This is a genomic window from Variovorax paradoxus B4 (genome assembly GCF_000463015.1).
In the GTDB taxonomy this organism is placed as follows: Bacteria; Pseudomonadota; Gammaproteobacteria; order Burkholderiales; family Burkholderiaceae_C; genus Variovorax; species Variovorax paradoxus_E.
In genome coordinates this window covers 3,248,026-3,472,949 of record NC_022247.1, presented here as the reverse complement: position 1 = coordinate 3,472,949, position 224,924 = coordinate 3,248,026, and the positions used below count along the sequence as shown (strand labels likewise).

205 protein-coding genes, 2 tRNA genes, 3 pseudogenes and 1 riboswitch (2 of these 211 only partly in view) are annotated in these 224,924 nt (G+C 67.6%); of the genes and pseudogenes, 125 read left to right on the top strand and 85 right to left on the bottom strand.

Annotation, left to right across the window (positions count from 1 at the left end):
* Window positions 1-3,866, bottom strand: the 5' portion of a protein-coding gene (locus tag VAPA_RS16180; RefSeq protein WP_021007840.1) for a non-ribosomal peptide synthetase. It extends 1,138 nt beyond the left edge of the window; 3,866 of the gene's 5,004 nt are visible here — the first part of the coding sequence; its start codon is at window positions 3,864-3,866; the stop codon falls past the left edge of the window.
* Window positions 3,863-11,254 (bottom strand): type I polyketide synthase, encoded by a 7,392-nt coding sequence (locus tag VAPA_RS16175; RefSeq protein ID WP_021007839.1) that lies wholly within the window; start codon window positions 11,252-11,254, stop codon window positions 3,863-3,865. The genes VAPA_RS16180 and VAPA_RS16175 overlap by 4 nt, the downstream gene beginning before the upstream one ends.
* Window positions 11,255-12,185: 931 nt before the next feature.
* Between VAPA_RS16175 and VAPA_RS16170 the strand changes: the two genes are divergently transcribed.
* From VAPA_RS16170 to VAPA_RS16110, 16 genes are all read left to right on the top strand, one after another.
* Window positions 12,186-12,959, top strand: a complete 774-nt coding sequence (locus VAPA_RS16170; protein ID WP_021007838.1) for a TIGR04325 family methyltransferase — start codon at window positions 12,186-12,188, stop codon at window positions 12,957-12,959.
* Window positions 12,960-12,994: 35 nt separating this feature from the next.
* Window positions 12,995-13,393: a hypothetical protein gene (locus VAPA_RS35185; RefSeq protein ID WP_230558878.1), complete on the top strand. Its 399-nt coding sequence runs from the start codon at window positions 12,995-12,997 to the stop codon at window positions 13,391-13,393.
* Window positions 13,394-13,613: 220 nt separating this feature from the next.
* Window positions 13,614-14,867, top strand: a complete 1,254-nt coding sequence (locus VAPA_RS16160; protein ID WP_021007836.1) for a tyrosine-type recombinase/integrase — start codon at window positions 13,614-13,616, stop codon at window positions 14,865-14,867.
* 158 nt (window positions 14,868-15,025) lie between these two features.
* A complete protein-coding gene (locus VAPA_RS33935; protein WP_021007835.1) occupies window positions 15,026-15,247 on the top strand; it encodes a helix-turn-helix transcriptional regulator in 222 nt (73 codons plus the stop codon).
* 193 nt (window positions 15,248-15,440) lie between these two features.
* Window positions 15,441-15,719, top strand: a complete 279-nt coding sequence (locus VAPA_RS34510; protein WP_155248078.1) for a hypothetical protein — start codon at window positions 15,441-15,443, stop codon at window positions 15,717-15,719.
* A complete protein-coding gene (locus tag VAPA_RS16150; protein ID WP_021007833.1) occupies window positions 15,716-17,242 on the top strand; it encodes a DNA primase family protein in 1,527 nt (508 codons plus the stop codon). Before VAPA_RS34510 ends, VAPA_RS16150 begins: the two co-directional genes overlap by 4 nt.
* A 356-nt stretch (window positions 17,243-17,598) precedes the next feature.
* Entirely contained in the window at window positions 17,599-17,949 is a 351-nt protein-coding gene (locus tag VAPA_RS16145; protein ID WP_021007832.1) for a hypothetical protein, read from the top strand.
* Window positions 17,949-18,404: a hypothetical protein gene (locus tag VAPA_RS34505; protein WP_021007831.1), complete on the top strand. Its 456-nt coding sequence runs from the start codon at window positions 17,949-17,951 to the stop codon at window positions 18,402-18,404. The genes VAPA_RS16145 and VAPA_RS34505 overlap by 1 nt, the downstream gene beginning before the upstream one ends.
* Window positions 18,405-18,744: 340 nt before the next feature.
* Window positions 18,745-19,758: a hypothetical protein gene (locus VAPA_RS33580; protein WP_051255331.1), complete on the top strand. Its 1,014-nt coding sequence runs from the start codon at window positions 18,745-18,747 to the stop codon at window positions 19,756-19,758.
* A gap of 11 nt (window positions 19,759-19,769) precedes the next feature.
* The gene (locus VAPA_RS16130; protein ID WP_155248077.1) at window positions 19,770-20,141 is read left to right on the top strand and encodes a hypothetical protein; all 372 of its coding nucleotides are present in this window, start codon (window positions 19,770-19,772) and stop codon (window positions 20,139-20,141) included.
* A 5-nt stretch (window positions 20,142-20,146) separates the two neighbouring features.
* Window positions 20,147-20,326, top strand: coding sequence for a hypothetical protein (locus tag VAPA_RS34500; RefSeq protein ID WP_155248076.1), 180 nt, complete (start codon window positions 20,147-20,149; stop codon window positions 20,324-20,326).
* A 237-nt stretch (window positions 20,327-20,563) separates the two neighbouring features.
* Window positions 20,564-20,767 (top strand): hypothetical protein, encoded by a 204-nt coding sequence (locus tag VAPA_RS16125; protein WP_021007827.1) that lies wholly within the window; start codon window positions 20,564-20,566, stop codon window positions 20,765-20,767.
* Between the two features lie 3 nt (window positions 20,768-20,770).
* Window positions 20,771-20,962 (top strand): hypothetical protein, encoded by a 192-nt coding sequence (locus VAPA_RS34495; RefSeq protein WP_155248075.1) that lies wholly within the window; start codon window positions 20,771-20,773, stop codon window positions 20,960-20,962.
* A gap of 95 nt (window positions 20,963-21,057) precedes the next feature.
* The gene (locus VAPA_RS16120; protein WP_021007826.1) at window positions 21,058-21,276 is read left to right on the top strand and encodes a hypothetical protein; all 219 of its coding nucleotides are present in this window, start codon (window positions 21,058-21,060) and stop codon (window positions 21,274-21,276) included.
* 248 nt (window positions 21,277-21,524) lie between these two features.
* Window positions 21,525-22,004, top strand: a complete 480-nt coding sequence (locus VAPA_RS16115) for a hypothetical protein (RefSeq protein ID WP_041946137.1) — start codon at window positions 21,525-21,527, stop codon at window positions 22,002-22,004.
* Between the two features lie 585 nt (window positions 22,005-22,589).
* Window positions 22,590-23,021, top strand: a complete 432-nt coding sequence (locus VAPA_RS16110; RefSeq protein WP_021007823.1) for a hypothetical protein — start codon at window positions 22,590-22,592, stop codon at window positions 23,019-23,021.
* Window positions 23,022-23,095: 74 nt separating this feature from the next.
* On the opposite strand, the gene VAPA_RS16105 is transcribed toward VAPA_RS16110, so the two are convergent.
* The 3 genes from VAPA_RS16105 to VAPA_RS16095 all read right to left on the bottom strand — a co-directional run bounded on the left by VAPA_RS16105 (window position 23,096) and on the right by VAPA_RS16095 (window position 25,839).
* A tRNA-Gly gene (locus tag VAPA_RS16105) sits at window positions 23,096-23,169 on the bottom strand.
* A gap of 121 nt (window positions 23,170-23,290) precedes the next feature.
* Window positions 23,291-24,850, bottom strand: coding sequence for an oleate hydratase (locus VAPA_RS16100; protein ID WP_021007822.1), 1,560 nt, complete (start codon window positions 24,848-24,850; stop codon window positions 23,291-23,293).
* A 167-nt stretch (window positions 24,851-25,017) separates the two neighbouring features.
* Window positions 25,018-25,839 carry a ferritin-like domain-containing protein gene (locus tag VAPA_RS16095; protein WP_021007821.1) on the bottom strand — a complete coding sequence of 274 codons (822 nt, stop codon included), beginning with the start codon at window positions 25,837-25,839 and terminating at the stop codon, window positions 25,018-25,020.
* Between the two features lie 248 nt (window positions 25,840-26,087).
* Between VAPA_RS16095 and alaS the strand changes: the two genes are divergently transcribed.
* The 21 genes from alaS to VAPA_RS15990 all read left to right on the top strand — a co-directional run bounded on the left by alaS (window position 26,088) and on the right by VAPA_RS15990 (window position 50,135).
* A complete protein-coding gene (gene alaS, locus VAPA_RS16090) occupies window positions 26,088-28,712 on the top strand; it encodes an alanine--tRNA ligase (RefSeq protein WP_021007820.1) in 2,625 nt (874 codons plus the stop codon).
* Window positions 28,712-29,743, top strand: coding sequence for a 2-dehydropantoate 2-reductase (locus tag VAPA_RS16085; protein ID WP_021007819.1), 1,032 nt, complete (start codon window positions 28,712-28,714; stop codon window positions 29,741-29,743). The genes alaS and VAPA_RS16085 overlap by 1 nt, the downstream gene beginning before the upstream one ends.
* Before the next feature lie 58 nt (window positions 29,744-29,801).
* The gene (locus tag VAPA_RS16080) at window positions 29,802-31,058 is read left to right on the top strand and encodes a D-amino acid dehydrogenase (protein WP_021007818.1); all 1,257 of its coding nucleotides are present in this window, start codon (window positions 29,802-29,804) and stop codon (window positions 31,056-31,058) included.
* A gap of 176 nt (window positions 31,059-31,234) precedes the next feature.
* A complete protein-coding gene (locus VAPA_RS16075; protein WP_021007817.1) occupies window positions 31,235-32,218 on the top strand; it encodes a Bug family tripartite tricarboxylate transporter substrate binding protein in 984 nt (327 codons plus the stop codon).
* A 6-nt stretch (window positions 32,219-32,224) separates the two neighbouring features.
* Window positions 32,225-33,040, top strand: a complete 816-nt coding sequence (locus VAPA_RS16070; protein WP_021007816.1) for an SDR family oxidoreductase — start codon at window positions 32,225-32,227, stop codon at window positions 33,038-33,040.
* A gap of 29 nt (window positions 33,041-33,069) precedes the next feature.
* Window positions 33,070-33,618, top strand: a complete 549-nt coding sequence (locus VAPA_RS16065; protein WP_021007815.1) for a cupin domain-containing protein — start codon at window positions 33,070-33,072, stop codon at window positions 33,616-33,618.
* Window positions 33,619-33,629: 11 nt separating this feature from the next.
* The gene (locus VAPA_RS16060) at window positions 33,630-34,505 is read left to right on the top strand and encodes an alpha/beta fold hydrolase (RefSeq protein ID WP_021007814.1); all 876 of its coding nucleotides are present in this window, start codon (window positions 33,630-33,632) and stop codon (window positions 34,503-34,505) included.
* A 45-nt stretch (window positions 34,506-34,550) separates the two neighbouring features.
* Window positions 34,551-35,387, top strand: a complete 837-nt coding sequence (locus VAPA_RS16055) for an IclR family transcriptional regulator (RefSeq protein WP_021007813.1) — start codon at window positions 34,551-34,553, stop codon at window positions 35,385-35,387.
* Complete coding sequence (locus VAPA_RS16050) at window positions 35,384-36,226, top strand: SDR family oxidoreductase (RefSeq protein ID WP_021007812.1); 843 nt, start codon at window positions 35,384-35,386, stop codon at window positions 36,224-36,226. Before VAPA_RS16055 ends, VAPA_RS16050 begins: the two co-directional genes overlap by 4 nt.
* Window positions 36,219-37,931: a thiamine pyrophosphate-binding protein gene (locus tag VAPA_RS16045; RefSeq protein WP_021007811.1), complete on the top strand. Its 1,713-nt coding sequence runs from the start codon at window positions 36,219-36,221 to the stop codon at window positions 37,929-37,931. The genes VAPA_RS16050 and VAPA_RS16045 overlap by 8 nt, the downstream gene beginning before the upstream one ends.
* A 5-nt stretch (window positions 37,932-37,936) precedes the next feature.
* Window positions 37,937-38,731: an aspartate dehydrogenase gene (locus VAPA_RS16040; RefSeq protein ID WP_021007810.1), complete on the top strand. Its 795-nt coding sequence runs from the start codon at window positions 37,937-37,939 to the stop codon at window positions 38,729-38,731.
* Between the two features lie 10 nt (window positions 38,732-38,741).
* A complete protein-coding gene (locus tag VAPA_RS16035; protein WP_021007809.1) occupies window positions 38,742-40,220 on the top strand; it encodes an aldehyde dehydrogenase in 1,479 nt (492 codons plus the stop codon).
* Entirely contained in the window at window positions 40,217-41,188 is a 972-nt protein-coding gene (locus VAPA_RS16030) for a VOC family protein (protein ID WP_021007808.1), read from the top strand. Before VAPA_RS16035 ends, VAPA_RS16030 begins: the two co-directional genes overlap by 4 nt.
* Window positions 41,189-41,205: 17 nt before the next feature.
* Window positions 41,206-42,198, top strand: a complete 993-nt coding sequence (locus tag VAPA_RS16025; RefSeq protein ID WP_021007807.1) for a Bug family tripartite tricarboxylate transporter substrate binding protein — start codon at window positions 41,206-41,208, stop codon at window positions 42,196-42,198.
* 29 nt (window positions 42,199-42,227) lie between these two features.
* A complete protein-coding gene (locus VAPA_RS16020) occupies window positions 42,228-43,391 on the top strand; it encodes an FAD-dependent monooxygenase (RefSeq protein WP_021007806.1) in 1,164 nt (387 codons plus the stop codon).
* A 32-nt stretch (window positions 43,392-43,423) separates the two neighbouring features.
* Window positions 43,424-43,645, top strand: a complete 222-nt coding sequence (locus tag VAPA_RS16015; protein WP_021007805.1) for a recombinase-like helix-turn-helix domain-containing protein — start codon at window positions 43,424-43,426, stop codon at window positions 43,643-43,645.
* A gap of 13 nt (window positions 43,646-43,658) precedes the next feature.
* On the top strand, window positions 43,659-44,702 hold the full coding sequence (locus VAPA_RS16010; RefSeq protein ID WP_021007804.1) for an aromatic ring-hydroxylating oxygenase subunit alpha: 1,044 nt from the start codon (window positions 43,659-43,661) through the stop codon (window positions 44,700-44,702).
* Between the two features lie 18 nt (window positions 44,703-44,720).
* Window positions 44,721-45,689: a PDR/VanB family oxidoreductase gene (locus VAPA_RS16005; protein ID WP_021007803.1), complete on the top strand. Its 969-nt coding sequence runs from the start codon at window positions 44,721-44,723 to the stop codon at window positions 45,687-45,689.
* Between the two features lie 39 nt (window positions 45,690-45,728).
* Window positions 45,729-46,835, top strand: a complete 1,107-nt coding sequence (locus VAPA_RS16000; RefSeq protein ID WP_021007802.1) for a porin — start codon at window positions 45,729-45,731, stop codon at window positions 46,833-46,835.
* Window positions 46,836-47,496: 661 nt separating this feature from the next.
* Window positions 47,497-49,716 carry a M1 family metallopeptidase gene (locus VAPA_RS15995; RefSeq protein WP_021007801.1) on the top strand — a complete coding sequence of 740 codons (2,220 nt, stop codon included), beginning with the start codon at window positions 47,497-47,499 and terminating at the stop codon, window positions 49,714-49,716.
* 8 nt (window positions 49,717-49,724) lie between these two features.
* Window positions 49,725-50,135 (top strand): hypothetical protein, encoded by a 411-nt coding sequence (locus tag VAPA_RS15990; protein ID WP_021007800.1) that lies wholly within the window; start codon window positions 49,725-49,727, stop codon window positions 50,133-50,135.
* A gap of 324 nt (window positions 50,136-50,459) precedes the next feature.
* Here VAPA_RS15990 and VAPA_RS15985 read toward each other — a convergent pair whose 3' ends face one another.
* On the bottom strand, window positions 50,460-51,221 hold the full coding sequence (locus VAPA_RS15985) for a transporter substrate-binding domain-containing protein (RefSeq protein ID WP_021007799.1): 762 nt from the start codon (window positions 51,219-51,221) through the stop codon (window positions 50,460-50,462).
* A gap of 67 nt (window positions 51,222-51,288) precedes the next feature.
* Complete coding sequence (locus VAPA_RS15980; RefSeq protein ID WP_021007798.1) at window positions 51,289-52,107, bottom strand: substrate-binding domain-containing protein; 819 nt, start codon at window positions 52,105-52,107, stop codon at window positions 51,289-51,291.
* Between the two features lie 135 nt (window positions 52,108-52,242).
* On the opposite strand from VAPA_RS15980, the gene VAPA_RS15975 reads away from it, so the two are divergent.
* Together VAPA_RS15975 and VAPA_RS15970 are read left to right on the top strand one after the other, a co-directional pair.
* Window positions 52,243-53,016 (top strand): helix-turn-helix transcriptional regulator, encoded by a 774-nt coding sequence (locus tag VAPA_RS15975; RefSeq protein WP_021007797.1) that lies wholly within the window; start codon window positions 52,243-52,245, stop codon window positions 53,014-53,016.
* A 37-nt stretch (window positions 53,017-53,053) separates the two neighbouring features.
* Window positions 53,054-53,962, top strand: a complete 909-nt coding sequence (locus VAPA_RS15970; protein WP_021007796.1) for a DMT family transporter — start codon at window positions 53,054-53,056, stop codon at window positions 53,960-53,962.
* Here VAPA_RS15970 and VAPA_RS15965 read toward each other — a convergent pair.
* Window positions 53,948-54,232: a DUF1488 family protein gene (locus VAPA_RS15965; RefSeq protein ID WP_021007795.1), complete on the bottom strand. Its 285-nt coding sequence runs from the start codon at window positions 54,230-54,232 to the stop codon at window positions 53,948-53,950. The two genes, VAPA_RS15970 and VAPA_RS15965, sit on opposite strands and share 15 nt — an antisense overlap.
* Before the next feature lie 125 nt (window positions 54,233-54,357).
* Here VAPA_RS15965 and VAPA_RS15960 point away from each other — a divergent pair, with 125 nt between their 5' ends.
* The 3 genes from VAPA_RS15960 to VAPA_RS15950 all read left to right on the top strand — a co-directional run bounded on the left by VAPA_RS15960 (window position 54,358) and on the right by VAPA_RS15950 (window position 57,630).
* Window positions 54,358-55,509 (top strand): sensor histidine kinase, encoded by a 1,152-nt coding sequence (locus VAPA_RS15960; RefSeq protein ID WP_021007794.1) that lies wholly within the window; start codon window positions 54,358-54,360, stop codon window positions 55,507-55,509.
* A gap of 37 nt (window positions 55,510-55,546) precedes the next feature.
* Window positions 55,547-56,086: a DEAD/DEAH box helicase family protein gene (locus VAPA_RS15955; protein WP_041946479.1), complete on the top strand. Its 540-nt coding sequence runs from the start codon at window positions 55,547-55,549 to the stop codon at window positions 56,084-56,086.
* 131 nt (window positions 56,087-56,217) lie between these two features.
* A complete protein-coding gene (locus VAPA_RS15950) occupies window positions 56,218-57,630 on the top strand; it encodes an IS701 family transposase (RefSeq protein WP_021007792.1) in 1,413 nt (470 codons plus the stop codon).
* Window positions 57,631-58,178: 548 nt separating this feature from the next.
* On the opposite strand, the gene VAPA_RS15945 is transcribed toward VAPA_RS15950, so the two are convergent.
* The gene (locus VAPA_RS15945; RefSeq protein ID WP_021007791.1) at window positions 58,179-59,084 is read right to left on the bottom strand and encodes a response regulator transcription factor; all 906 of its coding nucleotides are present in this window, start codon (window positions 59,082-59,084) and stop codon (window positions 58,179-58,181) included.
* Complete coding sequence (locus VAPA_RS15940) at window positions 59,062-62,457, bottom strand: hybrid sensor histidine kinase/response regulator (RefSeq protein ID WP_021007790.1); 3,396 nt, start codon at window positions 62,455-62,457, stop codon at window positions 59,062-59,064. The genes VAPA_RS15945 and VAPA_RS15940 overlap by 23 nt, the downstream gene beginning before the upstream one ends.
* A 250-nt stretch (window positions 62,458-62,707) precedes the next feature.
* On the opposite strand from VAPA_RS15940, the gene urtA reads away from it, so the two are divergent.
* The 9 genes from urtA to ltrA all read left to right on the top strand — a co-directional run bounded on the left by urtA (window position 62,708) and on the right by ltrA (window position 71,811).
* Window positions 62,708-63,973 (top strand): urea ABC transporter substrate-binding protein, encoded by a 1,266-nt coding sequence (gene urtA / locus VAPA_RS15935; RefSeq protein WP_021007789.1) that lies wholly within the window; start codon window positions 62,708-62,710, stop codon window positions 63,971-63,973.
* Between the two features lie 67 nt (window positions 63,974-64,040).
* Window positions 64,041-64,955 carry an urea ABC transporter permease subunit UrtB gene (urtB, locus tag VAPA_RS15930; protein WP_021007788.1) on the top strand — a complete coding sequence of 305 codons (915 nt, stop codon included), beginning with the start codon at window positions 64,041-64,043 and terminating at the stop codon, window positions 64,953-64,955.
* A gap of 34 nt (window positions 64,956-64,989) precedes the next feature.
* Entirely contained in the window at window positions 64,990-66,195 is a 1,206-nt protein-coding gene (urtC, locus tag VAPA_RS15925; protein ID WP_041946478.1) for an urea ABC transporter permease subunit UrtC, read from the top strand.
* A gap of 22 nt (window positions 66,196-66,217) precedes the next feature.
* Window positions 66,218-66,961 carry an urea ABC transporter ATP-binding protein UrtD gene (gene urtD, locus VAPA_RS15920; protein WP_021007786.1) on the top strand — a complete coding sequence of 248 codons (744 nt, stop codon included), beginning with the start codon at window positions 66,218-66,220 and terminating at the stop codon, window positions 66,959-66,961.
* 213 nt (window positions 66,962-67,174) lie between these two features.
* The gene (gene urtE, locus VAPA_RS15915; protein WP_041946477.1) at window positions 67,175-67,864 is read left to right on the top strand and encodes an urea ABC transporter ATP-binding subunit UrtE; all 690 of its coding nucleotides are present in this window, start codon (window positions 67,175-67,177) and stop codon (window positions 67,862-67,864) included.
* Between the two features lie 41 nt (window positions 67,865-67,905).
* Window positions 67,906-69,138, top strand: a complete 1,233-nt coding sequence (gene fmdA / locus VAPA_RS15910; protein WP_021007784.1) for a formamidase — start codon at window positions 67,906-67,908, stop codon at window positions 69,136-69,138.
* Between the two features lie 7 nt (window positions 69,139-69,145).
* A complete protein-coding gene (locus VAPA_RS15905) occupies window positions 69,146-69,493 on the top strand; it encodes a zinc ribbon domain-containing protein (RefSeq protein WP_021007783.1) in 348 nt (115 codons plus the stop codon).
* A 148-nt stretch (window positions 69,494-69,641) separates the two neighbouring features.
* Window positions 69,642-69,992, top strand: a complete 351-nt coding sequence (locus VAPA_RS15900; protein ID WP_021007782.1) for a hypothetical protein — start codon at window positions 69,642-69,644, stop codon at window positions 69,990-69,992.
* Window positions 69,993-70,437: 445 nt separating this feature from the next.
* Complete coding sequence (gene ltrA, locus VAPA_RS15895) at window positions 70,438-71,811, top strand: group II intron reverse transcriptase/maturase (RefSeq protein WP_021007781.1); 1,374 nt, start codon at window positions 70,438-70,440, stop codon at window positions 71,809-71,811.
* 184 nt (window positions 71,812-71,995) lie between these two features.
* Here the strand turns inward: ltrA and VAPA_RS15890 are convergent, their stop codons facing one another.
* The gene (locus tag VAPA_RS15890) at window positions 71,996-72,307 is read right to left on the bottom strand and encodes a hypothetical protein (protein ID WP_021007780.1); all 312 of its coding nucleotides are present in this window, start codon (window positions 72,305-72,307) and stop codon (window positions 71,996-71,998) included.
* A gap of 257 nt (window positions 72,308-72,564) precedes the next feature.
* Window positions 72,565-73,248, bottom strand: coding sequence for a class I SAM-dependent methyltransferase (locus VAPA_RS15885; protein WP_021007779.1), 684 nt, complete (start codon window positions 73,246-73,248; stop codon window positions 72,565-72,567).
* 115 nt (window positions 73,249-73,363) lie between these two features.
* Between VAPA_RS15885 and VAPA_RS15880 the strand changes: the two genes are divergently transcribed.
* The gene (locus VAPA_RS15880) at window positions 73,364-74,284 is read left to right on the top strand and encodes a MurR/RpiR family transcriptional regulator (protein ID WP_196232510.1); all 921 of its coding nucleotides are present in this window, start codon (window positions 73,364-73,366) and stop codon (window positions 74,282-74,284) included.
* Here VAPA_RS15880 and VAPA_RS15875 read toward each other — a convergent pair.
* Complete coding sequence (locus VAPA_RS15875; RefSeq protein ID WP_021007777.1) at window positions 74,221-75,096, bottom strand: HAD-IIA family hydrolase; 876 nt, start codon at window positions 75,094-75,096, stop codon at window positions 74,221-74,223. The genes VAPA_RS15880 and VAPA_RS15875 overlap by 64 nt on opposite strands.
* 183 nt (window positions 75,097-75,279) lie before the next feature.
* Here VAPA_RS15875 and VAPA_RS15870 point away from each other — a divergent pair, with 183 nt between their 5' ends.
* From VAPA_RS15870 to VAPA_RS15845, 6 genes are all read left to right on the top strand, one after another.
* Window positions 75,280-76,215: a phosphate/phosphite/phosphonate ABC transporter substrate-binding protein gene (locus tag VAPA_RS15870; RefSeq protein ID WP_021007776.1), complete on the top strand. Its 936-nt coding sequence runs from the start codon at window positions 75,280-75,282 to the stop codon at window positions 76,213-76,215.
* Window positions 76,216-76,223: 8 nt separating this feature from the next.
* Entirely contained in the window at window positions 76,224-77,045 is an 822-nt protein-coding gene (gene phnC, locus VAPA_RS15865; RefSeq protein ID WP_021007775.1) for a phosphonate ABC transporter ATP-binding protein, read from the top strand.
* Window positions 77,042-78,049, top strand: a complete 1,008-nt coding sequence (gene phnE, locus VAPA_RS15860; protein WP_021007774.1) for a phosphonate ABC transporter, permease protein PhnE — start codon at window positions 77,042-77,044, stop codon at window positions 78,047-78,049. Before phnC ends, phnE begins: the two co-directional genes overlap by 4 nt.
* A 180-nt stretch (window positions 78,050-78,229) precedes the next feature.
* Window positions 78,230-78,397: a hypothetical protein gene (locus VAPA_RS34865; protein ID WP_196232509.1), complete on the top strand. Its 168-nt coding sequence runs from the start codon at window positions 78,230-78,232 to the stop codon at window positions 78,395-78,397.
* A 53-nt stretch (window positions 78,398-78,450) separates the two neighbouring features.
* Entirely contained in the window at window positions 78,451-80,703 is a 2,253-nt protein-coding gene (locus VAPA_RS15850; RefSeq protein WP_021007773.1) for a phosphocholine-specific phospholipase C, read from the top strand.
* A gap of 5 nt (window positions 80,704-80,708) precedes the next feature.
* Window positions 80,709-82,418 carry a YadA family autotransporter adhesin gene (locus tag VAPA_RS15845; protein WP_021007772.1) on the top strand — a complete coding sequence of 570 codons (1,710 nt, stop codon included), beginning with the start codon at window positions 80,709-80,711 and terminating at the stop codon, window positions 82,416-82,418.
* Between the two features lie 34 nt (window positions 82,419-82,452).
* On the opposite strand, the gene bglX is transcribed toward VAPA_RS15845, so the two are convergent.
* From bglX to VAPA_RS15785, 12 genes are all read right to left on the bottom strand, one after another.
* On the bottom strand, window positions 82,453-84,726 hold the full coding sequence (gene bglX / locus VAPA_RS15840; protein ID WP_021007771.1) for a beta-glucosidase BglX: 2,274 nt from the start codon (window positions 84,724-84,726) through the stop codon (window positions 82,453-82,455).
* Window positions 84,727-84,794: 68 nt separating this feature from the next.
* Window positions 84,795-85,775, bottom strand: coding sequence for a tripartite tricarboxylate transporter substrate binding protein (locus tag VAPA_RS15835; protein ID WP_021007770.1), 981 nt, complete (start codon window positions 85,773-85,775; stop codon window positions 84,795-84,797).
* A 51-nt stretch (window positions 85,776-85,826) separates the two neighbouring features.
* Window positions 85,827-86,810 (bottom strand): D-2-hydroxyacid dehydrogenase, encoded by a 984-nt coding sequence (locus VAPA_RS15830; RefSeq protein ID WP_021007769.1) that lies wholly within the window; start codon window positions 86,808-86,810, stop codon window positions 85,827-85,829.
* A gap of 19 nt (window positions 86,811-86,829) precedes the next feature.
* Window positions 86,830-87,807 carry a Bug family tripartite tricarboxylate transporter substrate binding protein gene (locus VAPA_RS15825; protein WP_041946473.1) on the bottom strand — a complete coding sequence of 326 codons (978 nt, stop codon included), beginning with the start codon at window positions 87,805-87,807 and terminating at the stop codon, window positions 86,830-86,832.
* A gap of 60 nt (window positions 87,808-87,867) precedes the next feature.
* Entirely contained in the window at window positions 87,868-88,767 is a 900-nt protein-coding gene (locus VAPA_RS15820) for an amidohydrolase family protein (protein WP_021007767.1), read from the bottom strand.
* Between the two features lie 10 nt (window positions 88,768-88,777).
* Window positions 88,778-89,743: a tripartite tricarboxylate transporter substrate binding protein gene (locus VAPA_RS15815; protein ID WP_021007766.1), complete on the bottom strand. Its 966-nt coding sequence runs from the start codon at window positions 89,741-89,743 to the stop codon at window positions 88,778-88,780.
* A gap of 46 nt (window positions 89,744-89,789) precedes the next feature.
* On the bottom strand, window positions 89,790-90,578 hold the full coding sequence (locus tag VAPA_RS15810; RefSeq protein ID WP_021007765.1) for a class II aldolase/adducin family protein: 789 nt from the start codon (window positions 90,576-90,578) through the stop codon (window positions 89,790-89,792).
* Between the two features lie 39 nt (window positions 90,579-90,617).
* Window positions 90,618-91,844 (bottom strand): tricarballylate utilization 4Fe-4S protein TcuB, encoded by a 1,227-nt coding sequence (gene tcuB, locus VAPA_RS15805; RefSeq protein WP_021007764.1) that lies wholly within the window; start codon window positions 91,842-91,844, stop codon window positions 90,618-90,620.
* Window positions 91,828-93,258 (bottom strand): FAD-dependent tricarballylate dehydrogenase TcuA, encoded by a 1,431-nt coding sequence (gene tcuA / locus VAPA_RS15800; protein ID WP_021007763.1) that lies wholly within the window; start codon window positions 93,256-93,258, stop codon window positions 91,828-91,830. Before tcuA ends, tcuB begins: the two co-directional genes overlap by 17 nt.
* 77 nt (window positions 93,259-93,335) lie before the next feature.
* Window positions 93,336-94,262 (bottom strand): LysR family transcriptional regulator, encoded by a 927-nt coding sequence (locus VAPA_RS15795; RefSeq protein WP_021007762.1) that lies wholly within the window; start codon window positions 94,260-94,262, stop codon window positions 93,336-93,338.
* A 90-nt stretch (window positions 94,263-94,352) separates the two neighbouring features.
* On the bottom strand, window positions 94,353-95,120 hold the full coding sequence (locus VAPA_RS15790; protein ID WP_021007761.1) for a class II aldolase/adducin family protein: 768 nt from the start codon (window positions 95,118-95,120) through the stop codon (window positions 94,353-94,355).
* 23 nt (window positions 95,121-95,143) lie between these two features.
* The gene (locus VAPA_RS15785) at window positions 95,144-95,734 is read right to left on the bottom strand and encodes an HD domain-containing protein (protein ID WP_021007760.1); all 591 of its coding nucleotides are present in this window, start codon (window positions 95,732-95,734) and stop codon (window positions 95,144-95,146) included.
* Window positions 95,735-95,836: 102 nt separating this feature from the next.
* Between VAPA_RS15785 and VAPA_RS15780 the strand changes: the two genes are divergently transcribed.
* Entirely contained in the window at window positions 95,837-96,556 is a 720-nt protein-coding gene (locus tag VAPA_RS15780; RefSeq protein WP_021007759.1) for a Crp/Fnr family transcriptional regulator, read from the top strand.
* A gap of 4 nt (window positions 96,557-96,560) precedes the next feature.
* On the opposite strand, the gene VAPA_RS15775 is transcribed toward VAPA_RS15780, so the two are convergent.
* The 5 genes from VAPA_RS15775 to VAPA_RS15755 all read right to left on the bottom strand — a co-directional run bounded on the left by VAPA_RS15775 (window position 96,561) and on the right by VAPA_RS15755 (window position 101,863).
* Window positions 96,561-97,718: an ABC transporter substrate-binding protein gene (locus tag VAPA_RS15775; RefSeq protein WP_021007758.1), complete on the bottom strand. Its 1,158-nt coding sequence runs from the start codon at window positions 97,716-97,718 to the stop codon at window positions 96,561-96,563.
* A 99-nt stretch (window positions 97,719-97,817) separates the two neighbouring features.
* Entirely contained in the window at window positions 97,818-98,561 is a 744-nt protein-coding gene (gene trmB / locus VAPA_RS15770; RefSeq protein WP_021007757.1) for a tRNA (guanosine(46)-N7)-methyltransferase TrmB, read from the bottom strand.
* Complete coding sequence (gene gluQRS / locus VAPA_RS15765) at window positions 98,561-99,484, bottom strand: tRNA glutamyl-Q(34) synthetase GluQRS (protein WP_021007756.1); 924 nt, start codon at window positions 99,482-99,484, stop codon at window positions 98,561-98,563. Before gluQRS ends, trmB begins: the two co-directional genes overlap by 1 nt.
* Before the next feature lie 7 nt (window positions 99,485-99,491).
* Window positions 99,492-100,574: an NAD(P)/FAD-dependent oxidoreductase gene (locus VAPA_RS15760; protein ID WP_021007755.1), complete on the bottom strand. Its 1,083-nt coding sequence runs from the start codon at window positions 100,572-100,574 to the stop codon at window positions 99,492-99,494.
* A gap of 335 nt (window positions 100,575-100,909) precedes the next feature.
* Window positions 100,910-101,863, bottom strand: coding sequence for a LysR family transcriptional regulator (locus VAPA_RS15755; RefSeq protein WP_021007753.1), 954 nt, complete (start codon window positions 101,861-101,863; stop codon window positions 100,910-100,912).
* Between the two features lie 172 nt (window positions 101,864-102,035).
* Between VAPA_RS15755 and VAPA_RS15750 the strand changes: the two genes are divergently transcribed.
* The 4 genes from VAPA_RS15750 (at window position 102,036) to VAPA_RS15735 (ending at window position 104,795) form a co-directional block, all read left to right on the top strand.
* The gene (locus VAPA_RS15750) at window positions 102,036-102,737 is read left to right on the top strand and encodes a pirin family protein (protein WP_021007752.1); all 702 of its coding nucleotides are present in this window, start codon (window positions 102,036-102,038) and stop codon (window positions 102,735-102,737) included.
* Between the two features lie 83 nt (window positions 102,738-102,820).
* A complete protein-coding gene (locus VAPA_RS15745) occupies window positions 102,821-103,240 on the top strand; it encodes a DoxX family protein (RefSeq protein WP_021007751.1) in 420 nt (139 codons plus the stop codon).
* Between the two features lie 54 nt (window positions 103,241-103,294).
* Window positions 103,295-103,846: a flavodoxin family protein gene (locus tag VAPA_RS15740; protein WP_021007750.1), complete on the top strand. Its 552-nt coding sequence runs from the start codon at window positions 103,295-103,297 to the stop codon at window positions 103,844-103,846.
* Between the two features lie 25 nt (window positions 103,847-103,871).
* Window positions 103,872-104,795 (top strand): pirin family protein, encoded by a 924-nt coding sequence (locus tag VAPA_RS15735; protein WP_021007749.1) that lies wholly within the window; start codon window positions 103,872-103,874, stop codon window positions 104,793-104,795.
* 221 nt (window positions 104,796-105,016) lie between these two features.
* Here the strand turns inward: VAPA_RS15735 and VAPA_RS15730 are convergent, their stop codons facing one another.
* The 5 genes from VAPA_RS15730 to VAPA_RS15710 all read right to left on the bottom strand — a co-directional run bounded on the left by VAPA_RS15730 (window position 105,017) and on the right by VAPA_RS15710 (window position 110,241).
* Window positions 105,017-106,585, bottom strand: coding sequence for a tripartite tricarboxylate transporter permease (locus VAPA_RS15730; RefSeq protein WP_021007748.1), 1,569 nt, complete (start codon window positions 106,583-106,585; stop codon window positions 105,017-105,019).
* A 4-nt stretch (window positions 106,586-106,589) separates the two neighbouring features.
* Window positions 106,590-107,108: a tripartite tricarboxylate transporter TctB family protein gene (locus tag VAPA_RS15725; RefSeq protein WP_021007747.1), complete on the bottom strand. Its 519-nt coding sequence runs from the start codon at window positions 107,106-107,108 to the stop codon at window positions 106,590-106,592.
* A 116-nt stretch (window positions 107,109-107,224) separates the two neighbouring features.
* Window positions 107,225-108,769, bottom strand: a complete 1,545-nt coding sequence (locus tag VAPA_RS15720) for a sensor histidine kinase (protein WP_021007746.1) — start codon at window positions 108,767-108,769, stop codon at window positions 107,225-107,227.
* Window positions 108,732-109,436 carry a response regulator gene (locus VAPA_RS15715; protein ID WP_021007745.1) on the bottom strand — a complete coding sequence of 235 codons (705 nt, stop codon included), beginning with the start codon at window positions 109,434-109,436 and terminating at the stop codon, window positions 108,732-108,734. Before VAPA_RS15715 ends, VAPA_RS15720 begins: the two co-directional genes overlap by 38 nt.
* A gap of 13 nt (window positions 109,437-109,449) precedes the next feature.
* Window positions 109,450-110,241 (bottom strand): sulfurtransferase, encoded by a 792-nt coding sequence (locus VAPA_RS15710; RefSeq protein WP_041946134.1) that lies wholly within the window; start codon window positions 110,239-110,241, stop codon window positions 109,450-109,452.
* A 62-nt stretch (window positions 110,242-110,303) separates the two neighbouring features.
* On the opposite strand from VAPA_RS15710, the gene dnaE reads away from it, so the two are divergent.
* The gene (gene dnaE / locus VAPA_RS15705) at window positions 110,304-113,822 is read left to right on the top strand and encodes a DNA polymerase III subunit alpha (protein ID WP_021007743.1); all 3,519 of its coding nucleotides are present in this window, start codon (window positions 110,304-110,306) and stop codon (window positions 113,820-113,822) included.
* A gap of 57 nt (window positions 113,823-113,879) precedes the next feature.
* On the opposite strand, the gene tolA is transcribed toward dnaE, so the two are convergent.
* The 10 genes from tolA to ribD are packed head-to-tail and all read right to left on the bottom strand — an operon-like array spanning window position 113,880 to window position 121,655.
* Window positions 113,880-114,806, bottom strand: coding sequence for a cell envelope integrity protein TolA (tolA, locus tag VAPA_RS15700; RefSeq protein WP_021007742.1), 927 nt, complete (start codon window positions 114,804-114,806; stop codon window positions 113,880-113,882).
* 3 nt (window positions 114,807-114,809) lie between these two features.
* Window positions 114,810-115,247, bottom strand: a complete 438-nt coding sequence (locus VAPA_RS15695) for an ExbD/TolR family protein (protein ID WP_021007741.1) — start codon at window positions 115,245-115,247, stop codon at window positions 114,810-114,812.
* 15 nt (window positions 115,248-115,262) lie between these two features.
* Complete coding sequence (gene tolQ / locus VAPA_RS15690; protein ID WP_012748214.1) at window positions 115,263-115,985, bottom strand: protein TolQ; 723 nt, start codon at window positions 115,983-115,985, stop codon at window positions 115,263-115,265.
* Window positions 115,982-116,440, bottom strand: coding sequence for a YbgC/FadM family acyl-CoA thioesterase (locus VAPA_RS15685; protein ID WP_021007740.1), 459 nt, complete (start codon window positions 116,438-116,440; stop codon window positions 115,982-115,984). The genes tolQ and VAPA_RS15685 overlap by 4 nt, the downstream gene beginning before the upstream one ends.
* Window positions 116,437-117,633: a pyridoxal phosphate-dependent aminotransferase gene (locus tag VAPA_RS15680; RefSeq protein WP_021007739.1), complete on the bottom strand. Its 1,197-nt coding sequence runs from the start codon at window positions 117,631-117,633 to the stop codon at window positions 116,437-116,439. The genes VAPA_RS15685 and VAPA_RS15680 overlap by 4 nt, the downstream gene beginning before the upstream one ends.
* Window positions 117,630-118,175, bottom strand: a complete 546-nt coding sequence (gene nusB / locus VAPA_RS15675) for a transcription antitermination factor NusB (protein WP_021007738.1) — start codon at window positions 118,173-118,175, stop codon at window positions 117,630-117,632. Before nusB ends, VAPA_RS15680 begins: the two co-directional genes overlap by 4 nt.
* Window positions 118,172-118,639 (bottom strand): 6,7-dimethyl-8-ribityllumazine synthase, encoded by a 468-nt coding sequence (ribH, locus tag VAPA_RS15670; protein WP_021007737.1) that lies wholly within the window; start codon window positions 118,637-118,639, stop codon window positions 118,172-118,174. The genes nusB and ribH overlap by 4 nt, the downstream gene beginning before the upstream one ends.
* A 13-nt stretch (window positions 118,640-118,652) precedes the next feature.
* Window positions 118,653-119,807: a bifunctional 3,4-dihydroxy-2-butanone-4-phosphate synthase/GTP cyclohydrolase II gene (gene ribBA, locus VAPA_RS15665; protein WP_021007736.1), complete on the bottom strand. Its 1,155-nt coding sequence runs from the start codon at window positions 119,805-119,807 to the stop codon at window positions 118,653-118,655.
* Window positions 119,804-120,472, bottom strand: coding sequence for a riboflavin synthase (locus tag VAPA_RS15660; protein ID WP_021007735.1), 669 nt, complete (start codon window positions 120,470-120,472; stop codon window positions 119,804-119,806). The genes ribBA and VAPA_RS15660 overlap by 4 nt, the downstream gene beginning before the upstream one ends.
* Window positions 120,473-120,527: 55 nt before the next feature.
* Window positions 120,528-121,655 (bottom strand): bifunctional diaminohydroxyphosphoribosylaminopyrimidine deaminase/5-amino-6-(5-phosphoribosylamino)uracil reductase RibD, encoded by a 1,128-nt coding sequence (gene ribD, locus VAPA_RS15655; protein ID WP_041946133.1) that lies wholly within the window; start codon window positions 121,653-121,655, stop codon window positions 120,528-120,530.
* Window positions 121,656-121,854: 199 nt separating this feature from the next.
* Between ribD and VAPA_RS15650 the strand changes: the two genes are divergently transcribed.
* The 7 genes from VAPA_RS15650 to VAPA_RS15625 are packed head-to-tail and all read left to right on the top strand — an operon-like array spanning window position 121,855 to window position 128,280.
* Window positions 121,855-122,364 (top strand): GspH/FimT family pseudopilin, encoded by a 510-nt coding sequence (locus VAPA_RS15650; RefSeq protein ID WP_021007733.1) that lies wholly within the window; start codon window positions 121,855-121,857, stop codon window positions 122,362-122,364.
* Between the two features lie 15 nt (window positions 122,365-122,379).
* The gene (gene pilV / locus VAPA_RS15645; protein WP_021007732.1) at window positions 122,380-122,919 is read left to right on the top strand and encodes a type IV pilus modification protein PilV; all 540 of its coding nucleotides are present in this window, start codon (window positions 122,380-122,382) and stop codon (window positions 122,917-122,919) included.
* Window positions 122,916-123,719, top strand: coding sequence for a PilW family protein (locus VAPA_RS15640; protein ID WP_021007731.1), 804 nt, complete (start codon window positions 122,916-122,918; stop codon window positions 123,717-123,719). Before pilV ends, VAPA_RS15640 begins: the two co-directional genes overlap by 4 nt.
* On the top strand, window positions 123,716-124,402 hold the full coding sequence (locus VAPA_RS15635) for a PilX N-terminal domain-containing pilus assembly protein (RefSeq protein WP_021007730.1): 687 nt from the start codon (window positions 123,716-123,718) through the stop codon (window positions 124,400-124,402). The genes VAPA_RS15640 and VAPA_RS15635 overlap by 4 nt, the downstream gene beginning before the upstream one ends.
* Window positions 124,403-124,422: 20 nt before the next feature.
* On the top strand, window positions 124,423-125,898 hold the full coding sequence (locus tag VAPA_RS35180; protein ID WP_230558876.1) for a hypothetical protein: 1,476 nt from the start codon (window positions 124,423-124,425) through the stop codon (window positions 125,896-125,898).
* A 49-nt stretch (window positions 125,899-125,947) separates the two neighbouring features.
* Window positions 125,948-127,792, top strand: coding sequence for a pilus assembly protein (locus VAPA_RS35175; RefSeq protein WP_329604099.1), 1,845 nt, complete (start codon window positions 125,948-125,950; stop codon window positions 127,790-127,792).
* A 23-nt stretch (window positions 127,793-127,815) separates the two neighbouring features.
* Window positions 127,816-128,280, top strand: a complete 465-nt coding sequence (locus VAPA_RS15625) for a type IV pilin protein (protein ID WP_051255389.1) — start codon at window positions 127,816-127,818, stop codon at window positions 128,278-128,280.
* Window positions 128,281-128,295: 15 nt separating this feature from the next.
* On the opposite strand, the gene nrdR is transcribed toward VAPA_RS15625, so the two are convergent.
* From nrdR to VAPA_RS15610, 3 genes are all read right to left on the bottom strand, one after another.
* Window positions 128,296-128,739: a transcriptional regulator NrdR gene (gene nrdR, locus VAPA_RS15620; RefSeq protein WP_012748200.1), complete on the bottom strand. Its 444-nt coding sequence runs from the start codon at window positions 128,737-128,739 to the stop codon at window positions 128,296-128,298.
* A 21-nt stretch (window positions 128,740-128,760) separates the two neighbouring features.
* Complete coding sequence (gene glyA, locus VAPA_RS15615; protein WP_021007728.1) at window positions 128,761-130,005, bottom strand: serine hydroxymethyltransferase; 1,245 nt, start codon at window positions 130,003-130,005, stop codon at window positions 128,761-128,763.
* Between the two features lie 41 nt (window positions 130,006-130,046).
* Window positions 130,047-130,173: riboswitch (ZMP/ZTP riboswitch) on the bottom strand.
* A gap of 17 nt (window positions 130,174-130,190) precedes the next feature.
* Complete coding sequence (locus VAPA_RS15610) at window positions 130,191-131,048, bottom strand: lytic transglycosylase domain-containing protein (RefSeq protein ID WP_021007727.1); 858 nt, start codon at window positions 131,046-131,048, stop codon at window positions 130,191-130,193.
* Between the two features lie 576 nt (window positions 131,049-131,624).
* Between VAPA_RS15610 and VAPA_RS15605 the strand changes: the two genes are divergently transcribed.
* Window positions 131,625-135,437: a DUF748 domain-containing protein gene (locus tag VAPA_RS15605; protein WP_021007726.1), complete on the top strand. Its 3,813-nt coding sequence runs from the start codon at window positions 131,625-131,627 to the stop codon at window positions 135,435-135,437.
* Window positions 135,438-135,566: 129 nt separating this feature from the next.
* Window positions 135,567-138,485, top strand: a complete 2,919-nt coding sequence (locus VAPA_RS15600; RefSeq protein ID WP_021007725.1) for a DUF349 domain-containing protein — start codon at window positions 135,567-135,569, stop codon at window positions 138,483-138,485.
* Window positions 138,486-138,610: 125 nt separating this feature from the next.
* On the opposite strand, the gene VAPA_RS15595 is transcribed toward VAPA_RS15600, so the two are convergent.
* The 6 genes from VAPA_RS15595 to VAPA_RS15570 form a co-directional block, all read right to left on the bottom strand.
* Window positions 138,611-138,904, bottom strand: coding sequence for a GYD domain-containing protein (locus tag VAPA_RS15595; RefSeq protein ID WP_021007724.1), 294 nt, complete (start codon window positions 138,902-138,904; stop codon window positions 138,611-138,613).
* A gap of 230 nt (window positions 138,905-139,134) precedes the next feature.
* Entirely contained in the window at window positions 139,135-139,926 is a 792-nt protein-coding gene (locus tag VAPA_RS15590; RefSeq protein WP_021007723.1) for a M90 family metallopeptidase, read from the bottom strand.
* Between the two features lie 8 nt (window positions 139,927-139,934).
* A complete protein-coding gene (locus VAPA_RS15585; RefSeq protein ID WP_021007722.1) occupies window positions 139,935-140,705 on the bottom strand; it encodes a UDP-2,3-diacylglucosamine diphosphatase in 771 nt (256 codons plus the stop codon).
* 25 nt (window positions 140,706-140,730) lie between these two features.
* Complete coding sequence (locus VAPA_RS15580; protein ID WP_012748192.1) at window positions 140,731-141,243, bottom strand: peptidylprolyl isomerase; 513 nt, start codon at window positions 141,241-141,243, stop codon at window positions 140,731-140,733.
* 30 nt (window positions 141,244-141,273) lie between these two features.
* Window positions 141,274-141,873, bottom strand: a complete 600-nt coding sequence (locus VAPA_RS15575; RefSeq protein ID WP_021007721.1) for a peptidylprolyl isomerase — start codon at window positions 141,871-141,873, stop codon at window positions 141,274-141,276.
* A gap of 79 nt (window positions 141,874-141,952) precedes the next feature.
* Window positions 141,953-142,543 carry a tetratricopeptide repeat protein gene (locus VAPA_RS15570; RefSeq protein WP_021007720.1) on the bottom strand — a complete coding sequence of 197 codons (591 nt, stop codon included), beginning with the start codon at window positions 142,541-142,543 and terminating at the stop codon, window positions 141,953-141,955.
* Between the two features lie 191 nt (window positions 142,544-142,734).
* On the opposite strand from VAPA_RS15570, the gene cysS reads away from it, so the two are divergent.
* The 6 genes from cysS (at window position 142,735) to VAPA_RS15540 (ending at window position 148,232) form a co-directional block, all read left to right on the top strand.
* Window positions 142,735-144,111: a cysteine--tRNA ligase gene (gene cysS, locus VAPA_RS15565; protein WP_021007719.1), complete on the top strand. Its 1,377-nt coding sequence runs from the start codon at window positions 142,735-142,737 to the stop codon at window positions 144,109-144,111.
* A 17-nt stretch (window positions 144,112-144,128) separates the two neighbouring features.
* The gene (locus tag VAPA_RS15560) at window positions 144,129-144,779 is read left to right on the top strand and encodes a DNA-3-methyladenine glycosylase family protein (protein WP_021007718.1); all 651 of its coding nucleotides are present in this window, start codon (window positions 144,129-144,131) and stop codon (window positions 144,777-144,779) included.
* A gap of 16 nt (window positions 144,780-144,795) precedes the next feature.
* Window positions 144,796-145,776, top strand: a complete 981-nt coding sequence (locus VAPA_RS15555) for an acetyl-CoA carboxylase carboxyltransferase subunit alpha (protein WP_012748187.1) — start codon at window positions 144,796-144,798, stop codon at window positions 145,774-145,776.
* Between the two features lie 20 nt (window positions 145,777-145,796).
* Window positions 145,797-146,774, top strand: coding sequence for a tRNA lysidine(34) synthetase TilS (gene tilS, locus VAPA_RS15550; protein WP_021007717.1), 978 nt, complete (start codon window positions 145,797-145,799; stop codon window positions 146,772-146,774).
* A gap of 70 nt (window positions 146,775-146,844) precedes the next feature.
* Window positions 146,845-148,113, top strand: coding sequence for an aspartate kinase (locus VAPA_RS15545; protein ID WP_021007716.1), 1,269 nt, complete (start codon window positions 146,845-146,847; stop codon window positions 148,111-148,113).
* Between the two features lie 26 nt (window positions 148,114-148,139).
* Window positions 148,140-148,232, top strand: a tRNA-Ser gene (locus VAPA_RS15540).
* Window positions 148,233-148,438: 206 nt separating this feature from the next.
* On the opposite strand, the pseudogene VAPA_RS35620 reads toward VAPA_RS15540, so the two are convergent.
* Window positions 148,439-148,534 (bottom strand): annotated as a pseudogene (locus VAPA_RS35620) (reverse transcriptase domain-containing protein); the annotation flags it as partial.
* A 68-nt stretch (window positions 148,535-148,602) separates the two neighbouring features.
* Here VAPA_RS35620 and VAPA_RS15525 point away from each other — a divergent pair.
* The 9 genes and pseudogenes from VAPA_RS15525 to fae (VAPA_RS15485) all read left to right on the top strand — a co-directional run bounded on the left by VAPA_RS15525 (window position 148,603) and on the right by fae (VAPA_RS15485) (window position 157,511).
* A protein-coding gene (locus VAPA_RS15525; RefSeq protein ID WP_155248073.1) for an IS3 family transposase occupies window positions 148,603-150,164 on the top strand; the annotation gives its coding sequence in 2 pieces (ribosomal slippage) (window positions 148,603-149,032 and window positions 149,032-150,164; 1,563 coding nt in all).
* A gap of 46 nt (window positions 150,165-150,210) precedes the next feature.
* Window positions 150,211-150,543: pseudogene (locus VAPA_RS15520) on the top strand (group II intron maturase-specific domain-containing protein); the annotation flags it as partial.
* Window positions 150,544-150,819: 276 nt separating this feature from the next.
* Window positions 150,820-151,863 (top strand): beta-ribofuranosylaminobenzene 5'-phosphate synthase family protein, encoded by a 1,044-nt coding sequence (locus VAPA_RS15515; RefSeq protein WP_021007714.1) that lies wholly within the window; start codon window positions 150,820-150,822, stop codon window positions 151,861-151,863.
* Window positions 151,864-151,933: 70 nt separating this feature from the next.
* On the top strand, window positions 151,934-152,851 hold the full coding sequence (locus tag VAPA_RS15510; RefSeq protein ID WP_021007713.1) for an NAD(P)-dependent methylenetetrahydromethanopterin dehydrogenase: 918 nt from the start codon (window positions 151,934-151,936) through the stop codon (window positions 152,849-152,851).
* Window positions 152,848-154,017, top strand: a complete 1,170-nt coding sequence (locus VAPA_RS15505) for an ATP-grasp domain-containing protein (RefSeq protein WP_230558875.1) — start codon at window positions 152,848-152,850, stop codon at window positions 154,015-154,017. The genes VAPA_RS15510 and VAPA_RS15505 overlap by 4 nt, the downstream gene beginning before the upstream one ends.
* Complete coding sequence (gene mch / locus VAPA_RS15500; protein WP_021007711.1) at window positions 154,014-155,021, top strand: methenyltetrahydromethanopterin cyclohydrolase; 1,008 nt, start codon at window positions 154,014-154,016, stop codon at window positions 155,019-155,021. Before VAPA_RS15505 ends, mch begins: the two co-directional genes overlap by 4 nt.
* Window positions 155,022-155,023: 2 nt before the next feature.
* The gene (locus VAPA_RS15495) at window positions 155,024-155,974 is read left to right on the top strand and encodes an ATP-grasp domain-containing protein (RefSeq protein WP_021007710.1); all 951 of its coding nucleotides are present in this window, start codon (window positions 155,024-155,026) and stop codon (window positions 155,972-155,974) included.
* Window positions 155,975-155,976: 2 nt separating this feature from the next.
* Complete coding sequence (locus VAPA_RS15490) at window positions 155,977-156,915, top strand: triphosphoribosyl-dephospho-CoA synthase (protein ID WP_041946466.1); 939 nt, start codon at window positions 155,977-155,979, stop codon at window positions 156,913-156,915.
* 83 nt (window positions 156,916-156,998) lie between these two features.
* Window positions 156,999-157,511: a formaldehyde-activating enzyme gene (fae, locus tag VAPA_RS15485; protein ID WP_012748178.1), complete on the top strand. Its 513-nt coding sequence runs from the start codon at window positions 156,999-157,001 to the stop codon at window positions 157,509-157,511.
* Between the two features lie 77 nt (window positions 157,512-157,588).
* On the opposite strand, the gene VAPA_RS15480 is transcribed toward fae (VAPA_RS15485), so the two are convergent.
* Window positions 157,589-158,020 (bottom strand): dihydroneopterin aldolase, encoded by a 432-nt coding sequence (locus VAPA_RS15480; protein ID WP_041946129.1) that lies wholly within the window; start codon window positions 158,018-158,020, stop codon window positions 157,589-157,591.
* 304 nt (window positions 158,021-158,324) lie between these two features.
* Between VAPA_RS15480 and VAPA_RS15475 the strand changes: the two genes are divergently transcribed.
* Genes VAPA_RS15475 through VAPA_RS15455 form a run of 5 tightly spaced genes read left to right on the top strand, consistent with a single transcriptional unit; the run spans window position 158,325 to window position 163,782 of the window.
* Complete coding sequence (locus VAPA_RS15475) at window positions 158,325-160,370, top strand: sigma-54-dependent Fis family transcriptional regulator (RefSeq protein WP_021007707.1); 2,046 nt, start codon at window positions 158,325-158,327, stop codon at window positions 160,368-160,370.
* A gap of 19 nt (window positions 160,371-160,389) precedes the next feature.
* Entirely contained in the window at window positions 160,390-161,043 is a 654-nt protein-coding gene (locus VAPA_RS15470; RefSeq protein WP_021007706.1) for a flavoprotein, read from the top strand.
* Window positions 161,022-162,500: a DUF6513 domain-containing protein gene (locus VAPA_RS15465; RefSeq protein ID WP_021007705.1), complete on the top strand. Its 1,479-nt coding sequence runs from the start codon at window positions 161,022-161,024 to the stop codon at window positions 162,498-162,500. The genes VAPA_RS15470 and VAPA_RS15465 overlap by 22 nt, the downstream gene beginning before the upstream one ends.
* Entirely contained in the window at window positions 162,497-163,081 is a 585-nt protein-coding gene (locus VAPA_RS15460; RefSeq protein ID WP_021007704.1) for a DUF447 domain-containing protein, read from the top strand. Before VAPA_RS15465 ends, VAPA_RS15460 begins: the two co-directional genes overlap by 4 nt.
* Window positions 163,078-163,782, top strand: a complete 705-nt coding sequence (locus VAPA_RS15455; RefSeq protein ID WP_021007703.1) for a (5-formylfuran-3-yl)methyl phosphate synthase — start codon at window positions 163,078-163,080, stop codon at window positions 163,780-163,782. Before VAPA_RS15460 ends, VAPA_RS15455 begins: the two co-directional genes overlap by 4 nt.
* Before the next feature lie 3 nt (window positions 163,783-163,785).
* On the opposite strand, the gene VAPA_RS15450 is transcribed toward VAPA_RS15455, so the two are convergent.
* The 3 genes from VAPA_RS15450 to VAPA_RS15440 are packed head-to-tail and all read right to left on the bottom strand — an operon-like array spanning window position 163,786 to window position 166,461.
* Window positions 163,786-164,385: an amino acid kinase family protein gene (locus tag VAPA_RS15450; RefSeq protein WP_021007702.1), complete on the bottom strand. Its 600-nt coding sequence runs from the start codon at window positions 164,383-164,385 to the stop codon at window positions 163,786-163,788.
* Window positions 164,385-165,485: a hydantoinase/oxoprolinase family protein gene (locus tag VAPA_RS15445; protein ID WP_021007701.1), complete on the bottom strand. Its 1,101-nt coding sequence runs from the start codon at window positions 165,483-165,485 to the stop codon at window positions 164,385-164,387. Before VAPA_RS15445 ends, VAPA_RS15450 begins: the two co-directional genes overlap by 1 nt.
* Window positions 165,472-166,461, bottom strand: coding sequence for an ATP-grasp domain-containing protein (locus VAPA_RS15440; protein ID WP_041946127.1), 990 nt, complete (start codon window positions 166,459-166,461; stop codon window positions 165,472-165,474). Before VAPA_RS15440 ends, VAPA_RS15445 begins: the two co-directional genes overlap by 14 nt.
* 29 nt (window positions 166,462-166,490) lie before the next feature.
* On the opposite strand from VAPA_RS15440, the gene VAPA_RS15435 reads away from it, so the two are divergent.
* The 8 genes from VAPA_RS15435 to VAPA_RS15400 all read left to right on the top strand — a co-directional run bounded on the left by VAPA_RS15435 (window position 166,491) and on the right by VAPA_RS15400 (window position 175,355).
* Window positions 166,491-167,231, top strand: coding sequence for a HisA/HisF-related TIM barrel protein (locus VAPA_RS15435; RefSeq protein WP_021007699.1), 741 nt, complete (start codon window positions 166,491-166,493; stop codon window positions 167,229-167,231).
* A gap of 231 nt (window positions 167,232-167,462) precedes the next feature.
* Complete coding sequence (locus VAPA_RS15430) at window positions 167,463-168,695, top strand: molybdopterin-binding domain-containing protein (RefSeq protein ID WP_021007698.1); 1,233 nt, start codon at window positions 167,463-167,465, stop codon at window positions 168,693-168,695.
* Entirely contained in the window at window positions 168,692-170,377 is a 1,686-nt protein-coding gene (locus VAPA_RS15425) for a formylmethanofuran dehydrogenase subunit A (RefSeq protein WP_021007697.1), read from the top strand. Before VAPA_RS15430 ends, VAPA_RS15425 begins: the two co-directional genes overlap by 4 nt.
* A gap of 14 nt (window positions 170,378-170,391) precedes the next feature.
* Window positions 170,392-171,354 carry a formylmethanofuran--tetrahydromethanopterin N-formyltransferase gene (fhcD, locus tag VAPA_RS15420; protein WP_021007696.1) on the top strand — a complete coding sequence of 321 codons (963 nt, stop codon included), beginning with the start codon at window positions 170,392-170,394 and terminating at the stop codon, window positions 171,352-171,354.
* Window positions 171,351-172,181, top strand: coding sequence for a formylmethanofuran dehydrogenase subunit C (locus tag VAPA_RS15415; RefSeq protein WP_021007695.1), 831 nt, complete (start codon window positions 171,351-171,353; stop codon window positions 172,179-172,181). The genes fhcD and VAPA_RS15415 overlap by 4 nt, the downstream gene beginning before the upstream one ends.
* A gap of 42 nt (window positions 172,182-172,223) precedes the next feature.
* Window positions 172,224-172,757 (top strand): formaldehyde-activating enzyme, encoded by a 534-nt coding sequence (gene fae / locus VAPA_RS15410; RefSeq protein WP_021007694.1) that lies wholly within the window; start codon window positions 172,224-172,226, stop codon window positions 172,755-172,757.
* A 2-nt stretch (window positions 172,758-172,759) separates the two neighbouring features.
* The gene (locus tag VAPA_RS15405; RefSeq protein WP_021007693.1) at window positions 172,760-174,664 is read left to right on the top strand and encodes a chorismate-binding protein; all 1,905 of its coding nucleotides are present in this window, start codon (window positions 172,760-172,762) and stop codon (window positions 174,662-174,664) included.
* A 34-nt stretch (window positions 174,665-174,698) separates the two neighbouring features.
* Window positions 174,699-175,355: an HAD family hydrolase gene (locus VAPA_RS15400; protein WP_021007692.1), complete on the top strand. Its 657-nt coding sequence runs from the start codon at window positions 174,699-174,701 to the stop codon at window positions 175,353-175,355.
* Between the two features lie 25 nt (window positions 175,356-175,380).
* On the opposite strand, the gene VAPA_RS15395 is transcribed toward VAPA_RS15400, so the two are convergent.
* The 3 genes from VAPA_RS15395 to VAPA_RS15385 are packed head-to-tail and all read right to left on the bottom strand — an operon-like array spanning window position 175,381 to window position 178,408.
* On the bottom strand, window positions 175,381-176,028 hold the full coding sequence (locus VAPA_RS15395) for a response regulator (protein ID WP_021007691.1): 648 nt from the start codon (window positions 176,026-176,028) through the stop codon (window positions 175,381-175,383).
* Window positions 176,025-177,404, bottom strand: coding sequence for a histidine kinase (locus VAPA_RS15390; RefSeq protein WP_021007690.1), 1,380 nt, complete (start codon window positions 177,402-177,404; stop codon window positions 176,025-176,027). Before VAPA_RS15390 ends, VAPA_RS15395 begins: the two co-directional genes overlap by 4 nt.
* Window positions 177,401-178,408 (bottom strand): alpha/beta fold hydrolase, encoded by a 1,008-nt coding sequence (locus tag VAPA_RS15385; protein WP_021007689.1) that lies wholly within the window; start codon window positions 178,406-178,408, stop codon window positions 177,401-177,403. Before VAPA_RS15385 ends, VAPA_RS15390 begins: the two co-directional genes overlap by 4 nt.
* A 171-nt stretch (window positions 178,409-178,579) precedes the next feature.
* On the opposite strand from VAPA_RS15385, the gene pqqA reads away from it, so the two are divergent.
* From pqqA to pqqE, 5 genes are all read left to right on the top strand, one after another.
* Complete coding sequence (pqqA, locus tag VAPA_RS33910; protein WP_010100094.1) at window positions 178,580-178,654, top strand: pyrroloquinoline quinone precursor peptide PqqA; 75 nt, start codon at window positions 178,580-178,582, stop codon at window positions 178,652-178,654.
* Between the two features lie 82 nt (window positions 178,655-178,736).
* Entirely contained in the window at window positions 178,737-179,660 is a 924-nt protein-coding gene (gene pqqB / locus VAPA_RS15380) for a pyrroloquinoline quinone biosynthesis protein PqqB (RefSeq protein ID WP_021007688.1), read from the top strand.
* A gap of 17 nt (window positions 179,661-179,677) precedes the next feature.
* Window positions 179,678-180,442 (top strand): pyrroloquinoline-quinone synthase PqqC, encoded by a 765-nt coding sequence (gene pqqC / locus VAPA_RS15375; protein WP_021007687.1) that lies wholly within the window; start codon window positions 179,678-179,680, stop codon window positions 180,440-180,442.
* A gap of 17 nt (window positions 180,443-180,459) precedes the next feature.
* Window positions 180,460-180,735 (top strand): pyrroloquinoline quinone biosynthesis peptide chaperone PqqD, encoded by a 276-nt coding sequence (pqqD, locus tag VAPA_RS15370; protein WP_041946464.1) that lies wholly within the window; start codon window positions 180,460-180,462, stop codon window positions 180,733-180,735.
* Entirely contained in the window at window positions 180,732-181,883 is a 1,152-nt protein-coding gene (gene pqqE / locus VAPA_RS15365) for a pyrroloquinoline quinone biosynthesis protein PqqE (RefSeq protein WP_021007685.1), read from the top strand. The genes pqqD and pqqE overlap by 4 nt, the downstream gene beginning before the upstream one ends.
* Here the strand turns inward: pqqE and VAPA_RS15360 are convergent.
* The 13 genes from VAPA_RS15360 to VAPA_RS15300 form a co-directional block, all read right to left on the bottom strand.
* Window positions 181,867-182,874 carry a VWA domain-containing protein gene (locus VAPA_RS15360; protein WP_021007684.1) on the bottom strand — a complete coding sequence of 336 codons (1,008 nt, stop codon included), beginning with the start codon at window positions 182,872-182,874 and terminating at the stop codon, window positions 181,867-181,869. The genes pqqE and VAPA_RS15360 overlap by 17 nt on opposite strands.
* Window positions 182,871-183,422: a hypothetical protein gene (locus VAPA_RS15355; protein WP_021007683.1), complete on the bottom strand. Its 552-nt coding sequence runs from the start codon at window positions 183,420-183,422 to the stop codon at window positions 182,871-182,873. Before VAPA_RS15355 ends, VAPA_RS15360 begins: the two co-directional genes overlap by 4 nt.
* Complete coding sequence (locus VAPA_RS15350) at window positions 183,419-184,423, bottom strand: vWA domain-containing protein (protein ID WP_021007682.1); 1,005 nt, start codon at window positions 184,421-184,423, stop codon at window positions 183,419-183,421. Before VAPA_RS15350 ends, VAPA_RS15355 begins: the two co-directional genes overlap by 4 nt.
* Window positions 184,424-184,438: 15 nt before the next feature.
* On the bottom strand, window positions 184,439-185,359 hold the full coding sequence (locus tag VAPA_RS15345) for a hypothetical protein (RefSeq protein WP_021007681.1): 921 nt from the start codon (window positions 185,357-185,359) through the stop codon (window positions 184,439-184,441).
* Window positions 185,356-186,231, bottom strand: a complete 876-nt coding sequence (locus tag VAPA_RS15340; protein WP_021007680.1) for a DUF58 domain-containing protein — start codon at window positions 186,229-186,231, stop codon at window positions 185,356-185,358. The genes VAPA_RS15345 and VAPA_RS15340 overlap by 4 nt, the downstream gene beginning before the upstream one ends.
* Window positions 186,232-186,383: 152 nt before the next feature.
* Entirely contained in the window at window positions 186,384-187,403 is a 1,020-nt protein-coding gene (locus tag VAPA_RS15335) for an AAA family ATPase (protein ID WP_021007679.1), read from the bottom strand.
* 25 nt (window positions 187,404-187,428) lie between these two features.
* Window positions 187,429-187,974, bottom strand: a complete 546-nt coding sequence (locus VAPA_RS15330) for an SRPBCC family protein (protein ID WP_021007678.1) — start codon at window positions 187,972-187,974, stop codon at window positions 187,429-187,431.
* Between the two features lie 48 nt (window positions 187,975-188,022).
* Window positions 188,023-189,003 (bottom strand): YVTN family beta-propeller repeat protein, encoded by a 981-nt coding sequence (locus tag VAPA_RS15325; RefSeq protein WP_051255329.1) that lies wholly within the window; start codon window positions 189,001-189,003, stop codon window positions 188,023-188,025.
* A gap of 22 nt (window positions 189,004-189,025) precedes the next feature.
* A complete protein-coding gene (locus VAPA_RS15320) occupies window positions 189,026-189,397 on the bottom strand; it encodes a hypothetical protein (RefSeq protein ID WP_021007676.1) in 372 nt (123 codons plus the stop codon).
* 31 nt (window positions 189,398-189,428) lie between these two features.
* Window positions 189,429-190,112, bottom strand: a complete 684-nt coding sequence (locus VAPA_RS15315) for a hypothetical protein (protein ID WP_021007675.1) — start codon at window positions 190,110-190,112, stop codon at window positions 189,429-189,431.
* Between the two features lie 16 nt (window positions 190,113-190,128).
* On the bottom strand, window positions 190,129-191,019 hold the full coding sequence (locus tag VAPA_RS15310; RefSeq protein ID WP_021007674.1) for a quinoprotein dehydrogenase-associated putative ABC transporter substrate-binding protein: 891 nt from the start codon (window positions 191,017-191,019) through the stop codon (window positions 190,129-190,131).
* Complete coding sequence (locus VAPA_RS15305; RefSeq protein WP_012748141.1) at window positions 191,016-191,420, bottom strand: c-type cytochrome; 405 nt, start codon at window positions 191,418-191,420, stop codon at window positions 191,016-191,018. The genes VAPA_RS15310 and VAPA_RS15305 overlap by 4 nt, the downstream gene beginning before the upstream one ends.
* Before the next feature lie 113 nt (window positions 191,421-191,533).
* Window positions 191,534-193,306, bottom strand: a complete 1,773-nt coding sequence (locus VAPA_RS15300; RefSeq protein ID WP_413470482.1) for a methanol/ethanol family PQQ-dependent dehydrogenase — start codon at window positions 193,304-193,306, stop codon at window positions 191,534-191,536.
* Between the two features lie 577 nt (window positions 193,307-193,883).
* Between VAPA_RS15300 and VAPA_RS15295 the strand changes: the two genes are divergently transcribed.
* From VAPA_RS15295 to VAPA_RS15270, 6 genes and pseudogenes are all read left to right on the top strand, one after another.
* On the top strand, window positions 193,884-194,597 hold the full coding sequence (locus VAPA_RS15295; protein WP_021007672.1) for an ABC transporter ATP-binding protein: 714 nt from the start codon (window positions 193,884-193,886) through the stop codon (window positions 194,595-194,597).
* A gap of 39 nt (window positions 194,598-194,636) precedes the next feature.
* Window positions 194,637-195,632 (top strand): PQQ-dependent catabolism-associated beta-propeller protein, encoded by a 996-nt coding sequence (locus VAPA_RS15290; RefSeq protein WP_021007671.1) that lies wholly within the window; start codon window positions 194,637-194,639, stop codon window positions 195,630-195,632.
* The gene (locus VAPA_RS15285) at window positions 195,629-196,807 is read left to right on the top strand and encodes a type 1 periplasmic-binding domain-containing protein (protein ID WP_051255328.1); all 1,179 of its coding nucleotides are present in this window, start codon (window positions 195,629-195,631) and stop codon (window positions 196,805-196,807) included. Before VAPA_RS15290 ends, VAPA_RS15285 begins: the two co-directional genes overlap by 4 nt.
* Window positions 196,789-197,678, top strand: a pseudogene (locus tag VAPA_RS15280) (ABC transporter permease). The gene VAPA_RS15285 and the pseudogene VAPA_RS15280 overlap by 19 nt, the downstream one beginning before the upstream one ends.
* Window positions 197,675-198,670: a Bug family tripartite tricarboxylate transporter substrate binding protein gene (locus tag VAPA_RS15275; protein WP_021007668.1), complete on the top strand. Its 996-nt coding sequence runs from the start codon at window positions 197,675-197,677 to the stop codon at window positions 198,668-198,670. The pseudogene VAPA_RS15280 and the gene VAPA_RS15275 overlap by 4 nt, the downstream one beginning before the upstream one ends.
* Window positions 198,671-198,683: 13 nt before the next feature.
* Window positions 198,684-200,981, top strand: a complete 2,298-nt coding sequence (locus tag VAPA_RS15270; RefSeq protein WP_021007667.1) for a TonB-dependent receptor — start codon at window positions 198,684-198,686, stop codon at window positions 200,979-200,981.
* Between the two features lie 18 nt (window positions 200,982-200,999).
* On the opposite strand, the gene VAPA_RS15265 is transcribed toward VAPA_RS15270, so the two are convergent.
* A complete protein-coding gene (locus VAPA_RS15265) occupies window positions 201,000-201,977 on the bottom strand; it encodes a LysR family transcriptional regulator (RefSeq protein ID WP_012748133.1) in 978 nt (325 codons plus the stop codon).
* Window positions 201,978-202,098: 121 nt separating this feature from the next.
* On the opposite strand from VAPA_RS15265, the gene VAPA_RS15260 reads away from it, so the two are divergent.
* Genes VAPA_RS15260 through fba form a run of 11 tightly spaced genes read left to right on the top strand, consistent with a single transcriptional unit; the run spans window position 202,099 to window position 213,561 of the window.
* Complete coding sequence (locus tag VAPA_RS15260; RefSeq protein WP_012748132.1) at window positions 202,099-203,565, top strand: form I ribulose bisphosphate carboxylase large subunit; 1,467 nt, start codon at window positions 202,099-202,101, stop codon at window positions 203,563-203,565.
* Window positions 203,566-203,597: 32 nt separating this feature from the next.
* On the top strand, window positions 203,598-204,017 hold the full coding sequence (locus VAPA_RS15255; RefSeq protein WP_021007666.1) for a ribulose bisphosphate carboxylase small subunit: 420 nt from the start codon (window positions 203,598-203,600) through the stop codon (window positions 204,015-204,017).
* 36 nt (window positions 204,018-204,053) lie between these two features.
* Window positions 204,054-204,983, top strand: coding sequence for a CbbX protein (gene cbbX / locus VAPA_RS15250; RefSeq protein ID WP_021007665.1), 930 nt, complete (start codon window positions 204,054-204,056; stop codon window positions 204,981-204,983).
* Window positions 204,980-205,783 carry an HAD-IA family hydrolase gene (locus VAPA_RS15245; RefSeq protein ID WP_021007664.1) on the top strand — a complete coding sequence of 268 codons (804 nt, stop codon included), beginning with the start codon at window positions 204,980-204,982 and terminating at the stop codon, window positions 205,781-205,783. The genes cbbX and VAPA_RS15245 overlap by 4 nt, the downstream gene beginning before the upstream one ends.
* The gene (rpe, locus tag VAPA_RS15240; RefSeq protein WP_021007663.1) at window positions 205,784-206,488 is read left to right on the top strand and encodes a ribulose-phosphate 3-epimerase; all 705 of its coding nucleotides are present in this window, start codon (window positions 205,784-205,786) and stop codon (window positions 206,486-206,488) included.
* Window positions 206,485-207,210: an HAD family hydrolase gene (locus tag VAPA_RS15235; RefSeq protein WP_021007662.1), complete on the top strand. Its 726-nt coding sequence runs from the start codon at window positions 206,485-206,487 to the stop codon at window positions 207,208-207,210. The genes rpe and VAPA_RS15235 overlap by 4 nt, the downstream gene beginning before the upstream one ends.
* Window positions 207,211-207,228: 18 nt before the next feature.
* The gene (locus VAPA_RS15230; RefSeq protein WP_021007661.1) at window positions 207,229-208,305 is read left to right on the top strand and encodes a class 1 fructose-bisphosphatase; all 1,077 of its coding nucleotides are present in this window, start codon (window positions 207,229-207,231) and stop codon (window positions 208,303-208,305) included.
* A gap of 47 nt (window positions 208,306-208,352) precedes the next feature.
* A complete protein-coding gene (locus VAPA_RS15225; RefSeq protein ID WP_021007660.1) occupies window positions 208,353-209,231 on the top strand; it encodes a phosphoribulokinase in 879 nt (292 codons plus the stop codon).
* A gap of 55 nt (window positions 209,232-209,286) precedes the next feature.
* Window positions 209,287-211,326, top strand: a complete 2,040-nt coding sequence (tkt, locus tag VAPA_RS15220) for a transketolase (RefSeq protein ID WP_021007659.1) — start codon at window positions 209,287-209,289, stop codon at window positions 211,324-211,326.
* On the top strand, window positions 211,323-212,504 hold the full coding sequence (locus VAPA_RS15215) for a phosphoglycerate kinase (protein ID WP_021007658.1): 1,182 nt from the start codon (window positions 211,323-211,325) through the stop codon (window positions 212,502-212,504). The genes tkt and VAPA_RS15215 overlap by 4 nt, the downstream gene beginning before the upstream one ends.
* A 40-nt stretch (window positions 212,505-212,544) precedes the next feature.
* A complete protein-coding gene (gene fba / locus VAPA_RS15210) occupies window positions 212,545-213,561 on the top strand; it encodes a class II fructose-bisphosphate aldolase (RefSeq protein WP_021007657.1) in 1,017 nt (338 codons plus the stop codon).
* A 16-nt stretch (window positions 213,562-213,577) separates the two neighbouring features.
* Here the strand turns inward: fba and VAPA_RS15205 are convergent, their stop codons facing one another.
* The 5 genes from VAPA_RS15205 to VAPA_RS15185 are packed head-to-tail and all read right to left on the bottom strand — an operon-like array spanning window position 213,578 to window position 219,556.
* Window positions 213,578-213,802 carry a formate dehydrogenase subunit delta gene (locus VAPA_RS15205; RefSeq protein WP_012748121.1) on the bottom strand — a complete coding sequence of 75 codons (225 nt, stop codon included), beginning with the start codon at window positions 213,800-213,802 and terminating at the stop codon, window positions 213,578-213,580.
* A 10-nt stretch (window positions 213,803-213,812) separates the two neighbouring features.
* A complete protein-coding gene (fdhD, locus tag VAPA_RS15200; protein WP_021007656.1) occupies window positions 213,813-214,649 on the bottom strand; it encodes a formate dehydrogenase accessory sulfurtransferase FdhD in 837 nt (278 codons plus the stop codon).
* The gene (gene fdhF / locus VAPA_RS15195) at window positions 214,646-217,519 is read right to left on the bottom strand and encodes a formate dehydrogenase subunit alpha (RefSeq protein WP_021007655.1); all 2,874 of its coding nucleotides are present in this window, start codon (window positions 217,517-217,519) and stop codon (window positions 214,646-214,648) included. Before fdhF ends, fdhD begins: the two co-directional genes overlap by 4 nt.
* Before the next feature lie 19 nt (window positions 217,520-217,538).
* On the bottom strand, window positions 217,539-219,095 hold the full coding sequence (locus tag VAPA_RS15190; RefSeq protein WP_021007654.1) for a formate dehydrogenase beta subunit: 1,557 nt from the start codon (window positions 219,093-219,095) through the stop codon (window positions 217,539-217,541).
* Window positions 219,092-219,556: a formate dehydrogenase subunit gamma gene (locus VAPA_RS15185; RefSeq protein WP_021007653.1), complete on the bottom strand. Its 465-nt coding sequence runs from the start codon at window positions 219,554-219,556 to the stop codon at window positions 219,092-219,094. The genes VAPA_RS15190 and VAPA_RS15185 overlap by 4 nt, the downstream gene beginning before the upstream one ends.
* Before the next feature lie 123 nt (window positions 219,557-219,679).
* On the opposite strand from VAPA_RS15185, the gene VAPA_RS15180 reads away from it, so the two are divergent.
* Entirely contained in the window at window positions 219,680-220,792 is a 1,113-nt protein-coding gene (locus VAPA_RS15180; protein ID WP_021007652.1) for a substrate-binding domain-containing protein, read from the top strand.
* A 42-nt stretch (window positions 220,793-220,834) separates the two neighbouring features.
* On the opposite strand, the gene VAPA_RS15175 is transcribed toward VAPA_RS15180, so the two are convergent.
* A complete protein-coding gene (locus VAPA_RS15175; protein ID WP_021007651.1) occupies window positions 220,835-222,643 on the bottom strand; it encodes an ABC transporter ATP-binding protein in 1,809 nt (602 codons plus the stop codon).
* 140 nt (window positions 222,644-222,783) lie between these two features.
* Between VAPA_RS15175 and VAPA_RS15170 the strand changes: the two genes are divergently transcribed.
* Window positions 222,784-223,452, top strand: coding sequence for a hypothetical protein (locus tag VAPA_RS15170; RefSeq protein WP_021007650.1), 669 nt, complete (start codon window positions 222,784-222,786; stop codon window positions 223,450-223,452).
* Window positions 223,453-223,465: 13 nt separating this feature from the next.
* Here the strand turns inward: VAPA_RS15170 and VAPA_RS15165 are convergent, their stop codons facing one another.
* The 3 genes in view from VAPA_RS15165 to VAPA_RS15155 are tightly spaced (at most 49 nt apart) and all read right to left on the bottom strand, a layout consistent with a single transcriptional unit that may run on beyond the window.
* The gene (locus tag VAPA_RS15165; protein WP_021007649.1) at window positions 223,466-224,272 is read right to left on the bottom strand and encodes a PPK2 family polyphosphate kinase; all 807 of its coding nucleotides are present in this window, start codon (window positions 224,270-224,272) and stop codon (window positions 223,466-223,468) included.
* A gap of 49 nt (window positions 224,273-224,321) precedes the next feature.
* Window positions 224,322-224,756: an RNA-binding S4 domain-containing protein gene (locus VAPA_RS15160; RefSeq protein WP_021007648.1), complete on the bottom strand. Its 435-nt coding sequence runs from the start codon at window positions 224,754-224,756 to the stop codon at window positions 224,322-224,324.
* A 4-nt stretch (window positions 224,757-224,760) separates the two neighbouring features.
* Window positions 224,761-224,924, bottom strand: the 3' end of a protein-coding gene (locus VAPA_RS15155) for a sensor histidine kinase (protein WP_021007647.1). Its footprint extends 1,258 nt past the window's final position; only the last 164 of its 1,422 coding nucleotides appear in the window; its start codon lies off the right edge, out of view — the gene reads right to left on this strand; it ends in the stop codon at window positions 224,761-224,763.

The following is a 224,924-nucleotide window of genomic DNA, read 5'->3' as shown; positions in this document are numbered from 1 at the left end:
GGCAGGCGCGGCATCGGTGCGCCGGCGAAGCGCTTGAGCCAGAAGTCGAGCTGGTCCTGGAACGACGGCTCCTTCATCCAGTTCGCCAGCCACTCGGCATAGTCGCCCTGCGTGGTGGCGATGGGCGCCAGCGCATGCGCACGCCCGCGCTCCGCCGCGTCGTAGATGGCGGAGAGCTCGCGCTGGAGCAGGTCGAAGGACCAGCCGTCCCAGATCAGGTGGTGCGGCACGAAGACGAACACATGCTCGTGCACGTCGAGCTGGAACACTGCGGCATGCAGCATCGGCGCACGGTGGATGTCGATCGGCCGGTCGGCGAGCTCCTGCATGCGTTCGGCCAGTTCGGCTTCGCGCTGGTCGGCCGGCAGGTCGCGCAGGTCGACGAAGGGCAGCGAGAAATCCACCGACTCCGCGATCAGCTGGGCCGGCTGGCCCGTGTGCGGATCGGTGCCCATGCGGGTGCGCATGGCGGGCTGGCGGCGGATGATTTCCTTGAACGCGGCCTCGAAGCGCTCCGCGTCGAAGACGCCGGTCAGGCGCTGGGCCGCGGGAGCGTTGTAGACGGAGCGGCCCGGATGCAGGTCTTCCATGAAGCGGATGCGCTCCTGCGAGGGCGTGAGCGGTGCCGTCTTGCGATCGATGCGGCAGGGCAGCGGTGCCTGCGCGCCGGCGCCGGCGTTCTGCAGGCCTTCGACCACGGCGGCCAGCTTTTCGGCCGTGGGCGCCTCGAACAGCGAGCGCAGCGGCAGCGTGATCTGGAATTCGCGGCTCAGCAGCGTGGTCAGGCGCGAGGCCAGCAGCGAATGCCCGCCCATCGTGAAGAAGTCGTCGCGCATGTCCAGGCCCGGCAGGCTCAGCACCTTTTCCATGGTGGCGAGCACCTTGCGTTCGCATTCGGTGCGCGGGCCGGCGCCGCGCCGCGCCTCGTCGCGCGACACCGCCTGCGGCGCGGGCAGCGAGATGCGGTCGACCTTGCCGTTGGGCAGCGTGGGCAGCGCGTTCAGCGCCACCACGTGCTGCGGCAGCATGAAGGCCGGCAGGTGCTCTCGCAGGTGCGCCATCAGCGTGTCGAGTTCGAAGTCGACGCCGGGCGTCAGCGCAAGGTAGGCCACCAGCCGGACATCGCCGGGGCTGTCTTCTCGCGCCACCACCACGCAGCGCGACACGCCGGCCACCTCGCAGCAGCGCGCCTCGATCTCGCCGGGCTCGATGCGGTAGCCCCGTACCTTGAGCTGGAAGTCGAGCCGGCCCAGGTGTTCGATGAGCCCGTCGTTGCGCCAGCGGCCGCGGTCGCCGGTGCGGTAGACGGTTTTTGCGCTGCCGAAGATGCGGGCGGCGACGAAGCGCTCGGCCGTGAGTTCGGGGCGGTCGATATAGCCCAGTGCCAGGCCGTCGCCCGCGATGCAGATCTCGCCCGGCACGCCGATCGGGCAGGGCTGCAGGTCGGCATCGAGGATCCAGATCTCGGTGTTGTCGACGGGGTGGCCGATCGACACGCCGCGCGAGGCGACGATGTCCGGCCGCACCAGCCAGGCCGTGGAATACACGGTGGTCTCCGTCGGCCCGTAGCCGTTCCAGAACTCGTCCATGCGCTCGCACAGCGCGAACGCCATGCTGGGCCGCAGCGCCTCGCCGCCGGTCCAGCCGCGGAAACCGGGCGCGCCGGGCCACTGGGCGTCGAGCAGCAGCTGCCACATGCCGGGCGTGGCCTGCAGGAAGGTGATGCGTTCTTCCTTGAGCAGCCGGCACAGGCGGTTGCCGTCCATGGCCACTTCGCGCTGCACCATCACGATCTCGGACCCCCCCGACAGCGGCAGCAGCAGGTCCGGCACCGCCATATCGAAGGACAGGGTGGTCACCGCGGCGAGCCGGTCGTTCGCGCTCAAGCCCGATTTGCGCTGCATCCACTGCAGCAGGACAACCACCGAGTGGTGCCGCGCGCACACGCCCTTGGGCAGGCCGGTGGAGCCCGAGGTGTAGATCACGTAGGCGCCGTCGTCGGGACCGGCGTCGTCGCCGCTCGGCGGCAGCGGCTCGCCGCTTTCCTGTTGCCAGGCGGTGTCGCGGTCGATCTCGAACACCCGCTCGCCCGCGTCGGCGCGCCAGCCGCGCGGGGCCGCCGCGATGTCCGACGAGGTCATCAGCAGGCAGAGCCCGGCGTCCTTGGCGTAGTGCTCGAGCCGTGCCTGTGGAAACCCGGGATCGAGCGGCACGTAGGCCGCGCCCGCCTTGAGCACGGCCACCAGCGCGGTGACCATCTCGATGCTGCGCTCCAGGCACAGCCCCACGCGCTCGCCGCGGCGCACGCCGCGTGCGCGCAGCGCCCGCGCCAGGCGGTTGGATTGCGCGTCGAGCTCGGCATAGCTGCAGACCCGCGCGCCGTCGCGCACCGCGGGGCGCTCGGGCTGCAGCGGCACGCGCGCCAGGAAGCGGGCCAGCGCGTGCGGGGCGCTCTCCAGCGGCGTGTGCGGCGGCTGCAGCGCGATCAATGCCTGCGCGGCCTCGGCCGACAGCACCTCGAGCCTGCCGATGGCCTCGTCGGGATTGCGCGCAGCCGAGCGAAGCACGCACTCGTAGATGTCCAGCCAGCGCTGCACGGTGGCCTCGTCGAACAGGTCGGTGTTGTACTGCGCCTCGATCTGCAGTCCGCCGTCGAGCGGGCGAAGGTTCAGGAAGAGCTCGAAGTTCTCGTACTGGCGCGCAATCGTGTCCTGCGCGACGTCGATGCCCGGGAAGGTCTGCGCGCTGCTCGCAACGTCGGGGTCGACGTTGAACGCCACGCTTACCAGCGGCAGCCGGCTCGGGTCGCGCTGCAGCGACAGCTTGCCCAGCAGCGCGCCATAGGTGAGAGCCTGGTGCTCGAAGGCGTCGAGCACGGCGGTGCTGCATTCGCTCATCAGGGCATCGAAGCGAAGCTGCCCGTGGGCGGCAATGCGCAGCGGCAACAGGTTCACGCAATGGCCGACCAGGCCGGGCATGTCGCGCGCGATCTGGCCCGATGCGGGAATGCCCACCACGATGTCCTCCTGCCCGGTGAGCCGGTGCAGCGTGGCGACGAAGCCGCTGAACAGGCCCGCGAACAGGCTGGCGCCGGTCTTCGCGCTCACGGAGCGCAAGGCGCTCACCAGGCGGCGCTCGAGCAGGCGTTCGGTGCGCTGCGAATGGAAGGTGCGCGTGGCGGGGCGCGGATGGTCCACCGGCAGTTCGAGCACCGGCAGGGTGCCGCCGGCGAAGCGCTCCAGCCAGTAGTCCACGTGCGGCTGCATGTCGGGATGCGCGGCTTCGGCGGCTTCCTGCGCGGCAAAGACCGCGTAGGTGGGCGCGGCCTTCAGCGGCTGTCCGTTGCCGGCCTGCTCGGCATAGAGATGGCCGAGCTGCTCGGTGATGACCATCCAGGACCATCCGTCGCACACCACGTGGTGGGCCGACATCACGAGTTCATGCTCGGCGTCGCCCAGCCTGCACAGCACCGCCCGGAACAGCGGGCCGTGCTCCAGCGCGAAGGGCGTGCACACCGCGTCGTCGTGCGCGGCCTTCAGCGCCTGCGCGCGGGCTTCGGGCGAAAGGCCGCGCAGGTCCTGCTGCTCCAGCAGGACCTCGCCGGGCCGGCCGACCAGCATGCAGCTGCCGTCCGGCGAGATGGTGGCGCGCAACGCCTGGTGGCGCTCGACCAGCCGAGCCACGGCACGTGCCATGGCACCGGAGTCCAGCGGCCCGCGCAGGCGCAGCAGCACCGATTCGTTGTAGGCCAGCGAGGCCTCGGTGCTCATCGTCGCACCGAGCCAGATCTCGCGTTGCGATTCCGTCGTCGGTATGACGCATTCGATGAGGCCGTGGGCGGCGGCGGGGCGAAGAACGGCGTTCATGCTGCGGCCTTTCCGTTGATGAGGTGGGGGTTGGGGCTCGAGGTGTCGGGCACGTACCAGAAGGGCTGGCCGTCGACGTCGCGGGCGAGGACGGAGCCGTCTTCCTCGCAGCGCTTGCGGTAGTCGAAACCCGTGACGACCGTCGCGCGGCGCGGCAGGAAGCCGGATTCCTGCATCTCGGCCACCGACTCCTTGAAGACGCGCTGGATGGTGGCGATGTCCTCGGCGCTGTGCGCGCTGGTGAGGAAGCACGGGAAGTTGTCCAGGATGTGCACGCCGCGGCTGCGCATCATGGCGAACAGCAGGTCCTGCAGCGGGTGGTCCTCGAGCCAGCTCACGCGCCAGAGCGATGCGAACTGGCGAATCGCGATGGGCGCGCCCACCTCGAGGCACCAGGCGGTGAGCTCGTCGGCCATGGCGGCGGTGCTGCCCGTGAGGCCGGTCTGCAGCGACGGGCCGGCTTCCTTCAGGTGCGTGAGCGAGGCCTTGGCCGCAGCCAGCGCGAGCGGGTGCCGCACGAAGGTGCCGGCGAAGTAGGTCACGCCGACGCCCGGGATCGAGTCGTCGCCGTACTGCCAGGCGCCGCCGTCGAGCGCGTCCATGAAGGCCCGCTTGCCGGCGATCACGCCCACCGGAAAGCCGCCACCGATCACCTTGCCGTAGGTGGCCAGGTCGGCGCGCACGCCGAACAGTTCCTGGGCGCCGCCGAGCCCGACGCGAAAGCCCGTGATGACTTCGTCGAAGATGAAGCAGGTGCCGCTCTGCTCGGTGATGGCGCGCACTTCCTGCAGGAACTCGCGCGGCTGGAAGTCCGGCCGGCGGCTCTGCACCGGCTCGGCCAGCACGGCGGCCAGGTCGTCGGCGTTCTCGCGGATGAAGGCCAGCGCCTCCGGCGTGCCGTAGTCCAGCACGCGGATGTCGCCGAACATGCCGCTCATCACGCCCGGCGCGGCCGACAGGCCCTTGCCGCCCTTGCCGGCGCGCACCAGCACCTCGTCGAAGGTGCCGTGGTAGGAGCCGGTGAACACGACCACGGTGCTGCGCCCGGTCACCGTGCGGGCGATGCGCAGCGCGGCCATCACCGCTTCGGAGCCGGTGTTGCACAGCGCCGCGCGGTCGCAGCCCGTGAGTTCGCAGATGAGGCCGGTGACATCGGCGGCCAGCGGATGCTGCGGCCCGATCTCGTAGCCTGCGTCGAGCTGGCGGCGCACCGCTTCCTGCACGAAGTCCGGCTGCCAGCCGAACATGTTCATGCCGAAGCCGTTGAGCGCGTCGACGTACTCGTTGCCGTCGAGATCCCAGAGCTTCGATCCCTTCGAGCGCTCGATGACGATCTGGTAGGTGATCTCCTTGGTCAGCGGCCGGAAACCGTTCACCACGCGGGGGTCGGCCATGTGCGGACGGTTGGCTTCGGTGAACTGCTTGCTCTTTTGCGTGCGCTCCACATAGCGCCGCATGAAGGCCGCCAGCCTGGCCTTCTGCCGGCCGCTCGGCTCGGCGGTGCGCTGGGTGTGGATCCGCGCGATGGCGCCGAAGGCCTTGGCGACGTCGTAGCGCTGCGGCTCCCTGGCCGGGGCGGGTCCGTCGGCGGAGGGTTGCGCCGCCACGGCCGCAGTGCTTGCGGCAGCGGTCGGCATGGTGGGCGCGGCCGCGAGCGCGTCCATGCCTGCGCCCGACAGCAGCGCGAGCTGGCGCCGCATCAGTTCCATCTGCTGCGCAACCAGCTGCACGATCGGCGCGCTGCCGATGTCGCCGCCCGTGGCTGCTGCGTTCACCACCGGCAGGAACGCGGCCGGCGGCTGCGCAGCCGCCGCCTGCACCGCCACCGGCAGCGGGACCGCAGCCGTGGATACAGACGCTGCCGCAACCACGGGCTCGGCCGGCAGGCTCTCGCGCAGGAATGCGGAAAGGGTGTCGAAGCTGCGGTAGTTCTCCATGAGCTGTCGAAAGCTCAGGTTCACCTTGAAGCGCTTCTTGATCTGCGTGGCAACCTGGGTCAGCGTGAGCGAATCCAGGCCCAGCTCGCCGAAGGCGGCGTGTCCTTCGGCCTGCATCATGTCGATGCCGGAGATGTCCTCGAACAGGGATCGCAGGCGTGCGTCCATGGACTCGGTGGGCGCAGGGGAAGCAGGTGAAGGAAGTGGCGGGGGCGCTGCAGCTGTCACGGTCGACTCCAAGAAGGGGGGTGGAACGAAGAGCGCGGGCGTGGGTGGGGCAACGGGCAGCGAGGCCGGCGGCGAAACCGGCGAGGCAATGGCCGGGCTCGCCGCGGTCGCTGCGATGTCGACCCAGAAACGCTTGCGTTCGAAGGGGTAGGTGGGCAGGCGCACGCGCTGTGCGCCGGTGCGAACGGCGAGCCGGGACAGCTCGACGTCGGCGCCGCATGTCCAGAGGCGGGCCAGCGCCAGCCGCAGCGTGCGGGCCTCGTCGGCCGGCTCGCCGTGCAGCAGCGGCATCACTTCGAGCGCGCCGTGCTGGCGCACCAGCGTGGCCAGCGTGTTGCGGGGGCCCACTTCAATGAAGAGCGGCCGCGCCGTCTGCGCCATGGCGCTGCGCACGGCGGGCGAGAACTGGACGGTGCTGCGCAGGTGGCGGGCCCAGTAGGCGGCGCTGGTGGCCTCGGCGTCTTCGAGCAGGCGGCCCGTGAGCGTCGAGAAGATCGGCACCGTCGGCGGATGCAGCGCCACTTCGCCGACCAGCGCTTCGAAGGGCGCGACGGCGGCATCCATCATGGAGGAATGGAAGGCGTGCGAGGTCTGCAGAAGGCGGCTTGCGATGTCGTCCTTCTGCAGCTCGGCCTGCAGGGCTTCAATGGCGTCGAACGGCCCCGCCACCACGCAGGCCGTGGGGCCGTTGTCCGCGGCGAGCGAGAGCGACGGGCCGAGCCGGGCCGCGAGCTCGAGCGCGCCCAGGCGCACCGACAGCATCGCGCCCGCGGGCTGGGCCTGCATGAGCGCCCCGCGGCGGGCCACCAGCCGGGCGGCGTCTTCCAGCCGCATCACGCCTGCGAGCACGGCGGCGACGAACTCGCCCACGCTGTGGCCGATGAGCGCATGCGGCCGCGTCCCCAGCGAGAGCAGCCGGCGGGCCAGCGCGTACTCGATGGCGAAGATGGCGGGCTGCGTGACGGCAGTGGGTACCAGCGCCTGCGGATCGGTTCCGAACATGCGCTCGCGCAGGTCGAAATCCACCGCGCCGCCGAAAGCCTTCAGGCAGGTGTCGAGGGCTGCCGCGAACACCGGGTCGCTGGCATGCAGGATCTTTCCCATGCCGGCGTACTGCGCGCCCTGGCCCGGGAACATCAGCACCGGCTGCGGCGCGCGCGAGTCGACGCGCCCGCTGGCGCGCCACGGGCTGTCGCTCGCGCGCAGCGCGGCCACGGCTTCGGCCGCATCGCTGGCCACCACCGCGCGGCGGAAGGCATGCGCCTTGCGGCCGACGCTCAGCGTGTAGGCGACGTCGGCCAGCGGTACGCCGGGCGTTGCGTCGAGGTGCGCGGCGAGCTGCTCCGTGGCCACGGCCAGCGCGGCCTCCGAGCGGGCCGAGATCGACAGCACCTGCGGCCCTCCGGCGCTGGCCGAGACGGGCCGCGCGGGCGCTTCCTCGAGGATGATGTGCGCGTTGGTGCCGCCGACGCCGAAGGCGCTGACGCCGGCGCGCCGCGGCTGGCTCGTGCGCGGCCAGGCCTGCAGGCTGCCGCTCACGTAGAAGGGCGTGCGCGCGAAGTCGATCGCCGGATTCGGCGCGCTGAAGTGAGCGGTCGGCGGAATCGCTTCGTGGTGCAGCGAGAGCGCCGCCTTGATGAGGCCGGCGGCTCCCGCGGCGGTCACCATGTGGCCCACGTTGCTCTTGAGCGAACCGAGCGTGCAATAGCCCAGCGCGCCGGTGTGTTCGGCATAGGCGCAGGTCAGCGCCTCGACCTCGACCGGGTCGCCCATCGGCGTGGCGGTGCCGTGCGCCTCGACGTACGAGATGCTGCGCGCGTCCACGTTGGCCGCCGCCAGCGCCGCGCGGATCACGGCGGCCTGGCCGTCGACGCTGGGCGCGGTGAAGCTGGCCTTGGTGCCGCCGTCGTTGTTGACGCAGGCGCTGCGCAGCACCGCATAGATGGTGTCGCCGTCGGCCTGCGCGTCCGCCAGGCGCTTCAGCAGCACCACCGCGGCGCCGTCGCTGAAGACAGTGCCCTGGGCCTGCGCGTCGAAGCTGCGCGTGCGCCCGTCGGGCGAGAGCATCGAGCCTTCCTGGTAGAGGTAGCCGCTGCGCGGCGGGCAGGTGACGGACGCGCCGCCGGCCAGCGCCATGTAGCACTGGCCGGTGCGCAGTGCATGGAAGGCATGGGCCACGGCCACCAGCGAGGTCGAGCAGGCGGTATGGATGCTCACCGCCGGCCCCGTCAGGTTGAGCCGGTTGGCCACGCGCGTGGTGATGTAGTCCTTCTCGTTGGCCAGCATCACCTGGAACTCGCCCACCGCTTCGATCAGGTCGGGCCGGGTGGCGACATGGCGCTGGAAGTAGCTGGCGTTGTACATGCCGGCATACACGCCCACGGGGCCCGGTGCGGCGTCGGGCACATAGCCCGCGCGCTCCAGGCATTCCCAGCAGATCTCGAGGAACACGCGCTGCTGCGGGTCCATCAGCACGGCCTCCTTCGGGCCGATGCCGAAGAAGGCGGCGTCGAAGTTCTCGATGCCTTCGATCACGCCGCGGGCCCGCACGTAGGCCGGGTCCTTGCGCAAGGCTTCGCTCACGCCGGCATCGAGCGTGTCGTCGTCGAAGAAGCTGATGGTGTCGCGGCCGGCGACGAGGTTGTCCCAGAGCTGCTCGACATCCGCGGCGCCTGGAAAGCGGCCCGCGGTGGCGATCAGCGCAATGGCCTCCGACATGTTGGGGTCGGTCTCGGCGAGCGGCGGCTGTGCGCTCGCTGTGCGCGGCGCGGCGGCGGGCGCGGACGCCGCATCGGCGGCCGTTTCCAACTCGGCCGCCATGGCGCTCGGCGTCGGATGGCGGAAGAAGAGATTGGTCGACAGCGGCTGCGCGCTGTCACGCTGCAGTTCCGCCAGCACCTGCAGCACGCGCAGCGAGTCGCCGCCCAGGTCGAAGAAGTTGTCGTTGCGCCCGGCCTTCTCGATGTGCAGCGCGCGGGCGAAGGCTTCGCACACCCGCTGCTCGGCGGCGTTGCGCGCTTCCTCGAACGGCTGCGCGAGATCGGGGCGTTCGGCCGCCGGTTCGGGCAGGGCCCTGCGGTCGAGCTTGCCGTTGAGCGTGACCGGAAGTTGCGCGAGCCAGACCTGGGCAGAGGGCAGCAGCGCTGCGGGCAGGCGTGTGGCCAGATGCGTGCGCAGCGCGTCCCAGGAGAGCCTGTGCGAGCGCGCGACAAGGTAGGCCACCAGGCGCAGCTGGCCATCGGCGTCGGGCCGCGCATCGACGGCGCAGGCCTGGATGGCCGGGTGCGCGAGGATGGCCATCTCGACCTCGCCGGTCTCGATCCGGTGGCCATGGATCTTGACCTGCCCGTCGCGGCGGCCGATGAATTCGAGCGTGCCGTCGGGCAGCCAGCGCACGAGGTCGCCCGTGCGGTAGAGGCGCTCGCCGGTCGCGCCGAACGGATCGGGCACGAAGCGTTCTTCGGTCAACCGGGGTTGCCGCAGGTAGCCGCGCGCGAGCCCGTGCCCGCCGATGCACAGCTCGCCCACCAGGCCGGTCGGCAGCAGGGCCATCGAAGGGCTCAGCACGCGCAGCACGGTGTCCTTGATCGGCCGGCCGATCGGCACCGAGCGCAGGTCGGCGGGCAGCGCGGCCGGAATGCGGTGGGTGGCCGCGAAGGTGGTGCATTCGGTCGGCCCGTAGCCGTTGCTGAGCGCAAGCGCCGGAAGCGCGGCCAGTGCGCGCCGCACGTGCGGCACCGAGAGCGCTTCGCCGCCGGTGATGAGATGCCGCAGGCCCGAGAAGTGCGCCGGGTCGTCGTCGATCACCGCGTTGAACAGCGCGGCCGTGAGCCAGGCGGTGTGCACGTGGTGGCGCGCGATGGTGCGGGCAAGGCCGGCGCCCGTGGGTACGCGCTCGCCGTGGACCACGCAGCAGCCGCCGTTGAGCAGCGGACCCCAGATCTCGAAGGTGGCGGCATCGAAGCCGAGCGGCGCGGCATGCAGCACGTTGCGGCCCGGCGCCAGCTCGGCATAGTCGACGCCGACCACCAGGCGCAGGATCGCGCGGTGGCAGATCTCGATGCCCTTGGGCGTGCCCGTCGAGCCCGAGGTGTACATCACGTACGCCACCGATTCACCGTCGATGGCGGGAGCGCTCCAGGGCGCGGATTCGGTGCCCTCGGTTTCATCGAGCAGCAGCGGCGCACGCGACGCGGGCACGAGATGGCGCAGCGCCGACGTGGTGACCACCTGCCGCGAGTTCGCCTCGTCGAGCATGTAGGCGATCCGCTCGGGCGGGAAATCCGTCGGCACCGGCACATAGGCCGCGCCCGCCTTGAGGATGCCGAGCTGCGCCACCACGGCCTCCATCGACCTGTCGAGCACCAGGCCGACGTTGTCGCCCGCCCGCACGCCCAGGTTCTGCAGGCGGTGCGCGAACTGGTTCGACTCGCGCTCGAGCTCGCCGTAGCTCATCTGCGCATCGCCTTCCGCGAGCGCAATGGCATCGGGTGCGGCCGCGGCCTGGCGGGCGAACATCCCTGCCACGGTGAGGGTCCGGTCAAGGGGAGAGGGGGCCGTGTTCCAGTCGGCGAGCTGGTGCTCGCGGTCGGCGGCGGGCAGGGTGCGGATGCTGCCGAGGGGGCTGTCGGCCCGGTCGAGCAGATCGGCGGCGGTGTCGGCAATGGCCGCGAGCAGTTGCTCTGCCGATGCCGCGTCCAGAAGGCTTGCTGCCGCGCTGGCATGGAGGCGCGGCGAGTCGTCCGATGCGGTGGTCAGCCAAAGTTGAAGGGGGGCCTGGACATCGTCGACTCCGATGTCGCCGCGCAGCCAGAGAACGCTCGGCGACGGCTCCGGCGAAGCTGCGGCTGTGGCCTGGCGCCGTTCCTGGTCGAGCGAGGCCAGCCAGGTGCGGGCCGGTTGGGCCGGATCGAAGGCCGCGGCGACCGCCGTCCGGCTCGTGGCCGCTGCCCATCCGTTCTTCGACGCTTCGTGCAGCGCCGGCTGCTGCTCGCCGAGCCAGCGCGCCTGGAGCAGCAGCCACGCCGCCGCGAAGGGGGTGTCGGGCAGCTGGCCGGTGGCGCCGAGCCATTGCTTCCAGCGCTGTGCGCTCTGCTCTCCGAGCGCCACCGAGCTCTGGGCCCGTTCGTCCGGCCTGTCCGAATTGGGGCGCGATGCGAACAGATCATCCAATGAAAATCGGGGGGGCGCGAATTGCGCCGGATCGGCTAATTGAATTTTCATAGGGAAAATCGAAAAAATAATGCATGCAATAGATGGAATGCGGAAATCGGCAATTAGCCAATTAAATTGATGAGTACGTTAGTTTGTATTTCGAGGCAATCCTAGAGGCTTTGTCCGGCGCGGTGTTGTCCAAAGTTTGTCGAATTACATTTCTGAATCATTCGTTACATGTTTGTACTACCTCATATCGCTTGAATAGGGTAGCTAGCGGCCATTTCCGCCGGCATTCCTCGATTCGTCCGATCTGCGGTGAGGGCACTTTCCCGGAAAGCATTGGCCCAGTGAACTCACTGTAGAAATTGCGCCGCAGTCGCGCATGAGCAATGCGCCCCCTTCGGAGGGAGACAAGCGCCCCCGCCCGCACCGCGTGCGACCATGACAAAAGGCCTGCCGAAAACATGGCAAACCGCTGCTGCGCAAGCTGAATAGGTCTGCAAAATGGGGGGGCAGGTAGAGGCGAAACAGGGGAGTGCCGGCTGCCCGGTATCGCCTGCGCCGGATACCGCAGCTTGTCGACCAGAAGCTGATCAGGCGGGGCTGCGAAGGGCAAGGGATGTAATCGCTACTTGCACAAGATGCGGTAGCTATTAATTGCCTTGGCTTTGGGGGAATGTGAAGTTATTCACGGAGAGACACGGAAATTTTGTAACTCCGGGGTAGTCGGCTGCCTCGTTGGTTTGTCGGATCAAGCCGGGGTTTTGGTAAATTTAATGAATCAATGGGGTTTGTGGCATTCTGATTGCAATTTGAAATTCGTTGCTTCGCAGCAAGTCTGAAAAGCGCCGGTTTTTGCCGGCACGGTGCGAAGAGGTTCTTCCGCGCGCGGTGCCCGAATCGATAGGATTCGGGTTTCGCATTTCTCCGCGCAGCGTCAAACGGTTGCCGAGGCGCTGCGGGGTGGTGTTCTTTCAGCCAAAGAGGAAACCAGCTCATGCTTCCCAACCTGCTGCCCTTGCGTCACCGCGTCGAAGCCTATCGGCGCAAGTTCCTGGTCAACGAGACCGAGAACCTCTTCATGGGCTCTTTCGAGAGCTTTGCCGCCGCGGAGGCCGGCGCACCGGAGTCGAAGGCCGTTGGCTACAGCAACGCCAAGGCGGCCGGCGAGCTCTACAGCCATCAGATCTACTTCTACGACTATCCCGGTCTTTTCTGGCTCGCGAGATCGTTCGACGAGGGCATGCGGCGCGTGTTCGATCTGGGCGGCCACGTGGGAATCAAGTACTACGCGTTCCGCCGCGTCCTGCCTTATCCGGACGGCCTGCGCTGGACGGTCTGCGACGTACCCGGGGTGGTGCAAACGGGGAAGGAACTGGCCGTGCAGCGCGAGGCGACCGCGCAACTGGACTTCACCACCGACTACACAGGCGCCAGCGGCTGCGACGTGCTGTATGCCTCGGGCAGCCTGCAGTACCTGCCGCAGCGGATTGCAGAAACTCTTGCAACGCTCGCCGTGAAGCCGAAGCGCATCGTGCTGAACACGACGGCGGTCCACCCCGAGCGCACCATCTACACGATCAACAGCATCGGCATCGCGTTCTGCCCCTACCGCATCCAGCACGTCGAGGAATTGTGGGCCGAGCTCAGGGACGCCGGCTACAAGCGCCGCGATGCCTGGCGCAACGAAGGCAAGCCCATCGAAGTGCCGTTCGTCGATGGCGGCGACCAGCCGTACTACGCGGGCTGCTGTTTCGATCTGGCAGGCTAGGTACCGCGCAGGCGCCTGGCTGCGAGCCCCCCGCAATGGAGGGGGCACTTGAGTTGGCGTCTTTGCTACACGCCGGCTGGCTGGTGTCCGACAAGCCGATGCGGCGGTTAAATACTTTTTTCGAATCTCACGCGAAGGAACATTTGCGGCAGCAACAACGCGATCGAGGGATCCGCATGCCCCTGATTTTCCTGATGAGCCTTCAACACGCCTCGCTGCCGAAGAAAGTGGTGACGCCCGAAGATGTTCGACATGTATCGATCCTCAAGGCGACGGGTCTGATCGAAGCAGAAATAGCCCCGGCGCTGGATGGCTCCGGCAAGTACAAGAACGCGCGCAATGCCATCGTGATGCGCATCACCAAGGACGGCATCGCCGAGATCAACAGGATGCGGACGCAGGAGAGCCGGTCGAAGCTCGCACGGCGCTTGTGAGGGTGCGCGGGACGAGCGGGGCTGATGGAGCGGGTGAAGGGAAAAAGGAACCGAACCCATGTTGTCCCATCAAATCTCTCATGGCGTTTAAACGCACTTGTTTCATTGGGGAGTTTGGCTAGTGACCACCACATGCCGTATCGGCCAATCACGCTTCATACCAAGTTTGTAGTGGGTTATTTAGTGGGGTAGACTTTGGCTTCATCTAAAGGATTGAGCCATGCCCCGCACCGCCAAAGAGCTATCCGTCAAGGCCGTTGCCGCCAGGAAAGAACCTGGGTTGCACGCAGTAGGCGGTGCGCCTGGCCTTCATCTTCAAATCACCGAGTCCGGGGCGCGATCATGGGTGGCGCGGCTTACGGTGGGCACGCGCACTAATGCGGCCGGCAAGGTCGTGCAGCACCGCCGCGATTTCGGCGTGGGCTCGGCCCAGGTAGTCACGCTGGCGGCTGCCAGAGAGGCCGCCAAAGCCCTTGCCGTGAAGGTCCGCGAGGGTGTGGACCCCGTGGCCGAGAAAATCGCCGCACGAAGCCGTGCGATGGCTCAGCGCGAGGCCGCCATGACGGTCAGGAAAGCGGCGGGCGCATACATCAAGGCCATGCAGTCCAAATGGAAGGACAAGAAGGCCGTCGAGCGGCGCGAGAGCTGGCTAGAAACCTACGCCTACCCGCACATCGGCGACATCCTGGTGGCAGACATCGAGCTGGCACACATCCTCGCGGTGCTGAAGCCGATATGGGAGACGAAAACCGAGACGGCAGAGAAACTGTTGACGGTTCTGCGCGGCACCATCGGATGGGCGACCGTCCACGGCTATAGGCAGGGCAAAGAGAACCCGGCACGCTTCAAGGATTTTCTAGACAAGGTGCTGCCGAGTCCCACGAAGGTGAAGACCGTTCGCCACCATCCAGCGCTTCCGTTCGCGCAAATGCCCACGTTCATGCGTGACCTGCGCGCGCGCAACAACTCCAGCGCACGCGCGTTGGCAGTGGTAAGCCTCACCGCCTTGCGCGCGTCCGAAGTCACAGAAGCGAAGTGGTCCGAAATTGATTTGGACGCCGGATTGTGGGTCGTGCCTGCCAGCCGGATGAAGATGGAGGTTGAACACCGCGTGCCGCTTAGCCGCCAGTGCGTCGCGATCTTTCGAGAACAGCTAGCGGAAGCGCCAGGTGAATGGGTGTTTCCCGGCACGAAGCCAGGCAAGCCGCTAAGTAGTGCTGCACTGCTGGAAATGCTCAAGGGCATGCCCTACGTCGATGCCAAGGGCGAGCGCATCACAACGCACGGTCTTCGCAGCACGTTCCGCGACTACGTGGCAGAAAAAACCGACTACCCGCGCGAAGTGGTTGAAATGGCGCTGGCGCATCAGATTGAATCCGAAGTGGAGGCGGCCTATCGACGGGGCGACCTCTTCCAGAAGCGCAAGAAGCTGATGGCTGAATGGGCAGTGTTCTGCGCGAAGCCGGCACGTTGAAAATTTACAAACTGTTTCTAGTTTTCGCGAGGTAAAGAGCGCCCTCGAAGAATCTGAGCGTGAATTCATCGGCATTCATCGCGATTCACGCCGCTTTATTGCATGTTGTTGCACGCTGGCGACAATTGAGTCCGGTTTAGACAACATGGACTCTCAAAATGCCTACCACGCAAACAGCAGAACTCGAAGTTTTCATCCGGCAAAAACGCCTACTTTCGGAAGGGTTTTTCCCAGGCAGCCACGCCAGTCTTTGGCGCGCGGTTGCGGCCGGCACTTTCCCCAAGCCCATCAAGCTTTCTGCCGGCATGACAGCCTGGCGGCAATCGGATGTTCGCGCCTGGCAGGAATCGCAGACGCGGAAAGTGGGTGAAGCATCGTGAACCCCACAAATGCGAAACCCCAGGGACGGCAATCCTTGGGGTTTCTGGAAAACAGGCCAGCACAGCGCAGCTTTCGTAGGTTGGATTTTACGTTGGTAAGTCTCGCGGCACAACTCGCGCAGACACGCCAAATCATGGACCAGCAGCGCGCTGAAATCTCTTTCATTCGCGGGTTCCTGGCGGGGGTGTCGAAATGAGCGCGAAACCCTTGCTGACGGTTGAGAAGTTCGCGGCATGGCTAGAAGTGACTGCTGTCGTTCGCGAACAGCAGGAAATCGAAAGCCGCGCCAGGATCGTGGACGCCACGCTGCGCGATGTCGCGATGCGCACCAGCTGGGGCTTGATGCCGGCGTGCGACTTTGCATGGCGGTGCCGGGGCAGGAATGCCGCGCCAGAGGTTCGCCGCATCGTTGAAGACGCCCTGCGGGGCATCGGATGGGTTCATCCGAAGGAAAGGGCTGCCGGCAAATGATTTCGATTGACGACTTCATTGCGGGCAAGGGTGTGCAGCCGCAGGGGGCACCGCCATTGCCGCCAACAGCTCCGCGCGTTAAGCACAAGCCGCCATCACCACCCAAGGCTGCGCCCCGCCGTGTCCCCGTGGAGCTGGTGGAGGATGTTCCTGCGCGGGTGTCGCCACCAGTGCCTGCAAATCCTAAGCAGGGCGATCCATCGCCGCTGCTGCCGCCAGAGTACAGCGATGACGCCCTGGCGCTCGATTTCGTGCAGTGCGCCGCCAACCTGCGATGGAGCCATGGGCTCGGCTGGATGCTTGACAACGGCGTTACGTGGGCGCGAGACGACAACTTGCGCCGCTATGACGTGGCGCGGCGGGTGTGTCGCATCGCTGCGGCGGGGGTTGCTGTTGATGCTGAAGCGCGCCGCTTGGCGTCGGCCCGCACGGTAAATGCAGCCCTCTCGCTGGCGCAGGCCGATCCCGGCATGGTGGTGCCGACATCGGCGTGGGACGCGGACACGATGGCCCTCAACACGCCGGCCGGAATCGTGGACCTACGCACTGGAAAGCTGCGCACGCGCGGCATCGAATTCGTGACGCAGGCCGCCAGGGTCGCGCCCGACTTCGCGGGTTCGTGCCCTACGTGGCATCGCTTCCTCCAGCAGGTGTTTGTCGGCGACGGTGACCTGATCGAGTTCATGCAGCGATCCATGGGCTACTGGATCAGCGGCGACCGGCGCGAGCAGGTGATTCATTTCCTGTATGGCCTGGGGGCAAACGGCAAATCGGTGCTCACGGAGTTTGTGCAGTGGCTCGGCGGAAGCTACACGCTGAAGATGCCCGCCAGTGCGCTGATGCAGTCGAAGGGTGAGCGACATCCCACCGAGCTGGCCCAGCTGCGTGGCAAGCGCCTGGCGGTGTCGTCGGAGCTGGACGAAAACTCTTTCTTCAATGAAAGCCTTATCAAAGAGCTGACCGGCGACGACACGCTAACGGCACGCTTCATGCGCGGCGACTTCTTCGAATTCCAGATGACGCAGAAGCACGTCATCGTGGGCAACTTCAAACCCCGGTTGCGTGGTGGTGATCCAGCGATTGCCCGCCGCATGCTGCTTGTGCCGTTCAACGCTCGCTTCCAGGGCGTGGAGCGCGACCCGTACATGCTGGACAAGCTGAAGGCCGAAGCACCGGCAATCCTCGCGTGGATCGTTCAGGGCGCGCTGAAGTGGCAGACCGATGGGCTTGCCGTACCGGCGTCAGTCCGCGATGCATCGGCCGACTACATGGCGGATCACGATGACCTCCAGCAGTGGGTTGATGAATGCTGCGAGATGCAGGGCGAAGCGCAAGCCGGCCACCTGTACACCAGCTTCAGCAACTGGAAGAAGGCGCGCGGCGAACACGCCCCCAGCATGACCGCGTGGGGCTCGCGGATCACCAATCTGCGCGGTGTGTCGAAGCGCCGTTCAGGCGGCATTCGCTACTCGGGCATCCAGCTCACGCACGATGAAATGCGGAGGGTGAATTGGGCCGTTTAAACGCAAGTTGGAAGGGTTGGAACAGTTTCACTATTTGCGACGTACACACGCACGCACGCAATACGTCCCATATGCAGCAACCGTTCCAACTGTTCCAACCTCGCGCACGGCGCAACGCACCACCCCGCCATGCATCACGCACTGGAGGCGGAACCCTGCCCATCACCGCGCACGAACAACGCGGCCACGGGGCTGGGATCGGGCTTGCTGCGTGTCTCCAGCCTGGTGGCACCCCCCCCCCATGCCTCCGGGTCCTTTCCAGGGGTGGACTACCTGCGGAGGCATGGTCTCCGCTACATAGGACAACTGGGTGCCTGTTTTTTCAGCACTTCTACTTCTAACCGAGAAATCAAATCATGAGTGAACCCCTCTACGCGATGACCGCCACCGAGCTGGGCGACATCTTCAATCTCAGCGCGCGGCGCGTCACGCAGATGCACGAGGAAGGCGCTTTGCCTCGTCTGGAGCGCAACAAATACGATTGCGGGTGGCTCACCTACCTGCTGGCCGGCCGCAAGATCACGCAGCGTGCAACGAGGAAGCCGGACGCAGGGCAGACCGTCGCAATCGGCTGGCTGTCGTCACTTGCGAAAGAGCCAGGCGATCCGGACCTGGAGGCATTCTCAAACCTCTTTCTACGCAACGGCCTCACGCGCGCAGCCGCAATGATGGCTGCCGGCGCGGCTCAAGCGAGGCGCGCAGCCTGATGGCTCTGCTTCCAGGCGTCGCCCAGGAAATCGCCGATGTCATCGGCCGCGAACGCACGCTATTCCTGATCGGTCAATTGCCGCGCCACTTCGGCGGCGCACCTGGTCGCAAGTCATGGCGCGTGACGCTGTACGCACCCCGCGTCGAGCGCTTGTGCGATGACCACCGCCTAGTGATCATCCTGGGCCGCGCCGACGCGGAAAAAATCTGCCAGCACTTTGGCGGCGAGACGTTGCAGGTTGCGAACTGCAGCAGCGTGGCAGCCGCGTTTAGAAATCGCGAGCTACTGAAGTTTGCCGCAGCCGGCGTTCATCGTTCCGAGTTGGCGGTGATCTTTGATTTGACCGAACGCCGAGTAGCGCAACTGGTGGCGAGTGCAACGCCGAAGCCGGCGAGCAATCTCAACTACTGCGTGTGGCAGGGAGGGGAGCAGGTTCGACACCCGTTAACTTGATAGAAGTAAGCGCGAGCCGCTTGCACAGCGGGAGCGCAAGAGAAATGAAAGCCGAGCGGTTGCACATTCTGCGGATGAGGCCAGTAAATACAGCCATCCGCGTGTACTTCATGGTCGCCGTTGAGCTGCGGATTGCGATTGACACAGTATTGCGGCATCTCTGTCTCCTTCTCTTTGAGACCGGAATCTAGGCGGAAGAAAAGTGCCAGCCAATCGCGAATTTGCGTGATTGACATTTTGCTCGTGTTGGCGCCTGCATTTGGAAATCCCACCGGAGGATTTCTAAGTCCTGACTTCAGAAAATCAGAACAACACCACTAGGGCCTGCAAGAAACCCATCATGAACGAAGACGAAATCCAACTCACCCCCGAAAGCCACGCGTTCCTCTCGCAGCACATGACCCGTGCCGCATCACCGCGAGTTCTGCGCGACCTGGACCGTTCGCTGGGCAGTCGCAATGTCGGCGGCGCACGCCAGGGCGCGCTGCGAAGCCTTCTCGCTGGCGCACGCACCGCAATGGCAAACGGGCGTTCTCATGCCGCCGTCGCTGGCGATCTGCGCATGTCCGATCTGCTGCCGGCGCTCCCAGGCACTTCGGCGCGCGCGTTCTCGTTGCGCGATCTGCAGCGGCCCGCTGGCGAGGCCACCTACAGCGCGGCAATCCTGGCTGAGTCTCTGGTGGCTCGCGCGGGCGCCAAGATCATTTTCATGCCGCCGCCCGAACCGGTTCCAGGCGGCGAGAACATCCAGGCGTTTTACAAGCGGCCGAGCCGCTACCAGGTTGTGACCGCAGCGAACTTCGCAGCCGTCGCGGACGGCGCAGACGTGGCCTCCAGCGCACTGCCCCTGCTGAGCGCGGAATTCGGTGCGGAATACGGCGATGCCTCCGATGCGTGGCGCGTCGAAATCAGCCGAGCCGACCAGCGCAATATGCAGGAAGACGATCTGGAATTCGTCATCAACCAAGCCATCGTGCGCGGCTACGCCAAGCAGATCGACAAGCGCGTTTTGTCCACCGTCATCGCCACGACCCCCGGCGCATGGTCACTGGCCGCAGCCGCTGCGCATGGCCTGCGGTTTGGCGAACTGCGCGCCGTCATCGGCTCGACAGCAGCGGGTGCTGCGGTGGGTGCTGATGGCGTACTGCGCGCCGCAGGCATCGCTGCCGAACTGACCGATGTGGTGACGCCCACCATTGCCGGCGCGTTCTACCGCGCAGGCTGTGCGGTGGAAGAAGAACTGCGCGTCCTCGTTGAACGGCGCGACGTGCAGGGCACGCTGGTGGTGACTGTGTTTGCCACCATGCAGCCGGTCATTGCAGACCCTGACGCTTTTTTCACGGTAGCAGCGTAATGCGCCCGCGCGTGATGATCGAAGCAATGAGGCGTCGGACCAATCGCGACGCCGCGATGCCACCGGTTGAACTGGTGGCAGAGATTGAAGCCGAGCAAGAAGACGGCGCGCCATTCAGCCCTTCCGTCATGCGTGCACTTGCTGCGGCCAGGACGTTCGAACGCGCTGGTGCTGATGAACATCGCCCGCGCGTCCTGATCGACATCCCCGGCACCATGCCGTTCGATGCGAAGGACGATGTGCCGGCTGCGCTGCAGCGACGCTTCCCCGACAAGCTGAAGACGCCCACCCAGGCCGAAGTTGCGGCGCGATTCCTGCGCGGTGTGCTTCGGGCGCGTCGCCGTGTGCAGCGGCGAAGCTCAAGCTGGGCAACGAACTGGTGAGCCCCATGGAAAAGAAGAACTGCCCCAGGCTGACGGAAAAACTGACGCTAGTTCTGAAGCCAGAGCAGCGCCAACAGATCGAGGCCGTGCGTCACCAACTTGAACAGTGTGGCCGGCGCGCATCGCTGTCGGCGGTTGCTGTCGCACTCATTGAACGAGGGTTGCAGCACGGCGCTGCAACCTGAAGCACACCCGTGCCAGCGGGCAACCTGGCGGGACATGAACGGTTGGATTGTTCCGGCGCGCGCGGCGTCGGTGAGCAGAGGAAGTCCCACTTTGCACCGCGCGCCATTCACGCGGTGGCCTGGCGCGATCTTCCAGGCCAGGGGCATCAACTCTCGAAAGAGGATTGGTTCTGAATTTTCGACGGCACGGCGTCGATAGCGCGAGCCCCGGCGCACCGTGCACCACATAGAAAAAACATGAGCGAAACACATTTCAGCAGTCTGGATCGTGCCATTAAGACACTGACGGCCCAGCGTGCGCGTCTCGAAAGCACCGATCTGCGGCACCCCAGCATCGCCAGCATTGCGCAAGAACTGCGCATCGCGGCGAGCGAACTGATGGTGATGGCAATCTCTCTACAGTCGCACCAGCGCATCGCTGTGCCACCCCTGGAGGCATGACCGATGGACATTTTCAGCTTGCTGGTTCAGGCAATTTCCGAAGCCGACCGAATTTCAAAAAGCGCATCCGCTTCGGCACCGGATCGAGCCACAGCAGCGCAGCTTCGCGACACGCTCAGTTCGATGAAGGGAGGCGCGTTCAGATTGCGGGGCTACCTGCCGCCGGCTACCCCCAACCCAGTGGATGCGACGTAGCAGCGGCTCGGCACCCGCCACTTTCAGCGGCCGGTTTGCGGCTCTCCCACCAGCGCGTCGAACTGACGCATCTTTGATCTTCACGGAATAGAAAAATGGAAAGCCTCACCCACTCAGACCGCGCCCGCTCCGCACTGCTGCAGAGCCTTGCGCTGGAACTGGCGAATCAGGCGGCCGATGCGCTGGAGCCGCATGCGGGGCAGCCCATCGGCGACGATGCGCGTGCGGCGCTTGCTGCTGACGTGTGCCGGGCGCTTGCCGACAAGATGCCAGTGCTGGTGAACGTGCGGCACGCGCTGGATTTAGCTCGGTGAACAGATGCTCGTTGTGCACGGTAGCCGGCCGCGTGGGAGTGTGCTGTGTAACGAGCTGTTGGCAAGCGTCCGGTGCTGGGGCTACGATGCTGCTGGTCAGACCAACTACAACGGCTTATCGAGGGCACCCATGAACCTTCAAATCGAACCTTCCGACGTAAAGACGCAAATACCCCCGGAGCGGCTCCCGGCGAGCCCGCCACCTGCGGCGCCTGCGCCCGCGCCCGCGCAACAACGATCAGCCCAAGATGACCATCGGAGCCCCTGAAGCAGTGACTCACGGCGAGCTGGTCTCGCAAGTTCGCTACGGGTACTGGTTCAACCACCTGTGTGAGCGTCTGTACGGGCGGATTGATCTGTGCCTAAATTTTGTGCAACTCGTCGGAGGCAGTGCAGTTGCTGTCGCCACCATGCAGAGCGTTCCAAGTGTGGCGACTATTGCGGGCGTTCTTCTGGCAGCTGCGGCTGCTGTGTCTCTGCTCATGCATCCGGCGGTCAAGGCCGAGCGCCACCTTCGAGCAAAGTGCGGCTATTTGGACCTGGAGGCGCGCAGTTGGGACGTGGAGTCAGCCGTGCTTATGCGTGAGCTGACCGAGTTGCGCAAAGGAGCGCCAGCGGGCTGGGACGTCTTGGCAGTGCCTGCGTTCAATGCCACGGTACGCGCCATCGGCAGCGATGCCACCATACCGGAGACGGGGCTGCAAAAGTTCGCGCGCGCCCTGGCTTGATGTCGTTACGGCCCTGACCGTCACGAAAGCCCGCTTCGGCGGGTTTTTCAATGACCCTTACCAAGCGCCTTGGGCGCTTACTGGGCGGGGAGTGATAGGCTGGCAGCAAACTCGAATGACGGACATGAGACTGGTGTTGCTTGCAATCGCGAGCGCGTTGACGCTATCCGCTCACGCAGCCAACTACCCATGCTCGGGGAGCAAGGGCGGCGTCGCTCGTTGCAACGGCGAAATATTCGTGTGCAATGACGGTTCGATTAGTGGCTCCAAAAAGAGCTGTATTGCCGAAATGGGCGGCACCGCGAACTCCACGCCAGCGCCAGCCGCGCGCGCTATAGGCGACACCGGATGCAGTTGCCGTTCAGGGCGCATCTGCGTTGGGCCTCGGGGCGGAGAGTACTGTCTAAGCGATAGCGGCGCTAAGAGCTACCGTCGCAAGTGAGCGCCCAGCGGGGCCGCCTAAACGCGCTGGTCTATCAGCGCGTCGACGTTGTAGTGAATTCAGCAGGGCGCTGACCTGGCTCGCTTCGGCGGGCTTTTTTTCGTTCTCGATCCTATGATTGCCGCTCAACAAAAGGAGGTCAAATGACCGCGACGATTGAGACATTGCAGATTGCAAAGCATGGCTTGCCCTTGCTGATCGTGACCAAGGAATCCAACGACATGGGCATGTGTGGGATCGAGATTTCGGCTGTGCGGCCGGTGGCGAGCGAAGGCACCGAATCTGTCACGCAAATTGTTCGACTGGGGATTCAGCTGGGGCAGGTGAGGGATCCCGAGGTCCGAGGCGATGCGTATCGGGCAATGATCGCCGCCGGAAAAGAGGCGGTCCGGCACTTTGTCGGTGTCGAAGCAGACAGGTGCAAGCACCCTGCCGATCAAATTGATGCGAGATCACTAGAGCCAACTCAGTTGCAGGCATGGCTCTCGTTGGGCTTCTATCGGGACTTAGTAAAGGTTCCTGGCGCGAGCGAAGCCACACGCGACATCGGCCCCGAATACAACTTCATCCGCTGATCTACTCACGTAGTAGGGTATGTAGTTGGGTGTTGTGCCAAAGATGCTCTAAGTTACTGATTTTATTGAGCATCTGGAGCGGGTGAAGGGAATCGAACCCTCGTATGAAGCTTGGGAAGCTGCCGTTCTACCATTGAACTACACCCGCAGCAGGCGCGGATTCTACCGTGTCTCCTGATGATCAGGAACGACGGCCGCGAACGCGCAACGCGCGTAATCGCGCAACCGAATGCCTCGGACTTCGGCGCACCTGGTACCTCAACGGCCTGCTAAGCGAAGGCTTTTTCAATCGAGTCCACGATCACCTTGATCGATTTGTCGTGCCGGGTGATTGGCGGGACCTGACGATCCATGCCCAGGAGCTGATAGACCGCCGTCTGCGCCGCACGGACCGAATATTCCACGGTGAAGACCACGTCGTCGGGAATTTCGACAAACTGGCTGATGAAGGCCAGGTTCTTCGAATTTGTCGGCACCGGAAGCGGTCGGTCGCCCTTCGCGCGTGGCATGAACATGCTGGTGATGTAAGGCAGGTTGCAGGGGATGCAGGTCGCACCATCGAAGACGGCGGGATCGAAATTGAGGTGGCCGCACAGCTCGCGCAAGATCTCGGCGCCACTGCATTCCGACATCGGCTTCGGCACAAAGTTGCCGACCCGGTCCGGATGGAGGGCATAGCCCCAGAACACCTGCAGGTTTGCCGGCTGCCCGATGAAATGCGGCTGGTGGTAGAGCACCACCGACATCAGCCAGTTCGAATCCTTGAATGTCACAAGGCCGCCGATGCCCGCCTTGTTGCCCGAGAACTGCTCCATCCGCTCGAAGAAGGCGGGTGTGTTGCAGGTGACGGTGAATGACTCCCAGTAGGATTCAGGAATGGAGCTGTTGAAGGCGGCGGGGTTGCCCAGTTCCGGCCTGCCTGCTGCGATCTTTTCCCAAAGCTCCCAACCATGGCTATCGGCCTTTGTCAGGCGTTTCGGCGGGCTCGTCATCGTGCCCAGGCTGGAGGCGTCGGTCATCGAGCCGTTCTGGAAGAACACCAGATCTCCGTCTTCCACCTTGAGCGTTTCCGCCTTGCCGCCACGGTTCATGGACAGGGCGGCCACACGCAGCTTGCCGGCCTCGTCGATCAGGTCCATGTCGGTGACGCGCACGCCGTTCTCGAAACGGACGCCCTTTTGCTGAAGCCATTCCAGCAGCGGGCGCACGATCGCATCGAACTGGTTGTAGACGGTGCGCTTGACACCTCCCAGCGTTTCGATGCGCGGGAATTCGTTCATGAAACGATGCAGATAGCGCTTCAGCTCGACGGCGCTGTGCCAGGTCTGGAAGGCAAAAGTGGTCTGCCACATGTACCAGAAGTTCGTCTGGAAGAACTGCGGCGAGAGCCAGTCGGCGATGCGGCTTGCGCCAAGTTTCTCCTCGGACGTTTCAGCAAGCCTGACCAGCTCGATGCGGTCCTGCATGGTGAAGCCCATGGTGGAAACATCGATCTTGAAGCAGTTGTGGTCGACAAGGCGCGCCTGCGAATGTGCCTTTATCTCGTCGTTGAAGGCGACGGTTTCCTCGTAAACGGTCCTGTTCGGATCACTGATCGACGGGATACCCTTCAGAAGATCCCAGGTGCACTCGTAGTGGTCCGTGGTCAGCATGCGGCCTCCGCGCAGGGAATAAGCGTGGTCCGTCACCCTCGCGCCATCGAGGCTGCCGCCAACCAGCGGCAACCCCTCGTAGATGGTGATGTCGCCACCAACGACGCCGCCATCGCGGATCAGGAAGGCGGCACCCGCAAGCGACCCGATGCCGCCACCGATGAAATGAGCTTTCATGAGAATGTCCAGCCAGAGGTGTTGTCTCAACAGGTTGTTCACCCGGAAAAGCCTGGGGGACTGGTGCTACCACGCTTCAGCCCCTCTCAGGAGGAACAGGCAGGTTAGCTGCCATGAGAACGACGGATTTGAGCAAGGACAAGAAAAGGGCACTTCGACGAGGCCCGTCAGCGCAGAAAGACGTGCTCCATGAACTGCCTGATCGGGTACTGGATCACGGTCTCCACCCTGGCGGGCAATTCCAGGGGCCGCATCAGCATCTTGAGCGTGGTGCCCGGGCTCAGGTGGGTGCGCACGGTGCTGCTCATGCGCGTGCTCAGCTGCTGGATGTAGGCCGTGTCGCCGGCACGCTCGGGGTCTCGGGCGCGCACCACGTGGCGAATGGCGCAGTCGGCGTCCTCGCTCTTGAGTTCCAGCGTGCGCCGGCCGAGGGTGCCCAGCACGCGGAAACGGCCCAGCCTTTCCTGCTGCCGGTAGCGGCGGAAAAAGCGGTAGAAGTGCTTGTAGTGGTTGACCTCGTCCGCCGCGATGCGGCTCGCCAGGTCGCGCAGCACCGGTTCGGTCGTGCCACGGGCCAGGGCCCGGTAGTAGCTGGCGGTGCCGGTCTCGACCACGCAGCGCGCGGTCATCTCGAGTCCGCGCGTCGGGGCGAGAAGCTCCACCTTGCAATAGGTGGCGTATTCCTCCAGAAAGCCGCGGAAGGCGCCTTCCCATTCGAATTCGGGCCAGACGTGGGACAGGTAGGCGCGCAAGGCCTTGCCATGCTGCAGCTCCTCGGCTTCCCAGTGCTGGGCGAGCCACGCGGTGACTTCGTCGTCGCCGCGGAAAAAGTCGACCAGGTTCTGGGTGTACAGGTCCGAGCCGCTTTCGACGAACGAGGCGCAGGCCACGAGGTAGAAGAGATTTTCGTCCTGGCGGACCTCCGCGCGCGCGATGCGGGAGAAATCCAGATCCTCGATCTTCCAGTGTGCCGCCTCATGGCCTGCCATGCATGCTCCTTGATTCACGTTGAAATGAATGGGACGAAGCCGGGCGCATTTGGTTCTGCGCGCTAATTCCCATATTAGCCTTGGCGCCCGCGCAGCGCCGGCGCCGCTCCCGGCGGGGGCGCGGACCGGTGGCAAAACCTATAATCGTTTGTTCAAGCAAATCAAGCAGTCAGGTCGGTTCGACGCCGTGGGTTCGACGAGAGGGTCGCCATCGCCAGGCCGCCCTCGACAGAAGACGAAATCCAAAGATGAGCCAGCCCACATTCACGGTCGCGGACATCCGCAAGACCTTTCTCGATTTCTTCGCCTCCAAGGGCCACACGGTGGTGGCCTCCAGCTCGCTGGTGCCGGGCAACGACCCGACGCTGATGTTCACCAACTCGGGCATGGTGCAGTTCAAGGACGTGTTCCTGGGCGAAGACAAGCGCCCCTACGTTCGCGCCGCCTCGGTCCAGGCCTGCCTGCGCGCCGGCGGCAAGCACAACGACCTGGAGAACGTGGGCTACACCGCGCGCCACCACACCTTCTTCGAGATGCTGGGCAACTGGAGCTTCGGCGACTACTTCAAGCGCGAATCGCTCACCTGGGCCTTCGAGCTGCTGACCCAGGTCTACAAGCTGCCGGCCGACAAGCTCTGGGCCACGGTCTACATCGAGGACGACGAGGCCTACGACATCTGGACCAAGGAAATCGGCCTGCCGCCCGAGCGCGTGGTGCGCATCGGCGACAACAAGGGCGGGCGCTACATGTCCGACAACTTCTGGATGATGGCCGACACGGGCCCCTGCGGCCCGTGCTCCGAGATTTTCTACGACCACGGCCCCGAGATCCCCGGCGGCCCGCCTGGCAGCCCGGACGAAGACGGCGACCGCTACATCGAGATCTGGAACAACGTGTTCATGCAGTTCGACATGCAGCCCGACGGCTCGGTCAGGAAGCTGCCCGCCCCCTGCGTGGACACCGGCATGGGCCTGGAGCGCCTGGCCGCGATCCTGCAGCACGTGCACAGCAACTACGAGATCGACATCTTCGACGCGCTCGTCAAGGCCGCCGCGCGCGAAACCGGCGAGAAGGACCTGGGCAACAACTCGCTGCGCGTGATCGCCGACCACATCCGCGCCACCTCGTTCCTGGTGGCCGACGGCGTCATCCCCTCGAACGAAGGCCGCGGCTACGTGCAGCGCCGCATCATCCGCCGGGCGATCCGCCACGGCTACAAGCTGGGCCAGAAGAAGCCGTTCTTCCACAAGCTGGTGCCCGACCTCGTGGCGCTGATGGGCGAGGCCTACCCCAAGCTCGTGGCCGACGAGAAGCGCATCACCGAAACGCTGAAGGCCGAGGAAGAACGCTTCTTCGAGACGCTGGCCAACGGCATGGAAATTCTCGATGCGGCCCTGGCCGGCGATGCGAAGACGCTGCCGGGCGAGGTCGCCTTCAAGCTGCACGACACCTACGGCTTCCCGCTCGACCTGTCGGCCGACGTGTGCCGCGAGCGCGGCGTGAGTGTCGACGAGGCGGGCTTCACCGCTGCCATGGAAAAGCAGAAGGCCGCGGGCCGTGCCGCCGGCAAGTTCAAGATGGACCGCAACGTCGAATACGGCGGCGCGGGCAACGTCTTCACCGGCTATGAAAGCCTCGAAGAAAACGCCAAGGTCGTGGCGCTGTACTTCGAGGGCGCCGCGGTGCAGGAACTGAAGGAAGGCCAGCCCGGCATCGTGGTGCTCGACACCACGCCTTTCTATTCCGAGAGCGGCGGCCAGGTCGGCGATCAGGGCGTGCTCGTGGCCGAAGGCGTGCAGTTCGGCGTGGAAGACACGCAGAAGATCAAGGCCGACGTGTTCGGCCACCACGGCACGCAGACCCAGGGCGCGCTCAAGGTGGGCGACACGGTCAGGGCCGCGGTCGATACCGCGCGCCGCGCCGCCACCATGCGCAACCACTCGGTCACGCACCTGATGCACAAGGCCCTGCGCGAAGTGCTGGGTGGCCACGTGCAGCAGAAGGGCTCGCTGGTCGATGCCGACAAGACGCGCTTCGACTTCGCGCACAACGCACCCGTCACGCACGACCAGATCCTGGAGATCGAGAAGCGCGTGAACGCCGAAATCCTTGCCAACACCGAGACGCATGCGCGCGTGATGGACATGGAGTCGGCCCAGAAGACCGGCGCCATGATGCTGTTCGGCGAGAAGTACGGCGAGAGCGTGCGCGTGCTCGACATCGGCAGCAGCCGCGAACTCTGCGGCGGCACCCACGTGGGCCGCACCGGCGACATCGGCCTGTTCAAGATCGTGAGCGAAGGCGGCGTGGCCGCCGGCGTGCGGCGCATCGAAGCCGTCACCGGCGCCAACGCGCTCAGCTACCTGCAAGAGCTCGAAGCCACGGTGCAGAGCGTGGCCGCCACGCTCAAGTCCCCGGCCGCCGAGCTGCAGGGCCGGCTCACGCAGGTGCTGGAGCAGGTGAGGGCACTGGAGCGCGAGGTGGGCTCGCTCAAGGGCAAGCTCGCGTCGTCCAAGGGCGACGAGCTCCTGGCGCAGGCGGTCGACGTCAACGGCATCAAGGTGCTGGCCGCCAAGCTCGACGGGGCCGACGCCAAGACGCTGCGCGACACCATGGACAAGCTCAAGGACAAGCTCAAGACGGCCGTGGTCGTGCTGGCCGCGGTCGACGGCGCCAAGGTGCAGGTGGCTGCGGGCGTCACGAGCGACACGGTCGGCAAGGTCAAGGCCGGCGAGCTGGTCAACTTCGTCGCGCAGCAGGTGGGTGGCAAGGGCGGCGGCAAGGCCGACATGGCCATGGCCGGCGGCACCGATGCCGCGGGCCTGCCGGCGGCGCTCCAATCGGTGCAAGCCTGGGTGGCGGAACGCACCTGATGGCCCAAGCCGAGGTGCTCGACCGGCCTCCCGGCGAAGTGCTGGTGATGGGGGCGGGCACCATCGGTTGCTTCGTGGGCGGCAGCCTGGCGGCGGCAGGGGTTCCGGTGACTTTCGTCGGCCGTCCGCGCGTGCTGCAGGGCCTGGCGGAACACGGCCTGGCGCTCACCGATCTGGAAGGCGGCACGCATCGCCTGCCTGCCGCGAGCCTTCGTCTGAGCGAGCAGGTACCCGTTGGTGCCGTGCCGGCGCTGGTGCTGCTGTGCGTGAAGAGCGGCGCCACCGCCGATGCCGCCGCCGAGCTCGCCTTTGCGCTGCCCGCGGGCACGCTGGTCGTCTCGCTGCAGAACGGCATCTCGAACTGCGCCGCGGCGTCGCGCGTGGGGCCCACGCTCCAGGTGCTGCCGGGCATGGTGCCGTACAACGTGGCCGAGATCGGGCCTGGTGCCTTCCACCGCGGAACGGCCGGCCGCCTGGCGGCGCAGGACGATGCGGCGCTGCGGCCCTGGCTGCCGGTCTTCGAGCGGGCGGGCGTGCCGCTCGACCTGTATCCCGACCTGCTGCCCGTGCAATGGGGCAAGCTGCTGCTCAACCTCAACAATCCCGTCAATGCGCTCTCGGGCCTGCCGCTGCGCGACGAGCTGCTGCAGCGCGGCTACCGGCGCTGCTTCGCGGCGCTGATCGACGAGGCGCTGGGCGTGCTGGGCAGCGCCGGCATCGCGCCGGCGCAGGTGGCCGCGGTGCCGGCGCAGCGGCTGTCTACGGTGCTGCGGCTGCCCGACTGGCTGTTTCGCATCGTCGCGGCGCGCATGCTGCGCATCGACACCAAGGCCCGCTCGAGCATGGCGGACGACCTTGCGCTCGGGCGGCGCACCGAGATCGATGCGCTCAGCGGCGAGGTCGTGCGGCTCGCGCAAGACCAGGATCTGGAGGCGCCGCGCAACGCAAGGATGTTCGCGCTGCTCGAAGAATGGCCCGCGCAGCCCCGGCGCTGGACGGCACGGCAATTGCAAGAAGCGCTGGGCCTGTAGCGCGGAACCTGTACCCTCTCGGGCCATGGGGGCGTGTGGCTTTCAAGGGGGTGTTCTCATGCAGGTTCTGATCCTCGGCAGCGGTGTCATCGGCACCTCGGTGGCGTACTACCTGGCGCGTGCCGGCCACGACGTGACGGTGCTCGAGCGCCAGCCCGCGCCCGCGCTCGAAACGAGCTTCGGCAACGCGGGCGAGGTTTCGCCCGGCTATTCCGCGCCATGGGCCGGGCCCGGCGTGCCGCTCAAGGCCATCAAGTGGATGCTCATGCAGCACAGCCCGCTGGTGATCAAGCCCATGCTCGATCCGGCCATGTGGCGCTGGGGCCTGTCGATGCTGTGCAATTGCACGCAGGCGCGCTACGAACTCAACAAGGGCCGCATGGTCCGGCTTGCCGAGTACAGCCGCGACTGCCTGAAGGCGCTGCGCGCCGACACCGGCATCCGGTACGACGAACGCGCGCTCGGCACCCTGCAGCTCTTTCGAACCCAGAAGCAGCTCGACGGCATCGCCAAGGACGTGGAAGTGCTCAAAGCCTCCGGCGTGCCGTACCAGGTGCTCGACCGGGAAGGCTGCGTGCAGTACGAGCCGGCGCTCGCGGCGGTCAGGAACAAGTTCGTCGGCGGGCTGCGCCTGCCGGGCGACGAGACCGGCGACTGCTTCAAGTTCACGCAGGCGCTGGCCACGCTGGCCGAGGCGGCCGGCGCGAAGTTCCGCTTCGGCGTGGCCATCCAGGCCATCGAGCACGACGCCGGCGGCGTCACTGCCGTGAGCACCGGTGCGGGCCGCTTCACCGCAGACCGTTATGTGGTCGCGCTGGGCAGCTACTCGCCGGCCATGGTCAAGCCGCTGGGCATCGACCTGCCGGTATACCCGGTCAAGGGCTTCTCGATCACCGTGCCCATCTCCGACGCCAGCGGCGCACCGGAATCCACCGTGATGGACGAGACCTTCAAGGTGGCCGTCACCCGGCTCGGCGAGCGCATCCGCGTGGGCGGCACCGCGCAGCTCTCGGGCTTCGACCTGCGGCTCGATGCGAAGCGGCGCGACACGCTCGAGCATGTCGTGACCGACCTCTTTCCGAAGGGCGGCAACGTGCGCGATGCCTCCTTCTGGACCGGCCTGCGCCCCATGACGCCCGACGGCACCCCCGTGATCGGCGCCACGCGCATTCCCAACCTGATGCTGAGCACCGGCCACGGCACGCTCGGCTGGACCATGGCGGCCGGCACGGGCCGCGTGATGGCCGACCTGATCGATGGCAGGAGCCCTGCGATCGACATGGAAGGGCTGACGGTGGCGCGCTACGGCGCGTGAGCTGAGCAGCGCCTGAAAACCCACCCGCCCACTGCGCGGCGGGCGGGCCTGTGTTCCTTGCATCCAAGGGATTACACCTAGATTGACGAAGCCATTCGTACTCGGTATTCTTCGTCTCGTTCCATTAATAAATCATTGTTTCATTAGTGAAACGAACAGATCAACCCACGAACGCCATGCCATCCACACGCCGCCAAGCCATTGCAGCCGCCGTCGCACTGGGCGCCGCCTGCGCCACCGGGCTCGCCCGGGCCGACAGCTATCCGAGCAAGCCGATCACGCTGGTCGTCGCCTATCCGGCCGGCGGCGACACCGACGCGCTGGCGCGGCTCTTTGCCGAGAAGCTGTCGGCGCGCGTGGGCCAGCCCGTGGTGATCGACAACCGCCCCGGCGCCAGCGGCCTCATCGGCAGCGCCTATGTGTCGAAGGCGCCGCCCGACGGCTACACGCTGCTGCTCGCGCCCAGCACGTTCTCGATTGCGCAGCTGGTGCTCAAGACGGGCGGCGCTTCGGGCTACGACGTGCTGAACGGCTTCACGCCCATCGTGCAGACCGGCAGCCTGCCGCTCTTCCTGGTGGCGAGCGGCGCCAGCGGCATGGCGAGCGTGAAGGACCTGGTGGCCGCGGCCAAGGCCGGCAAGCCGCTGACCTATGCGAGCCCGGGCAGCGGCTCGCCGATGCACATCCTGGGCGAGATGTTCAACCGCGCCGCGGGCGTGAACCTTGCGCACGTGCCCTACAAGGGCGTGGCGCCCGCGGTCAACGACGTGCTGGGCGGCCACGTGCCCGCCACCTTCATCACGCTGGGCCCGGTGGCGCCTTATTTCGCCAACGGCAAGATGCTGCCGCTCGCCGTGGCATCGCGCGAGCGCTCGGCGCTCGCGCCCAAGGTGCCGACGCTGCAGGAGCTCGGCTACAAGGACGTGGAAGTCTCGGCCTGGAACGGGCTCTGGGGCCCGCGCAACCTGCCGCCCGAGATCGTGAAGACGCTCAACGCCCACTTCAACGAGATCCTGAAGATGCCGGACATCGTCTCGCGCATGGCCGTTCTCGGCACCACGCCCGTGGGCGGCAGCGCCGACGTGCTGGGCAAGATCAACGCCGCGGACTTCGAGCGCTTCGGCAAGGTCATCAAGGAGCTCGGCATCCAGGCCGACTGAAAAAGCATGACCGAACTCAAAGCCGTTCCCGATCCCTCGAGCCTGCAGGCCTTGCTGGCCGAACTGCCCGCCAACCTGCTGGCGGGCCGCCGCATCCTCGTGACCGGCGGCGCGCGCGGGCTGGGGCTTGCCTTTGCGCAGTGCATCGCGGCGGCCGGAGCACAGGTGGTGCTGGCCGACATCCTCGGCGAGCTGGCCGAGGGCGAAGCCAAGGCGCTGCGCGATGCCGGCCACAAGGCGCATGCGCTGGCCGTCGACCTGTCGGACCCGGCCTCGATCGATGCGTGCGCGGCGGAGGCGGTTCGCCTGCTCGGCGGGCTCGACGGCCTCGTCAACAACGCCGCCATCACCAACTCGGGCGGACGCGATGCGCACCAGCTCGAGATCGACACCTGGGACCGCGTGATGAGCGTCAACGTGCGCGGCACCTGGCTCATGAGCCGTGCCTGCCAGCCCGCGCTCGCGGCCAGCGGGCGCGGCGCAGTCGTCAACCTCGCGTCCGACACGGCGCTGTGGGGCGCGCCCAACCTGCTGGCCTATGCGTCGAGCAAGGGCGCCGTCATTTCCATGACGCGCTCGCTGGCGCGCGAGTGGGGCGGCGACAACATCACCGTCAATGCCGTGGCGCCCGGCCTCACGCTGGTGGAAGCCACCGAGTACGTGCCGATGGCGCGCCACCAGAAGTATCTCGAAGGCCGCGCCATCCCGCGCGAGCAGCAGGCCGCCGACGTCTGCGGCGCCACGCTGTACCTGCTTTCAGGCCTCGCACGCTTCGTGACGGGCCAGCTGCTGGCCGTCAACGGCGGCTTTGCGATGCACTGAACGAATTTTTCCGACGAAGGAGTTTCCCGATGAGCGATTTGTCCGAACAACAGAAGATCACCGATGCCCCCGGCAACAGCCTGGCGCAGCCCGAGGGCAGCAGCCTGGCCGAGTGGATGAACACCCGCATCGCGCGCTACGAAACCCGCAAGTACGACTGGGACGCGCTGAAGTTCCAGGCCGATCTCGACCCCAAGTTCCGCCGCGCGCAGATGCGCTACGTGGGCACGGGCGGCACGGGCGTTGCGAAGGACGTCAACACCGTGCCGGCCGAGCACTTCACCTTCTCCACCATGGTGATTCCGGCCGGCCACGAAGGCCCGCCGCACCTGCACACCGACGTGGAAGAGGTGTTCTTCCTGATCCGCGGCAAGCTCAAGGTGGTGATCGAGAAGGACGGCGAGCGATTCGAAACCATCATGACCGACCGCGACCTGATCTCGGTGCCGCCCGGCGTGTACCGCGAAGAGATCAACATCGGCGACGAAGACGCGCTGATGTGCGTGATGCTCGGCGCGAAGAAGCCCGTGACGCCGACCTATCCGGCCGATCACCCGCTCGCCAGGATCAAGCGCTGAAGAAGACAGCCATGAACGACGCCATCGCCACCAACGCGCTGACCTCCTTGCCCGCTTCCGAGCTGGCGCTGCTGGAGGCCCGCTTTCCGGCGCGCGCCGTGCCGGTCGGCGGCGGTGCCGTGGTGTCGGTGCGCGAACGCGGCGCGGGCCCGGCCATCGTCTGCCTGCACGGCATCGGCTCGGGCGCGGCCTCGTGGCTCAACGTTGCCTTGCTGCTTGCGCCGCAGGCCCGCGTGGTCGCATGGGATGCGCCGGGCTATGGTGCATCGACGCCGCTCTCGGCCGCACAACCCTCCGCGGCGGACTATGCGCAGCGGCTGCACGGCCTGCTCGATGCGCTCGACGTCCAGTCCTGCGTGCTGGTCGGCCATTCGCTTGGTGCGCTCACTGCCGCGTCTGCCGCGCGCAAGGATTCGGCCCTGGCTTCGCGCGTCCGCCGCCTCGTGCTCATCAGCCCCGCGGCCGGCTATGGTGCCCCGCAGCGCGAGGAAGCCCGCCGCAAGGTGCGCGCCGAGCGCCTCGCCACGCTCGACGAACTCGGCATCGCCGGCATGGCCGCGAAGCGTGCGGGCCGGCTCGTGTCCGACAGCGCCGGCGAACTCGCGCGCCAGTGGGTGCAATGGAACATGGCGCAGCTCAACGACGGCGGCTACCGGCAGGCCGTCGAGCTGCTGTGCGGCGCCGACCTGCTGGCCGACCTGCCACCCGCCATGCCGGTGCGCGTGGCCTGCGGCGCGCTCGATGTCGTCACCACGCCCGAGGCCTGCGCCGAAGTCGCGCGCCGGTGCGGCGTGCCGCTCGAATCGATTGCCGATGCCGGGCACGCCAGCTACGTGGAGCGGCCGCAAGCCGTTGCCGCACTGCTGCGCGAAGTGCTGGCCGCCTGATAGAACAAGACACGACAAGACAACCAACGGGAAGAACGAACAACCATGGCCACCAACGACAACGAGACAATGGAAGAGGGCGGCGAGCGCTACAACGTGCCGGCGCTCGAGCGCGGCCTGCGCGTGCTGTGCGAATTCAGCCGGGAGAGCCGCACGCTCTCCGCGCCCGAACTGGCTCGCCGCCTCGACCTGCCGCGCTCGACCGTGTTCCGGCTTCTCACCACGCTGGAGAACATGGGCTTCCTCGAGCGCGCCGAAGGCGGGCGCGACTACCGCCTGGGCCTGGCCGTGCTGCGCCTCGGCTTCGAATACCTGGCCTCGCTCGAGCTCACGCAGCTGGGCGCGCCGCTGCTCAACCGCCTGTGCGACGAGCTGCGCACGCCCTGCAACCTGGTGGTGCGCGACGGCCGTTCCATCGTCTATGTCGCCAAGGTGGCGCCGCCCACGCCGTTCGCGAGCTCGGTCACCGTGGGCACGCGCCTGCCGGCCCATGCCACCGTGCTCGGCCGCGTGCTGCTCGAAGACCTCACGCTGCCGCAGCTGCGCGCGCTCTACCCCGAGGACAGGCTCGAGACCTTCTCGCCGAGCACGCCCAAGACCGTGAGCGAGCTGTTCGACATGGTGCAGGCCGACCGCTCGCGTGGCTACGTGCTGGGCGAAGGCTTCTTCGAATCGAACATCTCCAGTATCGCGGCGCCGGTGCGCGACCACAGCGGCCACATCGTGGCGGCGCTGGGCGCCACCATCACCTCGGGCCACATCGAGGAGAACCGCATGGACGAGATGGTGCTGCGCGTGCGCAGCACGGCCGAAGAAATCTCGGGCCTGCTGAACTATTCGCCCGCGCGCGCCAGCAAGGTGGTGCCGCTTCGCAGCGCATGACGGTCATGACGATGCAGTCTTCTCATTTCTTTGCCACCGATGCGTTGGCGGGCCGCGTGGCCGTGGTCACGGGCGGCTCCTCGGGCATCGGCCTGGCCACGGTCGAGCTGCTGCTCGAATGCGGCGCCGCGGTGGCGCTGTGCGGCCGCAACGCCGAGCGGCTGGACAGCGCGGTTGCGGTCCTGCGCGAGAAGCACCCTGACGCGCGGCTCTTCGCGCAACCCTGCGACGTGCTCGACGGCCCCTCGGTGCGCGCCTTCGCTGCCGCCAGCGAGGCCGCGCTCGGCCCGGCCTCGATGCTGGTCAACAACGCGGGGCAGGGGCGCGTCTCGACCTTCGCCGATACCGACGATGCGGCCTGGACCGAAGAGCTCAACCTGAAGTTCTTCTCGGTCATCAACCCGACGCGCGCCTTCCTGCCGCAGCTCGCGGCGCAGCGCATGGTGCACGGCGACGCCGCCATCGTCTGCGCCAACTCGCTGCTCGCGCGCCAGCCCGAACCGCACATGGTCGCCACGTCGGCCGCGCGCGCCGGCTTGCTGAACCTCGTTCGCTCGATGGCCACCGAGTTCGCGCCGCAGGGCGTGCGCGTGAACGGCATCCTGATCGGCCTGGTCGAGTCGGGCCAGTGGCGCCGCCGCTTCGAGGCGCGCGAAGACAAGTCGCAGGACTGGGCCGCCTGGAGCGGCCAGCTCGCACAGAACAAACACATCCCGCTGGGCCGCTTGGGGCTTCCGACCGAAGCCGCACGCGCCATTCTTTTCCTCGCTTCGCCCCTCGCGTCCTACACGACGGGCAGCCACATCGATATTTCAGGAGGCCTGTCGCGCCATGCATAACCCCAACAACAACACGGTCACGGTCGGCGCAGTCGTCGCGGCCTTTCTCGAACAGTGCGGCGTCAAGGCGGCCTTCGGCGTGATCTCGATCCACAACATGCCGATCCTCGATGCCTTCGCGCAGCGCGGTGCGATCCGTTTCGTGCCGGCACGCGGAGAGGCCGGGGCCGGCAACATGGCCGACGCCTATGCGCGCTCCACGGCCAGCCTCGGCGTGTGCCTCACGAGCACGGGCCCGGCGGCCGGCAACATCGCGGGCAGCTTGGTCGAGGCGCTGACGGCCGGTGCGCCGCTCCTGCACATCACGGGGCAGATCGAGACGCCGTACCTCGACAAGGGCATGTCGTACATCCACGAAGCGCCGGACCAGCTCACCATGCTCAAGGCGGTGTCGAAGGCGGCGCTGCGGGTGCGCAGCGTCGAGACCGTGCTCGGCACGCTCAAGCGCGCAGTGCAGCTCGCGCTGACCGCGCCGACCGGCCCGGTGAGCGTGGAGATTCCAATCGACATCCAGTCGGCGCTCACGACGATGCCGGCCGACCTGTCACCACTGCCGATCGAGCGGCCCGTGCCTTCCGCCGCTGCGCTCGATGCGCTGGCCCTGCGCCTGGCTGCCGCCAGGCGCCCGATGCTGTGGGTCGGCGGTGGCGCGCGCCATGCGGGCGCCGCGATCCGGCGCCTGCAGAAGCTCGGCTTCGGCGTGGTCACGACCACGCAGGGCCGTGGCACGGTGCCCGAAGACGATGCGGGTTCGCTCGGCTCGTACAACATCCACAAGCCGGTCGAGGCGCTGTACCAGCGCTGCGACGCGATGCTGGTCGTCGGCTCGCGCCTGCGCGGCAACGAGACGCTCAAGTACGAGCTGAAGCTGCCGCGCCCGCTGCTGCGCATCGACGCCGACGCGGCTGCCGAAGGCCGCGGCTATGTCACCGACCAGTTCGTCTGCGGCGACTCGGCCCTCGCACTCGAAGGCCTGGCCGACCGCCTCGAAGCGGCGCAGTACAAGGCCGACCCGGCCCTTCTCGCCGAGCTGCGCGCCGCTCACGAGCAGGCGGTCGCCTCGCTGACAGACGGCCTCGGCCCCTATGCCGAACTGGTGCGCGAGCTGCAGGCCGCGGCTGGCCGCAAGTTCAACTGGGTGCGCGATGTCACGGTGTCGAACAGCACCTGGGGCAATCGCGAGCTGCGCATCTTCGAATCGAGCGCGGGCGTGCATGCCACGGGCGGCGGCATCGGGCAGGGCATGCCGATGGCCATCGGTGCGGCCATCGGTGCGGCGGAGACGGGCTCGGGCCGCAAGACCTTCTGCCTGGCCGGCGACGGCGGCTTCATCCTGAACCTCGGCGAACTCGCGACCGCGGTGCAGGAGAAGGCCGACATGGTGATCGTGCTCATGAACGACAAGGGCTACGGCGTCATCAAGAACATCCAGGACGCGCAGTACGGCGGCCGCCGCTGCTATGCCGACCTGCACACCCCCGACTACGCGATGCTGTGCGCATCGCTGGCCCTGCCGCATGCCCGCGTGCAGCGCATGGACGAGCTGAAGACGAAGCTCGGCGAGGCGCTGGCGAAGAAGGGCCCGTTCCTGCTCGAGATCGACATGCTGTCGATCGGCGATTTCAAGAGCGCCTTCGCGGGCCCGCCGACCAACACCGTGACCCAGATTCCGGCGCTCGGCAAGGCTGCCGCGTCGGTGGCGTGAGGGGCATGACCGTGCTGCGCGTTGCACTCATCGGCTGCGGTGCCATCGGAACCTCGGTGCTCGAACTGCTCAAGGGAGACACTGCCCTGGCGGTGGTGGCCGTCGTCGTGCCCGAAGAAGGCGTGGCCGCGGCGCAGAAGCTTGTGCCCGACGTGCAGGTCGCAAGCCGCGTGCCGGCTTCAGGCATCGACCTCGTGGTCGAGACGGCCGGCCACGCGGCCATCGAGGAGCACGTGCTGCCGGCGCTCGCACGCGGCACGCCCTGCATCGTCGCTTCGGTGGGCGCACTGTCGGCCGCGGGGCTGGCTGAAAAGCTCGAGGCCGCCGCGGTCGCCGGCCGCACCCAGGTGCAGCTGATCGCGGGCGCCATCGGCGCCATCGATGCGCTGGCCGCTGCCCGCATCGGCGGGCTCGACAGCGTGCGCTACACGGGCCGCAAGCCCCCGCAGGCCTGGAAGGGCACGCCGGCCGAGCAGGGGCGCGACCTCGACGCGTTGACCCAGGAAACCGTGATCTTCGAAGGCAGCGCACGCGAGGCGGCGAAGCTCTATCCCAAGAACGCCAACGTTGCGGCCACCGTGTCGCTCGCGGGGCTGGGGCTCGACAAGACGATGGTGCGGCTGATCGCCGATCCGGCCATCGCCGACAACGTGCACACGGTCGAAGCCGAGGGCGCCTTCGGCAGCTTCGCGCTGACCATGCGCAACAAGCCGCTCGCGGCCAATCCCAAGACCTCCGCACTCACCGTCTACAGCGCGGTGCGCGCACTGCGCAACCGGGCCGCGGCCCTGGCCATCTGAGTCCCACCCCATGATTTCTTCCGAACTTCTCCCGATCTGCATTGCCGGTGAATGGCGCCTGGGCGGCGGCGACGTGTACGAGAGCCTCTATCCCGCCACGGGCGAGCCGATTGCGCGCCTCAGGGCCGCGAGCCTTGCCGACGTCGAAGAGGCCATCACGCGTGCCGACCATGCCTTCCGCACCAGCGGCTGGGCGCAGCGCCTGCCGCACGAGCGCGCCGCGGTGCTGCACCGCGCGGCGCAGCTGATCCGCGAGGAAAGCGAAAGCCTCGCGCAAAAGCAGCGCCTCGACAACGGCAAGCCGATCAACGAAACGCGCAACCTCGTGGCGAGCGCCGCAGGCACCTTCCAGTTCTTCGCGGCCGCGCTCGAGACGCTGGAAGAAACCATCACGCCCTCGCGCGGCGCCTTCGTCACGATGAGCGTGCACGAGCCCATGGGCGTGGTCGCCGCCATCACGCCGTGGAACTCGCCGATCGCGAGCGAAGCACAGAAGCTGGCGCCCGCGCTGGCGGCCGGCAACGCGGTGGTCGTCAAGCCGGCCGAAGTCACGCCGCTGATGGCGCTGGAACTTGCGCGCATCTGCGAGCAGGCCGGCGTGCCGAAGGGCATCGTCAGCGTGCTGCCGGGCAAGGGCTCGGTCATCGGCGATGCGATCACCCAGCACCCGCTGGTCAAGCGCGTGTCGTTCACCGGCGGCACCACCACCGGCAAGCACATCGCGCACATCGCGGCCGACAAGATGATGCCGGTGTCGCTGGAGCTGGGCGGCAAGTCGCCGACCATGGTGCTCGACGATGCGGACCTCGACCATGCGGTGAACGGTGTGCTGTACGGCATCTTCAGTTCGTCGGGCGAGTCGTGCATCGCGGGTTCCAGGTTGTTCGTGGCGCGCGGCATCTACGACGAGTTCCTGACGCGGCTGGCCGAAGGCGCCAATGCGCTGCGCGTCGGCGATCCGGCCTCGGAGCGCACGCAGATGGGCCCGCTGATCACCGCGAGACACCGCGAGGGCATCGAGCGCTATGTGGACCTGGGCGTGTCCGAGGGCGGCCGGATTCGCACGGGCGGCGTACGCCCGCATGGCGATGGCTATGACCGTGGCTACTTCTACAAGCCGACCATCATCGAAGGCCTGGGCAACAGCGCGCGCATCAGCCAGGAAGAGATCTTCGGCCCGGTGCTCGTCGCGATGCCCTTCGACGACGAGGAGTCGCTGATCGCGCAGGCCAACGACAGCGTCTATGCGCTGGCCGCGGGCGTCTGGAGCCGCGACTTCAAGCGCGCCTGGAAGCTCGGCCGCGCGGTCCAGGCTGGCACGGTCTGGGTCAACACCTACAAGCAGTTCTCCGTCTCGACGCCGTTCGGCGGCTGGCGCGACAGCGGCCTCGGCCGCGAGAAAGGCCGCGAAGGCATCTTCCAGTACATGGAGCAGAAGAGCATGTATTGGGGCACGAACGATCAACCTTTGCCGTGGGCACTGACATGAGCGTACTTGGCATCGACCAGATCACCTACGGGGCAGACGACCTGCCCACCTGCCGCCGTTTCTTCGAGGACTGGGGCCTCGCGCTGAAGTCGCAAGCGGCCGACGAACTCGTCTTCGAGTGCCTCAACGGCTGCAAGGTGGTCGTCGCGGCGTTGGACAAGGCGGACCTGCCGAGCGCGATGGAAGAGGGCCCGACGCTGCGCGAAGTGGTGTGGGGCGTGGAAAGCGATGCGGACCTCGATCGCTATGCCGCTGCCATCGCGCAGGGCCCGGCCTTCTTCGACAGCACCGTCGACGGCGCCCGCCGCATCGGCTGCATCGACCCCAACGGCCTTGCCGTGCGCCTGCAGGTCAGCCGCAAGCACGCCGTCGACGTCGACTGCGGCGCGATGAACACCTGGAACGCCAAGCCGCGCATCAACCAGCCCGCGCCCATCTACGAGCGCGCGACGCCCATCGAGGTCGGCCACGTGGTGTTCTTCGTGAGCGACGTGAAGGCCACCAGCGCGTTCTACGCGCAGCGCTTCGGCTTCGTCTCGTCCGACAGCTATCCGAACCGCGGCGCCTTCATGCGCTGCGCGCCGGAGGGCGGGCACCACGACCTGTTCCTGTTGCAGATCCCTTCAGGCAAGCGCGGGCTCAATCATGTGGCCTTTACCGTGCGCGACATCCACGAAGTCTTCGGCGGCGGCCTGCATTTCTCGCGCCGCGGCTGGGAGACGCAACTCGGCCCGGGCCGGCATCCGGTGTCTTCCGCGTACTTCTGGTACTTCAAGAATCCGGCCGGCGGCCTGATCGAGTACTACGCGGACGAAGACCAGCTCACTGCCGACTGGCAGCCGCGCGAGTTCGAGCCGGGCCCGACGGTGTTTGCCGAATGGGCGGTCGACGGCGGCCTCGACGGCAACACCCGGCGCCAGAAGAACGCGGAAGGCCCGAAAGGCGCTTTCCTCACAGAGAAAAAGTGAATCCGATAACCACCACCATGCAACGACGTCTTTCCCTCTCCCTTGTGTTCGCCGCGCTGGCGGCCTTCGCCTTCGCTTCTCCCGCGCATGCCCAGAGCAATGCGCAGAAGCAGCTCTCGAGCGACCGCTTCACCATCGTCTCGCCGTTCCCGCCCGGCGGCCCGGTCGACACGCTGGCCCGCGTGCTTTCCGACGGGCTCGCCAAGCGCTACGGCCAGGCCGCAGTGGTCGAGAACCTGGTCGGCGCGGCCGGCAACATCGGCATCGACAAGGTCAAGCGCGCGAAGGGCGACGGCCACACGCTGCTCGTGGTCCCCGCCGGCAACCTCACGATCAACCCCACGCTGATGCCGAACTTCCCGTTCGACATCGAGAAGGACTTCGTGCCCGTCACCATGCTGGCCAAGGCGCCCAATGTGCTGGTGGCCTCGCCGTCGTCGGGCATCAAGAGCGCGAAGGATCTGGTGGCGCAGGCCAAGGCCAAGCCCAACACGCTGTCGTATGCCTCGCCGGGCGTGGGCAGCGGCCTGCACCTGGCGGGCGAACTGTTCAAGCAGCAGGCCGGCATCGACCTGCTGCACGTGCCCTACAAGGGCACGGCGCCCGCACTCAACGACGTGCTTGGCGGCTCGGTGCCGCTGATGTTCAGCAACCTGCCCGCGACCATGCCCTTCATCAAGAACGGCAAGCTCGTTGCGCTGGGCGTGACCGAGGCCGTGCGCAGCCCCGCCGCGCCCGACATTCCCACGCTGGCGGAGCAAGGCATCCAGGGCGTGGCCGTGACCTCGTGGTATGGCCTGCTGGCACCCAAGGGCACGCCGCCCGCAGTGGTCGAGCAGCTCGCGAAGGATGCGGCCGAGATGCTGGCCCAGCCCGACGTGCGCGAACGCCTCAAGGCGCAGGGCATGACCGACGCGGCCATGAAGCCGGCCGCGTTTGCCGCGCACATCCGCGATGAAACGGCCGTGTGGGCCAGGATCATCAAGGCCCGCAACATCGTGGCCGAGTGAGCCGCGAACAGCAAAAGGGGGAGACACCCATGAAGACAAGCGAATCCACCATCGGCATCGTCGGTGCGGGCATCGGCGGCCTGGTGGCGGCCATCGCGTTGCGGCGCGCCGGGCACGACGTGGCCGTGTTCGAGCAGGCGAAGCAGTTCGCCCGCGTCGGCGCGGACATCAACCTCACGCCCAATGCGGTGCGTGCGCTCGACGGCCTCGGCGTGGGCGAGGCCGCGCGGGTGACGGCGGCACGCCCTTCGCACCGCATCAGCCGAACCTACGATACCGGCGAGGAAACCTCGCGCCTGGAGATGGCCGATTCGGCAGAGCAGCGCTACGGCGCACCCCAGCTCACGATTCATCGCGCCGACCTGCTCGCCGCATTGGCAGACATGTTCCCGGCCGAGCGCGTGGCGCTGGGCAAGCGCGCAGAGAAGATCGCCGCCGACGAGAAGGGTGTGAGCCTCTCGTTCACCGATGGCACCGGCACCCGCGTCGGCGCGCTGCTCGGCGCCGACGGCATCCATTCGTGCGTGCGCACCGCGATGTTCGGCGCCGAGAGCCCGCGCTTCACGGGCATCGTCGCCTACCGCGCCGTGGTGCCCGCCGAGCGCGTGGCGGGCGTGCCGAACCTCGGCGCCTTCACCAAATGGTGGGGGCCGAATCCGCAGAGCCAGATCGTCACGTTCCCGCTCAATCGCGGCAGGGACATCTTCATCTTCGCAACCACGCCGCAGGGCACCTGGCACCTCGAATCATGGACCGCGCCCGGCAGCGTCGACGAGCTGCGCGAACAGTACGTGGACTACCACCCCGAGGCGCGCGCCCTGCTCGACGCCTGCGACACGGTGCTGAAGACCGCGCTGTACGAGCGCGACCCGATGCCGGCCTGGGCCGCAGGCCGCATGGCCTTGCTCGGCGATGCCGCGCACCCGATGCTGCCGTTCATGGCGCAAGGCGCGGGCATGGCCATCGAAGACGCGGTCGTGCTGGCCTGCCACCTCGAAGGCGTGGCGATGGCCGACGTGGCCGATGCGCTGAAGGGCTACGAAAAGGCCCGCATCGCACGCGCCAGCCAGGTGCAGATCGGCTCGCGCGGCAACAACTGGCTGCGCGAAGGCGGCAATGCCGACTGGGTCTATGGCTACGACGCCTGGGCCGTCCCGCTGGGCGCCCCCGCCGGCGCCACTGCCACCGCCTGATTCACATTCACCTCATCCCACGGAGGCACACCATGCAACAAGACCGCTACCTGCAACCGCATCAGGCGCGCCAGCGCCCCGCGACCACCTATGAAGACCTGCTGGGCGACGTGATCGAGCGCGCCTTTGCAGACGGCATCCACGATCTCGCGGGACTGGTGCAGCGGCTCAACGACAGCGGCCTGGCCACCCCCGGCGGGCAGCCCTGGACCGAGGCGCTGTACCGCAAGGAAATGGCCACGCTGGCCGGCTGAGGAGCAACACATCATGACCATCGCCATCACTCCCATCGCCGCCGACCCGGTCGACCACCTGCTCGAAGTCGGCCTGAAGGACCTCTGGTACCCGATCTGCCCCTCGCACTTCATCAAGGAGAACCCCGTCTCGCTGCGCCGCCTGGGCCGCAAGATCGCGCTGTGGCGCGACGGCGAAGGCGTGCTGCACGCGCTGGAAGACCGCTGCCCGCACCGCGGCGCGCCGCTGTCGCAGGGCGTGGTGCTGGGCGACCGGCTCTCGTGCCCGTACCACGGCGTCGAGGTGCGCCATGACGGCGTCGTCACCCGCGTGCCCGGCAGTCCGGGCTGCAAGCTCGAAGGCTCGCAGGCCACGCGGCACTTCCACGTGCAGGAGCGCGCGGGCGCCGTGTTCCTCTACAACGGGAAGGACCCAGTCGACGTGCCGCCGCCGCTGGTGCTGCCCGAGCAGCTCACGGACGATGCCGAGTATTCGAGCTTCCTTTGCTACACCGAGTGGAAGGGCGACTACCGCTACGTGCTTGACAACGTCATGGACCCGATGCACGGCACCTACCTGCACAAGCAGTCGCATTCGATGGCCGAGGGCGATTCGACGGCCAAGTTCGGCATCCGCCAGACCGACATCGGCTTCGTCTTTGAAAAGGAAGGCCAGCGCAACGTCAACTTCGACTGGACCGAATGGGCCGACACCGGCATCCACTGGATGCGCCTGGAAATTCCGTACCCGAAGACCGGTGGCCCCGGCGGCAACTTCATCATCGTCGGTGCCTTCTCGCCGATCGTGAAGGGCATGACGGCCACCTTCTTCTGGCGCGTGCGCAAGCTGCCGCCAGGCTGGGAGCGCGACACCTGGCGCTTCCTGTACAAGAACCGCCTCGAGGCGCGCCACTGGCACGTGCTGGAGCAGGACCGCGTGATGCTCGAGGAGATGGAGCCCGACGCCAACCAGCACGAGAACCTGTACCAGCACGACCTGGGCATCGTCCGCCTGCGCCGCCACATGCGCAACCTCGCGCAAACGCAACTCGCGGAATCCGCGCAAGCCACGGCCTGACCGGAAGCGAGCCCTGCCATGTCTTCTCCCACGCTGAACGCCCTCGTGCACACCATGCGCTACGAGGCCGACGGCATCGTCAGCGTCGAGTTCCGCCCGGCTTCGCCCGAAACGGACTTTCCCGCCTTCGAGGCCGGCTCCCACATCGACCTGCACCTGCCCAACGGGCTGGTGCGCAGCTACTCGCTGTGCAATCCCTCGAGCGATCGCCAGCGCTACGTGGTCGGCGTGCTCAACGACCGCAAGAGCCGCGGTGGCTCGCGCTACGTGCATCAACAGTTGCGCGTGGGCATGACGCTGCTGATCTCGGCGCCGCGCAACAACTTCAAGCTCGAAGAGGGCGCCGACCGCTCGGTGCTGGTGGCAGGCGGCATCGGCGTGACGCCCATCTGGTGCATGCTGCAGCGGCTCGTGGCCACGGCCAAGCCGGTGGAGCTGCTGTACTGCGCGCGCACCCGCAGGGAGGCCGCCTTCTGCGATGCGATCGAAGCCCTGGCGCGCGAGCACGCCGTGCCGCTCACCTGGCACTTCGACGACGAAAAGGGCGCGCCGCCCGATCTGGCCACGCTGTTGGCCGGCAAGGGCGCCACCAGCCACTACTACTGCTGCGGCCCCACGCCGATGCTCGATGCCTTCGAGAAGAGCTGCGAGAAGCTGGGTTATGCCAATGCGCACATCGAGCGCTTTGCCGCGGTGCACGTGGAGGCGCCGAGCGCCACGCAGGGCTGCGTGGTCGAGTGCGCAAAAAGCGGCAGGAGCGTCGAGGTGCCGCCCGGCAAGTCGATTCTCGACAGCCTGATCGATGCCGGCCTGAACCCCGACCACAGCTGCAAGGAGGGCGTCTGCGGCGCCTGCGAAACAGCGGTGCTCGAAGGCGAGGTCGACCACCACGACGGCATCCTCACCAAGATCGAACGTGCGTCCAACAAGACCATGATGATCTGCGTCTCTCGCTGCAAGGGCGAGCGGCTGGTGCTCGACATCTGAGATTCCCCCACCAAGCAAGAAAGCGTAGAGAGACATCCCATGAAAAAGTTCGTGTTCGCGCTGGCCTCGGCCGGCGCGGCTGGCGCAGCGCTGGCCCAATCTTCCGTCACCCTGTTCGGCGTGGTCGACGCAGCCGTCAGCTACACGCGCGGCAGCGGCGACGGATCGGCCCACAAGACGCAGCTGACCAACAGCGGCAACATGTTCAGCCGCATCGGCTTTCGCGGAACCGAGGACCTGGGCGGCGGCCTCTCGGCGGGCTTCTGGCTCGAGGCCGGCCTGCAGAACGACAACGGCACCGGCTTTCCCTCGAACACGAACAACCAGACCAGCGGCAACGGCACGCCGGGCGTGCTGAGCTTCAACCGGCGCTCCACCGTGAGCCTGTCGGGACCGTTCGGCGAGTTCCGCCTGGGCCGCGACTACGTGCCCGCGTTCTGGAACACGGCCATCTTCGATCCGTTCGGAACCGGCGGCGGCATCGGCGCCAACCAGATCTATTTCTCGGGCCTTGGCGGACTGCCCGCGCCCACCGGCACGCGTGCGTCGAACAGCGTCGGCTACTTCTTGCCGGGCAACCTGGGCGGCTTCTACGGACAGGCCATGTACGCCATGGGCGAGAACGACTCGAACTCGGTGCTGCCGGGTACGCTGCGCTCGAACCGCCGCGACGGCAGCCACGTCGGCTTTCGCTTCGGCTACCTGCAGGGCGGCTTCAACATTGCACTGGCCACCGGCAAGACGCGCTATGCGAGCGGCGACCTTCGCGTGACCAACCTCGGCGCTTCCTACACCTTCGGCCCCTCGCTGATGAGCCTGAAGCTCACGGGCGAGCTCTACACGGAGTCGAAGGGAAGCACAGATGGCAAGGGCGCGTTGATCGGCTTCCAGCTGCCGGTCGGCCCTGGCGAGATCAAGGGCTCGTATGCGCGCTACCGGCGCGAGCCAGCCGGTGCCGCAATGAAGCCGACCACGTCGAAGTTCGCGATCGGCTACGTTCACAACCTCTCGAAGCGCACCGCGCTGTACGCCACCTTCGCGCGCATCGGCAACCGCAATGGCGCGGCACAGGCGCTTGCAGGCGCCATCACCATGCCGAACCGCGCCTCCACCGGCACGGAGTTCGGCATGCGCCACATCTTCTAGGGCCTGTTCGCGCGCTCGGTGTGGCTGCAGGGTCACACCGAACGCGTTCCGATTCCCCGTTTGACGCAGCGCGCACTGCATGAAGAAAGAACCATCTTCGTAGTGCATTGCGCGTGTGGATTCGATGACTCCATTTGTCGTATGGCGCGCGAACATTTTGAGAGCGAAAAGTTCCGTGCTTCGTTGACGCTGTCATCTTCGATCAGCTAAAAATGTGCGCACTTCCAAGGAGGGAGAGCGCACGTGAAGCTATCCAGAACAGCTAGAAGAGAACCTGCGGCCGCGGCCGCCATTTCAATGGCCGCCGTAGCGCATGAAGCCGCAGCGTCGGCGCGCTCCCGCTAAGCCCACCGCTCAGGCATCCAATCCAGCCCGGCACTCCATCGCCCTCGCACTCGACGGGAATGGAACCCATCACTCCCCGCATCCTGGGACCGCCCGCATCGCTCGCGGTGCGGTCCGGTGCTGCGCGTTCGCGCCGCGCCGGCTGAAAAACAAGGCATTGCCGCGTCGTGTTTCCTGGCGAACTTCCGGTTCGCCGGGAGGGCGCGGTGCTGCCTGCCCGATATGTTGTTCATCCATTCCTGCGCGCGTCCGCGCACTGCCGGCTACCCGCCGGCGCGAGCGGGGCGGCGCTTGTCCTTACCAAGAGGCGATCATCATGAAGAAACTTGCCAAGCCAGTCGTCGGCCATCTTGCCATCACCGCCGTGACCCTTGCCGTGCTCACGGCCTGCGGTGGCGGAGGAGGCGGCGGCGACGCTTCCCTGGGCGGTGCCGGGCTGAGCGCGTCGGCGCCCTCGCTCGACAGTCCTGCTTCGTCCCCGGCGCCCAACGACGGACCTGCGCTTGCACCCGAGTCGTCGGTCGCGCAGGTCGACCGCTCCGTGAAGCCGATGGAGCTGCCCGATACCGTCTGGCCCGTCAACTACAAGCTGTGGTTCAGGCCCGATGCGGCGCTGAAGACCTTCGTGGGGCGCGGCGACGTGGAGATCGAAGTGCTCAAGCCGGTGGATGCCATCGTCGTTGCCGCGCACAACCTCAAGTTCGCGAACGGCCGCACCACCTTGCGCAAACTGTCGAATCCTTCGGAGGTGATTGCGCTGGTGCCCACGCCGCAGACGCTGGGCGACTTCGTCCAGTTGCGGCGCAACGACGGGCAGATCGCCAAGGGCAAGTACCTGCTGCACATGGAATGGGACGGCAGTATCCAGTTCTCCGATGCGGAATATTGCCCGCCCGACGAGATGGCCCGCAATCCGTTCTGCTCGGCTGCGACCGGCATCTTCAAGGTGGGCCTTTCCACGCCCGAGGGCGTGAGCAGCGATGCCATCGTGACGCAGGGTGAAACCAACTATGCGCGGCAATGGTTCCCGGGCTGGGACGAGCCGGCCTTCCGCCACACCTTCGAGATCTCCGCCGAGGTGCCGGGCGACTGGCAGACCGTGTCGAACGCCGCGCAGAAGTCGGCCGTCAAGCTGCCCGACGGCTACCAGCAGGTGTCGTTCGAGAAGACGCCTTCGATGCCGATGTACCTCACCTTCTTCGGCGGCGGCAAGTTCGACATTCTCTCGGACACCTTCAAGAGCCCGCTCGACGGCAGCGAGATGCCGCTGCGCTGGTTCACGCCGCCGGGCCGCTCCACCTGGGCCACCTTTGCGATGGAGTGGACCAAGGTGGCGATGGACTACTACTACAACTACACCGGCATCCCGCTGCCGTTCAAGAAGTTCGACACCGTGGCGGCCAACGACAGCTACGACAACAAGCCGAACACCGGCTTCGGCGGCATGGAGAACTGGGGTTCGATCTTCGAGTTTGCCGACCGCGTGCTGACCAAGCCGGGCGAAACGCCCACGCTGTATTCGGTGACTGTGGTGACGCACGAGATCGCGCACCAGTGGTTCGGCGACCTCGTCACGCTCGACTGGTGGGACAACGTATGGCTCAACGAATCGTTCGCGCGCTGGTTCGACCGTCGCACCACGATCAAATTTCATCCCGACTACTACAGCTTCTCCGATTACGTGCTGGACAAGCACACCGTGATCGTGGCCGACCTGAAGGACACCGCGGTGCCGGTGCAGCGCAACCTCAACGATGCGGGTTCGTTCGGCTTCATCAGCCCGTCGATCTTCGTCTACAACAAGGGCAGCCACGTGCTGGAGACGGTGCAGAACTACATCGGCGAGGAGGCGATGCAGAAGGGCCTGCAGATCTACCTGAAGGACTATGCGTTCGGCAACGTCACGCCGTCGCGGTTGTGGAGTTCGCTCGAGAAGGCGAGCGGCGGCAAGAAGGTGGCGGACATCGGCGACAGCTTCGTCCGGCAGACCGGCGTGCCCCTTCTGACGGTGGACGCGCAATGCGCGGGCGACCGCACCTACGTGTCGATCAGTCAGGAGTCGTTCCCGAACCAGAACGCCTATCCGGCATCGGCCTGGACCATTCCGGTGACGCTGGCCTACGGCGACGCAATGGAGCAGCGCAAGACCTTCGTCATGGCCACCAGCACCGCGCAGATGGAGCTCCCTGGCTGCACCGCGGTACTGGCCGGGCCCACGGGGCAGGACTACTACGTGAGCAACTACAGCACCCAGTCGTGGAGCGACCTGCTGGCCAAGGCGCAGAACTTTGCCGACAACAAGCCGCTCCTGCTCAACATCGAGCGGGACGCGTTCCGCCTGCTGTCGGTGGGGCGCATCACGCAGGGGCAGTACGACCAGATCAAGGGCGTTCTCAACCTGCCATCGACGCTGCTGGCCAAGACCGCGGCGAGCCAGCAGAAGATGGCGGCGCAGGACGCCGGCGGCAAGGAAGACTATCCGCACGCGCTGCGCTACCAGGGCAGCCTGAAGCTGCGCGACAACGAAAAGCGTTGAGCACGATCATGAAAAAAGCACTCAACTACCTCGCGGCCAGCCTGTGCACGCTGCTGTTGCTGTCTGGATGCGGCCCGGGCGGCGGGCCCGAGGCGCAGCTGGTCGGCGTCTACGCGGTGAAGAAGAACGGCGCCCTCCGGGAGCTGGTCAAGATCGAGCGGCAGGGCGGCCGCTACATCATGCGCGACAAGGTGCATACCCCCGAGTGGAGCGAGCCGAAGATGCAGATGCAGCCGGTGACGCGTGAGCGCTGGAACCGGATCACCACCGACAGCGAGAACACCGCGTTCGTCGGCGTGTCGAGCGACCAGCTCGCCATCTTCAAGGTGCCGCCGGGGTGGCAGAAGAACAGCTTCAAGACGGAGACGGGCTACTTCCTGTTCTATTCGCAGGGGCCGGTGGAAGCGCACAAGCTGTGATGCGGCGCTTGCGTTGAAGGGGGAGGGCGCGGATGCGGGTGCGGGTTCATTCAGGGCGCGATCACGCCGACGGGGTACCTTGCTCCGCGAATGTCCTCCGGCCTGCGGCCTCCCCCTTGATTTCGCTGCGCAAGGCACCCCATCGACGTGATCGTTGGAAAGAGCGGTCGTTGATCGGCGGTACACCAGCAGCGTGCCCAGGTGCACAGGGCATCGGGTGCTCCCCGCAGCGAAATAAAGGAGGAGCCCGAAGGGCGGGGGACATTCGCGGAGGGGAGTACCCGGTGGCCTGTGCACGCGCCCTGAACAACGGCGCCAAAAAAACTACAGAGCCACGCCAGTAGAAGCCGGCGCCACGATCGCACCTTCGATGCGGTGACGCTGAAGCGCATCGGCGACAAAGCCACTCGCCTTCATCTCCTCGACGAAGGCCGCCAGCAGCGCCTGCGCCGCGGCACCGCGGCTCGCGGGCGTGCCCATGGCCTGCTGGATCACCATGAAGCGGCCGGGCAGCACGCGCACGCCCGGCTCGCGCCGAGCCTCGGCCTCGAGCAGCTGGCGAATGCCGGCGGCCACCTCGACCGCGCCCGAACGCAGCGCCGCCAGCGCCGGGGCCGCGCCCTGGAGCCGGATGATCTCGGCCTGCTCGATCTCGCGCGTGAGGAACAGGTCGTAGGCGCTGCCCGCACCGACCGAGATGCGATGGCCCTTGGCATCGACCTGCGCGTTGTCCGTGAGCTCCGATGACTCGCGCACGAGGTAGCTGCCTTCGATCAGCACGTAGGGCGCGGTGAACAGCAGCCCTTCGCTGCGTGCCGGGTCGATCGCGAAGAAGCCGATGTCGGCCTTCTCGTTCCTTACCGCGTCGACCGATGCCGCCGCCTTCTCGAACACCACGAGCTCGATGCCCACGCCGAGCCGGCGCGCGAACTCGCGCGCGAGATCGATCGACACGCCCACCGGCTCGCCGGTGGCCGCATCCTTGTTCGCGAGGATCGGGTTGCCGAGGTTGATGGATGCGCGCAGCGTGCCGCCGGGCGCGAAGGCGGAGACAAGAGCGGGGGCGACGGGTTGGGGCTGGTTCATGGCGTCCATCGTTCGGGGAAGATGATGGGCGCCAGTTTACTGAGCCCCGAGCCGCCGCATCGGCGCATCAGCGCGCCGTCAGAGGCTCGAGCCCCGTCTTCGCGATGGTCGGTGCCGCTTCGGGCGAGTTGAGATAGCGGATCACCTGGCGCGCCGCATCGGGCTGCTTCGAAGCCGTGGCAATGCCGGCCGAGAACACCGTCACGCGCTGTACCTCCGCCGGCAGCGGGCCGATGTAGTCGATGCCCGCGATCGGCAGCAGTTCGCTTACCTGCTGCAAGCCCAGCGCCGCGTCGCCGCGCGCCACCACGGTGCCCACGCGCTCGCTCAGGATGCGCTTGCTCTTGGGCTTGACCTGTTCCTCGATGCCGAGCTTCTTGAGCAGCTCGGTCTCGTAGTAGGTGCCGCTGGCGCTGGCCGAGTAGGCGATCGAAGGCGCAGCCAGCAGCGTGCGCTTGAGTGCGTCGACCGTTGCGATGTCGGGCTTGGGCGCGCCCTTGCGCACCGCAAAGCCGATCGACGAGCGCACCAGGTCGACCTGGCTGCCGGCCACCACCTTGCCTTGCGCCACCAGCGCGTCGAGCGCGGGCCGCGCGAGGATCACCACGTCGGCCGGCTCGTTGCGCGACAGCCGGCTCGGAATGGAATCTTCCGCATTGCCCATGGAAGCGCCATACGCGGTCTTGACCGTGCGGCCGCTGCTGCGCTCGAAGCCGGGGCGCAGCTCGTTGTATGCGGCCGTGAAGCCGCCCGAGGTCATCACGTGGATGTCGCCGGCAGCGGGCGGCGGGCTGCCGAAGCTGCCGCATGCGGAAAGAACGGCCGCTGCGGCCAGCAGGCTGGCGCGGCGGGTCAGGCGGTCGAACGAGAAGGTCCGGGTCTTCATGGTGTCTCCTGATGAATCACCCCATCGTAGGCAGCGAGGCTGTCAATCGGCCTTCAGCGCCTTCGGGGTAAACACCAGGGCCTGTGGCCCGGCTGGCAGAATCCGGGGGAAGCGGCCCTGCTGCCTTTCAAACCAATGACCTACCTTCGCAGCGTGCTCTTCGAAAGCGGCTCCGTCAGCTGCCAGCTTGCCACGCTGGACACGGCCGAGCCAGGCTGGAGCCCGCCTTATCGCGTGCAGGGGCCTCGCTTGCTGCTGCCGCTGACCCAGCGCTTCGAATGCCGTCTTGATGCGGATGCCTTCGTCTGCGATCCGGCAGCCGCGCTGTGGCTGTCGCCCGATGGGCCCTACCAGTTGAAGCACCCGATGGCGGGCCAGCGCAGCGTGGTCCTCACGCTTGCCGAAGATCTGGCGCCGACGGGCAGGGCCTACCTGCCGCTGGGCAGCCAGGTGCTGTTGCGCCGATGCCTGCAGGCCCATGCGATGCAGGCCATCGATGCGCTCGAGATGCAGGAACACCTTGCCGGATTGATCCAGAGCGTGCGGCCGGCCGATCGGCCGGGCTCGTCGAAGATCCATCGCGCGGTCGAACGCGCCCGCGACTACATCGCCGCCGCACCGGAGCGCAGCGACACGCTCGACGAGATCGCCAAGGCGGTCCATTGCTCGGCATTTCATCTGGCGCGCCGGTTCCGCATGCACACGGGAACGAGTCTGCACGGGCTGCGCAACCAGTTGCGCATGACGCTCGCGCTCGATCGCCTGCGCGAAGGCGAGAGAAGCATCAGCGCGCTTGCGGCCGACCTGGGTTTTGCAAGCCATGCGCACTTCACTGTGGCCTTTCGGCGCGCCTTCGGCATGGCACCGAGCCAGATGCGCACGAATCTGGAAGCGCGCCGACTGCATTGATCGAACACTGCATGCTTCGTATTCAGCGGAGCAACAGATGGTCAATGTGCGTCTTTCAGCCGGCCTGGCCGCCGGTGTGGCCTCGGCGCTGATCGCGGGCATCTGGCAGGTCGCCACGCGCCACTCGACCACCACCACGATCGCACCGGCCGACCTGGCCACCCTGCGCTACGGCATACCGGCCATCGTCCTCATGCCAGTGTGGCTGCGCGTGGGGCTGCTGCCTCGCGGGGTGCCGCTGCGGTGGCTGATCGGAATGGTGCTTGGCGCGGGGTTGCCGTTCGGGCTGGTGGCGATGACCGGCACCAGGTTCGCTCCTTCGGCGCACATGGGCGTCTTCATGGCGGGTGCGTGCCCGCTCTTCGCCGCGGGCCTTGCCTGGATGCTCTGGCATGAGCGTCTCGACCGACCGCGCGCATTGGGCTTGGCATTCCTTGCGGCAGGCATCGGGATCCTGGGCGCGGGCAGCTTCCGCGGCTTCGATGCGGGCGCCTGGCGCGGCGATCTGCTCTTTCTTCTCGCGGCCGCGCTGTGGGCCGGCTTCACGCTGTCGTTCAGGCGCGCCGGCCTCGGCGCGTGGCAAGGCGCGGCGGTCGTCAATGCGTGGTCGGCGATCCTGCTCGTTCCGTGGCTGCTGTGGCGGGGCGGAACGGGCTTGCTCGATGCGCCGCTGCGCGACGTGCTGTGGCAGGCGCTGATGCAGGGCGCGGTCGCCGGATTGCTGGGGCTGTGGATCTTCGGCGCGGCCGTCGCACGTCTTGGTGCGTCGCAGGCGGCCGCATTCGGAGGACTGGCACCCGTTTTCTCCGCATTGGGCGGATGGTGGTGGCTGGCCGAGCCCATCACGGACATCGACCGGATCGCCATTGCCAGTGCCGTGATCGGTGTGACGCTGGCCAGCGGTGCCTGCACGCGCGGTGCGCGCGTGGAATCAGCCGCGGGGTAGATCGAACTCGCGCAGCATCACCGGCTCGATCGAGCCCTGCGCCACCCGGCGGCGCACCGCCGCTTCGAGCTGGTCCGCGTACTGCGCGTAGATTTCCATCGGGTCGTCGCCCTGCGCGCCGGGGCGGAAGCGGTAGCGCAGGATGTCCCTGCTGATGCTCGCACCCATGGGTTGGCCATCGATGAGCACCCAGAAGCGGACCGTGCCCGAGGCCTCGTGGAAGAAGGGAGGATCGACGGGGGCCGTCCCGGAAAGAGGCTGTTCAGACATGAATGTGTTCCGGTACGAGGAGCCTCAGGATACGCTTCATCGAGTACCCCTTCTGCGGGGCGCGCGGACTGCCTCGCTCGGCGCGCCTCCTGTTGTCCTACAAGGAGGCGCATACTCCGTCCAGCATGCGCCTGAGCCAATTCATCAAAGACAACATCGAACCCATTCTTGTCGAGTGGGAATCCTTTGCACGAACGATGATCCCGCCGGCGGAGACCATGTCGGTCATCGAGCTGCGGGACCATGCGCATGAAATCCTGCTGGCCATTGCCGGCGAAATGGAATCGGCCCAGTCGGAAAAGGAGCGCGAGGCAAAGTCCAAGGGACTCGCGCTGCCGTTCCTGAAAGAGACTTTTGCCGCCGAACATGGGGGCCTGCGCCAGCGGGTGGGTTTCGACCTCTCCCAACTGGGCGCGGAATATCGCGCGCTGCGGGCCACCGTCCTTCGTTTGTGGATGGGACACGTCGGCACGGTCGATGCCGCGGTGCTGGAAGAGGTGGTGCGCTTCAACGAAGGCATCGACCAGGGCCTTGCCGAGGCCATGGCCACCTATTCCGACCATGTGGCCAATTCCAGGGACACCTTCCTGGCCGTGCTGGGGCACGACCTGCGAAACCCGTTGAGCGCGCTCAGCTCCTGCATTCATCTTCTCGAGCTGGCAGGCGAGGCCAAGCCCAAGGAACGCACGCTCCAGATCGCCAGGCGAAGCATTGCGTCGATCAACGACATGGTCACCGACCTGCTCGAGTACACGCGCACCCGGCTCGGCCGCGGCATCGAGGTGATTCCGCAGGAAGGCAACCTGAGCGCCCTGTGCCAGGAGGCCTTCGACGAGGTCTGCGCGGCCTATCCCAAGCGGGAACTCGTCGCCGAGCTTCCGGCCGGCGTGGTGCTGATGTTCGATGCGCCCAGAATGCGCCAGGTCCTCACCAACCTGCTGAGCAACGCCGTGCAGCATGGAGACCCTGCCCATCCCGTGGCGCTGGTGATCCGGGACGAGGGGGCGCACGTGACCCTGATGGTCAAGAACCAGGGAAGGCCGATTCCTCCCGATTCGATGCAGGTCATCTTCAACCCGCTGGTGCAGGTTGCGACACGCGAATCGGCGCCGCACGAGCGCCCCGCCACGAGCCTGGGCCTGGGCCTCTACATTGCGCGGGAGATCGTGACGGGGCACGGCGGCACCATCACGGTGACCTCGTCCGCGGCAGAAGGCACGGCATTCACCGTCCATCTGCCTCGCGGCGGCAGGCAGGCGGCCCTGCCCGGCGCGTGAGGCCGATGCCCGCATGCGTTCGGCAACAATCGACCGCATGAAGCTCGTTTTCATCTACGGCCCGGTGGCTTCGGGCAAGCTGACTGTTGCAAGGGAACTGGGGCGCCTCACCGGCCTTGCGGTTTTCCACAACCATCTGGTGGTCGATGCGGTGGCCTCGGTGTTTCCGTTCGGCACGCAGCGGTTCGTGAAGCTGCGCGAAAAGATGTGGCTGGACGTGATGGCCGAGGCTGCAGAGGCAAAGCGCTCGCTGATCTTCACCTTCGCGCCGGAACCGTCGGTGGCCGAAGGCTTTCCGCAGCGGGCCGTTGCGGCGGTGGAAGCCGCGGGCGGCAGCACGGCCTTCGTGCAACTGCGCGTTCCGGCGGCCGAGCAGGAACAACGGCTCGTGGCCCCGAGCCGGACCGAGTTCGGAAAGCTTCGGTCGCTGGACCTGCTGCGGCAGATGCAGGAGCAGTTCGCCGCGTCCGAGCGCGCCATGCCGCATGCGCGAGTCATTGTCGATACGTCGGTGGTGCAGCCGCCGGCCGCCGCGCGCGCCATTGCCGAAGCGCTGGGATTGCCGACGATCCAATAAGTCCTCAGGGCACGGAGGCAGGCGCTGCGCAGCTATTCATTGCATAGCACCGGTGACTAGTCTTACTGTGTTAGTAATTTGAACAGAATCAAGGCATTATGCGAACTTCTTCGAGCAAGAGGTGAGCCTTGATGAAGGAACTGCGTGAGTTTGAGCGCTACCTGGCGCATTTGGGCGAGGGTCTGGGCCATGCAGACAGGCAGGCTGGGCTGCGCGGGTATTGCACCGGCCTGATGGCGCCGCTCAAGCGCAAGAGCGTGGAGCCGATGGCGGCGCACCTGGCACCTGCGGCCACGCGCTCGCGCCACCAGTCGCTGCACCACTTCGTGGCCGATTCGGCCTGGTCTGACGAACAAATGCTGCTGCGCGTGGCGCAGTGGGTCGTACCGGCGATGGACTTCAGCGACGGCGGCTGGTGGATCGTCGACGACACCGGCTTTCCCAAGCAAGGCCGGCATTCGGTGGGTGTGGCGCGCCAGTACTGCGGCATGCTGGGCAAGCAGGACAACTGCCAGGTGGCGGTGAGCGTGACGCTGGCATGCCAGGCGGGCAGCCTGCCGGTAGCCTGGCGGCTGTACCTGCCTCAGGAATGGGCCGTCGACAGGGAGCGGCGCGAGAAGGCGGGCGTTCCGCAAGACTTGGCGTTCGCCACCAAGCCGGCGATTGCGCTGGCGCAGATCGAGCGGCTGATGGCGCAAGGCGCCCCCAGGCACTGCGTGCTGGCCGATGCCGGCTACGGCATGGAGACGGCGTTTCGGGAACGCCTGAGCGAGTTGGGCCTGCCCTACGTGGTGGGCGTGACGGGCCAGGTGACGGTGTGGCCGCCCGGGCATGCGCCGCTGCCGCCCGAGCCGTACAGCGGACGTGGCAACGTGCCTACCCGGCAGCGCTTGGGGAATGCCAGGCACCAGCGCCCGCTATCGGTCAAGGAGTTGGCCTTCGAGCTGGATCCTTCTCAATGGCAGACCCTCGAGTGGCGCGAGGGCACCAACTTCGCCTTGCGATCTCGCTTCGCCCGCGTTCGCGTACATGCAGCCCATCGCGATCATCAGCGCTCGCAGTTGCGCCCTCAGCAGTGGCTTCTCATCGAGTGGCCCGAAGGCCACAAGGAGCCGATGAAGTACTGGCTGTCCACGCTGCCCGAGGCCGTGTCGCTGCAGCGCATGGTGCTGGAGGCCAAGATGCGCTGGCGCATTGAGCGCGACTACCAGGACCTCAAGCAGGAATTGGGGCTGGGCCACTACGAAGGCCGGGGCTGGCGGGGGTTCCATCACCACGCCAGCCTGAGCATCGCCGCTTACGGTTTCTTGATGGCGCGGCAACTGCGGCATCCCGAGGGAGCCGGTAAAAAAAACTCCGCACGAAGCAAAGAATCTGCCCTACCCACGCATTACAAGCCTCGCGGCAGCCCAGCGCACGCAGCGCCACGTCCCATCGTCCATCACGACTTTGCGGCTGCTTATCGCCGCAGCCTTGCTCAAGACGCTGCCCCGATGTCCGTGCTGCCTGCGCGCAAACGCAAGGCTACGCTTGTGACACAGTAAGACTAGGCCGGCCCGTCATGATGACTTTTGACTACAAGCCGGGTTTTCGGCGTCGTCTAGCTTGGCCCCTTGTCGAGACATCAACAAGGAGATATCGATGAAGCTGACACGACGTATTGCACCGACTCTGGTTGCGGTTCTCATGGGCGCCTGCGTGGCCCCGCTCGCATTGGCTGCGGGCGGCGGCTCGGGAGGCGGCGGTGGAGGCGCTGGGGGCGGGGCGGTGGGGGAGGTGGCGGCAGCAGTGCCGGCGCAGGCGTCGGTGCTGGCGTAGGTGCTGGCGTAGGTGCGGGTGCGGGAGGCAATGGCGCCGGCGCGGCCAGCGGGACCAATGCCTCGGCCAATGCAGCCACCCCGGCGACACCCGCCACGCCCGCAACGCCGGCAACGCCATCGCCGCAATCCTCTTCTTCCTCGTCCACGATGTCTGCAACGCCCGCGACGCCGGCCGTGCCCGGCTCCAAGGCCGACAGCACCACGACGACGCCTGCGGTGCCTGCAACGCCGGCCTCGAAGAGGTAGAGAACGAGGTCATCAGGGCGACCGGATCAGGCCAGCTGACCGCTGGCCAGTGCCGCCGCGGCAGCGCGCGTTTCGACCCCGAGCTTCTCGAAGATGTGCTCGAGATGCTTGTTGACCGTGCGCGGGCTGGTGCCCAGGATCTCGCCGATGTCCCGATTGGTCTTGCCCTTGGCAAGCCATGAGAGCACCTCGGTTTCGCGCGGCGTGAGTGCCGCTTCGGCCAGCCGCGCCGACGGCTTGCCCGCGGGCCCTTCGGGCTGCGCCGCGAACAGCAGCATGGTTTCGCCGAGCGCTGCGGCGCCGAGGTTGCGCACCGAGATGCGTGCGCCCGCCGCCGTGGCCACCGCAATGGCCGCGCCGGGTGCAAGCGCGGGTTCGAGCGAGGCTGGCAGCAACCCGGCTGCCGGCGGCGGATCGAGCGCGTGAAGCCACAGCGCGGCTTGCGGCGAGCGCCATGCGATGCGCCCGCGCGCGTCGACGAAAACCACGCCCATGCCGGCCACGTCGACCGCGTCGCGCGCCATGCGCGTGATGCGCGCATTGCGCGTGTGCGTGTGCAGCCGTGCGAGCACCTCCTGCGCGCGGATCGGCTTCACCACGTAGTCGACGCCGCCGCATTCGAAGCCCTCGACCACGTGCGCGGTTTCCGAGAGGCCGGTCATGAAAAGCACCGGAATGTGCGCGAGCGCCGCATTGGCCTTGATGCGCCGGCAGGTCTCGAAGCCCGAAAGGCCGGGCATCAGTCCATCGAGCAGGATCGCGTCCGGCACCACCAGCTCGAGGCGCTGCAGCGCGGCCTCGCCGTCGGCCGCGACCAGCACGGTGTAGCCGCTGGACTCGAGCGTGTCGCACAGCATGCCGAGGCTGCTGGGGGCGTCGTCCACCACCAGCACCACGGGGCGTTCGGTTTCAGGGGGCGAGAGTGTCTGCATCTTGTTCTGCGAGTGCCTTGCGGAGCTTGTCGAGTTCGAAACGGGTGACCATGCCGCGCAGCCAGGTGCAGGTGGCCGCGGCCGGCGGGGATGCGGCGGCGAGCCGGTCGAGCACCTGGTGGAGGCCGCGCACGTGGCCCATCTGCACCAGCCGCATCAGCTCGGCGCGGTCGTCTTCCGACAGCGCGAGCTGCCCCGGCCGCGGTGCGATGTCGACGGCGGGCGGCATCGCGTCGTTCGACGCCAGCCATTCGAGCCCGAGGTGGCGTTCCAGCGTGGCGATCAGCTGCGACTCGATGACCGGCTTGCCCACGAAGGCCTGGCAGCCCGCGGCGCGCAGCAGCTCGCTCTGGTTCTCGAACATGTTGGCCGAGACGATGATGATCGGCAGGCGGTCGAAGCCCGAGGCGCGCACCAGCGCCGCGGTCTGCCAGCCGTCCATGTCGTCCATGGTGAGATCCAGCAGGATGGCCGAGGGCAGGTTCTCGCGCAGGCTGTCGAGGCATTCGGTGCCGCTCGCGGCTTCGCGCACCTCGAAGCCCAGCGGGGCGAGCATGCCGGCCAGCATCTGGCGCTGCACCGGCTGGTCGTCGACCACCAGCAGCGTGCGGCGCGCGCCGATGTAGCCCGACACCTGCCGCCGCAGTGCGCCGGACTGTGCCTGCGGGCCGGGGTCGGCCACTTCGCGCAGGTACACCCGCACGCTGAAGGTGCTGCCCGCGGGCGAGGTGGCGGCCAGCGCCAGCTCGCCGCCCATCAGCGATGTGAGAAGGCCCGTGATGGTGAGGCCGAGGCCGGTGCCGGGTTCGCCGCGCCGGCGTCCCGCGGCCCCGCGCTCGAAGGGAAGAAAGATGCGCTGGTGGTCCTGCGGCGCCACGCCGATGCCGGTGTCGACCACGTCGAAGCGCAGCACTTCGCGCCGCGCATCGACATGCAGCGTGACCGTGCCGCTGTCGGTGAAGCGCACCGCGTTGGCCAGCAGGTTGATGAGAATCTGGCGCAGCCGCTTGGCATCGGCATGCACCCAGGGTGGCAGCCGCCCGCTGTGGGTGTACACGAACGCAAGGCCCTTGTTCTCTGCCTGCGGCCGCACCATGTGCACCACCTCGTCGAGAAAGGCCGGCAGCGCGAGCGGGGCGGGCTCCAGCTGGAGGCGGCCGGCCTCGATGCGCGCCAGGTCGAGCAGGCCGTCGATCAGCCCGAGCATGTGCTCGCCGCTGCGCTGGATGGTCTGCACTGCTTCCCGTGGCGGCGCCACGGCCTCGCCCTTGAGCAGGATCTGCGAATAGCCCAGGATGCTGTTGAGCGGCGTGCGCAGCTCATGCGTCATGCCGGCCACGTAGCGGGTCTTGGCCTGGTTGGCGGCTTCGGCGGCTTCCTTCGCGGTCTGCAGGGCGGCATCGGTGCGCTGGTGCGCCTCGATCTCGATGGTGAGCAGATGGTTGTGGCGGTTCGATTCCTCCTGCGCCATCTGCCGGCTCTCGCTGCCCAGCACGATCCACCAGGCGGCCACGGCCGCCACCAGCGACAGCAGCGCGAACACCTTGAGGAAGGCGCTGCGCAGCGCCGGGTCCACTGCATCCGCGCCCACGATCGCCTCTTGGGCATACACCACGCCCATCACCGTGGCCAGCAGCGCCACCAGCGAGGTGGCCACCATCAGGTAGTGCGCCACGCGAAAGTTGAGCCGGCCCGACAGCGCGGGCGGCAGCAGCGCCTTGAGCCAGCCGCTCATCTGCTCGGCCGCGCGGGAGTCGGTCTTGCAGCGGTCGTGGCAGCGCGATTCCAGCGTGCAGCACAGCGAGCAGATCGGCGCGCTGTAGGCCGGGCAGTGCGCCATGTCCTCCGACTCGAAGCTGTTGTCGCACACCGAGCACTTCACGATCTGCCCCGGCGTCCAGCGCCGGATGTCGCTGCGTGCCAGGTAGTAGCGCCCGCGCGTGCGCCAGGCCAGCAGGGGCGAGACAAGAAGTGCCGTGATCAGTGCGATGAAGGGCGAGAACGCGCGCGCCCACTGGCCCAGCAGGCCGGAGTACGCCAGCATGGCCAGCGCGGCCGCCACCAGCATCGCGCCCAGGCCGACCGGATTGATGTCGTACAGATGCGCACGCTTGAACTCGATGGTGCGCGGGCTCCAGCCCAGCGGCTTGTTGATGACCAGGTCGGCCACCAGCGCGCCGACCCAGGCGATGGCGATGTTGCTGTAGAAGCCCAGCACGTGCTCGAGCGCCGCGAACACGCCCAGCGTCATCAGCAGGATCGCGATGACCACGTTGAACACCAGCCACACCACGCGCCCCGGGTGGCTGTGCGTGAGCCGCGCGAAGAAGTTCGACCACGCCAGCGAGCCCGCGTAGGCGTTGGTGAGGTTGATCTTCATCTGCGAGACCACCACGAACAGCGTGGTGATCGCAAGCACCCAGGCCGGGTCGCGCAGCACGTACGAAAAGCCCGTGAGATACATCAGCGTGGGCTCGATGGCGTGCCTGCCCGGAATCTCGTGCTGGAGCGCAAGAAAGGCTAGGAAGGCGCCGCCCATCATCTTGAGCATGCCCGGCACGATCCAGCCCGGGCCCGCCACCAGCACCGCGGCCCACCAGCGGCCCCGGTTGGCGGCCGTCTTCTCGGGCAGGAAGCGCAGGTAGTCGACCTGCTCGCCGATCTGCACCACCAGAGAGAAGGCCACCGTGGCGGCGGCGCCGAACATCAGCGGGTCGAAGCTGCTGCTGTCGGAGGTGCGGCCCACCAGGCCCGTGAAGTCGGCATACAGCTCGGGCTTCTTCACCAGCACCGCGATGAACGGGCACACGAACAGCACGATCCAGATCGGCTGCGTCCACAACTGCAGGCCCGAGATGAGCGTGATGCCGCGCATCACCAGCGGCACGATCACGATCGACGACAGCAGGTAGAGCAGCGGCAGCGGCCAGTCGAGGTACAGCTGCAGCGCCAGCGCGAGGATGGCCGCCTCCAGCGCAAAGAAGATGAAGGTGAAGCTCGCGTAGATCAGCGAGGTGAGGGTGGAGCCCAGGTAGCCGAAGCCCGCGCCGCGCGTGAGCAGGTCCATGTCCACGCCATGCCGGGCCGCGTAGTAGGAGATCGGCAGGCCGGTGAGGAAGGTGATGAGCCCCACCACCAGGATCGCCCACAGCGCATTCGAGAAGCCATAGCTCAGCGCGATGGCGCCGCCGATGGCCTCCAGCGCCAGGAAGGAAGTGGCGCCGAAGGCCGCGTTGGCGACACGGAACTCCGACCACTTCCGAAAGCTGCGCGGCGTGTAGCGCAGCGCGTAGTCCTCCAGCGTTTCGTTCGCAACCCACGCGTTGTAGTCGCGGCGGATGCGAAAGATCTTCTGGCCGGTGACGGATGGCATGGTGGGCTCTTGCGGCGAGGGCGGCGGTGGCATGGCAGGCAGACACAGCAAGAAGCGCTCCCTGCATTCGGCCCGCCTGTGCACGGCCTGCGAGTCTGGACGCAGGCGCACCTCTGGCCGCTACGTTGAATGACGTATTCGCGGCGGCGCAGGTGATTTCTAAAGTACCAGCCATGGTGCTCGGGGCACCGTCCGATGCACTGCGATGGTGCGCGGCTCTCCTTTCCAACAACCTGCCTGGAGTTTCCTGATGTCGCGTGATTCCGATCCCTCCCTCGATGCCCTGGCATTGCGCCGCCGCCGACTGCTGCAGGGCGCCGCCGCGCTGCCCGTGATGGGCCTGAGCGGCCTGAGCTTCGGCCAGTCGCAGTTCCCCACGGCCAAGGTCAACACCACCAAGCTCGCGGTGACCGACACCGAAGTGACCGTGGGCCAGCTTCACTCGTCCTCCGGCACCATGGCCATTTCGGAGACCGGCTCGATCCAGGCCGAGCAGCTCGCCATCGACCAGATCAACGCGATGGGCGGCATCCTCGGGCGCAAGATCAAGGTGATCAAGGAAGACGGCGCCTCCGACTGGCCGACCTTCGCCGAGAAGTCGAAGAAGCTGTTGGTCAACGACCATTGCGCCGCGGTCTTCGGCTGCTGGACCAGCGCCTCGCGCAAGGCCGTGCTGCCGGTGTTCGAGAAGGAGAACGGCCTCCTGTACTACCCGACCTTCTATGAAGGCCTGGAGCAGAGCAAGAACGTGATCTACACCGGCCAGGAAGCCACGCAGCAGATCATCTGGGGCCTGGACTGGGGCGCCAAGGAGAAGAAGGCCAAGACCTTCTTCCTGGTGGGCTCCGACTACATCTGGCCGCGCACCTCGATGAAGATCGCGCGCAAGCACATCGAGAACTTCCAGAAGGGTTCGGTCAAGGGCGAGGAGTACTACCCGCTGGGCCACACCAACTTCAACTCGCTGATCAACAAGATCAAGGTGGCCAAGCCCGACTGCATCTTCGCGGCGGTGGTGGGCGGCTCGAACGTGGCCTTCTACAAGCAGCTGAAGGCCGCGGGCATCACGGGCGACAAGCAGTTCCTGCTGACGCTGGCCGTGACCGAGGACGAGATGACCGGCGTGGGCGGCGAGAACTTCGCGGGCTTCTACTCGTCGATGAAGTACTTCCAGTCGCTGGACAACCCGAACAACAAGAAGTTCGTGGAAGCCTTCAAGGCCAAGTACGGCAAGGACGCGGTGATCGGCGACGTCACGCAGGCGGGCTATCTCGGCCCGTGGCTGTGGAAGGCGGCGGTGGAGAAGGCGGGCAGCTTCGACGTGGACAAGGTGGTGGCCGGCTCGCCGGGCATCGAGCTGAAGACGGCACCCGAAGGCTACGTGAAGCTGGACGCGAACCATCACCTGTGGAGCAAGGCGCGCATCGGGCAGGGGCAGCTGGACGGGACGTTCAAGGTGGTGGCGGAATCGGCTGAATTGATCAAGCCGGATCCGTTCCCGAAGGGCTATCAGTAAGCAGGCCGCCGACCCTCACCCCAACCCTCTCCCGCGCGCGGGAGAGGGAGTCAATACAGGAATCTCCATGACTCTGTCGGACATGATGAACATCGGCCTCATGCAGGGCTTCGCGGGGCTGAGCCTCTTCGCGGTGCTGCTGCTGATGGGCCTCGGGCTCGCGATCATCTTCGGCCAGATGGGCGTGATCAACATGGCGCATGGCGAGTTCATGACCATCGGCGCGTACTCCATCTACCTGGCCGCGCGCGTCACCGAAAGCCTCGCGCCCGCGTTCATGCCGTACTACTTTCCGATCGCGATCGGCCTCGCCTTCGTGTTCGCCTTCATCGTCGGCTGGATCGTGGAGTGGGTGCTGATCCGCCATCTCTACAAGCGCCCGCTCGACACGCTGCTCGCCACCTGGGGCGTGAGCCTGGGCCTGCAGCAGATCTTCCGCACCTTCATCGGCCCGAAGGAAGTGAGTCCCACGCTGCCCGAGTGGCTCATGGGCTCGTGGACGCCGCACGAGGGCCTGGACATTCCGATCAACGGCCTGTTCGTGCTCGCGCTCACCGCGCTGGTCACCGGCGGCGTGCTGATCGCGCTGCACAAGAGCCGCTGGGGCCTGCGCGTGCGCGCCACCGTGGCCAACCGCACCATGGCCAACGCGACCGGCATCGACACCATGAAGACCGACCGCCTGACCTTTGCCATCGGCTGCGGCATTGCCGGCATGGCGGGCGCGGCCTTCACCACCATCGGCTCGACGGGGCCGACCTCGGGCTCGCTCTACATCGTCGATGCCTTCCTGGTCGTCACCTTCGGCGGCGCCGCCAGCCTGCTGGGTACCGTGGTCTCGGCCTTCGGCATTGCGCAGACGCAGTCGATCTCGGAGTTCTTCATGACCGGCTCGATGGCCAAGGTGCTGACGCTCTCGCTGATCGTGCTGATCCTGATGATGCGTCCGCAGGGCTTGTTTGCAGTCAAGGTCCGTCGCTGATGAACCCGATTCCTTTCTGGAGAACGTTCCGATGATGAATTTCATCAAGGCCTCGATCCTGCGCTACCAGCTCGGCAGCCTGCTGCTGCTGGTGCTGCTGCTGGCGGTCGTGCTGCCGCTGTCGCTCGACATCTTCCGCCTCAACCTCGTGGGCAAGTACCTCACCTATGCCTTCGTTGCCGTCGGCCTGGTGATGGTGTGGGGCTACGGCGGCGTGCTGAGCCTGGGGCAGGGCGTGTTCTTCGGCATCGGCGGCTATGCGATGGCGATGTTCCTCAAGCTCGAAGCCTCCGACCCCGTCACGACCAAGATCCAGTCGACGCCCGGCATTCCGGACTTCATGGACTGGAACCAGATCACCGAGCTGCCCGCGCTGTGGCTGCCGTTCAAGAGCCTGCCGCTGAGCCTGGCGCTGGTGGTGCTGGCGCCGATGGCGCTGGCCTGGCTCGTGAGCTTTGCGATGTTCAAGCGCCGCGTGGGCGGCGTGTACTTTGCGATCATCACGCAGGCGGTGGCGCTGATCTGCACCGTGCTCATCATCGGCCAGCAGGGCTACACGGGCGGCGTCAACGGCATGACCGACCTGAAGACGATGCTGGGCTGGGACACGCGCACCGACGGCGCCAAGTACGTTCTCTACTACGTCTGCGTCGGCCTGCTGATCGCGAGCATCGTGCTGTGCCGCTGGATCCAGACCAGCAAGCTCGGCACGCTGCTGCTGGCCATGCGCGACAAGGAAGACCGCGTGCGCTTCTCGGGCTACGACGTGTCGAACTTCAAGGTCTTCATCTTCTGCCTGGCGGCCGGACTCTCGGGCATCGGCGGCGCGATGTTCGCGCTGCAGGTGGGCTTCATGTCGCCGAGCTTCGTGGGCATCGTGCCGTCGATCGAGATGGTGATCTTCTGCGCCGTGGGCGGCCGCATGAGCCTGGCGGGCGCGGTGTACGGCGCGCTGCTGGTGAATGCGGGCAAGACGCTGTTCTCGGAGAGCTTTCCGGACCTGTGGCTGTTCCTGATGGCCGGGCTCTTCATCGGCGTGACCATGGCCTTCCCGATGGGGCTCGCGGGCCTGTGGGACGAAAAGATCAGGCCCTGGTGGAAGGAGCGCCGCAAGGCGCTGCGCGAAGCCGCGGTGCAGCCGCCGGCATCCACTGCAACACCGCCTGTACCGGGTTCTCCTTCTGCATTGCCGTCGCCCGAACCGCAGTTGCCTGAAGGCGTCGGCAGCCAGCGCGCATGACTGAACCCGGAGCCACCACCCCATGAGCAACACCGACTTCGCCCTTGCGGTGGAAGATCTCAGCGTCTCCTTCGACGGCTTCAAGGCCATCGACAACCTCACGCTCTACATCGACAGGAATGAGCTGCGCGTGATCATCGGTCCCAACGGCGCGGGCAAGACCACGCTGCTGGACCTGATCTGCGGCAAGACGAAAGCGAGTGCCGGCAGCATCAAGTTCAAGAACACCGAGCTCACGAAGATGGCCGAGCACAAGCGCGTGCGGCTGGGCATCGGCCGCAAGTTCCAGACGCCGTCGATCTACGAGAACCTCAGCGTGTTCCAGAACCTGGAGGTTTCCTTTCCGAAGGGCCGCTCGGTGCTCGGTGCGCTGGCGTTCAGGTGCGACGACGAGGTCAAGGCCAAGGTGCAGGCGGTGGCCGAGGACATCGGCCTGGCCGACAGGCTGCGCACCGAGGCAGGCTTGCTGAGCCACGGCCAGAAGCAGTGGCTGGAGATCGGCATGCTGTTGATGCAGGAGCCCGAGCTGCTCATGCTCGACGAGCCCATTGCCGGCATGAGCGCGCGTGAACGCGAGCTCACGGCCGACTTGCTCAAGCGCATCTGCCAGAACCGCGCGGTGATCGTCATCGAGCACGACATGGCCTTCGTGAAGCAGATCGCGCACAAGGTCACGGTGATGCACCAGGGAAAGATCCTGGCCGAGGGGCCGATGGAGAAGGTGCAGGCGGACCCGAAGGTCATCGATGTTTATCTGGGGCACTAGATGAAGTCTCGCGTTGTGCTTTGTTCAGGGCGCGATCCCGCCGACGGGGTACCTTGCTCCGCGAATGTCCTCCGGCCTGCGGCCTCCCCCTTGATTTCGCTGCGCAAGGCACCCCATCGACGTGATCGTTGCACACGAAGGTCGTTGCTCGGCCAAGCACCGGCAGCGCGCCCAGAACAAGAGCAGTAGAGGAGTCAACAAATGAGCAACATCATGGTGAAGGCAGAAGACCTTCACGTAGCCTACGGCCAGAGCGAGGCACTGCACGGCATCTCTTTCGAGGGCCATGCCAACGAAACAATAGCCATCATGGGCCGCAACGGCATGGGCAAGACCACGCTGTTCAAGAGCCTCATGGGCGTGCTGCCGATCAGGAGCGGGCGCATCGAAGTGGCGGGGCAGGACGTGTCGCGCGACGAGAGCTTTCGCCGCGTGGCCAAGGGCATTGCCTACGTGCCGCAGGGCCGGATGATCTTTCCGACGCTGACCGTGGAAGAGAACATCCAGACAGGCCTGGAGAACTCGAAGACGAGGCGCATTCCCGAAGATATCTACGCGCTGTTCCCCGTGCTGTGGGACATGAAGCGCCGCAAGGGCGGCAACCTCTCGGGCGGCCAGCAGCAACAGCTGGCCATTGCGCGCGCCCTCGTCACCGATCCCAAGGTGCTGTTGCTCGACGAGCCCACCGAGGGTATCCAGCCTTCAATCATCAAGGACATTGCCAAGGCCCTCAACGAGATCCGCAAGCTGCGCGGCATCACCATCGTCGTGTCCGAGCAGGTGCTGAGTTTCGCGCTCGACGTGGCCGACCGGCTGTTCGTGATCGAAGGCGGCCGGCTCGTGCACGAGACCGCGCGCGACAAGACCGACGTGGACCACATCAAGGCCTATCTCTCGGTCTGACCTTTTCCGTTCAACCACAACCCAACCAGGAGCCACTGCATATGACGGACACGCTGATCAAGGTCGACCTGACCAAGCCGCCCACCGAGAACGAGATGATCCACAACCGCTGGCATCCGGACATTCCGATGGCCTGCTGGGTCAACCCGGGCGACGACTTCATCCTCGAGACCTTCGACTGGACCGGCGGCTTCATCAAGAACAACGACAGCGCAGACGACGTGCGCGACATCGACCTGAGCACCGTGCACTACCTCTCGGGCCCCGTGGGCGTGAAGGGCGCCGAGCCCGGCGACCTGCTGGTGGTCGACCTGCTCGACATCGGCGCCAAGCAGGACAGCCTCTGGGGCTTCAACGGCTTCTTCTCGAAGAAGAACGGCGGCGGCTTCCTGACCGACCACTTTCCCGAAGCGCAGAAATCCATCTGGGACTTCAAGGGCATGTTCACCAGCTCGCGCCACGTGCCGGGCGTGAACTTCGCGGGCCTGATCCACCCCGGCTTGATCGGCTGCCTGCCCGACAAGCCGATGCTCGACATGTGGAACGAGCGCGAAGGCAAGCTCATCGCCACCGACCCGGACCGCGTGCCCGGCCTCGCCAATCCGCCGTTCGCCGGCACCGCCCACATGGGCAGGATGACCGGCGAGGCGCGCGCCAAGGCGGCGGCCGAAGGTGCGCGCACCGTGCCGCCGCGCGAGCACGGCGGCAACTGCGACATCAAGGACCTGTCGCGCGGCTCGAAGGTGTTCTTCCCTGTATACGTCGACGGCGCGGGCCTCAGCGTGGGCGACCTGCACTTCAGCCAGGGCGACGGCGAGATCACCTTCTGCGGCGCCATCGAGATGGCGGGCTGGGTGCACATGAAGGTCACGCTCATCAAGGGCGGCATGGCCAAGTACGGCATCAGGAACCCGATCTTCAAGCCGAGCGTGATCACGCCGCAGTACAGCGACTACCTGATCTTCGAAGGCATCTCGGTCGACGAGGCCGGCAAGCAGTACTACCTGGACGTGAACGTGGCTTACCGCCAGGCCTGCCTGAACGCCATCGAGTACCTGAAGAAGTTCGGCTATTCGGGAGCGCAGGCCTATTCGATCCTGGGCACGGCACCCGTACAGGGCCACATCAGCGGCGTGGTCGACGTGCCCAACTCCTGCGCCACGCTCTGGCTGCCCACGCAGATCTTCGACTTCGACATCAACCCGAATGCCGCGGGACCGATGAAGATGATCGACGGCAGCATCGACATGCCGCTGTCGCACGACCTGGCCTGACACGCCGATGCCCACCTACGACTACGCCTGCGGCCAGTGCGGCGGCTTCGAGGCGCTGCGGCCTTCGGGCCAGCGCGACGATCCCGCCGCGTGCCCCGACTGCGGCTGTGCATCGCCGCGCGTACTTTCGGCCGCACCGTGGCTCGCGCTGATGGCCTCGGGCACGCGCCGTGCGATGGAGACCAACGAGCGCGCCCGGCACGAGCCGGGCAGCTCGCGCGACTACGCGCGCTTCAAGCATCCGGCGGGCTGCGGCTGCTGCTCGGGTTCATCGTCGCGTCGCAGCGCGACGGTCACGGCGGCGAACGGTGCCAAGTCCGCGCCGGCTAAGCGGCCCTGGATGATTTCGCACTAATCCTTGGCTAAGATTGCGGGGCAGGTTGTGCCTTGGCATCTGCCCGATTGTTTCAATCTCGTGAACGCCGTGATTCGTTTTGCGGCGTTTTTTTATGGGGCTTCGGGATCAAACTTCATCTCACCAACCAACCCATTAGGAGATTGAAATGAATGCCTCGAAAGTCCTCGCCGCTGCTGCCCTCTCACTCCTGGCTGTCGCCGGTGCGCATGCAGAAACCTATGAAGGTGTGCTGACCGTGAACTCGGGCGTTTCGCGCGCCGAAGTCGCGCCGCAAGCCGTTGCAGCCGCCCGTGCCGGCAATGAATACAGCGACGGCGCCGCCGCCGGCGCACAAGCCTTCACCTCGACCGCCGACCGCGCGACCGTTCAAGCCGAAGCCGTTGCCAAGGCGCATGACCCGCTGGCCAGCCTCGACCGCCGCGCGTTCTACCGCGACGAAGTGCCGCAAGCCTACAAGAAGCCCAGCGTGTCGTTCACGCGCCAGGCTGGCCTGTAAGCCAGGACGGCAAGCCGATGCATCGGCTGCGCGACAAGAACAACGGGCCTTCGGGCCCGTTTTTCGTGTGCGCCCAGCATGGGCGCGATCCTGGAGGTGCAAGTCCTCCCGCGAGCTGACCACAGCGAGCGAAGTGAAGCGCAACTGCGTGAGGGCGACCGAGCGTGGGGAGGAAGCGTGAAGCGTAAACCGCGAGTCGAGGTACACAAACCTCATCTGAGGCGCTGCCGAGCAGGGCGAGCGGGCACGATACCGCGAAGCTCTTGTGGTCAAGGCGAGGTGGCGTAAATGGGGCGATTGTGCAGTGAAGGATCGCGTTCTTGCCTGGGGAGATCTCGCCTCGTGCCTGAAAGGGCGACGGGCTTGCCCGGAGCGAGAAGTCAGCAGCGGCCGTAGTAGTCGGGTTCCCCGACGAAGGGCCAAACGAAAAGGACAGTGACGAGGTATGCCGACCGGAAGTGCAATGCATCAGAAGTGCGTGCAAGCGCAGCGACCGACGCAAGGGCGCGGTGAAGCCGCGCCGGAGCGTGGGCGCGATGAAGCACGGCCGGCGCGGCATGACCACACGCACTGGGGGCCAGAGGACCTGCTGGGGCAGGCACTGGCACAGCACAACATGGCGGCGGCGTGGAAACGCGTCAAAGCCAACAAGGGGAGCGCCGGCGTCGATGGACGCACGGTGCAGCAAACGGGGGAAGACCTGAAGACCCAATGGCCCGACATCCGGCGCGGCTTGCTCGACGGTACCTACCGGCCCAGTCCGGTACGCCGCGTGGGCATTCCCAAACTGGGTGGCGGGACACGGGAATTGGGGATTCCCACCGTGGTGGACAGGCTGATCCAGCAGGCCCTGTTGCAGGTGCTGCAACCGCTCATCGATCCGACCTTCAGCGAGCACAGCTACGGCTTTAGGCCGGGGCGCAGCGCGCATCAGGCGGTCCAAGCGGCCAGGCAGTATGTGGAGCAAGGGCGACGTGTGGTGGTGGACGTGGACCTGGGGAAATTCTTCGACCGCGTGAACCACGACATCCTGATGGATCGGCTGGGCAAGCGAATCGCCGACAAGGCGGTGCTGCGGCTGATCCGTCACTACCTGAACGCCGGCATCATGGCGCACGGGGTCATGCAGATGCGCGTGGAGGGCACGCCGCAAGGTGGGCCGCTGTCGCCGCCGCTGCTGGCCAACGTGCTGCTCGACGAGGTGGACCGCGCGCTCGAACGCAGGGGGCGCAAATTCGTGCGCTACGCGGACGATTGCAACGTCTACGTCAAGAGCGAGCGTGCCGGGCAACGGGTGCTGGACGGGGTGCGCGCCTGCTACGCCAAGCTGCGGTTGAAGGTCAACGAGACCAAGACCGCTGTGGCGACGGCATGGGGGCGCAAGTTCCTGGGCTACTGCCTGTGGGCTGCGCCGCAAAAGCAGGTGAAACTGGCCGTGGCCGGGGAGGCGGTGCAACGCTACAAGCAGCGCATTCGCCAGATAACCCGGCGCCAGACGGGGCGCAGCATGAACCAGATCGCACAGGACCTGCAAGCGTTCCTGCCGGGGTGGAAGGCGTACTTCCAACTGGCACAGACGCCCTCGGTCTGGCGGCGACTGGACGAATGGTTGCGGCACCGCTTGCGAGCCATCCAGTTGAAGTTCTGGTGTCGGGGCCCGACCATGTACCGTGAACTGCGCGCCTTGGGCGCCAGCGGCGACGTGGCGGCCCAGATCGCTGGCAACTCTCGCCGTTGGTGGCACAACAGCGCACTCGGCCTGAACCGGGTGCTCACCATCGCATACTTCGATCGCCTTGGAGTTCCCCGCCTGTGCTGACCTCAACTTCTCGAACCGCCCGGTGCGGACCCGCATGCCGGGTGGTGTGGGAGGGGACCGGTCTTCGCTGACCGGCCCCTATCCGATTGGCGGTGGCGGTAGCGTTCGTGCGAATCAGGCCGCGTGCGCGAGGATGTTGACCAGCTTCCCGAACGGATTGCGTCCGGCACCAGCCGTTTGACTTTCATTGCTGCGGGCCCCTTTCGGCGGCTTCTTCCTGCGTGATGCGGAAGGCCTTGGGCTCGCCTTTGGATTCGGCATGCAGCAGCTCGCTTTCGACGCGGATGTTCGTCCACGTATCGATGATGCCGTCCGAGCCGATCAGCTCGATGCTGTCGCCGGAAAGAACCCGGTAGCGAAACAGCGGCGCGCACTGCGGGCCGTCTTGTGTGCCCAGCACGGCGCGAACGAAACCGTTCGGCTGGAACCAATAGATTTCGACATGGGTGTCGGAGGCCAGTTGCAGGCGGCAATCAAAGGGAATGGGCGGTTGCATGACGGAAATTCATCGGGTGGGTCATACGACTCGAAAGCACGGCTTCTACATCCTCTGCCAATGCCGATGGGAAGGCTCGCAGGTCCGTGATTCGCGAAGACTCATTCATTCGGCGGCGTCCCTGCTTGCTGAGTGCCGGTGATCAAGTGATTTCCCCGGAGACCCGAAACGCGACGTCTGACCGAGCGAGAAGGGAGTCCGGCGGATTTCACTACAAAGCAGCCATTTCCGAATGAGGAACGGCCGAATATAGGGCCTCAGCCGGTGGTTCGCCGGTAGGTCAGCAATCGTCCCCTGTAGCCCACGGTATTGACTGTCGCCAGCTGGTCCAGCCGCTCCTCGCACATGCCGAACCCCTCTTCGGCCATCTGCCGGTTGAAGGCCGGCCGGTTGCCGCGGTCGGGGTCGACGATCCATACCGCGGCGGCGGGGCTGGCGTGGCGGCCGACGAAGGCTGCGAGCAGGCCCTTTGCATCGCGCTCGTACAGCAGGTCGCTGCCGATGATGAGGTCGTACAGGCCATGCACGTCGCCATCGGCCCCGGTCTCCTGCATGCCCCAGTGGCCGCGCCGGTACTTCATGGGCGGCAGCGCATTCAGTCGAAGGTTCTCCAGCAGGAAGCCTGCGGTGAGCGGGTGGCAGTCGCTGGCGGTCATGTCGTTGCCGCGGCGATGGCCGACGAGGCTCGCCAGCGCCAGACCGCAGCCGATTTCGAGCACGCGCGCACCGAGCACGACCGGGTGTATCGCCATGCGCGCAGCCAGCTGTGCGCCCGACGGCCAGAGCAAGCCGAACATCGGCCACGAAGCCGAAGAAATGCCTTGCGCGGCGGCCGCGCCCAGCGGGTCGGAGAACTGTTGGCGGTCGAGCAGCGACCGGATGACGAGGTCGTCCGCACCCGCGATGGCGATGCGTTCCAGCTTGATTTGGTAGCCCGGCATCGGAGGGGTGCGGGGCCTCGCGGGCGAGGCCCCGAAGCAGCAAAGGAGGCCCAGTATGCGCGCCACCCGCGCCGGCACGTGAAACCGCCACCGTTGGCGGGTAAGCTCGCGGCCCATGAAGCGCAACAGCACCCCCCGATCCGCCAGCACCAAGGCCACCGCCACGCCGCCGCCCGAGGCGCCGGACGGGCAGGTCTCGGCAGTGCTGGCGCGCATCGAGACGCTGTGGTCCTCCCTCGGCCCGGTGGGCCAGCGCATCGCCGACTTCATCGTGAAGAATCCGCGCGAGGTGGTCCACATGTCGGTGAGCGAGGTGGCCGAGCGCACCGGCTCGAGCGAGGGGAGCATCGTCGGCCTGTGCAAGAACCTTGGCGCCACCGGTTTCCAGCAGATCAAGATCGCGCTGGCGCAGGAGATCGTGCGGCCGGTGCAGTTCATCCATGAAGACCTCGATCCGCAGGACAAGGCCGACGCGGTCATTCGCAAGATCTTCCAGAGCAACGTGCAGACGCTGCACGACACGCAGGCCACGCTCGACGCGAAGGCGATGGAGCGCGCGGTCAAGCTGTTCCGCAAGGCCGAGCGCATCGAGATCTATGGCATCGGCAGCTCCGCCACGATCGCCGAAGACGCCCACTACCGCATGCTGCGCATCGGCCTGAACGCCAAGGTGGAGGTCGATTCGCACGTGCAGGCCATCAGCGCCTCGCTCACCGATTCGAAGGTGGCGGTGCTCACCATCTCGCACTCGGGCAGCACGCACGAGACAGTCACGGCCACGCGGCTTGCGAAGGAAGCGGGTGCCTCCACGGTGTGCATCACCAACTTCGGCAAGTCGCCGATCCAGGCCTTTGCCGACGTGGTGCTCTTCACCATGGCGCGCGAGACCAGCTTTCGCACCGAGGCAATGACGAGCCGCCTCGCACAGCTGGCGATCATCGACGTGCTGATCGCCTGCCTCGCGCTCTCGGACTACGACACCTCGGTGCGCACGCTGCGCCAGACTTTCGACGTGCTCTCGCTCAAGCGGTACTGAGGCGCTTCTTCGCGCGCAGCGAACAGTCCGGCCACGGTGGGCGCTACCGCACCCGGTGTCTGGCCCACCAGCAGGCACGCCATGCCGAGCCTCGCGGCGCCTTCGGCATCGGTGAGCGGGTTGTCGCCGACGACCACCGTGCTGCCGGGCTCTGCGCCCAGGCGGCGCAGGCCTTCCTCGAACAGCAGCGGCGCGGGCTTGCCGATCACGCGCCAGGGCTGCTGGCCGCTCGCGGCGATCACGGCGGCGAGCAGCGCGCCGGTCTCGGGCACCACGCGGCCTTGCGGGCCGGGGTGCGTGGCGTCGGCATTCGTCGCGATCAGCTTGGCGCCGCGCAGCAATTCATTCGCGACGACGGCGAGCCGCGCATGGCTGAAGTGCATGTCGAGCGCGAGCAGCACGAAGTCGGCGCTCTCCTGTACGAGATCGCAGCCTTCGGCACGCGCAAACCGCTGGAGCGCCGGACTCCCGATCAGCAGCACGCGGGCGCCGGGGTGCTGCTGCGCCAGTTGCCGCACCGCCAGTTCGCCGGCCAGCACGATGCGCCCTGGCGGCACGCGCAGACCCAGCCGGCCCAGCCGCTTCGCCAGGCCCTGCGCCGTGTGCGTGGAGTTGTTGGAAACGATGGCGTAGCGATCGTGAAAGTGCGCGAGCAGTGCGGCTGCGCCGTCGATCGCTTCCTGCTGGCGCACCAGCGTGCCGTCGAGGTCGACCAGCAAGTGGCGGGCCCGCGTGGGCCATTCGCCGTTCACTGCGGTGCCGTTGCTGCTGGCGTTGCCATTGCCTGTCGCTGTCTTGGATTTCGTGCTCATGGATCTCCGGTATCGGCCGACCGTATCTCGGCCATGGCGCCGGATTGTATTGAACATTATTCAATCAATTTGTTATTTTGTACTGAGCTAATTTCATTTTCCTGTCATCTTCGGTTTCTAAGCTCACCGGCATCCGAGCGATGGACCCGCTCGCCACTCAGATCCGAAACGAAGGAACCGATCATGAAGAAGCTCCTGGCCGCCGCGGCCGCCGCACTCTCGCTGTCCGCAGCGCTTTCCCCCACGGTCCATGCGCAATCGGTGGCCGACGGCTCGCGCGAGCATCCGCTGCGCGTGCTGCTGATTCCCGCCGACGGCGGCACCGAGTCGGGCACCAAGGCCGACTACGCGCCGGTCTTCAACGCGATCACGCGCACCACGGGCCTGAACTTCGACCTGAAGGTCGGCCAGTCGTACGGTGCCGTGGTCGAGGGCATGTGCAACCAGCTCGCCGACATCGCCTTCTTTGGCCCGGTGTCGTATGTGCAGGCCCACAAGCGCGGCTGCGCGCAACTGCTGGCCGTGGGCGTGGAGAAGGGCGCTTCGGTGTACTACGCCGGCATGTTCGCCAAGGCCAATGCACCCATCGCAGGCATCAAGGACGTCAAGGGCAAGCGCGTGGCCTTCGGCGACGTCAACTCGGCCTCGAGCTTCACCTTCCAGGTCGCGATGCTGATGGACGCGGGCATGGACCCGGCCAGGGACCTCTCCGCCATCCGCATGACCGGCAGCCACGCGAGCAGCCTGGCCGCGCTGGTGCAGGACCAGGTCGACGTGGCATCGCTCTCGTTCGACTCCTACGAGAAGGCGGTGAAGCAGGGCGCAGTCGATCCGAAGACCATGAAGGTCATCGCCAGGAGCATGGCCATTCCGTACCCGCCGCTCGCGCTCAACTCGAAGCTGCCCGAGCCGCTCAAGGCCAAGCTGAAGGACGCCTTCCAGACGGTGAACAAGGCCCCCGGCGTCACGCCCGACATGATCCGCGGCTACGGCGGCAGCAAGATCGACGGCTACGACACCAAGTTCTCCGAAGACGAGTTCAACGTCGCGGCCGAGAAGCTCGGCCTGCTGACCGACGAGCTCAAGGGCCGCATCCTCGCCAAGGCCGCGGAGCGTTGAGCACCGCCATGCTGAACTTCGATTCGGTCGCCATGCGCTATGCCGATGGCACGCGCGCGCTCGACGGCGTCTCGCTGCAGGTGCCGGCCGGCCAGTTCTGCGTGGTGCTGGGGTCCTCGGGCGCGGGCAAGTCGACGCTGCTGCGCATGGCCAACGGGCTGGTCAAGCCCACGCAGGGCGCGGTGCAGGTCGAAGGCGTGCAGATCGCGGCCGCATCGCTCGCCCGCATCCGCCCGCGCATCGGCATGATCCACCAGCAGTTCAACCTCGTGCTGCGCTCCACCGTGGCCGCCAATGTGCTGGCCGGCGCGCTGCCCGCGATGCCGACCTGGCGTGCGCTCCTGGGCCTGTTCTCCGATGCGCAGCGCAGCAAGGCCTGCGCGCTGATCGAATCGGTGGGCCTCCAGGAACAACATCTGCTGCGCCGCGTGAGCGAACTCTCGGGCGGGCAGCAGCAGCGCGTGGGCATCGCGCGTGCCTTCATGCTCGATCCGCCGCTGGTGCTGGCCGACGAGCCGGTGGCCAGCCTCGATCCGCAGACCAGCCACGACGTGCTGTCGCTGCTGCGAGGGCAGGCGCGCGAGCGCGGCACCACGGTGCTGTGCAGCCTGCACCAGATCGAGCTGGCCTGCGAGTTCGCCGACCGCATCGTGGCGCTGCGCCAGGGCGCGGTGGTGTTCGATGGCGCGCCGGAGGCCTTCGAGCCGAAGGTCTTCGATACGATCTACGGCCGCGCCCCGGCCTCTGCGCCGCAGCCGTACGGACCGGGCAACGAACCCGAAGCCATGCTGCCATTGCACGCCGGCGGCATGCTGGAGCTTGCGCAATGAGCAGCCTGACCCGTCCCTCGTCGGCCTGGGAACTGCCGCGGCCCTTTGGCACCCGCAGCCTCGTCGTGCTGTTCCTCGTGGTCGTCGTCGGCTTCTTCGCCGGCCAGCGCGTGGAGATGGGCCGCATGCTGTCGCTCACCGGCGAGGGCGTGCTCGCGGCCGTCGGCCTGCGCGACCAGTCGCAGGTGCTGTCGGGCCTGGGCACCATCGCGCGTTCGCTCTTTCCACCGCAGATCTCGGAGCGCACCGAGGTTTCGCGCATCGAGGGCTTCGACCGCAACCGGCTGCCCTGGTTCTCGCACGTCGAGACCGAGGAGTCGCGACAGCCCAGGCTCAATCCGCAGACGCTGCAGATGGAAGAGGTGGTCGACCGGCGCGAGGTGCTGGTGGAGCCCTTCGGTTACCTCTGGCACGTGGCGGTGAAGATGCTCGAGACCTTCGAGATCGCCATCTGGGCCACGCTGCTGGCCATCGTGCTGAGTGCGCCGCTGGCATGGTGCAGCGCGAAGAACTACACGCCCAACTGCACCGTCTACACGCTCGCGCGCGGCGTGGTCGGCATGTTCCGCGCGGTGCCCGAACTCGTGAGCGCGCTGTTCCTGGTGCTTGCCTACGGCTTCGGCCCCATTGCCGGCGTGCTGGCGCTCGCGCTGCATTCGGCGGGCTTTCTTGGCAAGTTCTACGCGGAAGACATCGAGACCGCTGACGACAAGCCGCAGGAGGCGCTGCGCGCCATCGGCGCGAACAAGCTCAAGGTGATGCGCTTCGCGGTGCTGCCGCAGGTGATGCCGCAGTTCATCGCCTACACGCTGTACATCCTCGACCGCAACGTGCGCATGGCCACCGTGGTGGGGCTGGTGGGCGCGGGCGGCATCGGCCAGGAGCTCAAGGGCCGCTACGACATGTACAACTACGCGCACGTCGGAACGATCCTGATCGCGATCTTCCTGACCGTCCTCATGCTCGACAGGGTCGCAGCCCGGCTGCGCAGCCGCTATGCCTGAGCGCTAGCCCCCCATACCCCGACTCTTTTCCGATCCGGTGCGAGCCCTTCGCGGGCCCGCAGGGGAGCGGCTTCGCCTTCGCTTTTCGATTTCGCTTTTCTCACGCTCTCCGATTCAAAAAGGCACACCTCATGAAAAACAGCTTCTTCCCGGTACGGCCTCGCTGCGGCGGGCCTCGTCTTGTGCCTTGGCCTCGCCGCCTGCGGCGGTGGTGGTGGTGGCGGCGGCGGCGGCGGCGGCCTGCCCATCGTTCCTCCGGGCCAGACGCCGCCCACCGGTGGCGGCCCGCAGCAGCCCGGCGGCGACCAGCCCCAGCAACCCGCGCCCGCCCTCAAGTGCGCGCCCTGACACCGCCATCGCCATCCGATCCGCTCCTCATTCCCCGCGTTGAAAGACCACCCATGAACACCACCAACCGTCGCGATTTCTTCCGCAAGTCGGCGGGCGCCATCGGCGCCGCATCGGCCATGACGATGCTTCCGCCCGTGATCCGCAAGGCGCTCGCCGTCGAGGCCGCTGTCGACACCGGCACCATCCAGGACATCAAGCACATCGTGATCCTGATGCAGGAGAACCGCAGCTTCGACCACTACTTCGGCACCCTGCGCGGCGTGCGCGGCTTCGGCGACCGCTTCCCGATTCCGCTGGCCAGCGGCAAGCCGGTGTATTTCCAGCCCAATCCCAGCGGCGGCGCGGAGATCCAGCCCTTCCGCCGCGATTCCAGGATCGCAAATGCGCTGATCGGATCCGGCACGCCGCACAACTTCCCTGACCAGCAAGCGGCATGGAACCAGGGAAAGATGGATCGCTGGATTCAGTTCAAGAACCAGGCGACGATGGGCTACTACCTGCGCGACGACATTCCGTTCCAGTTCGCGCTGGCCGATGCATTCACGATCTGCGACGGCTACCACTGTTCCATCCTCACCGGCACCGACCCGAACCGCATCATTTTCTGGTCGGGTTCCAACTTCAACCCGGAGCTGCGCAAGAAGGGCATCAACAGCACGGACACCGATTCCGAACCCGTCAACTCGCGCTGCTGGCCCAGCCCGTCGAGCTGGGTTGCGGGTCGGGGGCAGGAGGCCGACGGCACCGGTCAGAAAGACCCCACCACCGGGGCCTACAACTACAAGTACGTCAACAACGCCTTCAAATGGAACACGTTGCCGGACGTACTGCAGAAGGCAGGCATCAGCTGGCACATCTACCAGAACATGAACAACAACTGGACGGGCGCCATGCACGGCTGCCTGGCCTTCGAGAGCTTCCGCACCGCGCAGCCGGGTTCGCCGATCTATGAACACGGCCTGACGGGTGGCCCCGCGACGGCGGACGGCGCTGTCAATTTCCTCGCCCAGCTCAAGCAGGACGTGATGAACGGCACCCTGCCGCAGGTCTCGTGGGTGCTGCCCACGCAGGCTCTGGCCGAGCATCCCGGCAGCAGCGAAGGCGTTGCCGGCGCCGCCGACTTCATCTCGGATGTGCTGAGCGCGCTGACGTCCAACCCCGCGGTCTGGAGCAAGACGGCGCTCTTCGTGACCTTCGACGAGAACGACGGCTTCTTCGACCATCTGGCGATGCCGGCGGTGCCGTCGTACGACGCCAATGGCGAGCTGATGGGCAAGTCCACCGTGCCGCTGGATGGCGAGTATTTCGACGCCTCCGTGGGCAGCTACCTGAACGCCGCCGACACCACCAGCGGCAAGATTCGCCCATGGGGCCTGAGTTCGCGCGTGCCGACGTACGTGGTGTCGCCGTGGAGCAAGGGCGGCTGGGTCAATTCGCAAGTGTTCGACCACACCTCGGTGGGCCGGTTCCTGGAGAAGCGTTTCGGCATCACGGTGGACGCCATCAGCCCGTGGCATCGCGCGGTCTGCGGCGACCTCACCTCCTGCTTCGACTTCGTCAGCCCGAACGATCCGGTGGTCCCCAAGCTGCCCGACACGAGCAACTATCCCGCGATCAATGCAGCGCAGCGAGCTCTGGCCAACACGGCTGCCGTGACAAAGGCGCCCGCCACGCCGCAGCCGCTGTACCAGGAGACCGGCACGCGCTTTTCGCGCGCGCTGCCCTACGAGCTGCACACCAGCGCGCGCATCGAGCCGCGCGGCTTGGTGTCGCTGATCTTCGGCAACACCGGCGAGCAGGGCGCGGTGTTCCACGTCTACGACAAGCTGCACCTGGACCGCATTCCGCGCCGCTACACGGTGGAGGCCGGCAAGCAGATTGCCGACTACTGGAACACCGGCGCCACCGACAGCGGCAAGTACGACCTGTGGGTCTACAGCACCAATGGCTACGTGCGCAGCTTCCAGGGCGATGCGCTGGCGACCGACACCGCGGCCTTCAAGCCCGAGGTGCAGGTGTGCTACGACCCGGCCGCGGGCCAGGTCTACGTGAAGGTGCACAACGCCGGCACGGGCAGCGGCACGGTCGCGGTCACGGCCAACGCCTACCGCGCCGACGGCCCCTGGTCGCTCGACGTGGCTGCGGGAGCCACGGGCATGCTGCACTGGAGCCTGGAAGACAGCGGCCACTGGTACGACTTCACCGTGACCGCCGACAACTTCGAGCGCCGCTTCGCGGGCCGCGTCGAGACCGGCAAGCCGAGCGTGAGCGATCCGGCGATGGCGCTGCACCTGAAGGCCTGAGCACCGTGAAGCACAGGAACAAGCGCACGGCGCGCGGCACGGCGCTGCTCGGGCTGGCCGTGGCGATCGGCTCGGCCGCGGGCATGGCGTCGGCCCAGCCGGTCGCCTGGGACCCGGTCAAGGGCAATCTCGGCATCGGCGACAACGCCGGCACGACCGGCGTCACGGGCAGCAACAACCAGGCGATCGGCAAGAACGCCGGCAACAACGTCTCGACCCAGTGGAACCTGGGCATCGGCGAGGCCGCCGGCACCAACGTGAGCGGCGGCAACGCCAACACGGCCATCGGCTTCAACGCGGGCCAGAACGTGGCGGGAGGATGGAACCAGGCCTTCGGCCGCAGCGCGGGCCAGAACGTCACCGGCAACTACAACAACGCCACCGGCTTCTGGGCCGGCACCGGCGTGACCGGCTCGTACAACAGCGCCTATGGCGCAAGCGCGGGCCGCACCGTGACGGGCAGCAACAACCAGGCTTTCGGGCAGGGCGCAGGCAACAACGTCAGCACCAACTGGAATCTCGCGATAGGCGAGGGAGCGGGCTCCAACGTGTCGGGCAAGAACGCCAACCAGGCCATCGGCTACTACGCGGGTACCAACGTGGTTGGCGGCTGGAACCAGTCGATGGGCCGCAGCGCGGGCCAGAACGTGACCGGCGACTACAACAACGCGGTCGGCTTCTGGGCCGGCACCGACGTGACGGGCACCGGCAACGAGGCCTACGGCAGCAACGCCGGGCGCAACGTGGCCGGCAACGGCAATCAGGCCTACGGCGGCGACGCGGGCCGGAACGTGAACGGCAGCAACAACCTCTCCACGGGGCAGGGCGCGGGTGCCAGGGTGACCGGCTCGGGCAACCAGGCCTCGGGCCTGATGGCCGGTGCGCAGGTCGAGGGCAACAACAACGTGGCGATGGGGCAGGCCGCGGGCGGCGGGGTGCAGGGCAGCCAGAACGTGGCGCTCGGCGCGGCCTCGGGCCAGGGCGTGGTGGGCAGCAACAACATCGCGCAGGGCAGCGGTGCGGGCCAGAACGTCTCCGGCAACGGCAACATCGCGATCGGCACCGAGGCCGGTGTGTACGTGAGTGCGAGCCAGGCCATCTCGCTCGGCACGTCCGCGCGCGCCAGTGCCGACAATGCCGTGGCGATCGGCAGCAACGCGACGGCCTCGCATGCGAACAGCGTGGCGCTGGGCTCGGGCAGCGTGACCACGCGCGGCGCGCAGTCGAACTACGTGGCCGTGGGCATGGCGGGCCTGCAGTCGTCGGCCGGCGAAGTGGCGCTGGGCAACCGCCAGCTCACCGGCGTGGCGCCCGGCAGCGCGCCGACCGACGCGACCAACGTGGGCCAGGTGCAGGGCATGGTGCAGACGGGCGTTGCATCGGCCAACGCGTACACCGACACCGTCGCGGCGCAGGGCCTGCCGTTCGGCAAGGCCTACACCGACCTGACGGCCGTGCGCCTGCAGAACCAGATGGACGAGAACGCGCGGCGCGCCTACGCGGGCATCGCCGGTGTTGCCGCGATGGAGGCCGCGCCGGTCGTGCCCGGCAAGACCAGCTACGCCGTGGGCCTGGGCAACTTCCGCAGCGAGAGCGCGATGGGCGGCTCGATCCGCCGCACGTCGGAGGACGGCCGCTACAGCGTCACGCTCGGCGTGGGCGCGACCAGTTCGGGCGTGGTGAGCCGGGTGGCGTTCACGGGTGTGTTCGACTGACGCGGCATGGCGTGCGGCCTCGCCCGCGTGCGCATCACTCCCGCGTGAGCGCGAAGCTCTTCCTGATGCCGCCCGCCGCCGAAGGCGCCACCCACAGGTCGAACTCTCCCGGCTCGACCGTCGGCTTCATGTCGCGGCCGATGAACTGCAGGTCGTCCGCCCGCAGCGTGAACTCGACCACCTTCGACGCACCGGGCTCGATGCGCACCTTGCGGAAGTTCTTGAGCTCGCGCACCGGCCGCGTCACGCTCGCGGCCCGTTCGGCGGCATACAGCTGCACCACTTCCTCGGCCTCGCGCTGGCCGGTGTTGGTGACGGTGGCGCGCACGCGCAGCGTGCCGCCGAGGGGCAGCCGGTCCTGGCTCAGCTCCATGCCGTCGTAGCGCACCGGTGCATAGCCGATGCCGTAGCCGAAGGGGTAGAGCGCCTGGTTCGTGGTGTCCACGTAGCGGGTCTTGAAAGCCATGGCCTGGTCGTTGTCGGGCAGCGGCCGGCCGGTGCGCTTCTGGCCGTAGTAGAAGGGCACCTGGCCGGACGTTTGCGGAAAACTCACCGGCAGCCGGCCCGAGGGGTTGAAGTCGCCGAACACCACGTCGGCAATGGCCGTGCCGGTCTGCACGCCGAGAAACCAGGTGACGAGGATGGCGTCGGCGTTGCGCACCGCGCCCCTGAGCGCCATCGCGCGGCCGTTGCTCAGCAGCACGACCACGGGCTTGCCGGTGGCGGCCACGGCCTCGGCCAGGTCCTGCTGGGCCTGCGGAATGCCGATGTCGGTTCGCGAGCGGGCTTCGCCCGACATGCGCTCGCTCTCGCCGATGGCGAGCACCACCACGTCGGCATCGCGCGCGGCGGCCACGGCGGCCTCGATGCCGCCGGCCAGCGGCGCATCGATGCCCGAGCCGCGCACCACCGTCAGCGCGCCGGGGTCGGCCAGTGCGGCGCGCAGGCCTTCGTCGATGCCGACGGGCGCCGACTGGCCCGGGAACAGGCTCCATGCGCCGAGCAGGTCCTGCGTGCCCGAGGCGAAGGGCCCGATCAGCGCGATCTTGCGGCCCGACTTGGGCAGCGGCAGCACCGCGCGTTCGTTCTTCAGCATCACGATGGAACGGCGCGCATCCTCGCGCGCCAGCGCGATGTGCGCAGGGTTGTCGGCCCGGGCCTGCGGTGCGGCGTCGAGGCCGCGAAGCGGCTGGTCGAAGAGACCGAGCTTTTGCTTGACCCAGAGCACGCGGCGCACCGCATCGTCCAGCCGCGCCATCGGCACTTCGCCCGAGGCCACGAGCTCGGGCAGGTAGCGCATGTACAGGCCGCTCTGCATGCTGACGTCGGTGCCGGCCAGGAACGACTGCTTCGCCGCCTGCCGGCCGTCGGCCGCGTAGCCGTGCGCGATCAGTTCCTCGTCGGCCGTGTAGTCGGACACCACGAAGCCCTTGAACTTCCATTCGTCGCGCAGCACGCCCGTCAGGAGCGCCGGGTTGGCAATGGATGGAATGCCGGAGATCTCGTTGAAGGCGCTCATGACCGAGAGCGCGCCCGCGTCCAGCGCGGCGCGGAACGGCGGCAGGTAGACCTGGCGCAGCGTGCGCTCGGAGATGTCGGTGGCGGCGTAGTCGAGCCCGCCCTCGGCAGCGCCGTAGGCCGCGAAATGCTTGGGCGTGGCCAGCAGCGAATCGGCGCGCGAGAGGTCGCTGCCCTGGAAGCCGCGCACGCGCGCGGCCGCGAACTGGTTGGCCAGGTACACGTCTTCGCCCGCACCCTCGATGCCGCGGCCCCATCGCGCGTCGCGTGCAATGTCCACCATGGGCGCGAAGGTCCAGCGGAAGCCGTCCGCGCTGGCTTCGACCGCGGCCACGCGCGCGGTGCGCTCGGCGAGTTCGGGCTCCCAGCTCGCGGCCTCGGCCAGCGGCATGGGGAAGATGGTGCGAAAGCCGTGGATCACGTCGGCGCCGTAGAGCAGCGGAATGCCCAGGCGCGATTCGCGCACGGCCACCTCCTGCAGCACCCGCTTGCGTTCCAGCCCTTCGTTGTTGAACAGGCCCGTGAGGCGGCCGGCGCGCACGTCGTCGATCTCCTGCTGCCCATTGCGCTGGGCGGCCTGCGGATTGCCGGGGATGTTGGTGTCGGCGGGGCCGTAGAGGCTGAGCTGGCCGACCTTCTCCTCGACCGTCATGCGGGCGATGAGCGATTCGATGCGGGCATCCGCGCCCGCGGCGCCCTCGGCGGTGGCCGGGGCGGCATGGGAGACGGGGGAGAAGAGAAAACAGGCCAGGCCCAGCAGGGCCGCCATGGCGGGGATTCGAACGTGCATGGCCCGCCATTGTCCCGCCAAAGCGACGCCGCACGGTGCGCTCGGGCTTTGGCCGTAGGCGCGGGGGCCTATTCGGCAGTCGCGCCGGCGTCGCGGGCCACCTTCACCCACTTGGTGGTTTCGCTGCCGATGAAGGCCTTGAGCTCGGCCGGCCGCATGTTGCCTGCTGTTACGCCTTGCTCCTCGAAACGCCTGGACACGTCCTGCTGCTGCAGCGCGCGGGCGACTTCGGCGTTCAGGCGCGTGACCAGTTCCGGCGGCGTGCCGTGCGGTGCCATGAGCGCGAACCAGGTGGTCATGTCGTAGCCCTTGAGGCCGGCCTCGTCGAGCGTGGGCACGCCCGGGTAGGCCGGCGAGCGCTTCAGCGTGGTCACGGCCAGCGCGTCCACCTTGCCGCCGCGCACGTGCGGCGCGGCCGAGGGGCTGGTTTCGATGGCCATCTGGATCTGGCCGCCGATCAGGTCCGCCATCATCGGCGCGCCGCCCTTGTACGGCACGTGGGTCATGTCGGTCCGGGTCATCGAGCGGAACAGCTCGCCAGAGATGTGTTCGGTGCTGCCGTTGCCGGCCGAGCCGAAGTTCACCTTGCCGGGATTGGCCTTGATGTAGGCCACCAGTTCCGCCACCGACTTGGCCGGCACCTTGTCGTTGACCACCAGCACGTTGGGCGTGGAGGCCACGAGCGCCACGGGATCGAAGTCGCGCTGGAAGTCGTAGGGCAGGCGCTTGTAGAGGCCCGGCGCGATCGAATGCGCGATGGTGGCCAGGAACAGCGTGTAGCCGTCGGCCGGCGCCTTCGATGCGATGGCCGCGCCCACGGTGCCGCCCGCGCCGCCGCGGTTGTCGATGATGACCGGCTGCCCGAGCGATTCCGAGAGCTTCTGGCCCACGGTGCGCGCGACGATGTCGGTGGTGCCGCCCGCCACGAAGGGCACGACGATGGTGATGGGCTTGACCGGCCAGCCGGCCGCGAGCGCGGTCGAAGCGGCCGCCGCCGAGAGCAGGGCGGCCGTGCCGGCGCGCAGGAAAGAGGAGAGCGTCTTGTTCATCGTGATGAGTCTTGGTGTTGTCGTGGTTTTGAAGATTGCAGGGTCTGGGTTTCAGCCCACCCGGTTCAGCAGCGGCTGGCCTTGTGTCCAGCGCCGCAGGTTGTCCAGAAAGATGGCTGCCACGCGCGTCTCGTTGCCGTCGGAGTGGCCGGCGGTGTGTGGCGTGACGATCACGTTGGGCAGCGCCCACAGCGGCGATGCGGCCGGCAGCGGCTCCTGTGCGAACACGTCCAAGTAGGCGCCGGCCAGCGCGCCGCGCTGCAGCGCATCGATGAGCGCGACCTCATGGACCACCTCGCCGCGGGCCACGTTCACCAGCCGGGCGCCGGCCGGCAGCCGCGCGAGTGCCGCCGCGTCGACGAGGTTGTGGGTGCGTTCGCTCAGCGGGCAGGCCAGCACCAGCCAGTCGGCGCGCGGCAGCACTTCGCCGATGCGCTCATAGCTCACCGTTTTGGATGTGGGCGGCGCGGCCGCGTCGTCGCTGCTTCGAACGGCGATCACGCGCAGGCCCAGCGCCGCGAGCAGCGAGCCCAGGCCCTGGCCGATGGGGCCCCAGCCGACGATCACCGCGGTCTGTCCCGCGAGGTCGCGCGGCAGCCCGCTGCCCACGAGCGGCGTCCAGCCTCGGCTGTGCTGCGCCGCCAGCAATTGCGGAAAGCAGCGTGCCAGTATCAGCACCCCGGCCAGCGCGGTCTGCACCACCACGCCCGCATTGGCGCCCGACGACGTCGTCACGGCCACGCCGCGTGCAAGGAGCTCGCCATACACCGGCCGGTCGGCGCCCGACGAGTGGGCATGCACCCAGCGCAGCGAAGGCGCGCCGCGCAGGGCGTCGTGGAAGCGTTGTGTTTCGGGCAGCACCGCATGCTTGGTCGAGAGGCCGGTGACGTCGCGCGAGACGAAGGCCACGTCGGCATCGTCGCCGATGCCTGCCAGCACATGGGGCCGGCCGCCCAGCGCCGCCGCCAGGCCGTCCGCCGTCTGGTGCTCGGCCGCGGGCGACATCAGGATGCGCAGGGGTTGCGTCGTCGTCATCTCTTCAGGCGATGCCGCGTCATTCGGCTATGGCGCCCGATTCGCGCACGATCAGCTTCCACTTCTCGTACTCGCGGCGCGTGAATTGCCCGAACTGCGCCGGCGTGCCGCCGACCGGGTCGGCGCCCTCGCGCACCATCTGTGCACTCAGCGAGGGCAGGGCGTCGTTGACCGCCTTGTTGAGCAGCGCAATCACCGGCTCCGGCGTTCCCTTGGGCGCGAAGAAGCCGAACCACGAGCCGGCCGAGAAGTCCGGAAAGCCTTTCTCGGCCACTGTGGGCACATCGGGCAGCGAACGCGAACGCTGCAGGCTGCTCACCGCGATGGCGCGCAGCTTGCCCGCCTTGATGTGCGAGATGACCGACGGAATGGTCGCGAACATGAACTGCACCCGGCCCGCGAGCAGGTCGTTCAGCGCATTGGCGCCCTTGTAGGGAATGTGCAGCGTCTCGGCGCCGATGCGCTTGCTCAGCATGTAGCTCGACAGGTGAGACGAGGTGCCGACACCGGTGGAGCCGTAGTTCAGCTTGTTCGGATTCGCCTTGGCGTAGGCGATGAATTCATCCATCGTCTTTGCGGGCACCCCCGGGTTCACCACCAGCACGTTGGGCACGTCGGCGATCTGCACCACCGGCACGAGGTCGGTGAGCGGGTCGTACGGCAGGTTCTTGTAGAGCGTCTGGTTCACCGCCATTGGGCCCACGGAATTGACGATCAGCGTGTAGCCGTCGGCGGGGGCGCGCACCACGAACTCGGTGCCGATGTTGCCGCCGCCGCCGGGCTTGTTGTCGATGACGAAGGGCTGCACGAGCTTCTCGGACATCTGCTGCGTCACTGCGCGCGCCAGGATGTCGGTGGTGCCGCCGGCCGTGAAGGCCACCACCACGCGCACCGGCTTCGACGGATACGACGCCTGTGCCTCGGCGCGGTGGGCCGTGGCCAGGCCGCCTGCGAGCAAGGCAATTGCTGCGGCGCCCGAGAAGCTGCGGCGGCGCATGGCGAACGAATCGATGGATGATGAAGGCTTTTCTCGTGTCATTTTTCTGTTCCTCGGGGTTTATGCAGCCGGTGCGAAGTCGTACAGCGCCGCGGGGTTGTCGACCAGGACGCGCCGGCGCATGCGCTCGTCGGGCAGCCAGCGCGCCAGCAGGTTGAGCAGCGCGCCGTCGTCGGGCACCTGGTGCGCCTCGAAGTAGTTGATGTGCGGCCAGTCGCTGCCCCACACCACGCGCCCGGCATTGGCTTCGAGCAGTGCCGCGGCAAAGGGATCGATGTCGCCATAGGGCGGCCCCATGTCGGTGTTGCGGTCGGCGCCGGAGATCTTGGTCCAGGCCTTGCCTTCGGCCAGCATCCGGCAAAGCGTGCGAAAGCCCGGATCCTCCACGCCGCGGGCGGCCGCCATGCGGCCCATGTGGTCGATGACCAGCGGCAGCCCGGTGCGCAGCAGGCGCGGTGCGAGTTCCACCAGGTCGGGCGCGTGGATCCAGATCTGCGCATGCCAGCCGAGGCCGGCAAGCCGCGGCGCCAGCGCCTCGAGCACCTCGATGCCGACACCGTTGCGGTACACCGCGTGGCCGTCGCGCTTGAACAGGTTGAAGCGCACGCCGCGAATGCCCGCCGCGTGCCAGCGCTCGAGTTCGGCATCGGTGGTGCCGGCCTGCGGCACGGCCACGCCGCGAAGCCGTTGCGGATAGCTCTGCAGGGCAGCCAGCACCGCGCCGTTGTCGGTGCCGCTGGCGCTTCCGGTCACCAGCACGCCGCGCGCAAGCCGCAGTCGGTCGAGGTGCGCGACGAAGGCTTCGCCCGGATGTTCGACGGGCGTGTAGCTGCGGTCTTCCGCCAGCGGAAAGCGGGTGTAGGGGCCGAACACGTGGGCATGGCTGTCGCAGGCGCCCGGCGGCGGGTCGAAGGCCAGGGGCTCGTATGTGCCGCGAGGGGGAAGGCAGGGGCGGGTCATCGTGCGCGCCTCAGTCGGCCCTGAGCTTGCCGGTCTTCGCGAGCACCGCTGCGCTCGCTTCTTCCTTCTTGAGCGTTGCCAGCCATTCGTCGGGCGAAGAGGCCTGGCCCGGACTGCCGACCGACACCAGCCTGCGCTTCACGGCATCGTCGTTCAACGCCTTGCGCAGCGCCGCGTTGAGCGCGTTCACGACATCCTGCGGCGTGTCGGCCGGTGCCAGCAGCCCGGTGGCGGTGGTGGCTTCGAAATTGGCAAGGCCTGCTTCGCGCAGCGTGGGCACGTTCGGCAGGGCAGGGTCGCGCTCGCGCGACATCACGGCCACCGCGCGCAGCGTGCCCGACTGGATGTGCGCGGCCGAACTCGTGAGCTGGTCCACCACGAGGTCGATCTGCCCGCCCAGCAGGTCCGTCAGCGCCGGGGCCGAGCCTTTGTACGGCACGGCGTTGAGGCTCAGCTTGCCGGCCTGCTCGAGCTGCAGCAGCGCGACGTGGTTGGTGGTACCGGGGCCCGCATGTCCGGCCGTGACCTGGCCCGGCTTGCTGCGCGCCGCCGAAAGCACGGCATCGATGTCCTTGTACGGCCCCTGGCCGCGCACCGCGATCACCAGCGGCGTGGTGGCCATCAGCCCGATGGGGCTGAAGCTGTCGAGCTGGTAGCTGGTCTTGGTCATCAGCGGCAACACCACCAGGGCGTTGGGCGTGCTCACCAGCAGCGTGTAGCCGTCGGGCTGCGCGCGTGCGACATACGAGGCGCCGATGGCACCGCCTGCGCCCGCGCGGTTGTCCACGATCACCGGCTGCCCGAGGGTCTGGCTCAGCACGGGAGCCAGCGTGCGCGCCACCACGTCGAGGTTGCCGCCGGGCGCGAAGGGCACGACCAGTGTGATCGGCTTCTGCGGAAATTTCTGCGCCGCGGCGGGCAGCGCCCAGGCGGCGGCAAGCGCCAGCGCGAGGGCGGGAAGGTGTCGTCTTTTCATCGTGTCTGTCTCGTCGTTCGCTCTTCGATGCGGGGGAGAAAACCAGTCAGTCGCGAAAACCCGGGTCCATGCGGTCGAGCTTGCGCAGCAGCGCGGGCCATTCCATGAGTCCGTAGGGGCGGCGGGTGCTGGGCTGGTAGTTGTTCCAGGTCTCTTCGAGGATGTGCTGCGGCACCGCCTTGAGCGGCGTGTTGCACGACATCGCGCCGATCTGCGCGCGGCAGGCCAGTTCGAGCCGGTGCATCCAGTTGAAGGCCTCGCCGACGCTGCGGCCCACCACCAGCGCGCCGTGGTTGCGGAAGATCACGGCTTCGCTGTGGCCCAGGTCGGCCAGCAGCGAGGCCTGCTCCTCGGTGTTGAGCACCACGCCCTGGTAGTCGTGATAGCCGATCTTCAGGAAGCGCATGGCGGTCTGCGTGAGCGGCAGCAGGCCGCATTCGAGCGAGGACACCGCCATCGACGCCCAGCTGTGCGTGTGGATCACGCAGGCCACGTCGGGCCGCGCGGCGTGCACGGCGCTGTGGATCACGTAGCCGGCCTTGTTGATACCGTAGTCCAGCTCGCCGAAGTCGGGCTTCGAGAGGATGTTGCCGTCCTGGTCGACCTTGATGAGGCTCGACGCGGTGATCTCCTCGTACATCATCCCGTAGGGGTTGATGAGGAACGCGCCATGCTCGCCGGGCACGTGCGAGGAGATGTGGTTGGCCATCATGTCCGACATGCCGTAGAGATCGACGAGGCGGTAGCAGGCGGCCAGGTCGATGCGGGCCTGCCACTCGGCCTCGGAGCAGCGGTCTTTCATGGAAGGGATCTGGAGCACGCCAGGGTTCGTCATCGCGGGGTTCCTTTCGATGGGAGGATTCGGTTCATTCATTCAGTCGGCGCCCAGCTGCAGGCGGCTGGGCAGGCGTTTTTCGATCGCGAACTTCAAGAGCGCCGCCGAACGGAAGATGCCGTGCGCGAACTTGCCGTAGGGCAGCGTGAGGAACAGCGCCATCACCACGCCCAGGTGCACCGCGAGCAGCAGCGCCATGAAGGCGGTGTCGCGCCACGCGAGCAGGGCCAGGCCGGTCACGCTGGTGAGCAGCAGCAGCGCGATGAAGCCGCGGTCCATCGGCCGTTGGGCCACGTCGCCATGCGCCGCGTTGCGCCGCAGGTTCATCCACAGCAGCCCGGCGGGGCCGATCACCAGGCCGATCCCGCCCGCGGTGCCCAGCAGCACCGGCAGGCTCGTGCGCGCATAGGGCGCGTGCAGGCCCAGCAGGTAGTGGTAGAGCGTTGCCACGCAGGTGGAGGCGAAGCACAGCATGAAGCCGTAGAAGGTGAAGTGGTGCAGGCGGCGGCGCCAGAGCGTGAAGCGGTCGTCTTCGTTGTTGCAGCCCTCGCCGTGGCCGCCGTCGAGGTAGGTGAGGCGCAGCACGTCGTGCGCGGCCTCGGCGCCGGCCGCGGCGCGCACGCCGGCCACTTCGCCCGGCGCGTTCTCCTGCGCCGGCGACACCTCGCGCCAGAAGCGCCGCACGCCCATCGCCAGCGCGAACACCACGAAGGCAAACACCGCCCCGAACACCAGCGCGAGAAAGTTGTGCGGGAAGATCGCGTAGAAGTTGCCCGCAAGCGGTTCGTGCAGCAGCGCGCCCGTCATCGCCACGGCCAGCACCAGGAACAGCGCGAGCCCTGCGGCCAGTGCCAGCGCAACGGTGAGGCCGGCCTTCCTGTACAGCGCTCCCATCGCGGGCGGCCACGCGTAGTCGTGGTAGGTCTGCATGCGCACCTGCGCCATCGCCTGCGGCACGTTCACCGCGAACTCGTGCGGCGGCGCATATTGGCAGGCATACAGGCAGGAGCCGCAGTTGTGGCACAGGTTGGCAAGGTAGTGCGTGTCGGCCTTGCCGAACTCGAGCCGCCGCGTCATTGCGGGGAACACGGCGCAGAAGCCTTCGCAATACCGGCAGGCGTTGCAGATCTGCAGGATGCGCGCGACTTCGCCTTCGCTGGCAGTCAGCGGCAGGACGGGGCGGATGGGGATCACGCGCGCCGAGGCGCTGCCGACGCCGTCGGCATCCGCACGGGCGCGTGCGACCAGGTCAGTGAGCTGCTGCAAGGGCGGTCTCCGGGGAATTCTTTTTCGAAAGGTTCTTTGCTGCGCGTGCCGCCTGCGTGCCCGCGATGCGGCCGAAGGCCGTGCCGATGCTCATGCCCACGCCGGCCGTGTAGCCCTTGCCCAGCACGTTGCCGGCCATCATTTCGCCGGCCACGAACAGGTTGGGGCTCGCCCGGCCGCCGAAGCGCACGGCCGCGGTCTCGTCCACCTTCAGGCCCAGGTAGGTGAAGGTGATTCCGGGGCGCACCGGGTAGGCGTAGAAGGGCGCGGTGTCGATGGGGCGCGCCCAGTGCGTCTTGGCGGGCGCGATGCCTTCGGTGTGGCAGTCGTCGAGCGCGGTGTGGTCGAAGCGGCCGACGCGGCAGGCGGCGTTGTAGTCCTGCACGGTGCGCACGAACGTGGCTTCGTCGAGGCCGATATTGCGTGCCAGTTCGCCGAGCGTGTTGGCCTGCGTGCCGGGAAACACCGGTGGCATGAAGCGCCCGACGGCCTTCTGGTCGATGACCGACCACGCGATCTGCCCCGGCTGCTGCGCCACGAGCCGGCCCCAGATCGCATAGCGCTTGGGCCAGAAGTCCTCGCCCTCGTCGTAGAAGCGCTGCGCCTCGCGGTTGACCACCACGCCCAGCGACACGCAGTCGATGCGGGTGCAGATGCCGCCGTCGTAGAGCGGTGCGCGCGCATCGATGGCCACCATGTGGCCCTGCGACGGATCGCCGATGCTGTCGGCGCCCGCGGCGATCATGTACTTCAGCAGCACGCCCTGGTTGAAGCGCGTGCCGCGGATCAGGAAGTTGTCGGCCGGCCATTCGCCGCGCTCGTTCTGGCCCCACGCTTCGCGCAGCCATTCGCGGTTCGATTCGAAGCCGCCCGAGGCGAGCACACAACTCTTCGCTTCGATGCGCTCGCCGGCCTCGGTGCGCACGGCCACGAAGCGGTCGCCGTCGAGTTCGACCGAGGCCACGGGCGTGTCGTAGCGGATCTGCACGCCCAGCCGTTCGGCGCTGCGGAAATAGGCGTTCACGAGCGCCTTGCCGCCACCCATGAAGAAGGCATTGGTGCGCGCCACGTGCAGCGCGCCCGACAGCGGCGGCTGAAAGCGCACGCCGTGGCGGCGCATCCAGTCGCGGCAGTTCGACGAGGCGCGGATCACGAGGCGGGCCAGGTGCTCGTCGGTCAGGCCGCCGGTCACCTTCAGCAGGTCTTGCCAGTACTCCTCTTCAGGGTAGGCCTCGACCAGCACGTCCTGCGGCGCATCGTGCATGCAGCGCAGGTTGCGGGTGTGCTGCGAATTGCCGCCGCGCCATGCCTTGGGCGAGGCTTCCAGCAGCAGCACCGAAGCGCCGGCCTCGCGCGCCATCAGCGCGGCGCACAGCGCGGCATTGCCGCCGCCGACAACCAGTACGTCGATCACTCGTGGGTCTCCTTTGAATCCGGGAGACTTTAGAGAGCGGGGCCTTCACGCGAAAGGCCGAAAGAGGCAACGGGTGTTCAGTTTTCGAGAAGACTTGCGCCGGTCCAGCGGCCCTCGCGCACCAGGGCGCGCGCCGTGTCGGCAACCACCACGCGTGCGGCCAGCGCGGCCGGCGAAAGCTCGTCGTCGGACAGGCTCACGAGCAGGTTGCGGCGGCCCACGTGCGCATCGCTGATCTGCGTGAGCTCCAGGTCGTCGCGGTCGTGGCGGGCCGTGGCGGCGCCGGGCTGCACGGTGGCGCCGTAGCCCGCGCGCACTGCGTCCATCAGCAGCGCAAGGCCGTCGACCTCGGCAATGATGCGCGGCTGGATGCGGGCCCGGGCAAAGGCCGCCATCAGCGTTGCGCGCAGGCCGTGGCTGCCGCTCGGCAGGATCAGCGGAACATCGGCGAGCTGCGACAGGCGGACCCTGGTGCCCGTGGGGCGTCCGCCCAGCGTCGGCGATGCGATCACGAACAGCTTCTCGGCCAGCAGCGGCGCGACGCTCCAGCGCCGCGGCGTGTCGGTCTGGAACAGCACCGCCAGGTCGAGCTGGCGCGCATGCAGCATCGTCGTGAGATGGCCCGACAGCGCCTCGACCATGTGCAGCCGCACCTCGGGGTAGCGCTCCTGCATGGCGCGCATCAGCGGCACGCCGAGCACGGTGGCCGTGGTGGGCGCGAGGCCCACGCTCACATGGCCCGACAGGCGCGCCTGCTGCGCCGCGCGCACCGCGTCGTCGGCATGGCGCAGCGTGAGCTGCGCCTGGTGCAGGAAGGCCATGCCGGCATCGGTGGGCACGACGCCGGTCGAGCTGCGCTGCAGCAGCCGGGTGGAGAGCTCGCCTTCGAGCCGGCTGATCTGCTGGCTCAGCGCCGAGGTGACCACGCCCAGCTCGATGGCCGCGCGGCCCATGCTGCGGAGTTCGCAGACCTTGACGAAGTAGCGCAGTTGCCTCAGTTCCATGCCCGCATCATCGCGCAGATGAAAAAATGGCTGCCGGCACCTGTCGCGCAGGCACTGGCAGCCGTGGAAACCGGAACCGGCGGGTGTTGCCTATTGCTTGTAGCTGTCGTCGATGCGGTCGAGCTTGCGGATCAGCGAGGGCCAGACGAACTGCCCGCCCAGGCCACCCGTCTGGACCTTCATCGCCTGGCCCACGCCTTCGACGATCCTGGGATTCACCTGCGTGAGTTCGCCGCCGCCCGACTGGGCCGCGATCTGGATCTGGCAGGTGTTCTCGAAGGTGTACATCGAAAGGAAGGCATCGGCAATGGTCTTGCCGCAGGTGAGCAGGCCATGGTTGCGCAGCATCAGGAAATTGGCGTTGCCCATGTCGGCCTGCAGGCGCGGCTTCTCGTCGTCGCGGAAGGCCACGCCTTCGTAGTCGTGGTAGGCCAGCGATGCCAGCACGAAGGTCGACTGCTGGCTGATGGGCAGCACGCCGTTCTTCTGCGCGCTCACGGCGATGCCGGCCCTGGTGTGGGTGTGCAGCACGCACTGGATGTCTTCGCGCGCCGCATGCACCGCGCTGTGGATCACGAAGCCGGCCGGGTTCACAGGGTAGGGTGACTCGATGATCTTGTTGCACTGCTGGTCGACCTTGACCAGGCTCGATGCGGTGATCTCGTCGAACATCAGGCCGTAGGGGTTGATCAGGAAGTGGTGCTCGGGCCCGGGAATGCGTGCGCTGATGTGCGTGAAGACCAGGTCGCTCCAGCCGTAGAGCGCCACCAGGCGGTAGCAGGCGGCAAGGTCGACGCGCAGCTGCCACTCCTCGGCGGAGACGAGCTTCTGGATTTCGGATTGGGAGTTTGCGTTCATGGTGAGTGGTTTCCTTGTGGGGGTCAGGCCGCCGCCGGTTCCTTCATGGCGGCCTTGTAGATGCTCTGCTTCGGCTGCGCCATCAGGCCCCGCAGCATGGGTTCGAATTCGCTGATGGGCAGCGTCTCGGCGCGGGGGTCGAAGGCCGGGTTGTCGTAGAGCGCGCAGAACTCGGCCGTGCGCTCGTAGTGCGGATGGTCCTTGAAGCTGTCGCGCATGTCGCGGTCGAGGCCGATGTGATGGAAGAAATAGTGGCCCTGGAAGATGCCGTGGTGCTGCACCATCCAGTGGTTGGCCTCGCTCACGAAGGGCTTGAGAATGGCCGCGGCAATGTCGGGATGGTTGAAGCTGCCGAGCGTGTCGCCGATATCGTGCAAGAGCGCGCACACCACGTATTCCTCGTCGCGGCCGTCGCGCAGCGCGCGCGTGGCGGTCTGCAGCGAATGGGTGTAGCGGTCGACCGGAAAGCCGCCGTAGTCGCCTTCGAGGATCTGCAGGTGCCGGATCACGCGCGCGGGCAGGCCACCCGCGAATTGCCTGAATTCGCCGCCGATCAGTTGCCAGTCTTCGCGCGTGCTCTCCTGCATGCTCCTGAAACCTGCCCGTTCGCTCATCGTGTCTGTCTCCGTGTTCCTGGGGGGAGCGGCCACTGTAGACCCGGGCTTGACGTTCAACTGTCAAGAATTTGACAATGCAGGGCTCTGGTAAACCCCCGCATGCCTCCTCCCAAGCCGCGTCTTTCCGCCCCGCACCGCGCTGCGATGGAGCGCAATCCATGGTTCACCAGCATGCCGCGCGCGCAGCGCGAAGCATTGCTGGGCGCGGCCGAACTCATTCATGTCCGGCGCGGCGCGATGGTGTTCCGCCAGGGCGATCCGATCCACGCAGCGGGCGGCGGCTTCTATGGCCTCCTGGCCGGCACGATCAAGATCTCGTCATTGCGGCAGGACGGGCGCGAAGCCATTCTTGCGGTGCTCGAGCCCGGCAACTGGTTCGGCGAGATCACGCTGATCGACGGCTCGCCGCGCACGCACGACGCCACCGCGCTGGAAGCGCTCGACCTGCTCGTGGTGCCGCCGGACGCCTTTGCCCAGCAGATGCGCGACGTGGTCTTTGCGAACGCGATGGCCGCCATGCTGGCCGCGCGCGTGCGCATGCTCTATGGCCTCACCGAAGACGCTACGCTGCGCAGCCTGCGTGCGCGCGTGGCGCACCGGCTGCTGGTGATGGCGCGCGGCGACGCCACGCAGTCGGTGCAGTTGCGCCGCACGCTGATGCTGCCGCAGGAGGCGCTGGCGATGATGCTCGGCGTCACGCGCCAGACACTCTCGAAGGAGCTCAATGCGCTGGCGGGCGAGGGCGTGATTGCGCTGGGCTACGGGCGCATCGAGCTGCTGTCGCTCGATGCGCTGCAGGCGCTGGTGAGCACCGGGTAGCGCCTTAGCGGAGCACGCGGCCGTCGGCCGAGATGCTGATCAGGTCGATGTTGCGCGAGGCATCGCGCAGGCCCGGGCGCAGGTTGACGCGGAAGCCGCCCACGTCGTAGTCGGTCATGGCGGTCATCACGCGCTGCAGGCTCGCGGTCGTGAAGCCGCGGCCGGCGCGGCGCACCGCCTCGCCCACCACCTTGGCTGCAATGAAACCCTCGAGGCCTTCGTACGAGGGCGTCTGGTCGGAGTTGTCGACCGCGGCGCGGTACTCCTTGACGATCGGAATGGCCGAGGGCCGCGGCGACGGCACCACCTGCGAGATCACGATGCCGCCGATGTCCTTGCCCAGTTCGGCGTACAGCGGGTCGATGCCCACGATCGAGAAGGCCATGAAGCTGCCGCTGTAGCCGCTCTTGCGCAGCTTGCGGATCGCATTGGCCGTGGTGCCCGAGAGCGACACCAGCACAATGGCCTGCGGCGTCTGCTGCTGCACCGTCTTCAGCGCCGCGTCGAGCTTGTCGCCGCCCACCGGAACCATGGCCGTGGCCACCAGCGCGGGCAGCTTCAGCTCGGTGATGGCCTGCTGGACGGCGGCCAGGCCGGCGCGGCCCATGGCGTCGTCGTCGCCCACCAGGGCGATGCGCGTCTGCCCCACGGTCGCGCACTGGCGCACGATCTTCAGCGCCTCGTCGATCATGCCGGGGCGCACGTGGAACACGTGGGGATGGCTCGCCTCGCGCAGTGTGTCGGAGGCGGCAAAGGGCGCGAACAGCAGGCTGCCCTGCTGCGCGGCCACGTTCGCTCCGGCATCGCTGCTGGCGGTGCCCACGAAGCCGAACAGCATGTCGGCCTTGTCGGCGCCGAGCAGGGTGCGGGCGTTGGCGGCGGCCCGCGCCGCGTCGTAGCCGTCGTCGAGTTGCAGGAGCTTGAGCTGCAGGCCGCTGGCGGCATTGCGCTCGTTGAAGTCGCCCACGGCCAGCCGGCTGCCGGCCGCGAAGGCCAGGCCGATCTCGCTGGCCGCGCCCGTCAGGGGGACCGACTGGCCCAGCAGGACCACCCGGGCGCCCGCCGCACGGCTCGATTGCGAAAGCGCCGGCAGATGAACGCCACCGCCCAGCAGCAGCGCTGCGCCCGCCTTGCCCAGCCATTCCCTGCGAGAACTGTCCATGGGTCACCTTTTTTCACAGTAGTAAAAAAGTGTAGCAAGTTCGGTGCCCGCGGGGAAGGCGGCGAGAGGCCTCGCCGCCGGGATTCAGGGAGGGCGGCCTCAGGCGCGCTGGAACACCAGGTCCCAGACCCCGTGGCCCAGCTTGAGGCCGCGGTTCTCGAACTTGGTCAGCGGCCGGTAGCCGGGCTTGGGTGCGTAGCCTTCGGCCGTGTTGCGCAGCAGCGATTCGGCGGACAGCACCTCGAGCATCTGCTCGGCGTAGGGCTGCCAGTCGGTGGCGCAGTGGATGTAGCCGCCCGGCTGCAGATGCCCGGCGAGCTTCTTCACGAACTCGGGCTGGATCAGGCGGCGCTTGTTGTGGCGCTTCTTGTGCCATGGGTCGGGGAAGAACACATGCACGCCCGCCAGGGAACCGGGCTGCAGCATGTGGTCGAGCACATCGACCGCATCGTGCGCGCAGATGCGGATGTTGGTGATCGACTGCTCGCCGATGCGCTTGAGCAGCGCACCCACGCCGGGCTCGTGCACTTCGCAGCACAGGAAATTGGTCTCGGGCAGCACGGTGGCGATGTGCGCGGTGGCCTCGCCCATGCCAAAGCCGATCTCGAGCACGGTCGGGCCCGTGCGGCCGCCGAAGGCCGCCGCCAGGTCAAGCGGCTCTGGCTTGTAGGGGATGAGGAACAGCGGGCCCAGTTCGGCAAAGGCGCGCGCCTGGCCGTCGGTGGTGCGGCCGGCGCGCTTCACGAAGCTCTTGAGGCGGCGGTGCAGCGGATGCGGCTTGTTGTCGGCCGCGTCGTCGTCGCTTGGCGGGGAATCGTGGGGCACGGTGTTGGGAAAGGTCATTACGGCCGCGAATTGTAGAGATCGCGCCATTCGGGCACCCAGCCGGCCAATGCCGGCGCGCAGGAGGCCGCCGTGGCGGCGCGCAGCCCGAGCACGCGCGCGGCCGTGTCGAGGGCGGCCAGGGCGGCTTCGGGCGTTGCGGTGTCGATGGAGATGGCGCCGTTCTGCTTGGAGAGCTTGTCGCCGTCGGCGCCGCGCACCAGCGGCGCGTGCAGGTAGCTGGGCGTCGGCAGGCCGAGCGCGCGCTGCAGCAGGATCTGGCGCGCGGTGTTGTCGGCCAGGTCTTCGCCGCGCACCACGTCGGTCACGCCCTGTTCCGCGTCGTCGACCACCACCGCGAGCTGGTAGGCCCACGGGCCATCGGCGCGACGCAGCACGAAGTCGCCGACCTCGCGGCTGACGTCCTGGCATTGGCGGCCGAGGCGGCGGTCGGTCCAGCAGAGTTCGCCGGACGCAAGTGCCGGCTGGGCGGATTCGAACTTCTCGGTGGCGAAGCGCCAGGCGCGTGCGGGTTTGCCATGCAGCCCGTCGCGGCAGGTGCCGGGGTAGACCCGCTCACCATGGCGCGTGTGCGGCCGGCCGAGCCGTGCCAGCGCCTCGTCGATGTCCTTGCGCGAACAGCCGCAGGGGTAGGCAAGGCCAAGGGCCTGCAGCCTTGCCAGCGCGGCTTCGTAGCGCTCGGTGCGCTGCGTCTGCCATATCGGCGCTTCGTCGGGCAGCAGGCCGCAGTCGGCCAGCTGCCGGAGGATGTGCTCGCCCATGTCGGGCAGGCAGCGTTCGGTGTCGGCGTCCTCGATGCGGATCAGCCAGCGCGCCTGCGGCCCGCGCGCACGCACGTCGAGCCAGCTTGCGAGCGCGGCCACCAGCGAGCCGGCATGCAGCGGACCGGTGGGCGAGGGCGCGAAACGGCCGGTCTCACGCATCCGCGGATCAGATCACTGCGAGCGCCAGCGAGAGTCCCGAGAGGAACGCGTCTTCGACCCGATGGCCGGTGCACCAGTCGCCGGCCACGCCGATGCGCGCCTTGGCGTCCCACAGGTGGCTCTTGCCGACCGGGACCTGGGTCTGGGCTTCGTTCCAGCAGCGTGCCTGGGCGTGCGTGGGCGCGGCATGGATGCCGGTGATCTCGGCGAAGGCGCGCAGCAGCTTGGCTTCGACGCGTGCGGCGTCGTCGCGCAGGTGCTCCTGCGACCACGCGGCGCTGGCCTGCAGCGTCCAGCGCTCGACGCGTTCGCGACCGGGCTTGGACGACTCGCGTGCGAGCCATGCCACGCGGTGGTGGGTGCTGCGCGCTGCATTCCACTGCGGGCCGAGGTGCGACATGTTGGCCTGGTTGGCCTGGGGGAAGGCGATCATCAGCGTCCAGCAGGGCGCAATGCGCACCGGCTCGATCTTCTGGCTGATGGAGGCGGACAGCTTGCCGTCGCCCAGCAGCACGCGCGTGCGCGAGGGCGGCACGGCCAGCAGCACGGCGTCGAAGCCCGAGTACACGTGCTGCGAATCGTCTTCGCCCGCGGTGCGCAGCTGCCAGCGCTTGGGGTCGAGCGCGTCGGGTTCGATCTGCGTCACCTGCGTGTCGACCACGAGGCTGTCGCCCAGCGGCGCGGCCCAGTGGGCCACCAGGGCATCCATGCCGGGCTGCGCCACCCAATGCGATTCGTGCCCGGGCAATGCGGCTTCCGCCACGCGGCCGTGCGCATCGAGCACGCGCACGAGGTTTGCGCTCCAGGGACGGCAGAGATTGGGCGTGGCTTCGAGCGCCAGCGCAAAGCGCGGATCGCGCACGGTGAAGTACTGCGTGCCGCTGTCGAAGCGGCCGAAGGCGGAGTCGACGCTGGCCATGCGCCCGCCGGGCGCAGCCTCGCGTTCGAACACCGTGGCCTTGTGGCCGGCCTGCACCAGCGTTCGGGCACAGGCCACGCCGGCAATGCCGGCGCCGACGACGGCGTAGTGGCGTGGAGCGGCGGGGGGTCGGTGGCGGTCGGTCGCCTTTGCAGTTGCGCGAGTGGTCATGAGGGACTCTTTTCTTGTGTACGGGAGACGGATGGATGTGTCCGGACTCTACATCGGTCCGGGAGCGGGGCAGGAGGACGTGTCCTGTTCGGGGTGCGTGCACAGGGCATCGGGTGCTCCCCTCCGCGAATGTCCCCCGCCTTCGGCTCCTCCTTTATTTCGCTGCGGGGAGCACCCGATGCCCTGTGCACGAGAGGCGCGGCTGTGGTACTGGCCGATCAAGAACAGGTCCGCATAACGATCACGTCGGCGGGATCGTGCCCTGAACAGCAGCGCCTCGAACAATGCACTCCAACATGCCCCTTTCGTGCAGTCAGCGCGCGGTTCGCACCGAGTCAACGCCCCCGATGCCGCTCCAGCAGCGCCCGCCGTGTGGCCTCGTGCTCGAACTGTGCGAGCCACCAGTCGAGCGCGCGGCCCGGCCCGCCCGCGCTGCGCACGCGCCAGGCGCAGTGCATGGTGGCCAGGGGCGGCTGGCGTTCGGTCTTGCGCTCGACCAGGTGGCCGGCCTCGATGTAGGGCCGCGCCATCGGCTCGGGCAGAAAGCCGCCGCCAAGGCCGTGCAGCTGCGCCGCCAGCTTGGCCTGCATGCTCGGCACGGTGAGCACGTCCTGTCCGCCGACGAGGTTGACCGTCATGCTGGGCCCGCTGCGCACCGAGTCGGCGGCCGCCACCGCGCGATGCTGGCGCAGCACCGCATCGGTCAATGGCTCGGGCAAGCGTGCCAGCGGATGATGCGGCGCCACGGCGTAGACGAAACACAGCTCGCCGATGGGCCGGCTGCGGATGCCGGTGGCGGTGAAGGCCAGGCTCGCCGCGTCGAGCACCGCGCCAATGGCCAGGTCGGCCTCGCCGCTGGTCAGCGCCTCGATGGTGCCGAGCAGGGTTTCGTCGCGCAGCTTGAGCCGCGTGGGCGGATCGAGCGCGAAGAAGGCGGTGGCAAGGTCGAGCAGCGGGTCGCGCGCGATCACGCTGTCGACCGCAATGGTCAGCATCGGCTCCCAGCCGGTGGCCACGCGCTTGACGCGGTTGGCCACCGCATCGATCTCGCCCAGCAGCCGCGCCGCCTCGCGCAGCAGTTCGGCGCCGGCCTCGGTGATGCGGGCCTGGCGCGCGCTGCGGTCGAACAGCAGCACGTCGAGCGCGTCCTCGATCTGGCGCACGCGGTAGCTGAGCGCGCTGGGCACGAGGTTGAGCGCGCGCGCGGCGCCGGCAAAGCTGCCGGTGCTGGCCACGGTCTGCAGCATGGCGAGCGCATCGGGGGTCAGTACGTCTCTGGCGCTGGGCATGGCGGCTCCATGGATCGATTGATCGATCAAAAAATTTGAATGATGCCATCAAAAGCAGGCGCTTTTGTCCATGGGGTACGGGCCTAAAGTTCTTCACATCCGCTGCGCATCCGGCGCGGCATACGAAGAAGGCCGGAACATCCCCCCGGGGAACGGCCGAAGGAGTCTGACGATGTTGCAAGTCCGTAAATCACAGGAACGCGGTTATGCCGACCATGGCTGGCTGCGCTCGTTCCACAGCTTTTCCTTTGCCGGCTACTACGACCCGGCCCACATGGGTTTCGGCAACCTGCGGGTGATCAACGAAGACCGCGTGGCGGCGGGCGCCGGCTTCGGCACCCACGGCCACAAGGACATGGAGATCATCAGCTACGTGCTCTCGGGCGAACTGGCGCACAAGGACAGCATGGGCAACGTGGAGTCCATTCCTCCGGGCGACGTGCAGCGCATGAGCGCCGGCCGCGGCGTGATGCACAGCGAGTTCAACCACAAGGCCGACGAGACCACGCACTTCCTGCAGATCTGGATCGAGCCGAACGTGCGCGGCATTGCGCCGGGCTACGAGCAGAAGAAGTTCAGCGACGCCGAGAAGCGCGGCAAGCTGCGCCTCGTGGCCTCGCCCGACGGTGCCGACGGCTCGGTGACGGTGCACGCCGATGCGCGCCTGTTCGCAGGCCTGCTCGACGGCGACGAGAAGGCCAGCCTGGCGCTCGATCCGAAGCGCAAGAGCTACGTGCACCTGGTGCGCGGCGAGCTCGAAGTCAATGGCCAGAAGCTCGCGGGCGGCGACGCCGCGATGCTCGAAGGCGAATCGCAGCTCACGCTCGGCGCCGGCAAGGATGCCGAAGTGCTGGTGTTCGACCTGGCCGCCTGATCCATGCCGGGCGCGTGTCGCCCGGCTTCTTTTTCCCCTGTTCCTTTCCATTTTTCATTTCGACAATCGAGGAGTTTTCAACCATGGCAAGCACCACCACCCCCCCCAACGCAGCCCAGGACACGCTGGCCCTGATCGGCCGTGCCCTGATCGCCTACCTGTTCATTCCCGCCGGCATCGGCAAGCTCATGGGCTTTGCGGGCACCGTCGGCTACATCAACTCGGTGGGCCTGCCGCTGCCGGAAGTAGGCGCCGCGATCGCCATCCTGGTCGAACTCGTCCTTGGCATCGCGCTGCTGGTGGGCTTCAAGACCCGCTGGACTGCCATTGCGATGGCGATCTTCACCGTGGCCGCCGCGCTGTTCTTCCACAAGTACTGGTCGGCGCCCGACGCCGTGAAAATGATGCAGCAGATCAACTTCAACAAGAACATCGCGATCGCCGGTGGCCTGCTCGCCCTCTCGGCCTTCGGTCCCGGCCGCTTCAGCGTCGACAAGAAGTAGGCTCTCCCCCATTCGACACCACTGATCATCGCTTCCGTTCAGGAGAATCGCCCAATGGCAAACATCGTCGTCGTCTTTCATTCCGGCTACGGCCACACCCAGCGCGTGGCGCAAGCCGTGGCCGACGGCGCGGGCGCGCAGTTGCTCGCCATCGACGCCGACGGCAACCTGCCCGAAGGCGGTTGGGGGACGCTGGCCGCGGCCGACGCGATCATCTTCGGCTCGCCGACCTACATGGGCGGCGTGAGCTGGCAGTTCAAGAAGTTCGCCGATGCGTCGTCCAAGGTCTGGTACACGCAGGGCTGGAAGGACAAGCTCTTCGCGGGCTTCACCAACAGCGCCACCATGAACGGCGACAAGGTCGCGACCCTGAGCTACCTGTGGACGCTCGCGATGCAGCACAGCGGCATCTGGGTCAGCATGGGCATCCTGCCGACCAACAACAAGGCGGCCACGCGCGATTCGATGAACTACATGGGCGGCTACGGCGGCCTGCTGACGCAGTCGCCTTCGGATGCGAGCCCGGCGGAAATGTTCAAGGGCGACTTCGACACCGCGCGCGCTTTCGGCGAGCGCATCGCCGAAGTGGCAAGATCGCGCGGATAAAACCCAGTCACCCACGGAGCCCACGATGACCGACACCGCCGCCCAGACCCAGTTGCTTCAACCGCACGACAAGGACCTCGGCGGCGGCTTCAAGGTGCGACGCCTGCTGCCGGCGGCGCAACGCCGTTCGGTCGGGCCGTTCGTGTTCTTCGACCACTTCGGGCCGGCCACCGAGCAGCCCGGCATGGAGCACGACGTGCGGCCGCATCCGCACATCGGCCTGTCCACGGTCACCTATCTTTTCGAGGGCGCGATGATGCATCGCGACAGCCTCGGCAGCGTGCAGGAGATCCTGCCCGGCGCCATCAACTGGATGACCGCGGGGCGCGGCATCGTGCACTCCGAGCGCAAGCCCGAACGCCTCAAGGCCGACACCTACGTCAACCACGGGCTGCAGCTCTGGGCTGCCTTGCCGCAGGCGCATGAAGAAGCCGAGCCGAGCTTCGAGCACACGCCGGCCAGTGCCATTCCCGAGGTGGTGGAGCAGGGCGCGGCGGTGCGCGTGCTGGTGGGCGAGGCCTTTGACCAACGCTCGCCAGTCAAGACACTGTCGCAGACGATCTACCTCGACATCGCATTGCCCGCAGGCGGCCGTTTCGAGCTGCCCGCACTGGCACCCGAGTTGGCCGTCTACGTTGTCGATGCCGATGCGAGCGTCAATGGCGAATCGATCCCCGCGCACACCATGGCGGTGCTGCCCGATGGCCAGGGCGCGGTGCTGACCTCCGGCACCGCCGCGCGCCTGATGGTGATCGGCGGCGAGCCGCTCGACGGCCCGCGCTACATCACCTGGAATTTCGTCTCGAGCCGGCGCGAGCGCATCCTGGAAGCCGGCTCCGACTGGGCCGCCCAGCGCATGGGACATGTGCCTGGCGAGACCGAGTTCATTCCGCTGCCCGGCAAGCCCTTTGGCGTGCGCGAGCCCGATGTCGGAACGACGCCTGTCTGATCTCTGGGGCGTTATTCGTGGCGCGTGCACAGGCCACCGGGTACTCCTCTCCGCGAATGTCCCCCGCCTTCGGCTCCTCCTTGATTTCGCTGCGGGGAGCACCCGGTGCCCTGTGCACCAGGGCAAGCTGTAGGTGTACCGCCGATCAACGACCGCCCTGAACAAGAGCGAGCGCACGATTCGCAAAAAAAAGGCCCGACTGAGCGGGCCTTCCTCTCTGCTTACTTGCCGCCGATCGCGACCGCCTCCGCAGGCGGCGCGCTATCGGGCGCCTTCGGTAGTTCGAGCATGGCCTTGCGGTGGCTGCGTGCGCGCCATGCCGAGTAGCCGACGCCCATCAGCAACAGCGCGCACAGGCCGATGAAGGTGCCGCTGATCGGCCGCGTCACGAACACCGACATGTCGCCGCGCGAGAGCAGCAGCGCGCGGCGGAAGTTCTCTTCCACCATCGGCCCGAGCACGAACCCCAGCAGGATGGGCGCGACCGAGAACTCCAGCGTCATCAGCACCGCGCCGACGATGCCGAACACCAGCACCTCCCAGATCTGGAACAGGCTGTTCTGCGTGCTGTACACACCCGTCGCAATGAAGAACATCGCGGCCGGGAACAGGTACTTGTAGGGCACCTTCAGCAGCTTCACCCACACGCCGATCAGCGGCACGTTCAGCACCACGAGGATCACGTTGCCGATCCAGAACGAGGCGATCAGGCCCCAGAAGATGTCCGGATGCTCGGTGATGAGCTGCGGGCCGGGCTGGATGCCCTGGATCAGCAGCGCACCGAGGATCAGCGCCATCACCGCGTCGCCCGGAATGCCCAGGCTCATCGTGGGAATGAAGTCGACCTGCGTCTTCGAGTGGGCCGAGGCCTCGGGGCCGGCCACGCCTTCGATCATGCCGGTGCCGAACTTGTTCGGCGTCTTCGACACCTTGCGCTCCAGCGCATAGGCGATGAAGGTGGTGATGGTCGGGCCCGTGCCCGGCATCGCGCCGAACACCGTGCCCACGATGGTGCCGCGGATCATCGCGGGAAAGGCGCGCTTGAGTTCTTCCTTGCTGGGCCGCATGTCGCTGAGCTTGAGCGTGCCCGTGTCTCCGATGCTCTTCATGCGGTTCACGTTGAGCAGGAAGTCGGCCACGCCGAACAGGCCCATCGAGATGGCCACCAGTTCGAGGCCGTCGCTCAGTTCGGGCAGGTTGAAGGCGAAGCGGAAACTGCCGCTGTTCACGTCGGTGCCGACCACGCCGCACAAGAGACCGAAGATCGTCATCGCCACGCCCTTGAGCGGCGAGCCGCGCGACATGGTCGAGCCCGCGAGCAGGCCCAGCAGCATGATCGAGAAGATCTCGGTCGGGCCGAACTTGAACGCGATCTGCACCAGGAGCGGCGAGGCGAAGATCATCACGATGATGCCGACCGACGCCGCGAAGAACGAGGCGATCATCGTCACCCCGAGCGCGACGCCGCCCTTGCCCTGCTTGGTCATCGGATACCCGTCGAGACAGGTCACCGCGTGCGGCGGGTGCGAAGGCATGTTCATCAGGATGGCGCCGATGGCGCCGCCGTACTGCGAGCCGTAGAAGATGCCTGCCAGCATCAGGATGGCGGGCACCGGATGCATCACGTAGGTGAGCGGCAGCAGGATCGAGATGGCCTGCAGCGCGCCCATGCCCGGCAGCACGCCGATCAGGTTGCCCACCAGCACGCCGAAGAAGGACCACAGCAGGTTCGAGCCCTGGAACGCAACGCCGAAGCCGAACCAGAGGTCGTGGAGCGATTGACCGATCATGGCTTCAGCCTCCCCACTGGAACAAGGGCAGCTGCAGCTTCAGCGCCCACCAGAACACCACGACCGCGATGAAGCACATCGCGAGCGAGAGCAGCGTTACCTCGGTCAGCGAGTTGTCGCGGTCGCCGAGCGCCGAGATGAACACGATCGCGAAGGTGGCCGGCAGCAGGCCGCCGTATTCGCCGAACAGCAGGAACGCGAGGATGCCGAGGATGATGCAGATGCACCCGCGCATGTCGGGCATGCCGCCCGGGTGGCCGTGCGACACGGCCTCTTCGCTCGCCGGTTCCTCGCCGCGCGCGGAGAGGGCGATCAGCAGGCCGGTCAGCGCGAGCAGTCCGCCGAGCGCCACCGGGAAGAAGCCCGGCCCCATGTGCGCGAGCTCGCCCACGCGGTAGCCGACACCGGCATAGACGGCCGCGAGTCCGACGACCACGAGCAAGGCGCCGCCGTAGTAGTCCTTCTTGAATTTCGATGCGGGCCGTAGCGCGTGCGAGGCCGGATCTTCACCGTGCGGGTGCATTGAGTCTCCTTCGAATCTGGAAGGAGCGCAGTCTAGGAATCGAGGCTTTCAATCGCCTTTCGGTGAGGGCGTGGAAGGCCTTCCCACCCTCAAAATACGTGTTACTGCGTAGCGCACTACCCCGCAGAAACCCTTGGTAAAACCGCCAGTGGCAGCTTCAGGATCGCGCGCAGTCCGCCGCCGTTCGGGCGCTCGGGCATGTCGGCGTTGTCGAGCGCGATCTCGCCGCCGTTGCGCCGCGCATAGCTGCGCGCAATGGTGAGGCCCAGGCCCGCGCCCTGGCTGGCGGCGCTGCCGGCGGCCGGGTCGCGGTGGAAGCGCTCGAACACGCTGTCGCGCCGCTCGGGGTCGATGCCCGGTCCGCTGTCGCACACCTCGGCCAGCGCATGCGAGGCTTCGCGCCGCACGGTCACCGTGATGCTGCCGCCGCGCGGCGTGTACTTGATGGCGTTGTGCACGAGGTTCGCGAGCACCTCGTGCAGCTCGGCAGCATTGGCCCGCACAGGCAGTGCCGGGATCTCGCCTTGGGGCTGCGGTTCGCCGCGCGCATCGACCCAGCCCAGGTCCTGCTCGTTCTCGCGTGCGAGCGGCAGGTATTGCAGCACCACGGCGCGTGCAACGTCGCCCAGGTCGACCACCTCGGGTTCGGCCGCCGCGATCTCGTCTTCGTTCGTGGCGTGGGCCAGCGCGAGCAATTGCTCGCTGAGGCGGCGCGTGCGCGCCAGCTGCGCGACGATGGCGTGCAGCGATTCGCGCATGCGCGCCGGATCGGTCTCGCGCACCGCGTAGCCGGCCTGGATCGAGAGGATGCTCAACGGCGTGCGCAGCTGGTGCGAGGCATCGGCCAGGAACTGCGAATGTTCCGCCACCATGCGCCGGTGGTCCGCGATGTGGTGGTTGACCGCCTCCACCAGCGGCACCACCTCCTGCGGCACGCCGCCGGCGTCGAGCGGCTTCAGGTCGTCGCGCGGGCGGTCGCGCAGCGAGCGGCGCAGGCGCTCCAGCGGCCGCAGCGTCCAGGCCACGCCCAGCCACACCAGCAGGGCCATCACCAGGATCATGCGCACGTCGCGCAGCAACTCCTGCTTCAGCGATTCGGCCTGTGCCTGGCGGCGCGGGCCGGTGCCTTCGGCCGCCTGGACGAGCACGCTCCAGGCCGCGCCGGAGCCGGTGTTGTCGTAGACCGTCTGGCGCAGCGCGGCCACGCGCACCGGGTGCTGCTCGTACACCGCGTCGTAGAACACCGGCGTGCCGTCGGCCGGGCGTTGTGCGGGGCGGGGCAGGCCGGGCACGCCCATCAGCGTGGTCTCGGGGGAGCTGGTGTCCAGCGGCTCGCCGCTGGCGATGCGCTGCACGCCCACGTGCAGGTACTTGTAGCGCAGGTGCGTGGACTCGAACATCGCCTGCACCGAGAACGGCTCCTGCACCTTCACGCTGCCGTCGCTCGCGACCACGATGCCGTTGGCCAGCGCCCGCACGGGTTCGAGCAGGCTCTGGTCGTAGGCGACGACGAGCGAATCGGTGAGCGCCTGGTAGTCGCTCCAGCTGTCGAGCGCCATCAGCGCGACGATGCCCGGCACCAGCAGCGCGAGCAGGCGCGCGCGGATGCCGAAGCGCTGCGGCTCAGGCCGTGGCGGCGGCGCGGGCGCCCGAGGATCCATCGGCGATGCTCTCGAGCATGTAGCCCAGCCCGCGTACGGTGACGATGCGCACGTCGCTGTCCGCAAGCTTGCGGCGCAGCCGGTGCAGCACCACCTCGATGGCATCGGGGCCGGCGGTGCTGTCGTTGGTGAACACCTTGGCGAAGAGCTGCGACTTGCCGACCGGCGCGCCGCTGCGCATCAGCAGCGCGGTGAGCGCGGCCTGCTCGCGAGGCGTGAGCGGCAACAGCGTTCCGCGCAGCGTGAAGGCGCGGCTTTCGCTGTCGTACGAGAGCGAGGCGCACTGCAGCCGCGGGTGCTGCTTGCCGCGGCTGCGCCGCACCAGCGCCGCGAGCCGCGCCTCGAGCTCGGCCAGCTCGAAGGGCTTGGTGAGGAAATCGTCGGCGCCGAGGTTGAGGCCGCGGACCCGGTCCTGCAGCGCGCCCTGCGCGGTGAGGATCAGCACGGGGGTACGGTCGTCGCTATTGCGCATGTCGGCCAGCACGCTCAGGCCGTGCTTGTCGGGCAGGCGCAGGTCGAGCACGATGGCGTCGTATTCGGTGCCGGCCATGAAGGCCTCGGCGGTGCGCGCATCGGGCGCGTGGTCGGCGACGAACCCGCTCTGGGTCAGCGCCCGGACGAGCCACGAGGCCATGTCCAGTTCGTCTTCCACCAGGAGGATGCGCATCGGAGGCCGCCGGCTATTTCTTCAGGCCGCTGCCCAGGTCGATGTCTTCCGATGCCCGCGCGCTGGCATCGGCCGCGCGCGCGCTCAGGTCGGGCGCCAGGGCGCGCCGGCCGTCGAACACGAAACAGTCGCCGTGGTAGTGTGCGCCGCCGACCTGCTCGAAATATTTCAGGATGCCGCCTTCGAGCTGCAACACGTTCTCGACGCCTTCTTCACGCATCAGGATCGCGGCCTTCTCGCAGCGGATGCCGCCGGTGCAGAAGCTCACCACGGTCTTGCCCGCGAAATCGGCGCGGTGCTCTTTCAGCGCGGGCGGGAATTCGGTGAACTTGGTGATGCGCCAGTCGATCGCGCCGTCGAAGGTGCCTTCGTCGACCTCGAAGTCGTTTCGCGTGTCGAGCAGCGCGATTTCCCGGCCTTCGTCGTCATGGCCCTGGTCGAGCCAGCGCTTGAGCGTGGGCGCGTCCACGCCCGGCGCGCGGCCCGCCGACGGCTGGATGGCCGGGTGGTCCATGCGGATGATCTCGCGCTTGAGCTTCACGAGCATGCGGCGGAAGGGCTGCGTGGCCGACCAGCTTTCCTTGGTTTCCAGGTCGGCGAAGCGCGCATCGGCGCGCAGGCCGGCCACGAAGCTGCGGATGGCGTCGGCCGCGCCCGCCAGGAACAGGTTGATGCCCTCCGGCGCGAGCAGGATAGTGCCCATGAGGCCCAGGGCCTGGGCGCGCTCGCGCAGGTCTTCGCGCAGCACGGGGCTGTCGTCTATGGCCACGAATTTGTAGGCCGCGATATTCAAAATCTCTTGCACGGGGGGCGATTGTAGGGATTGCCAACCCACATCGTGGAGGCGGTGCTTTCTACAATGGAAGGATGTTTGTTCACCTGCGCCTGCACACCGAGTTTTCCGTCGTCGACGGCACCAACCGCATCGACGAAGTCGTCAAGGCCGCCGCTGCCGACAAGCAGCCCGCACTGGCCATCACCGACCTCAACAACCTGTTCGGGGCGGTCAAGTTCTACAAGCAGGGGCGAAGCAAGGGCGTCAAGCCCGTCATCGGCGCTGAAATCTTCATCGAAGGGCTGGGCAAGGAGCCCGGCGTGCTCACCCGCATCGTGCTGCTGGTGCAGAACATGGAGGGCTACCTGCACCTGTCCGAGCTGCTGGCGCGCGCCTGGACGCAGAACGTGGGCCGGGGCCAGTCGCAGGCGGCCTGCAAGCTCGAATGGCTCGAAGAGCTGCAGGGCGGGCTGATTGCGCTTTCGGGCGCGCAGGCCGGCCCATTGGGCGCGCCGCTGCTGCAGGGGCAGGAAGAGCGCGCCGCCGAGCTGGCGCTGCAGCTGGCGGGCATGTTCCCGCACCGCTTCTACATCGAACTGCAGCGCGCGGGCCGCCCCGAGGACGAGCCGCATGTGATTGCCGCCGTGAAGCTCGCGGCCCGGCTGCGCCTGCCGGTGGTCGCGACGCACCCGGTGCAGTTCGCGGAACGCCAGGACTACGAGGCGCACGAGGCGCGCGTCTGCATCTCGGAAGGCGAAATCCTGGGCAACCCGCGCCGCGTGCGCAAGTTCACCGAGGAGCAGTACTTCAAGTCGAGCGCCGAAATGGAGGCGCTCTTTGCCGACGTGCCGAGCGCGCTGGCCAACACGGTCGAGATCGCCAAGCGCTGCAACCTGACGCTGGTGCTCGGCAAGCCGCAGCTGCCCGACTTTCCGACGCCTTTCGTCAGCGAAGGCGTGCGCATGCCGATCGACGAGTTTTTCCGCCAGGAGTCGTTTGAAGGCCTGGAAGCGCGTCTTGCGCATCTTTACCCCGACGTCGCCAAGCGCGATGCCGAACGGCCGCGCTATGTGGAGCGCCTCGAGTTCGAGATCAACACGATCCTGAACATGGGCTTCCCCGGCTACTTCCTGATCGTGGGCGACTTCATCAAGTGGGCCAAGAACAATGGCTGCCCGGTGGGCCCGGGCCGGGGCTCGGGCGCGGGCTCGCTGGTGGCCTACGCGTTGAAGATCACTGACCTCGATCCGCTCGAATACAAGCTGCTGTTCGAACGTTTCCTGAACCCCGAGCGTGTCTCGATGCCCGACTTCGACATCGACTTCTGCCAGGGCAACCGCGACCGCGTGATCGACTACGTCAAGGACAAGTACGGCCGCGACGCCGTGAGCCAGATCGCCACCTTCGGAACGATGGCCGCGCGCGCCGCCATCCGCGACGTGGGGCGCGTGCTGGACATGAGCTACATGTTCTGCGACGGCATCAGCAAGCTCATTCCGAACAAGCCGGGCCAGCCGGTCACGATCCAGTACCCGCCCGACCCGAAGGTGGAAGGCGACAAGAACAACTACGCCATCGAGATGGAGCCGCAGCTCGCGGCGCGCATCGAGAAGGAAGAAGAAGTGCGCATGCTGGTCGAGCTGGCGCAGAAGCTCGAGGGCATGACGCGCAACATCGGCATGCACGCGGGCGGCGTGCTGATTGCGCCCGGCAAGCTCACTGACTTCTGCCCGCTCTACCAGCAGCCCGGCAGCGATTCGGCCGTGAGCCAGTACGACAAGGACGACGTGGAGGCCATCGGCCTCGTGAAGTTCGACTTTCTGGGCCTGGCCACGCTCACGATCCTTGAGATCGCGAAAGAGTTCATCGTCAAGCGCCACAAGGGCCAGGAGAACTTCGCGTACGAGAACATCAAGCTCGACGACCGCGAGACCTACAAGCTGTTCTCCGAGGGCAAGACGGAAGCGGTGTTCCAGTTTGAAAGCCGCGGCATGCAGGGCATGCTGAAGGATGCGCGGCCGACGCGGCTGGAGGACCTGATTGCGCTCAACGCGCTGTACCGTCCGGGCCCGATGGACCTGATCCCGAGCTTCGTGGCGCGCAAGCACGGCCGCGAAGAGGTGGAGTACCCGCACCCGGCCGTGGCCGAGATGCTCTCCGAAACCTACGGGATCATGGTCTACCAGGAGCAGGTGATGCAGACCGCGCAGATCCTGGGCGGCTACTCGCTCGGCGGCGCCGACCTGCTGCGCCGCGCCATGGGCAAGAAAAAGCTCGAGGAGATGGCCGAGCACCGCGAGAAATTCCGCGCGGGTGCGCTCTCGACGCACGGCATTCCCCAGGACAAGGCCGACGAGATCTTCGACTTGATGGAGAAGTTCGCGGGCTACGGCTTCAACAAGTCGCACGCCGCCGCGTACTCGCTGCTGGCGTACCACACGGGTTGGCTCAAGGTCCATTACACGGCCGAGTTCTTCTGCGCCAACATGACCGTGGAAATGGACGACACCGACAAGCTCAAGGTGTTGTTCGAAGACGCGCAGAAGAACTTCGGCCTCACCTTCGAGCCGCCGGACGTGAACCGCGGCAACTACCGCTTCGAGCCCGTCACCGACAAGGTGATCCGCTACGGCCTGGGGGCGGTCAAGGGCACGGGCCAGCTCGCGGTCGAGGCCGTGGTGCGCGCACGGGAAGAGGGCGGGCCGTTCAAGAGCCTGTTCGACTTCTGCGTGCGCATCGACCGCCAGCGCATCAACAAGCGCACGGTCGAAGCGCTCATCAAGGCCGGTGCCTTCGACGCGATCCAGCAGAACCGCGCGTCGCTCATCGCCTCGGTCGACCGCGCCTTCGAGTTCGCAGCCGCCACCGAGGCCAATGCGGCGCAGGTCGACATCTTCGGCGACAGCGAGCACGGCTCGGCCACGCAGGAGCCCGAGCTGGTGGACGCCACACCCTGGGGCGTGAAGGAGCGGCTCACCTTCGAGAAGACGGCCGTGGGCTTCTATCTCTCGGGCCATCTGTTCGACGAGGTGGCGCACGAGGTGCGGCGCTTCTGCAAGCGCGAGATCGGCGACCTGATGGACACGCGCGACCAGCAGGTGATCGCGGGCATCGTGAGCGATTTCCGCGTGATCAACGGCCAGCGCGGGCGCCTGGCGATCTTCAAGCTCGACGACAAGTCGGACGCCATCGACGCCACCGCCGACGAGGCGCTGATCAACGCGAACCGCAACACCTTGAAGGACGACGAGCTGGTGATCGTGAGCGGCCGGCTCCAGCCGGGCCGCGGCGGCTTCGAGGCCCGCTTCCAGGTGCAGCAGGTGTGGGACCTGGCCACCGCGCGCTGCCGTTTCGGAAAATTCCTGCGGGTGGCCGTCAATGGCAAGGCGCCCGACATCGCGCGCCTGGTGAAAGACTTTCCACCGCGCACCGAGCAGAGCGAGCATGGCGACCTGGTGCAGGGGCTGCCGGTGCGCCTGTCGATGGCGCGCGGCGGCGCGCAGGTCGAGCTGCAGCTCGGGGAGCGCGCCAGGTTCTTCCCGACGGACGCCGCGCTCGCCAGCTGGACGGCGCAGGCGGACGCCGGCAAGGCCTCGGTCGTTTACGAGTGAGTGCGGCGAGGGAGGCTCGCCTTCGGGGGCATGGCTCCCGAAGGCGGCGGCGCCCCGCTAGCGCTTGGGCCGCAGCGAGACGATCAGCGACGGGAAGATGCGCCCGTCGGTGTCGCGCGGCAGCTTGTCGGTCTTGTGCAGGCCGCGTTCGGCGGCTTCGTCCCAGCTGGGCAATCCGCTCGACTTGGTCAGCTTGACGCCGACGATGGTGCCGTCCGGTGCCAGATTCACTTCGAACTCGGCGGCCGGATTGCCGTTGACCGTCTCGGCGTCGGGGAAGGTGATGTTCGGGCGCACCGCCGCGGCAATGCGTCCCGCATAGCCGCTCGACGGCCCTGACGAGCGCATGGCCGTGCCCTTGGAATCGTCGCTGCCGCTCGCGCCCGCGAGGCCCTGCATGCGCTTGAGCGTTGCGGCGCGGTCGGCCGCCGCCTGCTTGGCTGCGGCTTCCTGCTGCTTCTTCGCTTCGGCCTGTTTGGCCTCGGCTTCCTGCTGCTGCTTCTTCTGCTGCTCGGCGAGCTTTTGCTGCTGCGCCTTCTTGCGTTCGGCTTCGTCTTCGGCGCGCTGCTTGGCCTCGAGCTCTTTCTTGCGCTGCTGTTGCTGGCGCTCGAGTTCGCGCTCCTTCTGCTCTTTTTCTTCCTTGAGCTTTTTCTCGCGCTCGAGCGCGATGTCCGGAGCGCGCGGTGCCGGTGCGGGCTCAGGGGCCTTCACTTGAGGCGGCGGCGGTGGTGGAGGCGCAGGCGGCGGAGGCGCGGGAGCGGGCGTGGGTGCCTGCGGCGCGGACAGGCGCGGCGCGGCCTGCTGCACCGTGGACGACCACAGCTCCGCATCGACGGCGCCTTCGTCTGCGTCGCTGCGCCAGCGCACTCCCCACGTCAGCGCCGCGATCAGGAGCGCGTGCGCAATCAGCGCGAGCAACACCGCGCGCGGCGTGCCGCGCTGCGGCGGTGGTGCGAACTCGGGGCGATCCAGGGCGAGCGACATGCCTTATTTGCCGCCCGTGGTGGTGACGGACAGGCCCACGCGCTCGATGCCGCTGCGCTTGAGCTGGTTCATCGCCTTCACGACGGTTTCGTACTTGACGGACTTGTCGGCGCTGATGACCACGGGGCGCTGGTCGTCGCCGCCCTGGGCGGTCTTGGCCGCGGAGCCGATCTGGGTCATGGGAACGGACGCGCCGCCGCTGCCGGTGGACGGGTCTTTCTTGATCTGCACTTCGTCGTCGCTCTTGATGACGATCTCGATGGGCTTGTCGGGGTGCTTGTTGGCGCGGTCGACGGAGGGCAGGTTGATCACGCTCGGCGTGATGAGCGGCGCGGTGACCATGAAGATGATCAGGAGCACCAGCATCACGTCGATGAACGGGACCATGTTGATCTCGTTGATCGTGCGGCGGCCTCGGCCCCGGGATGAAACGGCGGGCATGCGCTGGACCTCCGCTCAGCGGTTGGCCGGAGCCGCCGAAGTTGCCGACGCCACCGCGGCCGGGTTGGCCGAGAGGTTGCGCTGCAGGATGTTGGAGAACTCCTCGATGTAGGTCTCCAGGGCAATCGCGATCTTGTCGATCTCGCGCGCGAAGCGGTTGTAGCCCACCACCGCCGGAATGGCGGCGAACAGGCCGATGGCGGTGGCCACCAGCGCTTCGGCAATGCCGGGCGCCACGGTGGCCAGCGTCACCTGAGCGAGCGCGGCCAGGCCGGTGAAGGCATGCATGATCCCCCAGACCGTGCCGAAGAGGCCGACGTACGGGGACACCGAGCCCACGGTGGCCAGGAACGACAGGTTCTGCTCGGCCGCGTCGAGCTCGCGCTGGAAGCTCGCGCGCATGGCGCGGCGGGCGCCGTCCAGCAGCGTGGGGGCGTCGCTCACGTGGCGTTCGCGCAGCTTCTGGTACTCGCGCATGCCCGAGGCGAAGATGCGCTCCATGGGCCCGGCGAACTTGGCGTTCTGCGCGGCCGAGGCGAACAGTTCGTTCAGGCTGGTGCCGGACCAGAACTCGCGCTCGAAGTCGTCGTTGAGCGCGCGCATGCGGCGCAGCGCGAAGTACTTGCGGATGATCGCGGCCCAGCTGGCGATCGAGACGATCACGAGCAGCAGCACGACCAGTTGCACCACGAAGCTCGCATGGAGCAGGAGATTGATGATGGAGAGGTCTTGGTTCATGGCTTGAAAGGTTGAATCATGGAGCCGCCGCGGCGCTCGAGGGTTCCCGTAACTTGGGCTGGTATCCGCGCAGGACGCAATGTGGCGGCATCCACCCAGCCGATGCGGATCGTGCCTTCGCACAGCAGAACGGGCGCCGCGGCCCCCATTCGTTCTTGCTCTGTTTTTGATAGCACGCGCTGACCGATTATCAACGACGCCGTGCCCAATTGTCGGAGATCGGCTGTAACCAGCAGTTCGTCGTCGAGCCGGGAGGGGCGATGGTATTTGAGCTGCGTTTCGCTCACCACGAACTGGCCGCCGGTTTCCTCGCGCAGCTTGCGCTGCTCGACGCCCAGCGAGCGCAGCCATTCGGTGCGGCCGCGCTCCATGAACTTGAGGTAGTTGGCGTAGAACACGATGCCGCCGGCGTCGGTGTCTTCCCAGTAGACGCGGATCGGAAACGCGTAGCTCATCGGGCGGGGTTCGCGATCATGGCCCGCAGGCGTTCGACCGATTCCTGCAGATGCGCCATCGAGCTGGCGGTGGAGAAGCGCACGAACCTGGCCGTCTCGGCCGTGCCGAAATCGCGGCCCGGCGTCACGGCCACGTGGGCGCGCTTCATGGTTTCGAAGGCGAAATCCCAGCTGCCCGAAATGCCCAGCTTCTCGGCGACCGCGGTGCAGTCGGCCCAGGCGTAGAAGGCACCGTCGGGCACCACCGGCACGTTCAGGCCCAGCGCATTCAACTGCGGAATGAACCAGTCGCGGCGCGCCTTGAATTCGGCGCGGCGGCGCTCGTATTCGGCAATGCTCTCGGCCTCGAAGCAGGCCAGCGCCGCGTACTGCGACACGGTGCTCGCGCAGATGAAGAGGTTCTGCGCCAGCCGCTCGACCACCGGCACCAGCGCGTCGGGCACCACCAGCCAGCCCAGGCGCCATCCGGTCATGTTGAAGTACTTGCTGAAGCTGTTGATGCTGATGACGTTGTCGTCGATGGCGAGGGCCGTTTGCCCGAACGCATCGTCGTAGGACAGGCCCAGGTAGATCTCGTCGATCAGCGTGATGCCGCCGCGCTGCGACACCACCTCGTGGATGCGGCGCAGTTCATCGGGCGCGATCGAGGTGCCGGTCGGGTTGGAAGGCGAGGCGAGCAGCACGCCGCGCGTCTTGTCGGTCCAGGCGGCCTCGACCTTGGCGGCAGTGAGCTGGAAACGCTCTTCGGCGGTGGTGGGTATCAGCACGGCCTTGCCATCCGCGGCGCTCACGAAGTGGCGGTTGCAGGGATAGCTGGGGTCGGGCAGCAGGATCTCGTCGCCGGATTCGATCAGGGCCAGGCAAGCCAGCTGCAGTGCGGCCGAGGCCCCCGCGGTCACCACGATGCGGCGCGCCGGCACGTCGACGCCGAAGCGCTGCGCGTACCAGCCGCTGATGCGCTCGCGCAGCAGCTCCAGGCCGGTGGCCTGGGTGTACTGCGTGGCGCCGGCGCGCACGGCGCGCGCGGCGGCTTCCTGCACCAGCGGCGGGGCGGTGAAGTCGGGCTCGCCGATGTTCAGGAAGATCATCGGCCGGTCGGTGTGGGCCACCTCGCGCGCGAGCACGCCGGCGGCCTTGGCCACCTCCATGACGTAGAAGGGTTCGATGCGCTGCGCGCGCGCCGAGATTCTCACGCTCTGGCCTTGCCCGAGGCCCGGTCGGCCTCGACTTCGGCGGCGCGCAATTGCGGCGCCAGGCCATTGAGCACGGCGTTCACGTACTTGTGGCCGTCGGTGCCGCCGAATTCCTTGGCAAGCTCGATGCACTCGTTGAGCACCACGCGCCATGGCACGTCCAGGCAGTGCTGGAACTCGTACACGCCGATCCACATCACGGCATGCTCGACGGGCGATATTTCCTCGAACTTGCGGTCGAGCAGCGGACGGATCAAGGCGTCGAGCTGTTCGGCGCCCTCGATCGATCCGTGCAGCAACGCGTCGTAGTGCGCGGCGTCGGCCTTGTGAAAGCCCGCGAGGTCGCGCGTGAAGTGGTCGATCTCGGTCGGGTCGTTGCGCCCCACCAGGTGCTGGTAGAGCGCCTGCAGCGCGAACTCGCGCGCGCGGCTGCGGTTCGACTTGGCCGAAGCCTTGCGTGCGCCGGTGCTGGTCAGGCCGGTACGCACTTGCCGTGCCGGGCGCGGCTTGGCGCCGGCTGCTTTGTTGTTGTCTTCGGTCATTTGAGAGAGGCCAGCAACTGCGCCATCTCGACAGCCACCTGGGCCGCGTCGCGGCCCTTGTCGGTCTGTCGGGCGACGGCTTGCTCGAGGTTTTCGGTCGTGAGGATCGCGTTGGCGATGGGAAGGCGATGGTCGAGCGCCACGCGGCTCACGCTCGCGCCCGATTCGTTGGCCACCAGTTCGAAGTGGTAGGTCTCGCCGCGGATGATGCAGCCCAGCGCCACCAGCGCGTGGTAGCCGCCGCGCACGGCCATCGCCTGCAGTGCGACCGGCACTTCGAGCGCGCCGGGAACCTGCACATGATGGATGTCGTCAGCGGCCACGCCCAGCTTCTCGAGCTCGGCGAGGCAGGCGGCGGCGAGCGCATCGGTGATGTCGGCGTTGAAGCGCGCCTGCACGATGCCGATGCGCAGCCCTTTTCCGTCGAGCGGCTTTGCATCCGCTCCCTTGTTTGCACCTTGCATGTCGTGTCAGTCTTTAGTCTTTGGTCAGGTAGCCAGCAATTTCGAGGCCGTAGCCCGCGGCCATGCTCGGCATGCGGCGGGGCGTGCCGAGCAGGTTCATCTTGTGCACGCCGCATTCGCGCAGGATCTGCGCGCCGATGCCGTAGCTGCGCAGGTCCATGCGGCCGCGCTCGGGCGCCTGCGCGGGCCGTGCGGTGCCGTCGAATTGCGCGAGCAGTTCGCCAGCCGTTTCGCCGCAATTGAGCAGCACGGCCACGCCCTTGCCCTCGTTAGCGATGTGGGCGAGGCTGGCGTCCAGGCTCCACGAGTGCAGCGAGCGGTTGATCTCGAGCGCGTCGAGCACCGAAAGCGGCTCGTGCACGCGAACCGACACCGTGTCTTCCGGCGCCCACTGGCCGCGCACCAGCGCAAGGTGCACGCCACGGCTCGGCTTGTCGGTGAAGGCATGGGCGGTGAAGCTGCCCCAAGCGGTCTGGATTTCGCGGCAGCCGACCTTTTCAACCAGCGATTCGACGCGGCTGCGATGTTCGATGAGCGCGGCAATGGTGCCGATCTTGAGTCCATGCTCGGCGGCAAAGACCTGCAGGTCGGGCAGGCGGGCCATGGTGCCGTCTTCGTTCATCACCTCGCAGATCACCGAGGCGGGCGAGCAGCCGGCCATCGCGGCCAGGTCGCAGCCGGCTTCGGTATGGCCGGCGCGCATCAGCACGCCGCCGTCCACCGCCTGCAGCGGAAAGATGTGGCCGGGCTGCACCAGGTCGCTGGCCACGGCGTTGCGCGCCACGGCCGCCTGCACGGTGCGGGCGCGGTCGGCGGCCGAGATGCCGGTGGTCACGCCTTCGGCCGCCTCGATGGAGACGGTGAAGGCCGTCGAATGCTTGGCACCGTTGCGCGACACCATGGGCGGCAACTGCAGCCGCTCGCACATCTCGCGCGAGAGCGTGAGGCAGATCAGGCCGCGGGCATGGCGCGCCATGAAATTGATGGCCTCGGGCGTGATGTGGTCGGCCGCAATGACGATGTCGCCTTCGTTCTCGCGGTCTTCCTCGTCCACCAGGATCACCATGCGGCCGGCAGCGAGCTCGGCCACGATCTCCTCGACAGAGGAAATCGGCGCGGGCGCCCGCGTGCTGCGGGGAGCGCCGATGGGCGTGACGGAAGCGTTCATTCGGCGGTGTCCTTGGAATATGTGGAAGAGGGCGGCACCAGAACGCCGGCCTGAAGCATGCGCTCCACGTAGCGCGCCACGGTATCGATTTCGAGATTGACCTTGGAGCCGGCCTGCAGGCTGCCCAGCGAGGTGTTTTCGACGGTGTGCGGGATCAGGTTGATGCTGATCTCCGCGTCGCCTTCGATGTCGCTCACGCTGTTGACGGTGAGGCTCACGCCATTGATCGTGATGGAGCCCTTGTAGGCCAGGAAGCGCGCGAGCGCGGGCGGGGCCATCACGCGCAGCTCCCAGCTTTCGCCGATCGGCGCGAAGTGGCTGACCGTGCCGATGCCGTCCACATGGCCGGAGACGATGTGGCCGCCCAATCGGTCGCTGGCGCGCAGCGCCTTCTCGAGGTTGATGCGGGCGCCTTCCTCGGTCAGCCCTGCGGTCTTGTCGAGCGATTCGGCCGAGATGTCGATGGTGAACTGCTGCCGGGCGGGGTCGAGCGTGGTCACGGTCATGCATGCGCCGTTGAGCGCAATGCTGTCGCCGAGCCCGACGTCGTCGAGATAGCCGTCGGGCACCGCAATGCCGAGTCTTTTGCCGTAGGAGGAGGAGGAGGGGCCGAGGTCGTGGATGGCGGCGATGCGCCCCACGCCGGTGATGATTCCGGTGAACATCCACGCATTTTCGCAGACATCCTGGGTCCGCCCGGCAGGGGCCTGCATTCGCCCGCTAGAAAGCGTCCCTTCCAGCGACCCGGGCCACGATCCGGAGGTCCGGCCCGATCCGCTCGACGGTCCTGAATTCCAGCGGCAGGGCGCCGGCCAGGTCGGCCAGCGGCCCGCCGGTATGAATGCCGGAAGCCATGTCGAGCCCGTCGCCGATGAGCTTCGGCGCCAGGTACACCAGCAGCTCGTCGACCAGGCCCTCGCGCAGCAGCGAGCCATTGAGCTTGTGCCCGGCCTCGACGTGGAGCTCGTTCACCTCGCGCCGGGCGAGATCCCGCAGCATCGCCGCGAGGTCGACCTTGCCCTGAGCATTGGGCATAAAGGTGATGCTGGCGCCGCGCGCTTCCAGCGCCGCGGCCTTGGCGCCGTCCTGCGCCGCGGCGTAGATCCAGACGGGCCGGCCGGCCATGAAGATCTGCGCGCCGGGCGGGGTCTGCAATTGGCTGTCGACCACCACCACGTGCGGCTGGCGGCTGGTTTGCACCAACCGCACGTCGAGCCGGGGGTCGTCCTCCAGCACCGTGCCCACGCCGGTCAGCACCGCGCTGGCCCGGGCTCGCCAGGCGTGGCCGTCGGTGCGCGCCGGTTCCGAGGTGATCCATTGGCTCACGCCGTTGCGCAGGCCGGTCTTGCCGTCCAGCGAGGCGGCGGCCTTGAGCCGCACCCAGGGCGTCTTGCGGACCATGCGGCTGAAAAAGCCGATGTTGAGCTCGCGTGCTTCCTCCGCGCCCGGCCCCACCTCGACCGCCACGCCCGCGGCGCGCAGCCGCTCGAAGCCCTGGCCGGCAACCAGTGGGTTGGGATCGGCCATCGACGCCACCACCCGGCCGATGCCCGTCGCCGCCAGCGCATCGCAGCAGGGGCCGGTGCGGCCGTGGTGCGCGCAGGGCTCGAGCGTGACGAAGGCGGTGGCGCCGGCGACCGAAAAGCCCCGCGCCGCGGCATCGCGCAGCGCCATGACCTCGGCATGCGGGCCGCCGACCTGCTGGGTGCGGCCCTGGCCGATCACCGCGCCATTCGCGTCCACCAGCACGCAGCCGACGCGCGGATTGGGGTCGGTCTCCGGTCCGGCCTGGCGCGCGAGGTCCAGGGCCTGGGCCATGAAATTCACAACTTTATTTGCATTTGTCATTTTTTATTAAATCAAATCTATTTGGAAATCAATTCGAAAGCAATTGAGGCCAATGATCCATTGATCTGTTTATTTCGACCGTTCGTCGTTCAGTAGGTGGTCAATAAGAATTCGCCAAATAGAATTTTTGAAAAATTGCAATCAGGGAGAAAACGTCCACCGCTCCAGCCACTTCGGCGAGGCGGCGGACGGTACAACAATGAAAAACGGATTCTGCGCGTCCGCGAGGGCGCATTCCCGTCGAAGCGGAGCCCCATGCGGCTTCACGCTCGTCGAAATGATGGTCGTCATCGTACTGATGGCCATCCTGTTGGCACTGGCGCTGCCCAGCTTCAACAGCCTGATCGAGAAGTACCGCGTCGAGGGCATGGTTTCGGCCTTGATGGCGAGCGTGAGCCACGCCCGCGCAGAAGCGGCTCGGCGCGGGCAGGCCGTGACCATTTGGCAGCGCGCGGAGTGCAGCGGCGCAGACTGGAGTTGCGGCTGGGAAACAGTGGTCGGCAGCGGCGACGGGTTCGAAATCCTGCAGCGGCAAGACCCCGACACGCGCGTTGCGATCGAGAAAAGCGCGGTCGGGTCCATGGCTTTCGATCCCATGGGCCATTTTTCGAGCGTCGCCCGCATCAGCTTCCGTGCGGTGGGAAGCGCCAGTTCATCCAGCGACCCTGCCGTGTGCCTGTCGCTCGGCTGGCGCGTCCGGCGGTGCTGAGGGGAGGAGCGGAACGTGCCGAGCAATCCGATTCGCGCGCCGCGCGGCCAAGCGGGCTTCTCGATGATCGAGGCCCTGGTGGCCATTCTCGTGCTCTCGTTCGGCCTGCTCGCGCTGGCCGGCTTCCAGTTGCGCGTGCTTTCCGACAGCGTGGGCGCGAGCAACCAGAACATCGCCGCGCAGCTGGCCGGCGACATGGCCGATCGCATCCGTGCGAATCCCATGAGCGGCGCCGCGTCGGCCAGCCCCTATGTGGCCGACTGGGCGGCGGCGGACGCCACCGAACCCACCCGCTCGTGCGCGGGGGCCAAGGCCAGTTGCACCGCCGCTCAACTGGCCGCCCACGATCTGTGGACCTGGAAGCACAGGGTGGCAGGTGCGTTGCCGGGCGGCGTGGCCGACGTGCAGAGCAACAAGGACGTCGGCGGCTTGCTGTTCGTGCACATCGCCTGGGACGAGCCCGCTGCAGTCAACCCGATCGCACCCGATTCGGCCTGGAGCTGCCCGACCGGCAAGGCCTGCCAGGAAGCCGTCGTTGCGGTGCCCCAACCATGAACAACAAAGCCATCTCTCACCGCCTGCGCCAGGCCGGCTTCACGCTGGTCGAAGTCCTCGTCGCGCTGATCATCGGCATGCTGGTGGCGCTGGCCGCCATGGCCAGCATGCTCGGCACGCGCAGCACCGCCATGACGGGCGACGACGTCAATGCGCTGCACCAGTCGTCGGCGCTGGCATTCAGGCTGCTGGGCCAGCAGATCCGGCAGGCCGGCTACTTCCCGATCGATGCCACCGGGCCGCTGTACTACTTCGACGTCAATGCGAACCCCAAGCTCGCGAACGAGCCGGCCTTCTTCGCGATCAAGGGGCAGGAGGCGGCCGCCGGTTCAGTGAACGACACGCTGAAGGTCGGCTTTGCGCCGAACCCGGATTATTTCCACGACTGCCTCGGCCAGGTGGCCAAGAACTCGGCGGGCGCAGCGTACTCCCCCGGCAATCCCGCGGACCCCGCGAACGTGCGCCTGATCACCAGCGAGTTCTACGTGGTCAACGGCGCCTTGCGGTGCAAGGGCAGCGGTCATACCACGCCGCAGCCGATCATCGACGGCGTCGAGCGCTTCGATGTCATGTACGGCATCGGCGATGCCGGAACTGAACGGGTGGTGCGCTACGTGACGGCCACGAACGTGGCGAGCTTCGATCAGGTTCGCACGGTGCGCGTGTGCCTGCAGCTTGCGGGTATTTCCAGGAGCAACCCGGGCGGCAGCTACGTCGACTGCGATGGCTCGTCGCAGACCAGCAGCGACGGCAGGCTGCGCCGTGTCTACACGGCGGTGTTCGCACTGCGCAATCTATGAAGCACATTCAGATTCCCAGCAGATGCTCGGCGCAGCACCGAGGGTTCTCGCTGTTCATCGTGCTCATCATGCTGCTGCTCTCGGCGCTGCTCGCGGTGGGCGGTGCGCGGACGGCCCAACTGCTCGAATCGATGGCGGGCAATCAGCGTGATTACCAGCGCGCATTCGAAGCCGCCGAAGCCGCACTGCTGGATGCCGAGCGCGACATTCGGCAGCAGGCCTTCGATGCCGCGACCCAGACCTACGTGGCGTGCTCCGCGCTCGTGAGCTCACCTTGCCGCAAGGCCGCGGACACCCGCGTGTTTCCCGACCGGGATACCGGCTGGGTGACCGCCTACGTGGGCAAGGGCGCCAACAGCTGCGAGCGTGGCATCTGCTACTTCGCCGGGACCGACTCCGTGAGTGCCGCTTCGGGCAGCGAGGCCTACCGGTTCTGGACCCGCGCCGCGTACGTGGACCAGTACGCCAGGTACGGCGAATTCACGGGCGCGCCGACGGCCGGCAATCCAGCCCTGGCCAGCGCCATGTACTGGATCGAGGTGATCGACCGCGCGCGCAGCGACGAGCCCTTGTACCGGATCACCGCGCTGTCCACCGGCGCGCGCACCGCAAGCACGGGTGGCGGCACGCGGGTCCTGTTGCAGATGTCCTTCGACCCGGCCGCGGTCAGGAAAGTGAATTGAGCATGGCGGGAAGAATAGATATGAACATCCACAGGTTTTCGAGGAACGCCGTGCTGTGCGGCCTGGTGCTGGCGCAGACCGCCGGGCACGCTGCGCAATATCCGCTGGCTCAGGCGCCGCGCAACACCGCGGTCAAGGAGCCGGCGCCGAATGTGATCGTGTCGGTCGACAACTCGGGCAGCATGGCGTGGTCGTCGCGGGCGTCGGAAGGAAAGGACCCGTCAGCCGGAACACCCACGCGGCTGGAAGCGTTGAAGACCGCGCTCAGGGACAACTTCTCGGCGGCCAATATTTCCAACGATCGGATTCGCCTTTCCTGGCAGGCGATGAACAACAACAAGAACGGCAAGAACGGCAACTGTGTCGGCTTTTTCGGCGACAGCGCAGCTGGGACCTACCAGGCCGGCCGTTGCCTCGTCAACGGCCGAGCCAATGCGAACCTGATGCGCTCGCTGGATGACACGCACCGCGCCAATTTCATGAGCTGGGTCGATGCCCTGGCCGCGGAAGGTGGAACACCCTTGCACGCCATGATGACCCGCGCCGGCGAATACATGAAGACGACAGGCCAGTTCAATCCCTATTCGGACGACCCGGGCGTAGAGGGCGCCACTCAATCGAGTTGCCGCAAGTCCTTCCATATCTTCATGACCGACGGCGACTACAACCTGTTTGGATTCAAGCCGGAACCCGCGGCACTCGGCATGCCGGCCATCGGCAATGCGGATGGAGCGAGTCGCGCCTTGCCCGATGCCGTGGCCTACGTGCCGCGCGCTCCCTACAAGGACGACGCAGGTGCGGCCAACAACAGCTGGGAGAAAGACGCCTCTGGCTGGTGGCCGAAGGCGGAATACTGGCCCACACTCGCCGACATGGCCTTTCATTACTGGGCCAGCGACCTGCAACCCGCCGTGTCGAACAACCTCAAGAAGGTCGTTGCCGAGCCCGGCGACGTGACCGTGGGAACGGCGACGGTCCCCGAGTACTGGAACCCCAGGAACGATCCCGCCACCTGGCAACACCTGAACACCTACACCATCGGCTTTGGCGCTGCCTCGTCGTGGACGGGCGTGCCGGCCGTTTCGGCGGACGCGTCGCAACCGACCTACAGCGGGGACTATGCGCGCTTGGTCGATGGCTCGATCGCCCTGGAAGGATCCGCTGGCGAGCACCTTGGCGGCAACGGGGAGATGGCATTCCGCAAGCGGCGCCTACGGTTATTACCACGAGCTCACCGCCAACGCCTCCGCCGTTCGCATGGACCTCTGGCACGCCGCGCTCAACAGCCGAGGCACCTTCACGCCGGCCGCGAACGCGCAGGCGCTCGGCGATGCCTTCCGATCCATCCTCTCGCAGATCCTTTTCAACACCAGCACCCCGCTGACCTCGATCTCGGGCAGCGGCTCCAGGGCGTCGAGCGCCACCTCGGCCTACCAGGGTGGCTACGACACGGCCGATTGGTCGGGCAAGGTGATCGCCACGCTGTTCGGCAGTAAGGGCAAGCTGGCCGCCACGCCCGCATGGTCGGCGCGCGAGCTGCTCGATATGCGGATGGCGGTGGCCGGCGCGCGCGACAGCGATCGCAAGGTGCTGAGCTTTTCGGGCTCCACCGCAGCAACGGCCACCAGCGCCGCGGCCGCAGGTGCCGGGGTGCCGTTCCGATGGGCCAGCCTGAGCGATGCGCAGAAGGCGGCGCTCAGGGGCAGCACCGGTACCGACACCGCGAGCACTGCGCTGGGCCAGGGCGTGCTCGACTTCCTGCGCGGCGATCGCAGCAACGAGGGCGCCGGCCTCGGCCTGCGCAAGCGCGGCCATGTGCTGGGCGACATCGTGGGCTCCAGCGTCCGGTACGTGGGGCGGCCCAGCAGCGGTTTCACCCATGAAGGCTACGCCGCATTCGCCTCGACCATCGACCGCACGCCGATGGTCTATGTCGGTGCCAACGACGGCATGCTGCATGCCTTCAACGCGGGCACCGGCCAGGAGGCGTTCGCCTATGTGCCCGCAGGCGTCTATGGCACGGCGGCGGCGCCCCAACTCAAGAAGCTCAGCGAAAGCACCTACTCGCACAGGTACTACGTCGACGGCAGCCCGTTCGTGGCCGACATCTACATGGGTTCGGCCGCCAACGCTACGGCCACCAATACCGAGAAGGCGGCGCTGTGGAGGTCCTTCCTCGTGGGCACGCTGGGGGCGGGCGGCAAGGGCTACTTCGTGCTCGACGTCACCAAGCCCGAGAATATCGGCGAGACCAACGCCGCCGACGTGGCCGTGATCGATACGACCGCGCTCGCCGACGACGACCTCGGCCATCAGTTCCAGCAACCCGTGCTCGATTCCTTTTCCAGGCGCGCGCTGCAGGTGGCACCGCTCAACAACGGCCGCAGGGCCGTGATCCTGGGCAACGGCTACAACAGCACGAGCGAGAAGGCGATGCTGTGGATCCAGTACCTCGACGGCGACAAGTCCGTGCTGAAGATTCCCGCGCCCGCCACGCAGTCGGCCGGCACCGGCAACGGGCTGTCGGCGCCGCAGGTCGTGGACCGCAACGGCGACGGCAAGGTCGACTACGTCTATGCCGGCGACCTGCTCGGCAACCTCTGGAAGTTCGACCTGAGCAGCGGCAAGAGCAGCGACTGGAAGGCCACCCTGGGCTCCGGCGCCACCGCATCGAGCCTGGACGGCGCGCCGCTGTTCGCCGCTGGCGCCACGCAGCCGATCACGGCCGCACCGCTGGTCGTCGACCATCCGCGCGGCGGCTACATGGTGATGTTCGGCACCGGCCGGCTGTTTGCCTCCGGCGACGAAAGCAGCAGCGCCAAGCAGTACCTGTACGGCGTCTGGGACCGCGCCAACGGCAGCACCGGCACCGCGCCGCTGGCCGACCTGGTGGCGCAGACCATCGGGACCGGCACGGTGAAAGAAGGCGACGTGGAATTCCGCACTGCGTCGAGCCACGGCGTGAGCTACAGCGGCTCGGGCGGCAAGCGCGGCTGGTACCTGGAACTGGGAACCGCCCGGGAGCGCATCGTTTATCCGGGCGATGCGCTGAGCGGCAGCGCAGGGCTGTTCTCGTCCACCATTCCCGGCTCGGCGAGCAATTCGCTCGACTGCGCGCCGGGCACCAGTGACGACGGTTGGTCGATGGTGATCGACTTCTTCAGCGGCGTCGTCCCCGACGGCATCGCCTACAACGGGTCCACCAGCGTGCTGGGCAGCTACCTCGGCTTCCGGAACCATTCAGGCCGGGACGACATCGTCTTTCGGCCGCAGAACGCCGCGGAAAAAGGCAAGCACGTGATCTGCAATGCGGCCGGCGGCTGCAACGAGACCGAGCTGCCGCAAGCCGTGCGCCGTTTCGGCTGGCGCAACCTGATCTCGTCGAATTGATGACCGCGCAGCGCGCCCAAGCCATGAACAAATATCCCGACGCGCAGACCCACAAAGGCCAGATGCGTTCGCGCGGCTTCACGCTGGTCGAACTCATGATCGTGACGGCGGTGATCGCCATCCTGGCCGCGATCGCCTATCCGAGCTACATGCGCTACGTGTTGCGGGCCAAGCGGGCCGATGCCAAGCAGCAACTGCTGCAGGCGGCCCAATGGACCGAGCGCTACCTGACGGCCAACGGCCAGTATCCGCCGTCGACCGTTGCGCTGCCGGCCGGGCCGAACCAGTCGCCATCGTCCGGCACGGCCAGCTACGCCATCAGCTATGCGGCAAGAACCGCGACCACCTACACGCTGCGGGCCGAGCCGAAGGGCGCCTCGGCCGCCGACGAGTGCGGAATACTCACGGTGAACCAGCAGGGCGTCAAGCTGGCGGCCGGCCTGACCAGCGCGTCGAATGCGCTGGTGCAGGCCTGCTGGAACCGCTGAGCGCGGGCTTCCTCTTCAGATGTCGCGCAGCAGCTGCCGGAACTCGTCCACGTCCTCGAAGCTGCGGTACACCGAGGCAAAGCGCACGTACGCCACCTTGTCGAGCTTTTTCAGTTCGCGCATCACGAGTTCGCCCACCTTGGTCGAATCGATTTCGCGCAGGCCGCTGGCCAAAAGCTTCTGCTCGATGCGCAGCAGGGCGTTGTCGATCTGCTCGATGCTGACCGGCCGCTTGCGCAGCGCCAGCATCATCGAGGCGCGGACCTTGCCCGATTCGAAGTCGGCGCGGCTGCCGTCCTTCTTGACGACCACCGGAAAGTTGACGTCCGGCCGCTCATAGGTGGTGAAGCGCTTGTCGCAGGCGCTGCACTGGCGGCGCCTGCGCACGAAGTCGGCGTCTTCCGAAACGCGGGTCTCGACAACCTGCGTTTCGAGATGACCGCAAAAAGGGCATTTCATGCGGCCGCGTTTTCTTCGGAATCAGCGGTAGACCGGGAACCGGCTTGTCAGCGCGTGGACCTTGGCGCGGACCGCATCGATGTTGGCGGCGTCGCGCGGGTTCTCTAGCACGTCGGCGATCAGGTTCGCGGTGATGCGCGCCTCTTCGTCCTTGAAGCCGCGCGTGGTCATGGCGGGGGTGCCGATGCGCACGCCGCTGGTCACCATCGGCTTTTCAGGGTCGTTCGGGATCGCGTTCTTGTTGATCGTCATGTGGGCGCTGCCCAGCACGGCTTCGGCTTCCTTGCCGGTGATGCCCTTGGCGCGCAAATCGACCAGCATCACGTGGCTTTCGGTGCGTCCGCTCACGATGCGCAGGCCGCGCTCGGTGAGGGTGTCGGCCACGATCTGGGCGTTCTTGACCACCTGCTGCTGGTAGGCCTTGAACTCGGGCGCCATGGCTTCCTTGAACGCGACGGCCTTGGCGGCGATCACGTGCATCAGCGGGCCGCCTTGCAGGCCCGGGAAGATCGCACTGTTGATGGCTTTCTCATGCTGCGACTTCATCAAAATGATGCCGCCGCGCGGGCCGCGCAGGCTCTTGTGGGTGGTGGATGTGACCACGTCGGCATGCGGCACCGGGTTGGGGTACACGCCCGCGGCCACCAGGCCGGCGTAGTGGGCGATGTCGACCATGAAGATCGCGCCCACGTCCTTGGCCACCTTGGCAAAGCGCTCGAAGTCGATGCGCAGCGAGTAGGCCGAGGCGCCCGCGATGATCAGCTTGGGCATGTGCTCGTGCGCCTTGCGTTCCATCGCGTCGTAGTCGATGGCTTCGTTGGCGTCCAGGCCGTAGCTCACCACGTTGAACCACTTGCCGCTCATGTTGAGGGGCATGCCGTGAGTCAGGTGGCCGCCTTCGGCCAGGCTCATGCCCATGATGGTGTCGCCGGGCTTCAGGAAGGCCAGCATCACGGCCTCGTTGGCCGAGGCGCCGCAGTGCGGCTGCACGTTGGCGGCGTCGGCGCCGAAGATCTGCTTGACGCGGTCGATGGCCAGTTGCTCGGCCACGTCGACGTACTCGCAGCCGCCGTAGTAGCGCTTGCCCGGGTAACCTTCGGCGTATTTGTTGGTGAGCTGCGAACCCTGGGCGGCCATGACGGCCGGCGAAGCGTAGTTTTCGCTCGCGATCAGTTCGATGTGGTGTTCCTGGCGCGCGTTTTCGGCCTGGATGGCAGCCCAGATTTCGGGATCGGTCTGTTCGACCAGGATATTGCGGTTGTACATGGCAGTCCTTTGAAGACGAGGTCCTTGTTCTTCAACCAAACAAGGGCTGCCCAGGCGAACGGCTGAACGCCTGTATGGATGCCAGGCGGTACGCTTCCCAGTGGTATTCCACGTCAGCGCGTGGCACCGTGGGGGGTGCTGCGCCTATCGCCAGTCGCGTACGGGGTGAAGTGTAGCGCAGGGCCTCAGGAAACTTCCGAAAGCAGGGCCACTTTCTGCGGGTCGGCTGCCGGTTCGGCAGCCTGTTGCGGCTTGGGCGGCGTCGCGACGGGAATAGGCTGTGCGCGCACGACCGGTGCCGGTGGCACCATCATCGTCGGGGGATTGCGGCCGTTGGCCACCTGCACCAGCCGTTCGTGCTCGGCCAGGACCTTGCCCGCATAGCCCCCGTCGTCCTCGAGGTTGGCAGCGCCCACGTAGTAGCGCAGGCCGCCTTCGAGCGATCCGGCGCGGGCGATGCATTCCTGCAGCACCTTCACGCCAACGCGCATGTTGGTCACGGGGTCGAAGGCGGTGAGCGTGCCGCCCGCGCTTTCGTACTTGTCGCCGTGCACGCGCGTCATGACCTGCATCAGGCCTTGTGCACCCACATGGCTCTGGGCGAACGGATTGAAGCTCGATTCGACGGCCATGATGGCAAGGATCAGCGTCGGGTCGAGCTTGGTTCGCTTGCCCAGGTGGTACGCTTCTGCAACCAGAACGCTCAGCGGTTCGGCCGCCACGCGGTACTTCTTGCTGAGCCAATAGGCCACGGCAGCCTGCTGCTTGGGCAGGTCGCCGGGGCTCGCGGCCGTGGTGCGCACGATGGCGGTCGGCTCCAGGTCGGTGGCTTCGGGCGCGGGCTTGCGCGACTGCAGCCAGCCCATGAGCTGTTCCTCGCCGGTCTTGCGCAGGTCGGGCCGCGCCACCAGGGCGAGGGCCGCGAACACGATGGCCAGGCCAACCAGCGCAAACCCGTTGTGGGTGATTTCAAAAAAGCCGTCTGCCACATCGGACACAAAGGTCCTCAGCCCGCGGGCCGTGGCATCAAACGCCTTGTTCATCGCTCTTCCTTTCTGTGCGGCACCTGGTCGCAGCGCCGGTGAGGCGATGGATGAAGGCAGCGGCGCTTGGATTGGTACGAATCAGGCTCCGCGCATGGAGGGGTAGGGTGGGAGCGCGGTGGCCTGATCAAGCCGGGGGAACTCGGCAGCGGATTCAGGTGGCCCCTGCTGGGTCTGGGGCAGCCAGGGGCAGGCGGGATTCTAGCGCGGCTAAATACTCGGTCAAGTATAAGAAGCTATTTCCTTATTCCATTACATATTTAAACAAAGTCTCAGGGAAATCCCTTGGGAGAGGGCATTGCAATGCCGGGGTGGGGCGCCTAATCTGAACACGCCTGAGTTCTCAGGCGGTTTTCCGAAATCCGGCAGCCCGAGGTGCAAGTCAAGGGCTGGAACGATGGAGGATCCATGGTGGCAATCTCTTGCTGCCAGCACGGCAGGAACCATTGACTTCCGGTCGCGCGAAGCGATGGCATGGGTTTTGTGCCCGCCATCAAGCCCGGCAATGAGACTTTTCGTCGAATTGCCGGGCTTTCTTGTTTCCGGCTCCGTGCTTCTTTGCGGCACACTCCCGCGATGGATGTAGCTTCCCTCAAACAAAATAGATGGGTGCGACGCGGGATCGTCGCCGTGCTTGTTCTTCTGGGGCTCTGGGCCCTTGCCTGGCTGGCGGTACCGCCCATTGCCAAGAGCCAGATCCAGAAGATTGCGAGCGAGAAGCTTGGCCGGCAGGTCACCGTCGGCAAGATCGACTTCAAGCCCTGGACCCTCGAGCTCGCGCTGAACGACCTGCGCATTGCCACGGCCGACGGCAGCGGGCCCCAGGTGGCGGTCAAGCGCATCTATGCCGATGCCGAACTTCAATCGATCCTGCGCCTGGCGCCGGTGATCGATGCGGTGACGGTCGAGGCGCCGGCCATCCTGCTCACGCACCTCGCGGATGGCAAGTACGACATCGACGACATCCTGGCCAAGCTCGCCGCCGGCCCGCCGCCCGATCCCAAGGCCGAGCCGGCGCGTTTTGCGATCTACAACATCTCGATCAAGGACGGCGCCGTCGATTTCGACGACCAGACCGTCAAGCGCAAGCACGAACTGCGCGACTTCGTGCTCAGCGTGCCATTCCTGAGCAATCTGGCCTCCAAGCGCGACATCAACACCGAGCCCAAGCTGGCTTTCGCGCTCAACGGCAGCAAGTTCGATTCGGCGGCGCTCACCACGCCGTTCGCCGAAAGCCGCAAGACCGACGCCCACGTGCAGTTCAAGGGGCTCGACCTGGTGCCCTACCTGGGCTATATCCCGGGCGGCCTGCCGGTGAAGCTGCAGGCGGGCAGCCTGGATGCCGACCTGAAGATCGATTTCGAGCGAGCCGCCACCGCCGGCCTCAAGATCACCGGCACCGTCGAGGCGCACAAGGCCAAGCTCGGCGACGCCAGGGGCCGGGACCTGCTGGGCTTCGATTCGCTCAAGCTGGCGCTGGCCGACGTGCGGCCGCTGGAGTCGGTGTTTCACATGAGCGAGGTGGCGCTGGCCAATCCGCAGCTTGCGGTCGCGCGCGATGCCAAGGGCCAGCTGAACTTGCTGGCCACCGATCCGGCCACCGGAGCGGCAGAGAAGGTGGCGCAAGCCCCTGCCGCCGCCGCAAGCGCGCCGGATGGCAAGGCCCCGGAAAAGCCGAAGCTGAAGGTTCGGGTCGACAAGGTGGCCCTGAGCGGCGGGCGCATCGGATGGCGCGACGAAACCGTTCAGCCGGCCGCGGCCATCGAGACAACCGCGCTCGGCCTCGATCTGACCGAGCTCACCTGGCCCATGGAGAAGCCGGCCCGGTTCAGCGGCAGCACCGCCATTGCCGGCGCCACGCTCAAGTTCCAGGGCAACGCCACCGACAAGGCGGCCGAGGTGCAGACCGAGGTCGACGCGCTGCCGCTGTCGCTGGCGGCACCCTACCTGGCGCAGAGCCTGGAGCCCACGCTCGACGGCAAGCTCAGCGGCCAGGTCGAGGTCGCCTGGGCCCAGCCCGATCTGCGCTTCAAGGCGCGGCGCGTGGCCATCGACGGCCTGGCGCTCACCCAGGCGAAGACCGCGCTGGCAAGCGTCGGGCGCTTCGAGCTGGTCGATGCCGAGGTCGACATGACCAAGCACACGCTGAACGTGGCCTCGTTCACCGCCACCAATCCGAAGGTGCAGGTCGAGCGCGACAGCGAAAAGCGCTGGATGTTCGAGCGCTGGCTCAAGACACCGGCCGGCGGCGGCGCAACGGCGCAGGCCAAGGCGGCCGCGCCCAAGCCCGCAGGCTCGGGCCCCGAAGCGGCGCCGCCCGGCGCCAACACCACGCCTTGGGCATTGACCATCGGCACCCTGGCGGTCGACAACGGCACGCTTTCCTATGCCGACAAGGCCAGCGCCACGCCGGTGGCCGTCGAGATCACGGCGCTCAGCCTGAAGGCCCAGAAGATCGCGCCCGAAACCAGCACGGTCTCGCCTTTGCAGGTCTCGGGGCGCATCGGTTCCCGGCGTTCGGAGCCGGGCCGTTTCGACTACAAGGGCAACGTGGTGCTCAAGCCGCTCTCGGCCGAGGGCCGGCTCGAAGTGGCCTCGTTCCCGGCCCATGCCTTCAAGGCCTACTATGCCGACGCGCTCAACGTCGACATTCGCCGCGCCTTTGCCAGCTACAAAGGGACCGTGCGCTACGCGAGCGCGCCGGCCGGCATGACGATCAAGCTGGCCGGGGACACGGCGCTGGACGACTTCCGCGCCAACAGCATCTCGCTGACCCAGTCGCCGGGCTTCGACCGCAATACCAACCAGCTGCTGAGCTGGAAGACCCTGAGCCTGCGCGGCCTGCAGGTGAGCATGGCGCCCAATGCGGCGCCGGCGGTGGACGTGCGGGAAACCACGCTGACCGATTTCTTCGCCCGCGTGATCGTCGACCCCACCGGCCGGCTCAACCTGGTGAACCTCACCAAGAAGGGCGAGGCGGATGCCAACGCCGCCGCCGCGGCAAGCGCGGAGGTCAAGTCCCGCCGGAGCCTCGGCGGAACCACCACCACGACACGGGGCGGGCAGCAGCAGGGCGGCGCGCCGGTGTCGGCCGAGGCCATGGTCGGCGGCGGTCCCGAGCCGGCAAAGCCGGCCGCGGCGCCCGTCGCAACCGCGCAGGCCGAGGCCGATTCAGGACCCAAGCCGGTCATCAATTTCGGCCCGATGAGCCTGGTCAACGGCAGGGTCGATTTCACCGACCTGTTCGTGAAGCCCAACTATTCGGCCGACCTGAGCGAGCTGACCGGCAAGCTCAGTTCCTTCTCGTCGAACCCGCCCAAGGGCGAGGGCGGCCGCCCCGCGCTGGCCGACCTGGAACTGCGCGGCAAGGCGCAGCAGACCGCCGCGCTGGAAATCACCGGCAAGCTCAACCCGCTGGTCAAGCCGCTCGAACTCGACATCACCGCCAAGATGCGCGATCTCGACCTGGCTCCGCTGTCGCCGTACTCGGTGCGCTATGCCGGCCACGGCATCGAGCGCGGCAAGATGAGCATGGACGTCAACTACAAGATCGCGCCCGATGGCCAGCTCACGGCCACCAACAAGCTGGTGCTCAATCAACTGCAGTTCGGCGATGAAGTGCAGGGCGCTCCCAACAGCCTGCCGGTGCGGCTCGCGGTGGCCCTGCTGGCCGACCGCAACGGCGTGATCGACGTGGACCTGCCGCTCAGGGGCTCGCTCAACGATCCGCAGTTCAGCATCGGCCCGCTGATCTTCAAGGCGGTGGTCAACCTGATCGTCAAGGCCGTGACCTCGCCGTTCAGCCTGCTGACCGGCGGACTCGGCGGGGGCAGCGGCGAGTCGAGCACCATCACCTTCGAGCCCGGAAGTTCAGTGCTCAGTGGTGCCGCCAAGGAGAGCCTGGACAAGGTCGTCAAGGCCCTGACCGACCGTCCGACCCTGCAGATGACGGTGGTCGGCACGGCCAGCCTCGAGCGGGAGCGCGACGCCTACCAGCGCCAGCGCCTGCGCCAACTCGCCCAGGCCGAGAAGCGGCGCGTGGCGGTGCGCGGCGGCCAGGAGGGCACCAATGTGCCGCCGGTGACCGATGCCGAATACCCCGAGCTGCTGACCGCCGTGTACAAGCGCGCGGACATCACCAAGCCGCGCAACATGGTCGGACTGGCCAAGGACCTGCCGGTGAAGGAAATGGAAAACCTGCTGCTCGCGAGCATTCCGGTCGACGAGGAGTCGATGCGGCAGCTGGCCGTGGAGCGCGGCGCCGTGGTGCGCGACTACCTCCTGGCGCAGAAGCTGCCGAGCGAGCGCCTGTTCCTCGGCGCCGTGAAGACCAAGGCGGGCGATGCCGACTGGAAGCCCGGCGCCGAACTCAACCTGGGCATGAAGTGACGAACGGTCGCTTGGTTTTTCGCACCGCTTCGCTATATATGTAGCCAATCCGTGCCCGCTTCCGGCAGTCATTTGGCTGCTGTTGCGGCATGGAATTCAACCGCCCGCCACAACTGGGTGAAAATGTCGATGTGCGCCGGCCTTTGCCGGCGCCTTCGCTTTCTCTCTTCAGACAACGATTTCGCGCAAGTGACCTCTACTTCTTCCAAGCCACACGACCTCCAGGCCCTCGACACGCTCACCGGCGGCGCCTTCACCGCGCCAACTTCGGGCGAGCGCGCCGCGCGCATCCGCGACTGGCTCGCGGGCAACCCCGCGCCCGAGCAGATGCAGGAAGTCTTCAAGGAGCTGAGCGGCCGCGACAAGGGCGCCGCGCGCCTGCTGCGCGAAAAGCTCGACGAACTCAAGCGCGCCAAGGGCCAGGAGGCCATTGCCGCCGAATGGGCGCAAAAGGCCGAGGCGCTGCTGGCCCAGTCCAAGCTCAACATCGCCGATGCGCTCGCCTGGCAGCGCGATGCCGCCAAGGCCGGCGCGCCCCTCTCGCGCGAACCGCTGGCAGGTTTCAAGGTGCAATTGGCCGACCGGGTCAAGGGCATCGAAGACCTCCAGCACCGTGCCCAGGTGCACCGCGAGGCCGCCGTGCTGCTGGCCCAGCGCTTCGAAGTGCTGTCGACCAAGGGCTGGCAGGACGCCCAGGCCGCCGAGGAATCGCTGCGTGCCGATGTGACCCACTGGCAGCAGCAGGCGGCCGACATCACGGCCGATGCCAACTGGAACAGCCTGGACGCCAGGTTTGCCCCGCAGCTCGAGTCGTCGAAGGCGCAGTTGCTGGTCGTGTCCGATGCGTTCCATGCGGCGCTGGCCCAGGCGCAGGCCGCGGCCGCCGACCCTGCGGCTGCCTTGCCTCCGGTGCCGGTGTGGGCCGACGAACTGCGGGCTGCGCGCGGCGAAGTGATCGCCCCCAAGGCGGCGCCAGCCAAGCCCGCCGCACCCAAGGTCGATCCGGCCGTGCGCGCAGCGGCGCAGGACGCCGTGCAGGCGGCCCTGGCCAAGCTCGAACAGGAAACCGCCGAAGGCCACGGCAAGGCCAGCGCCGGCGCGGCCGCCGCGCTGCGTGCGGTGCTGAAGGAACACGGCAAGCTGGTCGAGGCACCGCTCGAAGGGCGCGTGCATGCGGCGCTGGTCGCGGCCGGCGAGCTCGAAGGCTGGCAGCGCTGGAGCGCCGACAAGGTGCGCGAGGACCTCGTCGCCAAGGCCGAAGGCCTGCTCAAGCGCCCCGAAGGCCAGGCGCTCGGCGGCCGCAAGATGCAGGAAACGCTGCGTTCGCTGCGAGATCAGTGGAAGCAGGCCGACCAGGGCGGCGTGCCCAACCATGCGCTCTGGAAGCGCTTCGACGAAGCCTGCAACGAAGCCCACAAGGTGGTGGAGGCCTGGCTCGAGAAGGTTCGCGCCGATGCGGCAGAGCATCGCGCCCACCGCGTGGCACTGATCGAAGAGGTCAGGGCCTGGGCGGCCGAGCACGCCAGCGCCTCCGACCTGAAGGCGCACAACCGCGCGCTGCACCAGTTCGCCGACCGCTGGCGCGATGCCGGCCACGTGGGCGAGAAGGTCTTCGCCGAACTGCAGCCGCAATGGAACGAGGCCTTCGGTGCCGCGCGCGCGCCCTTCGAGGAAGCGCAGAAGGCCAGCATCGAACGGCGCCAGGCCATGATCGCTGAGGCGGCCGAGCTCGGCGCCCAGCCCATGCTGCGCATCGATGCCGTCAAGGCGCTGCAGCAGCGCTGGCAGGCCGAGGCCCAGAGCGTGCCGCTCGACCGCCGCCATGAGCAAAAGCTGTGGGACGCGTTCCGCGCACCCATCGACGAAGCCTTCAACCGCAAGACGGCCGAGCGCGAAAAGGTCTCCTCTGCAATGAGCGAGCACGACCGCCATGTGCTCGAGGCCTCCAAGGCGCTGGACGCGGCCAATGCCGGCGGCGATGTGCAGAAGATCCGCGCCGCCATCGCGCGGCTCGAAGCCGCGCTGCGTGGCGAGGCGCCTCCGCCTGCGCCGGCACCTGCCGCAAAGCCTGAGCCCTCCAGCGACGGCCCCGCCGTGGGCGCCACCGAAGTGGTCGCGCCCGGACAGGCCGCAGCCGAGTTCGGCGAAAGCGCCGAGCAGGCGCCGGGCTCGAGCGACGCGGAAGCCCTGCCGGGCACGCCCGCTCCGGCACACGCCGCTGCCAGCCCCGATCTCGTTGCGCCGGCCGACGGCGCCGACGCATCGGCGCGCTCCGACGGCGCGGCACATGAAGCCGGCGAAGCGGCCGCGGCCGAAGAAGCCAAGGCACCGCCGAAGCCCGCTCCCAAGCCCGTGGTTGCCGTGCGCGGCGACGACCGTCCCGGCAACAAGAAGGCCGAGGCCGTGCCTGCGGGACGCGCGGGCGGCCGCTTCGGCGACCGGCGCGACGGTGCCCGTCCGGGACCGGGTGGCCCTGGCCGCCCAGGCGATCGCGGAGCGCCTCGTCCTGATGGCCGCGGCGACCGCGGTGCGCCGGCCGGACGCTTCGGCGACCGTCCGCCGCGCTTCGAGGACCGTGGTCCGCGTCTCGGCGACACCGCTTTCCGTGCCCAGCGCGAAGCGCTCGAGCGCGCCGACCTCGCGCTGCGCAAGCTGGCGGCCCAGGCCCATGGCGAAGCACTCACGCAGGTGCTTGGCGCATGGGAACAGCGCGACGCCTCGCGGCTGCCCAGCGTCCAGGAACTCGGACGCGCGGTCACGCCCGCGGTGCGCAGCGGCTGGTCTCAGGCCATCGGCTCAGCGCCCAAGGCCGCGCCCGATGAAGCGGCCGAAGCACTGCTGCGCCTCGAAATGGCCGCCGAAGTGCCGACGCCTGCCGAGCAGCTCGACGCACGCCGCGCGCTGCAGCTCAAGCTGCTGACGAAGCGCGGCGATCCGCCGCCGGTCCAGACCTGGGGCCAGGATGCCGGCAAGGTGCTGGCTGCCGCGCACGATGCGGCCAGCGCGCGCCGGCTGCAGAACGCGTTGAAGGCCTTGCTGCGCAAGTAAGGCACCAGCGTGCGTTCATGAGAAAGGGCCCGCCTCGTGCGGGCCTTTTCACTTCACTGACCCGACCCGTTCTGAAAAAGGCCAGCCCAGGCTCAACGAGCGACCAGGGCCGTCTTCAGGCCGGCTCAAGGCAGCTTGGCCAGGATCTCGTCCATTTCCCCGGCGGTGTAGGCGCGCAGGGAGCGCGTGCGCACATTGCCCTGCATGGCGACAGCTAGACTGAATGCGGCCAGCGCCTGTTCCCCCTCGGCCTCCAGCACGCAGACCACGTCGCAGTCGCCCATGGTCCAGAAGATCTCGCGCATGGTGACGCCGAGCTTTTGGGCCATTTCCTTGGCGGCAGCGGCGCGCTTGGTGGTTTCCTTGACGCTCTGAATGCCCTTGTCCGTGAAGTTCAGCATACCGATATAGGTCACCATTTTTCGCTCCTGTGTTATCCGCGGGGGGACGAATCACATGAGGCAACGCCGCCCGCGACGGCGACGCTTCACGTCATCACACGCGCAGCGCTGCTGTGGTGGGCGATGGCGGCAGCGATGCTACGCCTGCGGCCTGCAAAGGCAAGACGCCACGACCAACGCATACCCTGGACAGGGTATGCGGGCCGGTATCGTTCGCGTAAGCAAGGAAACGCAGACGTGATGGACGATCAGGCCCGTTCGGGCCGAAAGAACGCATCGAAGAGAACCAGCACCGCCGGGAAGTCCCGGGCGAAGTTCGGACGGTTCACGAAGTAGGCCTCGCAGGCCACGGCGAAGAACTCGCTGATCGATGTCGCGCCGTAGTCGTCGAGCCAGGGCGGTTCGGCGCCGAAGCGCTCGGCGAGGATCGTCTTCTCGCGAAAGTCTTCATATGCCGGCTGCAGCACGGCGAGCCAGGCGGCGCGGGATTCGCGCGCGCTGCGCTTGCCTGCAAAACCGGCCGGCAGTGGCGGGCAGCCGTCGGCATCGCCTGCGCGCATGTCGATCTTGTGGGCGAACTCATGGATCACCACGTTGTAGCCGCCGGCGCTCGTGATGCTGCTCGCGAGCACGTCCTGCCAGCTCAACATCACCGGTCCGCGGTCCATGGCTTCGCCGGACACCACCTCGTCGTATTCGTGCACCACCTGTGCTTCATCGATGATCTTTCGGCGTGCGACGACCTCGGACGGGTGCACCACGATGCCGACGAAATCGTCGTACCAGTCCAGCCCGCCCTTCAGGTTCAACACCGGCAGCACCGCTTGAGCGGCGATCGCCAGTGCAACCTCGTCGGTGATGACGAAGCCCTGGGTGCCATGGAATTCCTTGTCGCGCAGAAATTCGGCTGCCAGGGTGCGCAACCGTTGCTGCGCGGCGACGGGCAATGCGCCAAGGAAGGCATAGCGCTCAAGCGTGGCGCGCCAGGCGGCTTCGGGAATCGGGGGCAGGGCGCGCAACCGGCGCAGCCACTTGAACATGGCCCGCGCTAGCGCAGGTCGACGCGCTGTGCGCCGGCGGTGGAAAGGCACAGCAGCTGCGCGCGCGGCGGATGGGCCGCGGCATCCCAGTCGCTCAGCACCATGCGCTTGAGGCCGTCTCCCAGGTCGTGATCGGCGGGGCGGTGCGTGTGGCCGTGCACCAGCGTGCCTGCGCGCGCCTGCTGAAGCCATTGGCGGGCGGCACCGCCGTCCACGTCGGCCCAGCGCGCCGATGGATTGCGCTTGCGGTCTTCGCTTTGCGCACGCATGGAGCGCGCGAGCGCGCGGCGCTCGGCCAGCGGCCTGGCCAGAAAAGCGGCCTGCCACTCGGGCGTGCGCACCTGGGCGCGGAACTCGAGGTAGTCGGTGTCGTCCAGGCAAAGGATGTCGCCGTGGCTCAGCAGCCAGCGTTCGCCGTGCAGCACCAGCACCGTGGGGTCGTCGAGCAGCGTGAAGCCGCACTGGGCGGCGAGCGCCGGGCCCACGAGGAAGTCGCGGTTGCCGTGCATGAAGTACACGGGCAGCCGTCCGGCCGTGCGGCGCAGCAGCTCGGCGCACTCGGCCTCGAAGCCGGGCAGGGCGGCTGCGTCGTCGCCCACCCACACTTCGAACAGGTCGCCGAGAATGATCAGCGCATCGGCCGGCGTGGTCTGCAGATAGCCGCGCCAGGCCTCGAAGGTGGCGGGCTCGTCGGCCTGCAGGTGCAGGTCGGAAATCAGGTCGACGGTACGCCACGCGGACGGTGCGAGCAGCTCCTTGAAAGCCGGATGTGCCGCCATGCTCGTGCCGCGCCGTGCCCGTTCGTTATTCCGCGACGAGAACGGCCTTTTCGATCACGACGTCCTCGAGCGGCACGTCGTCGTGGAAGCCCTTGCGGCCCGTCTTCACGGCCTTGATCTTGTCCACCACGTCGGTGCCGCCGGTGACCTTGCCGAACACCGCGTAGCCCCAGCCCTGGGCCGAGGGGGCGGTGTGGTTCAGGAAGCCGTTGTCGGCCACGTTGATGAAGAACTGGGCGGTGGCCGAATGCGGCGCGCTGGTGCGGGCCATGGCCACGGTGTAGTTGTCGTTCTTGAGGCCGTTGTTGGCTTCGTTCTCGATTTCGGCGCCGGTGGGCTTTTGCTTCATGCCGGGCTCGAAGCCGCCGCCTTGCACCATGAAGCCCGGGATCACGCGATGGAACACCGTGTTGTCGTAGTGACCGTTCTTCACATAGTTGACGAAATTCTCGGCCGACTTCGGCGCCTTGGCGCTGTCGAGTTCGAGCGTGATCACGCCGTAGTTCTTGATGTGCAGTTCGACTTTGGGGTTGCTCATGAGGGAGTCCTTCCTTCGGATGTTCGGAGATTATTTCGCCAGTGTGGCGGACTTGATGATGATGGGTTCGAGCGGCACGTTCTGCATGCCGCCCTTGTTACCGGTTTGCACGGCACGGATCTTGTCGACCACGTCGGTGCCCGACACGATCCGGCCGAACACCGTGTAGCCGTAGCCGTCGGGGTTGGGCGCGTTGAGTGAATCGTTGTTCTTCACGTTGAAAAAAAACTGCGAGGTGGCCGAATTCGGATTGCCCGTGCGGGCCATTGCAATTGTGTACCGATCGTTCTTCAGGCCGTTGCTGGCTTCGAGCGGGATGGGCGCGCGCGTGGGCTTTTGTTGCATGTCGGCCGTGAAGCCGCCGCCCTGGATCATGAAGCCGTCGATCACGCGGTGGAACACGGTGCCGTCGTAGTGCTTGTCCTTGACGTACTGCAGAAAGTTCTCGACCGTCTGGGGCGCCTTGGCCTGGTCGAGTTCGACCAGGATGTCTCCGGCCGAGGTGGCAAGCCTCACGCGCGGCCCGGGCTGCTGTGCATGGACGACGCCTGAAAGGGCGAGCGAGGCCGCCAGCATGAGTGCGCCGCGGCGGCTGAAACGGATGGGCAGGGAAGGGGCTTGGATCGTCAAGGAAGGCTCCGTGTGCGAATGATGTGGGGCGCGGGCCGGGCAATGCAAGCTGCCGCGGCCAAGGCACTGCCGGCAGTTGTTACTTGCTGGAGCGGCCGACCGGCTTGCGAACTTCGGGCGGTGCAGCCGGCAGGGCCGCGGCATCGGCTTCGGCCTTGGGCGTGAAGATCTGGCGGATCAGCGAGAGCTTGGGCGCCACGCTGGCGGTGGTGCTGGCGAATTGCTGCGCCCGCACATATTCCTGGGCCGCCAGGCGGGCATAGACGTCGCCGAGGTTCTCGTGCGCGGTGGCGTAGTTGGGGTTCAGCTTGAGCGCCTGCTCCAGCGCGGCGCGCGCCTGGTCGAACTTGCTCTGCGATGCGTAGAGCGCAGCCAGGTTGTTGTAGGGCTCGGGCAGTTCGGGAAAGTCCTGCGTCATCTGCGTGAACGCGGCAATGGCCTCGTTCTGCTTTTTTTGCTCGGTGAGGATCACGCCGCGCAGAAAGCGCATCTGTGGGTCGCGTGGCTTGCCGGCAATGTAGGCATCGGCCTTGGCGAGCGCCTCGTTCGACTTGCCCTGGCGCAGCAGCTGGTTGACGTCGTCGTAGTCGTTGGCGTAGGCAGCGGAACCCCACAGGCTGAACAGCAGTGCGAAGGCGATGGAGAGTTTGGAGAACGCGACGTGCTTCATGAAGCCTCGGCAGGAGTGGGAAATGCGGGCTTCGAAAACACCCGGAATGCGACGGCAGCAGCCGTTTATACTGCGGTGCATTGTAGCCGAGGGGCCATGTCCAACCCCTCGTAGCCACTGTCCCGTCACCCCTGAAATACACCGTCGTTCGCCCGTACCGCACGAGCGCGAAGCGACGCTTTCCGAACCTCATGAGTCTGCGCATCTACAACACGCTTTCGCGTGAACTGGAGGAGTTCTCCCCATTGCAACCGGGCCGGGTGCGCATGTACGTGTGCGGCATGACGGTCTATGACCTGTGCCACCTGGGCCACGCCCGCTCGATGATCGCGTTCGACGTCGTGCAGCGCTGGCTCAAGGCGAGCGGCTATGCCGTGACCTACGTGCGCAACATCACCGACATCGACGACAAGATCATTCGCCGTGCCGTCGAGAACGGCGAGACGATCCGCTCGCTCACCGACCGCATGATCGACGCGCTGCACGAAGATGCCGATGCGCTCGGCATCGAGCGGCCCACCCATGAACCCCGCGCCACCGACTACATCCCGCAGATGCTGTCGATGATCGGCACGCTCGAGAAGAAGGGCCTGGCCTATCGCTCGGACAACGGCGACGTGAACTACGCGGTGCGCAAGTTCCCGGGCTATGGCAAGCTCAGCGGCAAGTCCATCGACGAACTGCACGCGGGCGAGCGCGTGGCCGTGCTTGACGGCAAGGACGATCCGCTCGATCCGGTGCTCTGGAAGAGTGCCAAGGCGAGCGAACCCGAGGAAGTGAAGTGGGCCAGCGAGTTCGGCCCGGGCCGTCCCGGCTGGCATATCGAGTGCTCGGCCATGGCCTGCGAGCTGCTGGGCGAAACACTCGACATCCATGGCGGCGGCGAAGACCTGCAGTTTCCGCACCACGAGAACGAAATTGCGCAGAGCGAAGGCGCAACCGGCAAGCCGCTGGCCAACTACTGGATGCACAACGGCTTCATCGTGACCGACAACGAGAAGATGTCCAAGAGCCTGGGCAACTTCTTCCTGATCCGCGACGTGCTCAAGAAGTACGACGCCGAAACCATCCGCTTCTTCGTCGTGCGGGCGCACTATCGCCGCCCGCTCAACTACAGCGACGTGCATCTCGACGATGCCCGCGCTTCGCTCAAGCGGCTCTACACGGCGCTCGACCTGGTCGCACCGCAAGCGGTGGCCATCGACTGGAGCGACCCGTATGCGGCGCGCTTCAAGGCCGCGATGGACGAGGACTTTGCAACGCCCGAGGCCGTGGCCGTGCTGTTCGACCTGGCGGGCGAAGTGAACCGCACGCAGTCGCCCGCGCAGGCTGGGCTGCTGAAGGCGCTCGGCGGATGCCTGAACATCCTGCAGGACGATCCGACGCGCTTCCTGCGCGCGGGCACCACGCTGGACGAAGCCACTATCCAGGCGCAGATCGACGCGCGCGCGGCCGCCAAGGCCGCGAAGAATTTTGCCGAGGCCGATCGCATCCGCAACGACCTCCTGGCGCAGGGCATCGTGCTGAAGGATTCGCCCACCGGTACAACCTGGGCCGCAGCGCAGTGAACGGAACCACCAACCCCATGCCTGCTTCGAAAAACCCGGCGGTTCAGATCTTCACGCCGGACTATTGGGAAGAGGCCTGCAAGCACCTGTCCAAGAAGGACCGCGTGATGAAGCGGTTGATCCCGAAGTTCGGCGATGCCTGCCTCGAGTCGCGCGGCGACGCATTCACCACGCTCGCGCGCAGCATCGTGGGCCAGCAGATTTCGGTGAAGGCTGCGCAGACGGTGTGGGACAAGTTCGCGCTGTTGCCGCGCAAGCTGACGCCGGCCAACGTGCTCAAGCTCAAGGTCGACGACATGCGCGGGGCGGGGCTGTCGGCGCGCAAGGTCGAGTACCTGGTCGACCTGGCCATTCACTTCGATTCGGGCGCCGTGCACGTCGACGCCTGGAAGGACATGGCCGACGAGCTCATCATCGATGAACTCGTGGCCATCCGCGGCATCGGCCGCTGGACGGCCGAGATGTTCCTCATCTTCCACCTGATGCGCCCCAACGTGCTGCCGGTCGACGACCTCGGCCTGCTCAACGGCATCAGCGTGAACTATTTTTCGGGCGATCCGGTGAGCCGCAGCGATGCCCGCGACGTCGCCGTGGCCTGGGCGCCGTATTGCAGCGTGGCGACTTGGTATATTTGGCGATCGCTCGACCCGGTACCGGTCGCATACTGAACAACAGGAGAAGACGTTGGCGAAACGAACCTTCCTCGACTTCGAGCAGCCCATTGCTGAACTCGAAACAAAGATCGAAGAACTGCGCTATGTACAGACCGAATCGGCGGTCGACATCTCGGAGGAAATCGACCAGCTCGGCAAGAAAAGCCAGCAGCTCACCAAAGACATCTACAGCGACCTGACGCCCTGGCAGATCACCAAGATCGCGCGGCATCCGGAGCGGCCCTACACGCTCGACTACGTCAACGAGATCTTCACCGACTTCGTCGAACTGCACGGCGACCGGCACTTTTCCGACGACCTCTCCATCGTGGGCGGCCTGGCGCGCTTCAACGGCACGCCGTGCATGGTGCTCGGCCACCAGAAGGGGCGCGACACCAAGGAGCGCACCGCGCGCAACTTCGGCATGAGCAAGCCCGAGGGCTACCGCAAGGCCCTGCGCCTCATGAAGACGGCCGAGAAATTCAAGCTGCCGGTCTTCACCTTCGTCGATACGCCCGGCGCCTATCCGGGCATCGACGCCGAGGAGCGCGGCCAGTCCGAAGCCATCGGCCGCAACATCTACGAAATGGCGCAGCTCGAAGTGCCGATCATCGTCACCATCATCGGCGAAGGCGGCTCCGGCGGCGCGCTGGCCATTTCGGTGGGCGACCAGCTCGTGATGCTGCAATATTCGATCTATTCGGTCATCAGCCCGGAAGGCTGCGCCTCCATTCTCTGGAAGACCAGCGACAAGGCGCAGGAAGCGGCCGATGCCCTCGGCATCACCGCGCACCGCCTGAAGGCACTGGGCCTGGTCGACAAGATCGTGAACGAACCGGTCGGCGGCGCGCACCGCGACCATCGCCAGATGGCCGCTTTCCTCAAGCGCGCGCTCAACGACGCCTTCCGCCAGGTCAGCGACCTGAAGCCGAAGGAGCTGCTCGAGCGCCGCTACGAACGCCTGCAGAGCTACGGGCGCTTCAACGACACCAAGGCCGACACCGGCAGATAAAAAAGCAAGCGCGCTGCTCCATGAACGAAGCCTTCGAACGCGCCATGGCCGCGTTCGAGCCGGCGCATTTGCCGCTGGCGGTGGGCTTCAGCGGCGGTGCGGATTCCACGGCCCTGCTGGCCGCTTGCGCATCGGCCTGGCCGGGCCGGGTGGTTGCCTTTCATGTGCACCATGGCCTGCAGGCCGCGGCCGACGATTTCGAGCGCCATTGCGCGGCCGTGTGCGAGCGCCTCGGCGTGCCGCTGGTGGTGCACCGCGTGGACGCACGGCATGCGCAGGGCGACAGCCCCGAAGATGCGGCACGCCGCGCCCGCTACGAGGCCTTTGCCGCGATGGCGCGCACGGACACAACGGCTGGCGCTATCAAATCGATAGTCCTCGGGCACCATGCCGACGACCAGGTCGAGACCCTTCTGCTGGCCCTCTCCAGGGGCGCGGGTCTGCCGGGGCTCGCTGCCATGCCCGCGCATGCGCAGCGCAATGGCCTGGACGTCCACCGTCCGCTCCTGGCGGTGCCCGGCGCCGACATCCGGGCGTGGCTGAAAGGCCTCGATCTGCCCTGGATCGAAGACCCGACCAACGAGGACGAGCGCTACACCCGCAACCGGATTCGCGCCGTGCTGTTGCCGGCGCTGGCGCGCACTTTCCCCCAGTTCCGCGCCACCTTCGCCCGCAGCATCGGGCATGCCGCGCAGGCACAGGAGCTGCTGGGCGAACTCGCGGCGCAGGACCTGGCCGTGGTGGGCAATCCGCCCCGCATCGCCGCGCTGCAGGCGCTTTCGCGCGCGCGGCAGGCCAATGTGCTGCGGCACTGGCTGATGCAGGCGCACGGCTGCGCGCCCAGCGCGGCGCAGCTCGACCAGCTGCTGGACCAGGTTCGCGCCTGCACCACCCGCGGCCATCGGATCCACCTCAAGGTGGCCAATGGATTTGCCCAGCGCAGGGGCGACCTGCTGCATTGGTACAATTCCGGGCCCTCGCCCAAGGCTTCGCGCTGACGGCTTGCAGGGCGCCGCGCTGGCACTCGGGAGTGCAGCGGCGGCCCTTTCTATTTCTCTGAAATCACCCATGGCATTGATCGTTCACAAATACGGCGGTACGTCGATGGGCTCGACCGAGCGCATCAAGAATGTCGCCAAGCGCGTTGCCAAGTGGGCGCGCGCCGGCCACCAGATGATCGTGGTCCCGAGTGCCATGAGCGGCGAAACCAATCGCCTGCTCGGCCTGGCCAAGGAACTGGCGCCCAGCAAACCGAGCGACGCCCACGGGCGCGAACTCGACATGCTCGCCTCGACCGGCGAACAGGCTTCCTCTGCGCTGCTGGCCATTGCGCTGCAGGCCGAGGGCATGGAAGCCGTGAGCTACGCGGGCTGGCAGGTGTCGGTGCGCACCGACAACTCCTACACCAAGGCGCGCATCGAGAGCATCGACGACGAACGCGTGCGTGCCGACCTGGATGCCGGCAAGGTGGTGGTCATCACCGGCTTCCAGGGCGTGGACGACAGCGGCAACATCACCACGCTGGGCCGCGGCGGCAGCGACACCTCGGCCGTGGCCATTGCGGCCGCGATGAAGGCGCACGAGTGCCTGATCTACACCGATGTCGACGGTGTCTACACCACCGATCCGCGCGTGGAGCCCGATGCGCGCCGCCTCTCGACCGTGAGCTTCGAAGAGATGCTCGAAATGGCGAGCCTGGGCTCCAAGGTGCTGCAGATCCGCTCGGTGGAATTCGCCGGCAAGTACAAGGTGCCGCTGCGTGTGCTCTCGAGCTTCACGCCGTGGGACATCGACATCAATGAAGAGGCCAAGTCCGGCACGCTGATCACTTTCGAGGAAGACGAAAACATGGAACAAGCCGTCGTATCCGGCATCGCTTTCAACCGCGACGAAGCCAAGATCTCGGTGCTCGGCGTGCCCGACAAGCCGGGCATCGCGTATCACATCCTCGGTGCGGTGGCGGACGCCAACATCGAAGTCGACGTGATCATCCAGAACCTCAGCAAGGACGGCCGAACCGACTTCAGCTTCACCGTGCATCGCAACGAGTATGCGAAGACGGTCGACCTGCTGCAGTCGAAGGTCATGCCCTCGCTGGGCGCGACCGAGATCGTGGGCGACACCAAGATCTGCAAGGTCAGCATCGTGGGCATCGGCATGCGCAGCCACGTGGGCGTTGCCAGCAAGATGTTCCGCGTGCTGAGCGAAGAGGGCATCAACATCCAGATGATTTCCACCAGCGAGATCAAGACCTCGGTCGTGATCGACGAAAAATACATGGAATTGGCCGTGCGCGCCCTGCACAAAGCCTTCGACCTGGACCAACCGGCCGCCTGATGGTGGCATAATCTCGGCTTCTTTCAGGAACTGTGACCGAGTGGCCGAAGGTGCTCCCCTGCTAAGGGAGTATGGGGTGTAGAGCCTCATCGAGGGTTCGAATCCCTCCGGTTCCGCCAGATAGCAAACGAAAACGCCCCTCACGGGGCGTTTTTCATGTGTGCCCAGCATGGGCGCGATCTTGGAGGTGAAAGTCCTCCCGCGAGCTGGCCACAGCGAGCGAAGTGAAGCGCAACTGCGTGAGGGTGACCGAGCGTGGGAAGGAAGCGTGGAGCGTAAACCGTGAGTCGAGGTACACAAACCGCATCTGAGGCGCTGCCAAGCAGGGCGAGTGGGCACGATGCAGCACCTGCAACAGGGCCTGCTGGATCAGCCTGTCCACCACGGTGGGAATCCCCAATTCCCGTGTCCCTCCGCCCGGCCCCCCGCGTCACAATAGTTGTCGCCTCCTTAGACCCAAGAACCCGGGGGCGGCGATGAAGGATGAGAGTGGCTCGATACGGACAAGCATTCAAGGACCGGGCGGTAGCAAGGTTGCTGCCGCCGGAGAGTTCGGCGCTGGAGGTAGTGGCGCGCGAGGTTGGCATTGGAGTGCAGACACTGGAGCGTTGGCGCGAGGATGCGCAGTCCATGCCCGCCCGAGGGCGGGCATGGACTGCGCGCGCGCGGCTTGAGGCGGTGATCACGACGGCGGCGATGCCCGAGGCGGCCAAGAGCGCCTGGTGCCGCGAGCACGGGGTATACCCAGCCGATCTGGACAAGTGGCGATCGAGCGCCACTGCCGCGCTGGCACAGCCTGAAGAGGCCCGTGCCAGCCCGCAGGCCACGCGGGCCGACCGCAAACGCATCAAGGAGCTCGAGCGCGACCTGCTGCGCAAGGACCGGGCGCTGGCCGAGACCGCAGCCCTGTTGGTACTCTCAAAAAATCTCGAGGCGATCTTCCACAAGGGAGGGGACGAATGATCGGCCTCGAAGATCGCCGGATCGTGGCCCAGAACATCTCCAAGGCTCACACCGCCGGCGCGCGGCTGCGCCTGGCCTGCGAGAGCGCCGGCATCGACGTGCGCACCCTGCAGCGTTGGCAGGCTCATGAAGGCCTCACCGCGGGCGATGGCAGGCCGCAGGCCGTGCGCCCCATACCCGGCCATGCCCTGAGCCAGGAAGAGCGCGCACAGCTGCTGGCGGTGGCCAATGAGCCGCGGTTCGCTGCCGTGCCGCCGGCGCGCATCGTGCCCATGCTGGCCGATGAGGGTGTGTACTTGGCCAGCGAGTCCAGCTTCAGTCGCGTCCTGCGCGCGCACGGGCAGAGCGCCCATCGCGGTCGTGCCAAGGCGCCCAGGGTCGTGCGCCCTCCCACGACGCACATCGCCGAGACACCGCGACAAGTCTGGTGCTGGGACATGACGTACCTGCCCGCGCAGGTGCTCGGGCGCTGGTTCCATCTCTACCTGATCCTGGACCTGTACAGCCGCAAGATCGTGGGCTGGGAGGTTCACGACACGGACGACTCCGACCATGCCGTGCACCTGGTGCGCCGCACGGCGCTGGCCGAGGGCATCGCCACCCTGGACACCAAGCCGGTGCTGCATGGCGACAACGGCTCCACATTGAAGGCCACGACAGTGCTGGCGATGCTCAACTGGCTGGGCGTGAAGCCGTCGTACTCCAGGCCTCGCGTGAGCGACGACAACGCCTATGCGGAAGCATTGTTCAGAACGGCCAAGTACCGCCCGGAGTTCCCCGCCAGGGGCTTCGCCGACCTGGACCACGCGCGCTCCTGGGCGGCCGGCTTCGTGCGTTGGTACAACCATGACCATCGACACAGCGGCATTCGCTACGTCAGCCCTGCGCAACGCCACAACGGCGACGATCAAGCCATCCTCGCTGCTCGCCACGCGCTGTACACCCGTGCCCGCGCGCTCAACCCAGCACGATGGTCAGGGCCTACACGCAACTGGTCGCCCATCGGCGCAGTGACTCTCAACCCCGAACGTGACTGCATCGTTCAGGCACATGCGAGGAACCCCAACATACAGCCGCTGGCTGCATGAAAGAGGCGACAACTACCTTGACGCGCGCCGCCGGCTTGGGGATGCCCACGCGGCGCACCGGCGCAGCATGAACCAGATCGCACAGGACCTGCAAGCGTTCCTGCCGGGGTGGAAGGCGTACTTCCAACTGGCACAGACGCCCTCGGTCTGGCGGCGACTGGACGAATGGTTGCGGCACCGCTTGCGAGCCATCCAGTTGAAGTTCTGGTGTCGGGGCCCGACCATGTACCGCGAACTGCGCGCCCTGGGTGCCAGTCGCGACGTGGCGGCCCGGATTGCGGCCAATGCTCGGCGCTGGTGGCACAACAGCGCGATGGCGCTGAACCGCGTGCTCACCATCGCGTACTTCGATGCGCTCGGAGTTCCCTGCCTGTGCTGACCTCAACTTCTCGAACCGCTCGGTGCGGACCCGCATGCCGGGTGGTGTGGGAGGGGACCGGTCTTCGCTGACCGGCCCCTATCCCGATTGGGGCGCTGCGCCGCGCAGCCACCCCTGCCGCGGCCCCCGCACGCCGTGACACATTGTCCCGCTCCTGGGACATCGCCAGCCCCCTGAATGCGCCCAAGCCCCGGCGCCCCCTCTGGGCGCATGGACGGAACGGCCCTTGCTATGACAAGCGAGTCCATGACCTCGCCTCATCGCCCACCGCCGCCCATGAGCTCCACCGACCTCGCCTTTGCTTCCAGGCTCGACCAGAGCGTTCGCACGGTGAGCGTGAGCGCGCCCGGGCGCCTGCACCTGGGCTTTCTGGACCCCTCGGGCTCGCTCGGGCGTGCGTTCGGCAGCCTGGGGCTGGTGATCGACGGCTTCACCACCGACGTGGAGCTGTCGGCGTCCGCGTCGGACCACCTGGCGGCCGATACGCCGGCCGGCGAAGCGGAACTGGCCCGCGCTGCGGACTATCTGGCGGTGCTGAAGCAGCGCAGCGGCCGCCATGCGCCGCTGTCGCTGCGGCTGCGCCATGCGCTGCCGACGCATGCGGGCTTCGGCTCGGGCACGCAGCTGGCGTCGGCGATCGGGCGGGCCTTTGCCGAATGGCACGGGCTCGATCTGGACACGGGCACGCTGGCGCACTGGCTCGGCCGCGGCCTGCGCTCGGGGGTCGGGATCGCGGGCTTCGACAGCGGCGGCCTGCTCCTCGATGGCGGCCCGGGCCCGGACGGGCTGCCTGCGCCGCTGCTGTCGCGCATCGAGTTTCCCGGGGAATGGCGCGTCATCGTGGTCCAGGACCCCGCGCACAAGGGCCTGTCGGGCGGCGCGGAGAAGAAGGCCATTGCGGCCTTGCCGCCCTTGCCGCAGGCGGGCGCGGCCGAGATCTGCCATCAGGTTCTGATGCGGGTTCTGCCCGGCGCCGCGCGTGCGGAGTTCGCACCGTTTGCCGCGGGCATCAACCGCATGCAGCAGCTGCTCGGCGAGCACTTCGCGTCGGCGCAGGGCGGCATCTACACGAGCGCTGCAGTCGGGCGGCTGATGCACTGGTTCGCGGATGCGAGCCGCGGGCATGATGCGGCCGTCGGCCAGAGCTCATGGGGCCCCACGAGTTTCGTGATCATGCCTTCGCACGTGCGGGCCGAAATGCTCGTCGATGCTGCGCGTGCCGCCGGGCAGCTCGACCCGCGGCTCGAGCTGCGCATCGTCTCGGGCCGCAACCGCGGGGCGGTGGTGCGCGACCGTACTGCCGAGCCGCGCAAGCGCTGAATCCGCTGCCGCGCATCGTTTACCCATCGCCAATCCTTCCACACGCAAACCCACACCAACGCAGGCCCTCATGGAACGTCCCCGCATCCTCCACATGTTCACCCCCGGCCGACAGATGAGTCCGTTCGACATCAACATGGCAGCGGACGCCGGCTACCAGATCATCGTGCCCTACTGCGAAGTGGGCCTGGACCGCATCACCGGGCTGACGCAGGACACCATCTTCTCGCGCGGGCCGAAAGGCGTGGCGCGCACCGGCATCTTCATCGGCGGGCGCGATGCGCAACTGGCAGCCGACATGCTCGAGCGCGCACGAACCTCGATGGTCAAGCCCTTCGTCGTCTCGCTGATGGCCGACCCGAGCGGCGCCTACACCACGGCCGCGGCCATGGTGGCCTGCGTCGAGGCCGCGTTGAAGCGTCACCACGCCCAGGGCCTGGAAGGCCAGCGCGTGGTGATCCTCGGCGGCACGGGGCCGGTGGGCCGCGTGGCGGGCGTGATCGCGGCGCAGGCCGGTGCCGAGGTGTACCTGTCCAGCCGCAACGGCATCGATGCGGCGCAGGAAGCGGCCGATGAAACCGGGCAGCGCTTCGGCGTGAAGCTGCACGGCCTCTCGGGCGGCGACCCCGACGCCGTGCGCCGCTCCATCGCCGATGCCGACGTGCTGCTGGCCTGTGCGGCTGCGGGCGTGCAGGTCGTATCGAGCGAGGCGCTCGGCGCCGCGACGCGGCTCAAGGTGGCGGCCGACGTGAACGCCGTGCCGCCCGAAGGCATTGCCGGCGTGGGCGTGATGGACGACGCCAAGCCATTGGCCGGCACGCAGGCCGTGGCCATCGGCGCGCTGGCGGTGGGCAACGTCAAGTACCAGACGCAGCATCGGCTGCTGGTGCAGATGTGCGAGGCCGAAAAAGCGCAGGTGCTGAGCTTTCCCGAAGCCTTTGCGGTGGCCCGCGCGTTCCTGGTCGAGCAGGCCGGAAAGACGGCTTGAAGCAGGCCGGCGCAATGCAGGCGATTGCCGTTGCCGCCATCTCTGCGCGCGCCATGGCCGAGGCGGCGGCAAGCGACGGCTTCAAGGTCATTGCGCTCGATCTGTTCGGCGATGTCGACACGCGCCGTGCTGCGTCGCGCTGGTTGCCCATCGGGGCGCCGGGCAGTTTGCACATCGAGTCCGAAAGCGTCCTGGCCGCGTTGCACACGCTTGCGCGGGAGGGCGAAGGAGGCGAGCCGGTGCTGGGCTGGATCGCAGGCAGCGGCTTCGAAGGCGAGCCCGAATTGCTGGAAGAGGGCGCGGCCGTGCTGCCGCTGATCGGCACCGCGCCCGCCGCCGTGCGGCGCCTGCGCGATCCGGCGGCTTTCTTCGGCTTTCTTGCGGCGCACGTCATACCCTTTCCGCAAGTGATGCTGCAGCCGCCCGAGGATCCCGCAGGATGGCTGATGAAGGACGCGCACGGCTGCGGCGGCTGGCATGTCCGCCATGCGCCCTGGTCGATGGACGAGCCGCCATCTTCGCACCACTATTTCCAGCGCGAAATGCCGGGGCTGCCGATGTCGGCCACCTTCATCGCCAACGGCCGAGACGTTCATGTGCTCGGCTTCAACGAACAGACTGTGCGCCGCTTCGGCACGCGGCCTTTCGTGTTCTGCGGTGCCGTCGGGCCGGTGCCCGTGGCAGAGGACATGGCACGCCGCGTGACGGCCATCGCGCGCACGCTGACTGCGGAGTTCGAGCTGCGCGGCCTGTGCAGCCTCGACTTCATGCGCGACGGCGATGCCATCGGCGTGCTGGAAGTCAATCCCAGGCCGCCGGCCAGCATGAGCCTCTACAGAATGCCTGCCGGTTCGCCGGGCGTGATGCAGGCGCATCTGCGCGCCTGCCTGGATGGCGAACTGCCGCCGCCGGTGCCATCGCATGCGCAAGAGGTCGAAGGCATCGAGATTGTCTTCGCGCAGCAGCCGTTGCAGCTCGACGCGGCCGCGGCGCAGCGCCTCGCCGCATGGCCCGGCATCCGCGACTTGCCCGAAGCCGGCCAGCGCTTCGACATCGACGACCCCCTGTGCACCCTGACCGCGAGTGGCAGCAACGCGCAGCAGGTGCGCGCCCGCTTGAACGAAGGCCGCGAGCGGCTGCTGCAATCACTGGAGACAAAGGCATGAGCAACACATCCCCGCCAGCGGCCGCTTCGGGCCTGAGCGTCAACCTGCTGGCCCGGCCGATGGTCGAGCGCCTGCTGGCCGATGCCGATGCGCTCGGGCTGCAGGTGCGCCGTGACGACACCGGCGCGCACATCGTCGATGCCGGCATCGAGGCGCGCGGCAGCGTGGCGGCCGGCTTGCAGATCGGCGAGATCTGCATGGGCGGGCTGGGCCATGTGAACCTGCGCAGCGGCGGCAGCGCCGAGGGCTGGCCCACGTGGCTCGACGTGCGCAGCTCGCAGCCGGTGCTGGCCTGCCTCGGCAGCCAGTACGCAGGCTGGAGCCTGTCGGCAACCAAGGAAGAGACCGGCGGCAAGAAGTTCTTCTCGCTCGGCTCGGGGCCGGCGCGCGCGCTGGCGGTCAAGGAAAAACTCTTTGCCGAACTGGGCTATCGCGACCATGCGCAATGCGGCGTGCTGGTGCTGGAAGTCGATCGCGCTCCGCCGAAGATCGTGATCGACAAGCTGCTGCGCGATTGCGGCCTGGCCGCCGAAGCGCTGACCCTGATCCTCACGCCTACCACCAGCCTGGCGGGCACCACCCAGGTGGTGGCGCGCGTGCTCGAGGTCGCGCTGCACAAGGCGCACGAGCTGGGCTTTGCGCTGGGCAACATCGTCGATGGCGCCGGCATCGCACCGCTGCCGTCGCCGAGCGCCGATGGCGTCGAGGCCATGGGCCGCACCAACGATGCCATTCTCTACGGCGGCCGCGTGCATCTGACGGTCCGCGGCGACGACGATGCGGCACGCGGTTTGGCCCGCGCGCTGCCGTCGCGCAATTCGCGCGACCACGGGCGCTCGTTCGCCGAGATCTTCAAGGAGGTCGAATACGACTTCTACAAGATCGACGGCGCCTTGTTCGCGCCGGCCGAGGTGTGGGTCAGCAACGTCGACAGCGGCAACACCTGGCACGGCGGCGCGCCCGACATGGCGCTGCTGCAGCGCCTGTGGCTGCAGGAGGCCTGACCATGCGTGTAGTCATCATGAGCGACGAGATCGGCTGGCACACGCGCCAGCTGCAGGCCGCACTGCGCGCACGTGGCGCGGTGGGGCGCTGCGTCGACCTGGCCGACTGCAACATCGACACCACCGCGGCGTGGCATGGCCTGGTCATTCCCGGCTATGGCCGCGAGCTGCCCGATGCGGTGCTGGTGCGCGGCATCGCCGGCGGAAGCTTCGAGCAAGTCACCAAGCGCCTGGGCGTGCTGCATGCCCTGCGCGAACTCGGCGTGCCGGTCTACAACGATGCACGCGCGATCGAGCGTTCGGTCGACAAGTCGATGACCAGCCTGCTGCTGCATGCCGCGCGCATTCCCGCACCCGCCACCTGGGCCACCGAATCGGCGGCGCAGGCGCGGCGCATCGCCATGCGCGAAACGGCCGCGGGCCACGCGCTGGTGCTCAAGCCCTTGTTCGGCTCGCAGGGCAAGAATCTGCAACTGGTGGGCGAGGTCGACGGCGTTCATCATCCGATGCCCGACATCGATGCCCGCTACGCGGGCCTGGCCTATCTGCAGCGCTTCGTGCCACCCATGGCCTCGCCGGGTTTCGACTGGCGCGTGATGGTGGTGGGCAGGCGCGCCGTCACGGCGATGCGGCGCGTCAGCGCGCACTGGATCCACAACGTGGCCCAGGGCGCACGCTGCGAACCGGCCGAGCTGGCACCCGCGCTCGCGCAATTGGCCGAAGGCGCAGCGCAGGCGCTCGACATGGACTACGCGGGCGTGGACCTCATCGCCGCGGCCAGCGGGCCGAAGATCCAGGTGCTCGAGGTCAATGGCGTGGCTGCCTGGCAGGGGCTGCAGCGCGTCACGGGGTTCAACATCGCGCGCGCCATCGTCGATGACCTGCTCGACCGCAAGCTCGCGCAAGCGCGCCGCTTCACGCAGCAGAGCCTGCCGCCGGAGCGCCGCGCCTGATGATGAACGCGCGGCAGGCGGCCATGGAGCGCGCGCGGGCCTGCTTCCTGCGGGCCTGCTGGCTCGACGTTGCCGTGCGCAAGCCTGGCAACGTGAGCCAGGCCTCGCCCGGCCACGGCATGCAGGCCTCGATGTTCATTGCCAGTGCACAGGCTGCGGCCGGCGCGCTGTTCGAGCCGGGCCTGCGCGTGGGCGAGCGCATCGAGGCCGCGGTGGAGGCCACCTGGGCGGTGGCCGGGTGCAACACCAACCTCGGCATCCTGCTGCTGTGCGCGCCGATTGCGCTCGCGGTGGAGCAGCACCCCCGCGCCGGAACCCCTGCGGCCTTGCGCACGGCGGTGGAGTCCGTGCTGGCCACGCTCGACATCGACGATGCCCGCGCCGCCTATCGCGCCATTGCGCATGCGCATCCCGGCGGACTGGGGACAGCGCCGGCCGAAGACGTGCGCGATGCACCCAGCGTCGATCTGCGTGCCGCCATGGCGCTGGCCGCAGACCGCGACCTCATCGCACGCCAGTACCGCGACGGATTCGCGGACCTGTTCGCGCTGGCGTTCCAGGAACCGATCCATCCGGCGGGCTGCGGCAGCGCGCCGGCCGATGTCGATGCGCCGCCCGACGCCGCCACTGTGGCTTTCGTCCAACGGCTTTACCTGGCTTGTCTGAGCGCCTTTCCTGATTCACACATTGTTCGAAAACACGGCGAGCGCGTGGCACAGACTGTCATGACGGCGGCGCAGGCCTGGCGGGAGCGCGCCGGCGCGGGCGTGGCACTCGACGCCGACCCCGGCTTTGCCGCCTGGGACCTTTCTCTCAAGGCCGCAGGCGTCAACCCCGGGACCAGCGCCGATTTCACCGTGGCGGCGCTGCTGCTTTCGGGCTGGATCCGCTCGTGCGCGGCGCCCGCGCGCGAGGCGGCGAATGGATGGCACGGATCGTGATACCCATGGCTTTGCGCTGGTCTTCCTGACCGGTGTCGTATTGACCCTAATCACCTTGGACCTCTGAGAGGAGACTCGAAACCATGGCAAAAATCGATCGACTGATGGTGGGCGAATCGCTCGTTGGCGACGGCAACGAAGTAGCCCATATCGACCTGATCATCGGACCGCGCGGCAGCGCTGCCGAGACCGCCTTCGCCAACGCGTTGACGAACAACAAGGACGGCTTCACTTCGCTGCTCGCGGTCGTGGCTCCCAACCTGCTGACCAAGCCGGCCACCGTGATGTTCAACAAAGTGACCATCAAGGGCGCCAAGCAGGCGGTGCAGATGTTCGGGCCGGCGCAGCGCGCCGTGGCGCTGGCGGTGGCCGACAGCGTCGAGGATGGCACCATCCCCATGGCGGAGGCGGACAACCTGTTCATCTGCGTCGGCGTGTTCATCCACTGGCTTGCCGACGACGACAAGAAGATCCAGGACTACAACTACCAGGCCACGCGCGAGGCCATCCAGCGTGCCGTGGCCGGCTCGCCGACGGCAGCGGAAGTGGTGGACAAGAAGGGTACGACGGCACACCCGTTCGCAGCCCACCTCTGAGCCGCAAAACAAAAAACCGACGCGTGAACCGCGTCGGTTTTTTTCTTGCTGCCGCATGGCGCGGCCGTGTCGAGTGTTCAGTGCTTGGCGGGGACCATGCCACTGGCAAGGAAGTTCAGCACGGTGGCGCCGTGCACGAGCTTCGAAGCGCGATGCGTGGGCGCGTGGCGCTCGATCTGCACGCCCACGGCCTGCACGTCGTCGAACTTGCGCGGCTTCACGACCTTCACGCGGACCCAGCTGGCGCCGAACTCGTCGATGAGGATGTCGGCAATGGCCTCTGCAAAGGCCTCGAGCAGTTGCAGCCGGTGCTCGGCCATGAGCCGCACCAGCCGTTCGCGCACCATGCCGTAGTCGATGGTGTCGCCGATGCGGTCGGTGTCGCAGGCGCGTGCGCGGGGCACTCCGGCGTGCACGTTGATCAGCAGTGGCTGCGGATGATGCAGCTCGGAGTCGTGGATGCCGATCACCGTCTGGCCGCTGAAGCCCTCGATGAAGATCAGGTCCATGGGCGCAGATGCCTCGGCCGCGTCGGGCGATGCGTTCGAGGCCGGCGAGACATTCGAGGAAAGGCGAGCGATGGAAGGACGCGGGCTGGTGTTCAAGTGGTGTCTCCAGTGATTCGAATGTGTTTGAAAGTGTGTCTGGCGGCATGCAAGTCCACCCCAGCAGGATTCATCAACGCAAAATGCAGGCCAGAGAACAGACCCGCTCCGGCATTGCCAGTGCTTGGTGTTTCACCCGGTGCGCGGCAGGCCCGCAGGCACAACAATGGGCTGATCGAGACATGATGGAACGCGCCGGAGAACTTCAATGACATTGACGCTGAGACAAGGCGATCGACACGCTGACCGGGTGCTCGACGTGGTGAGACGGGGCTTTCACGAAGAGGGCAACGACCTGGTCACGCGCTCGTGGAGCCGCTGCCTGAACCAGTACCAGCTCGATCCCGGCCGACCGCGCGAACCGGTGGTCATTGCATCGTCGGCGCTGCAGAGCCGCCGCAACCAGCATGCCGACGTCATCGAGTGCGCACGCTACGAGATGACCACGCTCTACCAGCAGCTCGCGGATGCCGAGTCCGCCGTGGTGCTGACCGATACCGACGGCGTGATCGTGCACATGGTGTCCTCGCCCGAGTTCGCCGCCGAAGCCGAGCCCATGGGCCTGCGCGCCGGCGGCATGTGGGGCGAGGCCGAAGCCGGCACCAACGGCATGGGCACCTGCCTGGCCGCCGCGCACCCGATCTCCGTTCGGCGCGAAGAGCATTTCTTCAGCCACTTCACGCAGCTCACGTGTTCGGCGGTGCCGGTGTTCGATCCGTCCGGCGAGATCATCGCCGTGCTCGACGTGACCAGCCGCTCCAGCCTCATGCAGCAGCACGTGCTGGTGCTGCTGGGCATGACGGCGCGCATGATCGAGAACCGGCTCATCGACAAGCGCTTCTCGAATGCGCATCCGCTGCACTTCCACAGCCGGCCCGAATTCGTCTACACGCTGCACGAGGGCAAGCTCGCGGTCGGCGACGACGGGCGCATTCTCGCGGCCAATCGCAGCGCTTTGTTCCAGCTGGGCCTGCAGTCGATGGACGAGATCCGCACGCAGCGCATCGACGACCTGTTCCAGACGTCGCTCGAAGACATCGTCCAGCGCAGCCTTTCTTCTTCATTCCATCCAGTGGTGGCCTACCGGGCCAACGCGGCGCTGCGCTTCTTCGCGGTGGCGCGGCGGCCGGCCTCCGATGCCGCCACGCCGGCGCGTGCGCGCGTGGCCGGCGCAGGCACGGCTTCGATGGCGGCAGAGGCGGGTGTCGAGTCCTTCCGTGCGCCGCTGCGGCCAGCGGCCGCGCGTGCGCCCAGCGTTCGCACCTTCAAGGACGCGCGGCTGGTGGCGCACCTGGACACCGCGCGGCGCGTGGTCGCGCGCCGAACCCCGGTGCTGCTGTGCGGCGAGACGGGCTCGGGCAAGGAAGTGTTCGCGCGCGCCATCCACGAGAGCAGTCCGCATGCAGAGGGCGCCTTCGTCGCGGTCAATTGCGCGAGCCTGCCCGAGACGCTGATCGAATCCGAACTCTTCGGCTACAAGGCCGGCGCGTTCACCGGTGCACAGCGTAGCGGGCGGCGCGGCAAGATCCTGCAGGCCGATGGCGGCACGCTGTTCCTCGACGAAATCGCCGACATGCCGCTGGAACTGCAGGCCCGGCTGCTGCGCGTGCTCGACGAGCGCCAGGTCACGCCGCTGGGCACCGAGGAAACCCATCCGGTGGACTTCCAGCTCGTGAGCGCGAGCCACCAGCATCTGCCGAGCCTGGTGCGCGAGGGACGCTTCCGCGAAGACCTCTACTACCGCCTCGCCGGCATCGAGCTGGACCTACCGCCCTTGCGCGACCGCAGCGACAAGCGCGAGCTCATCCACGACGTGCTGAAGGACGAAGGCGGCAGCGACAGCCGGCTCGGCGAAGAGGCCGAGCGCCTGCTCATGGCTTATTCATGGCCTGGCAACCTGAGGCAGTTGCGCCACGTGCTGCGCAGCGCTGCCGCGCTGGCCGACGGCAAGACCATCACGCGGGAGCACTTGCCTTCGCTGGCCGCGCGGCCCGCGTCATCGCCATTGCCCGCGCTGGCCCATGCTGCAGTGTCCGATCCGGCCGATGCGGCGGCGGACACGGCGCCGTCCAATGCCGCGCCCGCCATCAAGCAACTCAACCCGATCCAGGCCAACGAGCGGCAGGTGCTGCTGCAGATGCTCGAGCAGCATCGCTGGAACGTGAGCAACGTCGCCAAGGCGCTCGATGTCAGCCGCAACACCTTGTACCGAAAACTCCACAAGCTTCACATCGAAATCTCTCCACCCGATTGAGCCGAAGGGCTCGCCAGACATGACGCACGGGGAGCCGACGGGCACGGGCAAGATCGATCCACGCGGCGCCGCGCTGGCTTCCGAAGACGGGGAAGGGCCGCTGGCGGCCTCGCCGCCGCGCTCGCGGCTGGCCTGGTGCATCACCGGTTCGGGCCATTTCCTCGAAGAATCGCTCGCGATCGCGGCGCGGCTGCCGTCGGTCGATCTGTTCCTCTCGGCCGCTGCCGAGGAGGTGCTGCCCATCTACAAGCTGCAGATCGAGGCGCTGAAACCGCGCTTCCGTGTCTTTCGCGACAAGACGGCCAGCGGCGTGCCGGTGGGCATGCTCTACGACGACGTCTATCACACGGTGGTGGTGGCGCCGGCCACCAGCAACACGGTGGCCAAGTGCGCGTTCGGCATCAGTGACTCGCTGCCGACCAACATGTTTGCGCAGGCCGGCAAGCTCGGCATTCCTGGCATCGTGTTTGCATGCGATACGGAACCGGTGGTGGTGACCAAGTCGCCGCATGACTGGGTCACGCTGCGTCCGCGGCGCATCGAACTGGACAACGTGGAGCGGCTGCGCGGCATCGACTTTTGCCAGGTGGTCTGTTCACCGGCCGAACTGGAGACTGCGCTCGACACGCGCCTGAAGGAACTTTCTCTCGCATGGAACACATCGTCTTCCTGACCGGGCGCCTCGCCCAAGCCAGCCTCACGCGGGTGCTGGCCGGGATCGAGGCGGCACCGTTCACATGGGAGGTACGGGAGATCGGACTGCAGGTGGCGGCGCTGATGACGGCCGACATGATCCGCCGCCGCGTTGCGGCCCCGGTGTTCAGCGAGGGTGAAGGCGAGGGCGCTGCACCGCGGCGCGCCGACCGCATCATGGTGCCGGGCCGCTGCCGCGGCGACGTCGAGGCCCTGAGCCTTCACTTCGGCGTTCCGGTGGAACGCGGCCCGCAGGAACTGAAAGACCTGCCGCGCCACTTCAACCGCAGCGCGCGCGCGGTCGACCTGAGCGACTACGAGGTCGCCATCTTTGCCGAGATCGTCGACGCGCCGCGGCTCTCGGTGGCGCAGATCATCGAGCGCGCGCAGCAGCTCGCGGCCGATGGCGCCAACGTCATCGACCTGGGCTGCCTGCCCGAGACACGCTTCGACCATCTGGCCGAGAGCGTGCAGGCGCTGAAGGCCGCGGGCTTCCAGGTCAGCGTCGATTCGAGCGACACGCAGGAACTGCTGCTCGGCGGCAAGGCCGGCGCCGACTACCTGCTGAGCCTCACGCTCGACAGCCTCTGGATTGCCGACGAGGTTGCGGCCACGCCGGTGCTGATACCGCGCGTTCCGGTCGATGAGGAATCGCTGTACGAAGCGGTGGCGCAGATGCAGCGCAGCGGCCGCGCCTTCCTGGCCGATTCGATCCTTGACCCGATACCGTTCGGCCTGACCGCATCCATCGTGCGCTACCACCGGCTGCGCGAGCGCTTTCCCGATGCGCCGATCATGCTGGGCGTGGGCAACCTCACCGAGCTCACCGAGGCCGACACAAGCGGCATCAACGCGTTGCTGTTCGGCATTGCCGCCGAGCTGAACGTGGCGGCCGTGCTGACCACGCAGGTGAGCCAGCATGCGCGCCGCGCGGTGAGCGAAGCCGACTGGGCGCGCCGCATCATGCATGCCGCAGCGCGCAACGCCACGCTGCCCAAGGGCATGAGCGATGCGCTGATGACGGTGCACGCCAAGCATCCGTTCCCCGACACGCCCGAAGAAATCGGCGAGATCGCCTCGCAGGTGCGCGACCCCAACTTCCGCGTGCAGATCTCGCCGCTGGGCCTGCACGTATACAACCGCGACGGCATGCGGCTCGCGCAGGGCGCCTTCGAACTCTGGCCGCAGCTCAAGCTGCAGGACGACGCCGACCATGCGTTCTACATGGGCGTGGAGCTGGCGCGCGCCGAGATCGCCTGGCAGCTCGGCAAGCGCTACGTGCAGGACCAGCCGCTCGACTGGGGCTGCGCCGCTCCGCGGCCCACCGAAGACCTCGCCCGCTGGTGCGCACCGGGAACCACCATGAAGACATCGAAGAAGAACAGCGCGGCCGAGACCGGCGCCACGAGCACCACCACCGCGCCATCATCCTCATGAACGACCAGATCTTCGAAGCCGTGGTCACCACCGTGGCCCCCGGCGGCAAACCGCACGTGGCGCCGATGGGTATCCGCTACCAGGAGGGCGGCATCCTGCTGATGCCGTTCAAGCCCTCGACGACGCACGACAACATCGTGGCCACCGGCCATGCGGTGCTGAACATCGTCTGCGACACCCGCGTGTTCGCGGGCTGTGTGACCGGCCGCAAGGTGTGGCCCACGCTGCCGGCCGAGCGCATCGAAGGCGTGCGGCTCGCCGCTGCGCTGCGCCACGTCGAACTCGAACTGGCCGAGCAGCGCGACGACGTGCAGCGGCCGGTGCTGCGCATGGTGGCCGTGCACGAGGCCACGCATGCGCCGTTTGCCGGCTTCAACCGCGCGCAGGCCGCGGTGATCGAAGGCGCCGTGCTGGTGAGCCGGCTGCACATGCTCCCTCCCGAGAAAGTGGAAACCGAAATGACCTATCTGCAGATCGCGATCGACAAGACCGCCGGCCCTGAGGAACGCGAGGCCTGGGAGTGGCTGCGCGCCGCGGTCGCGCAGCACCGTGCTGGCGCCGCCCGGGAGCGCACATCATGACGATGCGCATGCTGGTGAGCGTGCGCAGCGTGGACGAGGCCCTGCTCGCGGCCCGCGGCGGCGCCGACTTCATCGACCTGAAGGAACCCAACGAAGGCGCACTGGGCGGCTTGCCGGTGGCAACCATCGGCACCGTCGTGGGCGCGCTGCGTGCGCACGGGATCAGCCTGCCCGTGAGCGCAACGATCGGCGATCTGCCCATGCATGCGCTGGACGGCATCCTGGCGCAGGTGGACGCGGTGGGCGCCTGCGGCGTCGACTACGTGAAGGTCGGCATCGAGCGCGGGCCCGAGGCCTTTGCGGTGCTCGATGCGCTAGCGGCCTGCAACTGGCCGGTGGTGCCGGTCTTCATTGCCGACCACGGGCTCGATGCCGCACTGACTGCGCATGCCTGCACGCTCGGGTTTCCGGGGCTCATGGTCGACACCGCGGACAAGCAGGCCGGCAGCCTGTTCGATGCCGTGCCGATGGTGGAGCTGCGCGCCTTCCTCGCCCAGGTGCGTGCCGCGGGGCGGATGGCCGGCGTGGCGGGTGCGCTGCGCACGGCGCACGTCCCGCTGCTGCAGTCGCTGGCGCCGGACTTCGCGGGCTTTCGCAGCGCCGTCTGCGTGGGCGACCGCAAGGCGGCTCTTAGCCCGGAGCGCCTGGCGGCACTGGCCGTGCTGCTGCATGGCGAGGCCGTGGAGCCCGCGTCGGCCTGAACTTCAGCGCGGGGCGAAGGTGGTCTCGCCCAGCAGCAGCGCACGCATGGTCGCCAGCTGGTTCTTGTGAAGCAGGGTGATCGGAAACGCCGCATCGCCGGAGCGCTCGGCAAACTGCTGGTCGACCACGCCGGCGTCGCCCAGCTCCCCCAGCGTCATCTGAGGATCGATGGCGCACGACTTGACCAGCACCAGCTGCTCGGCATTGAGATGCTTGGCGAGGTCGAGCGCGATCGTGTCCGACGTGGCGTCCCAGCCGGTGCGGGCGTCCGGCTTGTCGCGCCGCAATTCGAGCGGCAGCCACAGCGCGGTTTTTCCGCGCCTCAGCAGGTCCGGAATTTCGGTCTTGCGCGCGGTCAGCTGCAGCGCCGGGTTCAGCGCATGCAGCTGGTACGCCGTCTGCGCCATGGCCAGCACCGCCATGTTGTGGGCAGCGAGGTCGTTGAACTGCCAGTGCGCCTGGACGCGCCGCACTTCGTCCGCGAAGGTGCCGCCGCCGCAGACCACCGTCACGCGGCCGCCGCCGATCTGCGTCAGCAGATCGAGCCACTGCGGCAGCACCGGATCGGCACAGAGGCTGCCGCCAATCTTGACCACCCACATCAGTCGTGCTCCCTTTCGAACAGCGCGGCCACCGCCACGCTCGGCGCGCACACCTGCGCCCAGGCGGCGGTGCCCGCGGGCGCATGCCGGGCCACGTTCGCCACGTCGGCGCCATAGGCGGCAAAGCGGCGCGGCACGGAGCCCGCGCCGTCGGCTTCCGTGGCAACGGCCGCCAGGTCGGGCACCAGGAAGGCACCGCAACCCGCGCTGACGACGACGGCCTCGCGCGAGAGCGCATGCGCCGCCAGCACGCGGCGCAGCTGGGCACCGATGGCTTCCACTTGTGCCGCGCGCCAGGCGCGCGCCAGGTCCAGCCATTCTTCAGCGGATGCATCGCGTTCGTCCAGTCCCACCATGCGCGCAAGACGCTGGCGCGTGGCCGGCAGGCTCTTGGCCGCGTTGTCGGCGCTGGGGTACAGGTCGTGCGCCGGGTCGAGTTCGCCGCACAGCCGGTAGACGTCGGCCGTGGTGGCGAAGAACTCGTTCATCACGTGCCTTGCCTGACCGCGCCATTCGATGCGCTGGGTCAACGCGCACACCGGCGTGCGCACCACGCCGTGGTAGGCGAGTTCGCCGCTCACCAGGCGTTCGGCGTCGGTGCGGCTGGTGGTCAGTACGCCCCTGTTGCCGAAGGCGATCAGGTCGGTGGTCGTGCTGCCGATGTCGACCAGCACGCCTTCGGGGAACACCAGCGCGGCATGCCGCGCGGTGGCGAGCCAGTTGGCCGAGGCGATGTGTTCCCAGTGCCGTGCGACGTCCGCGGCAGCGCACCAGCCTGCATCGCCGGCAAAGAAATGCAGCGCGCCCGACTGGGCAGGAAGCGAGGCCGCCAGCGCGGCGGCAATGCCGCGCACGCCGGCTTCGCGGTCGGGAAACAGATCGACCATCTCGCCCGTCATGGTGACGGCATGCTGCGCGGCCGCAAGGCTGGGCCAGCGCGCGCCGGCGGCCTGCAATGCACGCGCCAGATGGTCGAGGCCCTGCCAGAGCGGGCAGCCCCACTGCGCCACGTCGACCACCTCGCCGCCGTGCAGCAGGCAGGCCTTGACGTGGGCGCCGCCGATGTCCCAGCCGATGGTGGTGCGTTCAGGCGTCGGCACGCGCAAGTTCCCGTTCTTGAGTGCTGCCGCCGTGCAGGCGGTCTGCCAGCAGTTCCGCCGCCAGGTTGCGGCCGAGCGCCGCAGAGAGCCCGACGTAGGCGCAGGTGACACGCGGATTGACCTCGATCACCACCGACCCGTGCTGCGGATGCCAGACCAGGTCGATGCCTGCGAAGCCGCGCAGCCCGGGGATGGCGCGCGCTACCTGCAAGGCCAGCGCGGCCAGGTCATGCCGGCGCGGATCGCCGCGGCCCACCGCGTCGACCTTCACGCCATCGAAAGACAGCCTGCCGTGCGCATCGATAGATATGCATTGGCGGTTGATGCTCAGCATTTCGGCATTCTGCTCCGTGCACAGCAGCGAGAGGCTCAGGGCTTCGCCCTCGATCCACGGCTCGAGCGTCAAGGTGGCGCCGGCCTGCGTGCGCGTGGCCTGGTCTTCGAGCGCATCGGCGTGGCGGTTGTGCACGTGGGTGGCCACGCCGCCGGCGCCGTCGTCGGGCTTGACCACCCAGCGCGCGATGTCCGGAGCATCGGCGAAGCCCAGCGGTGTCTGCACGCCGTGGGCGGCCAGGTGTGCGAGCGTAGCCTTCTTGCCGGCCGTGAGCTCGATGGCTTCGGCGCTGCAGCCCAGCCAGCGCGCATTGCCCACCGTGCGCTGGAAGCGCGCGAGCAGGCCGTCCGTCTCGGGTGCCACCAGCCACACCAGGTCGTGCAGCGCGCTCTGCCGCGCGACGAAGTCGAAGGCCGATTCGTTGGCACGGGCTCGCAATGGCACGGCACCTGCAGGCAGGGTGTTCCCCGGTTCGCAGACTGCCGCGGAGACCGAACAATCGGCGGCGCGCACCAGGTCTGCCACCATGGCATCGCGCATCGACAGGCCCAGCGGCAGCAGCTCGTCGGCCGCGGCGTCGTCGCCATAGTCGCTCCAGCCGCCGCCGCTGAGATACTCGTAAACAAAAACGCGTTTCGTCATTTCATCATCCACTTTCCGGGCTCTTCCCCATGACTTCCGAACTGAACCTGATCCCTGTCGTCGATCTGCTGAAGGGCCAGGTGGTGCGGGCCGTGCGCGGCGACCGCAAGGCCTACCGGCCGATCGTGTCTGCGCTGTGCGCCAGCAGCGATCCGGTGACGGTGGCGCGCATCCTGTGCGAGCATTGCGCGGCCCGGCAGCTGTACGTGGCCGACCTCGACGCCTTGCAGGGCGGGGCGGTGCAGATCGGCGTGCTGGCCGATCTGCTGCAGGCGCTGCCGGATATCGAGCTCTGGCTGGATGCCGGCCTCGCGGACGCATCGGCCGGCCAGGCGCTGCGCGAACAACTGGCGCCATATGCCTCGCGCATCGTGCTGGTGTTCGGCAGCGAATCGCTGCGGTCGCGCGAGGCACTGGAACGCTGTTTCGAGGCCACGGGCGGCAATGGCACCGATGCGAATGACCCCGGGGCGGCGCTGTCGCTGGACCGGCGCGACGGCCAGCGGCTCGATGCCGCCGGCTGCTGGGACGCGGTGGACCTGTGGCCGAAGCGGCTGATCGTGATGACGCTCGAGCGCGTCGGTTCCGGCGCCGGCCCCGACCTGGAAACCCTGCAGGAGGTGAGACGCCTGGCGCCGGGCGCCACGGTCATCGGCGCCGGCGGAATCCGCAGCGAGGACGACCTGGCGTGCGCGAGCGCGGCCGGCGCCGACGCCTGGCTGGTGGCCAGCGCCCTGCACGACCTGCAACTGCCGCGCGTGCGCCGCTGATCTGCCGAAGCCGGTGCGACGAGGGTGGGTGAGGCGTGCCATCAGCCCGCTGTACACACGAACCGTGCCATCCACCGGCGGGCTCGCTTGCACTGCCGCCGGCCGCTGCCGGCACGCATTGACCGCCAAAAGCGCAACACTCTGTCTCACATCGTGTGTGTCATCCAGGCCCTGTCCCAAGGCGCGACGGCCTCGGGGTGAATGGCACATGGCTTGCGTGGTGGCCTGCCCATGAATGAACCCGACACTGCCGCGCTTCCCGGCAATGCGCCCTGGACCTGTCCGTTCTGCCCCTTGCTGTGCGACACCTTCGGCGTCGAGCTCGGGACGCCCGGCACGCCGCTGAAGCTCGTGGGCAGCGACTGCCCGCGCGCGCGCAATGCGCTGGCCAACTTCGATGCCGCAGCCAGCGCGGGGCGGCCCCGGGTCGACGGCCAGGACTGCGACCTGGACACGGCGCTCGGCACGGCGGCCTCGCTGCTCGCGGCCAGCCGGCAGCCCCTGTTCGGCGGCCTCGGCACCGACGTCGCTGGCGCGAGGGCCCTCTATGCGCTGGCTTGCGAAACCGGCGCCATCTGCGACCCGGCCCAGGGGCAGGCGCTGATGCATGGCCTGCGCGCATTGCAGGACCGTGGCGGCTTCAGCACCACGCTGGCGGAAGTGAGGACGCGGGCCGACCTGATCGTCTGCATGACCGAGGAACCGGCGGCGCATTACCCGGAGCTCTTGCGCCGCTTCGGCGTGGGCGAGCGGGAGGACGTGGCCGTGGAGACGCTGCCCCCGCACGGTGACCTGTTCGACACCGTGGCCCTGCTCGCGGCACTCGTCGCGGGCCGCATCTCGAAAGACGATGCCCGCGTGCCGGCCGATCTGGCGGCGCTCTCGGCGCGCCTGAAGGCGGCCCGCTATGCGGTGCTGGTGTATGAATCGGGCCGGCTGCCGGCCCAGGGCGCGCTGATCGTCGAGGCCATCCAGCGCATTGTCGCCACGCTCAACCGCAGCACGCGCGCGGCCTCGCTGCCGCTGGGCGGTGGCGACGGGGCTTCCACCGTGAACCAGGTGTTCGCCTGGCTTTCGGGCCTGCCGCTGCGTTCGCGCGCAGGGCCGTTGGGCCTCGAGCATGAGCCGCTGTGCTTCGATGCGCAGCGCCTGCTGGTTGATGGCGCGGTCGACACGCTGCTGTGGGTATCGAGCTATGGCCCCGAGCCCGCGCCGCCGCCGGCCGGCATACCGCGCATCGTGCTCGGCCATCCCGGTATGCAGCTGCCGCAGGATGCGCACGGGCTGGTGTTCATTCCCGTCTCCACTCCCGGCATCGGTTCCGCGGGCCATCTGTTCCGCACCGACGGTTCGGTGCTGCTGCCGCTGCGGCCCGTGTACGAAGACGGGCTGCCGAGCGTGGGCGAGGTGGTCCGGCGCCTGACGCAGGCGGTGCAGGCGCTGAAGAAGGGGCACGTGCAATGACGACGACGCTACGCTTGCGCGGCGGCCGCGTCATCGATCCCGCGAACGGCCGCGACGAGTTGCGCGACCTGTACCTGCGCGACGGCCGCATGGTGGACCTCGCGCCGAACGAAGCCGCCACCGAGGAGATCGACATCCGCGGCTGCATCGTGATGGCCGGCGGCATCGACATGCACACCCACATCGGCGGCGGCAAGGTGAATCTCGCGCGCATGCTGCTGCCCGAAGACCACCGCGCCAATGCGAACCCCATTGCACTGCCCGACAACGTGCTCGAGCTCGCCTCATGCGGCACCTGCACGCCGGGCACGCTGGCCACCGGCTACCGCTATGTCGAGATGGGCTACACGGCGGCCTTCGAGCCGGCCATGATGGCCTGCAACGCGCGCCATGCGCACATGGAGATGGGCGACACGCCGATCCTCGACCACGGCGCCTACGTGATGCTCGGCAACGACGAGCTGTTCCTGCGCATGCTGGCCGAGGGCTGGGATTTCGAGCGCATCCGCGACTATGCGGGCTGGACCATCAACGCCAGCAAGGCGATGGGCGTGAAGGTGGTGAACCCCGGCGGCATCTCGGCCTTCAAGTTCAACCAGCGCAAGCTCGACGTCGACGAGAACCACGTGCACTGGCAGGTCACGCCGCGGCAGGTGGTGCACGCGCTGGCGCGCGCGCTGCGCGAGCTCGGCGTGCCGCATCCGCTGCACATCCACGGCAGCAACCTGGGCGTGGCCGGCAACATCCAGTCCACGCTCGACACCATCGCCGCGCTCGACGGACTGCCCGGGCACCTGACGCACATCCAGTTCCACGCCTATGGCACCGAGGGGCCGAAGAAGTTCTCCTCGGCCGCGCTGCAGCTCGCGGAGGTGGTGAACGCGAACAAGAACGTGAGCATCGACGTGGGCCAGATCATGTTCGGCCAGACCGTCACGGCCTCGGGCGACACCATGCGCCAGCATGCACAGTCGGGCCTGGCCGATCCGCGCAAGTGGATCGGCGCCGACATCGAATGCGAGGCCGGCTGCGGCGTGGTGCCGTTCCGCTACCGCGAACAGAGCTACGTGAATGCGCTGCAGTGGGTCATCGGGCTGGAGATCTTCCTGCTGGTCGACGATCCGTGGCGCGTGGTGCTGACCACCGACCATCCCAACGGCGGCCCGTTCACGAGCTATCCGCACCTGATCCGCCTGCTGATGGACCGCAGCTTCCGCGAGGAACAGCTCGCCAAGCTGCATCCCGAAGTGGCGGCGCAGGCTGCGCTGCGTTCGATCACGCGCGAGCTCTCGCTCTACGAGATCGCGATCATGACCCGCGCCGGCCCCGCGCGGCTGCTGGGCCTGCGCGACCGCGGCCACCTGGGCGCGGGCGCCGCGGCCGACATCGCGGTGTACCGCGAGAACGCCGACCGCGAGGCCATGTTCGCGACGCCCGAATACGTGTTCAAGGACGGCGTGCTGGTCTCGCGCGCCGGCCGCGTCACGGCGGCGCCGGTGGGCGGCACGCACTTCGTCGCGCCGGACTACGACCGCGGCATCGAGAAGCGGCTGCGCCGGCATCTTGCGGCGCAGGGGTCGGTCAACTTCGACCACATCGCCATCGGCCACGACGAGCTGTGCCAGTGCTGCAACGGCGGGCGCCTGCTGCCGGCGGAGTGCTTCAAGGAGGCGTCGTCGTGAAGGCGGGGGGCGGCATGACGGCACAATCATCCCTGCAGCGCAACGGCGTCGTCATCGACGAAACCTTCGCCGAGGCCTTTCCGATGAAGGCCACGCGCATCCTCATCACGGCGCACAACATGGCGTGGGCGCGCCATGCGGCGGTGTCGGCCACCGGCTTCGCGACCTCGGTGATCGCCTGCGGCTGCGAGGCCGGCATCGAGCGCGAGATCGCGCCGGACGAATCGCCCGATGGCCGGCCTGGCGTGAGCGTGCTGATGTTCTCGATGTCGGGCAAGGAGCTCGGCAAGCAGCTCGAACGCCGCGTCGGCCAGTGCGTGCTGACCTGCCCGACCACGGCGGTGTTCGCGGGCCTGCCGCGAGGCGCGCCCGGCAGCGACGTGGCCGCGCTCGGCAAGAACCTGCGCTTCTTCGGCGACGGCTGGCAGATCTCGAAGGTGATCGACGGCGTGCGCTACTGGCGCGTGCCGGTGATGGACGGCGAGTTCGTGGCACAGGAAGACACGCCCGTGGTGAAGGCCGTGGGCGGCGGCAACCTGCTGCTGCTGGCGCGCGACACCGATGCGGCGCTGGCCGCCGCCGAGGCCGCGGTGGCGGCGATGAAGCGGCTGCCCAATGTGGTGATGCCGTTCCCGGGCGGCGTGGTGCGCTCGGGCTCGAAGGTCGGCAGCCGCTATGCGAACCTCAATGCCTCGACCAACGACGCCTTCTGCCCGAGCCTCGTGGGGCTGGTGGCGCACAGCGAATTGGCGGGCGGAGCGTCCGCACAGGAGATCGGCTGCGTGATGGAAATCGTGATCGATGGCCTGACCGAGGCCGACGTGGGCGCCGCCATGCGCGTGGGCATGGAAGCCGCCATTGCGATCGGACCGGCGGGCGGGCTGCTGCGCATCTCGGCCGGCAACTATGGCGGCAAGCTGGGTCCGTTCCATTTTCATCTGCACAGGCTGCTGGGCTCGGCGGGAGATGCGCCATGAGCGGATGGCATTTCAGGCTGCGGCAGGCGCCCGCCTTGCGTGTCGATCTGCGCGGCGTCACGCCGGCCGCGCTGGCGGAACTCTCGGCTGCGCAGGTCGGGCAGCTGCCCGTGGGCCACGGCAACGCGATGCTGGCGCTGGCCGAACTGTTCGACGTCGCGTCGGGCAAGGAGGAGGGCACGCTTCGCTTCGAAGGCGATCTCGGGCGCTTCGACCGCATCGGCTGGCAGATGGACGGCGGGCGCATCCGCGTCGAGGGCGATGCGGGCCACTATGCGGGCGGCTGCATGCGCGGCGGCGCGCTGCAGATCGATGGCCGGGCCGGCTTGCTGGCCGCCTGCGAAATGGTCGGCGGCTTCATCGACGTGAAGGGCGATGTCGGCGACTTCGCGGCCAGCACCTTGCCCGGCAGCATGGACGGCATGCGCGGCGGCACCTTCGTGGTCCATGGCCATGCGGGCGAGCGCTTCGGCGACCGCATGCGCCGCGGATCCGCGCTGGTCCATGGCGATGCGGGCGCGTTCCTGGGTTCGCGCATGGTGGCGGGTACGATCGCTGTCGGTGGCAAGGTCGGCGCGCATGCAGGCTACGGCATGCGCCGCGGCAGCATCGTCTTCGCAGGGCCGGACGCGGCGCTGCCGGCGGGGATCGAGGCAGCATTGACCTTCGTGCCGAACCGGACTGCAACGCCGGTGTTCTGGGCCCTGCTGTCGCGGGATCTCGCGCGCCACGGCGGACCTTTTGCGACCTTGCCCGCGCGCCGCATCGAACGCCACCGGGGCGATCTTTCGGCTGAAGGCAAGGGCGAACTCATCGTGTGCTTGTGACCCGTCTCGGCCTTTCTTCAAACCACTCCTGAATTCCTTTCCATGACGCATCCCTATCTTTTTCATGCAGGCGAAGCCACGGTTCTTGCCAAGGAAGGCCAGTTCACCGACGCCATGCCGGAGATCCTGATCGGCGCAACCGATGGCCCCGTGGGCCAGGCCTTCGCCAACATGATGGCGCAGAGCAAGGGCCACACCGCGATGTTCGCCATTCGCGCCTGCAACCAGCTCGTGCGGCCCGCGACCATCATGGTGCCCAAGGTCACGCTGAAGGACGTGGCCAACATCGACCTGTTCGGCGGCGTGGTGCAAAGCGCAACGGCCGATGCGGTGGTCGATTGCCTGATCGAGGGCATCATTCCCAGGGAACACGCCAACACGCTGTGCATCATCAGCCTGGTGTGGATCGATCCGCGCTGCGCCAAGGACCAGGACCTCGACAAGAAAGACATGTACCGCACCAACTACGAGGCCACCAAGCTCGCGATCCGGCGCGCGCTGAACAACGAGCCGTCGGTGGACGAGCTGATCGCCAACCGGCACCGCATCAAGCACGACATGGACGACTGGAGCTGACCTTGCCTTCCTTCGCGCTCCTCGACGACTGCGGCTCGACGCCCGCGCGGCCCACCAGCCGGCTGCACACCGGGTTCGTGCGCGAGCACCTGTGTGTCGACGCGCGCGACCTCGATGCGACCTGGGCGCGGATCGATGCCGACCTGCGGCAGGGCCTGCACGCGGTGCTGCTGGCCGACTACGAATGGGGCGCCAGGCTGCAGCGGGCGGGGCAGGCGCGGCTTGCCGCGAACGATGCCTCGGCACTGCGCGTGCTGATGTTCCGCGAATGCGCCATGCTCTCGTCGGACGAGGTCGCCAACTGGCTGGCAGGGCTCGAACCGCGCGAGGCCAGCCCGCCGCAGCCCGTCGGCGTGATGGACCTGCAGCCCAGCATCGACGAGCCGGCCTTCACCGAAGCCATTGCGCGCATCCACGAAGCCATCGCCGCGGGCGAAACCTACCAGGTCAACTTCACCTACCGGCTGCACGGCCGAAGCTATGGCTCGCCCGTGGCGCTGTACCGGCGCCTGCGCGAGCGGCAGCCGGTGGCCTATGGCGCGCTGATCGCCCTGCCGGAAGGCAGCCAGAAAGCGGGCGAGGGCGACGTCACCCACGTGCTCTCGTGCTCGCCCGAACTCTTCCTGCGCCACGACGCGGGCGTGCTCACGGCGCGCCCGATGAAAGGCACTGCGGCCCGCGCCGATGCGCCCGAGGGCGACAGCGAGATGGCGCGCCTGCTCTCGGTCGACACCAAGAACCGCGCCGAGAACGTGATGATCGTCGACCTGCTGCGCAACGACATCGGCCGCGTGGCGTGCATCGGCTCGGTGAAGGTGCCGACGCTCTTTGCCATCGAGCCCTATGCCACGGTGTTTCAGATGACCTCGACCGTGCAGGCCAGGCTGCGCGCCGGCGTCGGCATGCCGGAACTGCTGCGCGCGGTGTTTCCCTGCGGCTCCATCACGGGTGCGCCCAAGCATCGCACCATGGAATGGATCGGCGAACTCGAAAGTACGCCGCGCGGCCTCTACTGCGGCGCGATCGGCTGGATCGATGCGCCGGCGGCCGGCGCGGCCATCGGCGACTTCTGCCTGTCGGTGGCCATTCGCACCCTCACGCTGGGCGCGCAGGCACAGGGCCTGCGGCCGTTGCGGCTGGGCATTGGCGCCGGCATCGTGCAGGACAGCAACGCCGCCGACGAGTTCGGGGAGTGCCTGCTCAAGGCGCGCTTTCTCACCGCGCTCGACCCCGGCTTCGAGCTCTTCGAAACCATGCTGGCCACGCCCGGCGAAGGCATCCGCCACCTGGACCGGCACCTGGCGCGGCTGGCGCACAGCGCGCGTGCGCTGGGCTTCCAGTTCGACCGCGATGCCGCGATGCAGGCGCTGCGGGAGGCCTTGCCCGCGCTCGCGCCAGGCCAGCCGTCGCGCCTGCGGCTGGCGCTTGCGCACGGCGGGCGCATCGGCATCACGCATTCGCCGCTGCCGCCCTTGCCTCCGGGCGCAGTGAAGCTGCTGATTGCCGACCAGCGGCTGCCCAATGCAAACCCGCTGGGGGCCTACAAGACCACCGTGCGCCAGCACTACGATGCCGGCGTGCGCGCCGCCGAACGCGCCGGGGCTTTCGACAGCCTGTTCTTCACCGAAGACGGCCGGCTCGTCGAAGGCGGGCGCAGCACGGTATTCGCACGCATCGATGGACGCTGGTGGACGCCGCCCGTTGCCGATGGCGCACTGCCGGGCGTGATGCGCGGCGTGCTGATCGAAGATTCGATATGGGAAGCCACCGAACGCAGCCTGTCCCTGGAAGACCTGCAGGCCGCGCAGAAACTCGTGGTGTGCAATGCGCTGCGCGGCGTGCTGCCGGCGCAGTTGCTGCCGCAAGCGCAGCAGCAACTGCAGCCGCACGAGGCTTCGGCCGCGTGATCGGGGCGCCCGTTTCGTTCGGTGCAGTTTTGCAATGAAGCTGGCGCTGTTCGATCTCGACCACACGCTGATTCCGTTCGACAGCGGCATGGCCTGGACGCGCTTCCTGGTGGCACGCGGCGTGCTGCCGGCCGATGCCGAGACGGTCTACCTGGGATATTGCCAGCAGTACGTGGACGGCACGCTGGACATCCACGAGTTGCATCGCGCGAGCGTCGCGCCGCTCGCGAGCTTCGGCATGGCCGCGCTGCGGCAATGGGCAGCGGAATTCGAAGCCCAGATGGCGCCGCAGGTGCCCGAGCCGATGCGCGCGCTGGTGCGACGGCACCAGGACGCGGGCCACCTCTGCGCCATCGTGACCGCCACCACCCGCTTCATCGCCGAGCCCTTCGGCCGAGTGTTCGGCGTGGCCGACGTGCTGGCGACGCGGTCCCTGGTGATCGGCGACACGCTCGACGGCGGCATCGACGGTGATCCGTGCTTCGGCGTCCACAAGCTGATGCACGTGAACCAGTGGCTCGCCACGCGCGGCACGCGGCTCGAAGCGCTCGAGCAGTCGTGGTTCTATTCCGATTCGGCCAGCGACCTGCCGCTGCTGTGCGCCGTGTCCGATCCGGTGGCGGTGGCGCCGGACGAGCGCCTGCGCGCCCGGGCCCTGGAAGCCGGCTGGCCGATCCTGGAACGCAGCTGAACCGCGAAGCCGGTGCGCGGTCGCGCTAGACCTGGATCAGCCCCCAGCGCAGCGCCACCCACGTGAGCTCCGCCTGGTTGGTGGCGCCCAGCTTCTGCTTGACGCGGTACAGGTGCGAGCCCACCGTGCTGAGCGAGAGGTTCAGCGTGCTGGCAATCTGCGCCACCGTCATGCCGCGCGCGAGCTGGATGAAGACCGAGAACTCGCGCTCGCTGAGCAGGTCGGCCGGGTTGGCCTCGCCCTCGATCTGCGCCGTGGCCAGCGCCTGCGCGGTGTTGGCGTCGATGTAGCGGTCGCCGCGCGCCACGGCCTTCACCGCGGCAATCAGCGCATCGGGCGCACTGCGCTTGGCCAGGTAGCCGAGCGCGCCGGCGCGCAGCACGCGGCGCGGATGGATCGTGTCCTCGTGCGCCGACAGCGCCAGCACGCGCGCCTTGGGGTCGTGGGCCAGCAGGCGGCGCAGCGCTTCCAGCCCGCCCATGCCGGGCATCGACAGGTCCATCACCACCACGTCGGGCCGCACTTGCGGGTAGTCCTGGCAGGCTTGTTCGCCGGTGTCGGCCTCGGCCGCCACCTCGATCTGCGCGTCGGCCAGCAGCATGCGAAAGCCCATGCGCACCAGCGCATGGTCGTCCACCAGCATCACTCGAATCGGCTGAATCGCCTGGGTCATGTGTTCTCCGCGACGGCCGCCGGCAAGGGCAGGCGCACCGTCAGTTGGGCGCCGCTGGGCGCGGCGGGTTCGAGGCGCAGGTCGCCGCCCAGGCTGTCGATGCGCTCGGCAAGCCAACGCAGGCCATAGTGCCCTGTGCTGGTTTCCCTGGCGGCGTCAGGGCCGGGCAGGCCGCGCCCGTCGTCGGTCAGCGTGAGCTTCACCGTCTGTTCGTCGCCCTGCAGGGCCAGCACGATCCGGTGTGCCTCGCCGTGCCGCAGGGCGTTGGTGATGCCTTCCTGCGCGGCGCGGTACAGCACCAGCGCGGTGTCGGTGTCGAGCCGCAGGCGATCGAGCTCGATGTCCAGATGCCACTCGAGCTCCACGCCGCCATGGCTGTTGCGGGTTCGCTCGACCAGGTCTTCGAGCGCGGCCACCAGCCCGAACTTGTCGAGCACCAGCGGCGTCAGGCGCGGGATCATGCCGTGCATGGCCGTGTAGAGCCGTCCCGATTCCTCGGCGATCAGCCGCGCCGCCTGCTCGGCCTGCGGATCGAGCGTCTGCACGCGCTGCGCGATCGACAGGGCCATGCTGCGCATCGCGGTGACCGACTGGCCCAGCTCGTCGTGCAGCTCGCGCGCGATGAGGCGGCGTTCCTTCTCGATCTTCTGATCGACCCAGCGGCCCAGCTCGCGGCTTTCGGACAGTCGGTTTTCGGCCCGCACGGCGCGCCGCTCGGTCTCGATGTGCTGCTGCAGCATGCCGACCATGCGGTTGAAGGCGGCGCCGATGGCCGCCGCCTCGGTGCCGGGCAGGGCGCGCAGCGAAACGTCGAAGCGCCCGCTCTCGAGCTGGTTCAGCGCGTGCACGATGTCCGCGAACGGGCGCGTCGCGCGGCCCACGAGCCAGAACACGCCCGCATTGACGACCGCCAGCAGGCCCAGCGCGCTGAGCATCAGCAGCACGAAGTCGTCCCACGCGTCGAGCACGGCGCGCGACGCGTTGGAACTCACCATCAGCTTGCCACCGGGAAAGGCAATCGACATTTGCGACGGCGGTGGCGAGACGAGGCGGTCGAACCAGTCGGGCGCGTCGCGGCCGGCCTTGTAGACCGAGTTGGGCGAGCTGTACAGCACGCGATCCTCGTTGTCGAGCAGCGTGATGTCGTTGGAGCGCACGCGCCCGACGCCCTGCAGGAACGACAGCATGGCCGGCGTGCCTTGGGCCGCATAGAGCCAGGCGGTGCGGTTCAGCAACTGCGCGGCCACGCGATTGGCGGCCACGACTTCCTCGTGCACCGATTCGCGCATGGCGCGCATCTGCAGCGCGAGCATGGCCGCGACGAACAGCAGCGTCAGCAGGCTGACGATGAGGTTGATCTTCAGGCGCAGCGTCATGGCGCGGGCGCGTTGCCGAAGTGGCCATGCCGCGCGTAGCCGTCGAGCGCGGCGACCATCGCAGAGGCCATGGCCGGGTGCGCGGGGTCGTGGCCTGCGCCGTCGACCCATTGCAGCTGGCAGTGCGCAATGCGGTCGTGCACGGCCTGTGCGCCATGTGGCGCGCAGATGCGGTCGTCGCGGGAATGCAGCAGCAGGGTGGGCACGCGGGGCAGTGCGGCCAGGCGGTCCAGCAGCGGGGGCGAATCTAGCCAGCAGCGGTGCAGCAGGTAGTGGCTCTGCACGCGGTAGCGGTCGACCAGTGCGTCGAGCGTGTTGCGGTCGGGTTCGGCTTGGGCGGCCGGCGGCTCGCCGGCTGGTGCGCCGGCGCCGCGCCCCAGGGTTTGCTCCCAGCGCCACCAGGCCAGCGCGAGTTGGCGGGGCAGCTCTGTGTCGCCATCGGCCGGCACCTGCTGCAGGCCGCGGGCCAGGAAGCCCAGCATGTCGCCGCGCTCGCCGGCCGGCGCCACGGACGCGAACCGCGCCCACGCGGCGGGTGCGCGGCCGGCGCTGTCCTGGAAGAAGGCGCCGATCTCTTCGGCGCTCGGCAGGAACACCGCGCGCAGCAGCAGCGCCGCCACCGCTTGCGGCTCGAACGCCGCATGGGCCAGCGCCAGCGTGGCGCCCCACGAGCCGCCGACCACCAGCCAGCGCGGCACCCCGAGTTGTTCGCGCACGCGCTGCAGGTCTTCGAGCAGGTCGATCGTGCGGTTGTGTACCGTCGCGCCGCGCGGTCGGCTTCGGCCGGCGCCACGCTGGTCGATGCCGATCACGCGGTATCGCGCCGGATCGAAGAAGCGCCGCAGCAGCGGCGAAGTGCCCGAGCCGGGCCCGCCGTGCAGGACCACGGCGCAGATGCCGGCGGGGTCACCACTTTCTTCTACATGCAGCACGTGGCCATGCGGCACCTCCAATGCGTGGGTGCGCCAGGGAGGAGATTCGGGGTACAGGCCGGTGGGAAGCACGAGGGCGATGGTACGCGGTGGCCCTGTTGCCGCTATTCATGAAAATCATGAAGTGCGAATCATGATTTCATGGCTGGGTCTGGTCGGTGCATGGGTTCAAGATGGGTACCGGAGCACACGAAGTTCCCGCAGCCGCCACATGGCGCTGTGCAACCTTGCAGGAGACACCCTATGAAGTGGGAAACCCCGACGGCCACCGATCTTCGCTTCGGCTTCGAGATCACGATGTACGTCAGCGCTCGTTGAGCTGCGCCTCGCCGCAACCCGCCCCGGCACTCCCGGGGCGGGTTGTTTAGAGCCTCTCCGTCTTCCTTTTTTTCATCTCCCGATGCGCATCACTGTCCTGGGCTCGGCCGCTGGCGGCGGCTTTCCGCAATGGAATTGCAACTGCCCCAATTGCGCCGGCGTGCGCAACGGCACGGTGCGCGCCAAGCCGCGCACGCAGTCGTCGATCTTCGTGCGCCCCGACGAGGGCGACGACGGCGTGCTGTTCAACGCATCGCCCGACATCCTGGAGCAGATCCGCAGCAGCCCCATATTGCAGCCCGCACGCGCGATGCGCGACACTGCGATCGCGGGCGTGGTGCTGATCGACGGACAGATCGACCATGCCACCGGACTTTTCATGCTGCGCGAGCGCGGCACGCCGCTGCCGCTGTGGTGCACCGACCCGGTTGCCGAAGACCTGAGTCAGGGTAATCCCGTGCTGCGCGTACTGTCGCACTACTGCGGCGTGGCGCGCCACCCGATCGCGCTCGACGGCAATGCCTTCGAGGTGCCCGGCGTGCCCGGCCTGAGCTTTCGTTCGCTGGCGCTGACCGGCAAGGCCGCGCCGTATTCGCCGCACCGCGAGCAGCAGGTGGCGGGCGACAACATCGGCGTGACCATCCTCGACCGCAGGAGCGGCAAGAGCCTGTTCTACGCGCCGGGCCTGGGCGCCATCACGCCGCCCGTGTTCGACGCCATGGCCAGCGCCGACGCTGTCATGGTCGACGGCACCTTCTGGACCGACGACGAAATGATTCGCCTGGGCGTGGGCAGCAAGCGCGCGCGCGAGATCGGCCACCTGCCGCAGTCGGGCGAGGGCGGCATGATCGAGTGGCTGTCGAAGCTGCCCGCCACCACCGCGCGGCGCATGCTGATCCACATCAACAACACCAATCCCATCCTCGACGAAGATTCCGATGAGCATGCGGCGCTGCGGCGCGCAGGCATCGAGCCCTGCGAGGACGGGATGACCATCCAACTCTGAAAGTACCGAGCCCCGCCATGCATGCCGACAGGATCCAGGACCCGTTTCGCCCGGCCGCTGACAGCGAGAAAGCCGGCCCGGCATGGAACCGCGAGGAGTTCGAAGCCAAGCTGCGCGAGCGCGGCCGCAGCTATCACATCCACCATCCGTTCAACGTCATGCTCAACAGCGGCCGGGCCACGCCCGAGCAGATCCGCGGCTGGGTGGCGAACCGCTTCTACTACCAGATCGCGATCCCGATCAAGGACGCGGCCGTGCTCTCGAACTGCCCCGACCAGCAAGTGCGCCGCGGCTGGGTGCAGCGCATCCTCGACCACGACGGCTTCGAGCTCGGCGGAATCAAGGACGAAGGCGGCGTCGAGGCCTGGCTGCGCCTGGCCGAGGCCGTGGGGCTGACGCGCGAAGAAGTGCGCGACCTGCGCCACGTGGTGCCGGCGGTGCGCTTCGCGGTCGATGCCTACGTGAACTTCGCGCGCCGCGCGCCGTGGCAGGAGGCCGTGTGCTCCTCGCTCACCGAGCTCTTCGCGCCCGAGATCCACAAGCAGCGCCTGGCCACTTGGCCCCAGCACTATGCGTGGATCGAATCGGCGGGCCTCGACTATTTCCGCAACCGCGTGAGCCAGGCGCGGCGCGACGTGGAGCAGGGCTTGGCCATCACGCTCGACCACTTCGACACCCGCGCGCTGCAGGAGCGCGCACTCGAGATACTGCAGTTCAAGCTCGACATCCTCTGGGCCATGAACGATGCGATGGCGACGCGCTACGGCGTGAACGGCGCATGAACGAGCAGACGAAGACCATGTTGACCCTCGAAAGCAAACCCCGCGTCGGCCCCGGCTTCCGCCTGCAATGGGAGCCGGCGCAGGACTGCCACGTGCTGCTCTACCCCGAGGGTATGGTGCGGCTCAACGGCAGCGCGGGCGAGATCATGAAGCGCTGCGACGGCGAGCGCAGCGTCGCGGCCATCGTGGCCGATCTGGAGCAGGCTTTCGACACCACCGGTCTCGAACCCGAGGTGCGCGGCTTCATCGAAATGGCGGCGCAGCAGAACTGGCTGCGCTGGGATCCCCAATGACCACCGCAGCACCGCGCCCCGGACCGCCACTGTGGCTGCTGGCCGAGCTGACCTACCGCTGCCCGCTGCATTGCGTGTTCTGTTTCAACCCGGTCGACTTCGCGCAGCAGGAGAACGAACTTGGCACCGAGGACTGGCTGCGCGTGCTGCGCGAAGGCCGCGAGCTCGGCGCGGTGCAGTGCGGCCTCTCGGGCGGCGAGCCGCTCTTGCGCGACGATCTCGAGATCATCATTGCCGAGGCCGCACGCCTGGGCTACTACACCAACCTGCTGACTTCGGGCGTCGGCCTCACGGCGCAGCGCGCCGCCGCGCTGAAGGCCGCGGGCCTGGACCACGTGCAGCTGTCGTTCCAGGACTCCACGCGCGAGATGAACGATTTTCTCTCGCACACCAAGACCTTCGAGCTGAAGAACCGGGTGGCGAAGATCATCAAGGACCAGGGCTGGCCGATGGTGCTGAACGTGGTGATCCACCGCATGAACATCGACCACATCGACCGCATCATCGAGATGGCGCACGAGATGGGGGCCGAGTACCTCGAGCTTGCCAACACCCAGTACTACTCGTGGGCCTTCGTCAACCGCGACCAGCTGCTGCCCACGCACGAGCAGCTGCGCCATGCCGAAGAGGTGACCGATGCCTGGCGCAAGCGGCTCGGCGAGCGCATGCGCATCTTCTTCGTCGCGCCCGACTACCACGAGGGCAAGGCCAAGAAATGCGTCAACGGCTGGGGCAGCATGTTCCTCACCGTAGCACCCGACGGCGCTGCGCTGCCTTGCCACACGGCCAAGATGCTGCCGGGCCTCGAATTCCCGAACGTGAACGCGCACAGCCTGCGCGAGATCTGGTTCGATTCCGAAGGCTTCAACCGCTACCGCGGCACGGGCTGGATGAAGGAGCCCTGCGCGAGCTGCGACCAGCGCGAGCAGGACCTGGGCGGCTGCCGCTGCCAAGCCTACCTGCTGGCGCAGGATGCGGCTGCTGCCGATCCGGTGTGCGCGAAGAGCCCGGACCACCACCGCGTGGTCGAGGCGGTGGCGCATGCGGCCGCGCGCGATCCGGCGGCGCTGACGGAGCATCCGCTGGTGTTTCGCGATCCCGCCAATTCGCGGCGTCTCTCCGCGGCTCTCGTCACGCCGCACGCGTGAGGCTGCGCGGCGGCACGCCGCGATCGATCGCCTTTTTCTTCTCCCGCTTCGCCGGCCGCCGCTCGCGCAGCCAGCCGAAATCCGGTGCGAACCGCCACGCCAGCAGCAGCAGCGCGAGCAGCGCGGGAATCCACCGCAGGTCCGTATCCGCCAGCAGATGCTGCGCGAAGCGGCGGTCCAGCATGGCCGTCTTCAGGGCCTCGGGCGTGTTCAAGCGCCGGTAGTTCACGCCGACCAGTTCGGCCAGCGCACGCAGATGGTCCTGCCGCAGTTCGGAAAGGTGTTCGTGGTTCAGCGCGCTGCCGATCGCCGAGCCCTGCACCACCTCGTCGGCTCGCCAGTAGCCGGCGGGCTCGCCGTTGCTGCCGGTCTTGGGAATCGGCATCGGCACGTCGCCGCCCACGCCGATCAGCCAGCCCTGGACCTCGCCGGGCTTGATGTCCGTCATCGGCGGCGTCTCGTTGATGCGCAGCGGCGGCGATTCCTGCCCGTCGCTGATGAAGACGAAGTGGGTGTCGGGCCCCACGCTTCGGGCCCCGCGCACGGCCCAGGTCACGCCCTTGCTGACGTTGCTGGCATTGGCCCAGCGCATGCGGCCGTCGATGCGCTCGAGCGAGGCCAGCAGTTCCTCGTAGTGGCTGCAGACCTCGACCGGCGCCAGGATCACCAGCGAGCGGTAGTCCGCGAAGACGCTCCAGCCCACCCTGGAGCCGCAGGGCAGCGCACCGAGCACATCGCGCATGGCGGCACGCGCGAGCGTGAGCCGGCTGACGGCCGCGTGGTCCAGCTCGACGTCCTCGACGTTCATGCTCTGCGTGATGTCGAAGCTGACCTGCCAGTTGAACACCGGGCGCTGCAGCTGCACGCGCGGCGGCCAGACGGCGAGCGCCAGCAGCAGCAGGGCCAGCACCAGCGGCCAGCTGCCGGTGCTGCCGCCGATGCGCCGCCACGCGGTGCGCCAGTGCTGCGACAGCGGCGCCGGCGGCGTCACGGCAGGTCTCCGGCTACGAAGCCCGGAACCCGGACCCGGCGCTGCTCGTGCGCCGGCTGCTGCTCGGCGGAGAAAGCTTCCTGGTCTTCGGGCGCCAGCCGCAGCGCGCGCTCCAGGTTGTAGCGCGCGTCCCAGTCCTGCGGCGCGGCGCGCAGCAGGTCGCGCAGCCGCTGCTTGCCGAGTTCGAACAGCGGCAGCGCGCCGGCGTCCTGCGCCATGCCCTGGCGCAGGTACATGTTGCCCAGGTTGAACAGTGCTTGCTGTGCGACGGGATCGCGTTCGCCGGCCTGGATCAGGCTCGCGTAGCCCTTGAGCGCGGCGTCGTGCGCGCCGGCCTTCGAGAGGGCCACCGCCTGCGCCAGCTGCAGTTCGCGCGGCGCCGAAAGCGGCGCCGCCGCCGCGTCCTTGCCGACCGGCGCGGCGGCGATGCGGGCGATCTCGGCGTTCAGGCCCGTGGTGTGGCGCAGCCGCAGCCCACGCTCCAGTGCCACGCCGATGCAGCACAGGCTCAGCACGCCGAAGACCAGGTGAACCGTGCGTCGCTTCATGGGGTTTCTTTCCGCCAGCTCTGCAGCTGCACCGCGCGGCAGGCGAGCAGGCCCGCGCAGCACAGCATCGCTGCAAGGTAGAACGCCGCGCCGTGGTCGCGCCGCGGCACGCGCTCGTGGATCGTGAGCGGGAAATTCTGCTGCCGGTCGATCTCGGCCATGGCGGCGGCCATTGCCGTGGAGTCGTCGACCTGGTAGAGCCGGTAGGGCGTGCTCAGCGTCTTGAAGAACTGGTGCAGCGCCAGTTCCTCGCCGAGGCCGTAGGCCGAGACCGTCTCGGTGTTGAGGTTGGGCGAGTTGGGGCCGCTGCGCACGTAGATCCAGTACAGGCCGATCTTTTCGCGCGCGAGGCCGGCGTGGACGCGCTGGCGCGTCGCCTCGTCGAGCTGGGCGCCGCCATCCGAAACGATCAGGATCACGCGGCTTCCCGAATAGCTGCGGCCTTCGAATTCCTCGATGGCGGCGAGCAGCGCAACGCCCATGCGGGTTTCGGGCAGGCCGCGCCCGATGGCGGTGGCGGCGAGCGCGGCCTGCACCGTGTCGGTCTTCTGCGTGAAAGGCACCACCGCGATCGGCACCGTGCTGAAAGTCATGAAGGCAAAGCGGTTGTCGGGCCGCTTGGCGACGAATTCGCTCAGCAGGTCGCGCACGACCTTGGCCTTGGGCTCCTGCGACATGCGGCCCGCGGTCTGCAGGCCGTTGGTGTGCACCGTCGCGTCCATGCTGCTGCTGCGGTCCATCAGGATCAACACCTCGGCGCCGCGCCCTGCGCGCTCGACCACGGCGCCCGATTGTCCCGGCCCCGCGAGTCCGAGCACCGTGAAAGCCATGGCGCCGACCGCGAACGCACGCCACAGAAAGCCGACCAGGCGGCCGACGCGATCGGCCGGCAGCCAGGCCACATGCGAGAAGCCCAGCGTGTCGCTTCGCTTGCGCAGCAGCGGCAGCAGCGCGAGCGGCAGCAGGACGAGCATCCAGGGTTGGGCGAGGTCGAAGCGCATGGCTGTGTCCGCCGGTCAATGCCGGTGGCGCTTTTCCGCGTTGCGCAGGGCCCGGCACAGCGGCTTGAGCGGGTAGGTGGCCTGGGGTTGCGCCGATGCGGCGGTGCTCTCGGCGAAGAAGAAGCGCCGGGTCGATTCGCGGTAGAAATCCTCCAGGCGCGGTTGCAGCGGACGCAGGTTGGGCGCGTCGGCCAGCAGTTGCGGCAGGCTGGCGCCGTGCACGACGCGGCCGGCGCTCCTGTTGAGCGCGCGGTGCATCACGCGCCATGCTTCCGGGCTTGCCGGGTCATCGATGCGCTTCAGCTCGCGCCAGGCATGCGCGAACGGTAGCTGCTGCGCTTCGCGCATGTTGCGCCACGCCCACCATGCGAACCAGGCCAGGAGCACCGCGAACAGCGCCAGGAGCGAGAACTTCAGATGCTGCTCGACGGCGTACGTCGGGAGCGCTGCGACCGGCCTGTCCGGCCGCAGGGGCTGCAGATCACCCTGGCCGAGCACCTCCGGCGGCGTCAGCGGCCCGATGCTGACCGGCCATGCGGGCAGCGCGATCGCCGGGCCCGGCGTGGTCGCGATCGTCAGGGCCGGCAGCGAGATGGCAGTCAGTGCGCGCGGCGCATTGATGAGCTGGTATTCGATGGCGAGCCAGCGCCTTCCCTCTGCATCGATCTCGATGCGCGATGGCCTGCGTTCGAGCCAGAGATCGATGCGCGCCGCTGCGGGCAGTGCGCCGGGCTCGAGCGGCCGGCCTTGCTGCTCGAGCAGCACGCGCTGCGTGAGCACATCGCCGAGCACGTGGCCGAAGCTGCGCGGCTGCTCGATGGCGACCGCAGCGGCTGCCGCGGGATTCGCGGGCTCGGCGGCGAGCGCGAGCCCGGCGGGCGCTGCGGCCAGCGCCAGCATCAGCACCGCGGTGTGGACCCGGCGCTGCGCTCTCATGTCGCCGTCTCCAGGAAATAGCGCGTGAGTGCCTCGGCGTCGAATCGGCCGTGCAGGTGAAAGGGTGGCATGCCGTGCGCGTCGAACAAGGCGGTGAGTTCGGCGCGCCGCGCCGCGACCGACTCGCGCCACCGTGTGCGCAGCGACTCGCGCATCCACAGGCTGCGCCGGGCGCCGGTTTCGGCGTCGCGCAGAGCGACCAGCGCGCGGGCGTCGGGCGGTTCGATCTCGGCCGGATCCCAGACCACCAGCGGAACGACGCAGGCGGGCGAGAATTGCTCGAGCAGCTCGCCGAGCGCGGCGATCGGCCAGTGAAAGTCGGAAGCGAGAAACACCAGCCCGCCGCGGCCCACCAGGCGTTCGGTGGCGCGCCGCAGGCCCGCCAGCGCGCTGTCATGCGCGGGCGCCGGGCCCGTGGCCGCGCGGCAGTCGCGCAGCATCCGCGCCATCAGGCTGCCGTTGCCGCGGCTGTGGCGCGCGGGTACGAAGAGGTCCTGGCGCTCGCGCTGGTCGAAGGCCAGCAGGCCGACCGTGTCGCCGGCGCGAAAGGCGCTGTAGCCCAGCGCCTCGACCAGGTCGGCCACCACGTCGAGCTTGCGGCGCTCGGCGCCGAAATGCATCGAGGCCGACACGTCGACCACCACGTGCACCGGAATCGCCACGCGCAGCCGGTGGATGCGCACCAGCCAGTCGCCGCGGCCCTCGCGCACGCTGGCGCGCAGGTCGATGCGGCGCGGGTCGGGATGATCGAACAGCCGCCGGTGCGCGGCGAATTCCTGCCCGCTGCCCTGGCTCAGCCCGCGCTGCGCACCCGGGCGCCAGCCGCCGAAGCGGCGCGGCAGCTGGTAGTGGAATTCGTCGACTCTCTGCATGGTGTCAACAGGCCTTGGCGTTCCGCCGGGTCGCCCCGAGGAAGGCCTGCGTGCCCCACAGACGCGTGCACCCGCGGAACCGGCTTTGCCGGGCCGCGTGGGTGCGCCCCCAGTGGGGGGAGGCGCCGAAGGCGCTTCGGGGGGCGTTCATCTTATGGCGCGGCGATCTTGTCCATGATCTGCGTCACCAGCGCCTCCGAGAGTTCCGCCCGGCGCAGTTCGTAGACCGGCGTGAAGAAGACGCGGTGCCCAAGCACCGAGGGCAGCACCGCGGCGAGATCGGCGGGCTCCAGGTGCGAGCGGCCTTCGAGCCAGGCCACCGTGCGCGCCGCGCGCAGCAGCGCGCTCATGCCGCGCGGGCTGGCGCCGGCCAGGATCAGGCGGTCCATATCCACGCCATCGAGCCGGATGCCGAACTTCTGCGGCGCCTCGGTGGCCTCCCACACGTCGAGCACATAGCGTTCGATGGTCTCGCTGGCGCGCACGCTGCGCTGCACCTGCGCGGCGATGGCGTTGAGCCGGTCCCAGGGCAGGATGGCCGGCGCCACCTTGTCGATCAGGCCTTCGGTATCGTGGTACGCGGTGTCGAACACCAGCGACTGGCGGATGCCGCGGTCGCTGGGCTTGGGCATGTTCAGCTCGAACATGAAGCGGTCGCGCGCCGCCGAAGCCAGCTCGAAGGTCTCTTCGCGCTCGACCTTGTTGCGGTCGGCGAACACCGTCATGTGCGGAAAGCTGTACTCCCGGTCGAAGGCCGACACCGTGCGCTCGGCCATCGCGCGCAAGAGCAGCGACTGCACCTGCGGCCGGGCCCGGTTGATCTCGTTGAAGAAGAAGGTGACCAGGCGCTCGCCGTGTCGCAGCAGCGGCCCGGGGTCGATGCGCGGCCGGCCTTCGGCATCCACGTAGGTGTGATAGACCAGATCGCCGGGCATCAGGTCGACCGTGCCCTCCACGCGCTCGAAGTCGCCGCCGATGGCGCGGGAGAAGGCGCGCAGCACCGTGGTCTTGCCGACGCCCACGTCGCCCTCGAGCAGCACGTGGCCGCGTGCGAACAGCGCCACGTTGATGAGGCGGATCGTCTCGGTCTGGCCGATCACCGCGTTCGCGACTTCGCTTTCGACGCGCAGCGCGAGGCGGCGCCAGTCTTCGAGTTGTTCTTCGGTGCCCATGGTGTGCTTGTGTCCGATGCCCGGGCTACTTCGACTCCATCATCTTCTTGAGGTGGGCGAGCCCGTCGCGGTAGACGCCGGTCACGGCCTTGATCGCGGCTTCGTCGTTCTGGTCCGGCGGCGGATCGTTGTTGGGGTAGCCGCGGTAGAAGGCGCCGCGCCACTCGACGACAGACTTGCCGCCATCGGCCACCACGGTGAGGGTGGAGGTGTAGTTGGTGACCGGCAGCGCGCCGCCGTCCTTGGCGCGGTAGTTGTATTTCATCTTCGCGTCGTCGTAGCCCTCGAGCGTCTCGACCAGCGTGCCGCCGCCCTTGAGCTTGATGGTCCTGACCGAACCTTCGGCATTGCCCTTGTCGGCCGGGCTGTCGGCCACCGCCGGATGCCAGTCCTTCAGCGCGTTGAAGTTCTTGATCTTTGCCCACACGGCGTCGGCCGGGGCCTCGATGGTGACTTTTTCGCTCACCTTCTGGCGCGTGGGTCCGTGGGCCTGGCTCGGGGCCGATGCGGCAAGCAGGATCGATGCGAGAAGAACGCAGAGGGCCCGTCGGCCGGAAGGGTGTGTCAGCATGGAAAGGTCCGTGATGAGGTGAAGAAAAAGTCGATCCAGAAAAATACGTCAGGGCTCGATCGGCGCGCCGATGAAGGCGCCGAACCCACGGCTGTTCTGCCCCGTGGCAATGGTCTTGAGCTTCTGCCCGCTCGCGGCGTCCAGCACCTGCACGTTGTCGTCCATCCAGTTCACGACGTAGACGCGGTCGCCATGCGCGGCAATGCCTTCGGGGTAGGCGAAGCCGGGGAGGGTGCGCAGCACCTTCAGCGAGGCGGCGTCGATCACGCTGACTGAGTCTTCGTGCTGGTTGGTCACGTAGAGCAGTGCACCGCCCTGTGCCAGCGCCGCGCCGTAGGGGGCCTTGCCCACCTTCACGGTGGCGATGACGGCCGGCCGGCGCGCATCGCGCATGTCGACCACCGAGACATCGTTGCTCTGCACGTTGAGCGCATAGAGCCGCGAGCGAGGGGCGTCGTAGAACAGCGCGAACGGATGGCTGCCGACGCGCACGCGCGCCAGCACCCGGCGCGAGGCGGTGTCGACCACGGCCACGCTGTCGTCGTCGCGCTCGGCCACGAAAACGGTGGTGCCGTCGGGATGCGCAGCCACGCCGGCGGGCGCGCGGCCGACCGCGATCGAGGCCAGGAACTTCGAGGCATCGCCGGCATGCGCGTCGTACACCAGCAGCCGGTTGCTGTACCAGTCGGCCACGTACAGGCGCCTGCCGTCTGCCGAGATGTCGATGCCCACCGGCCCGTCGCCGGCCGACAGCGTGTTCACGACCTTCTGCTGTCGCATGTCGATGACCGAGATGGTCTTGCTGTCGGGGTTGGAGACGAAGGCCCGGCCGGCGCGGCTGGACGCCACCACCCCGGCCGGCGACCGGCCCACGGGAACGGTGGCCACCACCTGTTGCGAGGCAAGGTCGATCACCGACACGTCGTGGCTGCCCTGGTTGGTGATGTAGGCGAACGGCGAGGCCCAGGCCGAGGTGCACAGCAGCATCGCGGCAACCCCGGCGTGCACAGGTGTTGCGATACCCGTCATGACGGTCTGCCCGGGATGCGGCTCAGCGCGCGGTGGGAGGACCGATGAAGCAGCCCTTGGTCACCTTGGCCTGGAGCGCCTTGTAGCGCTTGATGTCGGCCTGCAGCTTTTCCGAGTCGCGGATGTAGCCGCCGCGCTCGCCGCCGATGGTGGTGGCCTTGGCGGCGGTGCTCAGCTGCACATACTCGTCGTACTTCACTTCCCTGGCGAGCGCGTCGAGCGCGCAGGAGCACTTGTTCGTCATCTCGAAGTGGCCGGCGTCAGGATGCGCGGCGATGCATTCCTGCACGTACAGCACGCGGTCCACGGTGGGAAAGTCGTTCGCGCGCGGCGCGCCATGCACGGCCATCGGCAGGCCGAGAAGACAACAAAGAAGGCGGACTGTTTTTTTCATGGCGTTCGCTGGAATTTCGTGAGAGGCGGCGCTAGCGCGCCGGCGCCTTGGCCCCGTCGATCAGGAGTTCCTCGACGAGCAGGGGCTGGGCCGCGGCGCTTTCGCCCGGAATGGAGGTGCGTATGCCGTAGACGCCGCCCGGCACCGCGTCGGACAGCGTGAAGCGGTAGCTCTTCGTCGCGAACTTTTCGTACTTCGGCCGGTTCGGGTCGTCCAGGAAGGGGCTGAAGACGATTTCCTTGCCCTTGATGGCCCGGCCCTGGTAGCGCAGCGACACGTCGCGCACTTCGGCGCCCTGGTAGATCCCCATGCGGATGCGCTTGCGAAAGTGGTATTCGGAGCCGCGCGTGAGGCGCTTCATCTCGCGCACGTCGTGCTCGAGGAAGTAGAGGATGACGGGATTGCCGTCGGCGGCCGGCACGTCGGGCACCGGCAGCTTGCGCGCGCCGCTCAGGAACACGCCCTTGGCATCGCAGCAGCGGCCGTCGTCCTTGGCGCTCAGGGCTACGGTCACGCTGTCGGCAAACGCTTCCTCGAAGCTGCCGGTCTTGCCGAAGGTGTAGCGCAGCAGCATGGGCGCCTGCAGGTCCTTGAGCTGCGGCGTCATGAACAGCAGGCGTTCGGCGGGCGAGAAGTCGCGCTTGTCGGGCTCGGCGTGCGAGGCCGGGGGAGACAAGAGCAGGATGCAGAGCGAAGCGGCGATGGCGAAGCGCATGGGAAAGAACGGCAACTCAGTTGGTGGGAGCCCCGAACGATGCGTCGACCAGCGGAACGCCGAACTCCTTCAGGATGGCCTGGATCTCGGGCGCCTTGGATTCGATCAGCCCCTCGATCTGCTGCTTCCATTCGCGCTCGCCGTAGCGCACGCCCATGGCCATCTGGTAGTCGAGGCGCACGCCTTTTTCGGATTTCAGCGGCACCACGACGAGAGCCGGATTCTTGACGCGCCGGGCGAAAAAGCCCGCGATCGGGCCCCAGACGACCACGGCGTCGAGCTTGCCTTCGGCCAGGTCCTTCTCGACGATTTCGCCCGGGTACTGCGCGGGGTCGGCGCTCATGAGCTTGTAGGGCACGCCCTGCTCGAGCAGGCCGTGCTTGTTGAGCCACTGCGAAGCCGGCGAACGGTCGTAGATGCCGATGCGCAGCGACTTCAGCTTTGCCGCATCGAGCTTGAGGAAGTCTTCCGCCGAGGCCACGTTGTCCATGCCCTTGCCCTTGGGAAAGACCAGTGCATAGGTCGAGCGGTAATAGGGCTTGGTGACCGAGACCTCGTCCAGCCCGACGGGCACGCCCATCACGATGTCGCAAGGGTAGTCTTGCCCCGGCAGCTTGAAGCGAAGCGTGTTTCGGAAGAAGGCCAGACGCTGCGGAAACGAGTAGTACGTGACCGGCAGGCCCAGCGCCTTGCCGAACAGCTCGGCGATGCGGTTCTCGATGCCTTCTGCCTTGGTGTTGGAGAAGGGCATGTTGTTGGGGTCCTGGCAGACGCGCAGCGCCTTGCGCGGCGGCGTCTCCTGGGCCAGGGCTGGAACCAGCGCGCAGCAGCAGGCTGCGCCCAGCAGGCCCGCCCGCAGGCGAGCGCCGATGGAAAGGGGGGGGGCAGCACGCTGCCGGGTCGTCATTTGTTTTCTTCCACCCGGGCGCGGGTGATCGCGCCGTCGGAACGGCCCTTGAGGTAGGCGTAGAGCTGGTTGATGTTCTCCATCACCGCAGGGTTGTTGCCGAAGCTCTGCATGCCCTTGTCGAGCCTGCCGTCGCGCACGGTCTTGATGAAGTCTTCCTTCTTCATCGTCTTGAGGCTGTTGATCAGCGAGGGGCCGACCATGCCTTCCTGGTTCGGGCCATGGCAACGGTCGCAAGCGGCGGAGCGCCAGGTGCGGAAACCCTTCATGGTTTCGGGATCCACCTTGTAGCCGTCGGTTACCTTGTAGGGCGCGGGATCTGGCGCCGCAATGGCCAGTGTGCAGGCCACGCCGGCAAGCAGGACGAGGGAAGGCAGCAACGTTGACTTACGAAATTTCATGGCTCCTGGGTCTCCGATATCTTTTGAAAGTACGGGGGGAGAGCCCTCGAGCGAGTGCTCTCCCGTTCCGCATGTTGCGTCTATCTATTCAATGACGCCTCGGTAATAACGCTTCAGTTGGGCAATGCGAAGACGGTCAGCGAGCCGCCGAGTTCGGTGTACTGGCTCAGCTCCTTGTAGCCGCCGACGGCGCCCAGGCCTTCGGTGCTCTTTTCGGGGTCGATGCCCGCCGCCATGCCGATGCCGGCCCAGCCGCCAATGCCCGAGAACACGCCGACGTACTGCTTGCCCTTGTGCTCATAGGTGAACACGTTGCCGATGATGCCGGACGGGGTCTTGAACTTGAAGAGTTCCTTGTTGATGTCCTTGGCATCCACGCACTTCAGGTAGCCTTCCAGCGTGCCGTAGCAGGAGATTCCGCCGGCGGTGTTCAGCGAACCGCTCCACACCGAGAACTTCTCGGCCTTGGTCTGCACGATCTTGCCGGTGCCCGCGTCCCAGGCGATGAAGTTGCCCATGCCGCCATGGCTGCCCGGCGTGGGGTACATCGAGAGCGTGGCGCCCACGTACGGCTGGCCCGCCGTGTACTCGACCTTGAACGGCTCGTAGTCCATGCAGACGTGGTTCGTCGGCACGTAGAAGAGCTTGGTGTTGGGGTCGTAGGAGGCGGGTTGCTGGTCCTTGCTGCCCAGCGCCGCCGGGCAGATGCCCTTGGTGTTGACGTCGGCGCCGTTCTGCGCGGTCGAGTACTTGGCCACCACCTGCGGCCGGCCGGTCTTCATGTCGACGTGGGTGGCCCAGTTCACCTTGGGGTCGTACTTCTCGGCCACCAGCAGCGCGCCGGTCACGCGGTCCAGCGTGTAGGCGAAGCCGTTGCGGTCGAAGTGCACCAGCGCCTTGGTCGGCTTGCCCTTGACGTTGATGTCCGCCAGGATCATTTCGTTGATGCCGTCGAAGTCCCACTCGTCGTACGGCGTCATCTGGTAGACCCAGTTGACCTTGCCGGTGTCGACGTCGCGCGACCAGATGCTCATCGACCACTTGTTGTCGCCGGGCCGCTGCGAGGGGTTCCAGGTCGACGGGTTGCCGGTGCCGTAATACACGGCATTGGTCGCCTTGTCGTAGCTGTACCAGCCCCAGGTGGTGCCGCCGCCGATCTTCCACTGGTCGCCCTTCCAGGTCTTCAGCGAAGAGTCCTTGCCCACCGGCGCCATCTTGCCGTCGGTCCAGGTCATGGTCTTGGCCGGGTCCATCAGCATTTCTTCGTCCGGTCCGGTGCTGAAGCCCTTCCACGCCAGCTTGCCGTCCTTGATGTTGTAGGCGGCAAGGAAGCCGCGCACGCCGAACTCGCCACCGCTGATGCCGGTGATGACCTTGTCCTTGAAGACGTGGGGCGCGTTGGTGTTGGTGGCGCCGACCTTCGGATCGCCGTTCTTCACCGTCCACACCACCTTGCCGGTCTTGCTGTCGAGCGCGACCAGGGTGGTGTCGGCCTGTTGCAGGAAGACCTTGCCCTCCGCATAGGCAAGCCCCCGGTTCACCGTGTCGCAGCACATGACCGCGATCACCGACTGGTCCTGCTTGGGTTCGTACTTCCACAGGATCTTCTGGGTCTCGACGTCGAGCGCGAACACCTTGTTCGGGAACGGCGAGTGCAGGTACATGACGCCATCGACCACCAGGGGCGAACCCTCGTGGCCGCGCAGCACGCCGGTGGAGAAGGTCCACGCAACCTGCATCTTGCCCACGTTGCTCTTGGTGATCTGATTCAACTTGCTGTATCGCTGATTGAACATATCGCCCGCTTGCGTGGCCCAGTTCTTCGAGTTGGCGATGTTTTTCTCGACGTCGGCATTGGCAAGCGCCAAGGCCGGAAGAGCCAACATCGCGACGCCGATATGCCGTACGAGACGGCCGGCGATCTGCCTGGAAAACTTCATAAATGTCTCCTCACATTTCAGTGGGTTTTGAACACGGTCTTGGCAGCAGCCTGCGGATCTTTCGATCACCTTGGCGAATGCTGCGGTCCGCAACATCCATGCCTGCCAGTTCCAGCATGGAGCACTTCGAAGGCCCATGCGCGCTCCATGCGAAGACGCGCGGCTCCACTCGGAAGAGGCGTGCGCGAGGCAGCTTTCGCGCAGCACGCAGCGGCGGGCCGCAACGCGATCCGAACCTAGGGAAATCCCGAGCGTTCGACGCGCTGCCAGACGCTGCACGCCATGCATTGCCGTGGCCCTGCATCGTGTGCGCATCAAATTTGACGCAAAGTGTCTCGTGCGAAGTCACGGATGTCGAGCGACCTGGGTTTGCCGTGGGCTGCAGAGGCCCTTGCGCGGGCAAATGAGTAGGGACTCATCACAGTGAAAACCCTCGACCGCCAGAGGCACAGAATTTGCGGACTGAAGGCAAACGGCAAATACCATTGAAACCCCCAAAGCCCGGCAGATCCCATCGTCCTACATGCTGCGAACCATCGACTTAACCAAGCGCTATGGCACGCGCACGGCGCTGCAGTCGTTGTCGCTGCATTTGCCCGCGGGCCAGTTCGTGGCGCTGCTCGGGCCCAACGGCGCGGGCAAGTCGACGCTGTTCCAGGTGCTGACCGGCATGTTCGCGGCCGACGAAGGCGAGGTCGAAGTGGCGGGCCATTCGCTGCGCCGCTCCGCGACCGCGGCGCTGCGGCACATCGGCGTCGTGTTCCAGCAGATGTCGCTCGACCTCGACCTGAGCATCCGGCGCAACCTGCTGTTCCAGGCCGACCTGCACGGCCTGCCGCGGCGGCTCGCGACCGAGCGCATCGCGTCGGCCTGCGAGCGCCTGAACATCGATGCCGACCTCGACCGCAAGGTGCGAGAGCTCTCGGGCGGCAACCGCCGCAAGGTCGAGCTTGCGCGCGCGGGGCTGCACCGCCCCGCGGTGCTGCTGATGGACGAGGCCACCGTCGGACTCGACCCGAAGTCGCGCCAGGACCTGCTGGCCGCCCTGCACGAGGACGTGCGTGAGCGCGGCGTGTGCGTGCTGTGGGCAACGCACCGGGTCGAGGAGGCCGAGGAGGCCGACCGCGTGCTCGTGCTGCACAAGGGGTCGCTGCTGGCGGACGGCACGCCGGCCGACGTGGGCCGGCAGCTTGGCGGCGCTACGCTGGAGGCGGGCTTCATCGCGCGTACCGCTTGATACCTGACGAATCCGAGCCAACAAAAATGGAGACATCGCATGCCGCAACGTTCTTTCCCGGTCCCTGGGGCGCTGGTTCGCGCCGCCGCTAGCGCATTCGTGCTGGCCGCCGCCAGTGGCGCCGCACTGGCGCAGGGCACCGCCTATGTATCGAGCGAGAAGGACAACGCGCTGACGATGATCGACCTCGCGACGCTGACGGTGAAGGGAACGATCCCGACCTGCAAGCGCGCACGCCACATCCAGCTGACGCCCGAGCGCCAGATCATGGTGGCCTGCACCGACTCCAACCAGGCGGACCTGATCGACCCCGCAAGCGGCAAGTCGGTGCGGCGCATCGCGCTGGGCGACGAGCCCGAAGCCTTCGACCTGTCGCCGGACGGCAAGGTCATCTATGTGTCCAACGAGGACGCGGGCGAGGCCAGCTTCATCGACGCGGCCAGCGGCAAGAAGCTGCGCTCGGTGAAGGTCGGCGCGGAGCCGGAAGGCGTCAAGGTCAGCGCCGACGGCAAGACCCTGTACGTGACCTCGGAGGTGGCGAGCTTGGTGCACGTGATCGACACGGCCAGCGGCAAGGTCGTGAAGAACGTCCGGGTCGGCAAGCGTCCGCGGCGCATGGCGATCACGCCCGACGGCAAGGAACTGTGGATCACCAACGAACTGGGCGCCAGCGTCACCATCGTCTCCACCGCCACGCACGAGGTGATCGACACCCTGAAGTTCGAAGTGAAGGGCGCGCGCGCCGAAGACATCACGCCCGTGGGCATCCAGATGACGAGCGACGGCAAGCGGGCCTTCGTGGGCCTCGGCCGCGCCAACCACGTGGCCTTCGTCGACGTGCCCGGCCGCAAGGTCGGCTCGCTGGTGCTGGTCGGCAAGCGGGCCTGGAACGTCACGCTCGACAAGGCGCAGGCGCGGCTCTACGTGGTCAACGGATTGAGCGACGACGTGACGGTGGTCGACGTGGCCGGCGCCAAGGCCATCAAGAGCGTTCCGGTGGGGCGCGTGCCCTATGGGCTCGTGATCGTCGAATGAGGATGCGCGCACCGGTTTGCTGGTTTCCTGTCGCGTTGCTGGCCGTGGCGCTCATGGCGCCCGTTGCGGCGGGCGCGGCCGTGCTCAAGGCCACCCTGATCGCGCCTGGCGACGATCCCCGCCTGGAGCGCTCCCGCCTGGAGCGGTCCTATCTGGGACATCCTGGCGGCCCGCTTTCCGAAGGGCTCGAGGTCGCGCTCGAGGAGACGAAGTTCGAGCTCGAGGCGGCGGGCGCCGAAGTGGCGCTGGCCACCGCGCCGGCCGCTTCCATCGAGGCGGCGCGCACCGCGGCGGTGGCGGCCGAGAAGAACGGCGCGGCGGTGCTGCTGACCGATCTGCCCGCCGAATGGACGCTGGCCGTGGCCGACGCCGTGAAGCTGCCGGTGCTGAACCTGAGCGACGCCTCCGACCGGTTGCGCCAGCAGGATTGCCGCGCCCGCATGTTCCACCTGGCTCCCAGCGAACGCATGCGCAGCGATGCGCTGGCGCAGACGCTGGTGTCGCGCAAATGGAGCAAGCTGCTCCTGCTGGTGGGCGGCAGTCCGCAGGACGCCCTGCGCGCGGCCACCGTGCAGGCGTCGATCAAGCGCTACGGCTTGCAGGTGGTGGCCAGCAAGCCGTTCAAGCTCTCGGCCGACCCGCGCGAGCGCGACCTGGCCAACCCGCTGCTGCTCACGGCCGGTAACAATTACGACGCCGTGTGGGTGGTCGACAGCGACGGCGAGTTCGCCCGCACGCTGCCCTACCGCACCGTGCTGCCGCGGCCTGTGGTGGGCGACGGCGGGCTGGTGGCGCTGGCCTGGCATGCGCAGTTCGAGCGCTACGGCGCGCCGCAGGTCTCGCGGCGCTTTGCCAAGGCCGCGAAACGCCCGATGACGGCGCAGGACTGGGCCGCGTGGATGGCCGGCAAGGCCCTGGCGGCGGCTGCCATTGCCGCGCCCAAGGGACCGAACGCGGCCTGGGCCCAGGCCATCGCCAGGAGTGCGCTCGACGGTTCCAAGGGCACCGGCCTGAGCTTTCGGGCCTGGGACGGCCAGCTGCGCCAGCCCATGCTGCTGACGGACGGGCAGGGCGTGATTGCGCAGGCGCCGGCCGAAGGCGTGCTGCACCCGCGCAACGTGCTCGACACGCTGGGCGCCGATGCACCGGAGAAGCTATGTCCGAACGCGCGCTGAAAACGAAGACGCCCGTGGGCGAGAGCGCCGGCGAACCGCTGGCGCGCCGCGGACTGGGCCATGCGCTGCAGGCGATGCGCGCCATCATGCTGCGCGAGCTCTACAAGTTCTCGCAGCAGACCGGCCGGCTGGTGTCGGCGCTGGTGCGGCCGCTCCTGTGGCTGGCCGTGTTCGCGGCCGGTTTTCGCAACGTGTTCGGCGTGGCGATCGTCGAGCCCTACGACACCTACATTCCCTACGACGTCTACATCGTGCCGGGGCTGGTCGGCATGGTACTGCTGTTCAACGGCATGCAGTCGTCGCTGGCCATGGTCTACGACCGCGAGATGGGCCTGATGCGCCTGTTGCTCACCGCGCCGCTGCCGCGGCCCTGGCTCCTGTTCTCCAAGCTCTGCGCCACCGCGCTGCTGTCGGTGCTGCAGGCGCTGGTTTTCGTGATCGTGGCGGCGCTGATCGGCACCGAGCTGCCGCTGCTGTCGCTCTCCGGCCTGCATGCATTGGTGGCGCTGGCGGCCGGCGCGCTCATGCTGGGCGCGCTCGGGCTGCTGCTGTCGGTGCACATCAAGCAGCTGGAGAACTTCGCGGGCACGATGAACTTCGTCATCTTCCCGATGTACTTCCTGTCGACCGCGCTCTATCCGCTGTGGAAACTGCAGGAGTCGGGCGCCGAATGGGTGTACCAGCTGGCGCGCTTCAATCCCTTCACCTACGCGGTGGAGTGGATCCGCTTTGCGCTCTACGGCAACGACCCGGGGCTCGCGCCTTACGTGGTGCTGGGCTGCCTGGTCGTTTCTTCGGGCTGGCCTGCTGGGGCTACGACCCCCAGCGCGGCTTCGGCGGCCTGACCAAGCGCGGAGGGGGCGGACCATGAACGGGCAGGGCGGTTCCACCCGGCGCGGCTGGCTGCGCGGGGCCGGCGCGCTGGCGCTGGGCGTGTTGCCGCTGGCGGGAGCGATGGCTTCGACCGAGCCTTTTCCTTCCCGGCCGGTCACGCTGTGGGTGCCCTGGCCCGCGGGCGGCGCCACCGACATCTCGCTGCGGATCCTGGCCGAGCTGGCTTCCGTCCCGTTGGGGCAGCCGGTGCTGACCGAAAACCGCGGCGGCGCCGGCGGCACGCTGGCCATGCCGGTGCTGCAGCAGGCGCGGCCCGACGGCTACACCATTGCCCAGATGCCGCAGCCGGTGTTTCGCGCACCGCACACGCAGAAGGTGCTGTGGGATCCGATCCGCGACGTGACGCCGATCGTCCAGGTGTCCAGCGTCACCTTCGGCGTGCTGGTCGCGGCCGGCAGCCCCGTGCGTTCGCTCGAAGACATGTTCGCATTCGCGCGGGCCCGGCCCGGCGAGCTGACCATTGCCACCAACGGCATCGGCACCACGCCGCACATGGTGCTGGAGGCGCTGTTCACGGCGCGCGGCCTGCGCTACATCCACGTGCCGTACAAGGGCACGGCCGAGCAGCTGAACGCGATTGCGGGCGGGCAAGTGATGGCCGGCGTCAATTCCACCGGCTTCGGGCCGGCCGTCGATGCGGGCACGCTGCGGCTGCTGGCGATCTTTTCCGGCGAGCGTTCGAAGCGCTGGCCGCAGGTGCCCGTGCTGCGCGAACTCGGCTTCGACATCGTGGCCAAGTCGCCCTACGGGCTGGCCGGGCCGCGCGGCATGTCGCGCGGCGTGGTGGCGGTGCTGCACGACGCCTTCAAGAAGGCGATGTTCGACCAGCGCTTCAAGGACGAGCTCGCGAAATACGACCAGGAGGTCGACTACCTCGGGCCGGAGGCCTACGCGCAATCGTGCCGCGAGATCTTCGCGCAGGAGCGCGCCATCGTCGAAAAGCTGGGCCTCACGCGAACCGGCACTTGAGGAGGGGAACACTGTGCGCCGACCGAATACGCCAACCACCCGCCGGCTGATCGGCCTTGCCGTGGCCGCCGCTGCCTGCCCGCTGACGGGGCAGGCGCAGGAGACCGCAGCGGCCCAGGCGGGCAGCCTGCCGGCCGTCGAGGTGGTCGGCACCACGCCCGTGCCGGGCATCGAGGTGCCGAAGGACCAGATCCCGTCCAACGTGCAGACCGCCGACGACCTGCACCTGCGCCGCGCGCAGAGCCTGAACCTGCCGGACTTCATGTCCACGCAGCTGCCGAGCGTGAACGTGAACGAGATCCAGGGCAATCCGTTCCAGGTCGACGTGAACTACCGCGGCTTCAGCGCGAGCCCGGTGCTCGGCACGCCGCAGGGCCTTTCGGTGTACCAGGACGGCGTGCGCATCAACGAACCCTTCGGCGACGTGGTGAACTGGGACCTGATTCCGAAGGCGGCCATCTCGAGCATCACGCTGCTGCCGGGCTCCAACCCGCTGTTCGGGCTGAACACGCTCGGCGGTGCGCTGTCGCTGCAGACCAAGCGGGGCGATACGCATCCCGGCACCGAGCTGGAGCTGCAGGCCGGCTCCTTCGGCCGCGTGAGCACCGAGCTCACGCATGGCCGCAAGCTCGCCGAAGGCGGCCACCTGTTCCTGGCGCTCGGCGGCCTCAACGAGGACGGCTGGCGCAACTACTCGCCCTCGCGCGTGCGCCAGCTGTTTGCCAAGGTCGGACAAGACAGCGGCCGGCTCTCCTGGGACCTGAGCTTCACCCATGGCGACAACCGGATGGTGGGCAACGGCCTGCTGCCCGAGTCCATGCTGATGCGGAACCGCAAGCAGGTGTACACGCGGCCCGACCGCACCGACAACCGCATGTCGATGCTCACGCTCAATGCCAGCTACCGCCTGAGCGACGTGCAGACGATTTCCATGACCGCCTACACGCGGCGTTCGCGCTACAGCACGCTCAACGGCGACCTCAACGACGATTTCAATCCGCCGGACAACGAGGCCACGGGCGTGGAGAACCGCACCTACACGCGCCAGCATGGCGAAGGCGTGGCGCTGCAGTCGACCTACACCGCGGGCATTCACCAGCTCACCTTCGGTGCCTCGGTGGACCGTGCCCGCACGCACTTCCGGCAGACCGAGTCCGAGGGCATGCTGGACGGCACGCGCGCGGTCGTGCCGCAGGAAGAGGCCGAAGTCGATGCGCTGCTCGCGGGCAAGAGCCGCACCGCGAGCATTTATTTTTCCGATCTGGTGGCGCTGCAGCCGAACCTGCAGCTCAGCCTCTCGGGCCGCTACAACGACACCCGCGTGAGCACCCGCGACGACGGGCGCGCCTTGCTTGGCCTGTCCACGCAGCTCGACGGCGAAGGCCGCTACAAGAAATTCAACCCCGCCATCGGCCTCACCTGGCAGGCGACGCCGCGGCTCACGGCCTATGCGGGCTGGAGCCAGGGCAGCCGCGCGCCGAGCCCGATCGAGCTCGGCTGCTCCGATCCGGCCAACGCCTGCGTGCTGCCGAACGCGCTGCAGTCCGATCCGCCGCTCAAGCAGGTGGTGTCGCAGACGCTCGAAACCGGACTGCGCGGCACGCTCGAGTCCGGCATGCGGTGGAATGCCTCGGTGTTCCGCACCGTCAACAAGGACGACCTGCTGTTCGTCAGCAGCGGGCTCTCGCGCGGCTACTTCAGCAACTTCGGGCGCACCCTGCGCCAAGGCGTGGAACTCGGGCTCTCGCAGCAGACGGACCGCCTCGACTGGTCGCTGTCGTACAGCTACCTGCGCGCGAGGTACGACTCGCCGGCCTGCCTGGTGGCCGAAGCGAACAGCAGCGCCGAAACCAGCCCCGCCTGCACCGGCGAAGGCGAGATCGCGGTGCGGCGCGGCGACCGCCTGCCGGGGCTGCCGGCGCATTCGCTCAAGTTCAACGTCGACTGGCGCGTGACGCCCGACTGGACCCTGGGCGCGCAATACCGCGTCTATTCACGGCAGACGGTACGCGGCAACGAGAACGGCCTGCACACGCCCGACGGGGCCGACTTCAGTGGCAGCGGCCGCATCGGCGGCTACGCGCTGCTCGACCTCACGACGCGCTGGAAGCTCGGGCGCAACCTGGAGCTCTTTGCCAAGGTGGCGAACGTGTTCAACCGCCGCTATGCCACGGCGGGCCAGCTGGGCCGCAACGGTTTCGATGCCAGCGGCGCAGTGGCGGCGCCCGATGCATGGCGCAATGCGCAGTTCGTGGCGCCGGGCGCGCCGCGCGCGGTGTGGATCGGCATGCGGGTGCAGCTGGGCGTCTGAGCCCGAGCGCCCGAAGGCTCAGGCCGCGCGCCGCACGCTGCGTTTTCTTGCGGCGGTGCGTGCCGCCGGCAGCGTGCCGAGCTGCTGCTGGATCTGCGCCTGCCCATGCGTGCGCAAATACTCCTCGAAGGCCAGCGCCACCTGCGGCAATTGCCGCGAGGCCAGGTGCATCACGTACCAGTCGCGCACCACCGGATTGCCCGGCACCGGCAGCACGCCCAGCAGGCCGGCGTTCATCTCGAGCACGCAGGTGTGCATCGACAAAAACGCAATGCCGAAGCCCGCGGCGCACATCTGCTTGATGGCCTCGTTGCTCGACAGCTCGGAGCCGATGCGCAGCGGCAGCCCGTGGTCCTTGAAGAAACGCTCGACCGTGGTGCGCGTGCCCGAGCCGCGCTCGCGCACCAGCATGCGCGTGTCCGAGAGCAGGGCGATGCTCGGCTTGGCCGCGGACATCAGCGGATGCGAGGGCGCCGCGAGAAAGGCCATCGGGTGCTTGGCGAAGGCGCTGGAGTCGGTCTTCAGCTCTGCGGGCGGGCGGCCCATGATGGCGATGTCGATCTCCTGGCCCGCGAGCATGCGCACGATCTCGTCGCGGTTGCCGACCTGCAGCTTGACCTTCACCTTCGGATGCTCCTTGGCGAAGTTCACCAGGATGGGCGGCAGCAGATATTCGGCCGTGGTGATGGCGCCCACGCGCAAGGTGCCCGAGAACACGCCCTGCAGCATGGCCATTTCGTCGCCGGCCTCGCGCCACAGGTCGAGGATGCGGCCGGCATAGCCCGCCAGCAATTCGCCCGCTTCGGTCAGGCGGATGCCACGGCCCGTGCGCTGCAGGAGCGGCGTGCCGGCCGATTCCTCGAGTGTGCCGATTTGTATCGACACCGCGGGTTGCGTCAGGTGCATTTCGTCTGCAGCAAGTGAAACGCTGCCGAGCCGCGCCACGGCGTGGAAAGTGGCGAGCTGGCGAAAGCTCGCGTGCTTGGAAAGAGGCATGTAGTGATATTAGGTTTGACAAATGTGAATGTCAAAAGATTTAATTTTTCTTTATCTTTTGCGCGGCCTACATTCACTTCACCAGACAGCACCAAACACCTTCTTTTTCGAGAGGCACTCCATGGGCAACATGAACGAAGCAATCCAGATCACCGACGCCAAGAAGCGCTATTCGGCCGGCGTGCTCAAGTACGCGCAGATGGGCTACTGGGACGGCGACTACGTGCCCAAGGACACGGACATCCTCGCGCTCTTCCGCATCACGCCGCAGGAAGGCGTGGACGCCATCGAGGCCGCCGCTGCGGTGGCGGGCGAATCGTCCACCGCCACCTGGACCGTGGTGTGGACCGACCGCCTCACGGCCTGCGACATGTACCGCGCCAAGGCCTACAAGGTCGAGCCGGTGCCCAACAACCCGGGCCAGTACTTCTGCTATGTGGCCTACGACCTCTCGCTGTTCGAGGAAGGCTCGATCACCAACGTGACGGCTTCCATCATCGGCAACGTCTTCAGCTTCAAGCCGCTGAAGGCCGCGCGGCTGGAGGACATGAAGTTTCCGGTGGCCTACGTCAAGACCTTCCCCGGCCCGCCGACCGGCATCGTGGTGGAGCGCGAGCGGCTCGACAAGTTCGGCCGGCCGCTGCTGGGTGCGACCACCAAGCCGAAGCTCGGGCTCTCGGGCCGCAACTACGGCCGCGTGGTGTACGAAGGCCTGCGCGGCGGGCTCGACTTCATGAAGGACGACGAGAACATCAACTCGCAACCCTTCATGCACTGGCGTGACCGCTTCCTGTTCGTGATGGACGCGGTGAACAAGGCCAGCGCTGCCACCGGTGAGGTCAAGGGCAGCTACCTGAACGTCACGGCCGGCACCATGGAAGAGATGTACCGCCGCGCGCAGTTCGCCAAGGAGCTCGGCTCGGTGATCGTGATGGTCGACCTCGTCATCGGCTACACGGCCATCCAGTCGATGAGCAACTGGTGCCGCCAGAACGACATGATCCTGCACCTGCACCGCGCGGGCCACGGCACCTACACGCGGCAGAAGAACCACGGCGTGAGCTTCCGCGTCATCGCGAAGTGGATGCGCCTGGCGGGCGTGGACCACATCCATGCGGGCACGGCGGTCGGCAAGCTCGAGGGCGATCCGATGACGGTGCAGGGCTACTACAACGTCTGCCGCGACACGCACACCAAGGTCGACCTGCCGCGCGGCATCTACTTCGACCAGGACTGGGGCGCGCTGCGCAAGGTGATGCCGGTGGCCTCGGGCGGCATCCATGCCGGCCAGATGCACCAGCTGCTCGACCTGTTCGGCGACGACGTGGTGCTGCAGTTCGGCGGCGGCACCATCGGCCATCCGCAAGGCATCCAGGCCGGGGCCACCGCCAACCGCGTGGCGCTCGAAGCCATGGTTCTGGCCCGCAACGAAGGCCGCGACATCGCCAACGAGGGGCCGCAGATCCTGCGCGACGCGGCCAAGTGGTGCACGCCGCTCGCGGCCGCGCTCGACACCTGGGGCGAGATCTCCTTCAACTACGCCTCCACCGACACCTCGGACTACGTGCCGACGCCGTCGGTGGCCTGAACCCGCCTTTTCCAGTTCCAGGAGCAACAGACATGCGAATCACACAAGGCACTTTTTCCTTCCTGCCCGACCTGAGCGACGAGCAGATCAGCCGCCAGGTCGAGTATTGCCTCGACAAGGGCTGGGCCATCGGGCTCGAATACACCGACGACCCGCATCCGCGCAACACCTTCTGGGAGATGTTCGGCAACCCGATGTTCGACATCAAGGACGCGGCCGGCGTCATGCTCGAACTCGCGGCCTGCCGCAAGACTTTTCCGCAGCAGTACATCCGCGTGACGGCCTTCGATTCGACGCACGGCACCGAGTCGGTCGTGATGTCCTTCATCGTCAACCGGCCCTCGAACGAACCGGGCTTCCGCCTGATCCGCTCCGAGGAGCCGGGCCGCACGATCCGCTACAGCCTCGAAAGCTATGCGGTGCAGGCGCGGCCCGAAGGCAGCCGGTACTGATCGAAACCCACCATACGGAGATTGCCGGAGCCACGCATGGACGCCACCGAAACCCCCGCCATCACGGCCACGGCCACGGCGCCGAGGCAGCTCTTCGAGTCCTCGGGCGTGAAAGCGCTGCTCGACCAGCTCGACGCCGAGCTGATCGGACTGGCGCCGGTCAAGGGCCGCATCCGCGACATTGCGGCGCTGCTCCTGATCGACAAGCTGCGCCAGGAGCAGGGGCTGCAGTCGCAGCCGCCCTCGCTGCACATGTCGTTCACGGGCAACCCGGGCACCGGCAAGACCACGGTGGCGATGCGCATGGCCGAGGTGCTCAAGCAGCTGGGCTATGTGCGCAAGGGCCACCTGGTGGCGGTGACGCGCGACGACCTGGTGGGCCAGTTCATCGGCCACACGGCGCCCAAGACCAAGGAAGTGATCAAGAAGGCGATGGGCGGCGTGCTGTTCATCGACGAGGCCTACTACCTCTACCGGCCCGAGAACGAGCGCGACTACGGGCAGGAGGCCATCGAGATCCTGCTGCAGGTGATGGAGAACCAGCGCGACGACCTGGTGGTGATTCTTGCGGGCTACAAGGACCGCATGGAGACCTTCTTCGGCAGCAACCCGGGCATGGCCTCGCGCATTGCGCACCACATCGACTTCCCGGACTACAGCGAGGCCGAGCTGATGCAGATCGCGCAGCTCATGCTGAGGCGGCTGAACTACAGCTTCGACGACGGCGCGGCCTCCACCTTCTCGCGCTACGTCAGCCTGCGCCGGCGGCAGCCGCACTTTGCGAATGCGCGATCGATCCGCAACGCGCTCGACCGCATCCGGCTGCGCCACGCCACGCGCCTGTTCGGCAGCGACGAGGCCCTGACGCGCGGGCAGCTCTGCACGCTCCAGGCTCAGGACATCCTGGCCAGCCGCGTCTTCCATCCGGCGGCGGACGCCGTGCAGACCGAAGGAGCAAGGAAATGAGCATCGAAGCCCTGGTCTTCGACGTCGACGGCACCCTGGCCGACACCGAGGAAGTGCACCGCATGGCCTTCAACCTGGCCTTCGAGCAGCTCGGGCTCGACTGGCATTGGAGCCAGGCCGAATACCGCGCGCTGCTGGCCGTCACGGGCGGCAAGGAGCGCATGAAGGCCTGCATCGATTCGCTGCCGCTGAGCGCATCGGAGAAGAAGCGGCTGCATGAACGGGTGCCGGCCATCCACGCGGCCAAGACGCAGCACTACACCGACATCGCGCGGCGCGGCGGCATCGAGCTGCGCACCGGCGTGCTGCGGTTTCTCGAGGAGGCCCAGGATGCCGGCCTGCGCCTGGCCATTGCCAGCACCACCACCGCCGTCAACATCGACGCGCTGCTGCAGGCCACGCTGGGCCCGCGCGGCCTCACGATGTTCGACGTGATCGCCTGCGGCGACCAGGTGCGCGCGAAGAAGCCCGCCTCCGACATCTACCTGCTGGCGCTCGACACGCTGGGCGTGCCGCCCGAGCGCGCGATCGCCATCGAGGACTCGCCCAACGGCCTGCGCTCGGCGCTCGGCGCCGGTCTCTGGACGCTGGTCACGCCCACCTTCTGGACCGAGGGCAGCGACTTCAGCGGCGCCGGGCTGGTGCTGCCCGGCCTGGGCGACCCCACCCAGCCGCTGGCCGGCGAGCCCGGCGGGAGCCTTGCATCCGCGGCATGGCTCGGAATCGAAGAATTGTTGCGGATGGCCACCGTGGCGCCGCCATTGAATGCCGTGCAGGCGCTTTACCGTGAGGACTGCTAGATGCAGAACGAAAAGAACGCCATGCGGATCGCGCCCAGCCTGCTGTCGGCGAACTTCGCGCGGCTCGGCGAAGAGGTCACGGCGGTCATCGAGGCCGGTGCCGATCTGATCCATTTCGATGTCATGGACAACCACTATGTTCCAAATCTGACAATCGGTCCGCTGGTCTGCGAGGCTATCAAGCCCTATGCGACGGTGCCGATCGACGTGCACCTGATGGTCAAGCCGGTCGATGCGCTGATCCCGATGTTCGCGCAGGCCGGTGCATCGATCATTTCGTTCCATCCCGAGGCCAGCGAGCACATCGACCGCACGATCCGGCTGATCAGGGACAGCGGCTGCAAGGCCGGCCTGGTGCTCAACCCCGCCACGCCGCTTGCGGTGCTGGACCATGTGCTGGACCAGCTCGACCTGGTGCTGCTGATGTCGGTCAACCCCGGCTTCGGCGGCCAGAGCTTCATCGAGAGCGTGCTGCCGAAGATCGAGGCGGTGCGCCGCCGCATCGATGCGAGCGGGCGCGAGATCTGGCTGGAGGTCGATGGCGGCGTGAAGCCCGACAACGCCGCGCGCATCGGCGCGGCGGGGGCCGACACGCTGGTGGCGGGCTCGGCCGTGTTCAACGGCGGCCGCTACCGCGAAGCCATCGGCGCCATCCGCGCACAGGCGCTGCAGGGCCGCGAGTCGATGGAAGGGCGTCCCGCATGACGAAAGAAGACCTGTGCGGCATCGATGCGATCGCCTTCGACCTCGACGGCACCCTGGTCGACAGCGCGCCCGACATCCGGCAGGCGCTGAACTGCGCGCTCGAGGAAGCCGGGCTGGCGTGCTTCGAGCTGGACACCGTGCGCGCGTGGATCGGCGACGGCCCCGACGCGCTGATCCTGCAGGCACTGCGCGAGCACGGCCTCGGCGGCAGCGAGGCGCTGCGCGGCCGGCTGCGCAGCGCCTTCGACGCCGCCACTCTGGCGGCCCCATTGCAGTTCGGCAGCGTGTTCGAGGGCATTGCCGAACTCGTCGCCGGCCTGCGCCGCACGCTGCCGATGGTGGTGGTCACGAACAAGCCGACGCCGCTGGCACGCGCCGTGCTGGATGCAGCGGGTCTGCTGCCGGCGATGGCGGGGGTCTACGGCGCCGACACCGCGGCGCAGCGCAAGCCCGCGCCGTTCCTGCTGCACGCCGCGGCGCGCCAGCTGGGTGTGGAACCCGCGCGGCTGCTGATGGTGGGCGACGGCCCGGCCGATCTGCTTGCCGCGCAGGCAGCGGGCTGTCCGGCCGCGCTGGTGGCCTGGGGCTATGGCGGCCATGCGGCGGCGAACGCGGCTGAAGCGGCGCCCGCATGGCGCGTCTCGACGCCGCAGCAGCTGCTGCTGACGGCACGCGAGTCGCGCGCCGTCCGCCGCGACGAAGAAACGACCCGGATTTTTTGATTCAACCAGGAGACGATCATGCCCATTGCAGGCAAGGCCACGCTGACCCAGTACATCATCGAGGAGCGCCGCCGCCACCCCGGTGCCACGGGCGCGCTCAACGCGCTCATCACCGACGTCTCCCTTGCCTGCAAGGCGATCTCGCGCAAGGTCGCGCTCGGCGCCCTGGGCGACGTGCTCGGCAGCGCGAGCACGCAGAACGTGCAGGGCGAGGAACAGAAGACGCTCGACGTGCTGAGCAACGACATGTTCCTGCGCGCCAACGAGTGGGGCGGCCACGTGGCGGGCATGGTCTCGGAAGAGATGGAAGAGCCCTACCTGCCGCCGCAGCAGCAGTACCCGCGCGGCAAGTACCTGCTGCTGTTCGACCCGCTCGACGGTTCGTCGAACATCGACGTCAACGTGGCGGTGGGCAGCATCTTCTCGATCCTGCGCGCGCCCACACCCGAGGCCGACGCCAGGCCTGAAGACTTTTTGCAGCCCGGTACCGAGCAGGTGGGCGCCGGCTACGCGATCTACGGCCCGTCGACCATGCTGGTGCTGACACTGGGCAACGGCACGCATGCCTTCACGCTCGATCCGCAACTGGGCGAATGGGTGCTGAGCCATCCGAACCTGAGCATTCCGCGGCAGACCAGCGAGTTCGCGATCAACGCATCGAACAGCCGCTTCTGGGAGCCGGCCGTGAAGCGCTACGTCGACGAATGCCTGGCCGGCAAGGAAGGCCCGCGCGGCATCGATTTCAACATGCGGTGGATCGCCTCGCTGGTGGCCGAGACGCACCGCATCCTGATGCGCGGCGGTGTCTTCATGTACCCGCGCGACAGCAAGGAATCGGGCCGCGACGGGCGGCTGCGGCTGCTCTACGAGGCCAACCCGATCTCCTTCCTGATCGAGCAGGCCGGCGGCATGGCCAGCACCGGCCGGCGCCGCCTGATGGCGGTCGAGCCGGAGTCGATCCACCAGCGCATCGGCTTCGTCTTCGGATCGTCCGACGAGGTGGCGCGCGTGGAGGCCTACCACAGCGAGGAGCCGCAGGACACCTACCAGGCGCCGCTGTTCGGCAAGCGCGGCCTCTTTGCCACCGCCGCCTGAACGAGGCCCCGCCGCCCGCACGAATTCTTCATCTCCCCGAGGCCACCATGTCAGCCAAACATCCCATCGTTGCCATCACCGGCTCGTCCGGCGCGGGCACCACGTCCGTCACGCGGACCTTCGAGAACATCTTCCGCCGCGAGAGCGTCAAGGCGGCGATCGTGGAAGGCGACAGCTTCCATCGCCACGACCGCAATTCCATGAAGGTGGCCATGGCCGAGGCCGAGGCCGCCGGCAACCGCAATTTCAGCCACTTCGGCGAAGACGCGAACCTGTTCGCCGAGCTCGAGGCACTGTTCCGCGACTATGGCGAAGCGGGCGTCGGCCAGAGCCGCAAGTACCTGCACGACGCGGTGGAGGCGGCGCCCTACAAGCAGGAGCCCGGCACCTTCACGCCGTGGGAAACGCTGCCCGACAGCGAACTGCTTTTCTATGAAGGCCTGCATGGCGGCGTGACCACCGAGAAGGTCGACATCGCGCGCCACGTCGACCTGCTGATCGGCGTGGTGCCGGTGATCAACCTCGAGTGGATCCAGAAGCTGCACCGCGACAAGAACACGCGCGGCTATTCCACCGAAGCCGTGACCGACGTGATCCTGCGCCGCATGAACGAGTACGTGCACTACATCTGCCCGCAGTTCACGCGCACGCACATCAACTTCCAGCGCGTGCCGGTGGTCGACACCTCCGACCCGTTCATTGCGCGCACCATCCCGAGCCCGGACGAGAGCCTGGTCGTGATCCGCTTCGCCAACCCGACGGGCTTCGACTTTCCGTACCTGCTGAGCATGCTGCACGACTCCTTCATGTCGCGCGCCAACACACTGGTGGTGCCGGGCGGAAAGATGGAGCTCGCGATGCAGCTGATCTTCACGCCGATGATCCTGCGCCTCATGGAGCGGCGCAAGAAGTCCTACGCGATCTAGGGCGCGAGCGCCCCGAACCAACACCTCACGCCAACGAACCCAACCGGACCTTCGCATGACGATTGAAAACCTCGCCTTGCGCACGCAGTGCGCCAACGCCATCCGCGCGCTGGCCATGGATGCCGTGCAAGCCGCCAATTCGGGCCACCCGGGCATGCCGATGGGCATGGCCGACATCGCCGAAGCCTTGTGGCGGCATCGCCTGCGGCACGATCCGGCCGATCCGCGCTGGATGAACCGCGACCGCTTCGTCGTTTCCAATGGCCACGGATCGATGCTGCTCTATGCGCTGCTGCATCTGAGCGGCTATGCGCTGCCGATGGAGGAGCTGCGGCGCTTCCGCCAATTGCATTCGCGCACGCCGGGCCATCCCGAGGTCGGCGTCACGCCCGGCGTGGAGACGACCACCGGGCCGCTGGGGCAGGGCATCAGCAATGCGGTGGGCATGGCGCTGGCCGAGAAGCTGCTGGCCGAGGAATTCAACCGGCCCGGCCACGAGGTGATCGACCACCGCACCTATGTGTTCCTGGGCGATGGCTGCCTGATGGAAGGCATCAGCCACGAGGCCTGTTCGCTCGCAGGGACCTGGCGCTTGAACAAGCTGGTCGCGTTCTACGACGACAACGGCATCTCGATCGACGGCGAGGTCGGCGGCTGGTTCAGCGACGACACGCCGGGCCGCTTCGAAGCCTACGGCTGGACCGTGCTGCGCGATGTCGACGGCCATGACGCCGCGGCGCTCGACGCGGCCATTGAACGCGCCACGGCCGCGGACCGCCCGGTGCTGGTGTGCTGCAAGACGCGCATCGGCCAGGGCTCGCCGAACCGCGCCGGTACTGCAAAGGCGCACGGCGAGGCATTGGGCGAGGCAGAGATCGCGCTGACGCGGCAGGCGCTCGGCTGGAGCGCCGCGCCCTTCGAAGTGCCGGCGGCCATTGCAGAGGCCTGGTCGGCGCGCGAATCGGGCGCCGCGCTGCACAAGGCCTGGCAGCAACGCTTTGCCGCCTATGCACAGGAACATCCGGCGCTCGCGCGCGAGCTGCTGCGGCGCCATCGCACCGACGCACCGCTCACTGCGAAGGCCGAGGCGGCACTGGCCTCGGCCGCGTCCGGCGCGGAGCAGCGCAAGTCATCGGTCGCCACGCGCAAGGCCTCGCAGCAGGTGCTCGACGAGGTCGGCCCCGCGATGCCCGAGCTGATCGGCGGATCGGCCGACCTCACGGGATCGAACCTCACCGACTGGAAGGGCCACCGCGCGCTCAAGGGCACGGGCACCGGCAACCACGTGCACTACGGCGTGCGCGAGTTCGGCATGGCGGCCATCATGAACGGGCTCGCGCTGCATGGCGGCTTCCGCCCCTTCGGCGGCACCTTCCTGACTTTTTCCGACTACGCGCGCAACGGCGTGCGCATGTCGGCGCTGATGAAGCTGCCAGTCATCTACGTCTTCACGCACGACTCCATCGGGCTCGGCGAGGACGGCCCGACGCACCAGCCGGTGGAGCATGCCTCGAGCCTGCGGCTGATTCCCGATGTCGACGTCTGGCGCCCGGCCGATGCCACCGAGACGGCCGTGGCCTGGCGGCAGGCCCTGCGCCGCGTGGACGGGCCAAGCTGCCTGCTGCTGACGCGCCAGGCGCTGCCGCATGCCGGCGACGCCGGCGAGCGCATCGAGTCGATTGCGCGCGGCGCCTACGTGCTGCGCCGCCCGGAGGCCGAGTGCGTGGCGCTGCTGGCGAGCGGCTCCGAAGTGGGCGTGGCGCTGGCCGCTGCAGCCCTGCTGGCGCAGGAGGGCATCGAGGCGCGCGTGGTGTCCGTGCCGTGCATGGACGTGTTCGAACGCCAGGATGCCGATTGGCGCCACGCGGTCATTCCGCGTCACCTGCCGCGCGTGGCGGTGGAGGCCGGCAGCACGGGCCTCTGGTGGAAGTTCGTCGGCGAATACGGCGACGTGGTGGGGCTCGACCGTTTCGGCGAATCGGCGCCGGCCGGCGAACTCTTCAAGCTGTTCGGCCTCACGGCCGAAGTGGTGGCCGAGCGCGCCCGCCGCCTGCTCGCGAACGCCGCGCTGGCCAACGTGAAAGAGGCCGCATGAGCTTCAACACGCTCGACCAGGTCAACCTGCGCGGGCAGCGCGTGTTCATCCGCTGCGACCTCAACGTGCCGCTCGATGCCTCGGGCCGCATCAGCGACGACACCCGCATCCGCGCCAGCCTGGGCGGCATCCGCCATGCGCTGTCGCAAGGCGCGCGCGTGATGGTCACTTCGCACCTGGGCCGTCCGAAAGAAGGCCGGCTTGGGCCTGGAGAGTCTCTGGCGCCCGTGGCCGAACGGCTCGGCGAACTGCTGGACGCACCGGTGGCGCTGGTCAGCGACTGGCTCGATCGCCCGTTCGACGTGGCGCCCGGCCAGGTGGCGATGCTGGAGAACTGCCGCGCGAACGTCGGCGAGAAGGCCAATGCCGAAGCCCTGGCGCGGCGCATGGCGGCCCTGTGCGACGTGTACGTGAACGATGCCTTCGGCACCGCGCACCGCGCCGAGGCCACCACCGAGGCGCTGGCACGGCTCGCGCCCATTGCCTGCGCCGGTCCGCTGATGGCGTCGGAACTCAATGCGCTCGGCCGTGCGCTCGCGAACCCCGCGCGGCCGCTGGCCGCGATCGTCGGCGGCGCCAAGGTGTCGACCAAGCTGTCCATTCTCGAGTCGCTCGCCGCGCAGGTCGAGTGGCTGGCGGTCGGCGGCGGCATGGCCAACACCTTTTTGCTCGCGGCGGGCCATCCGGTCGGCCGCTCTCTGTGCGAGCCCGAGATGGTGGACACCGCACGCGCCGTGGCCGCGGCGCTCGCGGCGCGCGGTGCGCAGCTGTTCATGCCGACCGACGTGGTCACGGCCACCGAGTTCTCGCCGACGGCACGCGCGACCGTGAAGGCCGTGGCCGACGTGGCGCCGGACGACATGATCCTGGACTTCGGCCCGGAGTCGGTGGCGCAGCTCGTCGCGATGCTCGGCCAGTGCAGGACCATCGTCTGGAACGGGCCGCTCGGCGTGTTCGAGATCGAGCAGTTCTCGCACGGCACGCGCACGCTGGCCAACGCGATCGCGCGGATGGACGCGTTCTCGCTCGCGGGCGGCGGCGACACCGTGGCCGCCATCAACCAGTTCGAGGTGGAGGAGTGCATCGACTACGTCTCGACGGCGGGCGGCGCATTCCTCGAATTCCTCGAAGGCAAGAGCCTGCCGGCCGTCAAAGCGCTCCAGGACCGGCGGCATTGACGCCCCCATTACCGATTTTTCACATCCACAGGAGCTTCCCATGGCCATGATTTCGCTGCGCCAATTGCTGGACCACGCCGCCGAGCACCAGTACGGCGTGCCGGCGTTCAACGTCAACAACCTGGAGCAGATCCAGGCCATCATGCAGGCCGCGCGCAAGACCGACAGCCCGGTCATCCTGCAGGCCTCGGCCGGTGCGCGCAAGTACGCGGGCGAGCCCTTCCTGCGCAAGATGGTCGAGGCGGCCGCCGAGATGTACCCCGAGATCCCGATCGTGATGCACCAGGACCACGGCGCGAGCCCGTCGATGTGCATGCAGGCCATCCGCTCGGGCTTCACTAGCGTGATGATGGACGGCTCGCTGATGGAAGACGCCAAGACGCCCGCGAGCTACGACTACAACGTGGGCGTGACCCGCCGCGTGGTGGAGATGGCGCATGCGGTGGGCGTCTCGGTCGAGGGCGAGCTGGGCTGCCTCGGGTCGCTCGAGTCGGGCATGGCGGGCGAGGAAGACGGCAGCGGCGCCGAGGGCGTGCTGTCGCACGACCAGCTGCTGACCGATCCGCAGCAGGCGGTCGACTTCGTGTCGCGCACCGGCGTGGATGCGCTGGCCATTGCCATCGGCACTTCGCATGGCGCCTACAAGTTCAGCCGCAAGCCGACCGGCGACATCCTTGCGATCGACCGCATCAAGGAGATCCATGCGCGCATTCCGAAGACGCACCTCGTGATGCACGGCTCTTCGTCGGTGCCGCAGGAATGGCTGGCCGTGATCCGCGACTTTGGCGGCGACATCAAGGAGACCTACGGCGTGCCGGTGGAGGAGATCCAGGAGGGCATCCGCCACGGCGTGCGCAAGGTCAACATCGACACCGACATCCGGCTGGCGATGACGGGCGCCATGCGCCGCGCCATGGGCCAGGACCGCAGCGAATTCGATCCGCGCAAGTTCCTGAAGGAAGCGACCGCGGCCGCGCGCGACGTCTGCATCGACCGCTTCCAGGCCTTCGGCACCGCCGGCATGGCGTCGCGGATCAAGCCGGCAGCGCTGCAGTAGGCGCGGTGCGGCGCCGCTATTCGAGCAGCGCCCGGTGCACGCGGATCGCCTCGGCCGACACGGGGTTCAGTTCTCCCGGTCCGCCGGCGTCCAGGTGCGCCAGCAACTCACGCCGCATGCGCGGTTCCCAGAAGCGCTTCAGGTGCAGCGCGAGGTCATGCAGGGCTTCGCTGCGGTCGGGCATGGCTTCGAAGAAGCTGCCCATCTGGTTCACCATGCGAATCAGCTGGTCGACGTGCATTGCAAAAACCTCAGGCGTTGGCGGGCAGGCCGTTGAGCCGCCACGGGTGGGTGTAGATGACCAGGTCATCGCCGCGCACGAAGCCCGCCAGCGTCAGGCCCGTGTCCTCCGCAATGGCCGTGGCCAGCGAGGTCGAGGCCGATACCGCCGCCAGCAGCGGCACGCCGGCGGCGACGGTCTTCTGCACCATTTCGAAACTCGCGCGGCTGGTCACTGCGATGAAGCCGGTGGAGGCGTCCACGCTGCTTCTTGCGAGCGCGCCGACGAGCTTGTCGAGCGCGTTGTGGCGGCCGACGTCCTCGCGCACCAGCAGGGCTTCACCCTCGGCGCTGCACCAGGCCGCCGCGTGCACGGCACCGGTGACCTTCTGCAGCACCTGCATCGATGCCAACTCCCGCATGCCGCGCGCCACGGCGCGGGTCGAGAGCGCCGGACCCTCGGGCAGCGGCGGCAGCGCGCGCGTGACGTGCGCCAGGCTCTCCGTGCCGCACAGGCCGCAACCCGTGCGCCCGGCCATCGTGCGGCGGCGCGCCTTCAGCCGCGCGAAGGCCGCGCTCGCCACCTCGAGCGTGAGGGTGATGCCCTCGGGTGCGTACGCTTCCTCGACGCCGTAGAGCTCGCCGCGCCCGAGCAGGATGCCCTCGCTGAGCGCGAAGCCCAGCGCGAAGTCGGCCAGGTCGGTGGGCGTCGCAAGCATCACGGCGTGTGCGATGCCGTTGAACTCCAGCGCGACCGGCACCTCCACGGCCACCCAGTCGCGGTTGTCGAAGGCCTGGAGGGCGCGCACGCCGCGCACGGGCAGCAGCTCCGCGCTTCCGGGCCGCAGCGGTACGTCGGACAGGTTCACTTGGTGGCCGCCGTTTCTTCGATGCGCTTGCTCAGCAGTTCTTCCTGCAGCGCGTTGAACCGGCTGTACTCCTGCTGCCATTCGGACGGCTGCATCACCGGCATCACCTGCACCGCGGTCACCTTGAACTCGGGGCAGTTGGTGGCCCAGTCGGAGTTGTCGGTGGTGATCACGTTGGCGCCCGATTCGGGGAAGTGGAAGGTGGTGTAGACCACGCCCGGCTGCACGCGCTCGGTGATGGTGGCCCGCAGCACGGTTTCGCCGGCGCGGCTCCGGATGCCGACCCAGTCGCCCTCGGCAATGCCGCGGTCCTCGGCGTCGTTCGGATGGATTTCCAGCCGGTCTTCGCTGTGCCACTGGTTGTTCTCGGTGCGGCGCGTCTGCGCGCCCACGTTGTACTGCGACAGGATGCGCCCCGTGGTCAGGATCAGCGGGTACATGCGCGTGACCTTCTCGTCGGTCGGCACGTACTGCGTGATGATGAACTTGCCCTTGCCGCGCACGAACTCGCCGACGTGCATGGTCGGCGTGCCTTCGGGCGCGGCCTCGTTGCAGGGCCACTGCACGCTGCCCAGCTTCGCGAGCTTGGAGTAGCTCACGCCCGTGAAGGTGGGGGTGAGCGCGGCGATCTCGTTCATGATCTCTTCGGCGCTCGCGTAGTTCATGGGGTAACCCAGCGCGTTGGAGAGCAGCTGTGTCACCTCCCAGTCGGCATAGCCGGCCTTGGGCGGCATGACCTTGGTGACGCGCGAGATGCGGCGCTCGGCGTTGGTGAAGGTGCCGTCTTTTTCCAGGAACGACGCGCCCGGCAGGAACACGTGCGCGTACTTGGCGGTTTCGTTCAGGAACAGGTCCTGCACGACGATGCATTCCATCGCCATCAAGGCCTCGGCCACGTGCTGCGTGTTCGGGTCCGACTGGACCACGTCCTCGCCTTCGCAGTACAGGCCCTTGAAGCTGCCGGTGATGGCGGCATCGAACATGTTGGGAATGCGCAGGCCCGGGTCGGGTCGCAGCTCCACGCCCCAGGCGGATTCGAAACTGCCGCGCGCGGTGCTGTCCGACACATGGCGGTAGCCCGGCAGCTCGTGCGGGAACGATCCCATGTCGCAGGAACCCTGCACGTTGTTCTGGCCGCGCAGCGGGTTCACGCCCACGCCCTCGCGGCCCACGTTGCCGGTGGCCATGGCCAGGTTGGCGATGCCCATCACCATGGTCGAGCCCTGGCTGTGCTCCGTCACGCCCAGGCCGTAGTAGATGGCGGCATTCCTCTTGCCGTCGTGGCCCAGTGCGAACAGCCGCGCGGCAGCGCGCAGCTCGGTGGCCGGCACGCCGGTCACTGCTTCCATGGCCTCGGGCGAGTTGGCCGGGCGTGCAACGAATTCGCGCCACGCGTTGAACGACTTGGGCTCGCAGCGCTCGGCCACGAAAGTCTCGTCGACCAGGCCTTCGGTCACGATCACATGCGCCATGGCGCTGATGACCGCCACGTTGGTGCCGGGCTTGAGCTTGAGGTGATGGTCGGCCTTGACGTGCGGCGACTTCACCAGGTCGATGGTGCGCGGGTCGATCACGATCAGCCGGGCACCGGCGCGCAGGCGCCGCTTCATGCGCGACGCGAACACCGGGTGGCCGTCGGACGGGTTGGCGCCGATCACCATGATCACGTCCGACTTCTCGACCGACTTGAAGGTCTGCGTGCCGGCCGATTCGCCCATGGTCTGCTTCAGGCCGTAGCCCGTGGGCGAGTGGCACACACGCGCGCAGGTGTCGACGTTGTTGTTGCCGAAGGCCGCGCGCACCAGCTTCTGGACCAGGTAGCCTTCTTCGTTGGTGCAGCGCGAGGACACCAGGCCGCCGATGGAATCGGTGCCGTATTTGCCCTGGATGCGGCGGAACTCGCTGGCGGCGTAGTTGACGGCTTCTTCCCAGCTCACCTCCTGCCACGGGTCGGTGATCCTGCGGCGGATCATGGGCTTGAGCACACGGTCCTTGTGGGTGGCGTAGCCCCAGGCGAAGCGGCCCTTCACGCACGAGTGGCCTTCGTTGGCCTTGCCGTCCTTCCAGGGCACCATGCGCACCACTTCGTTGCCCTTCATCTCGGCCTTGAAGCCGCAGCCCACGCCGCAATAGGCGCAGGTGGTGATGGCGCTGTGCTCGGCCTGGCCCAGCCAGATCACCGATTTTTCCTGCAGCGTGGCGGTGGGGCAGGCCTGCACGCAGGCGCCGCAGCTCACGCATTCGGATTCCATGAAAGGCTGGTCCTGGCCCGGCGATACGCGCGATTCGAAGCCGCGTCCGCTGATGGTGAGCGCGAAGGTGCCTTGGGTTTCCTCGCAGGCACGCACGCAGCGGTTGCAGACGATGCACTTGGCCGGGTCGTAGGTGAAGTAGGGGTTGGACTCGTCCTTGGCGCTTTTCAGGTGGTTGGCGCCGTCGTAGCCGTAGCGCACGTTGCGCAGCCCGGTGACGCCGGCCATGTCCTGCAGCTCGCAGTCGCCGTTGGCGGCGCAGGTGAGGCAGTCGAGCGGATGGTCGGAGATGTAGAGCTCCATCACGCCCTTGCGCAGCTCCTGCAGCTTCGGGCTCTGCGTGCGCACCTTCATGCCGGCTTCGGCCGGCGTGGTGCACGACGCCGGATAGCCCTTGCGCCCGTCGATCTCCACCAGGCAGAGCCGGCACGAGCCGAAGGGCTCCAGGCTGTCGGTCGCGCACAGCTTGGGCACCTGCACGCCCGCGTCGACCGCCGCGCGCATCAGCGAGGTGCCCTTGGCCACCGTCACCGGCATGCCGTCGATCTCGAGCGTGACTTCCTCGGTGGACTCGCGCCTGGGCGTGCCGTGGTCGATGTCTTGCGATGGGTTCAGCATGGGGTGTCTCCTGGTCAACTTAGGCTGCGGCGCGGTCGGGGGCTTCGACGCCGAAGTCCTCGGGGTAGTGATTGATGGCCGACAGCACGGGGTAGGGCGTCATGCCGCCCATGGCGCAGAGCGAGCCGTGCAGCATGGTGTCGCACAGGTCGCGCAGCAGAATGACCTGCTGCGGGCGGTTCTGGTTGCTCGTGATCTTGTCGATCACTTCAACGCCGCGCGTGGAGCCGATGCGGCAGGGCGTGCACTTGCCGCAGGACTCGAGTGCGCAGAACTCCATCGCGTAGCGGGCCAGCTGCGACATGTCGGCCGTGTCGTCGTGCACCACGATGCCGCCGTGCCCGACCACCGCGCCCACGGCCGCATAGGCCTCGTAGTCGAGCGGCAGGTCCCACTGCGATTCGGGCACGTAGGCGCCCAGCGGGCCGCCCACCTGCACCGCCTTGATCGGCCGGCCGCTCGCGCTGCCGCCGCCGAAGTCGTAGAGCAGTTCGCGCAGGCTCAGGCCGAAGGCCTTCTCGACCAGGCCGCCATGCCTGATGTTGCCGGCCAGCTGGAACGGCAGCGTGCCGCGCGAGCGGCCCATGCCGTAGTTCCTGTAGAAGTCCGTGCCGCGCGCCAGGATGAGGGGGACCGACGCCAGCGTGATCACGTTGTTGATCACGGTGGGCTGGCCGAACAGCCCCTGCAGCGCCGGCAGCGGCGGCTTGGCGCGCACGATGCCGCGGCGGCCTTCCAGGCTTTCGAGCAGCGCGGTTTCCTCGCCGCACACGTAGGCTCCGGCGGCCTTGCGCACGATCAGGCGGAAGCCGCGGCCCGAGCCCAGGATGTCGTCGCCCAGGAAGCCCGCCTGCTCGGCATGGCGGATGGCCTCATCGAGCGTGGCAATGGCATGCGGGTATTCCGAGCGAACGTAGATGTAGCCTTCGGTCGCGCCCGTTGCAATGCCCGCGATGGCCATGCCTTCCACCAGCATCAGCGGATCGCCTTCCATCGTCATGCGGTCCGAGAAGGTGCCCGAATCGCCTTCGTCCGCATTGCAGACGATGTATTTTTGCGGCGCCTGCGCGGCCAGCACCGTCTTCCACTTGATCCCGGCCGGGAATGCGGCGCCGCCGCGGCCGCGCAGTCCGGAATCCAGCACCTGCTGCACGATCTCGGCCGGTGCGAGCGCCAGCGCGCGGCGCAGTCCGGCGAAGCCCTCGTGCGCCTCGTAGTCGGCCACGGACACCGGATCGGTCACGCCCATGCGGGCGAAGGTCAGGCGCTCCTGCTTCTTCAGGTATGGAATCTCTTCGGTCAGGCCCAGGTTCAGCGCATGGGCGCCGCCGGAAAGAAAGCCGGCGTCGAACAGGCCGGCGACGTCGGCGCGCGTGACGGGGCCGTAGGCCACGCGGCCTTGCGGCGTGGTCACTTCGACCAGCGTCTCCAGCCAGAACAGGCCGCGCGAGCCGTTGCGCACGATGCGCACATCGGCGTTGCGCGCACGGGCTTCCGCTTCGATCTGCCTGGCCACCCGGTCGGCGCCGACAGCCAGCGCCGCGGAGTCGCGCGGGACATAGATGGTGGTGGTCATGAGTCTTGCCGCGCTTCCTCGACGATGTCGTCGAACAGAGCCGGGGTGATGCGTGCATGCACCTCATCGTTCACCGCGATGGCGGGCGACGAGGCGCACAGCCCGAGGCAGAACACCGGTTCCAGCGAGTACCGGCCGTCCGCCGAAGTGCCGTGCACGCCGCAGCCCAGGCGTTGCTCGGCATGCGCGAGCAGCGCGTCCGCACCCATCGCCTTGCAGGCTTCGGCGCGGCAGACCTGCACCAGCAGCCGGCCTGCCGGGGCCGAGCGGAAGTGGTGGTAGTAGCTGACCACGCCATGCACCTCGGCGCGCGACAGGTTGAACTGCTCTGCGATGACGGGGACCGCGTCGGGCGGGACGTGCCCCAGCGCGTCCTGGATGCCGTGCAAGGCAGGAAGCAGCCCGCCCGGCATGTCCTTGTGCGCGGCGGCGATGGATGTCGCGATGCCCAGGTTTTTCATATGCTTTGAATCTCCTAAATACGGAGTTGCGATATTCGTGGTTGCGCGAGTGTAGGTAGAGGTATCGAGTGCCACAATATGAAGCGTTCAGCTCAATAAATATGCTTTGGAAAGCCGAAACTCATGCATGAAGTGCACATCAGGCCGCAATGGACCATCCGCCAGCCCGACGGCGCGGCCCTGGCGCCGCGGGTGATCGAACTGCTGGTGCAGGTGCTGGAGCACGGCAGCCTGTCCAGCGCCTGTACCGTGTCCGGCGTGTCCTACCGCCATGCATGGGAGCTGATCCGCCAGGGCGAAGCCATGTTCGGCCAGCCGCTGGTGGCCATGCAGCGCGGCAAGGGCTCCAGCCTCACGCCGCTCGGTGAAAAGCTGGTGTGGGCCGACCGCCGCATCACCGCGCGCCTGTCGCCGCTGCTGGATTCGCTGGCCTCCGAACTGGGCGCGGAAATCGAGAAGCTGATTCCCACCGCGCCCACGCTGCTGCGCATCCACGCCAGCCACGGCTTCGCCATCGAGGCGTTGCACGGCTTCCTGGCCGCGGCGCAGGTGCCGGGCGATCTGCGCTACTGCGGCAGCGAGGAAGCCGTGGCCTCGCTGCACCACGGCAGTTGCGACGTGGCGGGCTTCCATGTGCCGCTGGGCGCGTTCGAGGCCGAAGCCGTCGCGCACTATGGTTCGTGGCTCAACGCCGGCACGCAGAAAGTCATCGGCATGGCGACGCGGCACCAGGGCCTGATGGTGGCGCCCGGCAACCCGAAGAAGATCTACACGCTGGCCGACCTGGCGCGTCCCGATGTCCGATTCATCAACCGGCAGGCGGGCTCTGGCACGCGCTATTTGTTCGACCTCCAGTTGCGCGAGCAGGGCATCGCGCCCGAAGCCATCAAGGGCTACGAGCAGTGCGAGTTCACGCATGCGGCGGTCGCGGCCTTCGTGGCCAGCGGCATGGCCGACGCGGGCTATGGCGTGGAAACGCCGGCGCGCCAGTTCAAGCTGGACTTCATCTCCAACCAAGTGGAGCGCTACTTCCTGCTGTGCGACGAGCGCTCGCTCGCCGCACCCATCGTGCAGCGGATGCTGGACATCCTGCGTAGCGAGGCCTACCAGAGCGCGGTGAACCGTCTGCCGGGCTACCAGGCGGTGAACTGCGGCCGCGTGCTGTCGCTGTCGGAGGCGTTCGAATCGCTTCGCCCCGCACCCGCCAGGAAGCGCCGCGCGGCCACCCGGTCATGAGAGGAAGGCCGGCGCTCCCTCCAACCGCACGGTAGCAGGCCTTCAGGCCGCGGCGCGCTCCTCGCCCGGCGCCGCCAGCCGCTGCAGCAGGGGCTGGCGTTTCAGCACCGCATCGCGCGGCCCTGCGTCGAGCACCCGGCCTGCCTCCATCAACACCACGGTGTCGAAGCGGTCGAGCAGGCTCAGGCGATGGATCGACGCGATCACGCAAGCGTTCGGAAAGGCGCTGGCAATGCGCTCCAGCACCCGGGCCTCGGTGCCTGCGTCCAGCGCGCTCGTGGGCTCGTCGAGCAGCAGCAGCGAACTGCCCTGGGCCGCGAGCACGCCGCGCGCCAGGCACAGGCGCTGGCGCTGACCGCCCGACAGGTTGAAGCCGCGTTCGGACACGGGCGTGTCCAGGTTGCCATGGGTGGCCACCAGCACCTCGTCGAACGCGCTCGCATGCAGCGCCGCGTGCAGGGCTTCGTCGGCGAAGGGCTGCCCGAACGAGAGGTTCTCGCGCACGCTGGCTTCGAAGACTTCGGTTTCCTGCGGAATCAGCGTGGCGATGCGGCGCAGCTGCGTCCAGTCGGCCGGCTGGCCGTCGATGGCGAGGGTGCCGCCGTGCGGCGCATACAGGCCCGCGAGCACGCGCAGCAGCGTGCTCTTGCCGCCGCCGCTGGGACCCACCAGCGCAATGCGCTCGCCGCGGCGAAGCGTGAGCGCCACGGCCTTCAGGCCGCCGCGCGCGGGCTCGCCGGCTGCCGCCGCGCTGCCGCGAACCGCGTAGTTCCATTGCAGGCCATCGACCTCCAGCGTTTTCCACGCCGCGTCGGGCGCGATGCGCTCGTGCGCGGGAACCTGCTCGGGCGGGCTTTCCTCCGCATGGCTCATGGGGGCCTGCCAGATGGGCTCGGCGCTGCCGTAGTCGGTGTGCATGCGCGCGAAGAACTGGAAGTTGGCCGCGACCGAGGTCACCACGCCGGCGGCCTGCTGCGCATATTGGTAGATCATGAACACCGCCCCCAGCATCACGGCCTGCCCCGGCGTGCGTGCCTGCCAGACATAGATCACCACCAGGCCCCAGGTCAGCGCCAGGCCCATCAGGTCGACGGCAAACCACTTGCCCTCGTTGAGCACCACGGTGCGCTTGAGCGGCAGCGAGATGGCCGCCATGCGGCGGCGCAGCAGCAGCCGCGAGGCGCCCTGCAGGCGCAGGCCGATCACCGTCGACGCATTGCCCAGGAAGTCGAGCAGCGCGGCCACGTAGCGGCGGTCGGCGTCGTTCTCCGCGCGCGCCAGGCGCATGAGGGCGCGGTCGATGCGTACGATGACGATGGCAATGAGCACGTAGCCCGCCAGGGCCGTCAGGCCGCTGGTGCGCGAGAGCAGGGCCAGCGCGACCAATGGGCCGACGAAGTTGACGGCGTTCGTCAGCCAGATGAACTGGTTCTGCGCGAAATCCGCCAGCGCCCGGCTGGCCTGGTGCACGCGATGCTGCAGTTCGCCCGAATGGTGGCTGTCGTGCCAGGCCAGTGGCGCGGCGGCAATGCGGGCATAGAGCCGGTCGGCCAGGGCCTCGCGCACCTTCACGCCCACGTTGCGTTCGAGGATGCGGCCCGGGCCGTGCAGCGCCCAGGCGCCGATGTACACGCCCGCCAGGGTCGCGATCCAGCGGCCGGCGGCGCCGAATTCATTGCGCTGCAGCGCGTTGATGGCCTGTCCCGCCAGATAGGGCAGTGTCAGGCGGATCAGCTGCGAAACGCCGAGCAGCGCGGTGGCGCCCAGGAGTTGCCCGCGCGCGCCGGCAGCGAAGTGCCAGAGCGCGGCATAGAGTTCGCGGATGGCGTTGCCGGGGGTCGTGCTGTTCATGGGCATGTTCGATGGTCTCGACTGTCAGCAAAAAGCACTCAGCAACTCGTTCGTCGTAACTTTGAGACAAAGCAGGCTCAAAAGTAACCATCTGTATGGTTAAATCGCCCGAACTATCGCGAAGAGGACGAGGGATCTCCATGAAGCTGCTGCTGAGCATCGTGTGCGCCGTTGTTGCGCTGGCGGGGTGCGTGAGCACGCCGCCGGCACCGACGCAACCTGGAACCGGAACGGGGCTGTCGTATGTGCCCATGGTCGCCATGGAAGGCGTGGACCGGGCTCGCTACGACAGCGACGTGGCCGATTGCCGCATCGCGGCAACGCGGATCACCGCGCGCAGCGAAACCGGCGACGCCATGTGGCTCGCATTGGGCCTGGGGTTGATCACGGTGCATGGACAGGGCATTGTGGCAGCGGCCTCGTACACGGGCATTTCGGCGGCGGCGATCGACATGTCCTACCGGCCCAGCGCGGACCTGATTGCCGAGCACCAGCAGATCGCGCTGGTGCACTGCATGGCCAAGCGCGGCTACCGCAACCTCGATCCGAACGTGCGCGACACGTTCTATGGCCATGCCTTCAATCCGGAGGTCGTCCTGGCGCCGCGCAGGACCGGGGTCGATACCTACAACGCCGAAGTCCTTGCCAGAGCCGGGCAGTGCAGCATCCAGCCGCGGGCCGAACTGACGGCCAAGGGCCCGGGCTACGAGTCGTACAGCGTGCCGTGCTCGAACGGCGCGACCTGGACCGTGCGCTGCGAATTCGGCAAGTGCCGGGTGCTGGGCCAGTCGGCCGTTCGCCGCTCCTGACGCCTCGCGCCCATCATTTGACGACCATGCCCTTGAGGGCCGGGTCGGCGGGCGGCACCTTGAGCTTCATCTGCCGCAGGGTCTTCATCAGGAGCCGCGCGATCATCAGGTTGCGGTGCCGCTTGTTGTCGGCGGGTATCACGTACCAGGGCGCGTGCTCCGTCGAGGTGGCGCGCAGCGCCTTGCCGTAGGCCTGCTGGTAGGCGTTCCACTTGGTACGCACCTCGAGATCGCCCAGATCGAACTTCCATTGCTTGCCGGGCGTGTCGATGCGTGCCTGCAGGCGTTCGCGCTGCTCGTCCTTGCCGATGTGCAGCATGCACTTGACGATCACCGTGCCGGTTTCGATCAGCAGGCGCTCGAAATCGTTGATCTGCGCATAGCGCCGCCGGGTCTCGGCCTTGTCGATCCAGCCTTCGACCACGGGCACCAGCACGTCTTCGTAGTGGCTGCGGTTCCACACCGCGATTTCGCCGCTGCGCGGCACCACCGCATGGCAGCGCCAGAGGTAGTCGTGCGCGCGCTCGTCGTCGCTGGGCGCCTTGAAGGCGGTGACGCGCACGCCCATCGGCGAGGTGCGCGAAAAGACCCAGCGAATGGTGCCGTCCTTGCCGCTGGAGTCCATGCCCTGCAGCACCAGCAGGACCTTGCGGCGGCCCTCGGCATGCAGCAGGTCCTGCATTTCGTCGAGCTCGATGGCCAGGGCGTCGATCTCGGCAACCTGGGCGGCTTCATCGCCTTCCAGGAAGGGAGACTCGCCGGGGTGCACCTGCGAGAGTCTGAAATTGCTGTCGACGCGGTATTTCTTGAAGCTGGCCATGAACCCGGACTCCGTGCAAAAACACGCAGCGTACGCGATCAGCGCTCGATCATCGCTCGCTCTCGTCCGGATCGATGGAGGCGCTCCAGCGGCTGTCCCATTCGGCATGCCGCGCCGCGCCGTCGAGTTCGCGCCGGTCGCGCTTGGTGGGGCGGCCCTGCTCGATGGCCAGGGCCGGCTCGCTGCCCATGCGGCGCTGCTCGCGCATTTCCGCCTGCGCGGCAATGCTTTCCGGCGTTTCCTGATAAAGCTGCTGCGCCACCGGTGCGGGCCCGCGCTGGCCGCTCAGGCCGCGCACCGTGACCGTTCGCGTCAGGGCGCCGAGGCGGATGGCAACGGTGTCCCCGGGCTTGACCTCGCGCGAGGCCTTGGCGATGTCGCCGTTGACCTGCACCCGGTTCTTGCCGATTTCATCCGCAGCCAGGGAGTGCGTCTTGAAGAAGCGGGCGGCCCAGAGCCATTTGTCGATGCGCAGACGATCCATATGTTCAGGAATTGTGGTGGTAGACAGGCAGCCGCACGACAGCATCGAGGCCGACCGCCTGTGCGGAATTTTCCTGCGTGCTGCGGTTGTCCAGGGTGATGCGTCCGCCGAGGGCAAACACGATCTCGCGGCAGATGGCCAGGCCCAGCCCCGAGCCGCTGGCCGTGT

What these genes read in the sequence shown, in the direction of transcription:
- nrdR (WP_012748200.1), bottom strand. Translation starts at nt 128,739, where the DNA reads ATGAAATGCCCTTTTTGCGGTCATCTCGAAACGCAGGTTGTCGAGACC.
- fae (WP_021007694.1), top strand. Translation starts at nt 172,224, where the DNA reads ATGACGCATCCCTATCTTTTTCATGCAGGCGAAGCCACGGTTCTTGCC.
- VAPA_RS16025 (WP_021007807.1), top strand. Translation starts at nt 41,206, where the DNA reads ATGCAACGACGTCTTTCCCTCTCCCTTGTGTTCGCCGCGCTGGCGGCC.
- VAPA_RS15830 (WP_021007769.1), bottom strand. Translation starts at nt 86,810, where the DNA reads ATGACGACGACGCAACCCCTGCGCATCCTGATGTCGCCCGCGGCCGAG.
- VAPA_RS15340 (WP_021007680.1), bottom strand. Translation starts at nt 186,231, where the DNA reads ATGCAGAGAGTCGACGAATTCCACTACCAGCTGCCGCGCCGCTTCGGC.
- mch (WP_021007711.1), top strand. Translation starts at nt 154,014, where the DNA reads ATGAGCAACACATCCCCGCCAGCGGCCGCTTCGGGCCTGAGCGTCAAC.
- VAPA_RS15275 (WP_021007668.1), top strand. Translation starts at nt 197,675, where the DNA reads ATGAACGGGCAGGGCGGTTCCACCCGGCGCGGCTGGCTGCGCGGGGCC.
- VAPA_RS15810 (WP_021007765.1), bottom strand. Translation starts at nt 90,578, where the DNA reads ATGACGAACCCTGGCGTGCTCCAGATCCCTTCCATGAAAGACCGCTGC.
- VAPA_RS15905 (WP_021007783.1), top strand. Translation starts at nt 69,146, where the DNA reads ATGCCCACCTACGACTACGCCTGCGGCCAGTGCGGCGGCTTCGAGGCG.
- VAPA_RS15610 (WP_021007727.1), bottom strand. Translation starts at nt 131,048, where the DNA reads ATGAACAAGGCGTTTGATGCCACGGCCCGCGGGCTGAGGACCTTTGTG.
- VAPA_RS15435 (WP_021007699.1), top strand. Translation starts at nt 166,491, where the DNA reads ATGACTTCCGAACTGAACCTGATCCCTGTCGTCGATCTGCTGAAGGGC.
- VAPA_RS15330 (WP_021007678.1), bottom strand. Translation starts at nt 187,974, where the DNA reads ATGCTGACACACCCTTCCGGCCGACGGGCCCTCTGCGTTCTTCTCGCA.
- fmdA (WP_021007784.1), top strand. Translation starts at nt 67,906, where the DNA reads ATGACGGACACGCTGATCAAGGTCGACCTGACCAAGCCGCCCACCGAG.
- VAPA_RS15190 (WP_021007654.1), bottom strand. Translation starts at nt 219,095, where the DNA reads ATGACCACCACCATCTATGTCCCGCGCGACTCCGCGGCGCTGGCTGTC.
- VAPA_RS15975 (WP_021007797.1), top strand. Translation starts at nt 52,243, where the DNA reads ATGACCTACCTTCGCAGCGTGCTCTTCGAAAGCGGCTCCGTCAGCTGC.
- VAPA_RS35185 (WP_230558878.1), top strand. Translation starts at nt 12,995, where the DNA reads ATGGAGGGGGCACTTGAGTTGGCGTCTTTGCTACACGCCGGCTGGCTG.
- VAPA_RS16100 (WP_021007822.1), bottom strand. Translation starts at nt 24,850, where the DNA reads ATGAAAGCTCATTTCATCGGTGGCGGCATCGGGTCGCTTGCGGGTGCC.
- VAPA_RS16055 (WP_021007813.1), top strand. Translation starts at nt 34,551, where the DNA reads ATGGCCACCAACGACAACGAGACAATGGAAGAGGGCGGCGAGCGCTAC.
- VAPA_RS15995 (WP_021007801.1), top strand. Translation starts at nt 47,497, where the DNA reads ATGAAGAAACTTGCCAAGCCAGTCGTCGGCCATCTTGCCATCACCGCC.
- VAPA_RS16160 (WP_021007836.1), top strand. Translation starts at nt 13,614, where the DNA reads ATGCCCCGCACCGCCAAAGAGCTATCCGTCAAGGCCGTTGCCGCCAGG.
- tolQ (WP_012748214.1), bottom strand. Translation starts at nt 115,985, where the DNA reads ATGAACCAAGACCTCTCCATCATCAATCTCCTGCTCCATGCGAGCTTC.
- VAPA_RS15465 (WP_021007705.1), top strand. Translation starts at nt 161,022, where the DNA reads ATGGAACACATCGTCTTCCTGACCGGGCGCCTCGCCCAAGCCAGCCTC.
- VAPA_RS16020 (WP_021007806.1), top strand. Translation starts at nt 42,228, where the DNA reads ATGAAGACAAGCGAATCCACCATCGGCATCGTCGGTGCGGGCATCGGC.
- alaS (WP_021007820.1), top strand. Translation starts at nt 26,088, where the DNA reads ATGAGCCAGCCCACATTCACGGTCGCGGACATCCGCAAGACCTTTCTC.
- gluQRS (WP_021007756.1), bottom strand. Translation starts at nt 99,484, where the DNA reads ATGCGTGAGACCGGCCGTTTCGCGCCCTCGCCCACCGGTCCGCTGCAT.
- VAPA_RS15285 (WP_051255328.1), top strand. Translation starts at nt 195,629, where the DNA reads ATGAGGATGCGCGCACCGGTTTGCTGGTTTCCTGTCGCGTTGCTGGCC.
- VAPA_RS15390 (WP_021007690.1), bottom strand. Translation starts at nt 177,404, where the DNA reads ATGACGCTGCGCCTGAAGATCAACCTCATCGTCAGCCTGCTGACGCTG.
- cbbX (WP_021007665.1), top strand. Translation starts at nt 204,054, where the DNA reads ATGGACGCCACCGAAACCCCCGCCATCACGGCCACGGCCACGGCGCCG.
- VAPA_RS15870 (WP_021007776.1), top strand. Translation starts at nt 75,280, where the DNA reads ATGAAGAAGCTCCTGGCCGCCGCGGCCGCCGCACTCTCGCTGTCCGCA.
- VAPA_RS15735 (WP_021007749.1), top strand. Translation starts at nt 103,872, where the DNA reads ATGACCGACACCGCCGCCCAGACCCAGTTGCTTCAACCGCACGACAAG.
- tkt (WP_021007659.1), top strand. Translation starts at nt 209,287, where the DNA reads ATGACGATTGAAAACCTCGCCTTGCGCACGCAGTGCGCCAACGCCATC.
- VAPA_RS15780 (WP_021007759.1), top strand. Translation starts at nt 95,837, where the DNA reads ATGCCTCCTCCCAAGCCGCGTCTTTCCGCCCCGCACCGCGCTGCGATG.
- VAPA_RS16095 (WP_021007821.1), bottom strand. Translation starts at nt 25,839, where the DNA reads ATGGCAGGCCATGAGGCGGCACACTGGAAGATCGAGGATCTGGATTTC.
- VAPA_RS15300 (WP_413470482.1), bottom strand. Translation starts at nt 193,306, where the DNA reads ATGTTGGCTCTTCCGGCCTTGGCGCTTGCCAATGCCGACGTCGAGAAA.
- VAPA_RS16145 (WP_021007832.1), top strand. Translation starts at nt 17,599, where the DNA reads ATGAGTGAACCCCTCTACGCGATGACCGCCACCGAGCTGGGCGACATC.
- VAPA_RS15980 (WP_021007798.1), bottom strand. Translation starts at nt 52,107, where the DNA reads ATGAAGACCCGGACCTTCTCGTTCGACCGCCTGACCCGCCGCGCCAGC.
- VAPA_RS15490 (WP_041946466.1), top strand. Translation starts at nt 155,977, where the DNA reads ATGAACGCGCGGCAGGCGGCCATGGAGCGCGCGCGGGCCTGCTTCCTG.
- VAPA_RS15175 (WP_021007651.1), bottom strand. Translation starts at nt 222,643, where the DNA reads ATGAACAGCACGACCCCCGGCAACGCCATCCGCGAACTCTATGCCGCG.
- VAPA_RS15740 (WP_021007750.1), top strand. Translation starts at nt 103,295, where the DNA reads ATGGCAAACATCGTCGTCGTCTTTCATTCCGGCTACGGCCACACCCAG.
- VAPA_RS15890 (WP_021007780.1), bottom strand. Translation starts at nt 72,307, where the DNA reads ATGCAACCGCCCATTCCCTTTGATTGCCGCCTGCAACTGGCCTCCGAC.
- VAPA_RS16150 (WP_021007833.1), top strand. Translation starts at nt 15,716, where the DNA reads ATGATTTCGATTGACGACTTCATTGCGGGCAAGGGTGTGCAGCCGCAG.
- VAPA_RS15945 (WP_021007791.1), bottom strand. Translation starts at nt 59,084, where the DNA reads ATGCAGACACTCTCGCCCCCTGAAACCGAACGCCCCGTGGTGCTGGTG.
- VAPA_RS15430 (WP_021007698.1), top strand. Translation starts at nt 167,463, where the DNA reads ATGAATGAACCCGACACTGCCGCGCTTCCCGGCAATGCGCCCTGGACC.
- VAPA_RS16075 (WP_021007817.1), top strand. Translation starts at nt 31,235, where the DNA reads ATGCCATCCACACGCCGCCAAGCCATTGCAGCCGCCGTCGCACTGGGC.
- ribH (WP_021007737.1), bottom strand. Translation starts at nt 118,639, where the DNA reads ATGCAAGGTGCAAACAAGGGAGCGGATGCAAAGCCGCTCGACGGAAAA.
- VAPA_RS34505 (WP_021007831.1), top strand. Translation starts at nt 17,949, where the DNA reads ATGGCTCTGCTTCCAGGCGTCGCCCAGGAAATCGCCGATGTCATCGGC.
- tilS (WP_021007717.1), top strand. Translation starts at nt 145,797, where the DNA reads ATGAACGAAGCCTTCGAACGCGCCATGGCCGCGTTCGAGCCGGCGCAT.
- VAPA_RS15470 (WP_021007706.1), top strand. Translation starts at nt 160,390, where the DNA reads ATGACGCACGGGGAGCCGACGGGCACGGGCAAGATCGATCCACGCGGC.
- VAPA_RS15495 (WP_021007710.1), top strand. Translation starts at nt 155,024, where the DNA reads ATGCGTGTAGTCATCATGAGCGACGAGATCGGCTGGCACACGCGCCAG.
- VAPA_RS15640 (WP_021007731.1), top strand. Translation starts at nt 122,916, where the DNA reads ATGAACAACAAAGCCATCTCTCACCGCCTGCGCCAGGCCGGCTTCACG.
- VAPA_RS15580 (WP_012748192.1), bottom strand. Translation starts at nt 141,243, where the DNA reads ATGAGCAACCCCAAAGTCGAACTGCACATCAAGAACTACGGCGTGATC.
- VAPA_RS15745 (WP_021007751.1), top strand. Translation starts at nt 102,821, where the DNA reads ATGGCAAGCACCACCACCCCCCCCAACGCAGCCCAGGACACGCTGGCC.
- VAPA_RS16170 (WP_021007838.1), top strand. Translation starts at nt 12,186, where the DNA reads ATGCTTCCCAACCTGCTGCCCTTGCGTCACCGCGTCGAAGCCTATCGG.
- dnaE (WP_021007743.1), top strand. Translation starts at nt 110,304, where the DNA reads ATGTTTGTTCACCTGCGCCTGCACACCGAGTTTTCCGTCGTCGACGGC.
- VAPA_RS15985 (WP_021007799.1), bottom strand. Translation starts at nt 51,221, where the DNA reads ATGAACCAGCCCCAACCCGTCGCCCCCGCTCTTGTCTCCGCCTTCGCG.
- fae (WP_012748178.1), top strand. Translation starts at nt 156,999, where the DNA reads ATGGCAAAAATCGATCGACTGATGGTGGGCGAATCGCTCGTTGGCGAC.
- VAPA_RS16115 (WP_041946137.1), top strand. Translation starts at nt 21,525, where the DNA reads ATGACCATCGGAGCCCCTGAAGCAGTGACTCACGGCGAGCTGGTCTCG.
- tolA (WP_021007742.1), bottom strand. Translation starts at nt 114,806, where the DNA reads ATGTCGCTCGCCCTGGATCGCCCCGAGTTCGCACCACCGCCGCAGCGC.
- VAPA_RS15400 (WP_021007692.1), top strand. Translation starts at nt 174,699, where the DNA reads ATGAAGCTGGCGCTGTTCGATCTCGACCACACGCTGATTCCGTTCGAC.
- VAPA_RS16030 (WP_021007808.1), top strand. Translation starts at nt 40,217, where the DNA reads ATGAGCGTACTTGGCATCGACCAGATCACCTACGGGGCAGACGACCTG.
- VAPA_RS15355 (WP_021007683.1), bottom strand. Translation starts at nt 183,422, where the DNA reads ATGAAGCGACGCACGGTTCACCTGGTCTTCGGCGTGCTGAGCCTGTGC.
- VAPA_RS15480 (WP_041946129.1), bottom strand. Translation starts at nt 158,020, where the DNA reads ATGGACCTGATCTTCATCGAGGGCTTCAGCGGCCAGACGGTGATCGGC.
- VAPA_RS16035 (WP_021007809.1), top strand. Translation starts at nt 38,742, where the DNA reads ATGATTTCTTCCGAACTTCTCCCGATCTGCATTGCCGGTGAATGGCGC.
- VAPA_RS15225 (WP_021007660.1), top strand. Translation starts at nt 208,353, where the DNA reads ATGTCAGCCAAACATCCCATCGTTGCCATCACCGGCTCGTCCGGCGCG.
- VAPA_RS34510 (WP_155248078.1), top strand. Translation starts at nt 15,441, where the DNA reads ATGAGCGCGAAACCCTTGCTGACGGTTGAGAAGTTCGCGGCATGGCTA.
- urtC (WP_041946478.1), top strand. Translation starts at nt 64,990, where the DNA reads ATGAATTTCATCAAGGCCTCGATCCTGCGCTACCAGCTCGGCAGCCTG.
- VAPA_RS15835 (WP_021007770.1), bottom strand. Translation starts at nt 85,775, where the DNA reads ATGAACAAGACGCTCTCCTCTTTCCTGCGCGCCGGCACGGCCGCCCTG.
- VAPA_RS16040 (WP_021007810.1), top strand. Translation starts at nt 37,937, where the DNA reads ATGACCGTGCTGCGCGTTGCACTCATCGGCTGCGGTGCCATCGGAACC.
- phnE (WP_021007774.1), top strand. Translation starts at nt 77,042, where the DNA reads ATGAGCAGCCTGACCCGTCCCTCGTCGGCCTGGGAACTGCCGCGGCCC.
- pqqD (WP_041946464.1), top strand. Translation starts at nt 180,460, where the DNA reads ATGTTGACCCTCGAAAGCAAACCCCGCGTCGGCCCCGGCTTCCGCCTG.
- VAPA_RS15585 (WP_021007722.1), bottom strand. Translation starts at nt 140,705, where the DNA reads ATGGCGGCACATCCGGCTTTCAAGGAGCTGCTCGCACCGTCCGCGTGG.
- VAPA_RS15165 (WP_021007649.1), bottom strand. Translation starts at nt 224,272, where the DNA reads ATGGCCAGCTTCAAGAAATACCGCGTCGACAGCAATTTCAGACTCTCG.
- VAPA_RS15440 (WP_041946127.1), bottom strand. Translation starts at nt 166,461, where the DNA reads ATGACGAAACGCGTTTTTGTTTACGAGTATCTCAGCGGCGGCGGCTGG.
- ribD (WP_041946133.1), bottom strand. Translation starts at nt 121,655, where the DNA reads ATGACAAATGCAAATAAAGTTGTGAATTTCATGGCCCAGGCCCTGGAC.
- VAPA_RS15785 (WP_021007760.1), bottom strand. Translation starts at nt 95,734, where the DNA reads ATGAGCGAACGGGCAGGTTTCAGGAGCATGCAGGAGAGCACGCGCGAA.
- VAPA_RS15725 (WP_021007747.1), bottom strand. Translation starts at nt 107,108, where the DNA reads ATGCACCCGCACGGTGAAGATCCGGCCTCGCACGCGCTACGGCCCGCA.
- VAPA_RS15970 (WP_021007796.1), top strand. Translation starts at nt 53,054, where the DNA reads ATGGTCAATGTGCGTCTTTCAGCCGGCCTGGCCGCCGGTGTGGCCTCG.
- VAPA_RS15850 (WP_021007773.1), top strand. Translation starts at nt 78,451, where the DNA reads ATGAACACCACCAACCGTCGCGATTTCTTCCGCAAGTCGGCGGGCGCC.
- VAPA_RS16065 (WP_021007815.1), top strand. Translation starts at nt 33,070, where the DNA reads ATGAGCGATTTGTCCGAACAACAGAAGATCACCGATGCCCCCGGCAAC.
- VAPA_RS15290 (WP_021007671.1), top strand. Translation starts at nt 194,637, where the DNA reads ATGCCGCAACGTTCTTTCCCGGTCCCTGGGGCGCTGGTTCGCGCCGCC.
- pqqC (WP_021007687.1), top strand. Translation starts at nt 179,678, where the DNA reads ATGCATGCCGACAGGATCCAGGACCCGTTTCGCCCGGCCGCTGACAGC.
- VAPA_RS15235 (WP_021007662.1), top strand. Translation starts at nt 206,485, where the DNA reads ATGACGAAAGAAGACCTGTGCGGCATCGATGCGATCGCCTTCGACCTC.
- ribBA (WP_021007736.1), bottom strand. Translation starts at nt 119,807, where the DNA reads ATGAACGCTTCCGTCACGCCCATCGGCGCTCCCCGCAGCACGCGGGCG.
- rpe (WP_021007663.1), top strand. Translation starts at nt 205,784, where the DNA reads ATGCAGAACGAAAAGAACGCCATGCGGATCGCGCCCAGCCTGCTGTCG.
- phnC (WP_021007775.1), top strand. Translation starts at nt 76,224, where the DNA reads ATGCTGAACTTCGATTCGGTCGCCATGCGCTATGCCGATGGCACGCGC.
- VAPA_RS15940 (WP_021007790.1), bottom strand. Translation starts at nt 62,457, where the DNA reads ATGCCATCCGTCACCGGCCAGAAGATCTTTCGCATCCGCCGCGACTAC.
- pqqB (WP_021007688.1), top strand. Translation starts at nt 178,737, where the DNA reads ATGCGCATCACTGTCCTGGGCTCGGCCGCTGGCGGCGGCTTTCCGCAA.
- VAPA_RS15510 (WP_021007713.1), top strand. Translation starts at nt 151,934, where the DNA reads ATGGAACGTCCCCGCATCCTCCACATGTTCACCCCCGGCCGACAGATG.
- VAPA_RS15885 (WP_021007779.1), bottom strand. Translation starts at nt 73,248, where the DNA reads ATGCCGGGCTACCAAATCAAGCTGGAACGCATCGCCATCGCGGGTGCG.
- VAPA_RS15590 (WP_021007723.1), bottom strand. Translation starts at nt 139,926, where the DNA reads ATGTTCAAGTGGCTGCGCCGGTTGCGCGCCCTGCCCCCGATTCCCGAA.
- VAPA_RS15600 (WP_021007725.1), top strand. Translation starts at nt 135,567, where the DNA reads ATGTGCGCCGGCCTTTGCCGGCGCCTTCGCTTTCTCTCTTCAGACAAC.
- urtA (WP_021007789.1), top strand. Translation starts at nt 62,708, where the DNA reads ATGTCGCGTGATTCCGATCCCTCCCTCGATGCCCTGGCATTGCGCCGC.
- VAPA_RS15425 (WP_021007697.1), top strand. Translation starts at nt 168,692, where the DNA reads ATGACGACGACGCTACGCTTGCGCGGCGGCCGCGTCATCGATCCCGCG.
- VAPA_RS15325 (WP_051255329.1), bottom strand. Translation starts at nt 189,003, where the DNA reads ATGACGGGTATCGCAACACCTGTGCACGCCGGGGTTGCCGCGATGCTG.
- VAPA_RS15180 (WP_021007652.1), top strand. Translation starts at nt 219,680, where the DNA reads ATGCATGAAGTGCACATCAGGCCGCAATGGACCATCCGCCAGCCCGAC.
- VAPA_RS16045 (WP_021007811.1), top strand. Translation starts at nt 36,219, where the DNA reads ATGCATAACCCCAACAACAACACGGTCACGGTCGGCGCAGTCGTCGCG.
- VAPA_RS15825 (WP_041946473.1), bottom strand. Translation starts at nt 87,807, where the DNA reads ATGCGCCGCCGCAGCTTCTCGGGCGCCGCAGCAATTGCCTTGCTCGCA.
- VAPA_RS15875 (WP_021007777.1), bottom strand. Translation starts at nt 75,096, where the DNA reads ATGAGCACGAAATCCAAGACAGCGACAGGCAATGGCAACGCCAGCAGC.
- fhcD (WP_021007696.1), top strand. Translation starts at nt 170,392, where the DNA reads ATGACGGCACAATCATCCCTGCAGCGCAACGGCGTCGTCATCGACGAA.
- urtB (WP_021007788.1), top strand. Translation starts at nt 64,041, where the DNA reads ATGACTCTGTCGGACATGATGAACATCGGCCTCATGCAGGGCTTCGCG.
- VAPA_RS15310 (WP_021007674.1), bottom strand. Translation starts at nt 191,019, where the DNA reads ATGACGACCCGGCAGCGTGCTGCCCCCCCCCTTTCCATCGGCGCTCGC.
- trmB (WP_021007757.1), bottom strand. Translation starts at nt 98,561, where the DNA reads ATGACCTTTCCCAACACCGTGCCCCACGATTCCCCGCCAAGCGACGAC.
- VAPA_RS16120 (WP_021007826.1), top strand. Translation starts at nt 21,058, where the DNA reads ATGGAAAGCCTCACCCACTCAGACCGCGCCCGCTCCGCACTGCTGCAG.
- VAPA_RS16110 (WP_021007823.1), top strand. Translation starts at nt 22,590, where the DNA reads ATGACCGCGACGATTGAGACATTGCAGATTGCAAAGCATGGCTTGCCC.
- VAPA_RS16005 (WP_021007803.1), top strand. Translation starts at nt 44,721, where the DNA reads ATGTCTTCTCCCACGCTGAACGCCCTCGTGCACACCATGCGCTACGAG.
- VAPA_RS15185 (WP_021007653.1), bottom strand. Translation starts at nt 219,556, where the DNA reads ATGAAAAACCTGGGCATCGCGACATCCATCGCCGCCGCGCACAAGGAC.
- VAPA_RS16080 (WP_021007818.1), top strand. Translation starts at nt 29,802, where the DNA reads ATGCAGGTTCTGATCCTCGGCAGCGGTGTCATCGGCACCTCGGTGGCG.
- VAPA_RS15560 (WP_021007718.1), top strand. Translation starts at nt 144,129, where the DNA reads ATGCCTGCTTCGAAAAACCCGGCGGTTCAGATCTTCACGCCGGACTAT.
- VAPA_RS15450 (WP_021007702.1), bottom strand. Translation starts at nt 164,385, where the DNA reads ATGTGGGTGGTCAAGATTGGCGGCAGCCTCTGTGCCGATCCGGTGCTG.
- VAPA_RS35175 (WP_329604099.1), top strand. Translation starts at nt 125,948, where the DNA reads ATGCGGATGGCGGTGGCCGGCGCGCGCGACAGCGATCGCAAGGTGCTG.
- fba (WP_021007657.1), top strand. Translation starts at nt 212,545, where the DNA reads ATGGCCATGATTTCGCTGCGCCAATTGCTGGACCACGCCGCCGAGCAC.
- VAPA_RS16010 (WP_021007804.1), top strand. Translation starts at nt 43,659, where the DNA reads ATGACCATCGCCATCACTCCCATCGCCGCCGACCCGGTCGACCACCTG.
- VAPA_RS15455 (WP_021007703.1), top strand. Translation starts at nt 163,078, where the DNA reads ATGACGATGCGCATGCTGGTGAGCGTGCGCAGCGTGGACGAGGCCCTG.
- VAPA_RS15820 (WP_021007767.1), bottom strand. Translation starts at nt 88,767, where the DNA reads ATGACCCGCCCCTGCCTTCCCCCTCGCGGCACATACGAGCCCCTGGCC.
- ltrA (WP_021007781.1), top strand. Translation starts at nt 70,438, where the DNA reads ATGCCGACCGGAAGTGCAATGCATCAGAAGTGCGTGCAAGCGCAGCGA.
- VAPA_RS15695 (WP_021007741.1), bottom strand. Translation starts at nt 115,247, where the DNA reads ATGCCCGCCGTTTCATCCCGGGGCCGAGGCCGCCGCACGATCAACGAG.
- VAPA_RS15295 (WP_021007672.1), top strand. Translation starts at nt 193,884, where the DNA reads ATGCTGCGAACCATCGACTTAACCAAGCGCTATGGCACGCGCACGGCG.
- VAPA_RS15815 (WP_021007766.1), bottom strand. Translation starts at nt 89,743, where the DNA reads ATGAAAAGACGACACCTTCCCGCCCTCGCGCTGGCGCTTGCCGCCGCC.
- VAPA_RS15335 (WP_021007679.1), bottom strand. Translation starts at nt 187,403, where the DNA reads ATGGGCACCGAAGAACAACTCGAAGACTGGCGCCGCCTCGCGCTGCGC.
- VAPA_RS15715 (WP_021007745.1), bottom strand. Translation starts at nt 109,436, where the DNA reads ATGCGCATCCTCCTGGTGGAAGACGAACTGGACATGGCCTCGTGGCTC.
- VAPA_RS15685 (WP_021007740.1), bottom strand. Translation starts at nt 116,440, where the DNA reads ATGAGCTACGCGTTTCCGATCCGCGTCTACTGGGAAGACACCGACGCC.
- VAPA_RS15170 (WP_021007650.1), top strand. Translation starts at nt 222,784, where the DNA reads ATGAAGCTGCTGCTGAGCATCGTGTGCGCCGTTGTTGCGCTGGCGGGG.
- VAPA_RS16175 (WP_021007839.1), bottom strand. Translation starts at nt 11,254, where the DNA reads ATGAAAATTCAATTAGCCGATCCGGCGCAATTCGCGCCCCCCCGATTT.
- pqqE (WP_021007685.1), top strand. Translation starts at nt 180,732, where the DNA reads ATGACCACCGCAGCACCGCGCCCCGGACCGCCACTGTGGCTGCTGGCC.
- VAPA_RS15730 (WP_021007748.1), bottom strand. Translation starts at nt 106,585, where the DNA reads ATGATCGGTCAATCGCTCCACGACCTCTGGTTCGGCTTCGGCGTTGCG.
- VAPA_RS15265 (WP_012748133.1), bottom strand. Translation starts at nt 201,977, where the DNA reads ATGCCTCTTTCCAAGCACGCGAGCTTTCGCCAGCTCGCCACTTTCCAC.
- VAPA_RS15960 (WP_021007794.1), top strand. Translation starts at nt 54,358, where the DNA reads ATGCGCCTGAGCCAATTCATCAAAGACAACATCGAACCCATTCTTGTC.
- VAPA_RS34495 (WP_155248075.1), top strand. Translation starts at nt 20,771, where the DNA reads ATGGACATTTTCAGCTTGCTGGTTCAGGCAATTTCCGAAGCCGACCGA.
- VAPA_RS15320 (WP_021007676.1), bottom strand. Translation starts at nt 189,397, where the DNA reads ATGAAAAAAACAGTCCGCCTTCTTTGTTGTCTTCTCGGCCTGCCGATG.
- VAPA_RS15515 (WP_021007714.1), top strand. Translation starts at nt 150,820, where the DNA reads ATGAGCTCCACCGACCTCGCCTTTGCTTCCAGGCTCGACCAGAGCGTT.
- fdhF (WP_021007655.1), bottom strand. Translation starts at nt 217,519, where the DNA reads ATGCTGAACCCATCGCAAGACATCGACCACGGCACGCCCAGGCGCGAG.
- VAPA_RS15750 (WP_021007752.1), top strand. Translation starts at nt 102,036, where the DNA reads ATGTTGCAAGTCCGTAAATCACAGGAACGCGGTTATGCCGACCATGGC.
- VAPA_RS34500 (WP_155248076.1), top strand. Translation starts at nt 20,147, where the DNA reads ATGGAAAAGAAGAACTGCCCCAGGCTGACGGAAAAACTGACGCTAGTT.
- VAPA_RS15160 (WP_021007648.1), bottom strand. Translation starts at nt 224,756, where the DNA reads ATGGATCGTCTGCGCATCGACAAATGGCTCTGGGCCGCCCGCTTCTTC.
- cysS (WP_021007719.1), top strand. Translation starts at nt 142,735, where the DNA reads ATGAGTCTGCGCATCTACAACACGCTTTCGCGTGAACTGGAGGAGTTC.
- VAPA_RS15720 (WP_021007746.1), bottom strand. Translation starts at nt 108,769, where the DNA reads ATGGATCCTCGGGCGCCCGCGCCGCCGCCACGGCCTGAGCCGCAGCGC.
- VAPA_RS16125 (WP_021007827.1), top strand. Translation starts at nt 20,564, where the DNA reads ATGAGCGAAACACATTTCAGCAGTCTGGATCGTGCCATTAAGACACTG.
- VAPA_RS15545 (WP_021007716.1), top strand. Translation starts at nt 146,845, where the DNA reads ATGGCATTGATCGTTCACAAATACGGCGGTACGTCGATGGGCTCGACC.
- VAPA_RS15475 (WP_021007707.1), top strand. Translation starts at nt 158,325, where the DNA reads ATGACATTGACGCTGAGACAAGGCGATCGACACGCTGACCGGGTGCTC.
- VAPA_RS16060 (WP_021007814.1), top strand. Translation starts at nt 33,630, where the DNA reads ATGAACGACGCCATCGCCACCAACGCGCTGACCTCCTTGCCCGCTTCC.
- VAPA_RS15315 (WP_021007675.1), bottom strand. Translation starts at nt 190,112, where the DNA reads ATGCGCTTCGCCATCGCCGCTTCGCTCTGCATCCTGCTCTTGTCTCCC.
- VAPA_RS15775 (WP_021007758.1), bottom strand. Translation starts at nt 97,718, where the DNA reads ATGGACAGTTCTCGCAGGGAATGGCTGGGCAAGGCGGGCGCAGCGCTG.
- VAPA_RS15415 (WP_021007695.1), top strand. Translation starts at nt 171,351, where the DNA reads ATGAGCGGATGGCATTTCAGGCTGCGGCAGGCGCCCGCCTTGCGTGTC.
- VAPA_RS16015 (WP_021007805.1), top strand. Translation starts at nt 43,424, where the DNA reads ATGCAACAAGACCGCTACCTGCAACCGCATCAGGCGCGCCAGCGCCCC.
- VAPA_RS15950 (WP_021007792.1), top strand. Translation starts at nt 56,218, where the DNA reads ATGAAGGAACTGCGTGAGTTTGAGCGCTACCTGGCGCATTTGGGCGAG.
- VAPA_RS15760 (WP_021007755.1), bottom strand. Translation starts at nt 100,574, where the DNA reads ATGACCACTCGCGCAACTGCAAAGGCGACCGACCGCCACCGACCCCCC.
- VAPA_RS15650 (WP_021007733.1), top strand. Translation starts at nt 121,855, where the DNA reads ATGAAAAACGGATTCTGCGCGTCCGCGAGGGCGCATTCCCGTCGAAGC.
- VAPA_RS16085 (WP_021007819.1), top strand. Translation starts at nt 28,712, where the DNA reads ATGGCCCAAGCCGAGGTGCTCGACCGGCCTCCCGGCGAAGTGCTGGTG.
- VAPA_RS33580 (WP_051255331.1), top strand. Translation starts at nt 18,745, where the DNA reads ATGAACGAAGACGAAATCCAACTCACCCCCGAAAGCCACGCGTTCCTC.
- VAPA_RS15205 (WP_012748121.1), bottom strand. Translation starts at nt 213,802, where the DNA reads ATGCACGTCGACCAGCTGATTCGCATGGTGAACCAGATGGGCAGCTTC.
- VAPA_RS15460 (WP_021007704.1), top strand. Translation starts at nt 162,497, where the DNA reads ATGAACGACCAGATCTTCGAAGCCGTGGTCACCACCGTGGCCCCCGGC.
- VAPA_RS16070 (WP_021007816.1), top strand. Translation starts at nt 32,225, where the DNA reads ATGACCGAACTCAAAGCCGTTCCCGATCCCTCGAGCCTGCAGGCCTTG.
- VAPA_RS15395 (WP_021007691.1), bottom strand. Translation starts at nt 176,028, where the DNA reads ATGACCCAGGCGATTCAGCCGATTCGAGTGATGCTGGTGGACGACCAT.
- VAPA_RS15900 (WP_021007782.1), top strand. Translation starts at nt 69,642, where the DNA reads ATGAATGCCTCGAAAGTCCTCGCCGCTGCTGCCCTCTCACTCCTGGCT.
- VAPA_RS15660 (WP_021007735.1), bottom strand. Translation starts at nt 120,472, where the DNA reads ATGTTCACCGGAATCATCACCGGCGTGGGGCGCATCGCCGCCATCCAC.
- VAPA_RS16000 (WP_021007802.1), top strand. Translation starts at nt 45,729, where the DNA reads ATGAAAAAGTTCGTGTTCGCGCTGGCCTCGGCCGGCGCGGCTGGCGCA.
- urtE (WP_041946477.1), top strand. Translation starts at nt 67,175, where the DNA reads ATGGTGAAGGCAGAAGACCTTCACGTAGCCTACGGCCAGAGCGAGGCA.
- VAPA_RS15345 (WP_021007681.1), bottom strand. Translation starts at nt 185,359, where the DNA reads ATGAGAGCGCAGCGCCGGGTCCACACCGCGGTGCTGATGCTGGCGCTG.
- VAPA_RS15880 (WP_196232510.1), top strand. Translation starts at nt 73,364, where the DNA reads ATGAAGCGCAACAGCACCCCCCGATCCGCCAGCACCAAGGCCACCGCC.
- VAPA_RS35180 (WP_230558876.1), top strand. Translation starts at nt 124,423, where the DNA reads ATGAACATCCACAGGTTTTCGAGGAACGCCGTGCTGTGCGGCCTGGTG.
- VAPA_RS15350 (WP_021007682.1), bottom strand. Translation starts at nt 184,423, where the DNA reads ATGCGCTTCGACCTCGCCCAACCCTGGATGCTCGTCCTGCTGCCGCTC.
- VAPA_RS15255 (WP_021007666.1), top strand. Translation starts at nt 203,598, where the DNA reads ATGCGAATCACACAAGGCACTTTTTCCTTCCTGCCCGACCTGAGCGAC.
- glyA (WP_021007728.1), bottom strand. Translation starts at nt 130,005, where the DNA reads ATGTACAACCGCAATATCCTGGTCGAACAGACCGATCCCGAAATCTGG.
- bglX (WP_021007771.1), bottom strand. Translation starts at nt 84,726, where the DNA reads ATGCACGTTCGAATCCCCGCCATGGCGGCCCTGCTGGGCCTGGCCTGT.
- VAPA_RS16050 (WP_021007812.1), top strand. Translation starts at nt 35,384, where the DNA reads ATGACGGTCATGACGATGCAGTCTTCTCATTTCTTTGCCACCGATGCG.
- VAPA_RS15955 (WP_041946479.1), top strand. Translation starts at nt 55,547, where the DNA reads ATGAAGCTCGTTTTCATCTACGGCCCGGTGGCTTCGGGCAAGCTGACT.
- VAPA_RS15595 (WP_021007724.1), bottom strand. Translation starts at nt 138,904, where the DNA reads ATGGTGACCTATATCGGTATGCTGAACTTCACGGACAAGGGCATTCAG.
- VAPA_RS15635 (WP_021007730.1), top strand. Translation starts at nt 123,716, where the DNA reads ATGAAGCACATTCAGATTCCCAGCAGATGCTCGGCGCAGCACCGAGGG.
- urtD (WP_021007786.1), top strand. Translation starts at nt 66,218, where the DNA reads ATGAGCAACACCGACTTCGCCCTTGCGGTGGAAGATCTCAGCGTCTCC.
- VAPA_RS15990 (WP_021007800.1), top strand. Translation starts at nt 49,725, where the DNA reads ATGAAAAAAGCACTCAACTACCTCGCGGCCAGCCTGTGCACGCTGCTG.
- VAPA_RS33935 (WP_021007835.1), top strand. Translation starts at nt 15,026, where the DNA reads ATGCCTACCACGCAAACAGCAGAACTCGAAGTTTTCATCCGGCAAAAA.
- VAPA_RS15230 (WP_021007661.1), top strand. Translation starts at nt 207,229, where the DNA reads ATGCCCATTGCAGGCAAGGCCACGCTGACCCAGTACATCATCGAGGAG.
- VAPA_RS15790 (WP_021007761.1), bottom strand. Translation starts at nt 95,120, where the DNA reads ATGAACGCAAACTCCCAATCCGAAATCCAGAAGCTCGTCTCCGCCGAG.
- nusB (WP_021007738.1), bottom strand. Translation starts at nt 118,175, where the DNA reads ATGACCGAAGACAACAACAAAGCAGCCGGCGCCAAGCCGCGCCCGGCA.
- VAPA_RS15215 (WP_021007658.1), top strand. Translation starts at nt 211,323, where the DNA reads ATGAGCTTCAACACGCTCGACCAGGTCAACCTGCGCGGGCAGCGCGTG.
- VAPA_RS15570 (WP_021007720.1), bottom strand. Translation starts at nt 142,543, where the DNA reads ATGAAGCACGTCGCGTTCTCCAAACTCTCCATCGCCTTCGCACTGCTG.
- VAPA_RS15305 (WP_012748141.1), bottom strand. Translation starts at nt 191,420, where the DNA reads ATGAAATTTCGTAAGTCAACGTTGCTGCCTTCCCTCGTCCTGCTTGCC.
- VAPA_RS15605 (WP_021007726.1), top strand. Translation starts at nt 131,625, where the DNA reads ATGGATGTAGCTTCCCTCAAACAAAATAGATGGGTGCGACGCGGGATC.
- VAPA_RS15795 (WP_021007762.1), bottom strand. Translation starts at nt 94,262, where the DNA reads ATGGAACTGAGGCAACTGCGCTACTTCGTCAAGGTCTGCGAACTCCGC.
- VAPA_RS15625 (WP_051255389.1), top strand. Translation starts at nt 127,816, where the DNA reads ATGAACAAATATCCCGACGCGCAGACCCACAAAGGCCAGATGCGTTCG.
- VAPA_RS15260 (WP_012748132.1), top strand. Translation starts at nt 202,099, where the DNA reads ATGGGCAACATGAACGAAGCAATCCAGATCACCGACGCCAAGAAGCGC.
- VAPA_RS15755 (WP_021007753.1), bottom strand. Translation starts at nt 101,863, where the DNA reads ATGCCCAGCGCCAGAGACGTACTGACCCCCGATGCGCTCGCCATGCTG.
- VAPA_RS15965 (WP_021007795.1), bottom strand. Translation starts at nt 54,232, where the DNA reads ATGTCTGAACAGCCTCTTTCCGGGACGGCCCCCGTCGATCCTCCCTTC.
- VAPA_RS15245 (WP_021007664.1), top strand. Translation starts at nt 204,980, where the DNA reads ATGAGCATCGAAGCCCTGGTCTTCGACGTCGACGGCACCCTGGCCGAC.